This window comes from Actinophytocola oryzae (genome assembly GCF_004364325.1).
Taxonomy (GTDB): domain Bacteria; phylum Actinomycetota; class Actinomycetes; order Mycobacteriales; family Pseudonocardiaceae; genus Actinophytocola; species Actinophytocola oryzae.
Genome location: NZ_SOCP01000022.1, coordinates 1 through 198623 on the forward strand (window position 1 = coordinate 1; position 198623 = coordinate 198623).

Consider the following 198623-nt stretch of genomic DNA (forward strand, 5'->3'; position numbering starts at 1 on the left):
TGGCCAGCAGAAGAAATGGTCACGCGCCAACCCTGGCACAACCGCCAGCCGATATCACGAACCGACACACAAGAGATCTAGCCCTGTAGTACTAGGCGGGAACCTCGGCCAGGTCCCGGCGCCGGACCGACAGGAGACCGGCTACCGCGGCGATGACGAGCCCGCCGAGACCGGCCACCGCGAACCCCCAGGCGGGTGACGCGTGGTCCACGACGAACCCAACCGCGGGAGCCCCGGCCGCCTGGCCCAGCGTGAAGGCCGACGACTGCAACCCCGTCGCCACCCCGCGCACCGCGGGTGGGGCCAGCCGGGCCACCTCCTCAGCGGTGGTGGCCACCGTCGGCGCGCACAACACCGCCGCCGGGACCAGGGCCAGCATCAGCACCCACCACTCGCCCGCCAACCCGATCGGCAACGTCAACGCGCCCAGCCCGGCCATCAGCAGGACCTGCGGCATGGACCTGCGCAGGGCGCCGTAGACCAGACCGCCGACCGCGGACCCGGCCGACCACACCGCCATCACCACGCCCGTCCACGCCAGGGCGTCCAGCTCCTGCATGTGCGCGACGATCGCCACCTCGGTCCCCCCGAGGATGAACACCGCCCCGGCACCCACGATCAGCACGCCGACGAGCCGTGGCGTCAGCCAGGAACGCCGTGGCACCTGTTCGGCCGACTTCTCCTCGGCACTGCGCACCGCCGGGTCCACGACGTACAGCAGCAGTCCCACCAGGACCAACCCGCCCGCCATCACCAGCATCGCCGTCTGCGTCGAGAACTGCGTCGCGACGAGCACCGCGGCGGCCGGCCCGACCATGAAGGACATCTCGGTGGACACCGTGTCCATCGAGTAGCCGGTGCGCCGCAGGTCCGGCGGCACGATCGCGGCGATCGCCTGACGGCCGATCGACATCGCGGGCACCACGAGAAAACCACCGAAGAAAGCGCATGCCAGTAACAATGGGTAGGACAGGAACCGCGCGACGACCCAGAAGGTGGCTTCCCCGATGGTGGTGATGACCAGCATCCTGCGCAGGCCGTACCGGTCGATCACCCTGCCCATGACCGGCGCGCCCGCGGCGATACCGATCGTGGCCAGCGCCCCGACCGTGCCCGCCGCGCCGTACCCCCGGCCCATGGACACGGCCACGTGCAGGGTGAGCACCATCCCGGCGGCGGTGCCGGGCAGGCGCGCGAAGAAGATCAGCACCAGCAGGGTGCGGAGCCCCGGGATTGCCAGGGCCTTGCGGTACAGCTGCATGATGGGATGTGACCTCTCTGGGGCGACCTGCGGCAACCGGTTTACCACCGGTCACCGACAACCGGGGCTCGACCAGCTGGTTCACCCGATGGTTTTCTTGACCAGCTCCAGAGACGGTGATGTGGTGTAGGGACGATGACCAACCACCGGGCCGGACCGGCCGACCAGCTCAGAGCGGTGGGACTTCGTGTCACCGCACCCCGCCTGGCCGCGCTCGACTGGATCTCCAGGCACCCGCACGCCACCGCGGAACAGGTGACCGACGGCGTGCGCGGGCGGCTCGGCTCGGTGTCGACCCAGGCCGTCTACGACGTGCTCAACGCGTGCACGAGGACCGGTCTGCTGCGGCGGATCGAGCCGGCAGGCCACCCGGCCCGGTACGAGACCCGCACGAGCGACAACCACCACCACCTCGTCTGCCGCGTGTGCGGTCGGACCGAGGACGTCGACTGCGTGGTCGGCGCCGCCCCCTGCCTCGAACCTTCCGCCTCGGGCGGGTTCACGGTGGACGAGGCGGAGGTGGTGTTCTGGGGTCTGTGCCCCGACTGCGCACGGGCCAGGGGGTAGCTCAGGCCGTTGGCCGGAAGATGTCCACCACGTTGGCGCGGGAGCGGAGCGCGAGCCCGGTCCGCAGCGCACCCGCGGCCTCGGACACGGCCTCCCGGAACCGGGTGCCGAAGTTGATGAAGCTGACGAACCCGTGGATGAGGTCGTCGTGCTGGCGTTTCACCACCGGCACACCCGCCTCGCGCAGCCGGTCGGCGAACGCGTTGCCCTCGTCACGCAGCGGGTCGAACCCCGCGGTGACGACGTAGGCGGGCGGCAGGCCACGCAGGTCCTCGGCCAGCAGGACCGACAGCCTGGGGTCGCGTCGCTGCTCGAGGTCGGGGCAGTAGTGGTCGAGGAACCACGTCATGTCGTCGTCGGTGAGGAAGAAGCCGTCGGCGAACAGGTCCCGTGACCGGCGGCGCGTGGTCGCGTCGGTCGCCGGGTAGAAGAGCAGTTGGAACACCGGCCGCGACCCGTTCTTGGTCGCCTGCAGGCAGACCGACGCGGCAAGGTTGGCGCCCGCGCTGTCCCCGCCGACCGCGATCGCGGCGGAGTCCACCCCGAGCGCGTCGGCATTGCGTGCCGCGTAGTGGAAAGCGGTGAGCGCGTCCTGCGCCGCGGCGGGGAAGGGGTTCTCGGGCGCGAGCCGGTAGTCGACGGACAGCACCCGTACCTGGGCGTTGCGCGCGAGGTAGCGACAGGTCACGTCGTGGGTGTCGACGCTGCCGATGACCCAGCCGCCGCCGTGGAAATACACGAGCAGCGGCGACCCGGTCGCCAGGTTGACGGGCTCGTACAACCTGGCCGGGATCCTGCCGTGGTCGGCCGGGATGCCGAGGTCACGGGTGCGCACGCCGGTCACGCCGGGCCCCACGAGGGCGCGACGCGCCTCGAGGTCCGCCCGCGCCTCGACGGGCGTGCCCCCGACCAGTGCGGTGTCCGTCAGCGCCATCATGCGCATCAGGAGCTGCGCGTCGAGCGCCAGCTCCTGCCCGTCTCGCTGGACGGGCTTCCCGGCGATCAGCCTGCGCAGCGGCTGCGGGAGTGCGAACACCGAGTGCAGGGCAAGTCCCTGAACTGGCAGCGGAACCCTGTTCATCATAGTCGACATGAACGCCTCCCCGGGCGGCTACGGGTGGAGATTACCCATTGAAACCCCACCCGTCGCCACCTGACGTGCAAAGACACCCGGCTGTCACGAAGAGTTCGGCGTCAGTGACCGATGTGGACGGTCGGCGGCGGATGCCCGTGCCGTGCGTGGCAACAGGAAACACGCCAGTAACGCCACACCGAGCAGCACGACCCCGACCGTCAGCGCGGTACGCGTCGCGGCCACGTAGCCGCCGTCGCCGAGGGTGTTGAAGAACGCCGTGCCGACTGTCGCGGGCCCGGCGGCCGTGCCGAGCTGCACGACCGTGTTCACCACGCCGGACACCGCACCCGTGTCGGCGGCGCCGACCCCGCCGAGCGTGATCATCATCAGTGACGAAGAGCCGAGCCCGAGCCCGGCGCCGAACAGCAGGATCGGCACCACGAGCTGCCACGGCGACACGTCCGTCCCGGCGACGGCGACCATCGCCAGGGCGCCGGCCACCAGCAGCACCACGCCCGCCATCGGCACCAGGCGCCCCAGCTTCGGCACCAGCGGCATGCCGAGCCCGTTGCCTGCCACGATCCCGACCGTCGCGGGCAGCATGGTCAACGCCGTCCTCAGCGGGGAGTACCCCAGCCCGTCCTGCAGGTACAGCGTCAGCACGAAGAAGCCGCCCATGCCGCAGTAGAAGATCAGCATCACCGGGAGCCCGACCGACACGGCCCGGTTGCGGAACATGTCGAGCCGGATCAGCGGCGCCGTCGCCCGCCGCTCCCACGCGACGAACAGCCCGAGCAGCGGCACAGAGGCCGCCATCAGAAGGAACGTCCACGTCGGCCAGCCAAGCTCGCGGCCCTGCACCAGCGGGTAGAGCACCGCGAGCAGCGCCGAGGCCAGCACCAGCACCCCGACCACGTCGGCCCCGCCGCGACCGGCCCCCCGGCGCGGCATGACCAGCAACGCGCCGACCGCGGCCGCCGCGGCGATCGGCACGTTGACGAAGAAGATCGTCCGCCAGTGCCAGCCGAACAGGTCCGCCTGCGTGAGCACGCCGCCGAGCAGCGGCCCGGCGAGGCCGCCGAGCGGGAACGTCATCCCGTAGAACCCCATGGCCCGCCCCTGCGCGGGCCCGGAGAACTCGGCGTGGATGAACGACAGCACCTGCGGCACCATCAGGCCGGCGAACACGCCCTGCGCGACCCGCGCCACCAGCAGCATCGCGATGTTGCCCGAGAGGCCGGCCGCCAGTGACGCGAGGCCGAACCCGGCCGTGCCGAGCACGAACACCGCGCGGTGGCCGAACCGGTCGCCCAGCCGTCCGCCGGTGATCAGCGTGAGCGCGAAGGCCAGCGTGTAGCCGGTCGCGGTCCACTGCAGCGCACTCGACGAGGCGTCCAGCTCACGCTGGATCGTCGGCAGGGCGATGGTCACGATCTGGTTGTCGACCATGTCCATGAACACCGCGGTCAGCAGCACGGCGAGTGCTGCCCAGCGGTTCTCTCTAGTCATGCCTGATACTCTCATGTGAGTGCATGACTTTGTCAAACAGATAGATGATTAAGTCCGGTGGCAGAATGACGCCATGACGACCAAGGGCAGGCGGGCGCCCGCGCCGAACGAGCGGCAGCGCGATCCGGAGCGCACGAAGGCCCGCATCCTGGAGGCCGCGGCGGAGGAGTTCTCCGCGAAGGGCTTCACGGGCGCCCGCGTATCGGAGATCGCCGCACGCGCGGGGGTGAACCAGCAGCTCATCGCCTACTACTTCGACGGGAAGGCCGGCCTCTACCGGGAGCTGGGCAGGCAGTGGCGTGCCTACGAGGCGCAGGCGTTCCCCGACGACCTGGACGGCGCCGAGACGATCAGGCGCTATGTCCGGACGAGCGTCGACCACCAGCAGGGCAGCCGCCTGCTCGCGTGGGAGGGCCTCGGCGACACCGGCTCGGACGCCGACGATGAGGAGGCGAAGGAACGCGACGCCCGCCTGGCCCAGGAGGTCGAGCAGATCCGCGAGCGCCAGCGCAGGGGAGAGCTGGACGACCGCGTCGACCCGGCCGCGTTGCACCTCATCGCCATGAGCGCCGCGAACGCGCTGACCGTGTACCCGCAGCTGGCCAGGGGCCTGTTCCGCGCGGACGCGCACGCCCCCGAGGTGGTCGAGCACTACGCGGAGCAGCTGGCGCTGCTGCTCACGGACAGCCGAGGCGCCGGCACGCAAGACCGGCCCGCATCGTGGTCTGATCGAGCCGCCCGGGACGGCGATGAGGGATGATCGGGGTGTGACGGTCAACGTTGTCGGCATCGGCGGCTCGCTGCGGACCGACTCGCAGTCCGAGCGGGCGCTGCGCATCGCGCTCGACGGCGCCGAGCGTGCGGGTGCGAAGACGACCCTCGTCAGCGGCGCCGACCTCGTGCTCCCGTTCTACGACCCTGCCGAGCCCGACCGCAGCCCCGCCGCGTACCGCCTGGTCGAGGAGCTGCGCAACGCCGACGGCGTGGTCCTGGTCTCGCCCGGTTACCACGGAACCGTGTCCGGCCTGGTCAAGAACGCCCTCGACTACGTGGAGGACCTCCGCGACGACGCCCGCCCGTACCTCGACGGGCGCGCCGTCGGCTGTGTGGCGGCGGCGCGGGGTTGGCAGGCGGCCGTGACGACACTCACGTCGCTCCGGTCGATCGTGCACGCGCTGCGTGGCTGGCCCACCCCGCTCGGCGCGGCCGTCAACTCCGCGCACGTCGTGTTCGGCCCTGACGGTGTGTGCTCCGACGACCAGGTCGCGGCCAGCCTTCGCACGATCGGGCTACAGGTCGTGGAGTTCGCCACAGCACGGGTGTGACCCGGAATCTCCTTGGGTATTCAGGGGTTTTGCCTGATGTAACAAGGAGGTAGAGATGGCCAAGTCCCCAATCACCAGTCCGCTGGGTGACGCGGAGCGCGAGTCGACCGGCGCCGTTCTCCAGGCGACGCTCGTGGACCTCGTCGATCTGTCGCTCATCGCGAAGCAGGCACACTGGAACGTCATCGGCACGAACTTCCGCAGCGCCCACCTCCAGCTCGACGAGCTGGTCAACGCCGCGAGGCAGTACACGGACGATGTCGCCGAGCGTGCCAACGCCATCGGCATCTCGCCGAACGGCAAGGCCAGGACGGTCGTGGAGAGCTCGGGTGTGCCGGCATTCCCCGACAACTGGCAGTCCGTCGAGACCACGGTGGCCGCGATCGTCGAGATCCTCGGCGAGGTCATCAAGCGACTGCGCAAGCGCATCGACGACACCGACAAGACCGACCTGGTCACGCAGGACCTGCTGATCGAGATCACCGCCGAGCTCGAGAAGCAGCACTGGATGTGGCAGGCCCAGACCGCGTGACAGCCGGCACCGCTCGGAAGACCAGGTAGCCGGTCAGGCCCTGTCCATCTCCCTGTGGACAGGGCCTGACGCATATTTCGGCTAGCGCTTCCGGGGGGTGTTTTCTTCTTCCTGTAACGCCGACGGCGACGTACGCGAGTTCGTGAGCGTTGTCCCTTCGGCGGAATGGTTCTCCCATGAGTTCGCGACGGTGGGTTTCGGGTGCTGTGGCGGTAGGGCTGGTACTGGCGGGAACTCCCGCGGTGGCTCTCGCCGCCCCACCCGAGCCCAGTGCCGTTTCCGTGAGTTCGACGCAGTTGGCGCCGGGCGAGGAGTTCACGGTCTCGCTCGAGATCTTCAACCCGGAGGCGTTCACGGTCACCTCCGCCAACGCCCAGCTCCGGACAGTAGAAGCCAACCTGGTCGACCTCGTGGAGCTGGTGTCCTGCACGGGAACCGTCGCCCCCTGCGGGGCACTCACCACGAGCTTCCGAGGACCGGTAGGAGATCTGCCCGGTGGCGAGGGACGCACGGTCGTCTTCACCTTCCGGGTCAAGGACGGCGTACCGGCAGGCGACTTCACGCTGGAACACCAGTTCGTCGGCGGAAACTTCGCGTTCCCCGCGGGGACCGGCCCGGTGGCCACGATTTCTCTGGCGACCGCCGATCTCGAGGTCTCGCTGGATGCCTCGCCGAGGGGAATTCTGACCTCCCGAATCACCTACACCGTGAGAGTCGACAATCTCGGCCCCGGTGACGCGACCGGGGTTCGTATCGGCGGCACGTTCGCCAACGGCCTTTCCTGGGCACACGGAAACGGCTGCACGCGGCCCAGCGGAAGAAATGTCCAATGTGACTTTCCCGCCATTCCCAACGGGGGATCGGCCACGGCCACGTTCTCCGTGGACGCTGGTCTGCTCGCTCTGGGAACCTTCTCCACCTCCGTGTCGAGGGTGGCAGGCTCGCCTTCTGATCCGATCGGCAGTAACGACAGCGCTCGCCGGTCCTGCGCGGCGCTCACCGGGCTGCTCGTGCGGTGCTGATCGGATCGGCCCCCGGTCAGGCCCCGGTAGCGGTGTCGGGCGCCGGGGCCTGACCAACCCTCGTGGGTGCTCTCACAGCCCGCCATGAGGCAGGATCAGGTACGTGAGCAACCACCCGCCCGCCGAGGTTCCCGACGCCCTGTTCGCCAACGCCGACGACGAGTCGCGCTGGCGGTCACGGTTCACGGCGGCCCGCGTGTCCCTGCCGCACTGGGCCCTCGACGCACCCGACCGCAACTTCTACGTCTCCAACGCCAGCGGGGTCTTCGAGATCTACGCCTGGGACAGGGCCACCGACACCCACAGGCAGGTCACCGACCGCCCGAACGGCACCCACACCGGCGCCATCAGCCCCGACGGCGAGCGCCTGTGGTGGTTCAACGACTCGGACGGTGACGAGTTCGGCAGCTGGGTGACGGAGCCGTTCGGCGGCCTGCCCCACGCGGAGGAACCAGCCGAGGCGGTGCCGGGCAGCGTGGCCGGCTACCCGGCCGGGGTGGGCATCGGCCGGACGGTGACGGCACTGGGCGTGTCCAACGACGACGGCACGACCGTGTTCGTGGCAACCCACGGTGACCAGGCAAAAGTCATCTATCAGAACGAGCACGACGGAGGCGTGGCCGCACTGTCGCGGGACGAGACGAAGATCGCCATCGAACACTCCGAGCACGGCGACAACCGCCACCCAGCCCTGCGAATCCTGACGCTGGACGGCGCAACCGTCGCCGAGAAGTGGGACGGCGAGGGCAAGGGACTGGAGGCGATCGGCTTCTGCCCCGTCGAGGGCGACCAGCGCCTCCTGGTCCAGCACGAACGCCGAGGCCGCGACGAGCTGCTGATCTGGGACGTCGAAGCCGACACCGAGACCGAGCTGACCATCGACCTCCCCGGCGAGCTGAGCGCCGACTGGTATCCCGACGGCACGGCCCTGGTAGTGGTCCACACGCACGAGGCCCGCAACACCGTCCACCGCCTGGACCTGGCAAGCGGCGGGCTGACCAGGCTGGACACCCCGCCGGGCACCATCGGCTCGGTCGATGTGCGCCCCGACCACACGGTGGAGTACTCCTGGTCCAACGCGGCTCGGCCAGGAGTGGTGCGAGCGCTGTTCTCGGACGGCACCGAGCGTGTCCTGCTGGAGCCGCCGGGCCACAAGGCGCCACCGTCGATGGAGCTGCAGGACGTCTTCGTCCCGGGCGAGGGCGGACAGGTCCACGCGCTGTACGCACGTCCGGCAGGCGCGGCGGACGGCCCGCTGCCGACGGTCTTCTCGCTACACGGCGGCCCCCACTCACTGGACGAGGACCGCTTCTCGGCGTACCGCGCGGTGTGGCTGGACGCAGGGTTCGCCGTGGTCCACGTCAACTACCGGGGCTCGACCGGCTACGGCTCGGCCTGGCGGGACGCGATCGAGGGCCGACCGGGGCTGACGGAGCTGGCGGACGTGGCCGCGGTGCACACGTGGGCGGTGGAGAAGGGCCTGGCCGACCCGGCGAAGTGCGTGGTGAACGGCGCGTCGTGGGGCGGCTACCTGTCGCTGCTGGCGCTGGGCACACAGCCGTCACTGTGGGCGGCAGGGGTGGCGGGCGTACCCGTGGCGGACTACCTGGCGGCGTACAAGGACGAGATGGAACCGCTACGGGCGTTCGACCGAGCACTCTTCGGCGGATCACCCGAAGAGGTGAAGGACCGCTACGTGGAGTGCTCACCAATCACCTACGTGGACCGAGTACAGGCCCCCGTCCTGGTGGTGGCAGGCGAGAACGACCCACGGTGCCCGATCCGCCAGATCGAGAACTACCTGGCTCGCCTGGCGGACCGCGACAGCCCGTACGAGGTGTACCGCTACGACGCGGGCCACGGCTCGCTGGTGGTAGCCGAGACGATCAAGCAGACGGCGATCGAGGTGCACTTCGTCCGCCGTCACCTGGGTATATAGGTCTGGTGGGGAGCAGCCAACTGCTCCCCACAGAACTGACGGGCGCCTTCCGTGCGTACGGCAGTATGTTGAGGGATCTTCTGCCGTACCCGGCACCCAGGCCTGCCCAGTTGGGCCCGGCGTTCCAGCGGACGGCGATCTCACTCATCTTTTTGTCGGTCATGGCCGAGGGCGCGACGAAGGCGAAGTCGGTCTGCTGTTTGATGTCGGCGAGATACTTGGCGCCGATGAAGATGTTCTGCTTGACGTCCGGCAACGAGGTGACGATTTCCTGCCGTTGCGGTTGGGTCAGCGCTGCGGGGTCGCAACTGAGCGTTTCGGCGGCGCGCCGGATCTGCATGTTGATGGCCGGCCCGGGCGAGGTCTCGTCGGGGGGCTTGCCGAAACCCGGTGCCGTCGAACCATTCTCGGACGTTGTACGGAACGGTGACCATCCACTCGGGTTTACTGCCAGCCGCGCGGTAGACAGTCTCGGTAACGAGGTCCTTAGGCACACCGTACTGTGCCGCGGCGGCGGTGACATCCTTGTTGTCGGCGATGAACTGCTCCTGGTTGATCTTCCTGATGTCATCGGTCCAGCTGCGTCCTCGAGTTCGGGTACGCAAGCGGCCCTGGCAGGTTCCTCGATCGCCTTGGCGTCGGCGAAGAGCCTCTTGATCTCGGCGATGAGCTGGGTCCCCTTGTCGGAGACGTACTGGCCGGGATCCGCTGGGCCGAGTCGGGGCTGTTGGCCATCACCGTCAGGCGTAGTGCCATCCGCTTCCAGTCCCGGAGCATGTCACGGGGGAACACGCTGCCCACCAGGGCGCGAAGCAAGTCCAGCTCGCGCAACCTAGTGTGACTATTCGCGCCACCATAGTGATGGTTAGCCAGAGGCGAGCGCCATCCCCATGCAACGCTGGCCTGTAAGTCGGCAGTCAAATTTCTACTTCCGACTTCTCCGTCCCAAGTATGGTCGGCAGGTTGTCAAACTTGCTGAATCAGCTGATCTGACCCGGGTGTGGCACCTGCCCAGGTGCTGCGATGCGTAGAGTCAGCTCCGCAGGTATTGGAATCGAACATCCGTAAACAAGAAGTTTTGCGTTCACCCAATCGAGTGAATTATGCTTGATTGACGCCTGCGGCTTTCAATCTTTCGAACAAGTACAGGACTATCGGTTAGCATGCTCATGTCGAGTGATCAATGCGACGTGGACGCTGGCCGGCTGCGGTAAGTGACTGGCTGTTCCAGATGGGAGTGTGTAACCAACTACGCTGACAGGGTCAGTGCCATGGTCACAGTCAAGATTTCTACGTAAGCGGCTTATAGGTGACTGACGATCCGGATCGAATAATTGAACATTGCGGCGATGGCGGCTCGTTTGCACCTGCCAGGTCATGCGTGGAGATCAAGTTTGATGCGCTACTCTGCCGGTTTGGTCAAAGACGACCTCACTACAATCGATCTTGGATTCAGGCGCGAGCTCTGACCAAGTTTGGAACAGGCAGTGAATGAAGGGGAAATGACGACTACCAGCTCCCCCGCCAGGGCGGAGGCACCTCCTCCCCATCTGGATAAACGCGAGGTGGCGCTTAAGTTGCTCAAATGGGTTCTCTTTGAGGTCCTGTTCGCAATACTGCCGCTGTTCTTTGCGTGGGCTTCGGCGGCTCTGAAGCACAAAGATACGGGTTGGGGGCAGACTCTTGGGCGCGGAGAGCTGCTCCTCGTAGCGGTCGCCATAATCGCCGTAGCGCTGGGAGATCTTGCGAGTCACGGTTTGAATGATCGACTCAGGGCCTGGAAGCTGGGGCTATTCGGGATCGGGATTCTCTTGGTTTGCGTAGCCTCTTGGCTGTACTCCCAGGTTGCGACGCTGCCTGGCGAGGTCAGCGATGTAGACATTGAGGCAGTTGTTGTGATATCGTTCATAGTTGCTCCGACGGCGATGTTCTTAAGTTTGGTCTGCGCGGTTGTTGCGGAGGTGAAGTAAGGATGAGCCAAGTTCTTATCCTAGTCGCTTCACTTTCTTCACTATTGACGGTAATAATCGGCGTGAGTACTCTCATGATGATTCGTCTCCTTTTTCGTCGGTCTAAACCTCATGAGCGTGTAGAGATATTGCGTGCGCTGCGAGTGCATTTGGAGCAGAGTCACATCGACGAAGATTCGGATCATGCTTCAAATGTTCGAGTAAAACATAGAAACGATTGAGATCTATCGCGAACGTGTCACCAGATTCGGACGATCGTTTCCCGCTTGCCTGGACGATTGCTTGGGAATCGAACGGCCCATCTGTGATAAATCTGTGTATCAGCGACGTGTGTCGTTGACTTCAGCCGTGTATCGGCTCTCTCCGCCAGCCAGGTTTCGGTGTCAGAAACCAACCAAAGTGCGATTTCTCAAAGCTCTGTGCGGGACTGTGATCTATGTCTCGTGCGCGTGGGTATCGATCGTCCTGACGGTCGCCCAGTTCGCGGACAAAAGTGTCAGCAGTCGGCAAGCATGATCTGGCAGAAAGCCGCTCAGTCAGTGATCGAGTGTGCCACGGTCGCTTGAGGCCGGTCGGACCTCGTCGCGGTTGACTAGAACGAGCGCGGCCGCTCCTTGAACGAGTCGGCACCATTGGGTCGGCTAAGTCAAACAGTCAAGCAGGGATCAACTCAGGCCCTGTCCACATCCAAGAGTGGATAGGGCCTCACCTGCGTCGGGGTGACAGGATTTGAACCTGCGACTTCTTCGTCCCGAAGGCAAGCGATACCTGGTTGACGTGCGAAAATGCCAAGTGATCGGTCGATCCTGTGTCCGTGGACGTTCGGTAACGTCTGGGTCGGTTCGCCATGATCGTCAGGCAGTTGGTCAGGCGATGCTGGTCGGTCGTTGCGTGAGGAGGCTCGGGGTGAAGGCCGAGCCGCCCGTCTCCTGTTGACCGGTCGAGTTGACGACGATGCTGCCGGACTGCGCTTCCTTGATCGGCACGGTCCGGTCTGGCCGGGTCCATGTGGATGGGGAGGCGGGTCCTTTGCCTGAAGGGTGCGGAGGCGAGTCGTCCGCTGCGAGGAACTTGAGTTCTTCGGAGGTGACGCTAGGTCTTGGTCGTTGACGGACCGTGACAGGATGCATCCGACCCTGGCATCTAGCGGCTCATAAGGGTAAGGTTATAGTCGCAGGATGGGCGATTGGGCCATCGAGCTGCACGACAGCGTTGAGGTGTGGTTCTTAGAGTTGGTGGAGGAAGACCCCGGGACTGCCGATCTGGTTGAGGAGGCGATCGAGATGCTTGCGGCAACGGGTCCAACCCTGGGCCGCCCTCTCGTTGATCGAATCAAGGGATCGACCTACCACAATATGAAGGAGCTGCGTCCTGCCTCTGCGGGAGGGTCTGAAGTAAGGATCTTGTTCATCTTCGATCCGCGGCGACAGGCGATCATGTTGGCCGCAGGTGACAAGGCCGGTGACTGGAAGGGCTGGTACCAGCGGAACATACCCTTGGCTGATCAACGTTACGAGGAGCATTTAGCAAGCATCGAAGGTACCGAGAAGGAGGGCTGAGCTATGACCCGTTCGTGGAAGGATGTCAAGGCCGATAAGGCTCGTCGTGACGCGGCTAACGGGCGAGACGTCGACGCGGCTCGTGCTGAGGCCCGAACTCGAACTCAGGCGTATGTGCTCGGATTTAGGCTTGCTCAACTCCGTCAGGAACTCCAGCTTTCGCAAACTGAGATCGCGAAGCGCATGGGTATCAGCCAACCTCGGGTCAGCCAGCTTGAGAGCGGCGATGTTGGACAGATGGAAGTCGATACACTAAACCGTTACGTCCTGGCGCTGGGTGGCCGTCTCAAGCTTGTAGCCGACTTCGACGACCATGACGTTAATGTCTCGACGAGTGAAGTGGATCGCGAGGCTGTGCAACAGGTCAATCTCGTGCTGTCGTAGATCGCGACTGACACGACGAAGAAGAGGCTCCGTGTTCGGCAACCTCGTTGCGATTGGTGTCCAGGTTCCTCGGTCATGTTGAGTAGGCTGGATTGTCCGCCGTGCGGCGTGTCATTTAACGCGAGATATTCCGACTGGACTCGTGGTGTCGATCTGTTCAAGCACGTAGTCGATCTCGGCTAACTTTGCGCCGCGACCTGCGCAGTGCTGGGGTCTCGGCAACAGCCGACATCGTCAGGCAGCATCTAGCTGGACGTCGCAATCGTCCACTCTCGTTCGCTGCTCGAAACAGCTGCTTCGGTTACCCATCCATTCCCTGAGAGATCGGCACAAGTTGATCTACCGAGGCGGGCGCGCCCGTTGTCGACGTCGGTCGGCTTGTTGTTCGTCGGTGAGGCCTGCCACCTGTGGGCGGCTCGCGTAGCAGTCTTGGCCAACGTCTGGATCGGCGCCGCCGCGACTTGGGATCGTCTTCCCGGATTCTCCCCAGCGACCCAATAGCGAGACAGGGCCGGTCGCTCCTTATGGAGAAACCGGCTCTGACCTGCTGTTCTGTGGGTCGGGGTGACAGGATTTGAACCTGCGACTTCTTCGTCCCGAACGAAGCGCGCTACCAAGCTGCGCCACACCCCGGTGTTGCAGGCGAAAGTCTAGCTGACGTCCGCATCGGCTCCGAAGCGGGCACTGTCCTTCGCGCCTTCGTGGCCGTTTGCGCTGTTCGGACGGGGTACGAGCGTCAACAGACTGGCCTCCGGCGGGCACGCGAACCGAACCGGCGCGTACGGCGACGTCCCCAACCCGGCCGACACGTGCAGCCACATATGACCCCCCCAGCGCGACGCCCCCCGCGCCCGCGTCCGGTCCAGCTGGCAGTTGGTCACGATCGCGCCATACCCGGGCAGCCGCAGCTGCCCACCATGCGTGTGACCCGCCATCACCAGGTCGTAACCATCCTCGGCGAAGGCGTCCAGCACCCGAGGCTCCGGCGAATGAGTCACGCCCAGCCGCAGCGTCGCCCCTCGGTCGGGTTTGCCCGCTATGTCCGCATAACGATCACGACGCAGGTGAGGATCATCCACCCCGGCCACCGCGATCGTCTGCCCGTCCACCGTGAGCAGCCGGCGCACATGCGTCAGGTCGTGCCACCCACGCTCCACCAGCGCCGCACGCAGGTCCCGCCACGGCAGCGGGATCCCGTGCACCCGCTTGTGGCTCTTGATCAGATACCGCACCGGGTTCTTGGGCCTCGGCGCGTAGTAGTCGTTGCTTCCGAACACGAACACACCCGGCACGTCCAACAACGGCCCCAGTGCCCTGATCACCCCGGGCACCGCGTTCTGGTGCGCCAGGTTGTCACCCGTGTTCACCACCAGGTCAGGCTTCAGCTCGGCCAGAGCGGCCACCCAGCGCTGCTTGGACGTCTGGTTGGGCGTCATGTGCATGTCGGAAATGTGGAGAACCTTCAGCGGGCGGGCACCCTCGGCAAGCACGGGCAGCGTGACCTGCCGCAACGTCCAGTGCCTGCGTTCGATCCCCGCGGCGTACGCCAGGGTGGCGGTACCGACCGCTGTCGTGCCCAGTGCCGCCCGTCCGATGTTCCGCGCCAAGTTGCCCACGTATCCGAGGGTAGTTGGCCCCGCCCGCTGAGTGGAAACCGCCGTGAGTCGGGTCCCTGTGACCAGTAGTGTTCCGCAGCATGGCTGACCTCAAGGCACGGCTGCGGACGGACCTCGCCGCGGCCATCAAGTCCCGGGAGACGACTCGCATGGCCTCGCTGCGGATGGCGCTCGCGGCGATCACCACCGAGGAGGTGTCCGGCGACGCCGCTCGCGAGCTGACCGACCTCGAGGTGGAGCGGGTACTGAACCGCGAGGTCAAGAAGCGCCGGGAGGCCGCTGAGGCCTTCGACGGGGCAGGCCGCACCGACCAGGCGCAGGCCGAGCGTGACGAGGCCGCCGTCCTCATCGGCTACCTGCCCAAGCCGCTCGACGACGCCGAGCTGGACAAGCTCGTCGACCAGGCCGTCGCCGAGGTCACCGAGCAGCTCGGCCAGGCGCCCGGCCAGCGGCAGATGGGCCAGGTCATGAAGGCCGCCAACGCCAGGGTCGCCGGCCGTGCGGACGGTGGGCGGGTTGCCGCAGCCGTCAGGGGCCGGCTCCAGTAAGCAGAAGAGCCGGGCTCGTCGAACGCGAGCCCGGCTCTCGCCGTTCGATCAGCCGCCGGGGCCTCGGCCGCCGCCCCCGCCACCTGGGCCGGGACCGCCGCCGCCTGGGCCACCGCCACCGGTGGGCTGGCCGCCGCCGCTCGGCGGTGGTTGACCGCCCCCGCTCGGCGGTGTCGGCTGCTCGGTCTGGGCGGGCGGCACGTAACCCGTGCTCACGTAGATCGTGATCAGCTCACCCGGCAGCGCCGCGCCGCGCGGGGTCTGGTTGACCACCATCCCCTTCGGGTCGGCCCGGTTGGTCTGCACGGCCTTCACCTGGTAGCCGGCCTGCTGCAGCGCGTTCGTCGCGTCGGTCTGGCTGCGGCCGACCACGTCCGGCACGTTGATCTGCGGACTGCCGTCCAGATATCTCGGGTCCCCGCCGGGCAGCGGCAACACCGGTTCCGGCGCGAGGATCTGGCCCATGGCCTCGTAGAACGTTCGTGCCGGTGCTCTACCGCCGAAGATCGAGCCGTTGCCGCAGAGCTTGGGCGGTACCCCGGAGTTCAGCGAGTCGCAGATCGGCCTTGGTTTCGGTCCGTCGTTGAACACCATCACCGACGCCGCCAGCTGCGGGGTCCCGCCGACGAAGGCCGCCGACTTGTAGTCCTGCGTGGTGCCGGTCTTGGCCGCGATCGGTCGGGTCCAGTGCATCGAGGACGCCGCCGCCGCCGACGTGCCGCCGCTGGTGTCGTCCTTGCTCATGCCCTGCGCCAACGTGTTGGCCAGCGGCTCGGCCACGGCCTGCTCGCACGGCTCCTCGTACTTCGAGATGTCGAGCTTCTTGCCGTTGCGGTCGAGCACCTCGAGCAGCGGCGTCGGCGGGCACCACACGCCACCACTCATCAGCGTCGCGCTGACGTTGGCCATCTCCAGCGGGCTCACCGGCGCCGGGCTCAGCGTGAACGACGCGTTGCCGGGGTTGTTCGGCTTGCTGCGGAAGAACACCGTCTGCGTCTGGTTGACGTTCGCGTCGTTGGAGCTCGGGTCCGGGGTCTGGCCGGACATGTTGGTCGCCATGGTCTCGCGCAGCCCGAGCCGCGAGGCCATGTCCACGACCGGGTCCATGCCGACCCGCTCCTCGAGGATGACGAAGCCGGTGTTCGGCGACGTCGCGAGGCCCTGCTGGAGGGTCATCTGCGGCGGGTAGCCCTCGCTGGCGTTCGACAGGCAGTACCACTTCGTGCCGCGTCCCGCCGTGGGGCAGCTCTTGGCGCCACCGGTGAACTTGTGCGACGTGTACGACGACGGCGTCTGGATCACGTTGTTGATGCCGCCGCCCGCCTCCAGGTAGGCGGCCGACGTGAAGATCTTGTACGTCGACCCGGCGCCGAACTTGTTCATCACCCCGTACGGGTACGCGATCTGGGTCTGCCCCGCGGCGCCGTTGAGGCCGTAGTCGCGGTTGGCGACCAGCGCCACGACCTCGTGTCTCTGTTTGCCCGGCCGCACGATCGCCATGGCGTTGGCGATGCCCTCGGTCGACTTGGGCACCTGGTGCTCGACGGCGGCCTTCGCGATCTGCGTGGCCCGCGCGTCGAACGTGGTCTTGATCGTGTAGCCGCCGGAGTACAGCTGGTCCACGGAGAACATCCCGATCTTCATCAGGTAGTCCTCGACGTACTGGCAGAAGAACCCGTACTCGGGGCCCGCGCCGACGCAGTTGGCGGGCGGGCGGTCGGGGCCGTTGGGCAGGACGCCCAGGGGCTCCTTCTTGGCCTTCTCCGCGTCGGTCGCCGACAGCCGCTTCGTGTCGACCATCGTGTCGATCACCCGGTTGCGCCGCTTGAGGGTCTCCTCGGGGCGCTTCCACGGGTTGTACAGGCTCGGGTTGTTGACCATGCCCGCGAGCAGGGCGGCCTGCGTGACGGTCAGCTTGTCCGGCGTGGTGTTGAAGTAGGCGTGCGCGGCCGCGCCGACACCGAAGATCCGGTCGGAGAACTCGACGACGTTCAGATATCCGGCGAGGATCTCCTCCTTGGGCATCTTCTGCTCGATCTGGATGGCGAGCCGCGCCTCACGCAGCTTGCGCGGGATGGTCTGCTCCTGCGCGCGCTGCCGCCCGATCTCCTTCTCCGGGTCCTCCTCGACGCCGACCTGGTCCCGGTACACCACGTTGATCAGGTAGTTCTTGACGTACTGCTGGGTCAGCGTCGACGCGCCCTGCGTGTCGGAGGACGACGAGTTGCTGATCAGGGCGCGGACCGTGCCCTTCCAGTCCACGCCGTGGTGCTCGTAGAACCGGCGGTCCTCGATGGAGACCACCGCGCCCTTCATGGCCGGCGAGATCTGGTCGGCGGTCACCGGCACCCGGTACTGGCTGTACATGAACGCGATCGGGTTGCCCTGCGAGTCCGTGATCTGCGTGACCAGCGGCGGGTCGGTGGTCACCAGGTCGGCGGAGACGCTGTCGATCGTCTCGCTCGCCTGGTTGGAAGCCACCCCCATGGCGCCGAACACCGGGAACAACATCCCGGCGACGAGTACCCCCGCCAAGAGGCAGAGGCCGAACATCTTCAGCAGACCGTCTCCGACTCGCACGGAGGTCAGCGTACGCGGGACCGAGTGTGGCCGTTGCTTACCCAACAGAGGGATTCCCTTCAAGCAGCCAGGAGAGTGGTTCATCTCCTGACATGTAGACGCGCTGTGGAGGGGTCGCGTTGGCCCGGTCATTACGGTTGACTTCTATTGACTTTATGTAACGGGTGTGCCCCCTGTCGTTCTCCATGGAACCGAGGGGCCTTAGAGTCCGTCAACGTCTCAAACGACTCAGCCGGGTGGACGACGACCGCGTGAGCGGCAGGCCCGTCCGGCGCCCTGGGACCTAAGGGGGGAACCGGGGTCACGAGTTCGCGACGACACGTAGGGGCGGGGGTTATGCAGAAAGAACAACAGCAGGCAGCGGACTGGCGGGTCAACGCGTCGTGCCGCGACGAGGACCCGGACGGGCTGTTCGTGCGCGGCAAGGAGCAGCGCAAGGCCAAGCTCGTGTGCATCGCGTGCCCGGTGCGTACGGAGTGCCTCGCGGAGGCGCTGGACGGCCGCATCGAGTTCGGCGTCTGGGGCGGCATGACGGAGCGTGAGCGTCGCGCTCTGCTGCGTCGCAGGCCGGACGTCGACTCGTGGCACGAGCTGCTCACCGAGGCGAAGCGCCAGCACTCCGACGAGGACGTGGCGGTCGGTTAGACCTTCGGCGGGCCGGCCAGCGCCTCGCCGATCGTGCGCAGACCCGACAGGTCGTGCACGTCCGACGGCATGGCCGGCACGCTGACCGCGGGCACGCTCGGGTGCGCCTTGGTGAACCTGGCGAGCAGTCTGCGTTCGCGTTCGTGCACGGCCACCCGGTCCGCGTGCAACCGCAGCACCGCGGCGGCCAGTGGCGCGTCCCCGCGCGCCTCCAGCCCGTCCGCCGCGGCGGTTGCTTTCGCACTCGCGAGGCCCGCGAGGACCGGGTGCGTCCGGTTGATGACCAGCCCGGACAGCGGCATCGACTCCGCGGCCAACCGCTCGACGAAGTAACTCGCCTCACGCAGCGCGTCCGGCTCCGGCGAGGCCACCACCACGAACGACGTGCCGGACGACCGCAGCAGGTCGTACGTCTTGCGTGCCCGCTGCTTGAACCCGCCGAACATCGAGTCGAAGGCCTGCACGAACGCCGAGGCGTCGGCCAACAGCTGCCCGCCGACGATCGTGGACACGGCCTTCGCGAACAGCATGATCCCGGCGCCGACGACCTTGCGCACGCCCCAGCCGCCGCCGCGTGCCGGACCGGACAGGAGCCGGATCATCCGGCCGTCCAGGGCCGTCGACATGCGTTGCGGCGCGTCGAGGAAGTCCAGCGCCGAGCGGCTCGGCGGGGTGTCCACGATGATCAGGTCCCAGGTGCTCTCGGCGGCGAGCTGGCCGAGCTTCTCCATCGCCATGTACTCCTGCGTGCCGGAGAACGACGTGGAGATCGTCTTGTAGAAGGGGTTGGCGAGCACTTCCTGCGCCCGCTTCGGCCCGGCGTGCGCCAGCACCATGTCGTCGAACGTGCGGCGCATGTCCAGCATCATCGCCGAGAGCTGGCCGTCCGGCTCGAAGCCGTCGACCTCGACCTCCTTGGGCGTGTTGCCCAGCTCCCGCAGGCCGAGCGCCTGCGCGAGCCTGCGTGCGGGGTCGATGGTCAGCACGACGGTCTTGCGGCCACGCTCTGCGGCCCGCACGGCGATCGCCGCCGCGGTGGTGGTCTTGCCGACGCCGCCGGACCCGCAGCACACGATGACGCGGAGGTCGGAGTTGTCGATCAACTCGTCGATGGCGAGCCCTGTCATCGGACCCCCTGCTCGACCATGACCTCGGCCAGCTCGTAGAGCGCCGCGGTGTCGACGCCGTGGGTCAGGTCGGGCAGCTCGACGGCGGGCAGGTCGACGCCCGCGAGCTGCTCGCGGGCCCGCTGCTCGGCGAGCTGGCGGATGGCGTGCTCGACGGTCTCCTCGACCAGCCCGTCCAGGTCGGCGGCGGACAGGTCCAGCCCGGCGGCCTCGAGGCCGCTGCGGACGCGGGAGGAGTCCACACGGCCACCGGCGGCGGGCGTCACGGACCGTGCGGGCAGGCGTGGCGGCCGGACCCTGTTCAGGATCACGGCTCCCGGGCGCAGGTCGGCGGCGTCCAGCTCGGCGAGGGCCTCGACGGTCTCGCGGACCGGCATCTCCTCCAGCAGCGTGACCAGGTGGACGGCGGTGTCGCCGGAGTGCAGCAGCCGGACCACGCCGTCGCTCTGCCCCTTGATCGGGCCCACCTTCGCGAGCTCGGCCATGGCCTTGGTGACGTCGAGGAACTTGACGATCCGGCCGGTCGGCGGCGCGTCGAGCACGACGGCGTCGTACATGTGCCTGCCGCTCTTGTCGGTCCGGCCGACGGTCTCCTTGACCTTGCCGGTGAGCAGGACGTCCCGCAGGCCCGGCGCGAGCGTGGTGGCGAACTCGATGGCGCCCATCCGCCGCAGCGTGCGGCCCGCGAAGCCGAGGTTGTAGAACATCGTGAAGTACTCGAGCAGCGCGGCCTCGGCGTCCACGTGCAGTGCGCGGACCTCGCCCCCGCCGGGTGCCGACGCGATGCGGCGCTCCTCGTACGGCAGCGGCTGGGTGTCGAAGATCTGGGCGATGCCCTGGCGGCCCTCGACCTCGATGAGCAGCACGCGACGCCCGTTCGTGGCCAGGGCGACCGCCAGCGCGGCGGCCACGGTCGTCTTGCCGGTCCCGCCCTTGCCGGTGACCACGTGGAGACGCGCGCGTGCCACCTGATCGGTCCAGCCGACGACGGGTGTGCTCACGATTTCAGGGTATGTGGACTCATCCACCGGGCGCTCACGGAAGGGCCTAACTAGCGAGCATCATCACGGTCACCGTGACCCCGACCACCACGACCGCCGCCCACGCGACGACCGCGGGCAGGACCAGCAGCACGAGCGCGACGAGGATCGCGAGGACGACGAACGAGATCGCCCCGGCCACCGCCACGTCGCCACCGGTCGCGTCCCTGCGTTCGCGCACCCTTGCCATGGTGAGGAGCATCAGCACGATTCCGCCCACGGCGAGCAGTGCGCCGGCTATCAACCGCCATCCCTCCACGCCCCTCAACGTACCGGGATAGAGTCGCGCACCATGACCAAGTGGGAGTACGCCACGGTGCCACTGCTGATCCATGCGACCAAGCAGATCCTCGACCAGTGGGGCGAGGACGGGTGGGAGCTGGTGAGCGTGCTGCCAGGGCCGACCGGTGAGCAGATGGTGGCCTACCTGAAGCGGCCGAAGCCGTGAGCTGGACCGCGCGCCTCGGCGAGCTGGGGATCGCGCTGCCGACCGTGCCGGCACCCGCCGGCGCCTACGTGCCCGCCGTCCGGTCCGGTTCGCTGGTGTTCACCGCGGGCCAGGTGCCGTTCGTCGACGGGAAGGTCGCCGCGACCGGCAAGGTCGGCCGCGAGGTCAGCCCGGAGGAGGCCAAGGGCCACGCCCGCACGTGCGTGCTCAACGCGCTCGCCGCCGTGGACGCGCTCGTCGGGCTGGACGCCGTGACACGGGTGGTCAAGGTCGTCGGGTTCGTGGCGTCCGCCGAGGGCTTCACCGGTCAGCCCGGTGTCGTCAACGGCGCGTCGGAACTGCTCGGCGAGGTCTTCGGAGACGTCGGCCAGCACGCGAGGTCCGCTGTGGGGGTGGCCGAGCTGCCGCTCGGTGTGCCCGTGGAGGTCGAGCTGATCGTGGAGGTGGGGGAGTGACAGAGGTGGACGACCGGACGGCCGCGTGTCACGAGCTCTTGCTGCGCCTGGCGGGCCGGTTGCCGGACCGCCAGCTGTGGCGGCTGCGGGACTGGCTCGCGGGCGGGGCGCTCGACGCGCTCGCACGCGCTCTTCCGCTTACATTGCTCAGAGAACGTGTTGCGATCACGGCGCGTGAGTCACTGCTGCTCAACGCCGCTTTGCTCGACGCGGGCGCCGATGCCGGGCGACTACACGCGGTTCCCTGGGTGGACCAAATCGACGAAGTCGACTACACATTCACCTCGGAGTCGCCCGAACGGGTGAACATGGGTGATTCCGAAGCAGTAGTGCTCGGGGCGGTTCTCCACGGCCGGTCCGAGTTGGTCGACGTGCGTGGGAGTTGGCGACGACACCGTTCCGGGGTGGCACCAGCCACCAGGATCGTGCTCGTCACGGCATCGACGGACTGCGCTCGGTTGACCGGGGAGCTGCAGCGAGTGCTGCGTGCTCTTGGTACGTACGAACCGGGTGTCGAGGTCATGCCGGAGGGCATCGACCTGCCGCCCTATCACCGCGCGGCACTGGCGGCCTCCGAGCCGCTGCTGCCAGGGGTGATCGTGCACCAGGGGTGAGACCAGCTCTCCAGCACAGGCCGTCGATGTCGACGAGAAGCTGGGAAGGAGCCGACCGTGACACAGGTCGCGCGGGGGGTAGGACCGGGGGCCGCGAGCCGTCCAGGCGTCGCGTTGCCGGTCCGAATACATGATCTGCTGCTGTCGTTGGCAGGGCGGCTGGACGACGACGCGCTGGCGGACGCCCGTCAGATGCTGGCGTCCGCCGAGCTGGACCGGTCGCTGGAGTTCCTCGCCGGGTGCCTCGCCGCCGGACGGGTGGTGCTCACCCACGAGCAGCACGCCGAGCTGGCGACGCTGTTCAACGACACCTACCTCGACCAGGCCGTGATCGACCGGATCATGGTCACCGACCGGATGAACATCGGTCGGCACCGGTTCGCGTTCGGGTCCGTCGAGGGCCGCGAGCCCGAGCGGGGCGTCGCCGACGCGGTGCGTTCGGTGCTGGGCGTCCTGCCGGACGTGCGGTCGATGTGGTGCGTGTGGCGGCTGACGCCTGCCGGTCCGTCCTCCGGGCCGGTGCCGCACCTGCTGGTGCTCGTGGGGATCGGGCCGGGCGGTTTCCCGCCCGCCACCGCCTACCGCGTGGAGGACGCGCTGCGGCGCTCCGGGATCCGCGCGTCGGTCGAGGTGCTGATGGACGGCGTCGAGCCCGGCGAATACCACCGGGAGGCGATGCGGAACGCGCGACAGATCCCTTTTGACGGTCCCGGCTTCAACCGCCCTCGGGTGGAGCCGGCGTACGAGGCGGCGAGAATCGCACCGGCACGTGCCGAGGCGACGAGAGTGACCACGGCTCCGGAGCCGCCTCGGCTGGAGCCGGCGAGGGTGTCGTCGGTGCCGCACGAGCAGGTCCACGTCCCCCCGGCGCGTGCGGAGCTGCCGCGTGCCGAGCCGGTACGTGTCGAGCCGCCGAGGGTCGAGCCGCCGCGTGCGGAGTCGCCGCACGCGGAGCCCCAGCCGCGGATCTCGGTGGTGCCGGACCTGCCGCCCGCGGTGGACGCGCCCCGGCTCGACGCCGAGGTGCCGCTGCGCAAGGACCCGCCGTTCAGCGACGTGTCACCTGCCGAGCAGACGCTCGTGTCGCCGATCGTGGCCGGTCCGGTCGGGGACGACCCGCCGGCGGACGTCGTGCGCGAGCCGTTCCCCGTGGAGCTGCCCAGGGTCGAGGCCGTGCGCAGCGACCCGTTCGCACCCGAGCCCGCGCCGCAGCCGGTCCGGGCCGTGGAACCCGCGCCGGACGAGCCGCCTGGCATGCGGGAGGAGCTCCGCATCGAGTCCCGCCCGTCGCCGACGCCGTTGCCCCGGCGCCGTGAGGAACCGAGGCGTGTCGAGTCGCACGACCCGCCGTCGAGGCCGCGTCTCGCGCCTGCCCCCGCGCCGGTGCAGACCGGCGGCGTGGACAAGCACTCGCAGGCGTTCGTCGACGACATCCTCAACACGCAGGAGCGCAACCTCCTGAAGGAGCTGCAGGACGAGCTGGCGCGGCGGGAGCAGCAGGACCCGCCACCCGCGAACAGCTCGGGCTCGTGGCGGGTCGACAGGTCCGGACGGCACGGCAAACCCGCCACTGCGGGCCCGTACGACCACCCGAACCAGCCGAACGGCCCGATGATCATCAACGGGGGCCCGCCGCACGACCAGGGTTACCCGTCGGCCACCTGAGCTTCGACCTGGCCGAGCAGTCGCTGGAGGTGCATCCCGCGCCGCACGTCCAGCGGGTGCTCGGCCTTGTCGTCGGCCACGTGGCGGGTGAAGTCGTCGAGCAGGGTCGCGTAGCGGTCGGCCGAGTCGCCGCTCGCGTCGAAGGGCAGGAACCCCCGAGGCCCGTGCACGGCGAAGTCGGTGACCGCGGGCACCACCGGCGTGTGCATGGACAGCGTGGCGGTGCTGAGCCTGCCGTTCTCGTGGCCGAGCGTGACGTGCCACAGCCCCGGCGGCGTGAACCGCGCGTGCTCGACCGCCTCGACGGTGCCGAGTGCGGCATCGAGCAGGTCGAACACGTGTGGCCCGATGTCGGCGAGCGCGCCGCCGTCGTGCCGCCATCCTGAGCCCTCGTACTGGGTGTCGACGAGCGTGCCGGAGAACCAGCGTGCCTCGCCGCCCACCCAGTCCTCGACCGCGTGCACCTGGTCGAGCCACGCCCTGGTCGCCGTGCCGTACCGGAAGGTCAGCACCATCGCCGTGACCACCCCGGCGCGCTCGACGGCGTCGACGAGCGCGGTCGCTCCTTCCTCGTCGGCCGCGACGGGCTTCTCCAGGACGAGGTGTTTGCCCGCCTCGGCGGCCCTGGCCGCGAGCGGCGCCTGCACCGCGGGCGGCACGGCGAAGGCGACCGCGTCCACCGCCGCGAGCAGCTCGTCGAAGTCGGTCGTCGCGAGCGCACCGGCCGGGCCGGCCAGCTCCGCCGCGGCCTCGCCACGCCTGGCCCAGACCGCGGCGAGGCTGGTCCCGGGGTGCGCGGCGATGCCGGGCGCGTGCACCTTGTGCGCCCACGGCCCGGCCCCGGCGAGGCCCACCCGCAACGTGTCTCCAGTCATGGAACACATCCTGCCGGTCGGGTGCGGAAGTAGGCTCTCGACGTGCGTGAGCTGCCGAAGGAGTTGCGACTGCCCTCCGAGATGGTGCCGCCGTCGCCGCCTGACCCACCCGTGACGCCCAAGGACGCGGCGACCGTGATGCTCGTCAGGGACACCGAGGCCGGGCTGGAGGTCTTCCTCCAGCGCCGCGTGACGGGCATGGCCTTCGCGGGCGGCATGACGGTGTTCCCCGGCGGTGGCGTCGACCGCCGCGACGCGGACACCTCCGTCGCGTGGCACGGCCCGACACCCGCCTGGTGGGCGTCGAGGTTCTCCTGTGACGTCGGCCTCGCGCGGGCGCTGGTGTGCGCGGCCGTGCGGGAGACGTTCGAGGAGTCCGGCGTGCTGCTGGCCGGCCCGGACGAGACCAGTGTCGTGGCGGACGTGCGGCCGTACGCCGAGGCCCGCGCCCAGCTGGTCAACCGGGAGCTGTCACTGGCTGGGTTCCTGGCCGAGGCTGGCCTCGTCCTGCGGGCCGACCTGCTCCGCCCGTGGGCCGACTGGGTCACGCCCGAGCAGGAGGTCCGCCGCTTCGACGCGAAGTTCTTCCTGGCCCAGCTCCCGACCGGCCAGCGTGCCGACGGCGAGACCACGGAGGCCCAGGACGCTCGTTGGCAACGGCCCAGCGAGGCTCTGGACGACTGGAAGGCCGGGAACAGCGGCCTGCTCCCACCGACGTGGACGACGCTCGCCGAGCTGGAGGAGTGCGGCACGGTGGCCGAGGCGATGGCACGGGAGCGCGTGATCACCAAGCTGATGCCGCGCGTGACCCGTGAGGACGGCGTGCTCCGCGTCGTCCTCCCCGGCGACCCCCGTTACGACGAGGCGGCCAACCACCTGGACGCCCGCGGGGAAGACAGGTTGGGCCGATGACCGGACAACACCCCGCCTACGGCGAACTGCGCCAGGTGACCCCGACCGCGGGGGTTGTCCTGGAGGACAACCCGGGCTCGATGACCCTGGAGGGCACCAACACGTGGTTGTTGCGTGCCCCGGGCGCGTCCGGCTGCGTGGTGGTGGACCCCGGCTACGAGGACGTCCCCCACCTGACACGGGTGGCCGAGGCGGCAGGCGAGGTCGAGCTGATCCTCGTCACCCACCACCACCTCGACCACGTGCAGGGCGCGCCGTGGCTCGCCGCGCGGGTCGACGCCCCGATCCGCGCGTTCGACCCGACGCTGTGCGCCGACGCCCCGCCCCTGACCGACGGCGAGGTACTGGCGGCGGCGGGCCTGTCCATGGAGGTGCTGCACACGCCAGGGCACTCGGAGGACTCGATCTGCCTGCGGCTGGACGGCGCGGTGCTGACGGGCGACTCCGTGCTCGGCAGGGGCACGACGGTGATCTCGGACCTGGGCGCCTACCTGACGTCACTGCGCCGCCTGACAGCCCTGCCGGAGGAGACGCTGGCGCTGCCCGGCCACGGCCCTGAGCTTCCGGACGCGGCCGTGACGGCCCAGGAGTACCTGACCCACCGGGAGGCACGCCTGAACCAGGTCAGAGCCGCCCTGGGGGAGCTGGGCCCCGGAGCGACGGCTCGCCAGGTGGTGGAACACGTCTACCGCGATGTGGACGAGTCCTTGTGGGCGCCGGCCGAGTGGTCGGTCCGCGCCCAGCTGGACTACCTCCGCACCACCGGCGAGGCCGAGTAGCTCACCTCGGCGGCAGCATGGGCATCACCACGTAGCGGACCGATGGCTCGACCTCCTCGACCGAGGAGAAGACCGTCGCCCGCATGCCGGGCTGGATCTCCATCCGAACCTCCCGACCGGCGAAGCAGCGGAGCGCGTCGGTCAGGAACCGCGATTGGTAGGCCTGGCCGGTCCTCCCGCCCTCCACGGTGGACTTGACCGACTCCTCCGCCTCACCGGCCTGCTGGTCGGCCGCGCGGAGCCGGATCTCACCGTCGCCGATCTCGACCAGCAGCACCCGCCTGGCGTCCGCGTAGAGCCCCACCCGGCGAACGGCACCGGCCAGTGCGTCCGCGTCGAGCGTCACCACCGTGTCCACGTCGGACAGGTGGATCTTCGACTCGTGCAGGAACGAACCGTCCAGCACGGCCGTGGTGACCAGGGCCCCGGCCCACCCCAGCCCGAAGCGGTCCCGGTCCGCGTGGACGGTCACCGGACCGGACGGCAGCTGCCTGGCCAGCTCACCGAGCAGGCTCGCGGGCACCAGCGCGTCCACCGGACTCCCGGCAGGCGACCACGGCAGCGAGGCCAGCGCCATCTGGTAGCGGTCGGTGGACACCAGGACCAGTCGGTCACCCTCCGACCGGATCCGGACCCCCGTGAACATCGGCAGCGCGTCGTCCCGCGACGCCGCGAGCACCACCGTCGACAGCGCCGAGGCGAACATCGCACCGGCCACGGAACCGGCCACGGCGGGCGCGGTACCGACCCCCGGGTGCACGTCCGCGTCCAGCAGCGGCAGTGCATAGCGGGCACCTGGCGCCCGGATCGCGAGTTTCGAGCCCTCCACCACCAGCCGGACCTGCTCCTGCTCCAGAGCCCGCAACGTGTCGGCCAGGGGCCTGGCAGGCACCAGCACCCGACCCTCCGTGTGCACGACGGCAGAACGGGAGACCTGCGCCGCCCGCTCCCGGTCGTTGGCCGCGACCGCGACGCCGTCCGGCGACGCGGTCAGGAGCAGCCCGGACAGGACCGGGTCGATGAGCCTGCCGGGGACGAGCTTGACCAGCGCGGACGCGGCGCCGGCCAGCTCCGCGGTGGTGACGGTGAGGTCCATGGCGAACAAGGTAGACCGGTGCACCGACAGTCAGGCGGCGGTGACCAGTGAAGGTGCCGGGAGCCGCTGTTCCACGATCGTGTGCCTGCGCAGCCACACCGCGACCGCGATGGCCAGCCCGGCCACGCTGGAGGACAGGAACGACGCCCAGACACCGACGTGCTCCACCAGGTACCCGCTCGTCGACTGTCCACCCGCGAGCCCGAGCGTCACCGACGTGACGATCCAGCCGAACGCCTCCGTGGCCGTCCCGCCCGGCGCGACCACGTCGATCGACATCGAGTGGGTCGTCGACTGCGGGGTGATCCACATGCCCGCGACCAGCGACAGCAGCGCCAGCCCCAGCAGGCTCGACGGGATCGCCATCGGCGCGACGAACAACGCGAACACGCCGAGCAGGAACGGCAGCCGCAGGTTCGTCTGCCGCGGCCACGGGCGCGCCGCGTAGAACACGCCGAACACCACCGACGTCAGCGACCACGCCGCCAGCATCATGCCGCCGAGCGGCGCGTATCCCGCGTTCGTCGCCGCCGCCGGGATCGCGACCTCGACGAACCCGACCGTCACGCCGAAGCCGAGCGCGGCGAGCGCCACCGTGCGCATGCCGGGTGTCCCCAGCGCGCCGAGCAGTGACCCGCCGCCACGAGGTGCGGGTCGGACGGCACGCACGACGGCGCTCAACGCGAACCCGACCGCGCCGACCGTCATGCAGACCGCGCTGGCCACGAGGGCCGTGCCCGCCCACGGCGCGGCCACGAGGATGCCGGCCAGCGCGGGCCCCAGGATGAAGAACACCTCCAGGCTGATCGCCTCGTACGCGATCGCGGCCTGGCGGGCCGGACCGGGTGGCAGGAGATGTGTCCACAGTGCCCGTGACGCGGAGCTGATCATCGGTTGCGTCAGGCCGATCAGCCACCCGAGTCCGACCAGGGCCACCGCGTGCTGCCGTGTCTCGATGGCCACGATCTCGGCCACCACAGTGGCCACGAACAGCCCGGAGGCAACGAGGAGCGGGCGGGTGGGCCCGGTGCGGTCCATGATCCGCCCCTGCCCGACCGCGCCGATGGCGACGCCGACGAGCGTCCCGGCGGACACGAAGCCCGCGACGGCGAACGAGTCGGTCTCCCGCTGTACGTAGAGGAGCAGTGCCAGGCCGACCATGGCGATCGGCATCCTGGCCAGCAACGATGCGAGGACGGGCGTGCGCGCGCCCGGTGTGGTCAGCGCTGCGCGGAAGTCGGCGATGCTGGCGGAGTTGGACACACGTACCAGTGTGGCAGGTTATGGTACGCAAGTACCAATAATTTTGCGGAACATCACGGTCCGGTAACGACAGGTTCAGATCGCACAACGAGCGGGTACCCGCGGGAGTCCTCACGTCCAGAAAGACTTCCTCCCGCTCGCGGGGTAACGAACCGCGCCGGGACGGCGTTTCAACTGAAGAAGCTCCCTCCGGCTGACATGGGTCGGGGCCTAATGGTTGGAGGGCGGGGAAGCGTGTGCCGTCGGGGGATGGCGCACGCGCGAGGAGCCGGAACGCCGCGTCGGGGGCGGCGTCCGGCTCCTTTGCTTTCCACGGATTGTCCACAAGGGCCGACGAGGTTGTCCACAGGTTGCCCCCAGGCACGCGAAAGGGCCCGCGAGCGAACTCGCGGGCCCTTCCTGGGTCCGGTACTACCTGGCGCGGCGCGCGAGCCGCTCCGGGTCCAGGATCAGCACGCTCTTGCCCTCGAGCCGCAGCCAGCCGCGGTGGGCGAAGTCGGCGAGGGCCTTGTTGACCGTCTCCCGCGACGCGCCGACGTACTGGGCGATCTCCTCCTGCGTGAGGTCGTGCATGACCCGCAGCAGGCCTGCCTCCTGGCTGCCGAAGCGCTGAGCGAACTGCAGCAGCGCCTTGGCCACGCGGCCGGGCACGTCGGTGAAGATCAGGTCCGCGAGCATCCCGTTCGTGCGGCGGAGCCTGCGGGCGATCACCCGCAGCAGCTGCTCGGCGATCTCCGGGCGCGTCGCGATCCACTGCCGCAGGGCAGGGCGGTCCATCGTCCGCGCGACGACCTCGGTCACGGTCGTCGCGGTCGACGTGCGCGGCCCAGGGTCGAAGATGGACAGCTCGCCGAACATGTCCGCCGGACCGAAGATCCCGAGCAGGTTCTCCCGGCCGTCCGGTGACTTGCGGCCGAGCTTCACCTTGCCCGACTGAATGATGTACAGACGGTCGCCGGGCTCGCCCTCCGCGAAGATCACGTGCCCACGCGGAAACTCGACGGTTTCGAGCGTCTGAGCGAGCGCTTCAGCGGCGGCTGGTTCGACACCCTGGAAGATGCCGGCCCTGGCAAGGGTCTCGTCCACCTGCGTCCCTCCCGAATCAGAATGAGGCGCGACCAGCGGCAACAACGCCCTGATCACTCCTGGGAGTGTAGAGCTTGTGCGGTGGATCACCTCGCAGGGCGTACCGGCCGGTATGTCGGCCAGTAGGTTTCGTCCGCTATGTCGAGGTGTCAGCGATGCTGCCTCAGCGACTCGGGGATGGGGATCACGACCGTCGGTGCGTTCATCACCTTGCGTGCTCGCGCCCTGCCACGGCGGCGACGCACCCGGAACAGCTCGAGCGCACGGCCGATGCCGTGCCCGTAGAGGGCCCGGACCTCGTCGGGGCTCGGGTTGTCGAGGAAGGCCTCAACCTCGTCCTCGCGAACCGAGCCCGGTCGTAACCGGGTCTCCACGCGCTCCATGAACAGCGCGAAGACCATCACGACGATCGGAACGGCGAACACGAACCAGACAGCCATAGTTGATCCTCGCTCAGGTCAGCTGGGACGAAGGGTCCTCAAGTGGGTAGACGTCCATGGCACCGAAGAGGTTGTACCGAGGCCCGTAGGCTAGCGGGGTGCCGCCCGCTACCCGACAGCAACCCCGAACCGAGTCTGTCAAACCACCAGCCACCGCACTCGTTCGACGCGCCCGCAGGATGACGCGGGTTCTGGCGGAGGCGTTCCCGAACGCCCACTGCGAGCTGGACTTCACGACGCCGCTGGAGCTGGCGGTCGCCACGATCCTCTCCGCGCAGAGCACCGACGCGCGCGTCAACCTCACGACGCCCGCCCTGTTCAGGCGCTACAGGACGGCGGCGGACTACGCGGGTGCCGACCGCACGGAGATGGAGGAGCTGATCCGGCCGACCGGCTTCTACCGGAACAAGACGACCTCGCTGATCGGCCTCGGCACCGCACTCGTGGAGCGGTTCGGCGGCGTGCTCCCCAACAAGCTCGACGACCTCGTCACACTGCCCGGTGTCGGCCGCAAGACCGCGAACGTCATCTTGGGCAACGCGTTCGGCATCCCCGGCATCACCGTGGACACGCACTTCGGCAGGCTCGTGCGGCGCTGGGAGTGGACCGAGGAGGAGGACCCGGTCAAGGTCGAGTTCGCGATCGCCGAGCTGGTCCCCAAGAAGGACTGGACGATGCTGTCCCACTGGGTGATCTTCCACGGCCGCCGGGTGTGCCACGCACGCAAGCCCGCCTGCGGCGCGTGCGTGCTCGCCAAGGACTGCCCGTCGTTCGGCGCCGGGCCGACCGGGTTCGAGGAGGCGGCCAAGCTCGTCAAGGGCCCCGAGGCGCCCGAGCTGCTCGACCTGGCGGAGAAGGTCCGCAACGGCTACAAGCCGGGACGCGTGTAGATGCGGCACGGGGTGCGGTGGGCCATCGCGGCGGTGATCCTGATGATCGCCGGTGTGGTCGCCATCTGGCCGCGCTCCGCGACCGTGCCCGCCCCGGCGGAGGCCACCCAGAGCGCCCCGGACCTCACGCGGGCACGTGCCGAGGCCGACCTGCCCGCCTGCCCCACGAGCGGCCAGGGCCCCGAGGACCTGCGGGGGATCACCGCGCAGTGCCTCGGCGACGGCAGCCCGGTCGACGTCGCGAAGGCCTTGGAGGGAACCGTTCTCGTGAACATGTGGGCCACCTGGTGCGAGCCGTGCAAGACGGAGCTGCCGGTCCTCGACCAGTACGCACGCGAGCCCGGCGCCGTGAGAGTCGTCACCCTCGGCGTGGAGTCGCGGCCCGCCGACGCGCTGGAGCTGCTCACCGCGCTCGAGGTGCGGCTGCCCGCGCTGCTCGACGAGGGCGGCACGGCGATGAAGAAGCTCCACCCGGTCGGTCTCCCGGCGTCCTACCTGGTCAGGGACGGCAAGGTCACGCTGATCGAGAACCCGAGGGTGTTCGAGTCGGTCGACGAGGTCAGGCAGGCGGTCGGTGGCTGACCGGGGACCACTCGTCGATCCCGCGACCGTGCCCGACTGGCTGCGGCCGGTCGTCGAGGCCACCCTCGACCTCGACCCGGACGCCTACCCCCACCAGGTCGCCCCGCCACCCGCGGACGCCCGCGACGCCGCCGTGCTGATCCTGCTCGGCGAGCACGAGACGCGCGGCCCCGACGTGCTGCTGCAGCTGCGGGCCGACCGGGGCGGCGCACACTCCGGCCAGGTCGCGTTCCCCGGTGGCTCCCGCGAGCCGGAGGACGACGGCCCGGTCGCCACCGCGCTGCGCGAGGCCGTCGAGGAGACCGGCCTCGACCCGTCGGGTGTGCGACCGCTGGCGGTCCTGCCGCAGCTGCACATCCCGGTCTCGGGCTTCCACGTCACCCCCGTGCTCGCGCACTGGGTGGCGCCGAGCCGCGTCTGGGCCGTCGACCCCGAGGAGAGCGCGGCGGTGGCGCGGGTGCCGCTCGCTGAACTGGCCGACCCGGCCAACCGTTTCACTTGCAGGCATCCGGCGTCGGGGTTCCTTGGTCCCGCCTTCGCGCTGCCTGGAATGCTCGTGTGGGGCTTCACTGCCGCCCTGCTGACCCTGCTGCTGCAACTCGGCGGCTGGGAGCGGCCCTGGGACGGTTCGGTCATACGAGACCTTGACGCCGCTTGGCGTTCAGTGGGCTGACACGCGTCGGGGAGGACTGAACGAGTGAACTGGGTAGACCTGGTCGTGATCCTGCTCGCGATCCTGGCCGCGATCTCGGGTGCGCGGCAGGGCGTGATCACGGCGCTGCCCGCGTTCATCGGGGTGCTGCTCGGGGCCATCGCAGGCATCAAGATCGCGCCGCTCGTGGTGCGGTACATCGAGTCGACGCCGACCAGGGTCGCGTTCGCCGTGGCGATCTTCGTGCTGCTCGTCGCGCTGGGGGAGACGCTCGGCGTGTGGCTCGGCCGCAGCCTCCGCCAGCGGATCAAGTCCCCCCGGCTGGCCGGGGTGGACAACGCGCTCGGCGCGATCGTGCAGGGCGCCGTCGTGTTCGTGGTCGCCTGGCTGATCGCGTTGCCGCTGGTCACCGTGGGCGGCCTGCCGGACCTCGCGTCCGCCATCCGCAACTCGACCATCCTCGGCGGCGTCGACAGGGTCATGCCGCAGGCCGCGCAGGACCTGCCCGACGAGCTGCGCCGCCTGCTGGACGTCTCCGGCTTCCCCGAGGTCGTCGACCCGTTCGACCACACGCCCAACCGCGAGGTCGCGCCCCCGGACCCGGCACTGCAGAACAGCGCGGTCGTGCAGAACGTGCGCCCGTCCGTCCTGAAGATCCACGCGCGGGCGCCGTCCTGCTCACGGGCACTGGAGGGCAGCGGCTTCGTGGTCGCGCCGGAGCGGGTCATGACCAACGCGCACGTCGTCGCGGGCACGACCTCGGCGGTCATCGAGACCGACGACGGCGAGCTGGAGGCGCGGGTCGTGCTGTACGACCCGGAGACCGACATCGCCGTGCTCGCCGTGCCCGGCCTGACCGCGCCGGTGCTGCGTTTCGCCGGCCAGCCCGCGCAGTCCGGCCAGGACGGGATCGTGCTCGGCTACCCGCTGGACGGCCCGTACCGCGCGGCGGCGGCCAGGGTCCGTGACCAGATCATCCTGAACGGCCCGGACATCTACGACACGAACCAGGTGCGGCGCGAGGTGTTCACGCTGCGGGCGCTGGTGCAGAGCGGCAACTCGGGCGGTCCGCTGGTCGACGCGCAGGGCCGGGTGATCGGCGTGATCTTCGGTGCCGCGACGGACCAGTCCGAGACCGGCTTCGCCCTGACCGCCGCCGAGGTGTCGGACGAGGTGAAGGCGGCCCCGGGACTGTCCCGTGCGGTGGCGACCGGCGCCTGCGCGGCCTAGTTCACGCCGCGCAGTGCGTGCCGGGGCGCGGTGTCCTGCCGTGCACGACGTAGTCCGTGAACACGGCCTTCGTGCAGTCGGTGCGGGTGGTGACGCCGTGGCCCCAACCGTCGTAGGTGAGCAGCACGCTCCGGTCGATCTGCCGGTGTACGTCCTTCGCCCACTCGTAGCTGGTCGCCGGATCGTGGAGCGAGTTCAGAATCAGCACCGGTGGGACGCCGCGGTCGATGTCCGTGACGTGCTGCGGGTTCGGCGTGGCGGCCGGCCAGGCCGAACACATCGACAGCGCGAGCCACGCGTTGTGCGTGCGGATGGTCGGTCCCGCCGCGCTCTGCTTGTGCCACAAGGACAACCACTCGCGCTCCGAGGAGAACCGGACCCGCTGGTCACCGCAGAACGCCGGGATGGGGAACGGGACGGTCGTCGCCGCTCGCGTCGCCGCCACCCCGCCGGACAGCTCCCGGAGGCGGTTCGCCGTGCCCGGCCAGTCCGGCGTGTAGAAGCGGTTGACGATGTCCATGCTCAGGTTCATCGGCGACAGTGACAGCTCGCCTGCGACCGCCTTGTCCCACAGCTCGCCGTACACCTGACCGACGTCCTGTCCGTGCAGTGCGCAGGAGGCGTCGGCCGCGCACCACTTCGCGAACTCGGTGAACGAGTCCTCGGCCGTGGCGACCTGCGTCGTCAGGAACGTCGACACCGGGAGGCCGTGGTCGAACACGCTGTCCAGCACCAGCCCACGCACGCGGCGAGGGAAGTTCTCCGCGTACATCTGCCCGGCGAGCGTGCCGTAGGAGCGGCCGTACAGCGTGAGCTGCCGCTCGCCGAGCGCCGCCCGGATCGTGTCGATGTCGCGTGCCACGCTGACGGTGTCGACGTGGTCGATCAGCGGTCCGGTGTGCTCGCGGCAGCTGGCGCCGAGGTCGCGGGCGTACTCCTGGATGTCGGCCAGGTGCGCGCCCGCCTCCGGGACGGCGTTGGGCATCGCCGCCACCAGGTTCGCGTCGCACATGATCGGATGGCTGCGGTTGGTGCCGCGCGGGTCGAAGCTGACCACGTCGAACCGCTCCGCGACGGCGTCGGGGACCACGTTGCCGCGCAGCAGCCGGTCCACGCCGGAGTCGCCTGGGCCGCCCGGCATGAAGAAGAGCGTGCCCTGCCTGCGGCCGGTCGCCTCGCTGCGGGCGATCGCGACGTCGATCGTGCCTGCCTCCGGCCGTGCGTAGTCGATCGGCACGGTCACGGTCGCGCACTCGACCGTCGTGCCGTCCCGACAGGGTTGCCAGTCGATCGCCGGCGCCGCGGTCGCCGTCGCGGTGGTCGACCCCGTGAGCAATGCCGCCGTGAGCAGCACTGAACCCAGCCTCATACGTCCTCCGTTGCCTGCGGCTTTCCCCGAAGGACGAGTATGTGGCGGCGCTCTACCCCGGCGTCTCAGGGAAGTCCCTGAGATGTCCCCTACTACCCGGCGAGGAACTCCGTCAGGAGGCGGTTCGTCGCGACCGGCGCCTCCTGCTGCGGGAAGTGGCCGATGCCGTCGAGCGTCCGCGTGCGGAGCGTGCCGGTGGCCCACTTCCCGGAGACGGTCAGCGTGCGGGGCAGCACGCACGGGTCGACTGCCCCGGCGATCTGCAGGACCGGCACGGTGATCTTGCGCCGCATGGCCTCGCTGAACCGGCGGCCCTCACCACGCAGCTGCGCGCGGGCGGCCCAGCGGTAGTACTCGAGCGCGCTGTGCGCGACACCGCGGACCATCATCGCGTTGCGGTGCCGTGCCACGGCGTTGGCGAAGTCGGGCGTCTCCGTCCACGCGGGACCGGAGCGCTCGCGCATGTACGTCTCCACCGTCGCGGCGTCGTCGCGGGTGAGCCACCGCTCCGGCGCGATCGGCACCTGCGCGCGGAAGATGTGGCCGAGCGCGCGGGCCTGGTTGTTCGCCCTGCGGCGCAGCGCGGTGCGGAGGATCTCGCGGCGCAGTGCCATCGGGTGTGCCCCGGCCATGGCGGTCACGGACCGGACCAGCCTGGGGTGCATCGCGGCCACGGTCCAGGCGAGTGTGCCGCCCCACGCGTGGCCGATGAGGTGTGCCCGTGGCTCACCGAGCGCCTTGACCAGCCCGCCGATGTCACCCGCGAGTGTCCACGCGTCGTAGCCGCGAGGAGGCTTGTCGGAGTCGCCGTAGCCACGCAGGTCGACGGCGACGGTGCGGTAGCCGGCGTCGGCCAGGGCGCCGAGCTGGTGACGCCAGGTCCACCAGAACTCGGCGAACCCGTGCAGGAGCAGGACGAGTGGTCCCTCGCCCGCCTCGGCCACGTGCAGGCGGATGCCGTTCGCGTGGACGTCACGGTGCACCCACGGCCCGTCGAGGCGCACTGTCGACGGGTCGGGTCGCACGATGGTGGTCAGGGCGTTGCCGTTCAGAGCCGGCGTTCGAGCTGGTCGGGCTCGCCGTCGCCGTTGCGTCGGAGTGCGGCGACCGTGCTCTTGGCCGAGTCGATCGTCCGGTGGGGCGCCTGGATCTTCTTGAACCTGCGCCAGCCGAGCCAGGCGAGCGCGCCGGCACCGAGAAATGCCGCGCCGAAGACGAGCAGGAACCCGAACCAGGGGTGGTTCTCGAAGTCCCACATGTCGTTGAACCCGAGCGAGAGCGCCACGAGTCCAAACGGGATGAACAGGAGGAGCAGCACGAGCGCGACGACGAAGAAGACGCTGCCCGTGAGGCCCTTCTTGACCTCCTTGGCGATCTCCGAGCGTGCGAGCTCGAACTCGCCTCTGACGAGGGTCGACAGATGCGCGGTCGCGTCCTTGACCAGCCCGCCGATGGACTGGTCGGCTGCCGCGTTCGCGTCGTCCGAGAGTGGGATCGACGGAACCCTCGGCAGTCCCGCCCCGTTTCCGTGGCTGTTCTCGCGCGCACTGGTCACCGCGACATCGTGCCATGTGCGGCTCGAAGAGGCTGTTCGGGCGGCCACAACTCGCCGAAACGGCTCTGGCCGGTGGTCACCGCGAAGAGAACGCCGACGACGTAGGTGACCAGCATCGTCAACGCACCGACCCCCACGCCCGCGACGGACACGGGGCTGTTCAACACGGGAGGGGTGCCGCCGACCCTGTCGGTGACACCCCTCCCGCGACCGTCGTCACTCCTCCGAGCTGGAGCCCTTCATGCCCTCGGAGATCAGGTCCATCACCGAGGAGTCGGCCAGCGTGGTCACGTCGCCGATCTCCCGGTTCTCCGCCACGTCGCGGAGCAGGCGGCGCATGATCTTGCCCGACCGCGTCTTGGGCAGCTCCGGCACGACCATGATCTGGCGGGGCTTGGCGATCGGGCCGATCTCCTTCGCGACGTGGTCGCGCAGCGCCTTGATCGCCTTCTCGCCCTTGGCCTCGTCCTCCGCGACGCCGCCGCGCAGGATCACGAACGCCACGATGCCCTGGCCCGTCGTCGGGTCCGTCGCGCCGACGACCGCCGCCTCGGCGACCGTCGGGTGCGACACGAGCGCCGACTCGACCTCCGTCGTCGAGATGCGGTGACCGGACACGTTCATCACGTCGTCGACCCGGCCGAGCAGCCACATGTCGCCGTCGGCGTCGTACTTCGCGCCGTCACCGGCGAAGTAGTAGCCCTGCTCGGCGAAGCGTGACCAGTACGTCTCCTTGTACCGCTCCTCGTCGCCCCAGATGCCGCGCAGCATGGAAGGCCACGGCTGGTCGAGCACCAGGTAACCGCCGCCGCCCTTGGCGACCTCGTCGCCCTTCTCGTCGACGATCTTCGCCGAGATGCCCGGCAGGGCACGCTGGGCCGAACCCGGCTTCGCGGCCGTCACGCCGGGCAGCGGCGAGATCATGATCGCGCCCGTCTCCGTCTGCCACCACGTGTCGACCACCGGGATCTTGCCCGCGCCGATGGTCTCGCGGTACCAGATCCACGCCTCCGGGTTGATCGGCTCACCGACGGAGCCGAGCACCCGCAGCGACGAGAGGTCGAACTTCGCCGGGATGTCCGCGCCCCACTTCATGAACGTCCGGATCAGCGTCGGCGCCGTGTAGTACACGGTCACGCCGTACTTCTGGACGATCTCCCAGTGCCTGCCCTCGTGGGGCGTGTTCGGGGTGCCCTCGTACACGACCTCGGTCACGCCGTTCGCCAACGGTCCGTAAACGATGTAGCTATGGCCGGTCACCCATCCGATGTCGGCCGTGCACCAGTACACGTCACTCTCCGGTTTCACGTCGAAGACGTTCCGGTGCGTGTACGCGGTCTGGGTCAGGTAGCCGCCCGAGGTGTGCAGGATGCCCTTCGGCTTACCCGTCGTCCCGGACGTGTAGAGGATGAACAGCGGGTGCTCGGCGTCGAACGCCTCGGGCGTGTGCTCGTCGGACTGCCCGTCGACGACGTCGTGCCACCACAGGTCGCGGCCGTCCGACCACTCGACCTCCGACTCGGTGCGCCTGACCACCAGCACGTGCTCGACCGACGGCGTCTTCTCGACGGCCTCGTCGACCGCGGCCTTGAGCGGTGCGGGCTTGCCGCGCCGGTACTGGCCGTCAGCGGTGATCACGAGCTTGGCCTGGGCGTCGTCGATGCGGGAGCGCAGCGCCTCCGCGGAGAACCCGCCGAAGACCACGCTGTGGGTCAGCCCGAGCCGCGCGCACGCCAGCATCGAGAAGATGGCCTCCGGCAGCATCGGCATGTAGATGGCGACCCGGTCGCCTGCCGCGAGGCCGAGCGAGAGCAGGGCGTTGGCGGCCTTGGACACCTCGCGCTGCAGCTCGGCGTAGGTGATCGTGCGCCCGTCGCCGGGCTCGCCCTCCCAGTGGATGGCCACGCGGTCGCCGTTGCCGGCCTCGACGTGACGGTCCACACAGTTGTACGCGACATTGAGCTTGCCGCCGATGAACCACTTCGCGAACGGCGGGTTCGTCCAGTCGAGAACCTGGTCCCAGGAGGTCTCCCAGCTCAGCTTCCCGGCCTGTTCGGCCCAGAACGCCTCGCGGTCGGCGTCAGCCTGCTCGTACAGCTCGGCCTTCGCGTTGGCCTGCCGGGCGAACTCGTCGCTCGGCGGGAACGTCCTACTCTCGGTGAGCAGGTTGTCCAGCGTCTGGCCCTGGCCGGACTGCTCAGTCATGATCCGGATCCTCCTCGACCCCAACAGGTGTGTCACCTGCGACCGTAGTCATCAAACACGCCTGGCGACAGCACGTGAAGAGGTCCAGACCAATGAGTAGCCCGTTCACTGATGGATGTCACCCGGTAGGGTCCGCTCCGTGACAGACCCCCTGGCGCCGCTGCTGGACCTTCCCGGCGTCGATGACGTGGTGGCCGCCGCACGCGAGGCGGTCGACGCGGTGCACCGTCACCCGGCGAACCGGCGAGGCTGGCCCGCGACGGCGGCGGAGGCGTCGGTGCGGGCCGCGCGGGCGTCGGCCGCGTTGGACGGGGGCGACGCGGAGATCCCCGACTCCGGCGAGGTCACCGAGCCGCACCTCGCGGGTGCGCTGCGGATCGGCGAGTCGATCGGACCGCTGCTGCCGGTGTGGCAGCGGGCACCCATGCAGGCGCTGGCTCGTCTCCACGTGCTGGCCGCCGCCGACCTCGCGGACGACGAGACCCTCGGCAGGCCACGCGACGTGCGTGCGGTGTCCCGCAGACTCGACATCCTGGCCGGCCTGGTCGCGGGCGGCACGTCCGTACCCGGCCCGGTCCTGACCGCGATCGTGCACGGTGAACTGCTCGCGCTGGCCCCGTTCGACTCGGCGAACGGCGTGGTCGCCAGGGCCGCCGCCAGGATCACGATGATCGCGACGGGCCTGGACCCGAAGGGCCTGATCGTGCCCGAGGTGTTCTACCTGCGCAGGTCGGATCGGTATCGCGAGGCACTCGGCTCGTTCAGGAAGGGCGGCCCGGACGGCATGACCGACTGGCTGCTGTTCAGCTGCGAGGCCATCGAGGCGGGCGCGCGCGAGGCGACGAGCATCGCCGAGGCCGCACTGCCCGCCTGACTCCAGCGGGAGTCCAGCGGCCCTTTAACGGGGCAGGGGAACCTGGAGACAGGCGAGTCCCCCCTTCCTCGCCGAGCGGGAATCCCCGGGTGGGCCGAGAATGCTCTGGCGTCTCGGCCCACCTTTCGTGTGAATGTGGTCGACGCTTCTGGGTGTAACCGTGCTCCGCGTTCCGCCGCTATTGTTTCGCGGTCCGCGTTGAAGCACGGAGGAACAGTGCCCGCATCAGTATCAATTCGGCTCGACCCCGCCGAAGAAGCCGACGAGGACATCAGGCGACTCGCACGCTGGCTCCGCGACGAGGACGAGCTGAAAGGCAGGGTGAGCCTCGGGAACGCGCCTCTCCAGCAGGGCGAGATGGGCGGTGTGGTCGACCTGGTGCTGGTCACACTGGCCACCGGCACGGGACCGGTGTTCGTCCGGTCCCTGTTCGACTGGCTGGCGCGGCGCCGCTCGGACGCGAAGGTCTCCCTCACGGTCGAGTCGGCGGAGGGCAACAAGATCAACCTCGAATGCGGATCTCGCGCGGACGCCGAGAAGCTGCTCAAGGCACTCGACGGCCAGCATGTTCGCCCTGCCTGATCGCGATCACTCCCGCGCGGTACTCATTGGTGCCAGCCGGTTCGAACATCTTTCGGATCTTCCCGCGGTGCGGAACAATCTCGCCGACCTACGTGCGGTGTTGACGCATTCCGAGACCGGGATAATCGCGCCGGAAAACTGCTCGATCCTCGAAGAGCCGCAGTCGCCGCACGCCTTCCTGACCCGCCTCAAACGAGAGATCCGGGGCACCAACGACTTTCTGCTGGTCTACTACTCAGGTCACGGACTGCGGGACGACGCGGGGGACAGGCTCTACCTGACGGTCGGCCAGACCGACCGCGACGAGCTGGACGGCAGCGCCGTGGCCTTCGACTCGGTGAAGCGGGCCCTGGAGAACAGTCCCTCCAGGGCCAGTCTGCTGGTCCTCGACTGCTGCTTCTCGGGCATGGCGGCCGGCATCATGTCCGACGGGGAGATAAGCCAGTGGGAACTCGAGATCCGCGGCTCGGCGGTGTTGGCGTCCTCACCGCGCAACAGGACATCCCTCTCCCCGCCCGGCCACCGGCACACCGCCTTCACCGGCGAGGTGATCCGCCTGCTGGAGCGTGGGTCCCCGATCAGCGGTGAGCCGCTGACGGTGAGCACCCTCTACAAGCGTGTCTCGGTGGAACTCGCCAGGGCGAATCTCCCGGAGCCGAAACTCGCCCTGACCGAGACCAGCGGTGACCTACTGGTCCGACGCCATGCCCCGCGTCCACCTCGGCGGGCACCGCAGGCCGCCCCGATGCCCGCCCCCGTGCCGCCATCTGCACCCTTGCTCGTGCCGCCACCCACCGTCGAAGCCATGCGGCCTAGCCACTCCGCAGCCGACAAGTGGCTCCGGCTGACCGGGCTGCGGGTCCTGTGGATCCTGGCAGGCTCGTTTCTGGCGATGTTCCTCGGAGGACTGGTCGGCACCGTGACCGGAGCCCACGGACCTGACGGCACCGCAGGGGACGACCTGAGCACCCTCTGGATAGGACTCGTCCTGACACTCGTGTCCGGGGTCCCACTGTGGTTCATGCGTGCGCGATGGCTGCTGCTACGGCGTGAGCTGGCGCCACCGTTGATCACCAGGTCAGTGGTGGGGTGTGTCGTCGTGTGGTCCGGTCTCGCCCTCAGTGCACTGGTGCTCGGTGTGTCCGTCTTCGGCGAACCGTCGCCCGGCAGCAGTGCCATGACCATCACCGGCATCGTGGTTCTCATGAGCGAGGTCGCCGGGTTGTGCGGCTACCTGCTGCTCTCCAGGCGGCGGTCGACAAGGCTCACTCGAGCCGCACTGTCACGCTGACCTGTCCCTTCTCGTCACGGTGGGCGACCGCGTGGCCGGTGCGGGCGGTCCCGTCAAGCTCGAGAGACAGTGGCCCGCCCTCGCCGGTGAAGTTGCGCCACCAGTTCTTCTTGTCCGGAATGCTCACGCCGATCATCACGGTGTCACCGTCGCGGCGGTAGCCGACCGGGGTGCTGAAGCTGCGCCCGGAGCGCCGCCCGGTGTAGGTGACGATCGTGATGTGCCTGCTCACCATCGGGCCGAACCGCCGAGACCGGCGCAGCGCACCGATCACCCGGTTGGTCCGGCCGACGAACCGTTCCGTCAACGACCCCTGGTTCCGCATGCCGACCACGCTAGCCCGAGAAGTGGCGCCTCCCGTCCACTTCACCCTGAAGTGAGAAGGATGAGCGCCCAGCCATCTCGCATGCGGGTCGACGCGCTGCGTAACCGCGACCGCATCCACGAAGTCGCCCGCACGCTGTTCGCGGAGCGGGGGACCGAGGTGCCGATGGCCGCGGTCGCCCGCCACGCCGGGGTCGTGACCCTCTACCGTCGCTTCCCCACGAAGGAAGCCCTGGTCACCGAGGTCTTCACCGACCAGTTCGCCACGTGCGTCTCGGTCGTGGACGACGCGCTGGCCGACCGCGACCCCTGGCGCGGCTTCAGCACCGCCTTCCTCGCGCCCAGGAGAGCGGCAGGCTGCGTGCCGACTTCACATCGGCCGACCTCGCGTTGCTGCTCAGGGCCATCGGCGGCGTGACAGCCGACCGCCAGGAGGTGGCCATTGCCTCGGCCAGGCGTCTCGTCGCGTTCCCGATCGACGCCTTCCGCGCGGACCGGGCCGGGCCGCTGCCACCACCGGCGCCGCTCGACCCTCCGCTAGAAGGTGCCCAGTGCCGTCAGTGCCTGCCGGACGTGGCCGTCGGTCGCGGCGAGTGCCGTGGCCGCGCGTTCCGCGTCGACGCCGGCAAGCAGGTGCACCAGCGCCACCTTCAGGTCGCCGTGCGCGTCGTCCAGCGCGACGGTGCACTCCTGCTGGGACACGCCGGTCGCCTCGCGCAGGATGCGCAGCGTGCGACCCCGCAGCTTGGCGTTGGTCGCGCGCATGCTGACCATCAGGTTCGAGTAGGTCCGGCCCAGCTTCACCATCACCGCGGTCGAGAACGCCGTGAGCACCAGCTTCTGCGCCGTGCCCGCCTTCATGCGGGTGGAGCCCGCGACGACCTCCGGGCCGGTGTCGACCTCGATGAGTACGTCGATGTCGAGCAGGCCGGTGGCGTGCGGGTTGGAGAAGACCAGGCCGGTGTGTGCGCCCTTCTCCCTGGCTGCCCGCAGCGCGCCGAGCACGAACGGCGTCCGGCCCGACGCGGTCAGACCGAGCACGAAGTCGCCACGCGAAGCCGACTTCGCGAGCTCCGCGGCGCCTCCTTCGTCGTCGTCCTCCGCGTTCTCGACCGCCCTGTTCAGCGCGGTCGCGCCACCGGCGTGGTGCACGACGAACCACTCGGGCGGCGCGTTGTACGTCGGCAACAGCTCGGCCGCGTCCAGGGTGGCCATGCGGCCGGACGTGCCTGCGCCGACGTAGTGGACGCGGTGCCCGTCACGCAGGGCTTCGACGGCGAAGTCGACCGCCGCGGCGAGCGCGGGCAGCGCGGCGGCCACCGCGTCCGGCACGAGGCGGTCCTCCGCGTTGATCGAGCGCAGGAGGTCGAGCGTGGACAGCTGGTCCAGGTCCGTGGTGCGCGGATTGCGCCGTTCTGTCGGCGAGTCGACGTGCACGGCCTGACGCGGCACAGTCATTTTCGGCCTCCCCCAGCGATCATTTACCGGTCTCCCGCGCCTTGCGGCGACCGTCGTGGCGGGTCTCGAGACGATGCGAGCCCACCGCGTCCCTGGTGTCGTCGAGTGCCTTCATGGTGTCGTTCAGGTGGCGCTGCGCGACACCGATGAACAGGCAGTCGATGACGGTCAGTTGCGCGATCCGGCTTGCCGTGGCGCCGGACCGGAACGTCGTCTCCCGCGCCGCCGTGGTCAGGACGAGGTCGGCGACCTCGCTGATCGGGGCGGTGGGGAAGTTGGTCAGCGCGACCGTGGTGGCCCCGGCGCGCCTTGCCTCCCTCAGGGCCTCGACGGTGTCCGCCGTCGCGCCCGTGTGTGAGATGCCGACGGCGACGTCGCCCCTGCTCAGGACGGCCGCGGAGGTCAGCATGATGTGGGTGTCGCTCCAGGCGAAGCTGACCCGCCCGATGCGGTGCAGCTTCTGCTGGAGGTCGGCCGCGACGAAGGCGCTGGCGCCGACGCCGTAGACGTCGACCCGGCCCGCCGCGGCGACCGCCTCGACGACCTTCAGGAGCGTCTCGGTGTCGACCTGCGCGGCCGTCTCCTCGACCGCACGCGCGTCGGCGAAGGTGACCTTGCCGACGACCGTGGCCATGTCGTCGTCCGGGGAGATCTCGCCGCCGAGGTCACGTTCGGCGTGCGCCTCGGAACGGGCGGTGTCGGCTGCCAGTGCGATGCGGAGCTCGGGATAGCCACCGACGCCGATCGCCTTGCAGAAACGGGTGACGGTGGTCTCGCTGGTGCCCGCGGCCTCGGCGACCTCGGTGATGCTGCGGCGCGCGACCGTGGACGGGCTGTCCAGGACGACCTTCGCGACGCGCTGCTCGGCGCGGGCCAGGCCCGGCAGCAACGACCGGATTCGGACCAGCGGACTTGACTCAGTGTGTTGTGTGGTCATGGCACTCGCGCTCACGTGGGAAACTTACTAACAGGCCTATGGAACGACAAGGTGGCAGGCGTCATCTGTAGACAACGCTACCCAAGTCCAGTCAAAACTTCAGGTGCGGTTGTGTGGGTGCAACATCGGAATCGACGGTGCACCCCACCTTGTTAGCGCCCGAACCGGAACTTCACCCTCATCGTGATCTACGCTGCCAACCTTCTGGGTGGAGCCTGTGGGGTTCTTTCTCACCGTTGAGGAGCGTCCGACCACTTTCCGTGACCACGATCTCGTCGAGGTTGACACCACGACCTGTGTAGCGAGCGTCGGTGACGTACCGCCAACGCAGTGTCATATCCGCTGCGTAGGGTAGTTGGGCCTCGACCCGCCACCAAGTCCGGTGCCCGTTGCCGGAGAGCGAACTGACCGTTTCGTCCGGTGCGCCTCGGCCCCGGACGGACAGCGGTACTTCCGCCCATGTCACCCCATCGGTGGTTGCCTCGAATACCAGCCGATCGGTGCGCTCTGTGTCCACAAAGACGCTGAAGTTCACCCGAACGGGTCGCTTCGGGTGAAGTACAACCGTCGTCAGCGACGCTGAGGAAGCATCACCGAGGCCCGCGTACCAGGAGTCACGCCCCTTGACTGGTCTGACCGCCAGCGCTCTGGCCAGTCCGCTGCACAGCGTCTCCCGCGCGATGTTGATGGACCCCCAGTTACGGCTCGGGTGCACGCGGTTGGTCAGCAGGATCGCGAACGAGCGGGACAGCGGGTCGATGACCACGACCGTGCCCGTGAAGCCGGTGTGCCCCGCGGTGTGCGGCCCGGCGAGCCCGCCCATGTACCACATCTGGTTCAGCTCGAACCCGAGTCCGTGGTCGTGGTCTGGGAACGCGGCGTTGTGGTTGTCCAGCATCTCCGTGACGGTCTCGGGCCGCAGGATGCGCCTGCCCTTGTACGTGCCGCCGTTCAGGATCGTCTGGGCGAGGATGGCCATGTCGTCGGCCGTCGAGAACACGCCGGCGTGCCCCGCGACCCCACCCAGTGACCAGGCGTTCTCGTCGTGGACCGAGCCGCGCACCATCCCGCGCGGGGGTGCGGCCTCGAACTCGGTCGCCGCGATCCGGTCCAGCTTCGACGCGGGCGGGTTGTAGCCGGTGTCGACCATGCCCAGCGGCCGGGTGATGCGCTCGGCCACCACCTGGTCCAGTGGTTTGCCGGTCAGACGCTGGACCATCACACCGAGCGTGATGAGGTTCAGGTCGGAGTACTCGTAGTTCGTCCCCGGCGTGGTGCGCGGGGCGAGGTCCATCACGGCCTTGATCCGCGACGGGATGTCCGGGTAGTCACGCCAGAGCGGGATCCACGACACCAGCCCGGACGTGTGCGTGAGCAGCTGGGCGACCGTGATCTCCGCCTTGCCGTTCACCCCGAACTCCGGCAGGTACGTCGCGACCGGCTTCGTCGTGTCCACCTTGCCCGACTCGACCAGCTGCATCACCGCGATCGAGGTGAACAGCTTCGAGACCGACGCCATGTCGAAGATCGTGTCCGACCGCATCGGGACCTTCTGGTCCTCGGGCAGCTCCGTGCCCGCCGCGTCGGCGTAGCGGACCGCGTACCCGGTCTGGTGCCGGTCGACCACGACGCCGTCGTGCGCGAGCAGGCTCACCGCCCCCGAGTACAGGGGCACGGTCAGCGTCGGGTCGTAGTTCTTCGTGGTCCACTCGTCGATCTTCGCGAGGGCCGCGTCGATGGGCGCCGGGTCCAGCCCGGCGGACTGGGGTGTGCCGTTCCGGAGCACGGCTCGCTCGTAGCCCGTCTGGGGCTGGTCGAACCGCCCTCGGACACCGCCACCGTGTGACTCCGCGACGCTCACGCTGACACCGGCCGTCATGGCCACCACCAACGCCAGCACTCCGACCCGCGCGACTCCGGACATGGCCCCCCTCTTCTCACCGGTAGATCAGGTACTTCTCCCGAAGCCTCGCGAACGCGGCCAGCTCGCCGCGCCACGCGCCCGTCACCTCGGCCACGCCGGCGCCCGCGTCGATCATCGTGCGGAGCCGTGCGGAGCCGGACAGCTTGTCGATGTAGTTGTCCGGCCGCCAGGCGAACACGCTCGGCTGGGTCTGCTTGGCGGTGACGAGCATCGTGACGGCGGTCTTGATGGCCTCGACCCGGTGCGCGTCGGTGATGTGCACCTGCACGCCGCCACAGGTCTCGTTGACCCACTTGTTGAACGTCGGCACGAAGTACGCCTCGCGGAACCGCACGCCGGGCAGCCGGGCCTGGTTGAGCGCCTCGGCCCAGCGCCAGTCGATGCCCGGCGCGCCGATGATCTCGAACGGCCGGGTGGTGCCGCGGCCCTCGGACAGGACGGTGCCCTCGAACAGGCACGTGCCCGGGTAGAGGAGGGCGGTGTCCGCGGTGGGCACGTTCGGGCTCGGCAGGATCCAGGGGAGGCCGGTGTCGGCGAACAGGTCGTCGCGGTGCCAGCCCTTGAGCTTGACCACCTCGAGGCTCTTCAGCCGGGCCCCGGCGTCGGCCGTCAGGAACTCGCCGTCGTACAGCTTGGCCAGCTCACCCATGGTCATGCCGTGCTGCTGCACGATCGGCTTGCGCCCGACACCCGACGAGAACGCCGGGTCGAGCGTCGGCCCGTAGGGCTTGCCGCCGACGGGGTTGGGCCGGTCGAGCACCACGAAGTCGATGCCGGTCAGCACGGCCGCGTGCATGGCGTTGTAGAGCGACCAGATGTAGGTGTAGAACCGGGCGCCCGCGTCGGCGATGTCGAAGACCAGCGTGTCGATGCCCGCCTTGGTGAACTGCTCGGCGATCCTGGTCGCGGTGAGGGTGTAGGTGTCGAACACCGGCACCTGCGTGCGCGGGTCGAGGTAGTCGCCCTCGGACCCGCCTGCCTGGGCGGTGCCGCGGAAGCCGTGCTCCGGGCCGAACACCGCCGTCGGCCGCACGCCTGCGGCGACCATCGAGTCGACGATGTGCGTCTCGTCGCGCAGCACGCCGGTCGGGTTGGTCAGGATGCCGACCTTGCGGCCCCGGAACGCGCGCCAGTGGTCGGCGGCCAGCGTGTCGGCACCCGGGGTCACGCCGCGTTGGCCGCCACCACCGCTGTTGCGGGGGTCCGCTGCCGCTGTCGCCGCACTCGTCACCATGGGTGCGGCCATGGCCGATGCCATCAGGAAGTTACGGCGGTCCATGCCGCGTCGGTCGTTGCTCACCACGTCAGCCCGGAGTCGAAGGGGTAGAGGACTGTCGGCGTACCGCCCACGGGTATGTCCACCGGAAGCTTGCCTTTCGGGGAGATCTCTCCGAGGAGGACCTTGGCCAGGGACTCCATGGACATCGCGCGCCAGCTGTAGGTGGCGAGCCAGGTCGGCGCGTCGACGTAGCCGGCGTCGTAGGGGATCTGCGACGCGACCGCGATGACCGGCTTGCCCGTGGCGAGCAGCGCGCTCACCAGGGTCCGCTGGTTGACGCGGTCCTTGAGGTTGTTCGTCAGGACGATGACCAGGTCGGACGAGCGTGCTGCCGCGACGGCGCCGTCGATCGTCGCGGCGGTCGGGCTTGAGCCGGTGGGCAACGCCGTGGCCGTCGCGCCGCGCCTGTTGAGGCTGTCCGCGAGCCACTGCGGGCTCCTGGCGGTGACGACCGTGTCGCCGATGCCCGTGACCAGCACCTTGCCGGGGTTGCCGTGCAGCGGCAGCAGCTTCGCGTCGTTGCGGATGACCGTGGTCGTGCGGTCGCTGGCCTTCTGCACGGTGGCCAGGTGGTCGGGAGTGCCGACGAGCTTCGGGACCTTCCGCTCGTCGACGAACGGCGAGGTCAGGATCCCGCGCTTGATCTTGAGCTTGAGGATCCGCAGCACGCTCGAGTCGATCCGCTTCACGGTGAGCCTGCCGCTCTGCACGGCCGCCTTGACCGCGTCGAGCGCGACCTGCAGGTTCGGCGGCATCAGCAGCTGGTCGACGCCTGCCTCGAGCGCCATCACCGGGATCTCCGCCTGCGGGAACACGTTCGCGCCGCCCATGCCGAGCGAGTCGGTCACGATCACGCCGTTGAACTTGAGCTCGTTGCGGAGCAGGTCGGTCATGATGTGCTTCGACAGCGTCGCGGGCACGCCGGACGGGTCGAGGCTCGGCACCTGGATGTGCGCGGTCATGATCGAGTCGACGCCGGCCTTGATGGCCGCCCTGAACGGCGGCAGGTCGGTGGAGCGCCACTCGGCCTCGGTGCGGTCGATGTTCGGCAGGCCGGTGTGGCTGTCGGTCGCCGCGTCGCCGTGGCCGGGGAAGTGCTTGGCCGACGAGGAGACAGTCTGGCTCGGCCGACCACCCTCCTGCAGGCCCTCGACCTCGGCCGTGACGAGCTTGCTGACCAGCGCGGGGTCCGAGGAGAACGACCGGGCGCCGATCACCGGGTTGTCGGGGTTCGAGTTGACGTCCGAGTCCGGCGCGAAGTTCTGGTTGATGCCCATCGCACGCAGCTCGTTGCCGTTGATCGTGGCGATGGCCTTGGCATCCCGCGTGCTCCGCCCGGCGCCGATGGCCATGCTGGCGGGGAACTCGGTGGCGGGCGACTCCAGCCGGGTGACGTTGCCACCCTCCTGGTCGATGGCGACGATAAGCGGGATGTGCGTGTTGGACCCGACAGCGGCCCGCTGCAACCCGTTCGAGAGCGCGGCGACCTGCGCGGGGTTGTCGACGTTGTCAGTGCCGCTGTTGTTGAAGTAGATGACCCCGCCGACGCCGTACTTCCGGATGACCTGGGCAGGCGTGTCCACTCCGTAGTTGGTCTGGTTGGTGGGGTGCGCCTCGTCGGCGCTCTTGCCCCACACGGAGACCACGAAGAGCTGGGCGATCTTCTGGTCGAGGGACAACCCACGCAGCTCGGCACGGGCGATGGCCTCGGCCACCGCGTCGGGACTGATCTTGGGCCGGGCTGTTCCGGCGACCGCGGCAGGCGGGAACACACCACTAACCATGGCTGAGGTCGCGACCACCGCGACGGCGGCGGACAGGCAGCGACGGGCAGACGATCTGGACAGCGACACAACGGCCTCCCTGGCCGGCCGACCGGAACAATCCGTAACCTCTTAACCGAGAGCTAGCAGCACTCGTAAGTTACCCACGAGATCCCCCTGTCGACAAGCACGTGTTCGGCCTAACCTAACCCGCCCCCACGACCCCGACCCACCACCAGGACCGGCCCCCACCCGGAAGGACCCGCGAACACCACACGAGGGACCTGGGCGTAACCCAGAGCGCACACACCCCCCGCCGTGGCCACACTTGGTGACAATCGCGCAGGGTCACAAATCTGGGAAGGCGACTATAGGACGGCAGCTGGCACACAACCGCGCTTGGTGCAAAAAAAATTGGGCGATCCCAGTCCACCTGAATCGGTGGACAGCGATCGCCCAATCGTCCGCACGAGCGCTCGGGTTACCAAGCGTGCAACGGTGTCGTACAAACCTGGCCTCGGCGTCCGGCGTCCCGGTACGCAGTCCCTAGACGACATGCCTCCCGCGGCTTGCTGCGCGTGGGTGCCCGATGCTCGTGCACGGAGCTCCGACAGGGTGGACCAGGCTTCTCTTCGTCTGGTCCCTGGCTGTCCGGGGGTCCGCACCTCCTTTGTACCCAGTGGCCAAGGTCACTTCAAGAGCACAGATGGGTGCACCGTTAAAGACTCCGTCAGTGGTTGTTGGCGACGCATTGTGAGCGTAATGTGCTTGGTCGCCGAGCGTATTGTCGGCTCACTTCCGGACTGGCGCGTTTTCTGAAATGTTTCAACGTTTCCTGCGGCGGTGTATGCCGTACCAGGTCGCCCCGGCGGTGGCGATCGCGCCGAGGCCGATGGCCGTCACGGCGACCGCCGTGCCGGACGGTTGGAAGCGCGACCGTAGCGACACCGGTTTGGTGAATTCGAGGATCGGCCAGCCACGCTCCGTCGCCAACGCCCGCAACCCTCGGTCCGGGTTGACCACGGTCGGGTGACCGACGGCCTCCAGCATGGGCAGATCGGTGATGGAGTCGGAGTAGGCGTAGCTCGCGCCGAGGTCGTAGCCGTTGGTGGTGGCCAGCTCCTTCATCGCGGTGGCCTTGTTCTCGCCGTAGCAGTAGAACTCGATCTCGCCGGTGTACTTCCCCCTCACCTCGACCATGCGGGTGCCGATGCTGTGCGTCGCCCCGATCATCTCGGCGATGGGCGCCACGATCTCCGCGCCGGACGCGGACACCACGACGATGTCCATGCCCTCGTCCTTCTGGCGGGTGACGAGGTCGGTCGCCTCTGCGTAGACGAGCGGGTCGACGATGTCGTGCAGCGTCTCCTCGACGATGGCGCGCACCTGCTGGACGTCCCAGCCCGTGCACAGCGCGGTGAGGTGCGCGCGAATGCGTTCCACCTGGTCGGCGTCCGCGCCGGAGGCGGCGAACACGAACTGGGCGTAGGCGCCCTTGAGTACCGCGCGGCGATTGATCAGACCGTTCCGGAGGAACGGCCGGCTGAAGGCCAGGGTGCTGGACTTGGCGATCACCGTCTTGTCCAGGTCGAAGAAGGCGGCGGCGCGTAGGCCGTGGCGGTCGGTCACTCGACCCAGCATAGGAGAGTGATGTATCCGCCTCCCGAGGTTGGCGCTGGTAGGGCGCGTTGGGGCTGACTTGTTGCGCCTCTTCGAGCAAGTTGCAACCAAGAGTGGGACGTTACGGGATACAGTGGTCCCGTCCGGCGTCAAGCCGGACCGGTTCAGTCCGACCCCCCGGGGCTGAACCTCTGACGACCCCCGTCCCTCCCCCCTGGCGGGGGTCGTCCCTTTTCCCGGTGTTTTCGGCGCAGTACCGCCGTTCACCCGAAAAAGCGCGAGCTTACCCCCACGCACCGACAATTCTGCGCGCGCGAATGCCTGTCGACGGCACTTGTCCACAGCCGCACCACTTGTCCACATGTGGATCTTCGTCCGTGGCCCCGACCCCCTCGCCGGCCGATGGTTGGACCAGGACCGGGCATCCCGCCCGGCGACGACCCGAGGGGGCATGTGGTGAACGCGAACCGGCCGCTGGCTTTCGTCACCGACGAGGCGCTGCTGGACGAGCTGCTGAAGCTGGCGGCCGCGGCGGGCTGCGAGCTCGAGCGCGTCCCGGACGTCGCCGCCGCACGACAACGCTGGTCGAAGGCCCCGCTGATCGTCCTCGACCCCGCCGGGGTCAAGGAATGCGCCCAGGAGCCCCTGCCGGCCCGCGACGCGGTAGTCGTCGTGTCTCCCGACCCGGAGCCGTCCGACCTGTGGAAACAGGCGATGGAGGTGGGCGCCGAACGAGTGGTCACCCTGCCAGGAGCTGAGCCGTGGCTGGTGAACGCGCTGGCAGACGCAGCCGAGGGGCCACCGAGCAACACGGGAAAGGTCCTGGCGGTGCTCGGCGCGAGAGGTGGCGCCGGTGCGTCGGTCTTCGCCGTTGCGGTGGGCCTGACGGCGCTGAGGGCGGGCGACGACACCCTGCTGATCGACTGCGATCCACGAGGCGGGGGCCTGGACGTCGTGCTGGGCGCCGAGACGGAGAAGGGCCTGCGCTGGCCCGACATGCAGCTGAGCGCGGGCAGGGTCGCGGCAGCCTCCCTCCACGCGGCCCTACCGGGGAGACGACGGGGCAACACCCAGCTGACCCTGTTGTCCGGCGCGAGAAAGGGCGAGGGCCCGGCTCCCGACGCGGTGGCCGCGGTGATCGAGGCAGGCCGTCGAGCGGGCGAGGTGGTGGTCTGCGACCTCCCGAGACAGCTGGACGCCGCGGCCTGGACAGCCATAGACAGAGCCGACCTGACGGTGATCCTGACCCCGGCGGAGCTCAGGGCGGCGATAACGGCCAAACAGCTGGCGAAGGACCTGACCGACAAGGGAACAAGCCCTCAGCTCGTCGTCCGTGGCCCGTCCCCAGGTGGTCTCCGCGCCGACGAGATAGCGGCGACAGTGGGCGTTCCCCTGCTGGCCACCATGCGTCGCGAACCCCAGGTGGCCCAGTCCCTGGAACGCGGCGACTTCCACCCGAAGGCGAACGGCCCACTGGCCCAGGCAGCGAGAACAACGCTGGCTGCCCTGGCCGCCGTCCCGCCGAAACCCCGCCGGGGTCGAGGCGACCTGAGGGTCGCGTCATGACGCCACCTCTGCCCAGGGCGGATCCACGAACCAGACCCACACCGAACTCGGAGAGGAGAACCCCCGTGAACAGCCCCGACCTCGTCAACCGGGTCCGCGACCGGCTCGCTGGAAGCGGCGCCGCGATCACGCGAGCCGAGGTCGCCCGCGCCGTCCGAGAGGAGAGCGGCATCGCGGGCCACGACGACATCCTCGTCGCCACCGACCGCATGACCCAGGAGTTCGTCGGCGCGGGCCCACTCGAGCCGCTGCTGCGTGCCGACGGCACCACCGACGTCCTCGTCACCGCCCCGGACCAGGTCTGGTGCGACGACGACAGGGGCCTGCGCCGCACCGACGTCACCTTCGCGAACGAGGATGCCGTCCGCCGCCTCGCGCAGCGACTCGCCCTGGCCTGTGGCCGCCGCCTCGACGACGCCCGCCCGTTCGTCGACGCCTGGCTCCCCGGCCGGGTGCGACTCCACGCGGTCCTCCCGCCCATCGCCGCGGGAGGCACCTGCATCTCCCTGCGCGTGCTGCGCCCGGCGCGCCACGACCTGGCCTCACTCCACGCACTGGGCACCTTCGACGACACCGTCCACGACACACTCAGGGCGATCGTCGAGGCCCGGCTGGCGTTCGTCGTCACCGGCGGCACAGGCGCAGGCAAGACGTCACTGCTCAACGCGCTACTGGGCACGGTCTCACCCGGAGAACGCATCGTCTGCGTGGAGGACGCCGCCGAGCTGGCCCCGACCCACCCACAGTTCGTCCGGCTCGTGTCGCGCCCGCCGAACGTGGAGGGCGCAGGCGAGGTCACCCTGGCCGACCTCGTCAAACAGGGCCTGCGCATGCGCCCGGACCGCCTGGTCGTAGGCGAGGTCCGCGGCGCGGAGGTCTGCCACCTCCTGAACGCGCTGAACACCGGCCACGACGGCGGCGCTGGCACGCTCCACGCCAACTCCCCGGCCGAGGTCCCGGCCCGCATGGAGGCCCTGGCCGCCCTGGGTGGCCTGCCGAGAGCAGCCCTGCACAGCCAGCTGTCGGCCGCCTTCCACGTCGTCCTGCACATGCGCCGCGAACGCGACGGCACCCGCCGTCTCACCGACGTCGGCGTCCTCGACCGTGCCGGCGACACCGTCAGGGTCATCCACCACCGAGACCGCCTCAAGTCCCTGCTCGCCGAGCGAGGAGTGGCCGCACCATGGTGAGCCTCCTGCTGACAAGCGCGGCCCTGCTCTGCTGGCCAGGCTCGCCGGCCCCAGCCCGCCTCCGCGTACTAGCCGGTCACGCCCCGCGCAAGCGCTTGCGCACCCCAAACAAAACCACGATGACGTCCTCTGCGGCGCTGATCGCGGCCTGGCTGCTCGCAGGAGTGGGCGGCGCGGTGGCAGCGGCAATGCTGACCGCGACGATCCGCCGTCAACTAAAGGCACGAGCCGAAACTCAAAGGTCGCTGGCCATGACCGACGGCCTGACGGAGGCACTGCGCACCCTCGTGACAGGCCTACGAGCAGGCGCCCACCCGGCGACAGCCGCGGAGTCCGCCGCGGCGGACGCCCACCCAGGCACCGCCGCGACCATGCACGCGGTCGCGATGGCGGCGCGCCTGGACGGCGACCTCACCGCGGTGGTCGACACGGCCCGCTCACCGGACGTGAGGGCAACACTGAGCCGCCTGGCCACGGCCTGGCAACTGGCCCAACGCCATGGCCTGCCCCTGGCCGATGTCCTGGACGCGGTCCGCCGCGACCTGGAACAACGAGCACGCTTCACTCGCCACGTCCTGGCGAGAATGGCGGGCCCGAGATCAAGCGCCCTGGCCCTGTCCCTGCTGCCCGCCCTCGGCCTGGCCCTGGGCACCGCCATGGGCGCGAACCCCCTGGCGATGCTGACCGACACCGTCCCCGGCCAGGCACTGCTGGTGGCGGGCGTGGCACTGATGTGCGCGGGCATCGCCTGGTCGACCCGCATCACAACGAGAGCGGTACCCCGATGACCAACAGCATCGCGCTGCTCCTACTGGCGGCGGCAGTGCTACTGGCCTCCCGAGCCAAGGTGCCAAGCATGCGGCTCGCCTGGCTGAACGACCGCCCCATGCCGGGCACCGGCCTGTGGACCCGCCTGAACACGCGCCGCCCACCCAACGACCGCAGGCCCACAAGAGCACTCCCAGCCATCCTCGGCGTGATGACGGCGGTCGTGACAGGCAGCACAAGTGGCCTACTCATCGGAGCACTGGTCGCGGCAACGGTCTGGTGGTTCCTACGCCGCGCGAGACAACCACCGAAGACCGACCCCATGACCGTGGCCGCGACCTGGGACCTGCTGTCCGCGTGCCTCCGAGCCGGCCTACCGGTGCCAACAGCGATAACGGCGGTGGCCGACGAGCTACCACCCGCAGCGACACAGGCGCTGAAGGCGTCCGCGGACCTGCTGGCACTGGGCGCGGACGCGGAAACGGCATGGGCACCGGCAACCAACTGCCCCGACACGGCAGCACTGGCCAGAGGCGCCCGCCGAGCGGCCCAGTCGGGCACGGCACTGGCGGACCTGGTCAGCGACCTGGCAACGACAGTCCGAGCAAACGCAGCGGACACGGCGGAGGCAACGGCCCAACGCGCGGGCGTACTGATCACCGCACCACTGGGCCTGTGCTTCCTACCCGCGTTCGTCTGCCTGGGCATCGTGCCGGTGATAGCAGGCCTGGCAAGACAACTGTCGCTCTGACCACCAAGAACCACAAGGAGAAAGCCATGTTCCCCCACCCAAAACCGATCTTCCTGAACAACTTCCTGGAGGACGACGCAGGCATGGTCACCCCGGAGTACTCACTGGGCATGGTCACCGCCCTGTCGATCGGCCTGGTCCTGTTCATCTACGCAAGGAGCGAAACCTTCCGCGAGACCCTGACCGGCCTGGTCGACCGAGCCCTGGCCCTGGCCGCCCCGTGAAGCCCACAAGCACGCGACAACCCCCAACCCCGAACGACCAAGGCGCGGTCACCGTGGAAGCGGCACTGGCCCTGGGAACGTTCATGCTGGTCCTGGGCCTGTCGCTAAGCGCCCTCTCAGCAGCGATAGCCCAGGTCCACTGCATAGACGCCGCAAGAGAAGCAGCACGCCTGACAGCCCAGGGCGACCCGGACCGCGGCATAGCGGCAGCAACCGAGATAGCCCCGAAGAACGCGGAGATCAACATCAACATGACCGGCGAACACATAGAAGTAGAGGTCCACGCCACGCCGCCCAACACCCTGCTCCCAGGCCTCCACCTACACGCAAAGGCAGTAGCGATCCGAGAACCCAACGGCCCATCCGGCTAGCCGACTCCCCATCCCAGCAAGCAGGGCTGCCCGCCGCCAGGCCGGCGCCCACCTGGAGGGCGTCCCGCAATGGGCGTCGCACGGCAGCTACCACCTTCGGGCACCCGACTGGCGCTCAGCAGCCGGCTGCTCGGCAACGAGGCGGACCGTCAACGAGGGGGACCGGCAACAAGGCGGACCGGCAACAAGGCGGACCGTCAACGAGGCCCGGCAACGAGCCCGGCCCTCGGCAAGCGGCCTGCTTTCAAGGGACTGCCTTGGACAAACCGGTTGGCCGCAGACACAGGGCTGACCTGGCAAAAAGCCGCCTTGGCAACAGGAACCGGCATCGCGCGAGAGTTGTTTCGCGAAGACTGCCCCCGGCAACCAGCCGATACTCGGAAGGAGGCGCTCGGCAGGTGGCAGCTCGGCAATGATCCGCTTGGAGAGGCGGTCTGTTCGACAACGGTTCCGTTGGCAAGCGCCTTGCATGACGGTGCGGTCGTCTGGGCGGTGGTCCCGCTGGCAACGCTGTCCGCTTTGGCAAAGGCGGTCTGGCAGTGGAGGTCTGGCTTGGGAGGCGGTCTGCTTGGTGAGGGCCGGTCTGTTTGGCCCCGGTCCTGCTGGCAACGGCCCTGCTAGGTGGCGCGGACTGCTGGTCGGTGATTCCTCGTGTTGAGGCGGTCTGCCGAACTGGCGCGGTCCGCTGGGCGGCGGTTCCGCTTGGCGGGGCGGTCTGATTGGCAACGGTTGTCAGCGACGGCCTCGCTTGGTAGCGCAGTCCTTGGCGGTGGTCCCGTGTGGCAGCGCTGTCTGCGTGCCGATGCGGTCTGCTGAGCGGCGGTTTCCGCGTGGTGAGACGGTCTGCGTTGGCGACGCGGTCTGCTGGGTGGTGGTGCCGCTTGACGATGCGACGCGCCTCATGGAGGTCGTCCGCTTGGTGAGGCGCTCTGTTCGGTGACGGTTCTGTTGGCAACGGCCTTGCCGGGTGACGCGGTCTGCTGGGCGGCGGTCTTGCGTGGTGAGGCGGTCTGCCTTGGTGGCGCGGTTTGCTGGGCGGTGGTCCCGCTTGGCAATGCAGTCCGCTTTGGCGACGGGGTCTGCTTGACGGCGGTCCCACCTGGCAACGCTGGCTCGTTAGCGATGCAGTCCGCCTGGCAACGGGGTCGCCCCGTAACAGGGCTGAGGCTCGGCGAGCCGCCGCCGTGGCCAACGGGATCACTCGGCAACGAACCCCCGTTCGCCAACACCCGATGCTCGGTTGCGGAAGGGGGACGCGCCAGGGATGCAGCCTCGAGTCAGGCGGTCGTTGGCTCGATCGCGTTGTGCGTGCGGGATGGGAAGCGGCATCCGCTGCCTGTCGATCCAGCTTGAGACGGCTGCCGCAACTGGGGCATGAGCCCCAGGTGGTCGCCTCGGAACCCCACTACTCAGGAGTAAAGCGTGCTTTCTTATCGGTGCGAGCGAGTGCAAGCAGGCGGTTGGCGTCGACAAGCGGCGGTTTTCCCACGCTGCCTGACGGATAGCCGCCGTCGAGTGGGCGTTCGCCGTGGGAGGCCACGATGAATGGTCGCCGATCGGTCTGGACCAATGGGGGTACGCGACGGCCGAGTGGTCAGCGGGTGCCGCTTGACCGTTCGCCGTTGGTCGGTTGCGATGAGCGGTCGAGCGACCGTGGATCGGCCACGGTCTGGGCGGTGGGCGGTCTCGCGATCGTCCTCGCCTTGCTCGGTGGGGTGCTCTGGCTCGTCGCGGCCGTGGCCGTCCGGCATCGGGCTCAGGGTGCCGCCGATCTCGCCGCGCTCGCGGCTGCCGGCCAGGCTCTCGCTGGTGAACGGCGTGCTTGCGACGCAGCGCGCGAGGTGACCGGCCAGATGGGCGTCGAGCTGGTCTCGTGTCGGCTCGTCGGGTGGGACGCGCTGGTGGAGGTCGCCGCCACCCCGCCCGACCCGATAGGTCGGCTCGGACAAGCGGTGGCCAGGGCACGTGCTGGACCGGTCGAGGACGCGGGTTCAGCGGTCATCCACGAACGGTGAACGGCATCACCAGGGGGTTTGGGACAGACGTGGGACGCCGTTGACCGTGAGAAGGGGGTTTAGCCCCTCGTTAAACCACTGTTCGTTTCACCGTGCGTAGACGACCAGTTGTCGACTGCAAGTTCCGGCGGGTGGGCATCGTGCCGTTAAGTAGCCCATAGAGCGCCTCGGCCGCACAGAGGCGACAGGGTCGCTCGAAGCAAGAAGTACAAGGAGGCAAGAGCTCGACATGTTGGACATGGAATCGTCGGATAGCTGGCGCAGGGCCTTCCGCGTCGAACTCCGTGCGCAGGCCATCGGCCTCGCGTGGCGTGGATGGGCAGTGCTGCCAGGTACCTATCCGGCCGGCTCGCAGTGGGCGGGTCGCGAGGGCGTCGAGAACACCGGCCCCGTGCCGGTGCACGCCGACTGGCAGGAGCGCATCGGCACCGAGCCGGAGAAGGTCGCCACGTGGTGGACCGGCCGGCCCTACAGCCTGCTGCTCGCCACCGGTGTGACGCTCGACGCCATCGAGGTCCCCGGCCACCTGGGCCGAGGCGCCGCTCGCGTGCTGCGTGCGGTCGGCCTGCCGGTGCCGATCATGGCCACGCCGGACGACCGCTGGATGTTCCTCGTCCGCAGCGGGCAGCAGCTCGCCCGTCCACTTGTCGAGGAGGGCGACGTGGTGTTGCACCAGGCAGGCAGCTGGGTGCCGCTCCCACCGACGCCCGTCAAGCACGGTGTCGTGCACTGGCGTGTCCGTCCCGAGGTGTGTGGCTGGCAGATGCCCGCCGCGAGCCTCGTGCAGGACGCGCTGATGGACGCCATCACCGACACGGCGTCGCTCACGCGCGCTGGTCGGCTCGTCGCCGCGGACTGACGGTCCTCGGTCGGGGTCCGAACCCCCGGAAAAGGCTTTGCCGGATACCGCACCCATCCGGCAAACCCGCGGTGGCAGGTTCCGCGATCCGCGGCACCACCGCACCAACCCGTCCCGGATAGGCGCTGCTCCCGCACCTATCAGTGGCCTACCGGGACGGGCAGCATGCCGGGCGCTCGCAGAGGAGAAGGTCTCCCGCGTCGCGACCGAACAGGGACACAGGCGGCCACGCCGCCGTCGGCGCTACCTGGCCCAAGGTAACCGCCTGTTTCGCGGAGGAGTCTGCCTCCCCATATCTCCGCGGAACAGGGGGAAACCAGCCGAAGTCCCGAAACGAGCGCGACACCCGAGAGCGGTAGCAGGCCGCTCCTCGCGCGTCCGGCGAACTCAGAGCGCCGGGGCAGGTCCACAGCCGCCCCGGCGCTCTGTGCATGTCCGAACCCTCCACACCCCTGTGGACGGATCCTGTGGACAGAACTGTCTCAGGAGGCCTGTGCCGCCGCCACTGGCGTGGCCACCGCCGCGAGAACCGTTGTCAGAACAGCGATCGCGCCTTCCTTGTGCAGGGGCTCGTTCCCGTTGCCGCACTTGGGGGACTGCACGCACGACGGGCAGCCCGCCGGGCACTCGCACGCCGCGATCGCGTCCCGTGTGGCGGTCAGCCAGGGGACCAGTGCCGCGTGGGCTCGGTCGGCGAAGCCCGCGCCGCCCGGATGTCCGTCGTGGACGAAGACCGTCGCCTCACCGGTGTCCGGGTGCAGCGCGGTCGACACCCCGCCGATGTCCCAGCGGTCGCACGTCGCGAACAGGGGGAGCAGGCCGATCGCCGCGTGTTCCGCCGCGTGGAGTGCGCCTGGGATGTCGTGCTTCGTCAGCTCCGCCTCGGTCAGCAGCTCGTCCGGGACGGTGTACCAGACCGCCCTCGTGGTCAGCGTCTGCTGTGGTAGGTCGAGCGGGACCTGGTCCAGCACCTGGCCGGAGGGCAGCTTGCGCAGGTAGGCCACCACATGGGACGTCACGGCCACCGCGCCCAGGTTCACCGTCACGCCTGCCTCGTGCGTGGTCTGCTCGTCCACCGACAGGATCGAGATGTCGATCTGCTCGCGTGGTGACGTCGACCACTCCGGGTCCTCGCGGTGGACCATCGCGAGGCCGGTCGACAGGTCCAGGTCGTCGACCACATAGGACGTGCCCTGGTGCAGGTACACCGCTCCCTCGTGGACGGTCGTGAACGCCGCGCCGGGGTCGACCGTGCCCAGCATCCGCCCCGAGTCGGCCTCCACCACCGCCACCTGCTCGCCGCCGGAGCCGCGGATGTCCACCGACGCCTGCGGCCGTTCGCGTGACGTCCAGAACCAGCCCGTCGGGCGGCGGCGCAGGACCCCGTCCACCGTCAGGTCCTCCACCACCCGCCTGGCCGCGGCGCCGCCGAAGTCCGCCAGGCACTTCTCGGTGAGCGGCAGCTCCATGGCGGCGCACGCCAGCTGCGGCGCCAGTACGTACGGGTTGGTCGGGTCGATCACCGTCGCCTCGACCGGCTTGTCCAGCATCGCCGACGGGTTGTGCACGAGGTACGTGTCGAGCGGGTTGTCCTGCGCCACGAACACCACCAGGGCGGCGTCACCCGCCCGGCCCGCGCGACCCGCCTGTTGCCAGAACGACGCCAGTGTGCCCGGGTACCCGGCGACCACCACCGCGTCCAGACCCGCGATGTCGACCCCCAGCTCCAGCGCGTTCGTGCTCGCGACCCCCAGCAGGGTCCCGTCTGCCAGCGACTTCTCCAGCGCCCGCCGCTCCTCCGGCAGGAACCCCGCCCGGTAGGCGGCCACGCGGGCCGGCAGCGACGCGTCCACCTCGGCCAGCGCATGCCTGGCCGACAACGCGGTCAGCTCCGCACCCCGCCGCGAACGGACGAAGGCCAGCGTCCGCGCGCCCTCCACCACCAGGTCCGTCATGATCCTCGCGGTCTCCGCGCCCGCAGAGCGTCGGACCGGGGCCCCGTTCTCCCCGGACAGCTCCGGCAGCAGCGGCGGCTCCCACAACGCGACCGTCCGCGCACCCCTCGGCGACGCGTCCTCGGTCACCGCGGTGCACGGGACGCCCGCCAGCCGGGACGCCGACGTCGCCGGGTCGGACACCGTCGCCGAGGCCAGCACGAACACCGGGTCGGCACCGTACTTCCTGGCCACCCGGCGCAGGCGGCGCAGCAGCAGTGCCACGTGCGAGCCGAACACCCCCCGGTACCCGTGGCACTCGTCGACCACGACGTACGCGAGTCGCCGGAAGAACTGCGCCCACCTCGCGTGCGTCGGCAGGATCCCGCGGTGCAGCATGTCCGGGTTCGTGAACACCCACCTGGCGTGCGCCCGCGCCCAGTCGCGTTCCGGCATCGGCGTGTCGCCGTCGAACGGCGCGGGCCGGACACCCTCGATGTCCAGGGCCCGGACCGCACGCAGCTGGTCGGCGCCCAGCGCCTTGGTCGGCGACAGGTACAGCGCGGTCGCGCGGCGGTCGGCGGACAGCGTGCTCAGCACCGGCAGCTGGTAGGCGAGCGACTTGCCGGACGCCGTGCCGGTGGCGATCACCACGTGCCTGCCCTCGCGTGCGTGGTCCGCCGCCGCGACCTGGTGCGCCCACGGGCGCTCGACGCCGACCGACCCCAACGCCGTGACCAGCTCGCCGGGCACCCACGACGGCCAGTCGACGGGCACGGCGGGACGCGCGGGCAGCGCCCGGACGTGGCGCAGGGGGGTCTCGCCGCTGGGCACGCCGGCGAGCACGCGGTCGAGCAGGAGGCGACTCACGGAAGCGAGGGTCGCACACGGCACCGACAACGGGACCGGGGCGCAGGCCCGACAGAGTTCACCGGTTCGCGTGAGTCCCGGGGCGTCCGGCAGAAGGTTGTCTTCGTCACGGCGCCGGAGCCGGGCGTCACAAGGCCGGGAATCTGTTCTTGATCGATGCTCTGGATCGATCACGTAACCGGGAAATCCGCAGCTTGGCGGGCCGGGCGTCAGAGCGGGTAAGTCCTACCAATAGACTCCGCCGGTCCCATCAACACCCCCTGGTGGCGCACCCGTCCCTACGGACGATTGCGGCGGTCCTCGGCGATCGCGGAATTCGCGCCACGTCAGGCAGACCCAGGAGGACAGATGTCCTGGCAGTTACTAGCGGCGGAAGGCGGTCCAACGCTGACCGGCGGGGATCGCGGCATCGTCGTCGTGGTCGCCGTGATCGCTCTCGCCGCCCTAGCCGTTGGTTACGTGCTGCTCAAGGAGGTACTGGCCGCAGGCCAGGGCACCGACAAGATGCAGGACATCGCCAAGGCGGTGCAGGAGGGCGCCGGCGCGTACCTGAAGCGGCAGCGGAACACGCTGGCGATCTTCGGGATCATCGTGTTCATCGTGCTCTTCTTCCTGCCGGCGGACGGCGTGGGCGAACGCATCGGCCGCTCGCTGTTCTTCGTCGTAGGCGCGGTGTTCTCGTTCGGCATCGGCTACCTCGGCATGTGGCTGGCCACGCAGGCCAACCTGCGTGTCGCCGCGGCGGCGCGTGAGGAGGGCGGTCGCGAGACCGCCATGCGGGTCGCGTTCCGCACCGGCGGTGTCGTCGGCATGTCGACCGTGGGCCTCGGCCTGTTCGGTGCCGCGATCGTGGTGCTGGTCTACGCGGGTGACGCACCGAAGGTGCTCGAGGGCTTCGGCTTCGGCGCCGCGCTGATCGCGATGTTCATGCGTGTCGGTGGCGGCATCTTCACCAAGGCCGCCGACGTGGGCGCCGACCTGGTCGGCAAGGTCGAGCAGGGCATCCCGGAGGACGACCCGCGCAACGCCGCCACGATCGCCGACAACGTCGGCGACAACGTGGGTGACTGCGCGGGCATGGCCGCGGACCTGTTCGAGTCCTACGCCGTGACCCTGGTCGCCGCGCTGATCCTCGGTTCGACCGCGTTCGGCGCGCAGGGCCTGCTCTTCCCGCTGATCGTGCCGGCGCTCGGCGCCATCACGGCCGTGGCAGGCGTCTACCTGACCCGCGCCAAGGTCGGCGAGAGTGGCCTGACCTCGATCAACAAGGCGTTCTACGCGTCGGCGCTGCTGTCCGCGGTCCTGTGCACGGCCGCGGCGTTCATCTTCCTGCCGAGCTCGTTCGCCGAGCTGGACGGCCCAGCGCAGAGTGACATCGGCGGCAACCCGGCGGTCATCGCCACCATCGCGGTGATCATCGGCATCGTGCTGGCGGGCGTCATCCTGTGGCTGACCGGCTACTTCACCGGCACCGAGTACAAGCCGGTCAAGGACGTCGGCAGCAGCTCGCTGACCGGCGCGGCGACCGTGATCCTCTCGGGCATCTCGGTCGGCTTCGAGTCGGCGGTCTACACGGCGGTCGTCATCGGCGCGGCCGTGTACGGCGCGTTCCTGCTGTCGGGCACGTTGTTCGTGGCGTTGTTCGCGGTCGCGCTGGCAGGCACCGGTCTGCTGACCACCGTCGGCGTCATCGTCGCGATGGACACCTTCGGTCCGGTCTCCGACAACGCGCAGGGCATCGCCGAGATGTCGGGCGACGTCGAGGGCGAGGGCGCGGCGATCCTGACCGAGCTCGACGCGGTGGGCAACACCACCAAGGCGATCACCAAGGGCATCGCGATCGCGACGGCGGTGCTCGCGGCGACGGCGTTGTTCGGGTCGTACATCAGCGCCATCCGCGACGCGTTCGCCGACGCGGCCAACGCGAGTGCCGACCAGCTCTCGCAGCTGACGAACGCGATCCTGTTCGCCAACGACGACCCGGACGCGCAGGGCTTCATCGCGCTGGTGTTCAGCCCGAACGTGCTGGTCGGTATCGGCCTCGGCGCGGCGGTCGTGTTCATGTTCTCCGGCCTCGCGGTCAACGCCGTGTCCCGTGCCGCGGGCGCGGTCGTCTACGAGGTCCGCCGCCAGTTCCACGACAACCCCGGCATCATGGAGGGCACCGTCCGGCCGGAGTACGGCCGCGTGGTGGACATGGTCACCCGTGACTCGCTGCGTGAGCTGATCACCCCCGGTCTGCTCGCGGTGCTCGCGCCGATCGCGGTCGGCTTCGGTCTCGGTACGGGCCCGCTGGCCGGCTACCTGGCCGGCGCGATCGCCTGCGGCACGCTCATGGCGGTCTTCCTGGCCAACTCCGGTGGGGCATGGGACAACGCGAAGAAGCTGGTCGAGGACGGCAACCACGGTGGCAAGGGCTCCGACGCCCACGCGGCCACCGTCATCGGCGACACCGTGGGTGACCCGTTCAAGGACACCGCGGGCCCGGCGATCAACCCGCTGATCAAGGTGATGAACCTGGTCTCGCTGCTGATCGCGCCGGCCATCGTGACGCTCTCGATCGGCGAGAACGAGAACGACGCGGTCCGCGTCGTCATCGCCATCGTCGCGGTGCTGATCATCGTGGCCGCCGTGGTCGTGTCCAAGCGGCGCGGCACGGCGATCGCCGAGAACCCGGCGGAAGCTGTGGCCAACGGCGCTGTCTGACCGCAATACGATTGTGGCCCGCCTCCCGGATCATCCGGGGGCGGGCCGTTTTCGTGGGGGGGCGCGGATGGGGAAGTCCTGGTTACGCCACGCGTGGACCGTGGTGCCTGCCGTCGCCGTGGTCGGCGCGCTGTCGCTGCCCTGGGGTGTCGCGCCAGGGCCGCTCCGGGTGGTCGACGGGCCGGTGGTGACCGAGGTCGCCACGGGATCCCAGAGCGGGTTCACGGTGCTCGGCGTGTTCCTGGTCGTCGCGGTCGTGACAGCCGCGGCCGCCGCGGTCGTCCTCGGTCTCGCCAGGATGGACAGCGCGCTCTGGATGAGTGGCCTCGCGGGCGTCGCGGCGGTCGTGATCGCCGTCCTCGGCTTCGACCACCACGGTGTGGCGGCCGGGTCGGTGCTCCTGTGCGTGACCGGCGTGTTCCTGCTGGTCCGCGGGGCCGTCGGGCTGGTCAGGCGGCGTGGGCCGGCGTTCGTCGCCGTGGTCATGCTCGCCGCCCCGCTCCTGGTGGCGGTGGATGCCCTACCTCGCTCAGGGGACGGACAGGAGCGGGTCGCACGCGGCACGTTCGACGAAGCCGTGCGCCTGGTGCCGGTGAACGGGGCGGTCGCGGTCGCGGACCACGGCGAGGTCATGGTCGCCGAGCGCGGCGTGTTCACCACGGTCGTGCGGGTCGACGACCCGGACGTGACCGTCCTCGGGATCGTCGGTGACCGCCTCGTCTACTACCGCGCCGACGTCTTCGAGCTGCGGGTGGTGCCACCCGGCGGCGCGAAGCCCGCCGTGGTGACCGGCGTCGTGGGGGTCGACTCGATGACCACGACCGGGATCGTCCTGCTCCGCACGGCGGGCGTGACCACCCCGACCCTGCACAGGCTCGACGTCACCAGGGCCGAGACGACCCACGCGGACAACCTCGACCTCGCGCCGGTCCCGGCCACCCGCTCCCTGCTGGAGACCGACGACCCGAAGCGGCCGATGCGGTTCCACGAGCACCCGCGCACCGGTCAGATCGCCGCCGTCGACGACACGGAGATCTTCGACCCGACCCTGGTCGGCACCAGGCCGGGCGCGACCAGGTGGCAGCCGCTCGTCGGCGACCGGCTCAACGGCTGCCCGGAGCCCGGCCAGGGCTCGCCCATCGGCAACGTCGGGGCGATGTCGGCGGACGCCACCGACGGGTGGTGGCTGTCCACCCCCGAACGGCACGCGCTCTTCCACGTCCGAGGGGACGGCGACATCCGGAACGTGACGCTGGACCAAGGCGGCACCGACCCGTCGGACATGATGACCGGCGCCGACGGCGTGCTGTACCTGGTGGACCAGCAGGGGCTGTCGACCCTGACCGGTCCGGCGTCGCAGCTCGCCGACTCGCCGTCCGCGCCGTGTGCGCCGCTGCCGGTCGTGGCCGACCCCGTCCGGCTCGACCCGGCAGACGTCAACCTGAACGTGCTCACGGACGGCTCGGGCGGCTCGTGGCAGCGGCCGTCCGACGATCCGAGCGGTGAGGTCCTCACGCACCTCGACGCGCGGGGCGCGGTCATCGCCACCGTCCCGGCCCCGCCCGCCGACGGCAGCGGCAGGCTGTGGCCGGACCTGACCGGTGGTGTGCCGTTCTCGGGCAAGTGCCCGCCGACGCGGGTGGTGGCGGGCCAGAACACGACCCCGGCGGCGCTCGCCGGCTGCTGGGACGGACTGGTGATCGGCCGCGACGGGCAGGGCTGGTGCGTGGTGAACGGGCATCTGTACTCGTTCGGCCGCGGCGGGCTCGTCGAGCGGACCCACGGCGGCCCGTCGAGCGGCGGTGGGCTGGTCGTCGCCCAGCTCGCCAGGGGCGTGCCGGCCGCCGATCTCCAGATGTCGCCCACGTCGCTGGCACTCGATGCGACCGGCATGCCGCTGGTCGTCGTCGAGAACGTCCTCCTCGGCGTCACCGACCAGGGCGTCGTGGTCCTCGGCCAGGACGAGCGGCTGCGTGACGCGACCCTGTTCACCTCGGCGGACGGCGTGCTCGTGCAGACCCGCGACGGCAGGGCGCACCGGCTCGGTCACTGACCGCCGCGATCGCCTCTGGCCGAGATCGAACGGGTGTTCTATCCTTGGCCGGGTGGCGCAGCTCTCGTTCTACTCCGCCGAGGCCAACCGGCCGCAGACCGGTGACCTCGCCGGTCTGTTGTGCTGCCAGGGCCAGCTGGCCGAGTTTGCCAGGACCGCGGCGCGCCTCTCGCTGTCGCTGGCCGACCGCTGGCGCGTCAGGGCCCTTCGCCTCGCGCTGGCCGAGCGCCGCGTCGACGCCACCCACACGGTCACCGAGGAGGGCGTGCACGGGTTGCGCACGGCTTTCCGCGCCGACCTCCTCCCGCTCGCCGAGGAGTGGACCAAGGAGGGCGAGAAGTTCGCCCCGACCGGGCTGACCCTCGATGGCGGAGCGCTGCGGCTCTGGGTGCTCGCCGCGGGCGACTGGCTGGGTACGAGCTATTTCCTGGGCCTCGATCCCGAAGCGCCGGACACGTATGACACGGTAAGAGGGGCACTCGGCAATGCCGGGCTGCCAGCTACCCTGCAGGGGACGGGCCTGCGGATTTCCGGCCGTAGGCGACTCGGAAGGCTCGCCGAACTGGTCGGGAGGCCGCCGTCGGGGGACGCCGAGGAGCACTGGCCGGCGGTATCGGGGATGCGGCGAAGCGCCTGAGCGTGATACCCAGGTAACGGTTCGTACCTTTGTGGCGAGGTGTCTGATGTTCGCTTCGCGGGCTTCGCGACGTGTCTATCGTGCGCTTCGTGAGTCCGACGCGGTGTCCGACGTTCGCTTCGCGAGCTTCGCGAAGTGTGCTGAGAGGCACCTGGGGGTAGGTATCACCGTGTGCAACGTGCACACTAGCGAGCTGAGAACAAGCTCGGAGCGGAGAGCGGGACGGCGTGGCAGGGACTAACGGGACGAGGAAGAGCGGGTCGGCTGGTGCCGAGCCGCGGCGGCTGGTGATCGTCGAATCACCCGCGAAGGCGAAGAAGATCGCCTCCTACCTGGGCCGGAACTTCGTCGTGGAGTCCTCGCGTGGTCACATCCGCGACCTCCCCCGCAAGGCGGCGGAGGTGCCGGCCAAGTACAAGGGCGAGTCCTGGTCGAACCTCGGCGTCAACGTCGACAACGGCTTCGAGCCCATCTACATCGTCACGCCGGACAAGAAGTCGACCGTCACGGAGCTGAAGGAAGCCCTGAAGACCGTCGACGAGCTCTACCTCGCGACAGACGGCGACCGCGAGGGCGAGGCCATCGCGTGGCACCTGCTCGAGGCGCTCAAGCCGAAGGTGCCGGTCCGCCGGATGGTCTTCCACGAGATCACCGAGTCGGCCATCCGCGCCGCGGCCGACAACACCCGCATGCTCGACCAGGACCTGGTCGACGCCCAGGAGACCCGCCGCATCCTCGACCGCCTCTACGGCTACGAGGTCAGCCCGGTCCTGTGGAAGAAGATCACCCGCGGTCTGTCCGCCGGTCGAGTGCAGTCCGTGGCCACCAGGATCGTGGTGGACCGCGAGCGCGAGCGGATGAAGTTCGTCCCGGCCTCGTACTGGGACATCTCCGCCAGGCTCGACGCGGGCGAGGACGCCGAGCCGAGGAACTTCGGCGCCCGGCTCGTCCAGATCGACGGCAGCAAGCTCGCCACCGGCCGCGACTTCGGCCCGGACGGCCGGCTCAAGGCGGCCTCGAGCCCGCCGCTGGTCCTCGCCGAGGCCGACGCGCGTCGCCTCGCCGACGCGCTGACCGGCCAGGCCATGGCGGTCGCCTCCGTCGAGGAGAAGCCCTACACCCGCCGCCCGTACGCGCCGTTCATGACGTCCACGCTGCAGCAGGAGGCCGGCCGCAAGCTGCGCTTCGGCTCGGACCGCACCATGCGGGTTGCGCAGCGGCTGTACGAGAACGGCTACATCACCTACATGCGTACCGACTCCACGACGCTGTCGGAGACGGCGATCGCGGCGGCCCGCGCGCAGGCCCGTGAGCTGTACGGCGACGCCTACGTCTCGCCGCAGCCGAGGCAGTACACGCGCAAGGTCAAGAACGCCCAAGAGGCGCACGAGGCCATCCGCCCGGCAGGCGAGGTGTTCCGCACGCCCGGCCAGGTCGCCGGTGAGCTGGAGACCGACGAGTTCCGCCTGTACGAGCTGATCTGGCAGCGCACGGTCGCCTCCCAGATGGCCGACGCACGCGGCACCACCATGAGCGTCCGGATCGTCGGCACCGCCCAGAGCGGCGAGGAGTGCACGTTCGCCGCGTCCGGGCGCACGATCACCTTCCCCGGCTTCCTGCGTGCCTACGTCGAGACCGTGGACACCGAGGCGGGCGGCGAGGCGGACGACGCCGAGCGCAGGCTGCCGCAGCTGGTCAAGGACCAGCCGCTGACCGCGACCGAGCTGAACCCCGACGGGCACACCACGTCGCCGCCGCCGCGCTACACCGAGCCGAGCCTGGTCAAGGCACTCGAGGACCTGGGGATCGGCAGGCCGTCGACGTACGCGTCGATCATCAACACCATCCAGGACCGCGGGTACGTGTGGAAGAAGGGTGCCGCGCTGGTGCCCTCCTGGATCGCGTTCTCGGTGGTCGGGCTGCTCGAACAGCACTTCGGCAGGCTCGTCGACTACGACTTCACCGCCGCGATGGAGGACGAGCTCGACCGCATCGCCAGTGGCGAGCAGCACCGCACGCAGTGGCTGTCCGGCTTCTACTTCGGTGGCGACATCGGCGCGGAGGGCTCGGTCGGGCGCACCGGCGGCCTGAAGAAGCTGGTCGGCTCGGGTGTGGACACGATCGACGCCAGGGAGATCAACTCGATCCCGCTGTTCGCCGACGAGAGCGGTCGCGCGGTCGTCGTCCGCGTCGGCCGCTACGGCCCCTACCTGGAGCGCGACGGCGACGACGGCGAGCCGCAGCGGGCGAACCTGCCCGAGGACCTGCCGCCGGACGAGCTGACGCTGGAGCTCGCGGAGAAGCTGTTCGCCACGCCCGTCGAGGGGCGGACGCTGGGCACCGACCCGGTGACCGGGCACGAGATCGTCGCCAAGGAGGGCCGCTTCGGGCCCTACGTGACGGAGGTCCTGCCCGAGGCGGAGGACGCGAAGGCCAAGAAGGTGAAGCCGAGGACCGGCTCGCTGTTCAAGGCGATGTCGATCGAGACGGTGACCCTCGACGACGCGCTCAAGCTGCTGTCCCTGCCGCGCGTGGTCGGGGCGGACCCGGCCAGCGGTGAGGAGATCACCGCGCAGAACGGCCGGTACGGCCCGTACCTGAAGAAGGGGACGGACTCGCGTTCACTGGGCGCCGAGGACGACATCTTCACGGTGACGCTGGACGAGGCGCTGAAGCTCTACGCGGAGCCCAAGCGCCGCGGCAGGCAGGCGGCCGCGTCGGCGCCGCCGCTCAAGGAGATGGGCAACGACCCGGTGTCCGGCAAGCCGATGGTCGTCAAGGACGGGCGCTTCGGGCCGTACGTGACCGACGGCGAGTTCAACGCCTCGCTGCGCAAGTCGGACAGTGTCGAGACGCTCACCGACGAGCGGGCTGCCGAGCTGCTGGCTGAGAAGCGGGCCAAGGGACCGGCCCCCAAGAAGAAGGCGCCCGCCCGGAAGGCGGCACCGGCCAAGAAGGCACCGGCCAAGAAGGCACCGGCGAAGTCGAAGTCCTGAGAGGTTGACGGTCGGGTGCCATGAGCGAGACGACCCGTGCGCCCGCCGCCGGGTTCGACCGGCGGGCCGTCGAGGCGTGGTTCCGGCGCCGGGGTCTGCCGCTGTTCGTCCGCGGCGACGAGCGCGGGTCCCGGGTCCTGCAGCGCGCCGTGCCCTCGCTGGTGTTCGTACTGGTCATCGATCCCCTGACCACCCTGGTCACCTGGCTGCTCGACGTGCCGGAGGCGGAACTCGAGCGGCGGATGACCAACACCGCCTACGTGTTCCTGCTGCTCACGGTGATCGCCGTCGCCCTGGTGGTGCCGCTCCTCGCCGGTCTCGGCGCTTCCGCCTGGGCGCGGCGGATGAGCCACCGAGGGCGCTACTGGCTCGCCAGGGTCGTGTTGGTGCTCAACGTGGTCGTGCTGCCGCTCGTCGAGTGGTGGACCGGCCTGCGGCCGACTGTGTGGCTGTCGTTCACCATCGGCGTGGGTGTGACGTTGCTCATGCTGTTCTTCGTGTGGGTCGGCGCCGGGTCGATCCTCGCGTGGGGGCTGCGCAAGGCGTTCGCCGAGCTGGGGTCCGTGTGGCGGATGGCGACCAAGGCCCTGCCGCTGCTCGTGCTGGTGGTGATCTTCGCCTACTTCTCCACCGAGGTCTGGCAGATCGCCGCCGCGCTGCCCCGGTGGCGGTTGTGGCTGGTCGTCGCGCTCTTCGGGGTCCTCGGGGTGTTGTTCATGGCGGCGCGGCTCGACGAGGAGCTGCGGAAGATGATCGACGCCGTGGCCGAGGAGAAGAACGACGACCTGGCCGCCGTGCTCGAGGGCACGCCGCTCGCCTCGTCGGTCGACGGGCCGCCGATCGAGCAGGAGCCACTCGCCGGACGGGAGCGGGCGAACATCACACTGGTGTTGTTCGTCGCTCAGCTGCTGCAGGTCGTGGTGCTGTCCGTGCTGGTCTTCTGCGTGCTGATCGCGCTGGGGGCGCTGGCCATCGAACCGGCCGTCATCGACTCCTGGCTCGGGCCGGGTCAGTCCAGGGTCGCGGGCTCGCTGTTCGGGATCGAGCTGCCGCTGTCCAAGGGCCTCGTACAGGTCTCGCTGTTCCTCGCGGCCTTCTCCGGGCTCTACTTCGCCGCGACCGCGGCCACTGACCAGCACTATCGCGAGACGTTCTTCGAGCCGCTGCTGGCCGACGTCCGCGTCAGCCTCGCGGCGCGCCAGATTTATCGCGCACGGCGGGCGGATGCCTCCTAGTCTGGTAGGTGAGCGCACCGACACAGGGAGTCGAGATGGCGAGCTGGAACCACGACGGCACCCAGGACCCGGTTCCGCCGCCGCTGATGAGCGACCCGTTGTCGGGCCTGGTAACCGGCGGCAAGTACGACGGTGAGATGGTCCGCGTCCGCGTGATCGAGCCCGCCGCGCCAGACGTCGAGGCCGTCCGCGTGGCCATGGAGTCCGTGCTCGACGAGAACTCCGAGCTGCGGATCGACGTGCCGGGCCCGCCGCTGCCCCCGACGGAGACGTCCGGCAAGCCGTTACCTCCGCCCGAGACGACCGGCAAGCCGCTTGCGCAGCCGACCGTCAAGATCCCGGCGCCGACACCACCCACCGGCATCCCGGTGTCCCGGCTGGGCGGGGCGCCGCTGGAGATCCCGGCTCCGCGCCGGTCGCGACCACCACGCAAGAGGTGGTCGCCAGGGCTCGCGGCGGTCGGGTTGTTACTGCTGGTGATGGCCGTGCTCGTCCTGGTGATGCTGGCCAGCCTGATCGACACAATCTCGTCCATCTTCAGCTGAACCCTCAGCACTCTCAGGTTGGCCGCGCTACGTTACCCGCGCGTCCTGGTTACCCTGTAAGGGCGCGGGGATCCGTGGAGAAGGGGTGGCGGGCATCAGCGGGGGTGCTAGCTCAGAGGGGACGGCGGGTGCCGGTGCGCCCGCCGAGTCCGGCGCTTCCATCACACACCGCGCGCGGAGTGTGCTGGCGATCCGCGCCTTCCGCAGACTGTGGGGCGTCACCTACCTCTGCAGCATCGGTGACTGGCTGTCGCTTCTCGCGCTGGCCGGCTTCGTCAGCAAGCTGACCGAGGGCTACCAGGTGCAGAGCTTCGCCTTCGCGGGCGTCGTGCTGACACAGCTGCTGCCCGGTCTGCTGTTCGCCCCGCTCGGCGGGATCCTCGCGGACCGCTTCGACCGCCGCAAGATCATGGTCATCTGCGACGTCCTCCGTTGCGGGCTGTTCGTGTCGATCGCGGTCGTGGGCTCGCCGCTGTGGCTGTTCATCGGCAACTTCCTGATCGGCTGCTGCGCGCTGATGTGGATCCCGTCGAAGGACGCGGCGGTCCCGAACCTGCTGCGCCGCCGGGACCAGGTCGAGACGGCGAACCAGCTCGGGCTGGTGATGACCTACGGCATCGCGGTGATCAGCGGCGCGGGCCTGTACACGGCGATCACCGGCATCACCACCAACCTGAACCTGCAGCCCGACCCGCACGGCCTGGGCATCGCCAAGATCATCCTGGTCATCAACGGCCTGCTGTACCTGACCAGCGCGATCCTCGTCGCGACCCGCATCCCCGAGCTGTCACTCCGCGACACCCCGCTCGCCGAGGCCCGCAAGGCCGACGAGGCGGCGAAGAAGTCGTCCGGCGAGAAGCAAGGCATCATCGCGATGGCCCGCGACGCCGCGCGCTTCGTGCGAAGTACGCGGCTGGTTCGCGGCCTGCTGATCGGCATGGTCGGCGCGTTCGCCGCGGCAGGCGCGCTGGTCGGCTCGGCCCGCACCTACGCGGACAGCCTGCTCGGCGGTGAGTCCGCCTTCGGCCTGCTGTTCGTGGCCCTGTTCATCGGCCTGGCCACGGGCATGGCCGGTGCTCCCAAGCTCGCGCGCAGGCTGCCGCACAACCGCCTGTTCGGCATCGCGATCGTGCTGGCAGGCCTCGCGCTGTCGCTGGTCGCGCTGTCGCCGCACCTGATCGTGTCGGTGATCACGGTCATGATGGTCGGCGGCTGCGCCGGCGCCGCCTTCCTCACCGGTGTGACGATCATCGGCACCCAGGTCGAGGACGCGATCCGCGGCCGCATCAACGCGATCTACCAGTCGCTGATGAAGATCATCCTGGCCGGCGCGATCCCGCTGACACCGCTGCTCATCGGTCTGGTCGCCCCCCACAAGATCGAGGTGTGGGGCCGCGAGATGCAGATCGACGGCTCACGCCCGGTGCTGCTGGCGGCAGGCCTGATCGCCGCGCTTGTCGGTGTGATCGCCTACCGCCAGATGGACGACCGCAGGAGCGAGCCGATCCTGGCCGACCTGCTCAACGCCATCCGCCGCAAGCCACGCCGCCTGGCAGGCCTGCTGGTGGCGGTCGAAGGCGACACGGTCGCGGACACGTCGATCCAGGCCCACCTGCTGGCCGACTGGCTGAAGCGCCCCGGCGCGAAGGAGGTCGTGCTGGCCTCGGACCCGGCCCTGGACGACGAGAGACTGCGGGCAGTGCTGACCGGCGCCCAGCTGTCCGGCGCCAGAGCGCACGCCCTGGTGGCGGCGGCCGTACGCGCGGACATCGTGGAACGGCAGATCAGGCCCGCGCTCGACCGGGGTGCGCTGGTGGTGATGGAGCGTTTCGTCGACAGCCCGCTCGCCCACCTGTCCGTGGCCGCGGACCTGGACCCGGCGGAGCTGGAGGGCCTGGCCGACTGGGCAACCGCCCGGCTGCGCCCCGACGTGACGATCCTCCTGGACCGCGACCCGAGCACGATGGGGGCATCGGAACGAACCCGCCCGCCGGAACACCACTGGCACGTCCAGCGGGTCCTGACCGAGATGGCGGCCGCGGACCCCGACCGCTACGTCGTGGTCGACGCGGACGGCACACCGGAGCAGGTGGCGGTGCGGGTGCGGATAGCGGTGCAGACCGCGCTGGCCGGGCGCAGGCAGGGGAGCCTCCTGCCGAGCGATAGCCTGGCGCCGGTAGAGGTCCGAGCGACGTAGGTTTCCCCGGAGGCACTGGGCGTGAGCAACGTGTGGTCCCAGGTCGTCGGCCAGCCGGACGCGGTGGCGGTGCTCCAGGCGTCCGCCAGGGTCGCGGCGTCGATGGTCGACGGCACGTTCGCGGGCGGCTCGACGTCGGCGGTGGCCCACGCGTGGCTGTTCACAGGTCCGCCCGGCTCCGGTCGCTCGGTGGCGGCAAGAGCGTTCGCGGCGGCGTTGCAGTGTGAGACCGGCGAGGGCTGCGGCGAGTGCCGGGGCTGCCGCACCGCGATGGCGGGCACACACGCGGACGTGCACGTGGTGGTCCCGGAGGGCCTGTCGATCTCGGTCGCGGAGATGCGGTCGCTGGTCCAGATCTCGGCACGCAGGCCAACGGGCGCCCGCTGGCAGGTAGTGATCATCACCGACGCCGACCGCCTGACGGAAGGCGCGGCGAACGCCCTGCTGAAGGCGGTGGAAGAGCCCCCGGCGAGAACGGTCTTCCTGCTGGCGGCCCCGTCGGACCACCCGGAGGACGTCCCGGTGACGATCCGGTCGCGCTGCCGCCACCTGGCGCTGCGCACCCCGGCGCCCGACGCGATAGCCGAGGTCCTCCATGCGAGGGACGGCATAGAGACGTCGATGGCGTCGTGGGCCGCCTCGGTGTGCGGGGGACACGTGGGCCGAGCCCGCCGCCTGGCCACCGACGAGGCGGCCCGCACGCGCAGGGAGGCGGTGTTGAGGATCCCCCTGAACCTCCGCAACCTGTCAGACGTCTTCGACTGCGCGGACGTGCTGGTGAAGGCCGCGGAGGCCGACGCGAACCAGGTGAGCGGCACCCGCGACGAGGCCGAGAAGGAAGCCCTGAAGACGGCCATGGGCCACGGCGGCACCGGCAAGGGCGCGGCAACCGCGACGAGAGGCAGCGCGGCGGCGATCAAGGAGCTGGAACGTCGCCAGAAGAGCCGAGCCACCAGAACCCAACGCGACGCGATCGACCTCGCGCTGGTGGACCTGGCCGGCTTCTACCGGGACGTGCTGGTGATGGCGTCAGGCAGCCCGGCCACCCTGACCCACCCGGACCGCGAACGCGACGCGAGGCAGGCAGCGGGCATGTGGACGCAGATCTCCACACTGCGACGCCTGGAAGCGGTACTGGCGTGCCGCGAGGCGATGGAACTGAACGTGAAACCAAGGATCGCGATAGAAGCGATGCTGACCACGCTGCACTTCGGTTGACGGTCGGTGCTGCCGGTCAACCCCGACCGGCAGCACCCGCTCGTCGTTCCTCCGCCAGTCGGCGGTTCAGTTCCCTAGGACCGACGCCGGTCCTCGTCAGCTTCCCGGGCGTCGGTCACCTCAGCGTCGACCTCGGTATCGGCTGCCCGCGCCTCGACTCGGGTGTCAGCCGCGTCCGCGCCACTCGCCTCGACCTCGGTGTCGTCTACTTCGGTGTCGTCTACTTCGGTGTCGGCTGCGCGGGCGTCGGCCTCGGTGTCGGTGTCGGCGTCGGTGGCGTGGGCCTCGGCTCCACTCGCGTCGACCTGGGTGTTGGCGGCGTGAGCGCCGTCGCTGCCCGCGTCGGCCTCGGCGCCGCCCGCGTCAGCCTCATCCGCGTCGGCTCCGGTATCGGCCGCGTCAGCAGGACCCGTTGCGGGGTCCTCCTCCGCAGCGTCGGGCGTCTCGGACTCGCTGTCCGGTGCCGAAGCATCGGCGGTATCCGCTTCGTCCACGGGTCCCTCATCGGTGCCGTCGCGCGGCTCGCCGGACTCGTCCGGGCCGACAGGGACCAGAACCCGCAGCCGAGGCAACGCCGCCACCAGCACAACACCGATCAGCAGCATCGCGGTGCCAGTCCAGAACAGCGGGATCGTCTTGTAGGCCATGGTCGTGTAGGCAAGCTCCATGGGCGCCCGCCCCTGAGGTTTGGGCGTGGGAGGCGGCGGAGGCTGCTCAGAAGTCCGACACACGACCCCACCCGCCGGCGCGTAAGCCCTGGCCACCTGCTCCCCAAGCGCCACCTGCGCGAGCGCCGACGGCAGGTTCGGCAACCCGAGCGCCTGCGTCGGCAACACCTGCAGGTCCAGCATCCGCGCGGTGGCCCCCAGTTGGAAGCCCTTGAACGGCGCCGTCATAGCCATCCCACGCTGGTCGAGCTGAGCCACACCGAGCCGGATCACCCCGAGATCCAGCCGCTGGAGGGCGGCAGTGGCCTGCTGCCCGTTCGAGAGGAGATCCCCGATGATCGGCAGGTTGGGCGCGCCTGCGGCGAGCGGAATCCCCACCGGGATGTCGAGCTTGGGATGCGCGGCGTCGAGCTGCCCGAGGCTCCTCCCGCCCTGCTCGACGGCCAGAACGGGCGCGGTGTAGGCCACGTTCGAGGTGCTCTCGTCCCCGGTGGAGGTCACCTGGAGAGTCGGCTGGCTGACGACCCTGATCTGGATCTCGAACGGCGTCCCCGCCAGGAGCTTCACGTTCGCGACCTGCATGGTGGAGGTGGACTGCACCGCCTTGTTGGCGGACCCGGGGATGTCGACGAGCCGCACGACGGACCGCGCGGAGAGCGTGTTGGGCAGGCTGACGAGCGACCCGGCGCCGTCGGCCGCGGGCCTGGACCCACCGGAAAGCACCCCGCCGAGAGTGCTGAGCGGCCCGGCAAGCCTCTTCAACCCCTCGACGATCGCCGCGTCGGTGTTGGGGTCCGCGGGGGAGTCGAGCAAGCCGGAGAGGTCGTTGACCGCCGGCAGGGTAGGGATCGTGTTGAGCAGGGAGAGGCTGGCGATCTCCGTGGTCGAGTCGGCGATGGTCCCGACACAGGGCCCGTCGGTGTCACTCCACCGTGCGTGCACCTGCCCGGTCAACCCACTGGCCCGAACCACCGAGTCAAGCGGCGTCGAAGGCAGGGTCAACCCACTGTGGACGGGCTGAGGATTGTCAGGTGAGGCGGTCTGGGAGAGCGCACCGGGTGCCTGGGGACTACCTCCCTGAACGGCCAGCCCACCAGGCGCGGCCTGGGCGACGGACCGCTCGAAGGACAGGTACGCCTCGGAGTTGACCTGCGCGGAAGCGAGCCCGAACCCCAGCTCAGCGGCCGACTGCCTGGGCAGCTTGTCCTCGAGCCCAGGCTGAATGGCCTTGGTGGGCGCGGAGTTGGGCAGGACCCGCAGGATCCCAAGACTGGTCCCAGCGTCCCCGACAGCATGCCCGGACGGCACAACCCCAACAGGAGAGGACATCCCAGGCGACCCGGAATCGGCAGGCGTGGGGATGGGCGTGGTCGGCTGCGCGTTGGCAGGAGCGGCGGAGAAGCCCAGGACGAGCCCGGTAAGCCCCACCGCAGTCGCCGCCAGCAACCGTCCGCGCATGCTTCCTCCTCGCACCACCCACCAACTACGTAACGAGACCGATCCCCACGAGTGACGCCTCCACAAGCCCAGCTACACTATGACCCGTTCGCCGCCTTAGCTCAGTCGGCCAGAGCGGCTCACTCGTAATGAGCAGGTCAAGGGTTCGATTCCCTTAGGCGGCTCCAGGTCAGGAGCCTGTAAGCCCCAGTTCGGTCCTGTAAAGGGCGGAACTGGGGCCTTTTCATGACACGACCCCGAGGCGCGCGAACTCCCGCTGCCACGTCGCGTACCACTCGCGGAACCACGGATGGCCCTCTGCCAGCGGGACTATCCAGCGAACCGTCTCCAGGTAGTACGAGCGTTGCTTCTCCTGGCGCGGGTGCGTGTCCAGGCGTTGCACATTGCTCGCCCGGTCCGCCAACTTCACCAGCAACGCCTCGGTCGGAGCAGAACGCAGCCGCGTCAGGTACGCCTCGCGGTCACCCGACTTCGTGACCCAGTCGACGAGGGTCGCCACCTCCTCGCCGAAGGTGGAACGGACCGTCGCGAGCGTGCACGGAGTGTCCTCCACCACGTCGTGGAGAACCGCGGCCGTCAGAGCCGGCCGCGACGCCACACCGGCGCCGTACGCCAGAAACGCCGTGGCCTCCCGCAGGTGTTCGACATACGGTTCACCCGCGGGTCTGCGCTGGTCACCGTGCCAGTGGGTCGCGAAGGCGACCGCATCGTCCAGGTCGGGTGGCCACGGGTCGCTTGCCGAGAACGTGCGCAGCATGCCTCGAAGACTAAGGAGGAACACGTGGGTGAGCAGGAAATCCGGCGATCTCTGGTGGCACACGCGCCCCTGCGCCGCCGGCCGCACACCATGCTCCGCCGGATGCTCGACCGCACCCCGCCCGACGCCCCGCTCTTCGGGCCCGACGCACCCGTCGCCCGGCTCGAACGTCGGCTCGCCGACCTGCTCGGCAAACCCCGTGCCCTGTTCTTCCCCAGCGGCACCATGGCCCAGCAGGTCGCCCTCCGCATCCACGCCGAGCGCACCGGCCGCCAGACCTTCACCGCGCACCCCGCCAACCACCTCGACCTCTGGGAGCAGCGGGGCTACGCCGCCGTCCACGGACTCCGCTACCACCCTGCGGGCGACGCTCTCCGGCTCCTCACGCTCGACGATCTCCACCAGGTCCACGAGCCGGTCGCCGCGCTGCTGATCGAGCTGCCGCAGCGGGAGATCGGCGGGCTCCTCCCGACCTGGGAGGACCTGAACGCCCAGGTCACCTGGGCTCGCGAGCGGGGCGCCGCCACCCACCTCGACGGCGCCCGGCTGTGGGAGGCCCAGCCCTTCTACGACCGGCCCCACGCCGAGATCGCCGGCCTCTTCGACACCGTCTACGTCTCCCTCTACAAGGGCCTCGAAGGCGTCCGCGGTGCGGTGCTGGCCGGTGACGACGACATCATCGGGCAGGCCGACGTGTGGCGGCAGCGGCTCGGCGGTGCCATCCCCGACGCGTGGCCGCTCGCCGTCGCCGCGATGATCGGGCTCGACGACGTCATGCCGAGGATGGCCGCGTTCCGTGACCACGCCCTCGAGGTCGCCGGGGCCCTCGCCGCCAGCGGGCTCGCCACCGTGGTGCCCGACCCACCTCAGACACCGTTGTTCCACGTCCTGCTGCCGCTCGACGGCGAGGCCGCCACACGGGCCCGCGACGAGCTGTTGGAGGAACAGGGCGTGCAGGTGTTCACCCGGGTGCGTGCCGAGTCGGTGCCCGGATGGTGTGGATTCGAGATAACCATCAGTGAGAACGCGATGGAGTTCACCCCCGAAGAGGTGGTGAGTCTGATCGACGAACTCACCCGGCGCGCCCCTACGGTAGCGGGGTGCCGCTGTTCTCGTTTGAAGGCAAGTCGCCCAACGTCCACCCCGACGCCTGGATCGCGCCCACCGCGACGCTCATCGGGGACGTGACCGTCGAGGCCGACGCGTCCGTCTGGTACGGCGTGGTCATCCGCGCCGACTTCGGCGCCATCGCGATCCGCGCGGGCGCGAACGTGCAGGACAACTCGGTCATCCACGTCGGCATGGGCTCGTGCGAGGTCGGGCCGGGCGCCACGATCGGGCACCTGTGCGTCGTGCACGACTGCACCATCGGCGCGGAGGCGTTGATCGGCAACGGCGCGACCGTGCTCGACGGCGCCGTGGTCGGCAAGCGCGCGATGATCGCGGCCGGCTCCACGGTCACGCCGGGGTCCGACGTGCCTGCCGAGACCGTCGCGTTCGGGTCGCCTGCCAAGAAGCGGGTGCCGCTCACCGGCACCGCCAAGGCCTGGGTCGACCACAACCCGCGGATCTACCAGGATCTCGCGCGGCGGCACCGGGACGGCATCGAACCCGTCTAGGGGAGCGTGTACGGCACGGTCGTGGTGATGCGCTCGAAACCGAGCCGCTCCAGGATCGGGCGGCTGGTGGGCAGCGCGTCGGTGCGCAGGTAGCGGTAGCCACGCTCACGTGCGAGCCGCGCCCGCCTGCTGACCAGCGCGCGGTAGATCCCCCTGCCACGCCACTCCGGCAGCGTGCCGCCACCCCAGAAGCTCGCGAAGTCCGTGCCGACGTGGAAGTCGACGCGTGCCGCGCACACCGGCTCGTCGTCGGCGAGCGCGAGCACCGGGACGACCGCGTCGCCGCGCTGGCGCATGCTCTCGATCATCGGTGTGTGGTCGCCGCCGAACACCGCGTCGTGCACGGCCTTGACCTGCGTCAGACCGTCCTCGTCGGACACGTCGACGAGCCGGATTCCCTCCGGTGACGGGGTTTCCGGCACGTCGCCCACGTCGGCGACCATCAACGCCTCCTCCTCGCCCGGCTGGAGCCCGGCGGCACGCAGACGGTCCGGGAGGTCGGCGGGCTGGTCGTAGGCGTAGTACTTCCACTCGATGGCCCGGCCCGCCTCGGCGAAGTACCGCAGCTGCTCGGCGATGACGTCGTCCGCGTCGGCCTCGGTCAGGTTCGACCACTCGACGCCGGACCAACCGTCCGGATGCGGGCTGACACAACGGATGACGAGACCGACCCGCTCGAACTGGCCGCCGTCCAGGGTGGGCCGGACGACGTTGCGGAGCTGGCGGTCGAACGCCGCGAGCGTGGCTGACTGATCCATGCGCACCAGTGCAGCAGCACGTGTCAAGCGGTTTTCCTTGCCACGGCAAGGAGATGCGAGGTGGCGCCGAGGATCTCCGGCTCACGCTCGGTGCGCTCGAGCAGTTCGAGTACGACGGCCCGCTTGTCCGGGCCGGCGAGCCGCGCGGCGAGGTCGGGGATCCAGTGCGCCATGCCCTCGACCGGCAGCAGGTCGACGAGCGTGAGCCCCGCGTCCGCGATCTCGCCGGCGATCTCGATAGGGCGGTGGAAGTAGCAGGTGGTGAAGCCGTAGGGGATGTTCTGGGTGGCGCGCCTGGTGCCGCTCTCGAGGTCCTCGCGCAGCATCGGGAGAAAGCCGGGGGAGTCGATCACGCCCCGCAGCATGCCCTCGAACAGCGGCGCCCAGCGGCTGATGACCGCGGCGACGACGAGGTCCCGCGTGACACGTCCGGCCTCGGCGAGCGCTCGCACCCGGTCGCCACGGTCGAGCAGGTGGTAGAGCGGCCCGAGGAGCAGGACGGCGTCCCGGCTGCCGTCGGGTTCGTCGAGCGCGCGGGCGTCACCCTCGACGGCGTCGATTCCCTTTCCTCGCGCGGAATTCACGTGCCTCGGCACGGGGTCGACGAGCCTGACGCGGTGGCCCTCGCCCGCGAGCCAGGTCGCGTACGCGCCGGAAGCTCCTCCCACGTCAAGGACTTCGGCCCCCGGCGGCAGGTAGCGTTGCAACAACACCTTGGTGCGTAACACTTCTATCGAGTCGACCAGGCGGCTTTCCTCACCGCCGCGCTCGTAGTACTCGAGGATGTCGGCGTCCATGTCGGGACGGTAGCCGCGTCGTACGGAGAAAGCACTTGAGTTTCACGTAACGGCAGTTTCTAGCGTGCTCGCCATGGCACAGAAACAGAAGTTCCGCGTGACGCTCGAGCTGCCGGCGGGCGAGGCTCCGATGGTCGACCTCGGCAAGATGCTGGGACAGACGGGCGTGAACCTGGTCGAGGTGAAGCGCGGCTACGACGCGGTCACCGCCACCCAGCGCGGTGACGTGGTCCCTGTGGTGGTCACGGTGTTCGAGGACCGCACGTTCACACTGCGCCTGAAGACGCCACCGACCGCGTTCCTGATCCGAAAGGCGTTGGGAGGTAACGGTTCTCCACGGCCTGGGCACGTGTCGGCCGGCACGCTGACGCAGTCCCAGCTGCGTGCGATCGCCCAGCGCAAACTGCCCGACCTGAACACGACGGACCTGGACGCCGCGGCACGGATAATCGCGGGCACGGCTCGCTCGATGGGAATTTCCATCGTGGAGTGAAGTTGTCCACAGCCGATGCGGTTGTCCACAGGCAAGATCGACATCGCCTCTTCTGTCACCCCCTGCCAGTAGACTGGCATGGCGGGAGGCCCCCGGGATCGGGTGGGGGCTGGGCATCGCGCGCGAGTAGATGATCATGGGGCGCCCGGGTGTGGCGGGACGTGACGGTGTGGGGTTGGTGGAACCGGTACCCGGACCGTGTTCGGGTCAGTAACGTTCATGCATGTCTTGCTACGTGTGTGACAAGCACAAGTCCGGTGACGGGCTGGTCGCGTCGGACGGGCTCGTCGTCGTCGGGCACGTGCTGCCCGACGCGCCCAACACCAACGGGCGGGTCTACCTCGGACACCTCGTCGTCGAGCCCCGGCGGCACGTCGGCGGTCTGGCCGGGCTCACGAGCGACGAGGCCGCCGCCCTCGGCCGGTGGGCCGCCCTGGCCGCCAAGGCCCTCGACGCCGAGCACGTCTACTCCCAGATAGTCGGCCACCAGGTCGACCACCTGCACATGCACCTCGTCCCCCGCTACCCCGGCACGCCCCGCGAGTACTGGTGGCCGAGGCTCGACAGTTGGCCCGACGCCCCGATGGGTGGTCAGGACGAAGTCACCCGCCTGGTGGACGACATCCGGGCGCGACTCGATGTGGACCTGCTGGGTCGATAGTGTCGGGGTCGCACCGAATGACTATGGAGGCCACCCCGATGCACCAGCCGGCGATTCCCCACCTTGCCGCCGCCGACCCCGAGCTCGCCCAGCTCGTCGAGAGCGAGGCCCAGCGCCAGTTCGAGAAGGTCCGGCTCATCGCGTCCGAGAACTACGTCTCCACGGCGGTGCTCGAGGCCACCGGCAGCGTGCTGACCAACAAGTACTCCGAGGGCTACGCGGGCAAGCGTTACTACGAGGGCCAGCAGTTCATCGACCAGATCGAGACCCTCGCGATCGAGCGGGCCAAGGCGCTGTTCGGGGTCGACCACGCCAACGTGCAGACCTACTCCGGCTCGCCTGCCAACCTCGCCGTCTACCTGGCGCTCGCGGCACCCGGCGACACCGTCATGGGCATGGCGCTCCCCGCGGGCGGCCACCTCACCCACGGCTGGTCCGTCTCCGCGACCGGCAAGTGGTTCCGGGCCGTCCAGTACGGCGTGCGCAAGGACACCGGGCGCATCGATCTCGACGAGGTCCGCGACCTGGCCATCAAGGAACAGCCGAAGCTGATCTTCTGCGGTGGCACGGCCATCCCGCGCACGATCGACTTCCCCGGTTTCGCGGAGATCGCCAAGGAGGTCGGCGCCGTCCTGGTCGCCGACATCGCGCACATCGCCGGGCTCATCGCCGGTGGCGCGCACCCCTCGCCCGTCGGCCACGCGCAGGTCATCTCCACCACCACGCACAAGACGCTCCGCGGCCCCCGAGGCGCGATGCTCATGTCCGACGCCGAGCACGCCAAGGCACTCGACAAGGCCGTCTTCCCCGGCCTGCAGGGCGGCCCGCACAACCACACCACCGCAGGCATCGCCGTCGCGCTGGCCGAGGCCGCGCGGCCCGAGTTCCGCGACTACGCGGCCGCCGTGGTCGCCAACGCCAAGGCGCTCGCCGACTCGCTCATGGCGCGCGGCTTCGACCTCGTCTCGGGCGGTACGGACAACCACCTGATCCTCGTGGACGTGACCGGCAAGGGCATCGCGGGCAAGCCCGCGGCCAAGGCACTGGACCGGGCCGGGATCGAGCTGAACTACAACACCGTCCCGTTCGACCCGCGCAAGCCGTTCGACCCCTCCGGCCTCCGGCTCGGCGCGGCGGCCATCACCACCCGCGGTCTCGGTGTCGACCAGATGCCGCAGATCGCCGAGTGGATCGACCGCACGGTCACGGCCGCGAACGACGGCGACGACACCGCGATCGCCGCCATCGCCGCCGAGGTCAGGGAGCTGCTCGCGAGCTACCCGATGCCCGGCTGGGCCTAGGCGCGCACGAACCTGGGCGTGCTCGGCCAACCCTCGTTGTGCGCCCGGTCCAGCGCGGTCACCACGTAGCTGTACCGCTGTCCGGCCACGGCCGTCGCGTCGGTGAACGTCTGGACCGGGCCACGCCCCGCCCTGAGCGTGCCCACCAGGTGCCGCCCGTCCGCGAGGTCGCAGCGGCCAAGCAGCGTGTGCCCGTCCAGCCGGTACACCGCGAACGACGTCGCCGCGCCGGACACCCAGCCCAGCCGCACGCCGCCGGGGGTCCGCTCCGCGTCCACGATCGCGGGCAGGCCCGGTCCGCGACCGGTGAGCCTGCCCGCGGTCGGCGGCACGGCGGGCACCCCGTAGTGGTCGGCCTTCACGATCGACATGTGGTCGAGCCTGTTCGCCCGGACCTGCGCGGCCGAGAAGTAGATGTCGCCCTCGACCTCCGGGTAGTCCCGGTTGAACGTCAGCTGCCTGCTCATCTCGTTCGGGTCCTGCCACGCGGCGGGCTGCGCCGGGTTGGCCACCTTGTGGTTGGCGTGCCCGATGTAGAGGTGCACGCCGGTTCCCGCCACGATCGACGACCACCACGGCACGAGCTTCGCGTAGTCGGCGACCTCGAAGCCGATGTTCCAGTACACCTGCGGCGTGATGTAGTCGAGCCACCCCTCGCGCACCCACTTCACGGTGTCCGCGTACAGGTCGTCGTAGGTCTGCACGCCGGCCTGCGTCGGCGAGCCCGCCGGGTCGGTCGAGGCGTTGCGCCACACCGCGAACGGGCTCACGCCGAACTGCACCCACGGCTTCGCGGACCGGATCGCCGAGGACAGCCCGGACACGAGCGCGTCGATGTTCGCCCTGCGCCAGTCCGCGAGCGACAGGCCGCCGCCGTACTGCGCGTAGGTGGCGGCGTCGTCGAAGGTCTGGCCCGCGACCGGGTAGGGGTAGAAGTAGTCGTCGAAGTGGACCGCGTCGATGTCGTACCGGCGGACCGCGTCCATGATCGCGTCGATGGTGAACGTCCGGACCTCGGGGATGCCGGGGTTGTAGTACAGCTTCCCGCCGTAGGAGACGACCCAGTCCGGGTGCACGCGGGCGGGGTGCGTCGGCACCAGCGCGTTGACGTCGGTGCCCATGGAGACCCGGTACGGGTTGAACCAGCCGTGGAACTCGAGGTTGCGCTTGTGCGCCTCGTCGACCGCGAACCTCAGCGGGTCGTAGCCGGGGTCCTGGCCCTGCGTGCCGGACAGCCAGTGCGACCACGGCTCGAGCGGCGACGGCCAGAACGCGTCGGCCGTCGGCCGGACCTGCACGACCACCGCGTTCAGCCCGAGCGCCACGGCCTCGTCGTACCAGCGCAGGAGCTCGGTCTTCTGCTCGTCCGCCGTGAGCCCGGTCCTGGACGGCCAGTCGATGTTGGAGACGCTCGCGATCCACTCGGCCCGCAGCTGCTGCTTCGGCGTCGCCGGGTCGGGCACGCAGGCGCGCGACGCGGGTGCCGCGGTCACCGCGGGGGCGGCGGCGCCGAGCGTGAACGCGCACAGGAGAAGGACGAGGAGACGACGCATTGGAGCAGTCTGTCGTTCTGACTCCCCAGACGCCAATCGTGAGCAGGTAACGAGTTGTGTTACATGGATGGCGATCTTTGACCGTACGGTACGTCCCGCATGTCCGCTTTTCGAGGTTCGTGTTGGTCAGACGCTCGGCTGAGGCTGGTGTCACAATGTAATTCGCTTGCCTCATGACCTAGGCTAAGTGCATGCTTGTATCGACCAACTAATTGGGTGATGCAAGCAATCAGGGAGGCTCGGCCGTGGTCGCAGCGGGGATCGACTCCGAGGCAGCCGAACTGACACAGGCCGACATCGAGGCCGGCCGACGGCTGGCGACAGCGATGTTCGCGCTGGGCAAGCAGCAGGCAACCCTCGGCCACAAGATGAGCCGGGCGGGTGTCGACCGTTCCGCGGTCATGCTGCTCAAGACGCTCATCCACATGGGACCGAGCAGGTCGAGCGCGCTGGCGTCGGCTGTGCACTCCGACCCGTCGACGGTCAGCAGGCAGATCGCCGGCCTCGTGCGGGACGGTCTGGTGGAGCGAAGGGCCGACCCCGAGGACGGCAGGGCGAGCGTGCTCGTGCCGACCGAGGCGGGGCTGACGCTCCTTGAAGAGCAGCGCAGGCGGATCGGGCTCGCGCTCGCTCGAGTAGTACGGCAGTGGGCGCCCGAGGACCTGGACAGGTTCCTCGTGCTGCTCGAACGGTTCGTGGCGGACCACGAATGCAACCTGCCGGCGATCATCAACGAATGCGTGTCACTCGCGCGTTCCGAAGGGGAGAAGTAGATGTCCGAGTCAACCTCGCGCGCGGTGCCCGAGGTGCAGGGGGAGCGGGGCGCCCTGTCGCACCGCCAGATCATGACGATCCTCGCCGGCCTCATGATGGGCATGTTGCTGGCGGCGCTCGACATGACCATCATGGGCTCGGCGACGAAGACGATCGCCGACCAACTGCACGGACAGACCATTCAGGCGTGGGTCACCACCGCGTACCTGATCACGTCGACGATCTCGACGCCGCTGTACGGCAAGCTGTCCGACATCCTCGGCCGCAAGCCTATGTACCTGACGGCGATCTCACTGTTCCTCGCCGGCTCGCTGTTGTCGGTGTTCGCGAACTCGATGTACGAACTCGCCGCGTTCCGCGCGGTGCAGGGTCTCGGTGCCGGCGGTCTGATGTCGCTGGTCTTCGCGATCATCGCCGACATCGTCTCGCCACGTGAACGAGGTCGCTACAGCGGTTACTTCATGGCGGTGTGGGGCACGTCCAGCGTGCTCGGCCCGGTGATCGGCGGGTTCTTCGCCGGTGCGGACACGATCCTCGGCATCGACGGCTGGCGCTGGGTGTTCCTGGTGAACGTGCCCGTCGGCATCGTCGCCCTGTTCGTGGTGGCGAAGGTGCTGAACGTGCCGCACACCAAGGTCGACCACCGCGTCGACTACTGGGGTGCCGCGGCGCTCACCGTCACGCTCGTGCCGTTGCTGATCATCGCCGAGCAGGGCCGGGAGTGGGGCTGGGCCTCGCCCGCGGCGCTCACGATGTACGCCATCGGCGCGTTCGGCCTGATCGCGTTCGTCGCGATCGAGCGGTGGATGAAGGACGAGGCGCTGTTGCCGCTGCGGTTGTTCCGCAGGCCGACCTTCACGCTGACCAACATCATCAACTTCGTGATGGGTCTCGGCATGTTCGGCATGATGATGTCGCTGCCGCTGTACCTGCAGATCGTGAAGGGCGCGACGCCGACCGAGTCCGGCCTGCTGACCCTGCCGATGACCGCGGGCATCCTCACGGCGTCGATGGGAAGCGGCATCCTGATCTCGAAGACCGGTCACTACAAGCGGTTCCCGGTCATCGGCCTCGGGCTGCTCTCGGTGGCGATGTTCCTGTTCTCGACCATCGGCGTCGACACGCCGATGTGGCAGACGATGCTGATCATGGGTCTGGCCGGCCTCGGCCTCGGCCAGTGCATGCAGACGCTGATCCTGGCCATCCAGAACGACGCACCGCCCAGGGACATGGGTGTGGCGACCTCCGCGGCGACCTTCTTCCGGTCGATCGGCGGCACCGTCGGCACCGCGGTCTTCCTGTCGATCCTGTTCAGCGTCGTGGGCGGCAAGATCGCCAACGCGTTCCTGAGCGTGCGGACCGACCCGGCGTTCCTGGCGGCACTGCAGCAGAACCCGCAGTTCGCCCAGGGCGTGCAGAGCGGTTCCGGGCTCGACCTGAACAACACCGAGTTCCTGAACAGCCTCGACCCGACGCTGGCCAGGCCGATCCTCACCGGCTTCGCCGACTCGATCGACACGGTGTTCATGATCGGCGGGTTCGTCACCCTGGTGGCCTTCGTGCTGATCTGGTTCCTCAAGGAGACGCCGCTGTCCGAGCGCTCGGGCATCCAGCGCAGCGACGACCAGGCGGAGGAGGACGCGGCCGCCGCGTCCGCACCGGCGATCGCGCACTGATCTGATCGCGGGGAGGTGAGAGCCCGCACGCCCTTCGGGGTGTGCGGGCTCGCCTCTTTCTCAGTGCTCGCCCAACTCCTTGAGCCGGGCATAGGAGCGGTGGATCTCCTTCTCGGCCTCGTCGCGGCCGACCCAGGAGGCACCCTCGACGCTCTTGCCCGGCTCCAGGTCCTTGTAGACCTCGAAGAAGTGCTGGATCTCCAGCCGGTGGTACTCGGCGAGGTGGTGGATGTCGCGCAGGTGCTCGGTGCGCGGGTCCGCGGCGGGCACGCACAGCACCTTGTCGTCACCACCCTTCTCGTCGGTCATGCGGAACATGCCGATGGCGCGTGACTTGATCAGGCAGCCGGGAAAGGTCGGCTCCTGGACGAGCACGAGCGCGTCCAGGGGGTCGCCGTCCTCGCCGAGGGTGTTCTCCACGAAGCCGTAGTCAGCCGGGTACTGGGTGGCGGTGAAGAGTGTCCGGTCGAGACGGATCCGCCCGGTGACATGGTCCATCTCGTACTTGTTGCGTACGCCCTTGGGGATTTCGATCGTGACGTCGAACTCCACGGTTTCCTCGCTCAAATCGGCTCGTCTCGGTGTGCGGATAGTCTGGCGTACTGCTGGCGACCGATTGGGGAGGGCACGTGCCGCAGCCCGGCGATGGCGACCTCTGGCCGAAGAACGACGACGACAAGGCGCGCGACAAGTCGTCCGCGCCGGTCAAGGACGCCGCGACGCACAAGCTGCCGGTGCCTGACCAGCAGGAGAAGGCGGCAGGCGGGAGCTGGTTCGACCCACCCGCCGAGGAGGAACCGGCTGCGGAAAGTGACAAAACGCACGCCAAACCGGGCCAGCAACGCACGCAGCCGGTGAGCTGGCCGGTGGCCGAGTTGGCGAAACAGGCCAGGAACCCCGACGCGGAGAAGACGGTCTTCGTCCGGCCGGTCGAGCTGAAACCGGGGCCGTCGAACGCGACTCAGGCGGCCAGTGCGTTTGTGAGTCCACCCAAAGCGGACAAATCGTCTTCTTCGTGGCCGTCCGCGCAGGACAAGTCGGTGAAGTCCACCCCATCGGGTGGTCCCGAGTCGGGGTCTGAGTCGGAGAAGGCCATGGCTGAGCGGGTCGAGGAGCGGCCCGCCAAGCCGGAACCACCGTCGGACCGGGGCTGGTTCGACTCCCCAGCCGGCGAGGCCGACTCTCCGGCGGAGGCGAAGCCGTCGACTCCCGAACCACCTACGAAGCCAACGCAGCACGCCGACGCCGCCGACGCGCACCCGGAGCCGCCGAAGACCTCCGAGGACGAGCTGGCCGAGCCCGCCCAGCCCGTCGAACCCGCCCAGCCCGTCGAGTCGGCCCAGCCCAGCGACTCGGCTCGCTCTGACGCCTCTGCCTCGCCCGCCGAGCCCACTCGTTCCGGCGCGTCTGCCTCGTCTTCGGAGGCTGCCCGGTCTGACGCTCGCCAGCCTGGGGAGGCCCAGGCCGGCGAGCGTGGCCCCTTCACCGAACCTGCCCGGTTCAGCGAGGCTGCTCAGTCCGCCGACCCTGACCGTTCTGGCGAGTCTGCCCGCTCCGGTGAGTCTGCCCGTTCCGACGAGTCTGTGGGGTTTGGCGAGTCCGCCCGTTTCGACGAGCCTGTGCGGTCTGGCGAGACTGACCGTTCTGGCGAGTCGTCGCGGTCTGGCGAGGATGGCCGTTCGGCCGAGCCTGCCGAGTCCGGCCGCTCTGGCGAGCGTGGTCGGTCTGGCGAGGCCGCCTGGTCTGGCGAGTGGGGCAGTTCCGCTGAAGCTGCTCGTTCTGGCGAGTCTGCGCGCTTTGGTGAGCGTGGCCGGTCTGATGAGGGCGTCCGGCCCAGTGAGGATGACCGTTCCGTCGAGCCTGACCGTTCTGGCGAGTCTGCTCGCTCTGACGAGCGTGGCCGGTCTGATGAGGGCGTCCGGCCCAGCGAGCAGGACCATTTCGCCGAGCCTGCCCGTTCCGCCGAGTCTGCCCGGTCTGGTCAGGGCGACCGATCTTCCGCGTCTGCCTGGTCCGGCGGGCGGGTCCAGCCTGGTGAGACCACCCAGGCCGCCGAGTCCGCCCAGGCTGTCGAGTCTGCCCAGTCTGGCGAGCGTGGCGGATCTGCGTGGTCCGGCGGGCGTGGTCTCTTCGAACCGAGCGTCGATCCCGCCCCGCGGAAGACCGAACCGGAGCCGGCCAAGGACACAGGTCCCGCCGAGGACCGTCCTGCCCAGAAGAGCCCCGAGCCGCAGGGTGTGCCCGCCGAGAACGGCGGACACCTCCTGGCGAGCTTCGGCCCCAGCGCCCCAAGCCACGAGAGCGACACCGGCGACCGGGCGAAGCCGTCCGCTGGTGTTCCCGATGCCGCTTCGGGCGAGACGGACTCCGCCGAGAGCGTGTCGTCCCCGCCGGATACCGAGCCGACCCACACCGAGCGCGGCAGTGAGCCGAACGAACGGGTCCGGGCCGCCGAGCCGGAGTCTCCGCCCGCGGAGCCGACCGACGGTGGACACCTTCAACCGGGTGGACGGCCCGAGGAGCCGGACAGTGCGTCCGCCGACGCGCCGACTGCCTTCTTCCGTCCCGTCAGCAAACCGTCGGCCGAGCAGAAGCCTGGTGACCGTGGGTGGCCCGGCGCCGAGGCCCAGCGCGCGAAGCCTGCGGACTCCCAGCCCAAGCAGCAGGGCAGCGAATCGGCAGCGACCGCCGTCTTCCGGCCGGTCGGTGACCCGTCGCGCCTGACCGAACCATCTCGTCAGTCCGACTCGTCGCGCCAGGCCGACCAGTCCCGCCAGGCCGATGTGCTTCGCTCGCCCGAGTCGTCCCGGCAGTCCCAACCGCTTCGGCGGTCGGAGCCGCCTCGTGCCGGTACTGACAGCTCTACCGTCAACATCGGCCGCCCGGACGCCGGGCAGGGCACCCGCTCTCCCATCGACAGCCCGACGGTCAACTACCTCCGACCCGTCCAACCGCCGAAACGCCCCCCAACCGACCAGCCGAGCTTCGTCCGCCCCCGTGGCGACAGCCCCCTCCGCGCCGACGGCCTCACCCGCGCCGACAACCCGCCCAGGACTGACGGGCCCCCGAGGACCGATGGCCCGCACCGACCGGACGGCCTGACCCGGCCCGACGGCTTGACCCGGCCTGACGGCCCGCACCGGCCTGACGGGCCAGCTCGAGGCGATGGCCTCAGCCGAGGTGAGGGCCGCGCCGACGGTCCGACCAGCAGGCAGTCCGAGTGGCCCCCGCCCGAGCCACCCCGCGCCGCACCCCAACGCGTCGGCCCGCCTCCTCCCACCGACCCACCCACCGAACCACAACGGCGGAAGAAGCCGCTCCTCATCGCCGCCATCGCGGTCGTGGCCGTCATCGGTGTCGCGGCGGGCGTGATCTTCGGGGTCCCCGGCGTCGCCGAGAAGCTCGGCCTGGCAGGCGAGGACGCCGTCGCCATCCAGCCGCCGCCCGGTCCGATCAGCTACTCCCCGGACCTGCACGGTCCGGCCACCACCGCCCCGACCCCGACCAAACAGGGCGTCGAACAGGCGCTGGCCGGCCCCATCGCGAACTCGGCCCTCGGCACCGTCACCGGCGTCGTCGTCGACCCCGCCACCGGGGACTCGCTCTACGAACGTGACGCGGGCAACGCCATCACCCCCGCCTCCACCGGCAAGCTCCTCACCGCTGCCGCCGCGCTGCTGAGCCTCGACCACACCCAGCAGCTCATCACGAAGGTCGTCGAGGGCGAACAGCCCGGCGACGTGATCATCGTCGGCGGGGGCGATCCGACCATCTCGTCCCTCAAGGACGGCCACGAGTCGGTGTTCCCCGGCGCCGCGCACCTGTCCGACCTCGTCGACCAGGTCAAGGCGAGCGGCACCAAGGTCAACACCGTCTACATCGACCAGAGTCGTTACGCCGCACCGCGCATGGCGCCCAGCTGGCTCCCCGAGGACGTCGCGGGCGGCTACATCGCACCGATCGTCCCGGCCATGCTCGACGGCGACCGCCAGGACGCGACCGCCAACTACTCGCCGCGCACCAACGATCCGGGCCGGACCCTCGTCGACGAGTTCGCCTCGCGGATCGGTGCGGGCGCGGCGTCCTCGATCGAGAAGAAGGCGCCTGCGAACGCCAAGGTGCTCGGTGAGATCCGTTCCGCGCCCGTCTCGCAGCTCGTCGACAACATGCTCGACCACTCCGAGAACACGCTCGGCGACATCCTCGCGCACGAGGTCGCGATCAAGGCGGGCCAGGAGCCCACGTTCGACGGCGCCAGCAAGGCGATGCTCGACATCCTGCGGCAGAACGACTTCGACGTGGACGGTGTCGTGCTCAAGGACGGCAGCGGCATGTCCACCGAGAACAAGGTGTCCGCGAAGCTGCTCGCCCAGATCCTCGCCGTCGCGGCCGGTCCGGACGGAAAGGACGGACGCACCGCGAAGCTCCGCCCACTGCTCGGCGGTCTGCCCGTCGCGGGCGGCAGCGGCACGCTCGCCGACCGGTACAACCAGGGGTCCGCGACCGAGGGCAAGGGCTGGGTGCGTGCCAAGACCGGCACGCTGACCGGCGTCAACTCGCTCGCGGGCATCGTGATGGACAAGGACAACCGGCCGCTCGTGTTCGCCTTCCTCACCAGCGGCACGAACGGGAGCACCGCCAGGCCCGCTCTGGACACCGTCTCGGCCGCGTTACGAGGTTGTGGCTGTCAGTAGCAGGCGGGGTTCGACTTTCGTCAGGTAGCGTCGATGTCATGAGCACGGCGACCAGCCCCGCGCGGCAGACCGAAAATCGCAACCCGGTCGACTGGGGTGTCGCGGTGACCACCGCTCAGCGGCTGGTCAAACCCGGCCCCTCGGTACCGATCGAGGAGGCGGAGCGCGCGGTCGCGCAGCTGCGCGCGGCGACGGGCGTCGCCGAGACGCACGTGCGCGAGCTGACCGGGCTCGGCATGGACCTGCCGCTGTACGAGGGTGACGTCGTGGACCGCCGCCGCTGGGTCGAGGCCGCGGCGGAGGGACTCGCGGCCCTCACCGACGGCGCGCTGCCGGTCGGCTCGAACCGGCCGATGGGCGGCGTCCTCGCGGGCAGTGCCGGCGTGCAGGCCGGCATGGTGCTCGCGTTCCTCGGCGGCCGCGTGCTCGGCCAGTACGACCCGTTCGGCGGCGAGGGCACCGGTGGGCGGCTGCTGCTCGTCGCGCCGAACATCATGGGGGCGCAGCGGGCGCTGGACGTGCCGGACGAGGACTTCCAGATGTGGGTGTGCCTCCACGAGTGCACGCACCGCCTGCAGTTCACGGCCGTGCCCTGGCTGCGCGGCTACTTCTCCGGTGAGGTCGCCAACTTCCTCGCGGGCCTCGACGAGACCGCGACCAGCGCGTTCGCCAGGCTGCCGGAGGTCATGAAGCAGATCCGGCGCGGCCGGGGCGAGGACACCGACGCCGGCCCGATCGGGCTGGTCGAGCTGCTGCAGTCGCCGAGGCAGCGGGCCGTGTTCGACCGGCTGATCGCCCTGTCGACGCTGCTGGAGGGCCATGCCGACCACGTGATGGACGCGGTCGGCCCGTCCGTGGTGCCGAGCGTGGCGACCATCCGGGCGCGGTTCACCGCACGGCGGCGTGGCGGCGGGGTGCTCGACCGGATCCTGCGGGCGCTGCTCGGCGTCGACGCGAAGGTCAAGCAGTACGCGGCGGGCGCGGCCTTCACCAGGCACGTGGTCGACGAGGTCGGGATGTCCGGTTTCAACGTGGTGTGGGAGTCGCCGGAGACGCTGCCGCTGCGCACGGAGATCGCCGACCCGGCGGCGTGGGTACGGCGCATCCACGGCCGGTGACCGACTTCCGCCCGGTCGCACGTACTCGGCAGGCAGTGCGGGACCTGCTCGCCGGAGTGGACTTCCCCGACGTCGCGGTGGCCGTTTCCGGCGGCGCCGATTCCCTTTCGCTCGCGGCGGCGACCGTGCACGTGGCGAGCAGGCGTCGGCTCACCGTCCACGGGCTGATCGTCGACCACCAGCTTCAGCCGGGTTCGGCCGACGTGGCCGCGACGGCCGCCAAGCAGCTGCACGGCCTCGGCGTCGACGACGTGCGCGTGCTGACGGTGACCGTGACCGGCCGGGGCGGTCCCGAGGCGGCTGCTCGCAACGCCCGCTACGCGGCGCTGCGCTCGGCGGGGTTCCCGATCGTCCTCCTCGGCCACACCCTCGACGACCAGGCCGAGACCGTCCTGTTGGGACTCGGCCGCGGCTCGGGTCCCCGCTCGATCGCGGGCATGCGTGGGCTGGACCTCCCGTGGGGCCGTCCCTTCCTGTCGGTGCCCCGTGTTACCACTGTCGCGGCATGCGATGCGCTGGGACTGACCACGTGGGACGACCCCCACAACGTCGATCCGGCCTACACGAGGGTCCGGCTGAGGAGGGAGGTGCTGCCGCTGCTGGAGGACGTGCTGCGAGGCGGGGTGGCGCCCGCGCTGGCACGGACGGCGGCGCAGTTGCGTGAGGACACTGAGGCGTTGGACACACTGTCGGCGCGGCTGCTGACGGCCGCGCTGACCGAAGAGGAGTTGGACGCGGCGGTTCTGTCGGCCGAACCGCCCGCGTTGCGGCGCAGGACAGTGCGCCGCTGGCTCCTCGATGTCGGTGTGCCCGAACTGACCGACGCGCACCTGCGGTCGGTGGACGCACTGATCGGTGAGTGGCGGGGACAGGGCGCCGTGTGGCTGCCCGGCAACTTTGCCGTCGGGCGGGCCCGTGGCAGGCTTCGAGTGACCGCGTGGGAGCCAGGAGAGGGGACCGGGTGTACGGCGACGACATCGCCTCCGTGTTGATCACCGAACAGCAGATCCAGGACAAGATCAAAGATCTCGCGAAGCAGGTGTCCGACGACTACCCGGAGCGGGGCGACCGCGCTGACCTGGTACTGGTCGGTGTGCTGAAGGGCGCGGTCATGTTCATGACCGACCTCGCCCGCGCGCTGACCGTGCCGGTGCAGATGGAGTTCATGGCAGTGAGCTCCTACGGCTCGTCGACGTCCTCGTCGGGCGTCGTGCGGATTCTCAAGGACCTGGACCGCGACATCGCGGGACGCAACGTGCTGATCGTCGAGGACATCATCGACTCGGGCCTGACGCTGTCGTGGCTGCTGAAGAACCTGGCGGCGCGCAACCCCGCGTCGCTCGAGGTCTGCACGCTGCTGCGCAAGTCGGAAGCCGTGAAGGTCGAGGTGCCCGTGAAGTACGTGGGCTTCGAGATCCCGAACGAGTTCGTCGTCGGCTACGGCCTCGACTACGCCGAGCGCTACCGGGACGTGCCCTACATCGGCACGTTGGACCCCAGGGTCTACTCGTCCTGATGGTGTTGTCGCCGGTGGCCCTGGACTTCCTCGGCCGCCGGCGAACCGCCCCGGCCCTCTGTGTCAATGCGCCCCTGGCTGTTATGCCGGTGCGTTAACCTCGCAGATGTCACGTGCCGCACGAGGGGTGTGCGCGGCGGGGAACATGGGGAGCAACACGTGTACGAGGCAATCGGAGGCGCCGTAGCCGCCTTCAGCTACGCCGCGATGGCCGGCCAGGTCTCGATCGAGGCCGACGCGGCCGCGGAAGCACTCGAGAAGATCGGCAAGGTCAAGGACCAGCTCACCGAACTGGCGACGAGTGGCGGCCACGGCGGCAGCGAGGTCGCGTTGGGGGCGAACCCGATCGGCGTGGCCATGGCGCAGAAATCCATGGGCCGATATGACGGTGGGGACTCCTTCATGGCCTCGATCGGGCTGCTCCTCGACCAGACCACGAAGGCCGAGACCGCGTTGAAGCAGTGCATCGCCAACTACGTGGACACCGACGACCTCCACGCCGCCCAGTACAACAGGGCGCACCAGTAGTGGGTTCGCTTCGGAAGCACAGCATGGCGGCCGCTGTCGGCCTCGCCGTGCTGACGGTTCTGTCCGCCTGTGACAGCGCGACGGCCGGGCAGCCGGAACCGAAGGAGACCACCTCGCGGTCCGCGCCGGAGTCGACGGAGGAACCCACCTCGGAGACCGAGGCCCCGGACTACTCGCTCGCCCGCCTGTGCGAGCTCCTCTCGCCGGAGGAGGCCGAGCAGCTGGGCGGCTCGGCGGAGGGCAAGAAGACCAACAGCGTCTCGGACGGCCACGCCGTCTGCCAGTGGTCGGACAAGATCACTCTCGTGGTCGGCTCACAGAACGACATGACCACCGCGAGCGCCGAGACCGGGCCGGGCATCACCCTCACCCGGACCACGATCGACGGCCTGACCGCGGTGCAGCAGGTGAAGACCGAACCGGTGACCGTCTGCCAGGTGATGGTGGAGTTGCCCAGCGGGAAGCTCTTCACCTCGGCCGTGTCGGTGTTGTCGGCCGGTGAGGGCCAGTACGACCCGTGTCAGGTGGCGACCCAGGCGTCGAACCTGATCATTCCCAGGGTGAAGGACCAGTAAGGGGGCACTGCGATGGCGCCGAACAACGAACACCATCACCACCACTACGACACCAACCGGTACGCGGGTGACCAGGCGGCCGACAACCGGCGCGTCATGAACCACATGCCGTCCGAGGACCGGGTGCCCACGCAGGACATCCAGCAGTCGATCAACGCCCAGCAGGCGGCCGACCTCTCGCACGGTGTCCGCATGGGGGACGATCGCGTCATCGGGGACACACCGAACTGGGACGCCTACGACAGCGAGCAGCTCTACAGGTTCGCGACGGAGAACAACAGCCCGTACACCGCGGACGACCTCGGCCGGTCGTTCAACGACGGTGGCAACAGCCTGGCCGAGGCGGCCAACGGCCTCTTCGACGCCGTGACCAGGCTCGACGGCGCCTGGACTGGTGTCGCGGCCGAGTCGGCCACAGGGGCGCTCGCCCCGCTCGCGCAGGCCGCCGGGATCGCCGGGCAGACCGCGCAGCTCATGGGTGTGCGCATGTCGCAGCAGTCCGTCGCCGCCAGTGAGGTGCGCAAGCTGCCGCCGCCGAAGAAGTTCGACCAGCAGCAGTCGCTGCACGCGATGGTCGCCGGCGGCCCGGCCGCCATGCAGGCGGACCTCAAGACGCAGAAGGACGCCGCCGACGCGGTGAAGAAGGAACAGATCTCCTACCTGAACACCTACACCTCCTCGATGAGCATCGTCGACGCGCAGACGCCGTCGTTCGTGCCGCCGGAGGAGACGATCGGCGGGGGAAACGGTAACGGGAACAGCATCACGGGCGAGCGGGTCTTCATCCCGCAGACCGGTGGGCCGGTGCCGAACCCCGGCGGGTCCACCGACACAGGAACACCGCGAAACCCCAACACCGGCTTCACCGGTCCCAACGGCGACCAGCCCGGGTTCGTGAGCGGCGACGGGAACGGGCCGACCGACCAGAGTGGCTTCACCCCGGGGCTCACCACCGGCTCGTCCGCGTTCACGCCGCCCACCAACTCGCCGACGCCGAACACCTTCGGGCCCGGCGGCGGCACCCCGGGTGCCCCCGGCGGTGGCGTGCCGGGCGCGGGTTCCGGTGGCTTCGGTCCCGGGTTCGGTGGCTTCGGCACTCCTGGCGGTACGGGCGGCTTCGGCGCGGGCGGTGGCCCCGGTGCGGGTGCCGGCGGTCCCGGCGCGGGCAGTGGGAACCCGGCGGCCCGACCCGTGGCGGGCGGCATGGGCGGTGCCGGCGGCGCGGGTGGTCGTGGCGGCTCCGGTGCCGGTGGTGCTCCCCGCGGCAAGGGCGAGGGTGAGGAGGACAAGGAGCACACGCGCCCGTCCTACCTGGTCGAGGGCGACCCGGAGAGCACGTTCGGCAGCGACGAGCTGACCGCCCCGCCGGTCATCGGAGGCGACGACTGACGTGCGCGAACGGACGCTCAGCCCCATCGCGCTGGACTTCGTCTGGGAGGCGCTCGACGCCGGTGAGCCGCCCTACCCGCTGGAGGTCCAGTCGCATGGGGCGACCGTGGACGGCAGACGCATGCTGCGGCAGCGGGTCCGCGAGGACCTGATCGCCAACCGGCTGCTCACCCCAGCCGGACGCCTGGAGCCCGAGCTCGAGGAGTGGCTGCTGGCACTGGCCAACGCCGACCTCAGCATCGACTCGGTGTTCCTGCCGGACACGGGTGCCGAGCCGGTGCTGGCGCTGGCCGCCAGCGGGCGGGGCGCCGCCGTGCTCGCCGTCCAGCAGAAGAGCGGCCTGCACCTGCGCCCGATCCCCAGGGACGGCCTGGTGTCGGCCGTCGTCGGCATGCTGCCGCCCGCACGCCGGGGCACCGAGACGTCGATCTCGCTGCCCGCCGCCGAACTCGCCGCGGTCGGCGGTGGCGTGAACCAGCGGGCCAGTGACGTCGAGACCCGCAAGGCACTCGCCAGGCTGACCGCCCTGCCCAACCAGCGCGGTGGCCAGATCGCGGTCAACAGCCGTACCGAGATGCGTGGCCGACGCCGCTCGCCGGTGCTGTCCTGGTTCGACAACGAGACCGGCCGCTACCTCACGCAGTCCCGCGCGGACTGGGCGACCATCGCCCCTGCCGACGCGGCCACGCTGCGTCAGCGGCTCATCGAGATGACCAGGCTCGTCACAGTAGAGCAGCGCTGACGGAGTTCACCCCAAAGAGACAACTTCACGTCATTCCACGCCCCGGTGTGGCAGGTAATGTCCTTTTACCCGCCGCACCGGAAAATGGGAGTGTCGTGACTCCGGGTAAGTCCGAACGCAAGGATAACGAGCGAAAGCTTCGCGAGATAAACGCGAAGAATATCGGGGTACACGCCGGTGGTGGCCCTGTCGAAATACGTATGCTCGACTTCCTCCTGGCCCACAGCCAGTTCGGCCGCGAGGTCGCAGACCTCGACGAGCTGACGTCGGGTTGGGGAATCCTCGGGGAGGACCCGCCGCCACTCGGGCACAACCCCGTCGGTATGGCCGTGGCCAGGAGGTTCGTCGCCATGAGCGGCCGGTTCGTCGCCACCCTCCACGACTACGGCGGCAAGCTCCGCGACGCACAGGGCGCCATGGGCGAGGTCGCGCGGAGCTACGCCGAGACCGACGGGAACGCGGCCGAGATCTTCCGCGATTTCATCGGTTGCCACGGCGGTGTCCCGGCAACCGCGGCCGGTGTCGGCGGATTCGCCGCTTTCCTCGAGTTGTCCGGCCTGCGAACCGCCGGTTATCCAGAGGACTGGGCACACGAGGACTGGACGCCTGCCGACAAACACGACTGGCGCGCCTACAGCAGCACACAGCTCCACCAGTTCGCGACCGAGGGCAACCACCCGGTGCGGGTGTTCGACTCCGTCGGTGAATGGCGGTCCAACATGGACTCGCTGAGAAGCTCGACCGCGAACTTCGCGAAGAACGTCGGCGAGCTGATGTCCGCGTGGCAGGGCCCGGCCGCGACCGCGGCCAACGGCGCGCTGACGCCACTCGTCGGCTGGGGCGAGGACGCGGAGGGGAACGCGGACCGGCTCCGGACGAACCTGCGGAAGGCCGCCGAGGCCGCGGAGCACCTGAAGCGGATGCCCGGCCCGGTGGCGGAGCCGCGCATGTACGACCTGCTCCTCGGAAGCCTCCAGGGCCTGCCGATCGACACCACCGACCTGCGGGCCCAGAAGGACCACGCCGCGGCGGTCAAGGCCGAACAGGTGCGGTACATGGAGCAGTACGAGTCCGCCATGACCACCGTGTACGACGACCTGCCCGACTTCCACCTCGCGCCGGTCGCGGTCGCCGACGACCCAGACCCTGGTGTTCCGGGCCCCGAGAACCGGCCGTATCCCGGCCGCGCGGCAGACACCTCACCGGCGAGCGTTCCCGAGCAACGGGACGCCTCCGGCGGTGACCTGCCCGGTGACGTGGCGGCGGCGCGGGCGGGCGACGGCGGGACCGTCGCGAGTGGAGCGACGAACCCACCCGGCAGCGCGACGTTCACATCCACGCCCAACCCGGCCACCGTCGCCAGTGGACCCCTCCACGGCGGTGGCGGGTACACCGCGGGAGGCGCCTTCGGCCCGCGAGGCACCTTCGGGCCGGGCGGCTCCGGCCCAAGAGCAGGTGAGGCAGGCCGGGTGGGCGAGGGCCGCGGCGGTACGACCCGCGGCACCACCCCGGGAGCCGTCGAGCGCCCGGCGGGCAGGCATGGCGTGAGCGGGCCCTCCGGAAGGGGCGGTCGACCTGGGGACGAGGAGGACGTCGAGCACCAGCGTCCCGCCTACCTCGTGGAGCGGGACCCCGAAGGCACGTTCGGCACCACCGAGCGCACCGCGCCCCCGGTCATCGGCTGAGCCGTGCCCACCATCAGCACCCGTGCCCTCGCACTCGTCGCGGACGACCTCGCCATCGACCTGCCCTACCCGATCGAGGCCCCTCGCCACGCCGTCACCGCCGCCGACCGTGCCCGGCTGCGCCGCGAGGTCCAGGAGGAGCTGAGGGCACAGTCCCTCACCGACCACACCGGACAGGTGATAGAGGACGTCCACGGATGGCTGAACCTTCTGGCCGCCCCGGAGGTCAGCATCGACTCCGCGTTCCTTCCCGACCTCGGGGCGACCCCGACCAGGGTCGTCGTCGCGAGGGCAGGCCGTTCGGCCGTCCTGGCCACCCAGCCGGACGACGACCACGTCGAACTCCGCCCGGTGCCGTTCGACCGGCTCGGCGACGTGGTCGTCGACCTGCTGCCGCCCGCGGCCAGGGGGACGGAGATGTCACTGTCCCTACCGACCGACCACGAGAACGGACCCGCCGAGGACCGCCAGGCGCTCGCCAGGCTCGCCGCCCGGCCGAGGCTGCGGGGCGGCCAGATCGCGGCCAACAGCTTCAGCCGGATCAGGGGTCGCCGCCGGTCGGCGGTGCTGTCCTGGTTCGACGACGGCACGGGGCGTTACCTCGCCCAGCACCGCGACGGGCGGGACGGGCGCCGATGGGTCACAGTGGCGCCCGCCGACACGCCCGTGCTACGGATGAGGATCACCGAGATGGTGGCGGCGGTCACGTCCTGACCTGGGCGGATGTGCCGGGAACCGATTCGTCCTCTCCTCCGTTGGATCCTTGACGGCGCCACTCCAGCACTTCGCGGAGTGGGAGCCCAACCACGAGCGGTACGCTGGACGGACCGGTATGCCTCGTCCGGCCAGGTAACACATGCAGTCAGGGAGGGTCGGGCCGCGCCCGCGGCCGTAAGTTGATGGACCGCAAGCGCCTGCTTCGCAACCCGCTGGTGTGGATCCTGGTGGTGTTGCTTCTCTACTTCCTGATCAGCATGCTGTTCGACGACACCCGCGGGTACACCGAGGTGCCGACGTCGAAAGCGGTGTCGCAGATCACCGCCGGCAATGTCGAGAAGGCCGACCTCGAGGACAAGGAACAGCGCCTCAAGCTGACGCTGCGTGACCCGGTCGAGCAGGACGGACAGCGGGTCACCCAGATCATCACGCAGTTCCCGTCCGCGGCCACCGGCGACATCTACCGGCAGCTCCAGGACCAGATCGACAACAAGACCGAGTTCAACACGACGGTCACCCAGGAGTCCTTCCTCACCCAGATCCTGATCTTCCTGATCCCGCTGGGCCTGCTCCTCATCCTGCTCATGTGGATGATGAACAACGTGCAGGGCGGCGGGAACCGGGTCCTCAACTTCGGCAAGTCGCGTGCCAAGCAGCTGCCGAAGGACATGCCGAAGACGACGTTCTCGGACGTCGCCGGCTGTGACGAGGCGGTCGAGGAGCTCTACGAGATCAAGGACTTCCTGCAGAACCCCGGCCGCTACCAGGCGCTCGGCGCCAAGATCCCGAAGGGCGTGCTGCTGTACGGCCCGCCGGGAACGGGCAAGACGCTGCTGGCCCGCGCGGTCGCGGGCGAGGCCGGGGTGCCGTTCTACTCGATCTCCGGTTCGGACTTCGTCGAGATGTTCGTGGGTGTCGGCGCGAGCCGCGTCCGCGACCTGTTCGAGCAGGCCAAGCAGAACGCGCCGTGCATCATCTTCGTCGACGAGATCGACGCGGTCGGCCGCCAGCGTGGCGCGGGCCTCGGCGGCGGGCACGACGAGCGTGAGCAGACGCTGAACCAGCTGCTGGTCGAGATGGACGGCTTCGACGCGCGTGGGGGGATCATCCTCATCGCCGCGACCAACCGGCCCGACATCCTCGACCCCGCGCTGCTGCGTCCCGGCCGCTTCGACCGGCAGATCCCGGTGTCCGTGCCCGACCTGATGGGTCGCAAGAAGATCCTCGAGGTCCACTCCAAGGGCAAGCCGCTCGACCCCGACGCCGACCTCGACGGGCTCGCCAAGCGCACGGTCGGCATGTCCGGCGCCGACCTGGCCAACGTCATCAACGAGGCCGCCCTGCTCACCGCGCGCACCAACGGCACGATGATCAACGGTGCCGCGCTGGAGGAGTCGGTCGACCGCGTGATCGGCGGCCCGGCCCGCAGGAGCCGGATCATCTCCGAGAAGGAGAGGAAGATCACGGCCTACCACGAGGGCGGGCACGCGCTCGCCGCGTGGGCCATGCCGGACCTGGAGCCGGTCTACAAGCTGACGATCCTGCCGCGCGGCAGGACGGGAGGGCACGCGCTTGTCGTCCCCGAGGACGACAAGCAGCTCATGACCCGCTCGGAGATGATCGCGCGCCTGGTGTTCGCGCTCGGCGGACGCTCCGCGGAGGAGCTGGTGTTCCACGAGCCCACCACGGGTGCCTCGTCGGACATCGAGCAGGCCACCAAGATCGCGAAGGCCATGGTCACCGAGTACGGCATGTCCGCACGGCTCGGCGCGGTCAAGTACGGCCAGGACCAGGGCGACCCGTTCCTCGGCCGCTCGATGGGCCACGCGCCGGACTACTCGCTCGAGGTAGCGCACGAGATCGACGAGGAAGTGCGCAAGCTCATCGAGGCCGCGCACACCGAGGCGTGGGACGTGCTCAACACCTACCGCGACATCCTCGACACCCTCGTGATGGAGCTTCTCGAGAAGGAGACGCTGCAGCGCAGGGACCTGGAGCGGATCTTCGCCGGGGTGGAGAAGCGGCCGAGGATCACGGCGTTCAACGAGTTCGGTGGCCGCACGCCCTCGGACAAGCCGCCGATCAAGACGCCCGGTGAGCTGGCCAAGGAACGTGGCGAGCCGTGGCCGCCGGTCCAGGAGGAGGCACCGACGCCGGTGCGTACCGCCCCTGGCGGTGGCGAGCTGCCCGGCGGACCTCCGCACTCGAACCCCGAGCCCAACGGCGCCGGCCCCAACGGCCTCCCGCAGCCCGGTCCTCGGCCGGGTGGCTACGGCCAGCCGTACCCGCCGAACTACGGGGACCCGCGCGGCAACTCGGGCCCGCCGAACTACGGCGCACCTCCCGGGTGGACCCCGGCGACCACGCCGCAGGGCAACAGCCAGCCGTGGCGTCCGTCGTGGGACGCGCAGCCCGAGCGGCCGGCCGAACAGGACCGTCCACAGGATGGGACGGACCGTCGCGACGGTCCCGAATGGGATAGTGGTCGCTGAGCAGGGGTCAAGATCGGAGCCTGGCCCCCTCGGCGACCGGAGGCAGGCTGTGACGGTAAACGGGTCCCGCCGGGGCCCGCTGTACACCGGCGGGTCCGTGTTCGACCAGGAACGTGCCGAGAGGGCGGTCCGGGAGCTGTTGCTCGCGTGTGGCGAGAACCCGGACCGCGACGGCCTTCAGGACACCCCGCAACGGGTGGCCAGGGCGTACCTCGAGATGTTCGCCGGTCTGTACACCGACCCCGACGAGGTGCTGGACCGCACCTTCGACGAGTGCCACGACGAGCTGGTGCTGGTCACCGACATCCCGATGTACTCGACGTGTGAGCACCACCTCGTGCCGTTCCACGGCACCGCCCACGTCGGCTACATCCCCAACGAGCAGGGCAAGGTGACCGGTCTCTCGAAGATCGCGCGCCTCGTCGACCTCTACGCGAAGCGCCCCCAGGTGCAGGAGCGGCTGACCTCCCAGATCGCCGACGCGCTGGTCCGCAAGCTGTCGCCGCGCGGCGTGATCGTCGTGGTCGAGGCCGAGCACCTCTGCATGGCCATGCGCGGTGTCCGCAAGCCGGGTGCCCGCACGACGACCTCGGCCGTGCGGGGCATTTTCCGCAGCTCCGCGACGTCCCGCTCGGAGGCCCTGGCACTGATCAACGGGCGCACCAAGTGATCCGCGCGCTGCCCCGTCCCGGCCGCTGTGCGGTGGTGGGTGTGTTGAACGTCACGCCCGACTCCTTCTCGGACGGCGGCCGCTACCTCCACCTCGACGACGCCCTCAACCACGGCGTCGACATGTGGACGGAGGGCGCCGACCTCGTCGACGTCGGCGGCGAGTCCACCCGCCCCGGCGCCGACCGAGTGGCCCCCGAGGTCGAGATCGCCAGGATCCTGCCGGTGATCACGGGTCTTTCGGCGGCGGGCGTCGCGGTGTCGGTGGACACCACCCGTGCGCGGGTGGCGGAGGCCGCACTGTCGGCGGGCGCGGTGGTCGTGAACGACGTGTCGGGCGGCCTGGCCGACCCGGACATGGGCAGGGTCGTGGCCGAGGCAGGCGTGCCGTGGATCCTCATGCACTGGCGCGGCTACTCGAAGGACATGGACTCTCTGGCCACCTACGACGACGTGGTCGCGGACGTCAAAGCCGAGCTGTCCGCGCGGGTCGACGCCGCGCTCGCGGCAGGGGTGTCCTCCGACGCGCTCGTCCTGGACCCGGGCCTCGGCTTCGCGAAGAAGGCCCACCACAACTGGGAGCTGCTGCGCAGTCTGGACGCACTGATGGCGCTGGGCTTCCCGGTGCTGGTCGGCGCCTCCCGCAAACGCTTTCTCGGCACGCTCCTCGCGGACAAGGAAGGCGTGCCGCGCTCGCCTGACGGCCGCGAGGAGGCCAGCGCGGCGATCTCGGCACTCGTGGCGTCGGCGGGTGCGTGGGGTGTCCGCGTGCACGACGTCCGGCGCTCGCTGGACGCCGTGAAGGTGGCGGAGGCGCTGAATGGCTGACCGCATCACCCTGACCGGCCTGCGGGTGCGTGCCCACCACGGCGTCTTCGAGCACGAGAAGCGTGACGGGCAGGAGTTCGTCGCGGACGTGACCGTGTGGCTGGACGTGCCGGACACCGACGACCTCGCCGACACCGTCCACTACGGCGAGCTGGCCGAGCGCGTGGCCGCGGTCGTCGGCGGCCCCTCCCGCGACCTCATCGAGACGGTCGCGATCGAGGCCGCCGAGGACCTGATGCGGTGGCAGCCCCGGCTGCACGCGGCGGAGGTCACCATCCACAAGCCGAACGCGCCGATCGGCCTGCCGTTCGCGGACGTCGCCGTGACGATCCGCCGATCGAGGAAGCGCACCGGATGACGCGCGCGGTCCTGTCCATCGGCTCGAACACGGGCGACCGGTTCGCCTACCTGAAGCTCGCCGTCGACGGTCTCCGCGACGTCCTGGTGAAGGTGTCCCCGGTGTACGAGACCGCGCCGTGGGGCGTGACCGACCAGCCGGACTTCCTCAACGCGGTCCTGGTCGTCGAGTCCCCCTCGACAGACGAGTGGGGCTGGCTGTCCCGTGCCCACGACCTGGAACAGGCCGCGGGCCGGGTCCGCGAGCGGCACTGGGGACCACGCACCCTCGACGTGGACGTGGTGACGGTCGACGGGGTGACCAGTGACCACCCCGACCTCCTGCTCCCGCACCCCGGCACGCCGTCGAGGGCGACCGTGCTGATCCCGTGGCTGGCCATCGAGCCGGACGCGGAGCTGCCCGGCCACGGCCCGATCGCGGCGCTCCTCGCCGCCCTGTCGGAGAACGACCGGGCGGACGTGGAGGAACGGCCGGACCTATCCCTGTGAGGCCCGCAGCGCGGCGATGATCCACTCCGCCGCCGGGACCTGTGACGGCCACTGCGGCCAGCCGTTGATCGTCGCCATCAGCTGCCAGTACCGCTCGGCGCGTGCGTCCGTGCCTGCGGCCAGCTCGTCGGCCACCGTGGCGGCCGGCTTCCCGTACGCCCCGGTCAGCTCGCCGGCCAGTGCCTGCCCCGCGGGGGAGGACGGCGACTCGCCGCTCGACAGTGCCGCGGTGGCCCTGGTCGTCCAGCCGAGCCACTGGTCGCGAGCCTCGCCGAACGGCTTGTCCATCGGCTCGCCCTCGGCCCGCCTCGCCGCGTGCTCCTCGCTCATGGCCCGGATGCGGGCCCGAAAGTCCTTGTCGCGCACCAGCTCCGCGAGCTCCAGCCACGCCTCCAACTGCTCGGGGCTCGGATCGTCCGGCAGCACCGGCTTCGCCGAGCGCATGCCCGTCGCGAACTCGGGGTTGATGTCCAGCCCCGCGTTCACCTCGTCCCAGAAGTCGTCGATGACCGCCGCGCGTTCGGCGTCCGTCATCGATGCCAGGTCCTTCATCAGTCGCACTCCGTCCAGTTCGGTTCTGGTCCTGGCGATCGCGCGCAGCACGGCACGCCGCAGCTGCAGTACCCGGATCTGCTCGTCGAGCAGGTCGACGTGCTGTCGCGCCAGGTCGGCCACCGGGCGCGCGCCCGCGAGCGCGGCCTCCGCGTCCGGCAGACCGAGACCCAGCTCCCGCAGGGTGCGCAGCAGCTCGAGGCGTGCCAGCGACGCGCCGTCGTACAGCCGGTAGCCGGCGTCGGTGCGGTGCGCGGGAGGCAGCAGGCCCTCGTCCGAGTAGAACCGGATCGTGCGTGTGGTCAGGCCCGTTCGCCTGGCCAGCTCGCCGATCGTCAGGAACCCCATGTGCGCCATGCTCAACCCTCCAGTTACTGGAGAGTCAAGTACGGTGGTCGCCATGCACTTCACCCGGGTCCGGGATCTGGTCCTCGCCGGGCTCGTCGCCGCCGCACTCGTCTACCTGCTGGTTCGCAACTTCTACGGCGAGATGCCGCCGCTGCCGACGCTCGCGGGCGTCACGCTGCTCGTGCTGGCGGTCGTCGAGGCGTTGTTCGGTGTCAGCCTGCGGGCACGCATCCGCGACCCCCGGCGTGACGTCGCCCCGCTCACCGCGGCACGCGCGGTCGCGCTCGCGAAGGCGTCGTCGCTCCTCGGGGCGATCATGTTCGGCGCGTGGGCCGCGATCCTCGTGTACGTGCTGCCCAAGCGTGCCGTCGTCACGGCCGCGGCGGACGACCTGCCGAGCACGGTCGTCGGTGTGACCTGTTCGGCCCTGCTGATCGCGGCGGCGCTGTACCTCGAATGGTGCTGCCGCACACCGCGTGACCAGGAGAATCAGCCGCCGGAGCGGAACTCCGGCACGAGAGACTGATCGTCGTACCGAATCGTAATGGTCTCGACCTAATAACGGACCGGTACGGTGTCCCTCATGAACGCCCGCCGAGACTCCTCCGACGGGCCCGAGACCGGCTCGTCGAGCGGGCGCGCACTACTCGTCGGCGCGGTCGCCTTCGCCGCTGTCGCGACCGGGCTGCTGGTGCTGACCGACCAGGAGAAGTGGCTGCGGCTCGGCATCGTCGCGGCGCTCTGGGCGGCGCTGACCGGCGCGTTCCTCGCCGCGCGGTACCGGAGGCAGGTCAGCGACCAGCGTGAGGCGGCGGCGGAGCGGCAGCGCATCTACGAGCTGGAGCTGGAGCGCGAGATCGCCGCGCGCCGCGAGCACGAGCTGACCGTCGAGGCGGAGGCGAAGCGCAAGGCGGAGGAGTCCGCTCGCGACGACCTCGCCGCGTTGCGTGCCGAGCTGCAGAACATGCGCCAGACCCTGGAAAGCCTGATGGGTGGCGAGTTCCTGGTCGAGCGGTACGCACTGCACGCCGAGTCCACCCGGATGCGTTCCGTGCCGGAGGAACGCTCGCTGGCCGTGCAGCGTGACATGAAGCATCTCCCCGCCGCGCAGGCGAACGTCGTGGTGCCGCCCGTCGGCCGCGAGGCGGAGACCGAGCTGATCGAGCGGGTGCGCGAGGTCCACCAGAAGCCCCGCAGGGAGCAGCAGCCGCGCCAGGAGCCGAGGGTCGACTCACGTCCACCACCGGCGCCGCGCCGGACCGAGCGCGCACCCCGTCCCGAACGACCGACCCCCGAACCGGTGAAGCCGCCCGCGGCGCAGCAACAGCCGTCTGGCAGGCAGCAGATCCCGAGGGTCGAGCACCCCGCCGAGATGTCCGACCGCTGGTTCGTGCCGGACGGGCTGGCGGCGGACGCGCCGAAGCAGCAGCGCGCACCGGAGCCGCAGCGGCGCCAGGAGCCGGCGCGTGCGGAGCAGACCCGCCGCGTGGAGCAGCCGCGTGCGGCCGACCCGGCACATCGTCGTGGGGTCCCACCGGGGTGGGAGACCGGCGAGCAGGAGTGGGGTCCGTCGTGGGAGCAGGCGCGGCAGCCCGCGCAGGGCCACGACCTGGGCACCCAGGCGGGCGGCAACGCGGAGCGGACGAGCTGGCTCGCGCAGTACAACAAGCCGAAGGACCAACCGGAGCCGACCTACGGGAGCCGCGCGTACGTGCCGCAGGCCGCGCAGCCGCAGACGGAACAGCCGAGTATGCGCAACCTCCCGCCGGTCGAGCAGCGGCAGCCGAGCATGCGCAACCTCCCGCCCGTCGAGCGGCAGCCGAGTATGCCGAATTTTCCGCCGGTTGAGCGGCAGCCGAGTATGCGGAACTTTCCCCCGGTTGAGCGGCAGCCGAGCATGCAGAACCTGCCGCCGGTTGAGCGGCAGCCGAGCATGCAGAACTTTCCGCCGGTTGAGCGGCAGCCGAGTATGCGGAACTTTCCGCCCGTCGAGCGGCAGCCGAGTATGCAGAACCTGCCGCCGGTTGAGCGGCAGCCGAGTATGCGGAACCTGCCGCCCGTCGAGCGGCAGCCGAGTATGCAGAACTTTCCCCCGGTTGAGCGGCAGCCGAGTATGCAGAACTTTCCGCCGGTTGAGCGGCAGCCGAGCATGCAGAACTTTCCGCCCGTCGAGCGGCAGCCGAGCATGCGCAACCTCCCTCCCGTGCCACCGCCGGTACGGCAGCCGGAACCCGTCGAGGAGAGTGGCGGCGGTCGTCGCCGCAGGGCCGAAGGGCAGCCTTCCTGGCAGGAGACGGTCGGTCACCGGGCCGAGGAGAGCGGCGGCGGCTCCCACACGTCAGGCCGCTCGGTGAGCGAGCTGCTCGCCAACCACGGCCTCGACTCGAGCCCCCGCCGCAGGCGCCGCCGCGAGGACTGACGCGGCCGGCGCGGCGCGTGGACGGCCGAGCTGTGCTCCGCGGAAGAGGCACGCCGTAGGGTTGTCGGGTGCACCCTGCTCGGCCGCCGCACCGGCACAACCCGCGACGGCGGACGGTTCTCCTCCCCATGACGGGGCTCATGGTCCTCGCCGCCTGTGGCCTCACGCTCCTCGCGATCTCCACCGCCAAGGTCGGCCTCGTCGCCGAGCTGGTCGGCATCGTCGCCGCGCTCGTGCCCGTCGGCTCCATCGTGGCCGCGCTCCTGTGGATCGACCGCTGGGAACCGGAGCCGGCACGCATGCTCTGGCTCGCCCTCGGCTGGGGCGCGAGCGTCGCCGCGATCACCGCGCTGCTCGTCAACAACACGGCCGCCGCCGTCGGGGACGCGCTGCTCGGCCACGGCAGCGGCGACAAGGTCAGCGCGATCGTGTCCGCCCCGCTGTTCGAGGAGGCGCTCAAGGGCGTCTTCGTCCTCGGGGTCATGTACTTCCTGCGCCACGAGTTCGACGGCGTGATCGACGGCGTCGTCTACGCGGGGTTCGTCGCGGCGGGCTTCGCGTTCACCGAGAACATCTACTACTTCGGCCGCGCGTTCGCCGAGCACGGCTTCGGCGACGCGGGCACCGGCGGCGTGGTCACCGCGTTCATCCTGCGTGGCGTCCTGTCCCCGTTCACGCACCCGCTGTTCACCGCCATGATCGGCATCGGGGCCGGCATCGCCGTGCGGACGTCGAGCAAGTACCTCCGGGTGCTGGCGCCACTGGCGGGCTACCTCCTCGCCGTGCTGCTGCACGCGATGTGGAACGCGGCCGCGACGCTCGGCACGCCGAAGACCTTCCTCAACGTGTACTTCCTGGTCATGGTGCCGATCTTCATCGCGGGCCTGACGCTCGTCAGCTGGCACCGGCGCCGCGAGCAGCGGATCGTCGCGAGGGCGCTGCCCGAGATGGTCGGCCGCGGCTGGGTCGACCCCGCCAACGTGCGCCGCCTGGTGACGCTCGCCGCCCGCCGCCGCTGGCGCGTGCAGGCAGGCCGCAAGCGAGGCCGCGAGGCGGCACGGGCCGTCGGCGACTACCAGGCTGCGGTGACCGAGCTGGCGTTCCTCTGGCACGCCCTGGGCCTGGGACTGGCAGGCGGCGACGCGACCGACCGCGAGACCCAGCTGGTCAGCGTCCTCCACGCGGCGAAGGCGAACCTGCCCGCACGAACCCAGGACCGGCAACGGCACTGACGCCCGGTCCTCCGGACCCACACGCGCGAAGTTACGCTTTCGACAGGGGAGGACGGGAGGCGTCGTGAGCGGAGCCTGCGGAGCGAACCATCGGTGTTCAGGTCGGTGTTCGGCGTGAACCGGCCTGCTCGGCTCGCGGTCGGGGTGGTCTCCGCCGGTCGTGTCGGTGCGGTGCTCGGGGCCGCGCTCGCCAGGGCCGGTCACACGGTCGTCGCCGCCTCGGGTGTGTCCAAGGAGTCGCTGCAACGCGCGGAGGACCTGCTGCCCGGTGTGCCGGTCCTGCCGCCGGACGAGGTGGTCCGCCAGGCCGACCTCGTGCTCCTCGCCCTCCCGGACGACGCACTGCGTGGCATGGTCCGCGGTCTCGCCGCGGCCGACGCGCTGCGCTCCGGCCAGATCGTCGTGCACACCTGCGGGGCACACGGCGTTGACGTCCTCGCCCCCGCCGTCGACCACGGCGCGCTGCCACTCGCCCTCCACCCCGTGATGACCTTCACCGGCCGCGCCGAGGACCTCGAACGGCTCACCACCTGCTCCTTCGGCGTCACCGCGGCCGACGGCGACGAGGCGGCGTGGAGCGTCGGCGAGGCACTCGTCGTGGAGATGGGTGCCGAACCGGTCCGGGTACCCGACGCGGCCCGCCCGCTCTACCACACCGCGTTGGCCTACGGCGCGAACCACCTGGTCACGCTGGTCGCCGAGGCCGCGGAACTGCTCGCCAAGGCAGGCGTCGGCAACCCCGAACGCATGCTTGGCCCGCTGCTGTCCGCCGCACTGGACAACGCGCTGCGCCACGGCGACCGCGCGCTCACCGGGCCGGTCGCACGCGGCGACGTCGGCACGATCCGCGCCCACCTGACCGTGCTCGCCGAGCACGCCCCCGACATGCTGCCCACCTACCGCGCGCTCGCCGAACGCACCGCGCACCGGGCCGAGGCCAGCGGGCTCCTCCGCCCGGACCTCGCCCCGGACGTCTTCGCCGTGCTCGAGCGCGGCCCCGGAGAGGATCGCCGATGACGCCGAGGTTCACCCCCGGCCAGCTGCACGTCCACAGTGGACTGGAAGACATGGTCGCCACCGCGCGCGCCTTGCGTGGCGTCGGTCGCAGGATCGCGCTGGTGCCGACCATGGGCGCACTCCACGACGGCCACCGCCGGCTGATGCGCACCGCACGCAGGCTGCCGGGCACCGTGCTCGCCGCGTCGATCTTCGTGAACCCGCTGCAGTTCGGGCCGGACGAGGACTTCGACCGCTACCCGCGTCCGCTGGAGCAGGACCTCGCGGTGTGCGGTGAGGAACGCGTCGAGCTGGTGTTCACGCCGTCGCGCGAGGACATGTACCCGAGCGGCCCGGAGGTGACCGTCGACCCGGGGCCGCTCGGCGGCGAGCTGGAGGGCGCGTCGCGGCCCGGCCACTTCGCGGGCGTGCTGACCGTGGTGGCCAAGCTGTTCAACATCATCCGCCCGGACTACGCGGTGTTCGGCGAGAAGGACTACCAGCAGCTGACGCTGGTCAGGAAGCTCGTCCGCGACCTCAACCACGACGTGCGGATCATCGGTGTCCCGATCGTGCGGGACGCCGACGGCCTGGCCAGGTCGTCGCGCAACCAGTATCTGGCCGACGACCAGCGGACCGCGGCCGTCACACTGTCGGCGGCACTGGCGGCGGGCGCGCGGGTCAGCGCGGCGGGTGCCGAGATGGTGCTGGAGTCGGCGCGGGCCGTGCTCGACAAGGAGCCCCTCGTCGACGTCGACTACCTGGAGCTGCGGGGCACCGACCTCGGCCCCGCGCCCGCGCGCGGGGAGGCTCGGCTGCTGGTGGCCGCGAGGGTCGGCACCACTCGTCTGATCGACAACGCCCAGGTGTTCCTTGGCGACGGGGAGGACTGACATGTTCCGGACGATGCTGAAGTCCAAGATCCACCGGGCGACGGTCACACAGGCGGATCTGCACTACGTCGGCTCGGTGACGGTCGACCCGGTCCTGATGGAGGCCGCGGACCTGATCGAGGGCGAGCAGGTCGCGATCGTCGACGTCACCAACGGCGCCCGCCTGGAGACCTACGTGATCACCGGCGAGCGGGACAGCGGGGTGATCGGCATCAACGGCGCCGCGGCGCACCTGGTGCACCCCGGCGACACGGTGATCCTGATCTCCTACGGGCTGATGGACCAGGCCGAGGCCGCCGCGTACCGGCCGCGTGTCGTGTTCGTCGACGAGGCCAACAAGATCGTCGACCGTGGCTCGCTGCCCGGGCACGTGCCCGAGGGCCACGGCCTGGTCAGCGGTGCCTCACCACTGGCGGAGACCGTCGACGCGGCCATGCTGGACGCCCTGCTGCAGGCGGAGAGCTGAGTGCTCCTCACGATCGACGTCGGCAACACGAACATCGCGCTGGGGCTGTACGCCGGTCCGGAGCTGGTCCACGACTGGCGGATGCGAACCGACCCGCAGATGACCGCCGACGAGCTGGCGCTCACCATGCGCGGCCTGCTGGGTGCCCACGCCGACGAGGTCACCGGTGTGTCGGCCCTGTCGACGGTCCCGGCGGTGCTGCGTGAGCTGCGGGTGATGCTCGGGCGCTACTACCGGAACGTGCCACGTGTGATCGTCGAACCTGGCGTGCGGACCGGCGTGCCGCTGCTGGTCGACAACCCGAAGGAGGTGGGTGCCGACCGGGTGATCAACACGCTCGCGGCACACCACCTGCACGAGACGGCGTGCGTGGTCGTGGACTTCGGGACGTCGACGAACATCGACGTGATCTCCGCGCGGGGTGAGTTCCTCGGCGGCGTGTTCGCGCCCGGCATCGAGATCTCGGTGGACGCGCTGGCCTCCCGTGCGGCGGCGCTGCGCAAGGTGGAGCTGGTCCGCCCGAAGTCGGTGATCGGCAAGAACACGGTGGAGTGCCTTCAGTCGGGCATCATGTACGGCTTCACCGCCCAGGTGGACGGCCTGGTCCGGCGGATCGTCGGCGAGCTGCACCGGACCGACCACCCTGGCGAGGTGACGGTCATCGCGACCGGCGGCCTCGCCCCGCTCGTGGTGGACGAGTCCGAGACGATCGTCGACCACCGCCCGGACCTCACCCTGCTCGGGCTGCGTCTCGTCTTCGAACGCAACATCCGCTGAACGTGGTTGGATCGTCCGCATGGTGACGATCAGGGCAGCTCGGATGGACGACGACGCGGCGCTGTTCGCCATCGACGTGGCCACCTGGACCTCCACGGTGTCACCGTCGCCGATGCCTGCCGAGCGCGAGACCTTCTACGAGGGCAGGCCCCTCGACGGCTTCCTCGTCGCCGAGCTGGACGGGGTCGTCGTCGGGTACGTGTCGATGACCCAGGACATCCCCGTGCCGTCGCACACGCACGTGCTCCACGTCAACGGGCTCGCCGTGGACCCGGGGGCGCAGGGCAGGGGCGTCGGCAGGCAGCTGGTCGAGGGGGTCGTCGCCACCGCCAGGCGGTCGGGCCGCACCAAGGTCACCCTGCGGGTGCTCGGCCACAACACCACGGCGCGCCACCTCTACGAGCGCTGCGGGTTCGTCACCGAGGGCGTGCTGAAGGGTGAGTTCGTCCTCGACGGCCGGCTGGTCGACGACGTCCTCATGGCGTACCACCTCTGACGGCGCGCACCACCTTCGTCACCAGCGGCACGTCGAACTCCCCGCCGGAGGTCTCGGGTCGAGACGCCAGGTAGTCGTGGATCCGTGCCATCGCCGCCGCGCGCTCGTCCGGTGTGATCACCAGCAGCCAGGAGTGCGTGCCGAGCGTCTCCGCGAGCGACTCGCGGGTCCGCCGGTGCGTGTGCGGGAACGCCGACTCCTCGAACGGCGTGAACAGCGGGTGTGGCGACGGTTGCCGCAGGTCCTCCAGGGCGCTGCCGGTGGCACCGGACACCGTGAGCAGTCCGGCCACCCACTCGACGTCCGGGTCCTCGTCGTTCCACAGCAGGCCGAGCGCGCCGCCGGGGACGAGGACGCGGCCGATCTCGTCGAGCGCGCGCTCGTGGTCGAACCAGTGGAACGCCTGGCCGACGACCACGGCGTCGACGGAGCCGTCGGGCAGCGGGATCTCCTCCGCCCTGCCCGGCAGTGCCCTCACCTGCGGGTACCGTCGCGACAGCTCGGCACGCATGTCGTCGTCGGGCTCCACGGCGGTGACCCCGAGACCGAGGGGGAGCAGTCCGGCGGTCAGCTTTCCCGTGCCTGCCGCCAGGTCCAGCACGTCACGAACGGGGCGGGTCGCGGCGGCGAGGGCCCATCGCACGCCGTCGGCCGGATAGTCCGGCCGGTGCTCCGCGTAGTCACCCGCTCGCGCTCCGAACGAGCCCGCCCGGGTCCGATGTAGCTCCATACGACCAAAGTAGCCCGATATCGCGGGGCCGACCGTCGACCGTACCCTGTTCTACCGTGACCGACGAATCGCAGGAACCGCAGGCAGACGACCTTCCGGAGCAGCTTCGGGTCCGTCGCGAGAAGCGGTCGCGACTGCTCGACGACGGCGTCGACCCTTATCCCGTCGAACTGCCGCGCACACACTCCTTGTCCGAGGTTCGCGAATCGCATTCGGGTCTGGCACCGGATACGGCCACCGGAGATGTGGTGGGCGTCACTGGTCGGATCATCTTTCTGCGCAATACCGGCAAGCTCTGTTTCGCGACGCTTCAGGAAGGCGACGGCACCGAGCTGCAGGCGATGCTGAGCCTGAACAAGGTGGGCGAGTCCGCGCTTTCGGAGTGGAAGAGCGTCGTCGACATCGGTGATCACGTTTTCGTGCGTGGTGAGGTAATCACCTCCCGGCGTGGCGAGCTCTCCGTTCTCGCGGACGAGTGGCGAATGGCGGCCAAGGCGCTACGCCCTCTGCCGGTCGCCCACAAGGACCTGAACGAGGAAACCCGCATTCGGCAGCGGTATGTCGACCTGATCCTGCGCCCGCAGGCCCGCGAAACCGTTCGAACGCGTGCCGGAGTGGTCCGCTCATTGCGTGACAGTTTCCACGAGCGCGGTTTCCTCGAGGTCGAGACGCCGATGTTGCAGACCGTGCACGGCGGTGCGACAGCTCGCCCATTCGTGACACACTCGAACGCGATGAGCATGGACCTCTACCTGCGTATCGCGCCGGAACTGTTCCTGAAGCGCTGCGTCGTCGGCGGTATCGAGAAGGTCTTTGAGATCAACCGCAACTTCCGTAACGAGGGCAGCGATTCGTCGCACTCTCCGGAGTTCGCGATGCTCGAGTTCTACGCGGCCTACGAAACGTACGACTCCATGGCCGTACTGACCCGTCAGCTGGTGCAGGAGTCCGCCCAGGCCGTGTTCGGCACACAGGTCGTCACGCTGGCGGACGGCGAGGAGTACGACCTGTCGGGGGAGTGGACGACCCTGTCCATGTACCCGTCGCTGTCCGAGGCGGTCGGCGAGGAGATCACCCCGCAGACCCCCGCCGACCTGCTGCACAAGCACGCGGCGGCCCGTGGGCTGGAGGTGGACCCCAAGCTCGCGCACGGCAAGCTGGTCGAGGAGCTGTGGGAGCACCTGGTCGGCGACCACCTGCACGCGCCGACCTTCGTGCGGGACTTCCCGGTCGAGACCTCGCCGCTCACCCGCCAGCACAGGAGCATCTCCGGTGTTGCCGAGAAATGGGATCTCTACGTGCGGGGATTCGAGCTCGCGACCGGATACTCCGAGCTCGTCGACCCCGTAGTGGAACGGCAGCGACTGACGGAACAGGCCGCGCTCGGCGCCGGGGGAGACGACGAGGCGATGCGTCTCGACGAGGACTTCTTGCGCGCCCTCGAGTACGGAATGCCGCCGAGCGGCGGTGTCGGAATGGGGATCGACCGGTTGCTCATGGCACTCACCGGCCTGGGCATTCGGGAGACCATCCTGTTTCCGCTGGTGCGCCCGGAATGACCCAGGATCGCGACACGGACTGCTAACGTAATCAAGGATTTGCGTTAAGCTGGTTAGTGGGAGTATTCCTATATCGTGCTACGCACGTTCACCGGTCCCTCGTGTCGCAAACCTGAGGAGGGCGCAGATGGCGCAGAAGGTCACGGTTAGCCTGGTCGATGACCTCGACGGTTCCGAGGCGGAGGAGACCGTCGAGTTCGGTTTGGATGGCGCGTTCTACGAGATCGACCTCTCCGAGGACAATGCGGAGCGGTTGCGCGACGCACTCTCGGATTACGTGGAGCACGCTCGCCGGTCGGGTGGTCGTAAGCGGCCAGTGGGTCGGTTGGCCGGCGCCGGTCGTGCCCCTCGCACGGCATCCGCGGATCGGGAACAGAACCAGGCAATGCGTGAGTGGGCACGCAAGCAGGGCATGAACATCTCCGATCGCGGTCGAATCCCGAAGGAAGTCGCCGAGGCGTACAACGCGCAGGCCTGACGGCTTTCACAATGCGGCAGCGTCGGTTCCCGGATTAACGGGCACCGGCGTTTTCGCGCGTGGTCGCAGCGCGACGGCGAGCCATCCGGCCACGCAGACCGTGGCGACCCCGGCCAGCGCCATCGCGGCCCCGACGGGTACGACCTCGGTCAACCCGCCGAACACGAGTGGCCCGACGCCCTGGAGCGTCATCAGCCCGGTGGAGAGCAGGCCGAACGCCTGGCCGCGGGCGTCGCCGGGTAGCGCGTCCCTGAACGGCCCCTGCAGCCCGAGCCCGAACGCGAAACCGCACCCCATGATCGCCATCAGGACTCCGGCGACCACCGGTGGCACGTCGAGGACGAACCCCAGCATCGGTAGCCCGAGCACCGCGACGAGCGGTGCGACGGCCCGTTCGCGGGCTCGTGGTGTCAGTGCCCGCGTGACCACGAGGTTGCCGAGGAACATGCCGACCGGGATGCAGCCGAGGATGATGCCCGAGGCGCTCTCGGGGAAGTGCCGCAGGCCGGCGTAGGGGATCAGCAGGCTTTCCCCGCCGATCACGAACGCGGGCGGCAGCCAGTTCGCGATCAGCAGGCGCCGGACCGTCGTGTCGACGAGCAGCTCACGTGCGCCGTGGTAGCTCTGCAGCACCAGTGACCGCTCGCTCTGGCGCCCGGGCGCGGGCAGGTCCGGCAGGTTGACGCGTGCCCAGAGCGCCGCGACCGCGTGACACCCGGCGGTGACGAGCAGCGCCGCGTGCGGGCCGACGGCCGCGACGAGGATGCCGCCACCCGCGAGCCCGACGATCTGCACCGCCGAGTTCACGAGCTGGAAAAGCCCCCGGCCGACGACGAACGCGTCCCCGCTGAGGGTCTCGGCGGTGAGGCGTCCCGCGGTCCCGTTGAACACGGGCGCGAGGCACCCGACCCCCGCGACGAGCAGCAGGCTGGCCCACACCGGCAGCCCGAAGGCGAGCAACGCGGCCGCGGCGGCTTCGAGGGTGTACCCGCTGACGAGCAGGAGCCGGGGCCGCAGCATGTCGGGCAGCGCCCCGAGCAGCAGGCCGCCGACGACCTGCGGCAGGAACGAGACCCCGAAGGTCATGGCACCGAGCAGGGCCGACCCGGTGGTGGTGAACACGAGCACGCTGAGTGCGACAGTCCGCAGCGTGTCGGCGCCGACGGCGAGCCCACGGGTGAAGAACACCGTGCGGAAGACCGGCTCGGCGAGGACCTGGCGGAAGGTGGCGCGTTCTGTCACGTGCCCAGCGTTTCCCCGGGCCGGGCCGTTCACCATTGTTTCGTGCGTGAGCGTAAGGTGCGCGGTCATGCTGAGGTTCGTCGCGGGCCGGGACGACCTGCTGAACAGCCGTTTCGCGTTGTCGCCGATAGTCGAGCTGGAGAGCCTGCTGCGCAAGCTCTACTTCAGGCGGGGGCAGCTGCCCGCGGAGTGGTCGGCGAGGGTGCGGCCCGCGTTCGAGCGCCTGCGGGCGGAGACGCCCCTGGACGCGGTGCTGGCCCTGCAGGGCGCGGGTTACGGCCCGGCCTTCGTGGTGCAACCGCCGTCGAGCATGACCCAGACGATCGACGACGACCTCGCCGCGCTGAGAGCGACCCCGCTGGCCCAGGCCCGCCACGAGATCGAGGAGTGCCTGGGTCACCGCCCGGCCACCGACGAGCGTGTCCTCGCCATCCTGCGCGACAGGGCCGTGACGTCGATCCTGGCGGACGCGATGGCGGCGGCGTGGCAGGAGCTGGTGGCCCCCGACTGGCCGGCGCTGAGAGCGGTCCTGGAACGCGACGTGGTGCACCGGGGCGGCCTGCTGAGCAGTGGCGGCTGGAGCGCGGCGTTCGCGGGGCTGCACAAGCGGCTGCGATGGCACGACGGTGTGATCGAGCTGCAGCGTGACTTGGGTGGGGAGTACGACCTGGGTGGCGCGGGGATGTTGCTGGTCCCCTCGGTGTACGTGTGGCCGAAGATCGCCGCGTACACGGAGCCACCGTGGCCGAAGACCCTCGTCTACCCAGCCCGCGGCACCGGGGCGTTGTGGGAGCCGGGTGCCGGAACGCCTCCGGACGCGCTGGCCTCGCTGCTGGGCCGCACGAGGGCCCGGCTGCTGGTGGCCCTGTCCGACCCGGCGAGCACGACCCAGCTGGCGCAGAGCCTGTCGCTGGCCCCCGGCGCGGTGGGCGACCACCTGGCGGTGCTGAGGAATGCGGGCCTGGTGACGAGGGCGCGGTCCGGCCGCTCGGTCCTGTACCGCAGAACCCCGCTTGGCGACGCCCTGGCAGGCGGCGCGGGCGGATAGCTCAGTACTTCGGGCACACCCGGGGGCAGGTCTCGCACACGCCCTGGCCGGCCTTCATGAGGTAGTGGAAGCAGCAGCTCTCCCGCCGCCGTGTCCAGCGGGTGTGCCCGGCGGCGTCGGTGACCGGCCGCAGGGTCGACGCCGAGGTCAGCGGCTCGAACCGGTCGTCGAGCAGCAGTGCCGCGTCGAGTACGCCCGCCACCTCGTCGCCGCCGTACCGGCCCGCCAGCCACATCCAGTTGTCGAGCGCGTCCGTCGCGGCACCCCACAACGTCCTTCGGCCGAACCGGACGGTCTTCCCGAAGGCGGAGACGAACTGCGCCGCGTGCGCGGTGAACCGGCCCCGCAGCACCGCGGCGAGGGCCCGCTCGTCGGTGACGACGGTGGCGTTCGGCGTGCCGGCCGCCGGGTCGTCGGGGAGGCACACGAAACCCTCGTCCAGCACCGCGATGGAGTCCGGATGGGGTCTCGGTCGACTCTTGCGGAACGCGAGGTGCTCCGGACGCAGCGACGGCACCCGTCGTTCATGATGGAACAGGAGCGCGGCGAGGTAGGCGGGCACGGACAGGTACCACGACATAACGTAGCCGGCGGTGGTCCGTTCCGGCGCCTCGCCGTACCGGTCGTGCAGCCAACCAGCGAGTTCCTGGCGCCAGAGGGTGAACGTCTCGGGCGCGGAGAGTAGTTCCGCGCAGTTCACCCAGGCGGTGGAATCGTCGGGCAGGCCGACACGGATCTGAGTCTTGGCCTGGCAGGATCCGGCTCGGGCGACGGAGTCGCTCAGGTCGGCGACGTACGCGGCGGTCACAAGCCGTAGGCTTGGACTGGTCCGCATGGGTGTCCTCCCTGGCCAATTAGGTGAGCCTGGCCTAAGTTTAGCTCACCGGCGTGATCATCGCGAGTCGAGCGGACGCGCGCGGTTGGACTGTTCGCGCTCAGCGGACACCACGCAGGTGGCGGAATCCTTCCTCGATGCCGCACGTTGTTCCCTAACGAAGCTCACGGATAGCCGTAAGTGGTACTGAGAGCGACAGGCTGGACGACTACAGTGGTCTTCACGGTGCTGAACCCCACCGCACGGAGGTGGGTACTAAGGGCCGCCGGCGCAGCAGTCAGGAGTGCAGATGTTTGAGAGGTTCACCGACCGCGCGAGGCGGGTGGTTGTCCTGGCCCAGGAAGAGGCCAGGATGCTCAACCACAACTACATCGGCACCGAGCACATCCTCCTGGGCTTGATCCACGAGGGTGAGGGTGTCGCCGCCAAGGCGCTCGAGTCACTGGGAATTGCCCTCGAGGGCGTGCGGCAGCAGGTCGAGGAGATCATCGGCCAGGGCCAGCACGCGCCGAGCGGGCACATCCCCTTCACCCCACGGGCCAAGAAGGTCCTCGAGCTGTCGCTTCGGGAGGCGCTCCAGCTCGGACACAACTACATCGGTACCGAGCACATCCTCCTCGGCCTCATCCGGGAGGGCGAGGGCGTCGCCGCCCAGGTGCTCGTGAAGCTCGGCGCCGACCTCAACCGTGTACGCCAGCAGGTGCTGCAGCTGCTGTCCGGCTACCAGGGCAAGGAGCCTGCGGAGACCGGCGGCCGCGGCGAGGGCACGCCCTCCTCCTCGCTGGTGCTCGACCAGTTCGGTCGCAACCTCACCGCCTCGGCGCGGGAGGGCAAGCTCGACCCGGTCATCGGGCGGGCCAAGGAGATCGAGCGGGTCATGCAGGTGCTGTCGCGGCGCACCAAGAACAACCCCGTGCTCATCGGCGAGCCCGGCGTCGGCAAGACGGCCGTCGTCGAGGGCCTCGCGCAGATGGTCGTCAAGGGCGAGGTGCCCGAGACGCTGAAGGACAAGCAGCTCTACACGCTCGACCTCGGCTCCCTGGTGGCGGGCTCCCGCTACCGAGGTGACTTCGAGGAGCGCCTGAAGAAGGTGCTGAAGGAGATCCGCACGCGCGGCGACATCATCCTGTTCATCGACGAGATCCACACTCTCGTCGGCGCGGGTGCCGCCGAGGGCGCGATCGACGCCGCCTCGATCCTCAAGCCGATGCTCGCCCGCGGTGAGCTGCAGACCATCGGCGCCACCACGCTCGACGAGTACCGCAAGTACGTCGAGAAGGACCCCGCGCTGGAGCGCCGCTTCCAGCCGATCCAGGTCGGCGAGCCGACGCTCGAGCACACGATCGAGATCCTCAAGGGCCTGCGGGACCGGTACGAGGCGCACCACCGCGTCACGATCACCGACCCGGCGCTCGTGGCCGCCGCCACGCTGGCGGACCGGTACATCAACGACCGGTTCCTCCCGGACAAGGCGATCGACCTGATCGACGAGGCAGGCGCCCGCATGCGCATCCGCCGCATGACCGCGCCGCCGGACCTGCGCGAGTTCGACGAGAAGATCGCCGACGTCCGCCGCGAGAAGGAGAGCGCGATAGACGCGCAGGACTTCGAGCGCGCGGCCAAGCTCCGCGACAAGGAGAAGACGCTGCTCGGCCAGAAGGCGGAGCGCGAGAAGCAGTGGAAGGACGGGGACCTGGACGTCGTCGCCGAGGTCGACGACGAGCAGATCGCCGAGGTCCTGGCCAACTGGACCGGTATTCCCGTGTTCAAGCTCACCGAGGAGGAGACCACGCGTCTGCTCCGCATGGAGGACGAGCTGCACAAGCGGATCATCGGCCAGGAGGACGCGGTCAGGGCCGTGTCCCAGGCCATTCGCCGCACGCGTGCCGGCCTGAAGGACCCGCGCAGGCCGTCCGGTTCGTTCATCTTCGCCGGCCCGTCCGGTGTCGGTAAGACCGAGCTGTCCAAGGCGCTGGCGAACTTCCTGTTCGGCGACGACGACGCGCTCATCCAGATCGACATGGGTGAGTTCCACGACCGCTACACCGCCTCGCGGCTCTTCGGTGCCCCTCCCGGGTACGTGGGCTACGAGGAGGGCGGCCAGCTGACGGAGAAGGTCCGCCGTAAGCCGTTCTCGGTGGTGCTGTTCGACGAGATCGAGAAGGCCCACCAGGAGATCTACAACACGCTCCTGCAGGTTCTGGAAGACGGCCGCCTGACCGACGGTCAGGGTCGCACGGTCGACTTCAAGAACACGGTCATCATCTTCACGTCGAACCTGGGCACGCAGGACATCTCGAAGGCCGTGAACCTGGGCTTCTCCTCCGGTGGCGAGGGCCAGACCTACGACCGGATGAAGCAGCGCGTCGACGACGAGTTGAAGAAGCACTTCCGTCCGGAGTTCCTCAACCGTATCGACGACATCATCGTGTTCCACCAGCTCACCGAAGAGCAGATCGTCAAGATGGTGGACCTGATGATCACCCGCGTCGAGACGCAGCTGAAGAACAAGGACATGGCCATCGAGCTGACGCCGATCGCCAAGAAGCTGCTGGCGACCCGGGGCTTCGACAAGGTCCTCGGCGCCCGTCCGCTGCGCCGCACGATCCAGCGCGAGATCGAGGACCAGCTGTCGGAGAAGATCCTGTTCGGCGAGATCCAGCCGGGCCAGATCATCATCGTCGACGTCGAAGGCTGGGACGGCGAGGAAAGCACCTCGACGGACCAGGCCAAGTTCACCTTCCGCGGTGAGCCGAAGCCGGCCAACGTGCCGGACGCGCCCCCGGTGGACATGGCCGCCTCCTCCGGCGACGACGCCGCAGCCGGCGAGTCTGCCTGACTCTCAGAACCGCGCCCTCCGTCTCCTGGCTCCGGCCGGGGTCGGGGGGCGCGGTTTCGTATGTGGGGACACTGCCACCCTCGGCTCCGGCCAGGTGGACCACGCACCCAGCTGCCGTTCGCGCCGATGCGCACCAGGTCGCCCACAATCCACACGGTTATCCACAGGATGCGGCGAACCCCCAAGGCGTTGTCGGTACCTCGCACTAGACTGGATTCCGGGGGCTGGAGGCGCCCATCGCCCACTCCACCAGGCGTTACCGCTCGATCGACCCCCACGGAAGCAGCCTCGAAACGCCTGCGCCGCCGACCCGAGACAGTGAGTTGTCCACAGCCCGGCAAGTTGTCCACAGGGGGACTGGGGACAACTCGGCCCCGACACACTGGTCAACCACCGGCGCCCGCCGACAACCTCGGGCAAGCTGTAGGCATGGGGCTTGACGACGATCCGTTCGACTGGCGGGCAACCAAGGACGGCCAGGTGCTCGTCTCCAGAGGAGGCCGGGTCGTCACCACCGTGCGTGGCGGAGCCGCGGCCAAGCTCCTCGGCCGCCTCCGGACCGCTGACGACCACGCCACCCAACAGCTCCTCGCCCGCGCGACCGGTCACTACAAACACGGCAACGAGCGTCATGGTTAGGTGGACCGAGGCCCCCGACGAGTACACCCACGACCTCGCCGACCCCAACGACGACGACTTCGACGTCGACCACCCGGCACGGCGCCGCCGAAGCAGGACGGTCACGTTCCTGCTGGTACTCGCCGCCCTCGTGTTCCTCGCCTACGGCGTGGCCCGCGTACTCAGCGTCGACGACCTCGTCGACAACGCCCTGCTCGTCGACGCCATGGCACTCACCCCCTACGTCGTCGCGGGCAGCCTCCTCCTCGCGCTCGTCAGCCTGGTGCTCCGCCGCCTCCTGGCACTCGTCGTTCTCGTACTCGCACTCTCGCTCAGCGCCCTGCTCGGCCCCCGCTACTTCTCCGAGGAACAGCCCGAGGCCACCGGCCCCCACCTGCGGATCATGGCCGCCAACCTCTACCTCGGACACGCCGACGCCCGGACCATCGTCAACCTCGTTCGGCAGCAACAGGTCGACGTGCTCACCATGCCCGAGCTGACACCGGCGGAAGTGTCCGCACTGGACAGTGCGGGCCTCTCGGAGTTGTTGCCCTACCGCGTCTTCGACGCCCGGCCCGGCGGCGATGGCAACGGGATCGCCGCGAACGTGCCGCTGCGCAGGGTGGTCCCCATGTCGGAGACCGTGCTGTCCCAACCATCCGCCCTCGTCGACCTGCCCGGGCGGGACGACGTCCAGCTGACCGCGGTACACATCCAACCGCCACTGTCCTATCAGGACGTCCGGACGTGGCGGTCCGAGCTGGCCCAGCTTCCCCGCGTCGAACCGAACGACCACATCCGAATACTCGCCGGCGACTTCAACGCCACCTTCGACCACGCCGCCTTCCGGAACATCGTCGACCGCGGTTACGCCGACGCCGCCGAGGAGACCGGCAAGGGACTCGACACCACCTGGTCGTCCCTGCCCACCGGACCCCCACTGACGATCGACCACATCGTCGCCGACGGCCAGTGCGCCATCAGCAGCTACGCCGTCTACGACCTGCCGGGCAGCGACCACAACGCGATCATCGCCGAGGTGGTCCTGCCCTGACGCGTCACTTGCGCAGCGGACCCGGGTACAGGTACTCGTCCGCGGGCTGGGTGTCGTCGTGGAACCAGGCCTTGAAGAAACCCGACAGGTCCTTGCCCGCGATCTGCTGGGTGAACTGCTCGAACTCCGGCCACGACGCGTTGCTGTCCTTGTGCTTCGCGGGCCATTCCTTCAGGACCCGGTCGAACGCTTCGTCACCGATCAGCCTGCGCAGCGCGTGCAACGCGAGCGGCCCCTTCTCGTACACGGCCGTGAACTCGTTGCCGGGCCCCATGTCGTAGAGTTTTCCCGACCACAGGCGGTCCGTGCCCCGCGCCACCTCCTTGCGGTACTCGTCGTCGAGGTTCGCGCCGTTCTTCGCCTCGTCCCACAGCCAGGACGCGTAGCTGGCGAAGCACTCGTTCAGGCAGATGTCCTTCCACCCGTCCACCGACACCGAGTCGCCGTACCACTGGTGCGCGTTCTCGTGCACCACCACCGACTCCTCGGCCCACGACGCGTAGATCGGGCGGGTCTGGGTCTCCAGTGAGAAGCCGATGTTCTCGTTGACGTAGATGCCGCCCGCCGCGGACTGGGGGTACGGGCCGAACTTCGACGCGAGGAAGTCCAGGATCTCCGGCAGCCGCGCCTCGATCGACTGCTTGTCCTCCGTGCCCGGCGCGTACGCGCTCACCACCGGCGTCCCGTCGGACAGCGTGGAGCGGTCGAACGTCCACTTGTCGATGCCGACAGTCGTCAGGTAGGTCGCGATCCGGCTCGGCTCGTTCCAGTGGTAGGTGGTCCAGCCGTCGCCGCCTTCGGTCGGGGCCGAGTCGACGCCGTTCGAGATCACGCTCCAGCCGTCCGGCACCCGCGCGTCCAACTTGAACGTCGCCTTGTCCTTCGGGGTGTCGTTCGCCGGGTACCAGCTCGTGGCCGAGTGCGGCTCGCCTGCCGCGAACGCGCCGCCGGAGGACGACAGCTGCCAGCCGTTCTCGCCGAGCGTGCCCTCCTCGGCCGCCTCCGGCACACCCGAGTACTTCACCCGCGTCTCGAACGTCGCGCCGGACGCCACCGGGGTGGGCGGGGTGATCACCAGCTCGTGGTCGCCGGATCGGGTGAACTTCGCGTCGGCTGAGCCGACGGTGACGGACTGGACGTCCAGGCCCTGCAGGTCGAGGTTGAACGTCGACAGGTCCTCGGCCGCCTTCGAGGTCACGAGGGTGTCACCCGTCAGCTCGTGCGAGGCCGGGTCGTAGCTGATCTGCACGTGGTAGGCGGTCACGTCGTACCCGCCGTTGCCGTCCTTCGGGTAGTACGGGTCGCCCGCGCTGTCCGAGGACGCCTCACCGTTCGCCGAAGGCTCGTCGCTGGTCGGACCGCCTTCCTGGCTCCGGGACCGCGACACGGAACACGAGCTGAGGCTGACGGCAACCAGCGTGAGGCAGACAGCGCGCACGGCCGTGCGGTTACGCATGATCAACAGCTCCCAACTCTCGCCTGCCTGGACATCATGGCCGACCAGGTGTGATGAGCGGGTTGGTTACGTGTATCAAATCCATTGTGGTCGAGTTCGGCGGGCAAGGCCCGGGCATCCTGTTGCTGCACGGCCTCATGGGGCGCGCCACGACCTGGTGGCCCACCGCTCGGTGGCTGACGGCCTACGGCCGGGTCGTCGGCATCGACGCGCGTGGCCACGGCCGCAGCCCACACCGAGGTGGGGGCTGGCGCACGGAGGACTTCGTCGAGGACGCGGCGGCGGTGCTGGCCGAGATCGGCCCGTCGGTCGTCATCGGCCACTCGATGGGCGGCCTGCACGCCTGGTGCCTCGCGGCGACCCATCCCGACCTCGTCCGGGCCGTCGTCGTCGAGGACATCGCCCCGGACCAGCGTGGGAAGACCGTCGACCCCTGGAAGCCGCACTTCGAGTCGTGGCCGGTCCCGTTCGAGTCGCTCGCGCACATCAGGGACTACTTCGGCCCGCTCGGCGACTACTTCACCGAGTGCTTCGAGGAGCGGGAGGACGGCTACCACCTGATCGCCGACCTCGAGGACCTGTACGAGATCGCGAACGAGTGGGGGCGCCGCGACTTCTGGCCGTTCGTCGAGCGCATCCGCTGCCCCATGCTCGCCATCGAGGCGGAGCACAGCGCGATGCCGCCCGGTCAGATGGCCGACCTGCCCCGTCGTGCGGGCGGTCCCGTGCACCACCTGGTGGTCGCCGGTGCCGGACACGTCGTGCACCACGACGCCCCGGCCGTCTACCGGGGCGCGGTCGAGGCGTTCCTGTCGGAGGTCCTCGGCCGTTAGCGGCGGCGGTGGCGCAGCGAGCGCGGCAGGTCGACCGGCGACGGCTGCTCCGGCGGCGGCGTCTCGCGGTAGCCGGGGATGTTCGGCTGCGACGGGTTGTTGCGAACCATGAACGAACCGCCGAACTCGTCCTCCTCCTCGACCGGCTCCGGCCTGCGCCGCGCCACCGGCGGCGGACCCGGCGCGGCCTCGGGCGCGACGGCCCCGGTTGCCGCGTCCGACATGGCCGCGTACCGGGCGAAAAGGGCGCGCCCGGCCACCGTCAGCGTCTCCGACCTGCGCAGCTCCTCGATGAGCGTGTCGCGCACCTGCCGCAGCTCTTCGCTACTCATGTCCCCTCCAGATCGCGCAGGACGTCCTTCTCGCCCGTCAGGCTGTCGACGACCGCGATCTCGGTGATTCTCGCCTTCAGCGACCCTACCGGGTACAGGGCCGCGAAGCCCGCGATCACGTCGGCGGGCTCGAGGTTCTGCGCGAGCACGCAGTGCGGGACCCAGGAGCCGGGCAGGTAGTACGCGGCGGGTTGCCTGACCCGCTTGGCCAACACGTCGTGGACCGCGGAGTGCACGGCGAGCAGCTCGGTGTCCACGACCGCCGTCAGCACGAGGGCGCCGTCGAGCGCGGCGAGCGTCGACAGCCACAGCCCGGGGATCGACAGCAGCCGCAGGTCCTCGCGCAGCAGGTCTCGGGTGGCGGCGGGGATCGTCCTGGCCGCCGCGAACGTCACGTGCGGGCGCCCTCGCACGGGGGCCGCGACGCCGGCTTCGGTGAGCCGGCGCCACAACCCGCGCACGGCGTTGTCCGCCTCCGCGTCCAGGAAGAGCTCCAGCGTCTGCGCCATGGACGCAGAGTGCCAGGTGTCAGGCGAGAAGGTCCTGCCAGGTCGGGATGTCGATGACGCGGTCGGGGGCGAACCGCAGCCCCCGCGCGGCGATCAGGACCTGCGCGGCACGTGCGACCTCGCCGGTGTCACCCGCGCGGACCGTGCGGACCAGCAGCGGCCACGTGGTCACGCCCGCGAAGCCGCTCTCGTCGACCGACCGGCCCGCGTAGCACGGCTGGCAGGTGACCCCGTTGGCCTCGGCGAGCCGACGCACCGCGGCGAAGGTCGACGCCCCGAACGTCCCGTCGGCCTGGAGCTCGAAGCCGTGTGCCCGCAGAAGGTGTTGCAGCGCCTGGACTTTCTCGTTGCGCGCGCCGGTCTTCAGCAGTGGCCACGAGCGCGTCGCCTCTGGTGCGGGCACACCCATCGCCGCCGCGACGGCTTCCCTCAGCTCGGGCAACCGTCCATAGAGGAGCTCGCCGGGGCACTCCGTCGCGTTGAAGTCGCGGTGCCCGCGGATCTCGCTCGGCGCGATCCCGTACTGCTGCCCGATGTAGGCGACCAGCTGCACGAGCGAGTCCCAGAGCGCCTGCGGCACGTCGACCGACGTGTACAGGCCCTCGTTCTCGATGCCGATGATCTCGCTGTTGTGGTCGGCGACGTTCGCGCCCTGCACGTGGCGGGTGCCGCCGTCGAGGATCTCGACGCTGCGGTGCCTGCCCTCGGTGACGAAGCCGCCGCGGCTGTTGGTGAGCTGCTGGCCGGTGTCGATCCAGCCGCGCTCGTCCATGTGGAAGTCCTGGATCTCCCTGGAGATCTGGAAGGCGTGCTCGACTGTGTAGTCCGTGGCGTTGGTGCCCGCGGTGTGGTGCACGACGATGTAGGTGGGTTTGCGGTCCAGTACGTCGATGGTGCCGTTGGCGGCGCGGGCACCCCACTCGGTACACGTGTAGATGCGCGGCCTGGCGACGGCCCTGGCCTCGCCGACCGCGACGGGGGTCGCGGCTGCGCCAAGCGCGCTCATTGCGGTCACGGTGAAGCCGCCCCGGAAAAGGTCGCGGCGCGATACGGCCATCTCGATCTCCCTCGACGTGGGGCCTTGCGACCCAGATCGTTGACACGCGTTTCCGACGCTAGTCGGCGCGGTCACCGCCGGGCAAGAGTTCCCCAATTGCCATTGAATTCGGTTACTGATCACCCGGTAACGCGAACAGGCCGTCGGTGGTCTGTTCGACCAGACCGTCGACCAGCAACGAGTCGAGGCATCGCTCACGCTGGCCCGCTTCGGACCACACGACGTCGAGCCGCGACTTGGGGACGGGAGAAGACGTGTCACGCAGGACGTCGAGAAGGAGACCGCGTACCTGGCGGTCGGTCCCGGCGAACTTCTGCACCGGTTTGACGGGACCGGTGTAGGCGGGGCGCCCGTTCTGCTGCCAGGCGCAGTCGTCGAACACCGGGCAGTCGGCACACCGGGGGTTGCGTGCGGTGCACACCGTCGCGCCCAACTCCATCAGCGCCGCCGACATCTGTGCGGCCAGCTCGTCGTCGGCGGGCAGCAGGGCGTCGGCATCCGCGAGGTCCCGCGTGGTGGAGGCGGGGCCGGAGTCCCCGGCGCCGTGCACGGACCTGGCGATGACCCGCCGGACGTTCGTGTCGACCACGGGACAGCGTTTGCGGTAGGCGAACGCGGCGACGGCTCGGGCGGTGTACGCGCCGATCCCGGGCAGCGCGAGCAACGTGTCGACGTCGGACGGCACCACGTCATTGTGCGTGATCGCGATCGCCGCCGCAGCGTCACGCAGACGCAGCGCGCGCCGCGGGTAACCCAGCTTGCCCCACGCCCGCAGCACGTCGGCGGGTGACGCGGCGGCCAGCGCGGACGGCACGGGCCAGCGCGCCATCCACTCGTGCCACGAGGGTTCGACGCGGGCGACCGGCGTCTGCTGCAGCATGATCTCGCTGACCAGCACACCCCAGGCCGATGTGCCCGGCTCCCGCCACGGCAGGGGCCGAGCCCGCTTCGCGAACCACTCGGTCAACACCCGGGCATCAGGACTCATCGCCGCCCGATGTTAGCGGGGTGCGGCTACTCGACCTCGGTCAGCTCGGCTGTCCGCACGTCGTAGACGAAGCCGCGCACGTCGCCCCGGTGCGGCACGAAAGGGCTGCGCCGCACGCGTTCCACCGACTGGCGCACGCTGTCCTCGACCACGCGGAACGCCTCGATCGCCCACGTCGGGCGCAGCTTCGTCTCGCGCTCCAGCTCGTCCTTGAACTCGTCCTCGGTGATCAGCGACAGGCCGCACGACGTGTGCTGCATGACGATGACCTCGCGGGTCTCGAGCTTGCGCTGGCTGATCGCGAGCGAGCGGATCACGTCGTCGGTGACGACACCGCCCGCGTTGCGCATGATGTGCGCCTCCCCGTGCCCGAGGCCGAACACGTCGAACACCTTGATCCTGGCGTCCATGCACGTGACCACGGCCAGGTGCAGCGAAGGGACCGGCGTGGGCACCTCGGGCGCACCGTGGTCCACGCCGGTGGCGTGCCGGTGCAGCAGCTTGTCGATAGCGGTCATGGGCAGCTCCCGTGTCGTTGCAATGCTGCGGTGGACCACTGGCATCCCGCTCGGATCCTATTGGATCAAGATCACGTGCGCGCGGGCAAGTCGTTGTGCGAAACACCACGCTGCGTGGCCGCTACCAGCGGAAATATCGCCCGATCGGGGCTGTCGTAGATCCACGCGGACGCCGTGGGACGGGTCTACCGTCTTCGCATGGTCGAGCCGAACGGTCCCCTGCCGCAGTCGGTCTACTGGCGACGCCGCGCGTTGGCGGCCGTCGTATCGGTGCTCGCGATGGTGCTGCTGGCGTGGCTCATCGGCGGTCTCGTCGAGGCGGACGACCAGCACCCGGTGCGGGGCACGGCGGGCGGGACGGACCTGGGCGACGGGACGACCGGCAAGCAGACGCCGTCCACCTCCGCGTCGGCGCCGTCGTCGAGTCCCGGCCCCGCGAGCCCGAGCGGTTCGACCACGGCGAGTCCTCCCGCCCCGACCTCCGCCGCCGCCCCGCCACCCGGACCGCCCGGTCCGTGCGCGGACACGGCGACGAGGGTGGCGGCGACCCCGGACGTGCCGTCGTACCCGGTGGGGGCCCGGCCGCTGCTGCGGCTGGTGGTCACGAACGTCGGCCCGGTGCCGTGTGTCCGCGACCTGAGCCGCCAGCTGCGCGAGATCCTGGTCCTCGGTGCCGACGGGGCCCGGCTGTGGTCGAGCAACGACTGCTACGCGCCGCCGGAGCAGGACGTCCGCGTGCTGCCGGTGAACCAGCCGGTGGAGTTCACGGTCAACTGGGCGGGGCGGACGTCCGCGCCCGGCTGTCCGCTGAACCGTGAGACCGTGCCGGCCGGGACGTACCAGGTGGTCGGCCACCTCGGGGCGCTCACGAGCCCGCCCGCCGCGCTGACCCTGACCTGAGCCGTTACGGGCCGAACCAGCGTTCCTCCGTCGTGCGGGGCGGCGCCGAGGTCTCGCCGATGACCAGCTCGGTGTCCAGCGTGATGTGGCGGGGCCTGCTGTGCTCCGCGGCGCCGAGCAGCAGCTTGCCCGCCGCGCGGCCCTTCTCCAGGACCGGCTGGCGGATCGTCGTCAGCCCGACCCGTTCCGCCTCCGCGATGCCGTCGAACCCCGTCACGGTCAGGTCGTGGGGTACGCGCAGCCCCCGCTTCTTCGCCTCCTGGAGCGCACCGAGCGCCAGGATGTCCGACGTGCAGATGAGCGCCGTGACCTCGGGGTTGGCGTCCAGCAGCTGTGCGGCCGCCGCGGAGCCGCTCGTGATCGAGTGGTCGAAGCGTTCCACCACCGGCACCCGCGCCCAGTCGACGCCGACCGCCTCGAAGGACTCCGCCAGCGACATCAACCGCGCCCGCTGCACGTGGAAGTGAGCCGTCCGCTGCCGGGACACCGACGCGAAGCCGTCGTTGCGGTCCCTGGCGAGCCGCATGCACAGCACACCGATGTTCCGGTGTCCGATGTTGATCAGCCGTCCGGCCAGCTGCGCGATCGCCGCGCCGTCGTCGATGCCCACGAGGTCGACGCCCTCGACGCTGGGCTGGTCGCACACCACCGTCGGGACGGGCCGGGACAGGACCGCGGCCAGGTGCGGGTCGTCGTCCGGCACGGAGTAGACGACGAAACCGTCGACGCCGGCACTGTGCACCGCCGTGACGTCCTCACGCTCCGGGTTCACCGGCACGAGGTGCAGGCCCTGGCCCGCACCCTCGCACGCGAGGGCGAGACCCTCGAGGAACCCGAGTGCCGCCGGGTCACGGAACGCGTACGACAGGTTCTCGGTGAGCAGCAGTCCTACGGCGCCCGCCTTGCGGGTCCGCAGGGATCGGGCCACCGGGTCGGGGCCCGGATAGCCCAACCGCCGCGCGGTCTCCAGCACCCGCCTGCGCAGCTCGGGCGAGAGCTGGTCGGGTCGGTTGTAGGCGTTGGACACGGTGGTCCGGGACACGCCGAGCTCCGCGGCCAGCGACGCCAGTGTCGCGGGCCGGCGAACATGCATTGACCGCGCCATGTGCTGACCGTAACGGTTCAGAAGCACAAGCAGAAGTGTGCCGTGCCACGTCACGTTCACCACATCTGACCGAGCTTCATACCCGGTCGGGTGAACGCCGTTGGATTTTGAGTCGTATAGTCGACCAGGAGTAGTCGAAAACGGTTTCCATTACCTATAGCGTGTCATGCATAAGTAGGAGGCTCCTCATGAGAACCGCGCTTCCGGTCGCCCTCGCCGCCGTCACCCTGGCTGTCGCAGGCTGCGGCGCCGGGTCCGACGCGGCCGCGGACGGCAAGATCCCGGTCGTCGCGTCCACGAACGTGTGGGGGAGCGTCGTCGCCGCGGTCGGGGGCAGCGAGGTCAGCGTCCAGTCGCTGATCAACAACCCGTCGGCGGACCCGCATTCCTACAGCGACAAACCCGAGGACGCGACGCTGCTCACCAACGCGAAGCTCGTCCTCTACAACGGCGGCGGCTACGACGACTTCTTCGCCAAGCTCGTCACGGCGGCGGGCGCCGACGCCAGGCAGGTCGTCGCGTTCGACGGCCACGAGAACGGCGACAACGAACACGTCTGGTACGAGTTCGCGGCCGTCAGGAAGGTCGCCGACCGCGTCGCGACCGAGCTGGGCGACATCGACCCGGCACACAGGGACACCTACGCGGACAACGCGAAGGCCTTCGACGACAAGCTGGACGCGCTCGCCGCGAAGGCGGCCGCCATCCCCGACGTGAAGGTCGTCGCGACCGAGCCAGTCGCCCACTACCTCCTGGAGGCGGCGGGCATCACCGACGTCACGCCGCCCGCGTTCTCGGAGGCCGTCGAGGAGGAGACCGACCCCCCGGTCGTCGCGGTCGCGGACACCACCGACCTGATCACGAACAAGCGGGTCTCGGCGCTGGTCAACAACGCCCAGACCGAGACGAACGTCACCGACCGGCTCATCGACGCCGCGAAGTCGGCCGGCGTGCCGGTGGTCGACGTGCGTGAGACGCTGCCACAGGGTGTGACCGACTACGTTGAGTGGATGACCAAGGAAGTGGACTCGTTGGCAGGCGCGGTGTCGTGAGCGTGCCCGCGGTATCGCTGCGGGACGCGACGCTCGGTTACGGCGCCCGCGTCCTGTGGTCCGGTCTGAACCTGGACATCGAGCGCGGCGAGTTCGTCGCCGTCCTCGGCCCCAACGGCTCCGGCAAGACGAGCCTGCTCCGCGTGCTGCTGGGGCTGCAGCCGCTGTCGTCCGGCACGGCGGAGATCGTCGGCGAGCCACCCGGCCGAGGTAATCGCCGGATCGGGTACATCCCGCAGCAACGCGCCATCGACGCGCCACTGCGAGGCAGGGACCTCGTCGGCCTGGGACTCGACGGGCACCGCTGGGGGACCGGCGTGTCGCGGATCCGCGAGCGCAGGCAGAAGGTGGACCAGGCGCTGGCCGACGTCGGCGCCGAGGCGTTCGCGAAGGCCCCGGTGTCGCAGCTGTCCGGCGGCGAGCAGCAGCGGCTGCGGGTGGCGCAGGCCCTGGTCAGCGACCCCGACCTGCTGCTGTGCGACGAGCCGCTGCTGTCACTGGACCTCGCCAACCAGCGGGTGGTCAGCAACCTGATCGACAGCAGGCGCCGCAGCGCGAACACCGCCGTCATGTTCGTGACGCACGAGATCAACCCGGTGCTATCGCTGGTCGATCGTGTGCTGTACCTCGTGGACGGTCGCTTCCGGATCGGCAGGCCCGACGAGGTCATGAACTCCGAGACGCTGTCCGAGCTGTACCGCGCGAAGATCGACGTCGTGCGGGTGCGGGGACAGATCCACGTGGTCGGTGCCCAGAGCGCGGTGTGCGAGGACCAGCCTCACCACCTGCACGAGGAGCCGGCCTGAGATGGACAAGCTCTTCGACTTCGACCTGTACGGCAGGCTGCTGGCGCTGCCGTACGTGCAGGCCGCGCTGGTGGCCGCGGCCATCCTCGGCCTGCTGGCAGGGGTGCTCGGCCCGCTGATCGTCAGCCGCAACATGGCGTTCGCCGTGCACGGCACGAGCGAGCTGTCGTTCACCGGCGGTGCCGCGGCACTGCTGCTGGGTGCGGACATCGGCCATGGCGCGCTGGCCGGCGCGATCGTCGCCGCGCTGGTGCTGGGGCTTCTGTCGAGGCGCAGCTCGGACCACGACTCGGTGATCGGCGCGGTGCTGTCGTTCGGGCTCGGCGTCGGCGTGCTGCTGCTGTGGTTCTACCCCGGCCGCGCGGCGAACAAGTTCGGCCTGCTCGTGGGTCAGATCGTGGGCGTGGACTTCGCGTCGATCGCGCTGCTGTCGATCTGCGGCGTGGTGGTCATGCTGGTGCTGCTGGCGATCTACCGGCCGCTGCTGTTCGCGTCGGTCGACCCGGACGTGGCGAGGGCGCGTGGCGTGCCCGTCGGCGTCCTGTCGATGGTGTTCGCGGTGCTGGTGGGCGTCGCGACGGCGCTGGGCGTGCAGACGGTGGGCGCGTTGCTGGTGCTGGCGCTGATGATCACCCCGGCAGCCGCGGCGGCCCGGGTCACGGCGAGCCCGCTTCGCGCCACGGTGCTGGCCGTGGTCTTCGCCGAAACCGCGGCACTGGGTGGTTTCATCCTGTCCCTGGCCCCGGGCGCGCCGGTGAGCGCGTTCGTCACGGGCATCTCGTTCCTGATCTACCTGGTGTGCTGGACGCTGGGCCGGTTCAGAGGCCGCGTCGCCACGGGCCCGGCCGTGGTCCGCGGCCCGGTGGTGACCCGATGAGAGCTGCGGCGGGCCGATGACCGGCGCAAACCTGGCCATCGACCCACCACGGCGTCGCTAGGCGCCGATCGAGTCCAGCTCCGCGACGGCGTCGGCGGGCAGCACGAGGTCCTCGGCGGCCATGTTCTCCCGCAGGTGCGCGACCGACGAGGTGCCGGGGATGAGCGCGATGGCAGGCGAGTGCTGCAGCAGCCACGCGAGCGCGACCTGGTGCGGTGTCGCGTCGAGACCAGCCGCGACCTTGCTCAGGGTCTCGGACTGCAACGGTGTGAACCCACCGAGCGGGAAGTACGGCACGTAGGTGATGCCCTCGGCGGCACACCGCTCGATGAGGGCGTCGTCGCGGCGGTTGACGACGTTGTACTCGTTCTGCACGGTCACGACCGGGGCGATGCCCTGGGCCTCGGTGAGTTGCTTGTCGCTGGCCGTGCTGATGCCGAGGTGCCTGATCAGCCCCTGCTGCTGGAGTTCGGCGAGCGTCTCGAACTGCGGGGTGATCGGCGTCTCGTCGGGCCCGTCCACCGCACCGACCCGCATGTTGACGACGTCGAGGACGTCGACGCCGAGGTGTTCGAGGTTCTCGTGCACCTGCCGCCTGAGGTCCTCGGGCTCGCGCTGGTGGACCCACTCGCCGTTCGGCCCACGTCGAGCGCCGACCTTGGTGACGACGGTGAGCCCGTCGTAGGGGTGCAGGGCCTCCCTGAGCAGCTCGTTCACGACGGTCGGCCCGTAGAAGTCGGCGGTGTCGATGTGGTCGACGCCCAGCTCGACGGCGGTCCGCAACACGGCGATGGCCTCGCCACGGTCGCGCGGCGGACCGAACACGCCGGGGCCGGCGAGCTGCATGGCGCCGTAGCCCATTCGCTTGATGTCCATGGCTCCAGTTTCCGCTCGTTCCGGCGCTGGTGGGATCGTCCCCCTCTTCCTGGGACTGTCAGGGCTACCTTTACGCAGGTGGCCCCCGATCCGACCCGCATGTGGACCGAGTTCGCGGAGCACTGGCAGGTATACCTGTCGATGCCGGTGGTGGCGGCGGTGATCGGCTACCTGACGAAGCGCGCCGCGATAGAGATGATGTTCCGCCCGGTGGACTTCGTCGGCGTGCCACCGTACCTGGGCTGGCAGGGCGTGGTGCCCAGGAACTCGGAACGCATGATCGCGGTGGCGGCGGACCTGCTCACGGCGAAGCTGGTGGATCCGAGGGAGATCGTCCAGCGCCTGGACCCGGCCCGGCTGGCGGCGGAGCTGGAGCTGCCGTTGCTGTTGGCGGCGGACGAGACGACACGTGAGGTGCTGACGCGTCAGGGGCTGTGGCAGAACCTGCCGCCGCTGGGTCAGGAGCTGGTGATCAAGCGTGTGCAGGCGTCCATCCCGGACCTGGTGGCGCGGGTCATGGCGGAGCTGTCGGGGAACATAAAGGACATCCTGGACATCAAGTCGGTGGCGGTGAACGCGCTGCACCGGGACAAACGGTTGCTGCTGAAGCTGATCCGGGATATATCGCGGCCGGAGATGGCGTTCATCGCGCGGTGCGGGGTGTATTTCGGGCTGTTCCTGGGGCTGGTGCAGACGGTGGTGTGGGCGCTGACGAAGGCGCCGCTGGTGATGCCGGTCTTCGGTGCGGCGGTCGGCTGGTTCACCGACTGGCTGGCTATAAAACTGGTCTTCTTCCCGAGGGAGCGCCGGAAAGTGTTGGGCGTCCTGCCGTTGCAGGGCGTCTTCCAACGCCGCAGGGACGAGGTGGCGAAGCAGTACGCGACAGTGATCGCCCGAGAGGTGATGACGGTTCCGAACCTGGTGAACGCCATCCTGACCGGGCCGGGAGCCGAGCGTCTCCAGGCGATGGTGCGGGAGACGGTGGAGCAGGCGGTAGAGGAGCAGGCAGGTCTGGCACGTCCGTTGCTAGGCCCATCTCGGTTCACGGCACTGAAGAAGAAGGCGGCGGAGCAGGCAGTCCGCTACCTGCCGACGACCATGCTGACTGCGGAAACCTACGCCACGGAAGCGCTCGACATTCGCGACACAATAGCCACCAAAATGCGCCGCCTGTCCCGAGTGGAGTACGAGGGTCTCCTTCGTCCGGCCTTCCGGCAGGACGAGTGGAAACTCATCGCCGTAGGGGCAGCGATCGGCGCCCTTATCGGAGAGCTGCAGGTGTTGCTACTACTGCACTAGGTCCCCGGTGGCTGGGGTCAGTGCATCAGATCGGTGAGCCTCGCGTTCGTTGCTTCCACGGTGTGTAACCATCGCACATGCTCGTGACCGCGCAGGAGTGATAAGCCACAAGGGCCACGAGCCGCGTGTATGGCGCGAAGTCGCGTAACACCCGAGCACCATCAAGCGGATGGAACCCGGTCTTCGCGACCTCGGGCGAGTAACCGACATCGTGGAGCACGGCGGCCGCATACAAGTAGTTCGCTGTCAGCGTCAGTGAACAGGGGACCCGCGATGCGGCGCGGTCGGCGACCCCCTGAACGTGCGACCACCTGCGCGGAAGTTGCACCCTCAGGAGGGCCGCCGCTCGTTCACGAGCCCACGTCTCAAGGTCACCCATATAAGTAACTTTATCCTCGGACGCAGCGGTGCTGAGGCTCGTGTATCCATAGCGGGCCGCCAGTGCGCTGCGATATATAGAGAATAGTACTCACGTCATATTAATTGATTCGAGCTTCTGCCAAGCACGCTCGACATGATTGCGAGTAAATAGGCGCTTTTTCCTGGCGGTCCACGCCTGAATTTGCTCCCATGCTTCGGTAGCGTTACGTGCCTTCCCGTGAGACGCTAGCCAATGTGTGCTAGCAAGTAGTTCCATATTGTAGGGGCCTTCGTAGCCTTCAATGATCTTCATGACTGGATCGACGATCTCGGTTTTAACGTTCCGATTGCTTGAGTTCTTGTGTACATAATCGTCTGCTTCGCGAGATCCTGTATCTGTGGGTATTATCGGAATCAACTCCTGTACCCGAGAGGTGCCGTCCCCGTGGCCCTCTAGATAGCTGCCTTCCATCTCCTGAATTAGGTGGCGTGTTTGCTCACTGTATGGGCCATATTGGCCAGCTTCGAACCTAAGGTTCAAGTGAGGCATTACAATGTTCGCAAAGTAGCTAAGCTTCTGTATTTCTAAATGGGATGCACCCAACGCTGGCTCCCATGGTTCCACCGCACGTCGGTACTCCGCATATGCTTCAATCAACTTGATAATCGTAGCTCGTCCCCACGACATGCGAAGCGCTTGTGGAGCAAGCGCTCGCTTCGCGCCGGATGGGGCGAAGAGTTGGATCGCGACATCCGAAACCTGGGCAAGCTTCCTGTAGATAAGCTTGGAAACGTCATCCCAAGCCAGACCGCCGTTTCCTGCGCCAAGCGGAGGGATGGCTATCGACCTGATCTCTCGTTCCCTGATTACTCGTATGAGATCGTCGAGTCCATGGTCGATGTCATCAAGTCTTGATTTTGAGCGCCAATGATTCTTAGTTGGAAAATTGATGATATATCGAGGGCTTGTTATTGTGTGTAGCTCTACTACAAACATCTCGCCGAGCTTGACCTCTCCGGCGGTGCACGCTTTGGCGTACAATTTGAAGTTTTCGGGATAGCGGCGTTTGAACTGGAGGGCGATGCCCTTGCCCATCACTCCGACGCAATTGACAGTGTTAACCAACGCTTCCGCATCCGCGTTGAGCAGGTCGCCACGTGTTTCTGTGATCATCTGGCCAGTCCCCTCCTTAGTAATAGAAGTTTCGGTCTACAATGTAGGATATTCCATCGACGTCGCTCAAAATCTGTTTGACTCTGGCCATGGTTGTAGAATTCTTCGTTACTACATGTGAAATGTAATTCAAGGGAAGTTTATCTAATATAATAAACTCTGCTGCCGGGCGACTCTGTCGGTTCGGGTCCTGAGGCGTATTATTCCACATCTTCTGACGCATAAGCGGAAAGTCGATAAATGTGCCGATTTGATCGAGTTCGCGAGTAAATTCGACGATGTCGACTGCGGCATTCTGATCGCTCACGCACCATGTCATGGACGAGTCAACTGCATCACCGACGGCTAACCCTACGAACACCAAGGGATCGTCACCACCTTGGTAGTCCACATGCCCGGATTTCACGCGAAGTAACATCGGGGACTTTGCTGCGAAGTAAAAGGGTACGTGATCGGACACGACCCTGTTCGCCGGATAACTATCGTCCGGAGCAACTGGGATGTGAGGACGGCGTCCATTCACAGACTTCAATGCGATGCTTACTCTCGGTGTGCTCCTGGCTACGAGTGCTCCCGTTGAAGCGATGTCGACAAGGTTCTCGACATGCGTGACATGCCATACGAGCCAGTCTCGGGGGTTGTCCTGCCTGGGTAGCTCTTGACCTCGTCCTGCGAAGGACGAAGCTTGGATGTAGCGCAACCTCGTGCCTCCACTTCGTCTGTCAAGGCAGCATGACAGATGGGTACGACATTCCGCCGTTAAGTCGCTGTGAGGGCCAGCGTGAGGCATGTAGTCACGCTTGACGCGCTGTGCCCGTCGCGTTGGGGCCGTGGGCTGCATCCATCGCGGCACGGGCGGCTTCCGCTCCGCTCATGCCGCCCGGCCTGCGCGGCGCAGCCCGCGGCCATGCGCCGGTAGCGCCACCGCCGGCGGCGCGAGGGATCACAGAGCCACGGGGCAGCTCCCTCGGCCTTTGGGGAGCGGCGAGAGTCGACGAGAAACGTCGAGTAACGTTCACGCAGGTCAGTGGCATGATCGCGGCCCGGCTCCGAGATGGGCCCGGACCGTCCGTCAGAACTGGTAGTACAGGAACGGGCTGAAGGTGCCCGTGGCTACGAGGATCGCGGCGTAGAGGAGGCCTGCGGTCATGATGGTTGTACGTAGGACGGTGGCTGGTTTGCTTCGGGATGACTCCAGCAGCGGTCCCGTCACCGGGTGGGCCGGTAGGAACACGATGGCCAGCGCGCACAGCAGGATCACCAGGCGTTGGTTGGTGAACGCCTCGCTCACGATGTCCGTCAACCCGGTGAAGTCGGGCAGCAGCATGTTGCCGATCATCGTCAGGGCCTGGGGTAAGTCCGCCGAGCGGAAGAAGACCCAGCCCACCACCACCAGCAACAGGGTCAACGCACGGCGGGCGACAGCACGGCCACGCGACGACGGCGCCCCATCCAGGTGGAAGCCACGCTCGATGATCAGCAGGGCACCGTGGTACAGGCCCCACACCAGGTACGTCCAGTTCGCCCCGTGCCAGAAGCCCGTCAGCACGAAGATGATCAGCAGGTTCCGGTACGTCTTCGCCGCGCCGTGGCGGTTGCCGCCCAGTGGGATGTAGACGTAGTCGCGAAACCACCGGGACAGCGACATGTGCCACCGCCGCCAGAACTCCGTCACCGTCACCGACGAGTACGGGCGCGCGAAGTTCTCCGGCAACCGGAACCCCAGCATCCGGCCCAGGCCGATCGCCATGTCCGAGTAGCCCGAGAAGTCGAAGTACAGCTGCAGCGTGTACGTCAACGCCCCCAACCAGGCGATCGCGAACGTCATGCGGTCGCCGGGCGTCGCGAAGCAGGCCTCCACCAGTGGGTTCAGCGAGTCCGCGATGATGACCTTCTTGCACAGCCCCAGCGCGAAACGAGGGAAACCCGCCGCTATGTCATCCGTGCGGTGGGTCCGTTCCTGCGGCAGCTGGTCCGCGATCTCCCGGTACCGCACGATCGGACCCGCCACCAGCTGCGGGAACATCGAGATATACGTGACGAACGAGACCGGGTTCCGCAGTGCGGGCCGCTCGCCCCGGTAGATGTCCACCACGTACGAGATGTTGTGGAACGTGTAGAAGGAGATGCCGATCGGCAGCAGCAGGTGGGTGATCGGGAAGTCGCCGCCGAACAGCTGTGCCAGGCCGTTCAGCTGCTCGGTGAGGAAGCCCAGGTACTTCCACACCACGAGCGAGCCCACGTCGACGCAGATCACCGTGATCAGCAGGACCCGCTTGCGCCGCGCCGCCAGTGCCCACTCGTCCGGTTCCAGCCACTGGCCGATGACGTAGTTGACCGCGATCGTGACCAGCAGCAACAGCGTGGTCGGACCGGCACCCACGGCGTAGAAGATCAGGGAGGCGACCGCGATGATGCCGTTCCGCCAGTGCCGGGGGGCAGCGAGGATCGCGCCGAGTACCAGGGGCAGGAACACCCACAGGAACAACGGGCTGGCGAACGACAAGCTGACCTCCCCGCGAACGACCCGCCTACGTGCGGCCGGCCACCCGCCTGCGCCTCGACACCTCCGCCAGTACCACGCCCGCGGCCACCGAAGCGTTCAACGACTCCACCCCGGCCGACATCGGGATCGACACCGTCTCGTCGCACGTCTCCCGGATGAGCCTCGACAGGCCCCGGCCCTCCGAACCGACGACCACCACCAGCGGGTCCGTTGCCAGGGACAGGTCATCCAGCGCGACCGAGCCGTCCGCGTCCAGGCCCACGATCATCAGGCCCTCCGCCGCGTACTGACGCAGCGCACGGGTCAGGTTCGTCGCGATGGCCACCGGGATCTTCGCCGCGGTGCCTGCCGACGTCCGCCACGCCACCGCCGTGATGCTGGCCGACCGGCGCTGTGGTAGCAGCACACCGTTGGCGCCGAAGGCCGCGGCCGAACGGATGACCGCGCCCAGGTTGCGGGGGTCCGTCACGCCGTCGAGCGCTACCAGCAGCGGCGGCTCCGTCGAGTCCTTCGCCGCCGCCAGCAGGTCGTCCGGGTGTGCGTAGTCGAACGGGGGCATCTGCAGCGCCAGCCCCTGGTGCAGCGCGCCGCCGGTCAGCCGGTCCAGCTCCGGCTTGCTCACCTCGAGCACCGAGATGCCCCGGTCCGCGGCCAGCCGCACGGCCTCCGTCACGCGCTCGTCGGCGTCCACGCCCAGCTGCACGTACAGCGCCGTCGTCGGGACCGCCGCCCGCAGGCACTCCACCACCGGGTTGCGGCCCGCGACCAGCTCGGCCGTCGGCTTGTCACGCGCGGAGCGGCGTTGCTGCTGTGCCGACTTCTGCGCGGCGCGTTTCTGCGCGGGGTGTCCCGGGCGGATCGAGGCGCGTGGTGTCGGACCCTTGCCTTCCAGGCCCTTCGATTTCTGGCCGCCGGTGCCGACGACCTGCCCCTTCTTCGACCCAGGCTTGCGAATGGCGCCCTTGCGCCTGGAGTTGCCAGCCAACCTGCTCAGCCGTCCTTCAAAGTCCACTGTGGACCGCCGGGGGTGTCCTCGACGGTGATGCCCGCGGCCAGCAGGCGGTCGCGCACCGCGTCGGCGGTCGCGAAGTCACGGGCGGCGCGGGCGGCCTGCCGCTGCTCCAGCAGCTCCGACACGAGCGCGTCCAGCGCGCCGCGTGCCGCGGTGTCCACTGTGGACGCCGGCCAGGTCAGCGGGTCCAGGCCCAACACGGCCAGCTGCGCACGCACGGTGCCCGCCGCGCTCAACGCCGCCGCGTCTTCGTCGCTGTCCAGCGCGGTGAAGCCCTGCCGCACGGTGTTGTGCACCACCGCGACCGCCGCGGGGGTGCCGAGGTCGTCGTCCAGTGCGGCGGTGAACTCGGGGCCGACCGAGCCGATCGGCACCTCGCCGATCCTCGCGCCGACGCGCTGCACGAACGACTCGAGGCGCTGGTACGCGCGCACCGACTCGTCGAGCGCCGCCGTCGAGAACTCGATGACCGAGCGGTAGTGCGGCGCCACCAGGTAGTACCGCAGCTCCTGCGCCCGGTACCGCTCCAGCATCGACGGGATCGACACCACGTTCCCGAGCGACTTCGACATCTTCTCGCCGGCCATCCCGACCAGCCCGTTGTGCATCCACAGGCGCGCGAACGGGTCGCCCGCGGCCCGCGACTGCGCCAGCTCGTTCTCGTGGTGCGGGAACACCAGGTCGTGCCCGCCGCCGTGGATGTCGAACTCCGCGCCGAGGTAGGTCAGCGCCATGGCCGAGCACTCCAGGTGCCAGCCCGGCCTGCCGGGGCCCCACGGGGTCGGCCACGACGGCTCGCCCGGCCGTGCGCCCTTCCACAGCGTGAAGTCCCTCGGGTCGCGCTTGCCCTCTGCCGCCGACTCGCCCTGCTGCACCTCTTCGAGCCTCTGCCCGGACAGCTCGCCGTAGGACGGCCACGAGCGCACGTCGAAGTACACGTCACCGGCCGCCGCGTACGCGTGGCCGCCGTCGACGAGCCGTTGCATCAGCTCGACCATCTGCGTGACGTGCCCGGTCGCGCGGGGCGCGATCGACGCGGGGCGGCAACCGAGCGCGGTGTACGCGTCGTCGAACTCGCGCTCGAACCGCGCCGACCACTGCCACCACGGCCGGCCCGCGTCGTTCGCCTTGCGCAGGATCTTGTCGTCCACGTCCGTGACGTTGCGCACGAGTGTGACGTCGAGGTCCTTGTGCTCGAGCCAGCGCCGCAGCACGTCGTAGTTCAACAGGCTGCGCACGTGCCCGATGTGCGGCGGGCCCTGCGGCGTCGGCCCACACACGTAGATCGACGCCGTTCCGCTGCGTACAGGCTGGAATTCCCGCACACTCCGGCTCGCGGTGTCGAACAGGTGGAGGCTCACGGCGTCGTCACTTTCGTGGGGAGGGGCCCGATCTGGCCTACGAGCCTAGCCGCGCGGTATCAGGCACGCGGTGGCAACCGCCGCGATGCCCTCTCCTCGACCCGTCAGCCCGAGCCCGTCCGTCGTGGTGCCGGACACCGCCACGTCCCCGCCAGCGGCCGTGGACAGCACCTTCTGCGCCTCGGCACGCCGTTTGCTGATCTTGGGGTGGTTGCCGATGACCTGCACGACCGCGTTGCCGAGCCGGTACCCGGCCGCCTCGACCCTGGTGCGTACCTCGGCGAGCAGCTCGACGCCGTGCGCACCGGACCAGCGTGGGTCGCCGGTGCCGAACACCGCGCCGAGATCACCCAGACCGGCGGCCGACAGCAGTGCGTCGCACAGCGCGTGCGCGGCGACGTCACCGTCGGAGTGACCAGCGCAGCCGTCGACGCCCTCCCACCGCAGGCCCGCGATCCAGCACTCGCGGCCTGCCTCGACGGGGTGCACGTCCGTGCCGATGCCGACCCTCACCGCGCGAGCACCGCCCCGGCCACGGTCAGGTCGAACGGGGTGGTGATGCTCATCGCGGCCACGTCGCCCGGCACGGTGTGCACGGGTATGTCGACCTTCTCCAGGACGCCGCCCGCCGCGAGTGCGCGGTGCAACACGTCGTGCGTGAAGCCCTGGGGTGACTGGACGGCCCGGAGGGCGGTGCGGTCGGGGGTGCTGAGGATGACGCCGGCCGCGTCGACGCACTTGACCGTGTCCGCCACCGGCAGCACCGGGACCACGGCCTGGTGGCCTTCGGCCAGCGCGTCGGTGACCGCGTGCACGAGAGCGGGCGGGGTGAGGGCGCGGGAGACGTCGTGCACGAGCACCGACCGGGCATCCGGGACCAGCGTGGTGGCGGCCCGCAGGGCGAGCAGGACCGACTCGGTGCGGTCCGCGCCGCCGGGCACGACCGTCACGGGCTCGAACGAGGCGAGCGCCTCGGCGACCTCCGCCACATGGTCGGCAGGGGCCGCAACGACAACATGCCGCACGCGACCCGCGTCAAGCAGGCCACGCACGGCATGTGCGATCAAAGGCAAGCCATGTAGTCGAACCATGGCCTTGGGTCCGGCTGTGCCCAGACGTTCACCCCGCCCCGCAGCGGGGACGACCGCGACCGTCACAGTGGACTCGATATCTCGTTGTTGGCAGCTGCTCAGGCGGTCAGACCGACGCCGTGGCGAGGACCTCGTCGAGGATGACCTCGGCCTTGCCCTCGTCGGTGCCTTCGGCCAGCGCGAGCTCGCTGACCAGAATCTGGCGTGCCTTGGCCAGCATGCGCTTCTCACCGGCGGACAAACCGCGATCCTTCTCGCGCCGCCAGAGGTCGCGCACCACTTCGGCAACCTTGTTCACATCGCCCGAGGCGAGCTTCTCGAGGTTGGCCTTGTACCTTCTCGACCAGTTGGTCGGCTCCTCGGTGTGAGGAGCACGCAGAACATCGAATACCCTGTTGAGGCCCTCCTGACCGACAACGTCCCGAACGCCCACGATCTCGGCGTTGTCCGCAGGGACGCGTACGGTGAGGTCACCCTGCGCGACCTTGAGAACGAGGTACTTCTTCTCCTCGCCCTTGATCACACGGGTCTCGATGGCTTCGATGAGTGCGGCACCGTGGTGCGGGTAGACGACGGTCTCTCCGACCTTGAAAACCATGTGTCCTCTGCCCCTTTCGCTGCCTCCATCTTAACACGAGCCGCGCTGGTGCCGTAATGGGCCCGAGATCGGTTACCGCAGGTCAGCGGCCAGGTGCGGGTTCAGTCGAGGGGTTGACAAAGCGGCAATGACCGTGCTTGCCGACATTTGCCGGTCAGCCGATCACCGGAGTTTTCCGATGTCCGAACGGGACGGTCGACGCACCCGGTCGACCACTCGCACGTGGTGGGGAGCGCTGCCGCTAGTCTTCGCGTGAGTCAGGGGAGCCCGAGGAAGGACCACGATGGTGAGCCGTGAGACGACCCGACCGCTGCGCAAGCTGGCGCCCGCGGTGGCCATCGGTGTCAGCGCGCTGCTCGGGATCGTGGGCTGCGGAGCCGGTCAGGTCGCCCAGACCGCGGACATGGAACCCGCGGTCAACGGCAACATGAGCCAGGTGGGCAACCTGGTCCTGCGTGACGTCATGGTCGCCTTCCCCGACAACGGCGAGTCCTACGCGGCGGGTGAGGACGCCCCGCTGCTGCTCACGATCGCCAACACCGGCGGGGACGACGACGAGCTGACCGCCGTCTCCAGCCCGGCGGGCAAGGTCGAGATCACGGGCAACGCGAGCATCCCCGCCCACTCCGCGCTCCAGGTCGTCCAGCCGAGTGACAACCCCTCGTCGTCGACCAGCGAGACCACGACGACCACGACCACCACGGGTTCGTCCACCGCGGAGACGACCGGGTCGCAGCCGCCGTCCTCGGGCAGCTCGTCGAGCACGTCCAGCGAGTCGTCGTCGGCCACCACGACAACGACCGAGGAGGCGCCGGACGTGGTCGGCACCATCAGCCTGGTGATCACCGGGCTGACCGGTGACCTGCCGTTCGGCAAGACCGTGCCGGTGACCTTCGAGTTCGCCAAGGCGGGCAAGATCACCGTGAACCTGCCCGTCGCCGCGCCCACGACGGCGCGCGCGGAGGACCGGGACAAGGACATGGTCGAGCAGAACTCCGGGACCACCGAGGACGAGTAGCAGTTCGCCCCGTTGTCGGTGCTGCCGTCTAGGTTTGCGCCGTGGTGAAGAACGCGCGAACCAAACCCGCCTACCGCTGCGCCGAGTGCGGCAACGAGTCGGCCAAGTGGTACGGCCGCTGTCCCGAGTGTCAGGCGTGGGGGACGCTCGAGGAGGTCGGCGTCCCCAAGGCCGCGCTGTCCAAGATCGTGGCGGGTGCACCCAGCTCCCCGGCTCGGCCCATCGGCGAGGTGGACGTCGAGGCGGCCAGGGCGCGGCAGACCGGCGTGTCCGAGCTGGACCGTGTGCTGGGCGGCGGGCTCGTGCCCGGTGCCGTGGTGCTCCTGGCAGGCGAGCCGGGTGTCGGCAAGTCGACCCTGTTGCTGGAGGTCGCGTACCGCTGGGCCGCGCGTGACGGCGCGTCGTCGCCGTCCCTGTACGTGACGGGCGAGGAGTCGGCCGGGCAGGTGCGGCTGCGGGCCGAGCGCACGGGCAACGTGCACGAGGCCATGTACCTGGCCGCCGAGAGCGACCTCGCCACCATCCTCGGACACGTCGACGCCGTGAACCCCGGGATGCTGGTGGTCGACTCGGTGCAGACGCTGTCGACGACCGTGGTGGAGGGCACTGCGGGCGGCGTGACACAGGTGCGGGCGGTCACGGCCGCGCTGGTGGCGCTCGCCAAGGAACGTGGGCTGCCGGTCGTGCTGGTCGGGCACGTGACCAAGGACGGCGGGATCGCCGGGCCGCGCGTGCTGGAGCACCTCGTCGACGTCGTGCTGCACTTCGAGGGAGACCGGCACTCGACGCTGCGTCTCGTGCGGGGAGTCAAGAACCGGTACGGCCCCGCCGACGAGGTGGGTTGCTTCGAGCTGGTCGACGACGGGATCCGCGGGGTGCCGGACCCGTCGGGGCTCTTCCTCAACCGGCGGGACCAGGGCGTGCCCGGGACGGCGGTGACGGTGGCCGTGGAGGGCAAGCGGCCACTGGTGGGGGAGGTGCAGGCGCTGGTGTCGCGGTCGGCGCTCGCGACCCCCCGGCGGGCGGTGTCCGGGTTGGACTCGTCCAGGGTGGCCATGGTCCTTGCGGTGCTGGAGCGCAGGGGCGGGATCCGGCTGTCGGACCAGGACGTCTTCGCGGCGACGGTCGGCGGCATGCGGATCCACGAGCCGTCCGCGGACCTGGCGCTCGCGCTCGCGGTGGCGTCCGCGGCCAGGGGACGCGCCCTGCCCGCGGACATCGTCGTGCTCGGGGAGGTCGGGCTCGCCGGGGAGGTTCGGCGCGTCCACGGGGTCAAGTCCCGGCTCGCGGAGGCAGGCCGGTTGGGGTTCACACGGGCGCTGATCCCGCCCGACTGCGAGGTGCCGGACGGGGTTCGGGCGCGGGTCTGTCCCGACCTGGGTGCCGCCCTGGACGTGCTGGAGGCGGTCGCCACCTGACGCCAGGTCAGCCGGGTGGCCGCACCCCCATCGCCGGCACCACGGCCGTGGCCACCGAGGTGTAGCCGATCACCGTGCCGTCCTGTTCCGCTGTCTCTCGCTCGCCGATGAACTGGCCGGTCGCGGGGTCGACGATGATCTCCTGGCGGGTGCCCTCGCCGGTCACGCCGTAGGCCGTGCCCTCGCGGCCGTCCAGGTTCGCCACCCGGTCGGTGATCCGCAGGTCCGGGACCAGGGCCAGTGCGCGGTAGAAGGCCGCCCGCAGGTCGGCGGGTACCAGGCCCGACCTCAACGCGTCGGCCACGTAGACGAGCACCTCCAGGTCGGGAGTCGGCCCCTGTCCGGCGGTCGCGGCCCTGAGCCTGTCGTACAGCTCGGTCGGCTCGCGTGGCAGCGAGGCCAGGAACTCCTCGTCAGGGGTCTGCCAGGTGCCTCGTCGCGCGCACGGCTCACGGTGCTCCTCCTTGGCGAACCAGTCGCCGCAGGGGGCCCGCCACTTGCCTTCCAACCCGCCCCCCTCGTCGACCGGGTAGCCGGCCGCCCTGGCCTCCGCCTCGGTGCCCGACACCCACTTCCTGGCCCCCGTCACGTCCCTGCGCAGCAGCCAGTCCTGGGTCTGGTCCGCGGGAACCCACGTCTCCAGGAGGTTCTCCGCCAGGTACGAGTACCGGTCGGTGCCGGTCAGCCACCACGCGTGTGTCGCCACGTAGCGGTACTCGCCAGGACCCAGCGGCTGGTCGACCGAGGTGATCCTCTCCGCGGTGATCGTCAGCTGCTGTCCCGCGGCGTTCGGGATGTTGTCGCCGAACCGGACGGTCTGCACGACCAGCACGCTCGCCACCACCACGACCACCGAGGCGACCGCCGCCGCCCACCAGCGCCACCGCCTGCGTGGCCCGGCGGCCTCCGGGTTCGCCGCGCCCGCGGCAACCAGCAGTTCGGTGCGGGAGCGGGTCAGTACACGCCTGTCCGGGTCCTTCACGGCGCCCAGTGCGGCCAGCGCCCGGTCCAGCTCGTCGTCGGACCACATGTCCCGGACGTTGTCGTCGCTGTCAGGCATGACCGCCCTCCTCTCGGTGGGTGGGGGCGTTGGCACGCAGCCACTTCCGCACCCGGTGCAGCCGGGATCGCACGGTCCCGACCGGGATGTTCAGTGCGTCGGCGACCTCGGTGGAGTCGAGGCCGGCCCACGACGTGAGCAACAGCACGTCCCGGTCGCCTTCGGACAGCTCGGCCAGGGCACCGGCCAGGCGCGCGGCCATCACCGCGGCGTCGAGCCGGTCCGCCACCCTGGCCTCGTGGCTCGCCACGGACTCCTGCGTGTGCCCGATCGACCGGGCCGCGGCCTGCAGTCCACGCAGCTCCTGGCGCACGTGCCTGCGCAGCAGGTTCGTGGCGATGCCGTACAGCCACGACCGCACCGCACCCCGGCGCGGGTCGTAGCTGTGCCGCTGGTTCAACGCGACCAGGAACGTCTCACTCACCAGGTCGTGCGCGTTCTCCGCACCGACCCGCCGCGCGAGGTAGCGGTGCAGCGATCTGGCGTACGCGTCGAAGAGCCGGCCGAACTCCACTGCCGGCTCCGGTCCGCCCAGGTAGGGGCGATCCCTGTCGGCAGGCAGCGGCTCGTCGGCAGGCCCGCGTCGCGTCATCGTCCTCACATCAGGTGTTGCCCGAGGACGAGTCAGACGTTCACCGCGACAACAGCTGCGCGCACCTGATCAGGCCGAGGTGTGAGTACGCCTGCGGGTGGTTGCCCAGCGAGCGCTCCGCGATCGGGTCGTACTCCTCCGGCAGCAGCCCGGTCGGCCCCGCGGCGTCGACGATCTGCGCGAACAGGTCCTCCGCCTCCGGACGGCGGCCGGTCAGCAGGTACGCCTCGATCATCCACGCGGCGCAGATGTGGAAGCCGCCCTCGTCGCCGGGCAGGCCGTCGTCGCGGTGGTAGCGGTACACCGTCGACCCGCTGCGCAGCTCGGCCTCCGTCGCCGTCACCGTCGCGTGGAACCGCTCGTCACTCGGGTCGAGCAGGCCGACCATGCCGATCAGCAGGGTCGCCGCGTCGAGGTCGGTCCCGTCGTAGGCGGTCGTGAACGACTGGACCTCGTCGTTCCAGCCCTTGGTCAGGACGTCCTCGGCGATCGTGTCCCGCAGCCCCGGCCACGTCGGCTCGACCTCGCGGCCGTAGGTCTCGGCCAGCTTGACCGCGCGGTCGATCGTCAGCCAGCACATGACCTTCGAGTACACGTGGTGGCGCGGCCGGTGCCGCTCCTCCCAGATGCCGTGGTCCGGCTCGTGCCAGCGCCGCGCCACGGCCTCGGCCATCGCGCACACCATGCGCCAGTCGTCGTCGGTGAGCTTGCCCCTGGCCTCGGACAGTGCCGTGACGAGGTCGACCACCGGTCCGAACACGTCCAGCTGCACCTGCTGGTTGGCGAGGTTGCCGACACGCACCGGCCGCGAGCCCGCGTAACCGGGCAGGGTGTCGATCACGGCCTCGGCGGGCAGCGTCGTGCCCGCGATCGTGTACAGCGGGTGCAGCAGCTCGGGGCCGGGCAGCGTGGCCAGGACACCGTGCAGCCAGCCGAGGAACTTCTCCGCCTCGCTGATCGAGCCGACCGACACCAGCGCCTTCGCGGTCATCGCGCCGTCACGCAGCCAGCAGTAGCGGTAGTCCCAGTTGCGGACGCCGCCGACCTCCTCGGGCAGCGACGTCGTCGCGGCGGCCATGATCGCGCCGGTGTCGTCGTGGCACAGGCCCCGCAGGGTCAGCGCGGACCGCGCGACCAGGTCCTTCTCGACCTGCGGCAGCGAGAGGCCGTCGAGCCACTCGCTCCAGTACCGCGCCGACCGCGCGGCGCGCTCCGACTCGTCGACCTCGTGTCGGGTGAGGTCGTTGGTGCCGCACCGCAGCTCCATCACAACCGGCTGGTCCTGCGACGGCCGCACCACCGCGCGTGCCGTGTCGTGCATGCCGTCGGAGGAGATCTCCCACTGGACGCCCGGGGCCCGCAGCACGACCGGGTCCGAGGTACCGAGCACCCGCAGCCCGTCGGCCGACGGGATCAGCCGGACCTGCACCTGCGCGAACTCCGGCCGCGGCGCGAACTCGACCACGAACGGCGTGTTGCCGGAGATGACCCGCACCAGGTCGGTGCGGTGCGCGTTGGCGTAGTGGTCGAGGTAGTCGGTGACCAGCAGCCCGGACCAGCGGGTCTCGACGGTCATCGTGCCCGGCAGGTAGCGCTGGCCAAGCGGCAGACCGCCCCGCTCCGGCCTGATCGAGAAGTGGCCCGCCGACGGGCCGCCGAGCAGGTCGGCGAACACCGCGGCCGAGTCCGGCTCCGGGTGGCACAGCCAGGTCAGGCGCGCGTCCGGGGTGAGCAGCGCGATCGACCGCTCGCTGGCGAGCATCGTCAGCCGCTCGATCGGCGGGGCCTGCTCGCCGTAGAGCCAGGTGCGGCGCTCCTCCAGCAGGAACGCCAGCACCATGCCGACCTGCACCGGGTCGGCGATGCGGAACCCGGCGAGCGTCTCGCCGTCGCCGACCTTCACACCGAGGTCCGGGCCGGACAGGCGGGCGAACGCCTTCTCGTCGGTGACGTCGTCGCCGAGGAACACCGCGGCGGTCGCGCCGAGCTGGTGGCGCAGCGTGTCGAGCGCGCGGCCCTTGTCCGTCTGCACGACGGCGAGCTCGATGACGGCCTTGCCCTCGGTGATCTGCACGCCGTCCCACGTGCACGGCCCCTCGCGGACCGCGGTGTTGACCTGGTCGGCGACGGCGGCCTCGGCGCGGCGGGTGTGCACGGCGATGCTGGCAGGCTTGATCTCCAGCTGGACGCCGTCGGCGCCGTCGGTGATCCGCTCCAGCTCGGTCTCCAGACGCCGGTGCAGGCCCCTGGCCTGGGCGTCGAGGGCGTGCACGAAGCCGATGTCGAACTCCGACCCGTGGCTGCCGACGAGGTGGACCTCGGCAGGCAACCGGGACAGAGTGGCCAGGTCACGCAGTGCGCGCCCGGAGATCACGGCGGTGGTGGTCTCGTGCAGTGCGGCGAGCGAGCGCAGTGCCCCGACCGACTCGGTCATGGGCCGAGCCTGGTCCGGGTTCTCGACGATCGGCGCGAGCGTGCCGTCGTAGTCGCAGGCAACCAGGAGACGCGGCGTGCGCGCGATCTGGACAATGGCCCTGCGCAGCTCAGCAGGCAGCGCCTCAGCGGTCATGGTCACGGTCGTCTTCGACTCTCTGGCGGGCGGGTTGTGTGCGATTTCAAAGGCTGGCACACGATGGCAGAGCGGAACTGTATCGCCCGTCCGAGGCCGCTACTCGTCCTGTCCGAGAGTGGCCGGTGAACACTCAGCTGAGCAGTTCCGATGACGGCTGGAGCGCGTCCAGGAAGGACCTGGCCCAGCGGTCGACGTCATGGGTGAGCACCTGGCGGCGCAGCGCCCGCATCCGGCGCCTGCCCTCGGCGGGGTCCACCTCCAGCGCGGACTCCATGGCGTTCTTCACCCCGTCCAGGTCGTGCGGGTTGACCAGGAACGCACTCGTCAGCTCGGCCGCCGCGCCCGCGAACTCCGACAGCACGAGCGCCCCGCCCAGGTCGTGCCGGCACGCCACGTACTCCTTGCAGACGAGGTTCATGCCGTCGCGGACCGGTGTGACGAGCATGACGTCCGCCGCCGAGAAGAACGCGGCCAGCTCCTTGCGGTTGATCGACTGGTGCAGGTAGTGCACCACCGGGTGGCCGACCCGGCCGAACTCGCCGTTGATGCGGCTCACTACCTGCTCGATCTCGCCACGCATCCGCTGGTAGTGCTCGACCCGCTCACGGCTCGGCGTGGCGAGCTGCACCATGACGACCTCGGTCGGGTCGATCCGCCCCTCGGACAGCAGCTCCTGGAGCGCGTAGAGGCGGACGTCGATGCCCTTGGTGTAGTCGAGCCGGTCGACGCCCAGGATGATCTTGCGGGGGTTGCCGAGGTCCGATCTGATCTGTCTGGTCCGCTGGATGACATCGCGGCTGCGGGACAGCGTGTCCAGGCCGCTCGCGTCGATCGAGATGGGGAACGCGCCGACCCGCACACTGCGGTCGCCGACCTGGACCACACCCGGCCTCGTCCGCACGCCCACCGCGCCGCGGCTCGGCTCCAGACCGATCAGCCTGCGCACCAGCCACAGGTAGTTCTGCGCGCCACCCGGCCGGTGGAAGCCGATCAGGTCCGCGCCGAGCAGGCCCTGGATGATCTCGCGCCGCCACGGCAGCTGCATGAACAGCTCCGTCGGCGGGAACGGGATGTGCAGGAAGAAGCCGATCCGCAGGTCGGGCCGCTGCTCGCGCAGCATGGCAGGCACCAGTTGCAGCTGGTAGTCCTGCACCCACACGATGGCGCCGTCGGCCGCGATCTGCGCCACGGCGTCCGCGAACCGCTGGTTGACCTTGACGTAGGAGTTCCACCATTCCCGGTCGAACACGGGCGAGGCCACGACGTCGTGGTACAGCGGCCAGAGGGTGCCGTTGGAGAAGCCCTCGTAGTAGAGGCGCACCTCGTCGGAGGTCAGCATCACCGGGTGCAGCCAGATGCCGTCCTCGGCGAACTTGTCGACCTCCACGTCCGCGACGCCCGGCCAGCCGACCCACGCCCCGCTGTTGCGCTGCAGGAAGGGCTGCAGGGCGCTGACCAGCCCACCAGGGCTGTGTTTCCACCGTTCGGTGCCGTCCGGCAGCCGTTCGAGGTCGACCGGCAGCCGGTTCGCCACGACGATGAAATCCGCCCCGCCACTGTTGCTGATCTCGGTGCTCACGCCGAGCGTGCCTCCTCGATAAGAGTCGGCTTCTGAGATTAGTCAACAATTCGCGGTTATGGGTGGTCGAAGGTGCCCGGCAACACACGGATGGCTCAGAAATACGGGTTGTAGATCCACTTCGTGTGCCAGGCGGGCGCCTCGTCCCGGCGGAAGACCACCCGCACCGCCCACAGCGGCCTCGCGGTCTCGATGTCCAGGTGCGTGGCGGGTTCGTGCCTCGGCATCCTGGCGACGACGTCCGAACGCGCGGTGTCGTAGCCCGTGCCGCTCTCGTTGCGGTGCTTGAACTCGAAACGCGCGACCGCGAGCCTGCCCGTCGACGGTGCCAGCAGGTTCACGTAGACCGGGGCCAGTCCGTACCTGTCCCGCCACTCCCCGCTCCAGTACACGGTCAACCCGCCCGCGGACTTCGTGAGGGCGAACGAGGCCGCCAGTGGTTTCAGCACCTTGGTGCGAGTCATGCGTCCCCAGCCGTGCGTGGTTGATCCTGCGGACGAGGCTAGGGACGCTCACCCACCACCGGTACGAAGTTTCACACGCAGTTTCACGCGATCGTGGTACGGACCTCGGTGCCCAACTCCACCGTGCGACTGACCGTGCACAGCCGGTCGTGCGAGAGCCGCACCGTCCTCGGCAGGAGCGTGCGTGCCTCGTCGCCCGCCGGACCCTCCGGGAACTCCACGTCGAAGGTCACCGCCAGATTCGTCATGCGGTTGCCCTCCTCCCTGTCCGACACCTTGTCGCCGCTCACGGTCACCGTGAACCGGGTCGGCTCGGCACGCCGGCTCGTCACGGTGTCCGTGTCGATGGACGTACACGCGCCGATCGCGGCGAGCAGCAGCTCAACCGGGGTGAAGTCGTCACCACCCACCGGCAACGTGCCGCCACGCTCGTTGTGCACCACGTACTTCCCCGTCGACACACGGTCGATCCGCACCGACCGGAAGCTGGAGTCCGTCATGCCGCCACCGTAGCTACACGATTCCCCCACAGCCGACACACCGCCGCCTGGAGTAGCCGTGCCCTAGGATGGTCCCGACTCCCCACGAGTCACGCCGGCATAGCTCAATTGGCAGAGCAGCTGTCTTGTAAACAGCAGGTTTGGGGTTCGAGTCCCCTTGCCGGCTCAACCCTGGGTGCACCCTGCTCGCGGAGGGCGCTCGCCGTTGGGTTTCGCGTTGTACCGGGGGGCCGAGCCCCCCGCGCCCCCCACGGTGCGGTTGGTGCTGACCCGGCGTGGTTTCGTTTGCGTCCGCGCTTCCGCGCTTCCGCGCTTCCGCGCTTCCGCGCTTCCGCGCTTCCGCGCTTCCGCGCTTCCGCTTCGTGTTCGCTCTTCCTTCCTCTTTTCTCCTTTCGTTGTGTTTCGTGACCAAGACGTTCGTGCTTTCTGCTGTTGTGCTCGCTTTCCTTACTGGTGGGATGACTGCTGTGGTCAGTGGTGGCTGTGGTGCCTGCTGTGGACTGCGAGGGCACCAGCGAGACGTCTGCTGCGCTCGCGGGGGCAGCGGCCGCAGTCAACTATGGTGACCAGGGGCAGCATGTGCTTGCACTGCAGCTGGCGTTGCGCGTTGAGGGGTGGCAGGCGCTTGTCGGCCGGAAGTCGACGACGAGCACCGGTGGCACCCTCGGTTACCAGCCCACCTTCACGCTGCAGCCGGGTGAGCACAGCCAGGAAAGGTTTCCGCGCTTCTCGACATGCTCCAGCGAATCTTCCCCTACGCTGACGACAGCCACCTCTTCGACGACCACAACGACTCTTACGCACCCGTGCTCCGGGCTGTGGTGCGTGATTTCCAGGTGCGTGCCGGAATCAGTCCGAGTCGCATTGTCGGGCCGAAGACCGTCGCCGCGATGAACGAGGTCATCTCGGTCTCCGATCGTGGCGGTGCGGGCACGGCGTGTGCTCGCCCCGTCCCGTTCCGTGTTCGCCTAGATTTCTCGGCGGCAGATGTCGAGACCCCGGCGGCGGCTCCGACTCCCTGTCGAACCGCGCCGGAACGGGCGCCCGACACAAGGAGCAGCGCGTGAAGTATCTCCTGATCATGCAGGTCAACCCCAGCGTCCTCGAAGCGCTCACCGACGAGGAGCGGGACGAGATCGGGGCAGGCCACGGTGCCTTCATGGAGGCCATCCAGGAGTCGGGGGAGTTCATCCTCACCCAGGCGCTGGCCGATCCCACCAACAGCAAGGTCGTGCACGGGGGCAGCACCCCCGCGGTGACCGACGGGCCGTTTCTCGAGGCCAAGGAGTTCATGGGCGGGTTCTACCTGATCGACTGCGAGAGCGACGAGCGTGCGGTCGAGCTCGCCCAGCTCATCCCGGACACCAGAATCAAGGGGCTCGCCATCGAGATCCGGCCCGTCATGTTCTCGGCCGGTGCCGATCTGTGAGTCCGCGATGACGGAAGCCCGTGAGGTCGAGGACCTGCTGCGTCGGCTGGCGCCGCGGGTCCTCGGCACACTCGTCCGCAGACACGGGCAGTTCGACGCCTGTGAGGACGCCGTGCAGGAGGCGTTGCTCGCGGCGTCGCTCCAGTGGCCTGCCGACGGTGTGCCCGGCGAGCCCCTCGGCTGGCTCGTCACCGTCGCGGGCCGTCGGCTCACCGACCAGTGGCGCAGCGAGGCGGCCCGCAGGCGGCGCGAGCTGACGGTCTCCACCGAGCCGGAACCCGACGAGGACCTGAACCGCCACGTCGACGACACGCTCGAGCTGCTGTTCATGTGCTGCCACCCCGAGCTGCCCGCGCCGTCCCAGGTCGCGCTCACGCTGCGTGCCGTCGGCGGCCTCACCACCGCGGAGATCGCGAGCGCCTTCCTGGTGCCGGAGCCGACGATGGCCCAGCGCATCAGCCGTGCGAAGCAGAAGATCAAGGGCCACGGCTTCCCGTCGGGGCCCGAGCGCCTGCCCGCCGTCCTGCACGTCCTGTACCTGGTCTTCAACGAGGGCTACAACACGACCTCGGGCCCCGACCTGCAGCGCGTCGAACTGACCGAGGAGGCGATACGCCTCACCAGGGAGGTCCACACCCTCATGCCGGAGGAAGGCGAGGTCGCCGGCCTGCTCGCGTTGATGCTGCTCACCGACGCTCGCCGCGCCACCCGCACGACCGAGACAGGCGCCCTGGTCCCGCTCGAGGAGCAGGACCGCACCCGCTGGGACCGCGCACGTATAGAAGAAGGTGTGGCCCTCGTCAGCCGCACACTGGCCGTGTCCCCGCCCGGCCCCTACCAGCTGCAGGCCGCGATCGCCGCCATCCACGACGAGTCCCCGAGCACCGGGGACACCGACTGGGCGCAGATCCTCGTCCTGTACAAGATCCTCGACCGCATGGCGCCGAACCCGATGGTCACGCTGAACCGCGCCATCGCGACGGCCATGGTCCACGGCGCGCCTGCCGGCCTCGCGCTGCTCGCGTCGCTCGACGAGGACAGGCGGATGGCGGGCCACTACCGCCTCGACGCCGTCCGCGCCCACCTCCTCGACATGGCCGGCGAGCACGAACAGGCACGCGAGCACTACCGCAAAGCGGCGAAACGGACGTTCAGCCTGCCGGAGCGGGAGTACCTGTTACGGAAAACCTCAGGGTAAAACTGGGGTCTACCTCAATGTGAGGCGTCGAAATCCCGCCTACCGTCGATGTCATGGAGATCACGAACCAGAGCGGTAGTGCAGGAGTTTCCCCACGTCGTGGACGTTCGTCCGGACCGTCGCCCGTACCGGGCCGGTCGCGGGGTTCACAAACCTGTGAAAAATATACCGCGAGAGCCGGGCCGTCAGGGGCGCGTGCGGCTCGTCGGCTCGTGACGACCACCGGGCACCACGGCGAAAAACTCAAGGTGACAGTCCGTTTACCACTCGGGCCGTCCGGATCGAACCGCCACCTGGGCGGCTACTCTCGCGACCGGTTACTCAGTAAGGGGGTTTGGTCATGGCAAGCATGCGTTCGAGGTTCATGACCTGGGCAACGCGCTGGTACCTGGCGCGTGCGTCCAAAAAGGGGTTCGACCTGTCGAGAATGGCGCTCCTGCCCGACTCGGCACTGCTGCCACTCAAGCGCGACGCACTCGACCCGGTGCCGGAGCTCGCCGAGATCCGGGTGTCGAAGCCGGTCAGCAAGCTGGAGATCCCGTTCGGGGTGAACGTGTGGCTCGTCACCGGCTACGAGGAGTCGAAGGCCGTTCTCAGCAACGCGAAGGCCTACAGCAACGACTTCGCCAACCTGGTCGGTCAGCACGGCGCGTCCGAGAGCCACAGCCCCGGCGGTCTCGGGTTCGCGGACCCGCCGGAGCACACGAGGTTGCGCAAGCTCCTGACGCCGGAGTTCACCATGCGCCGCCTGTCGCGCCTCACACCGGGCATCAAGGCCATCATCGACCAGCAGCTCGACGCGATGGCCGCCGCGGAGGGGCCGGTCGACCTGGTCGAGTACTTCGCGCTCCCGATCCCGAGCCTGGTGATCTGCGAGCTGCTCGGGGTCCCGTACGACGACCGTGACGACTTCCAGCGCCTGTCCATGGCCCGCTTCGACCTGTTCGGAGGCGCGACCGCGTCGCTCGGCGCCATCTCGGAGTCCCTGGCCTACCTGACCGACGTCGTCAAGAAGCAACGCGCCGAGCCCGGCGACGGACTGCTCGGCATGATCATCAAGGAGCACGGCGACGAGGTCAGCGACCAGGAGCTGGCCGGCCTCGCCGACGGCGTCCTCACCGGCGGCTTCGAGACGACCGCGAGCATGCTCGCCCTCGGCGCCCTGGTGCTGCTCCAGGACCGCGACGCGTTCAAGCTCGTCCACGACGACGACGCCGCGATCCACGGCTTCGTCGAGGAGGTCCTGCGCTACCTGACGGTCGTGCAGGTCGCCTTCCCCCGGTTCGCCCGCGAGGACACCGAGGTCGCCGGGGTCCGGATCAGCAAGGGTGACGTGGTGATCGTCTCCCTTTCCGGCGCCGACCGGGACCCGGCCATCGGCGAGGACCTGGACAGGGTCGACCCGCGTCGCGCCCCGACGTCCCACCTGGCCTTCGGCTACGGCGTGCACCGCTGCATCGGTGCGGAGCTGGCCCGCATGGAGCTGCGCGCGGCGTACCCCGCACTGCTGCGCCGCTTCCCGGAGATGCGCCTGGCCACGGACGACCTCACCTACCGGAAGGTTTCGATCGTCTACGGCTTAGAGGCCTTACCCGTGGTGCTCGGTTAGCTTTCCAGGCGTCGTTCCCGCTTGCCGCGGGCCAGTTCCGTGGCGAGGGCGTCGAGGTGCGGCGTCCAGAACCGGCGGAAGTGTGACAGCCACAGGTCGGCCTCCCGGAGCGGCTCCGGTGCCACGGCGTAGAGCCGTCGCGTGCCCACGGCACGCACTCGCGCGAACCCGTTCTCGCGCAGCACCTTGAGGTGTTGCGAGACCGCGGGCTGGGTAATGCCGAACTCGTCCTGCACCACGGACGACACCTCACCCGCTGCCCGCTCACCGTCGGCGAGCAGCTCGAGGATCCTCCGTCGGACGGGGTCGGCGATGACGTCGAACGCGTGCACGCCGACATCCTATATAAGGGGAGGGTGAAATTGAGAGTGGTCGTGCTGGCCGACACCCACGCGCCACGCCGCTGGAAGTCCTGCCCGCCCAGGGTTGCCGAGCACCTGGCGAAGGCCGACGTGATCCTCCACGCCGGTGACGTGTGCGTGCCGGAGGTGCTGACGGAGCTGGCGGAGTTCGCCCAGGTCCACGTGGTCGCGGGCAACAACGACGGCCCGGACGTGGTCGCCTGGGGCGCGCCGGGGACGGTGGAGCTGGACCTCGCGGGACTGAAGGTCGGCATGATCCACGACAGTGGTCAGAAGGACGGTCGCGGCGCTCGGATGCGGCGGCTCTTCCCCGAAGCGGATCTTGTCGTGTATGGCCACTCTCACATTCCCATGGACCTGACGGAGGCCGGTCTGCACATCTTCAACCCGGGTTCGCCCACCGACCGCCGCAGGCAGCCCCACGGCACGATCGGCGAGCTCGACATCGAGGACGGTCGGCTCCTCGCCAGCCGCATCATCCCGGTTACCTGAGGCTCAAGTTCCGCTTGCCCACTTCTCGTCTTCTCTTCACCTTCTCTTGAGCGCCGTTCGAGCACCGCACGATGTCCTGATCGAGCGGAACTCGAGCATGGAGAGGTTCTTGCATGAGAGGGACAACGGCCTTCGTCGACCTGGCCGGCGTGCGGCCGACCGTCGGCGCACGGGCGAGGGCGGTGGCGGTGGCGCTGACGCGGCGCGGCCTGACCGGACACCGGGTGCTGGTGCTGCTGCCCCCTGGCGCCGACTACGTGGCCACCCTGCTGGGGTGCTTCTGTGCCGGGGTGGTCGCCGTCCCGGCGCCACCTCGGTACGGCCGCCGCCTGACCGAGATCGTCGACGACGCCCGCCCGGCCGCGGCCATCGGCCTGCCGCTGACGGGTGTCCCCACGCTGTCCGACCTGGACGGCGATCCCCGGGACTGGGTCAGGCCCGACATCGGGCCCGACACCGTGGCGTTGCTGCAGTACGCGTCGTCGGGTCCGGTCCGCGGTGTGATGGTGTCGCACGCCAACCTGACCGCGTCCGCGTCGCAGCTGGTCGCGCACCTGGGCATGACCGAGAACACGAGCGTTGTCAGCTACCTGCCGCCGTACGGTGAACTCGGGCTGGTGGGTGGCGTGCTGGCGCCGCTGCTCACGGGGGCCCGCGTCACGCTCCTGCCATCGGACACCACGCCGGGCGAGTGGCTGCGGATGGTCTCCCTGCGCCGGGCGGCCATCAGTTTCGCACCCGACCGCGCCTACGCCTGGCACGCCGCGCCGTCCGATCTGGACCTGTCGCACTGGGACACGGCGGTTGCCGCGGCCGGTCCGGAGACACTGGACCGTTTCGCGAACCTGTTGGCACCACAGGGTTTTCGCCGTGAGTCACTCTTCCCCGCCCACTGGCAGCCCGAGGCGACGGCCCTCGTGACGGGCCGTCGGGGTCTGCACACGGAGGCCTTCGGTCGGCAGACCCACGGGTCGCGTGAGGTCGGCCTGCTGAGCCTGGGACCGGCGATTGCCGGTACCGACCTGGCTGTCGTCGACCCCGTGACCGCGACCCGGTGCCAGGACGGCACTGCGGGAGAGGTGTGGGTGGCCGGCCCAAATGTGGCGGTCGGATACCTGGGCCGGCCGGGAGAGAGTGAACGGACGTTCTGTGCGCGGCTTCACGGCTCGACAGACAACTATCTCCGCACCGGGCAGTACGGCATTCTGCGCGATGGCGCGCTGTGCCTGACCGAGCCGCAGAACGTCCTGCTCACTCGTTAGAACGAGAACACCGTTCCGGTGGCGGTGTAAAGGTTGCAGGAGTTGCCGAATTCGTGTGTCCACGCGACGGCCTCGCCGTCCCAGGTGCCTTCGGCCTTCGCGGTGACGGGGCTGTACTCCATGGTGCAGGTGGTCGTCCCCGAGAGACCGGGCAGGGCGTCGAGGTTTCCTCGCGCCTCACCAAGCTCTTTGCAGGCGTGTTCGGCATCCGGATGCGAACCGCCGAAAGGCGAACAGAACAGCTCGACACTCTTCAGTTCCTTGCCGGTCTGGACCGTGAGTGTCAGCGTGGTGTCGGGGCTTGCACTGGCAACACCGGAAAACAGGAACGGGAGGAAGAGAACCAGGCCCATGCCGCCGATCCGGGAGAGCTTCATGGCCTCCACATTGGACCTTTCGGCGAGCGGAAGGGAGCCCAACTCACGGGTAACGCCCGATCGTGTCACCGCCCGACTACCCTCGGCGGGTATGGAGATCAGAGCCGCCTCCCAGGCCGACTGGCCACGGATCTGGCCGTTCCTCAGAGGGATCGTCGGAGCGGGTGAGACCTACACGTGGCCGAGGGACGTGACGGAGGAAGCCGCGCGGGAGATGTGGATGGCGGCTGCGCTGCCGAACCGAACAGTCGTCGCGGTCGAGGGCGACACGGTCCTGGGTACGGCGAAGATGGGCCCGAACCACCAGGGACCGGCCGCGCACATCGCGACCGCGAGCTTCATGGTCTCCCCTGCCCATGCGGGAAAGGGCGTCGGCAGGGCACTTGGCGAGCACGTCATCGCCACGGCCCGCGCGGACGGCTTCCGGGCCATGCAGTTCAATGCGGTGGTGGCGACCAACACGGTGGCGGTGAAGCTGTGGCAGTCGCTGGGCTTCGAGATCATGGCGACGCTGCCGGAGGGCTTCCTGCACGCGACGAAGGGCTATGTGGGGCTGCACATCATGTTCCGCCGCCTCTAGCCTCGGGGCATGAGGATCGCGGTATCGGCGGACGAGCTGGTCGGCGTTGCGGCTGCGGTGGTCGAGGAACTACGCACCCGTGGCCACGAGCCCGTGCTGCACGGCGCACTGAACCCGGCTGATCGGCCCGACTGGGCGTGGGCGAGTGAACAGGCGGCCAGGGCGGTCGCCGAGGGCGCGGCGGACCAGGCCGTCGTCTGCTGCTGGACGGGCACCGGTGCGTCGATCGCGGCGAACAAGGTGCCGGGGGTCCGAGCGGCCCTGTGCACCGACGCCGAGACGGCCAGGGGCGCTCGCCGCTGGAACGACGCGAACGTGCTCGCCCTGTCCCTGCGCCTGACCAGCACGCCGCTCCTCACCGAGATCCTGGACGGCTGGTTCGCGGCCGAAGCGAGCACCGACCCGGCGGACAGGGCGAACATCACGCACGTCGACGAGATCGCCTGACCGACGGGTCAGCCGCGCATCGCCTCGTGCGGGCGGTACGGCGCCTCCAGCAGCGCGATCTCCTCCTCGGACAGGGTCACCCCGGTCGCGGCCACCGCGTCCTCGATGTGGTCGAGCTTCGTGGCACCCACGATCGGCGCGGTCACGGCCGGCCTGCCCGACAACCACGCGAGCGACACCTGTGCGGGCGGCAGCCCGCGCTCGGCGGCGACCGACACGACCGCGTCGACCACGTCGAAGTCCTGGTCGGAGTACAGCGCGTCGGCGAGCGCGTCGCTGCCGCCGCGGGTCGTGTCGCGGGAGCCGTCCCTGTGGCGGGTGCCCGCCAGCATGCCGCGTGCCAGCGGGCTCCACGGGATCAACCCCATGCCCTGGTCGAGGCAGAGCGGGACCATCTCCCGCTCCTCCTCGCGGTACAGCAGGTTGTAGTGGTTCTGCATCGACACGAACTTCGTCAGCCCCCGCAGCTCCGCGGTGTACTGCGCCTTCGACAGCAGCCACGCGGGCATGGTCGACACGCCGAGGTAGCGCACCTTGCCGGCACGCACGAGGTCGTCGAACGCGGCGAGGGTCTCCTCGACCGGCGTCTCGCCGTCCCAGCGGTGCGTCTGGTAGAGGTCGACGTAGTCCGTGCCGAGCCTGCGCAGCGACCCGTCGATCGCGGACATGATGTGCTTGCGTGACAGCCCCCGGTCGTTCGGGCCGTCACCCATCGGGAAGTACACCTTCGTGGCGAGCACGTAGTCGTCGCGGCGGGGGAACAGGCGGGCCAGCAGCCGTCCGGTGATCTCCTCGGTCATGCCGTTGGAGTACATGTCCGCCGTGTCGAAGAAGTTCACGCCGAACTCGACCGCGCGCCGCACGATCGGCTCGGCCTCCTCCTCGGAGAGGAACCAGGCCCGCCTGTTCCTGTCGCCGTAGCTCATCATGCCGAGGCAGACCCGAGAGACCTTCAGCCCCGACGAACCCAGCCTCGTGTACTCCATGCCCCAGACCCTATGGGGCGCGGGATCAGGACGGCTGCCGCGCCATGAAGTCGGTGTCCAGCTCCGGGAGCCGGCCCAGCGCCTGGGCCATGGCGAGGGTGTTCTGGTACTCCCGCCACAGCGTGACCAGGCCGTCGCGGATCTCCATCACCGCGATGAACAGGGCGGACTCCCGCTTTCCCGTCGTCAGGACGGTGCCGACCAGCTCGTACTCGACGATGATCTTGTTCGGGTCGGTCGTGTCGTGGACGACGACGTTGCGCAGGTCCTCGAAGCGGACCGGCAGCGTCTCGCGGCTCGTCTTCGTCTTCGCCAGGAAGTCGTCCCTGCCCTGGGTGCGTCGCGGCCCGCCTGCCGCGAACGGCATCTCGAACACCACGTCCGGCGCCCACAGCTCCTGACCGTCCCCGCCGAGTGCGAAGTCGCGGAAGTTCTCGAACACGTCACGGGCTGTCTTCACGGTTGCTCCTCTAAGGTGAGTGCTGACTCCGGTTGACAGCATCATGAGTGAGGACTCATCTTGTCAAGTAAGCCTCTGCGGGCGGATGCCCGACGTAACCGGGCGCGGATCCTCGCCGCGGCCGAGGAGGTCTTCGCGGTACGGGGGGCCGTCGCGTCCACCGAGGAGGTCGCCTCGGCCGCCGGTGTCGCCATCGGCACCGTGTTCCGGCACTTCCCGACCAAGCAGGACCTGCTCGGCGCCATCCTGAAGGACCTGCTCGCCGAGCTGGCCGACGCGGCGGCGCACGACGACTTGTTCGCCTTCTTCCGACGGGTGGTCGAGGCGGCGGCCGAGAAGAGGTTCGTCGTCGAGCTGCTCGCCGGGCACGGCGTGGACGTCGAGGTCGCCGGTGCCGTCGGGTCGCTGGGGGACGCCGTCGCCGCGCTGCTGGTCAGGGCGAGGGAAGAAGGGCTGGTCCGGGACGGTGTCCAGCTCGACGAGATCCTCGCCCTGCTCGCCGCGGCCGGGCAGGGCGCGCTGCGGTGGTCGCCGGACCTCCGCGCCAGGACGCTGGAGGTGATCTTCGCCGGGCTACGTCGCTGAGACCAGCTCGTAGCCTTCCACCAGCTCCGGGTAGATGCGCAGGACCTCGACGTTCGGCATGTCCACGAACGGCGCGAGCACCGACTCGTAGTGGGCCGTCTCGTCCGGGGCCACCACCCGCCGCGCGACGCCCGTGACCGTCACCGACCAGCCGCTCTCCGCCACCGGGTCGATGTCGTCGGCCTGGAAGGCGACCACCGCGCCGGCGCAGTCCGCACCGACGTGGGTGCGGATGACGATCATGTCGTTGTCCACCAGGTGGCGGACCGGCACGATCGCGGGCAGGGCGCGGATGGTGTAGACGATCCGACCGAAGGGAGCGCTCCCGAGCAGCCGCAGCGACTCCGGGCGCGTCAGCTCGGCCAGACGCCGAGGCAAGCCACCCAACCCGGTCCACCTCCCTGAGAGACTCACCCAAAGGGGTGAGCATCCGGCAGTCGGCCTCACCGCGCAAGGGCCCAAGAACCTTATGCTCGCAGGGACTTTCGACCCTGATGGGATGCCGCCGTTCGCCAGAGCGCTTACAGTGCGCCTGCCACCGGCGACGCCGTACTGACCACGGTGAGTGTTCCTTGTGGACTGGTTCCGTGTGCGTCGGCGAGATCGCGCAGGTGGCATCCCCCATGCGGAGGATGCTGGAAACACAGCGAGTAACGCATGGTCGGATACGACCGATAGCCCGTTTGCCGATCCGATGGACAGTCCGGGGTTGCCATGCCACCTGAGCCCAACAGCACGAGTTCCTCCGGCGTGCCCGTTGGAGACCTCCGGTCGAGACTCGGCGACAACGAGAAGTCCCGCGACCGCCTCCAGGGTCTGCTGGACGCCGTGGTCGCGGTCGGTGCCGGACTGGAGCTCGAGGGCACGCTCAACCGGATCGTGCGGATCGCGGTCGAGCTGGTCGACGCCAGGTACGGCGCGCTCGGCGTGGTGGGCCCCGACGAGCAGGAGCTGCTGACCGAGTTCGTGTACGTCGGCGTCGACGACCGGCGGCTCGGCGTCCTCATCGAGAACCCGCACCCCCTGCGTGAGACGCAGGAGGTCGTGCCGACGAGCGTGCTCGGCGCGCCGATCCGGGTTCGCGGCGAGCTGTTCGGCAACCTGTACCTGACCGAGAAGCGTGGCGGCGGTCACTTCACCGAGGACGACGACATCGTCCTCAAGGGCCTCGCGGCCGCGGCGGGCGTCGCCGTGGAGAACGCACGGCTCTTCGAGGAGTCACGCCTGCGTGAGCGGTTCATGGAGGCGTCGCGCGAGGTCAACTCGCACCTGCTCGGCGGGGGGTCGAGCCAGGACGCGCTGACGCTGATCGCGCGGCGGGCGATGGAGCTATCGAAGGCGGACTGCGCGCTGATCCTGCTGTCGGACGGCGAGGTGCCGCCCGAGGAGGTGGCGATCCGTGCGGCCGCGGGCGAGGGCGGTGCGGAGCTGATCGGCTTCACGGTGCCCGCTGGCGGGCCGCCGGTGGCAGGCATGTTCGAGATGCGGGGCGCGGAGCTGATCCCCGACCTGTCGTCACTGGTGCCGTCGAGCTGGCGGAGCCCCGGCCCGGAGTTCGGGCCCGCGGTCGCCGTACCGCTGCGGGCGGGCAACGTCGTGAGTGGCGTGCTGCTGGCCGTGCGGGCACGCGGTGGCGCGCGGTTCGCGCGCGAGTACGTGCCGCTGCTCGCGTCGTTCGCGGACCAGGCCGCCTTCGCGCTGGAGCTGGCCGAGAAGCACCGGGCACAGCGGCAGCTGGACGTGCTCGCCGACCGCGACCGCATCGCCGGTGACCTGCACGACCACGTGATCCAGCGGCTGTTCGCGACGGGCATGAGCCTGCAGGGGACCGTCCGGCGGATCGGCGACCCCGGCGTGCGCAGGCGGGTGAGCCGCGCGGTCGAGCAGCTGGACGAGACGGTCCGGGAGATCCGGACCTCGATCTTCGACCTGCACACGACCGGTTCCGACGGCGCGGACAGCCTGCGGCGGCGGATGCTGGACATCGTGGAGGAGCTGTCGACGGGCGCCGAGGTGCCGCAGCCGTCGGTGCGGATCTCCGGCGCGGTGGACACGCTCGTCCCGGACGAGCTGGCCGCCCACGCGACGGCGGTGTTGCGCGAGGCCGTGAGCAACGCGATCCGCCACTCCCACGCCGGCTCCATCGTGGTCACGGTCGAGGCGGGCGCGGACCTGATCATCGACGTCGTCGACGACGGGGTCGGCATGCCGTCCGGAGTGGCGCGCAGCGGGCTGCTCGGGGTGGAGCGCCGGGCGGCCAAGTGCGGCGGGATGGCCGTCGTGGTGCCGGGGCCGGAGGGTGGCACCCGCCTGACGTGGCGAGCGCCACTGGCGAAGGCGTAGCGAGTCCTAGTTCTCCGGTTTGCGGGACTTCAGCTCGGCGGCCAGTACCGCCGCCTGCGTGCGTCGCTGCATGCCCAGCTTCGCCAGGATGTGGGAGACGTAGTTCTTCACGGTCTTCTCCGCCAGGAACAGGCGTGCGGCGATCTGGCGGTTCGTCAGGCCTTCGCCGACCAGGTCGAAGACCGCGCGTTCCTGGTCGGTCAGGCCGGCGAGCGCGCCGCCGTCGTCCTTTCCCTGGCGGATGCGCTTCATCAGAGCCTCCGTCGTCCTCGCGTCGAGCAGGGACTCGCCGAGGCCCACCTTGCGGACCGCGGTGATCAGGTCGTTGCCGAGGACCTGCTTGAGCACGAAGCCCGACGCGCCCGCCATGATCGCGTTCAGCAGCGCCTCGTCGTCGGAGTACGACGTCAGGATCAGGCACCGGAGGTCGGGGAGCAGCGAGCGCAGGTCCCGGCACAGCTCCACACCGTTGCCGTCGGGCATGCGGACGTCCAGTACCGCGACGTGCACCGAGAGTGACGGAATGCGGGCCAGAGCCTCCGCTACCGAGGCAGCCTCACCCACGATCTCCAGGTCCGGCTCGTCCTCGAACAGATCGGCAACGCCGCGGCGGACGATCTCGTGGTCGTCGACCAGGAAGATCCTAGTGGTCACCAGGCGCTATATATCAGGTTTTTCGACCTGATCGCAACATTGCGGTCGACCTTGTCACACCGCAAATCCCGATTACGAAAGCCGGCCGGAAAAACAGCTGCGCGAAAGCCGTGTAGAAACAGGTGAGCGGGGTGGACTTTTTCGAATCCACCGAATCCGAGCCACGCGTCAGTGCTCCGGCGGCTTGACCATCTGACCTGGTCATTACGCCATCCGGGCGACGCACGACCGGGGGAGATCGCGCAACGTACTGCCCACCCCTTACCTTGTGCAGATGCCGTACCTGGCGGGGTAACTGGGGGGTGGTCGCCCGATGGGAGCGGAGCAACCAGCCGTGGCGCGGTTCTGCCTGCTGGGACCCGTTCAGATGATCGTCGGCGAGCGGTCCGTTCCGCTCGGCGGCACGGGTGTTCGCAGTGTGCTCGCGATGTTGCTGCTGGAGCCGAACCAGGTCGTGCCGCTGGACCGGATCGTGGACGTCCTCTGGGCCCACGAACCGCCTGCCAGCGCGCGGACCATGATCCAGGGCTACGTGTCCCGCCTGCGTCAGCGGATCACCGAGGCGGACGCCGGCGGTGTGCACATCCTCACCACGCCACCCGGCTACCGGCTGGTCGTGGACGAGTCGCTGATCGACGTCACCGTCGCGCGGTCGCTGCTCGCCAGGGCCCGGGGCCTGCCGGCGGCCCGGCGTGCCGAGCTGCTCGACGAGGCCAACGCGCTCTGGCGCGGTCCCGCGCTCGCCGACCTCGGCGGCCGGGTGTCCGCGCCGGAGCTGACGGAGCTGCGGCTCGCGATCCTCGAGGCTCGCTTCGACGCGCAGCTGGAGCTGCGGCGGCACCGCGAGATCATCGGCGAGCTGACCCAGCTGATCGAGGCGCAGCCGTTCCGGGAACGGCTCGTGGCGCAGCTCATGCTCGCGCTGTACCGGTCGGACCGGCGGGCCACCGCGCTCGAGGCGTACCAGCTGTTCGCGCACCGCGCCGCCCAGGAGCTGGGCATGGACCCCGGGCCGCAGCTGCGTGACCTGCACGCCAGGGTGCTGCGCGACGACACGGCGTTGCTTGAGCCCAACCCGGATCCCGTGGTCACCCCCAAGGTGGGCGTGCTCGTGCCGGCGCAGCTGCCGAGGGCGCCGTCCGGGTTCGCGGGCCGCGGCGACGAGATCGACTGGCTGACGACGTTGCTGCCACCCGGCGAGACCGCGGCCATCGGCGTGCTCGCCGGCCCAGCGGGCGTCGGCAAGACAGCGCTTGCCGTGTTGTGGGCGCACCGGGTCGCGGGTGCGTTCCCCGACGGGCAGCTGTTCGCGAGCATGCGCGGGTTCGACGAGCAGCACACCCCGGTCCGTGCCGCGGACGTGCTCACGCAGTTCCTGCTGGCACTGGGCGTTGCCGTCGACGACGTGCCGATCGAGCTGGACGACCGGGCCACGCTGTTCCGCTCGATCCTCGCCGACCGGCGCGTGCTGGTCGTGCTCGACGACGCCCGCGACGGCGAGCAGATCCACCCGCTGCTGCCGGCGGGCTCGTCGTCGTTCGTGCTGGTGACGTCCCGGGTCCGGCTCGACGGGCTGGTCGCGCGCACCGGCGCGCGGATGCTCACGCTCGGCACGCTCGGGCCCGACGCCGCCGAGTCGCTCATCGAGCACATGGCCGGCACGCCCGCGCACGCGCACGACCGGGAGCTGCGCCGCAGGCTCGCGCGGCTGTGCGGGTACCTGCCGCTCGCGTTGCGCGTCTCCGCGGCCAGGCTCGCGGGTAATCCACAGTGGACGGTCGAGGACCTGGTCACCGAGCTGACCGACGAGCGGTCGAGGCTCGGCGCGCTCGACCTCGAGGAGTCCGACACGAGCGTGCGTGCCGCGCTCGACGTGACCTACCGCAGCCTCCGCGCGGAGCTCGCGGAAACCGTGCGGTACCTGGGTTTGTTCCCCGGCACGCGGCTCGGCCCGCATCCTGTGGCCGCGTTGTGCGGCAGTGACGTCGACGCGGCGCGGCGGCGGCTGCGCTCGCTCGCGAGCTCGTTCGTGGTCACCGAGACGAGCCGCGACGTGTTCGTCATGCACGACCTGATCCGCCTGCACGCGCAGGAGCTCGCCGAGACCGAACTGTCCGAAGTGGACGTCGAGGCGGCAGGCAGGCGACTGCTGCGGTACTACCTCACGGGTGCGGAGTCCGCACGCGAGCTGCTGCGCCACGGCGAGGTGCGGTCCGGCGGCAATGGGCTGTCCTCGGCACGCGAGGCCGCCGAGTGGATCGACCAGGAGTGGGCGAACCTGCTCGCGGTGGTCGAGTCGGGGTCGGACGCCGACGAGGAGGTCCTGCGCCTCGCGCGGCTCGCGGCCGAGTTCTCCGAGGGGACGCGTGCGCTGGGGCCCGCCGCGCTGAGCAGGCTCGTGCGCCTGGTGGTCTGAGACGGATCGTCCGTCTGGCGGGTGGCGTTTAGCGAACAGTTAGTCAGTTCGGGTGATCAAGTGGCAGGCTCCCGCGCGAGTGCTCGACGTCCCGGAGCCTGATACCGAGCACTCAAACACGGGCGGCGCTACCAACGTGGGGGTGTGCTGCCCAAGCGAACCGGCCGGCACGGATGGGGGATTCGTGCCGGCCGGTGTGCTTTGTCCACGCACTTCGCTCAGATGTGTGCCGCGCGGCTGTTTCCGTTGGCGGAGTTGGAGAACGGGCTCAGCTCAGGACGCTTCGGCACCAGGCCGTCGCCCGTGGACTCACCGCGTAGCTGCCTGCGTACCCACGGCAACAGGTGGGTCTTCGTCCACGCGAGATCGGCCTGGCGGAGGCGCAGCCACGGCGTCGGCGCGACCTCCGGCCACGGCTCCCGCCAGTCCTCGCCAACGGGCACGCCGAGCACTTCGGCAGTACGCAACGCGATCCGCCGGTGACCCTCCGGTGAGAAGTGGAGCCGGTCGTCGCTCCAGGCGCGGGGGTCCACGAGCGTCTTCATGGCCCACAGGTCGACCATCATCGCGCCGTGCTGGTCGGCGATGGCGTGCAGATGTCCGTTGTAGATGGCGACCTTGGCGCGGATGCGCCGCACGACCGGCTGCTTGCGCGGGTCGGGCCCGGTGAACACGAGGACCTCGCACCCGGCGGCCCGCAGGTCGATCACGGCCTGCTCGAACTCCTCGGCGAGGGCGTCCACGTCACTGCCCGGCACGATCAGGTCGTTGCCGCCGGCGCACATCGACACCAGGTCCGGCCCGACCTCGATCGCGGCCGCCACCTGTTCGGCGATGATCTCGCGCAGCATCTTGCCGCGCAGTGCGAGGTTCGCGTACCTGAACCCGGGGTTCCGCTCCGCGAGAACGATGGCCAGGCGGTCGGCCCACCCGACGTAGGTGCCGTCCGCCGCTGTGTCGCTCAAACCTTCGGTAAAGCTGTCCCCAACGGCTACCCAACTGTTCCATTCCCGCACGGCGACCACCCCTCCCTAGTGCGCGCGCCCCCGTTTATATCTCGTAATTCCTCAGGATGCCGTCTAATTCCCGACCTACGCCACCGTCGGTAAGGGCTACCTAAGCGAAACGCGATGAGGCAGGCTTGGACCGTGACCGACCAGTCGACCGAGACGCCTGACCTGCCGCTGCGCGACCTGCTGGGCGGCAGGGGTGGAGCCGTGGACGCGAGCATCCCACCAGCGGTGTTCGTGATCGTTTGGCTGGTCAGCAGCCGCTCGATCGGGTGGGCCGCCGCTGCCGCGATCACAGCCGGTGTCGCTGTGGGGGTATGGCGTCTCTTTCGTGGCCGAAAAGTAACCGCATCAGTCGCGAGTGTTGCCGCAGTGTCACTCGCCGCGTTTATTGCGTTACAGACCGGTCGCGCCGAGGACTTTTTCCTCATCCAACTGCTGTCCAACGTCGCGAGCGCGTTGGCCTGGGCACTGAGCATCCTGATCCGGTGGCCGCTGCTCGGGGTGGTGGTCGGGATCCTGCTCGGCCAGCGGACGCGGTGGCGACGTGACGCTGATCTCGTCCGTGCGTACGGGAACGCGAGCTGGGTGTGGGTGCTCGGTCAGTACACCGTGCGCGTGCTGGTCTTCGGCGCCCTGTGGTGGTCCGGCTGGGTGGTCGCGCTCGGCGTGGCGCGGGTCGTCCTGAGCTGGCCCCTGGTGGCGGCGACGCTGGCGGTGAGCGCGGTCGTCCTGCGGCGCTCCCTGCCGGAAGGCCACCCGGGCCTGCGCCACCCCCGCCAGCCCGCGCACTGAAGGACGCCTTCGTAACGTCGGGCGTACTGAAGGACGCCTTCCTGTCGCTGGGCGTACTGAAGGACGCCTTCAGTGCGTTGGGCGGGGTGCTTCCGGGCCCCACGCGAGGAGGGCCGCGAGCCACGCGGCGCCTGACGCGCCGTCCGGGGCGAACAGGACCTCCGCCTCGTCGGACAGAGCCTCCCTCAGCGCGAGACCCACCGGGCTGGTCGGCCCGATGACACTCCCCGCCAGCACGATCGGGGTCTGCTCGCCGGGCGCGCGGACCATCTGCGCGTGTGCCGACAGCAGGACAGCCGCCTGCTCGATGATCGCCGCTGCCATCGGGTCCGACGCGTGGCCGCTCACCATGGCCGCGTAGCGGGCCAGCCGGACGGCAGGCTCGGCGTTCGCCGAGGTGATCAGGCGGGCCACGGCCTTGCGGCGCCAGGCCGGGTCGGCCGGGGCCACCTCGGGCGAGCCGAACGCGTCGGTCATGACCGCCACGGCGAGGGGGCCCGCCTCCCCGGTGCCCTGGAGCAGGCGCAGCGTCGACCGGACCGCCTCGCGGCCTATCCAGTACGCGGAGCCCTCGTCGCCGAGCAGCCAGCCCCAGCCGCCGTACCAGGACGTCTTGCGGTGGTCGGCTATCCGCGCCGCCACCGAGCCCGTGCCGCCGATGACGACCGTGCCCTCGGGGGAGGAGGTGGCCGAAGCGAAGGCCACCTCCGCGTCCGACACCACGTCGATCCGGCACGTCACGCCGACCGACCGGAGCGCCGACTCGAAGACGGCCACGATCGCCGGGTCGGACATCTTGCTCTCACCCGCCATACCCAGCAGGCACGCCACCACCGAGGCGTCTGCCGGTACCGCCGCCGACACCGCGGCCGCGACCCTGGCCGCCGCCTTCGACGGCGGGTGCGAGTTCGGGTTCGCCCCTTCGGCGGTGCCCCGGCCGGCGACCGCACCCGTCGAGCACACGGACAACGCGCGGGTCGACGTGCCGCCGATGTCCACGCCCACAGCGAGGTCTGTCACAGGCTCAACCCCGGTCCCGGTTCCATCACGACGTTCTCCGCGGTCATCGCGCCGCCGCAGTCGGCGCAGTCCACCACGGCCGAGGTGCTCTCGCCGCAGTCGACGTGGCGCAGCAGCCTCGGCGGCCCCGACTCGTCGGCCAGCCACTGGTCGCCCCACCGGATGATCGCGGCCAGCACCGGGAAGAAGTCCCGGCCCATGTCGGTGAGCGGGTACTCGTACCTGGCCGGCCGGTCCTGGTAGCGGACGCGGTCGAGCAGGCCGGCGCCGGTGAGCCGGTCGAGCCGTTCGGTCAGCGTGTTCCGCGCGATGCCCAGCTCGGCCTGGAACCGGTCGAACCTGCGCACGCCTGCGAACGCCTCGCGCATCACGAGAAGCGTCCACTGATCCCCGAGCAGGTCCATGGTTCTTGCGATGGAACACGGCCAGCGGGCGAACGATGTCCTTCGCACCCCGAAAGTCTAGGGCCAGTGGCAATTACAGAGTGCGAGTGACCTTGCTCAGTCCGCGAGGGTTGTCGGGGTCGCCGCCCCTGGCCAGTGCGAGACCTAGCGCAAGTCGTTGCAGTGGCAGGATTTCCAGGATCGGCGCGACTTCCTCGGCCGTCTCGGGTACTGCGATCCGTAGATCTGCCGGCATGTCCGACGCGGCGGAGCCGACCGCCAGGACCGATGGGCCGCGCTCACCGACCGTCGCCAGCACGTCCCGCATCGCCGCCCCGCCCCTGCCCCGGCTCGTCACCGCGACCACGCCCGTGTCCGCGTCGATGGCCGCGACCGGGCCGTGCAGCAGGTCGGCGCCGCTGTAGGCGCGGGCGCCGAGGTAGCTCGTCTCCGCGAGCTTCAGCGCGGCCTCCGCCGCCGTGGCCGACGAGTAGCCCCGGCCGGTCGTCACCACCCGCTCGACCGCGCGGAACCGGGAGACGGCCTCGTCGACCGGCTCGGCGAGTGCGGTCGCGGCCAACTCGCCGATGCCGTGGACCGTCTCGCCCGAACCCCCTCGGACCGCGTCGACCAGCAGGTACAACGACAGCAGGGTCGCCGAGTACGTCTTGGTGGCCGCCACGGCAAGCTCCTCGCCCGCCTTGATGTCGACCGAGAGCTCCGCGGCGTCCGACAGCGGGGACGCGGGCGTGTTCGTCACGGCCACCGTCAGCGCGCCCTGCTCCCGTGCCGCCTCCGTGGCCGCGACCAGGTCGGGGGAGCCGCCGCTCTGGCTCACCGACAGGTACAGGATGTCGGTGAGGTCGGGTCGCGCGTCGTACAGCGTGGTGGTCGACGGCGACACCAGGCCCGCGGGCAGCTGGAGCAGCACCTCGATCAGATACTTCGCGTACAACGCCGCATGGTCGCTCGAACCACGCGCGGCCAGCAGCGCGAACCGCGGCCTGCGGGCGGCGATGAGCGACGCCACGTCCGCGACGTCGCTCCGCCGCGCCACCAGCGAGTCGAACACCGCCGGCTGCTCGGCGACCTCGGCCGCCATCCGGGCACCTGCTGCCATCGTCAACCCCTTCAACCGGACATTAGGTCTAGACCAATCATGGTATCTCTGTAAGGTGTGCACTCGCCACGGGTGTCACGGAATTCCCAAAAACGGTGCGGCGTGATCGCGTCAGCGGCCCTGGGAAGGCATGCTGTAGCAGGAAGTCGTTGGAGGAGGAGTCATGCTCGAAACGTCGGCCGCCGAGCAGCCAGACGCCGGCAGCCGCGCCATGCGCGAGCCCAAGTACTGGGGCCTCAAACGGCACCTGCTCGACCTGCTCGCCGCCCTGCCGCCCGGTTCGCCCATCCCGACCGAACGTTCACTCGCCGCGGAGTTCGACGTATCGCGCACCACGGTCCGCCAGGCGCTCGCCGACCTCACGGTGGAGGGCCGGCTACTGCGTGTGCAGGGCAAGGGCACCTTCGCCGCGGAACCCAAGGTGGCGCAGCGGTTACAGCTTTCCTCGTACACAGAGGACATGCGGGCGCAGGGAAGGGAGCCGTCCTCCAAGCTCATCGACATCTCCGAGATCCCGGCGGAAAACGAGCTGACCACATTGCTCGGCATCCGCTCCGGCGCGAAGGTCCTTCGCATGCAGCGCCTGCGCCTCGCCGACGGTGAGCCGATGGCGATCGAGACCACGCACCTGCCGCTCGGCCGGTTCCGCGGCCTGCGGAAGTACCTCGCCCCGGGCGGCTCGCTGTACCAGGTGCTGCGTGACCGCTTCGACGTCGAGATGGGGCACGCCGAGGAGACCATCGAGACCGCGCTCGCCGGCCCGCACGAGGCCGAACTGCTCGGCGCGGACGTCGGCATGCCGATGCTGCTGCTGTCCCGTCACTCGTTCGACACCGCCGAACGGCCGGTGGAGTGGGTGCGATCGGTCTACCGTGGCGACCGGTACAAGTTCGTCGCCGAGCTGAACAGGCCAACATGAAGTGACAGATATTCGCTGGGGCACTCCCACGGCCCGCGGGGTGCTCGCCGCGACCATTCTCGGGTCCGGCATGGCGTTCCTCGACGGCACGGTGGTGAACATCGCGCTGCCGAGGATCGGGAGTGAGTTCGACGCCTCGGTCTCGGGGCTCCAGTGGATCCTCGACGGGTACCTGCTCACGCTCGCCGCTCTGATCCTCGTGGCAGGCTCGCTCGGCGACCGCTACGGCAGGCGGCGGGTGTTCCTGCTCGGCGTCGTCTGGTTCGGCCTGTCGTCCATGCTCTGCGGCGTCGCGCTCAACACCGAGATGCTGGTCGGCGCGCGTGTCCTCCAGGGCGTCGGCGGGGCGCTGCTCACGCCGGGTGCCCTCGCGATCATCCAGTCGTCGTTCCACCGCGAGGACCGGGCACGCGCGATCGGCGCGTGGTCGGGTCTCGGCGGTATCGCGGGCGCGCTCGGGCCGCTGGTGGGCGGTCTGCTCGTGCAGGCGTGGTCGTGGCGCCTCGCGTTCCTGGTCAACGTGCCGCTCGGCCTCGCCGTGATCTGGCTGACCCGCAGGTACGTGCCGGAGTCCCTCGACGACTCGATGACCGGCCACCCGGACCTGTGGGGCTCGGTGCTCGGCGCGCTCGGGCTCGCCGGGGTCACGGCCGCACTGGTCGAGGCCCCCGGCCGGGGGGTCGGCGACCCGCTCGTGGTGGGCGGCGCGGTGGTCGGCGTGGTGGCGCTCGCCGCGTTCGTGGTCCTGCAGCGTCGGCAGCGCAACCCGCTCGTGCCGCCCGACATCTTCGCGAACCGGACATTCGTGGTGGCGAACCTGCTGACGTTCGTCGTCTACGCGGCGCTCGGCGGCGTGATGATGCTGTTCGTCATCCAGCTGCAGGTCTCGCTTGGCTACGCGCCGACGCTCGCCGGGCTGGCCAGCATCCCGATCTCGGTGATCATGCTGCTGCTGTCCGCGCGGTCGGGGAAGCTCGCGCAGAAGTTCGGCCCCCGGCCGTTCCTGGTGGCGGGGCCGATCGTGATCGCACTGGCCATGGTGATGTACACGAGGGTGACGCCGGGCGCGTCCTACCTGCTCACCGTGCTGCCCGCGGTGGTCGTGTTCGGGTTCGGGCTCTCGTGTGTGGTCGCGCCGGTGACCGCGACCGTGCTGGCCGCCGCAGAGGACCGGCACGCCGGTGTGGCGTCCGGGGTCAACAACGCGATCGCGCGGACCGGCGGGTTGCTCGCGGTCGCGATCCTGCCTGCCGCGGCCGGGCTGACCGGCGAGTCGTACACCGACCCCGCCGCGATGACGTCCGGGTGGCGGATGGCGATGTGGTTGTGCGCGGGGCTGTGTGTCGTCGGCGGGGCGATCGCCCTGGGCGTGCGCAACGACGTCCTGGCGCTGCCGGCTCCTGTCGAGCCGGAACCGGTTGCGGAGGGGCCGTCGGCGGGCGACTGCTTCAGCTGCGGCGTCACCGGCCCGCCGACGCACCTCCAACCGTCGAGACAGCCGGCTAAACCTGTTGGCGGGTAAGGACTTCCGCGAGCAGCGCCGGGTCGATGTTGCCGCCGGACACGAGTGCGACCGTGCGGCCCCTCGGCAGGTCGGCGTGCAGGTAGGCGGCCGTGGTGACCGCGCCGCTCGGCTCGGCCACCTGCTGTGACCTGACGGCCAGCACGGCGATCGCGTCCCGGATCTGGTCCTCGGTCACGGTGACCACGTCGTCGACGAGCTTGGTGATGTGCGCGAAGGTCAGCTCGGAGGGAGTGGAGCGCAGGCCGTCTGCGATGGTCCTCGCGCGGTCGTCGGTGGACCAGTCGGGCCGCCGCCCCAGGCGGAAGCCTTCGGCCGTGTCACCCGCGAGTTCCGGCTCGACGCCGATGACCTTGGCGTTCGGCGCCTTGGCCCTGATGGCCGTCGCGATGCCGGAGATGAGCCCGCCGCCGCTGACCGGCACGAGCACCACCTCGACGTCCGGCAGGTCGGCCGCGATCTCCAGGCCGATGGTGCCCTGACCGGCGATGACATCCGGGTGGTCGAACGGTGGGACCATCGTGCCGCCCTGGGTGGCCACGATCTCCTCCGCGGCGCTCTCCCGGTCGGCGGGCGGCACGACGACGACCTTCGCGCCGTGACGGGCGGTGGCGTCGATCTTCACCTGGGGCGTGTTGGTCGTCACGACGATCGTGGCCGGGACGCCGTACAGCTTGGCCGTGTAGGCGACCGCCTGCGCGTGGTTGCCGCTCGAGTAGGCGACCACGCCCTTTTCCCTGACGTCATCAGGGATCCGGGCGATCGCGTTGACCGCGCCGCGGAGCTTGAACGCGCCGATTGGTTGCAGCTGCTCGGGTTTGAGCCACAGGGGACGGTCTTCGGGCGCCCAGAGGCTTGGCACCAAAGGAGTTCGTACCGCACGGCCCGCGACGCGGACGGCAGCGGCCTCGATGTCGTCGATCGTGATCAGTCGCACGTCCCCAGTATGCACTGTCCACAATGGACTGTGTGCGTGCTCACGATCGGCCAACCCGGGGAGTGGGTAGCCCGTCGCAGAGGTTGGAAGGGATGGAACTCTGTTTTCTGCGACCAGAAGGATCATGAGCGACAAGAAGGACGACACAGACAACATCCGGCTCAGCCAGGTGGTGGCTGGCGCGCTGGCGGCGGTGACCGCGGCGCTGGTCGGCTCGACCATGGGGGTCGCGGGGACGGTCGTGGGGGCCGGCCTGGCGAGCGTCATCTCCACGGTCGGCGGCACGCTGTACCTGCGGTCCTTCCAGCGGACCAGGGCTGGTGTGCGGACCGTGCGCGCCAGGGTCGTCGGCCGCTCCGGTGACGAGACGGTCCTGGTCTCGACCGACGGTGACCCCCGGCCGGGAGAGGAGGTCGTGGCCGATTCGTCTGATTCGTCAGATGTGTCCGCTGATCGGCCGCCCGGTGGCAGGCGGCGGGTGAGATGGCCGGTGGTGGCGGTCACCACGCTCGCGGCGTTCGCGTTGGCCATGGCGGCCATCACCGGCGTGGAGTGGCTGCGTGGGGAGTCGCTGTCGGGTGACAGTGGTACGACCTTCGGCAGCATCGTCGAGCCGCACCGCGACTCGGGTCGGAGTGACGAGCCCGCGACCCCCTCGTCGACCACGCCGTCGCCGACCACGACGCCGTCTACCTCAACAAACAAGACAAGCAAGACAGAACCGACTAAGACCACGACGCCGCCGCCGAGCGACCTGGGCCCCTCGTCGGCACCGCCTGTGACCACCACGACCGAGCAGACGCCAACGAACGAGTCGATCCCGCCGTCGAACTAGATTCGACACACTCTGGGTAGTTAGTCAGTTGCTCACATGGCAACTGTTGTCCACGAACGGACGATATCCGCGCGGTCTGCGAGTACATAGTTTCAGAAGAGTCATCCGATGGATGGCTACCCCTCATGTGATGCCCGGGGGCAGCTCCACCCATTGCCAGTCCCCGGGTCCCCCTGCAGACAACCGAGGGAGCAAACCTGATGAATCGCACAACCCTTGTGCGGATGAGTGGTTTCGCGCTGCTCGCCGTAGGTACGGCGATTACCTTCGCCGCACCGGCGAACGCGGCCCCGGCCGGCGGATCGTCGGCCAACAGCGCGGTCCAGGAAGCACTGCAGCGTGACCTCGGCCTGTCCCCGCAACAGGCTGAAGTCCGCTTCCAGCAGGAGAAGGCCGCCTTCTCCAAGGAGAGCTCGATCAAGGCCGCGCTCGGCGCGGACTTCGCAGGCAGCCGCTTCGACGGCCAGTCCGGCAAGCTCGTGGTGAACGTCTCCGACGCGAGCCGCGTGTCCGAGGTCACCGCCGCAGGCGCGGTGGCGAAGGTCGTCGAGCACAGCTCGGCGGACGTGAACGCCGTTCAGGCGAAGCTGGCACAGGGCAGCGCCAGCATGCCGAAGTCGGTCACCGCCTGGTACGTCGACAGTGTCACCAACACGGTCGTCGTCGAGGTCTACGGCAGCGACGCCGCGGCGTCGTCGTGGGCGAAGAGCCTCGGCGCGGACCGCGTCGTGCAGGTCAGTGAGCGCCCGCAGACGTACTGGAACGTGATCGGCGGCCAGGCCATCACGACCACCTCGGGCTCCCGCTGCTCGGCGGGCTTCAACGCACGCAGCTCCAGCGGCGCCCGGTACATCATCGACGCCGGTCACTGCGGCAACCTCGGCGGCACGTGGTCCGGTCCGGGCGGCACGCTCGGCACCGTCGCCGGCTCGTCCTTCCCCGGCAACGACTACTCCGCCATCAGGGTCAGCTCGACCTCGGCGACGTCGACGGCGCTCGTCGACCGGTACAGCTCCGGCAGCGACGTGACCGTGTCCGGCTCCTCCGGCGGCAGCGTGGGCGCTGCCGTCTGCCGGTCCGGCTCCACGACCGGGTGGCACTGCGGCACGATCAACGCGCTGAACACGACCGTGACCTACTCGCAGGGCTCGGTCGGCCAGATGATCCGCACCAACGTGTGCGCGGAGCCGGGTGACTCCGGTGGTTCGCTGGTGACCAGCCCGGGTTCGGGCACGCGCGTCACGGCTCTGGGTATGACCTCCGGCGGTTCGGGTAACTGCTCCTCCGGCGGCACGACCTACTTCCAGCCGGTCAACGAGGCGCTGAGCGCGTACGGCCTGACGCTGTACACGGGCTGACGTTTCGACGAACGCCAGCGGACGGGCCGAACCCTGCCGGCCCGTCCGCTGGTTTTTCACTGTCCGGCAACGACATGGTCGACGATCCCGTACTCCCTGGCCTCCTCGGCCGTGAACCACCGGTCCCGGTCGGCGTCCCTGGTGATCGTCTCGGCGGTCTGGCCGGTCTGCGACGCGGTGATCTCCGCGAGCCTGGCCTTCATGCGCGAGTAGGCGTTCGCGCGGATCCTGATGTCGGACTCCGCGCCACCGACGCCCGCGGACGGTTGGTGCATGAGGATCTGCGCGTTGGGCAGCGCGTACCGCTTGCCCGGTGTCCCGGAGGAGAGCAGGAACTGCCCCATCGAGGCGACGAACCCCATCGCCCAGGTGGAGACGTCCGGCCCGATGAGCCGCATGGTGTCGTAGATGGCCATCCCGGCCGTCACCGAGCCGCCGGGCGAGTTGATGTAGAAGGTGATGTCCTTCTCGGGGTCCTCCGCGGCCAAGAGGAGCAGCTGGGCGGTGATCCGGTTGGCGGACTCCTCGGTCACCTCGGTCCCGAGGAACACGACCCGGTCGCGGAGCAGCCGGTCGAAGAGCGCGTCGTCAAGGCTTGCGGTAGTCATGCCACCGACGCTAACCAGCGGTTACCCGGCGACCGCGGGCGTTTCACCGTCGGCGGAGCCTGTTCACCGAGAGCCGATCAGCCGCGCAACACCTTGGCGAGCCGGGCGGCGGCCTCGAAGGGGTCCTGCGCCTGTGTGATCGCGCGGACCACCACCACCCGGGTCGCACCGGCGGCCAGCACCTCGGGGAGCCGGGCCTCGTCGATACCGCCGATCGCGAACCACGGCCGGCTCGGGCCTGCGGCGGCCGTCGCGCGCACGAGGTCGAGACCAGGGGCGGGACGACCCGGCTTGGTGGGCGTCGGCCAGCACGGGCCGGTGCAGAAGTAGTCGACACCCGGCTCGCCTGCCGCGGCTGTGGCCTGCGACACGTCGTGGGTCGACCGGCCGATCACGACGTCGTCGCCGAGGATCCGACGAGCCCACGGCACGGGGAGGTCGTCCTGACCGAGGTGCAGGATGTCGGCGCCCGCGGCCAGGGCCACGTCGGCGCGGTCGTTGACCGACAGGAGGGCGCCGTGGCGGGCACAGGCCTCGGCGAGGACCGACAGGGCTGCCAGCTCGTCGGCGGCCTCCATGCCCTTCTCCCGCAGCTGGATCACGTCGACCCCGCCCGCCAGCGCGGCGTCCGCGAAGGACGCCAGGTCGGGACGGTTTCCCGTGCACAGGTACAGCCGTGCGTTCGCGAGGCGCTGCCTTGTCGCGTCTGCGTCTAGTCCGGGCACCCGTTCACGCTATACGGTGGAGGTGGTCCGCACGGGAGTCCAGGGGACTGGGCTGAGAGGGGATCTGCCGATCCCGACCGTCGAACCTGATCCGGATCATGCCGGCGCAGGGAGCGTGAGTGCCATGAACGTGGTTGTGGTCGGTGGCGGCGTCATCGGGCTGTCCGTCGCCTGGCGGTTGTCGAGCGAGCACGAGGTGACGCTCGTCGACCCGAGACCGGCCGGGGGTGCGTCGTGGGTGGCGGGCGGCATGCTCGCGCCGGTCACGGAGGCATGGCCGGGCGAGGAGGACCTGCTCGAGCTCGGCAGCGCCTCCCTGGCGTCGTGGCCGGGTTTCGCGGCGGACCTCGGACTCGACCTGGACACCCGCGGCACGATCGTGGCCGCGGCGGACGGCGCGGACGCAGGGCAGCTCGACACGCTCGCGGAGTTCCTCGCCGGGCGTGGCCGGGAGGTCGAGCGGCTCAGCGGCCGCGAGCTGCGCAGGGTGGAACCGAGCCTGGGTCCGAATGTCCGAAGTGGACTGATAGTGCCGGGCGACCTGGCCGTGGACAACCGGGAACTGTTGCGGCTCCTCAGTTCCCGCGCGCACGAGGCCGGTGTCGAGTTCATCGGGGAGGCAGCGGCCTCGGTCACGTCCGGCGTGGTGGAACTGGCCTCCTCGACGCTGCGGTGCGACCTGGCGGTGATCGCGGCCGGCGCGTGGAGCGGCGCGCTCCATCCGGCGCTCGCCGGTGCGGTGCGACCGGTGAAGGGCGAGATCCTGCGACTGCGGGCCAGGCAGAACGCACTGCCGCCGCCAACGCACACCGTGCGTGCCATGGTCGAGTCGCGGGCCGTGTACCTGGTGCCGCGTGCGGGCGACGAGCTGGTGGTCGGTGCGACCCAGTACGAGGCGGGCTTCGACGAGGAGGTCACGGCCGGCGGGGTGCGTGACCTGCTCAACCTCGCCGAACGTGTGGTGCCGGGCGTGGTCGAGTACACCCTGACCGAGTGCGCGGCGGGGCTGAGGGCCGGCAGCCGGGACAACCTGCCGCTCATCGGCAGCCTGGGGCCCGGAGTGGTGGTCGCGGCGGGTCACCACCGCAACGGGCTGCTACTGGCGCCGATCACGGCCGAGGCGGTGCGGGCCATGGCGGCAGGCCGGGAGGAGCCACTCGTCAAGGTCGCCGACCCAGCCCGCCTGACCGGAGGGACCGCGTGATGTACGTACAGGTCAACGGAAGCGAACGCGAGGTGCCGGACGGCGCGACGGTGACGGAGTTGCTGGAAGCGCTCGGTGTGCCGGCACGAGGGGTGGCGGTGGCCGTGGACGGTGCCGTCGTCACGCGGGCCGACCACGACCGGACGGTGGTGCTTGAGGGCGCCGAGGTCGAGGTCCTGACCGCCGTGCAGGGAGGCTGAGGTGGACGACCCACTGGTGATCGGGGACCGGCAGTACGCGTCACGGCTGATCATGGGCACGGGCGGCGCGGCGAACCTGGCCGTGCTGGAGAGTGCGCTGAAGGCGTCGGGCACGGAGCTGACGACGGTGTCGATCCGCCGCGTGGACACCCAGGGCGGCACCGGGGTGCTGGAGGTACTGCAGCGGGTGGGGATAGACCCGCTACCCAACACGGCGGGCTGCCGAACCGTGGCCGAAGCGGTGCTCACGGCACGCATGGCCCGCGAGGCGCTCGGGACGTCATGGGTGAAGCTGGAGGTCGTGGCGGACGACCGCACGCTCCTGCCGGATCCGGTCGAGCTGCTGGAGGCCGCGGCGGTGCTGATCAAGGACGGATTCACGGTCCTGCCGTACACGAATGACGATCCGGTGTTGGCGTTGCGCCTGGAGGAGCTGGGCTGCGCGGCGGTGATGCCACTGGGCTCGCCGATAGGGACGGGCCTCGGCATCCGCAACCCGCACAACATCGAGCTGATCGTCGCGCGTGCCGGGGTGCCGGTGATCCTGGACGCGGGCGTCGGCACGGCGTCCGACGCCGCACTGGCCATGGAACTCGGCTGCTCGGGCGTCATGCTGGCCACGGCAGTCACCCGCGCAACAGACCCCGAGGCGATGGCGGCGGCCATGCGCCACGCCGTCACCGCCGGCCGCCTGGCCCACGGCGCGGGCCGCGTCCCCCAACGCTTCTGGGCTCAGGCCTCCAGCCCACCACGCTGAGTCACCGGTCACGGGACACCGACGAGGCTCTTCAACTCCTGATCGCTGCCGCGAGCAGTTCGTCCACTGTGGTCGGGCTCGCTGGTGCCCGCGCGCTGGTGGGCTCGACGATCACGCCCGCTCCTTCTGCTGCTCGCGCAACGCCGCCACCTCGTGCCGCAGCGCGCGCACCTCCGCGAGGATCAGCTGGTCGGACGACGCCTGGTCCGCCGCGTGCTGCTCCTCCGCCTGCGCCAGGTCGTTGACGACCGTCTTCTCCATCCCGCTCACGATCACCGCGATGAACAGGTTCAGCACGGCAAAGCTCGAGACCAGGATGTAGACCACGAAGAAGATCCACGCGAGCGGCGCCACGACCATGACCTCGCGTGCGATGTCCGGCCACGCCTCCCCGGTCATCGTCTGGAACAGGGTGAACAGGGTCGTGCCGAGGTCGCCGAAGTAGTCGGGTGAGATCTCGCCGAACAGCTTGGTCGCCATCACCGCTGCCACGTAGATGACCAGCGACAGCAACGCGCCGATCGACGCCATGCCCGGCACCGCGGCCAGCAGGCCCGACACGACACGTCGCATCGCGGGCACCGCCGAGATCAGGCGCAGCACCCGGAGCACCCGCAACGCCCGCAGCACCGAGAACGGGCCGGTCGCCGGGATCAGCGAGATGCAGACGATGACGAAGTCGAACACGTTCCACGAGTCGCGGAAGAACCGCCAGCGGAACGCGTACAGGCGTAGCACCAGCTCGACCACGAACACCACCAGCACGACCCGGTCGACGACGTGGAGCAACCCGCCGACGTCGCGCATCACACTCCGCGACGTCTCAAGACCGAGCGTGGCCGCGTTCACCACGATCACCCAGATGACGAACTGCTGGAAGCGCCTGTGCTCGACTAGCGCGCTGACTCGGTCCCGGTGGTTCACGGCGAGAAAGCGTAAACGTCCGGTTGGTCCGTGCTAGCCGTCTGGGTCCAAGATGGGCAATGTCTCTTCGGGTGAACTTTCGGGCAGCCGCCAGAACGCCGAGACCGGACCGACTCCGGCGCCGAGCGGGTACGCGTGCCTGACGGCGTTGGTGACGAACGTCTTGCCGAACCGGACGGCCGCCGGCACCGACACTCCCCGCGCCAGCGCCGAGGTGATCGCCGACGCCATCGTGTCGCCGCCGCCGTGTGTGTGCCTGGTGTCGATCCGCTTGGCGGGCAGCTCCAGGAACGTCTCGCCGTCGTACAGGACGTCGACGCACTCGGGGTCGTCGTGGAGGTGGCCGCCCTTGACGAGCGCCCACTGCGGACCCATGGCGTGCAGTGCCCGCGCCGCCTCCCTGGCCTCGGCGTGGTCGTGCACGGTGATGCCCGTGAGCAGCCGGACCTCGTCGAGGTTCGGCGTGACCAGTGTGGCGCGCGGGAACAGCTCGTCGCGCAGGGCGTCCATGGCGTCGTCACCCAGCAGCGGGTCGCCGTGCATTGACGCGGCTACCGGGTCCACCACGAACGGGATCGTGCCGCGTCGCCCGATGTGGACGCGGTCGCAGGCCCCGGCCACCGCCGTGATGATCTCGGCGGTGGCCAGCATGCCGGTCTTCGCGCCCAGCACCCCGATGTCGGCGGCGACGGTCTCGATCTGGGCGGCCACGACTTCCGCCGGGATGACCGAGACGCCGGTGACCCCGAGGGAGTTCTGCACGGTGACGGCCGTGATCGCGGTCATGCCGTGCACCCCGCACGCGAAGAACGTGCGGAGGTCGGCCTGGAGCCCCGCACCACCGCCGGAGTCGGACCCGGCGATGGTCAGGACGCGGGGCGGCGTGGCGTTCACCTGTCGACCACCGGGAGGTACACCTGCCCGCCGTGGTCGTGGAAGCGTTCCGACATCTCCGCCATGCCCTCCTCGATCGCCGCGACCTCCGTGAGGCCGTGCTCCTCAGCGTACTTGCGCACATCCTGGGTGATCCGCATCGAGCAGAACTTCGGCCCGCACATGGAACAGAAGTGCGCGGTCTTCGCCGGTTCGGCGGGCAGCGTCTCGTCGTGGAACGCACGCGCGGTGTCCGGGTCGAGGGACAGGTTGAACTGGTCGGTCCACCGGAACTCGAAGCGGGCCTTCGACAGCGCGTCGTCCCAGTCCTGCGCGCCGGGATGGCCCTTGGCGAGGTCGGCGGAGTGCGCGGCGATCTTGTAGGTGATCACGCCGGTCTTCACGTCGTCCCGGTTGGGCAGGCCGAGGTGCTCCTTCGGCGTCACGTAGCAGAGCATCGCGGTGCCCAGCCAGCCGATCTGGGCCGCGCCGATGGCCGAGGTGATGTGGTCGTAGGCCGGCGCGATGTCCGTCGCGAGTGGACCGAGCGTGTAGAACGGGGCCTCGCCGCACAGTTCCTCCTCCAGGCGGACGTTCTCGGCGATCTTGTGCATCGGCACGTGGCCAGGGCCCTCGATCATCACCTGCACGTCGTGCTCCCGTGCGACGTGCGTCAGCTCCCCGAGGGTGCGCAGCTCCGCGAACTGGGCCGCGTCGTTGGCGTCCGCGATCGAGCCCGGCCGCAGGCCGTCGCCGAGCGAGAACGTCACGTCGTAGGCGCGGAGGATCTCGCACAGCTCGACGAAGTTGGTGTACAGGAAGGACTCCCGGTGGTGCGCGAGGCACCAGGCGGCCATGATCGAGCCGCCGCGCGACACGATGCCGGTGACCCGCCGCGCGGTCAGCGGGACGTACCGCAGCAGCACGCCCGCATGGACGGTCATGTAGTCCACGCCCTGCTCGCACTGCTCGATCACCGTGTCCCGGTACGCCTCCCACGACAGCTTCGCCGGGTCGCCGCCGACCTTCTCCAGCGCCTGGTAGATCGGCACCGTGCCGATGGGCACGGGCGAGTTGCGCAGGATCCACTCGCGGGTCTCGTGGATGCGTTTGCCCGTCGACAGGTCCATGACCGTGTCCGCACCCCAGCGGGTGGCCCACACCAGCTTGTCGACCTCGTCCTCGATGGACGACGACACGGCCGAGTTGCCGATGTTCGCGTTGATCTTCACGAGGAACTTCTTGCCGATGATCGCGGGCTCGACCTCGGGATGGTTGCGGTTGACCGGGATCACGGCCCGCCCGATGGCGACCTCGTCCCGGACGAACTGCGGGTCGACGCCCTCCCGTGCGGCGACGAAGCGCATCTCCCTGGTGATGACCCCGGCCTTCGCGTACGCCAGCTGGGAAACGGCCCCGTTGGCGGGTTCCCGCTCGTCGACCCAGCTCTGCCGGATCCTCTCCAGTCCATTGTGGACATCGATGGTGGCGTCGTCGTCGGTGTACGGACCCGAGGTGTCGTACAGGTCGACGTGTTCGCCGTTGGTCAGGTCCACGCGGCGGAACGGCACCCTGATGCCGTCGACCTCGCGGTAGACCTTGCGGGAACCGGTGATGGGCCCGGTGGTGACGCTGGGACGCACGGAACGGTCGTCAAGTGCGGTCATGACTGGATCTCCCTACGCCGGCATTACCCGGTCAGGTTCAGGCGGTCGGCAGAACCGGGTCCGTGACTGGACACCATCTGCCCTCTCAGCCCGCCAAGGCGCGAGCTCCCGCGTTGATTGAGTTGTGCGCGCACCTCGAACATAACCGGAGGTTCGCCGGGCTGCCAAGGGCAGGATGTCGGCGGCGGTACTACGGTGCACGGGTGGACGCCCGGGAAGGGAGCAGGCGAGCCGATCGCCGAGAAGCGGCAGCACCGTGTCCAGCCTGCGGTGAGCTGCTGGGCCGCGGCTACCCGTCCTGCGCGGCGTGCGCGGAGGCCGTCGACCGCCCGCTGCGGGCCGACTGGGACTCGCTGTCGAGCCGGGACCCGGAGGTCGTCGCCGACGCGGCACCCGGCGAGCACCCGTGGACGTGCGTCGACTGGGCGTTGCGCCAGCTGCGCTGCGAGGGCTGCGGCGGTGAGCTGGCCGCGGGTGCGGCAGGCTGCGTCGGCTGCGCCGCCGCGGACTCCGCCCGCTGGGAGACCCCGGCCCCCAACCCGCACGAGCACGCGCTGCGCACGGCGTCGGCGGTCCTGCGTGCACCGACGTGGCGCCGGGAGGCCGTCGTGTCGACCTGGCGGCTGGTGCTCCCGTTCGTGTTGACGGGCGCGCCGGTGTCGCCCGACGACCTGCGGACGGTCAGGACGTTCGTGCTGGCCGGCCGCTACGACGAGCTGGCCGCCCTGGAGACGTTGCCCCTGGTGGTGCCGCTCCTGCCCTGGCGCCGAACGCACTGAAGGACGCCTTCGTAACGGCCAGCGTTACGAAGGCGTCCTTCAGTGCGTTTCGCCGGGCACGCGAAAGTCGGAGGTGTAGCGCCCGCCTCGCCTGGGTACCTGTGTCGAACGAGCGTTCGACGAGAGGAGTCGCTGATGGTTACCCCCGTGCCCGACAAGGACCCAGAGGACTGGGTGACCGGTGACGAGCCGATGACCGGCCCCCAGCAGTCCTACCTCCACACCCTGGCCCAGGAGGCCGGCGTCGAGGTGCCGGACGACCTGACCAAGGCGCGTGCGTCCGAGCTCATCGACGAGCTGCAGGACCAGACCGGCCGCGGCTGATCAGCCGACGGTCAGCTCGGTGGGGCGGGCGTAGACGTCGACCATCGCGCCGTTGCGCAGCACGGTCACCGCGAGGTCCGTGCCGATGACCTCCGCGAACAGCTTGCGCTGGATGCCCTGGGCGTCGCGGATCTGCTCGCGGGCGACCGTGAGGATCATGTCGCCCCTGCGCAGCCCCGCGCGGTCCGCCGGACCGTCCGCCACGACCTCGATCACGCGGAGACCCGCGCGCTGGCCGGTGCGGTGCGCCACGTCGTCCGGCAGCGGTGCCGGGACGCCGACCACGCCGAGGTACGCGCGCCGCACGCGCCCCTCGACCATCAGTGTGTCGATGATCCGCCGTGTCGTCGGGTTGATCGGCACCGCGAGACCGAGGCCGAAACCAGCGACCGCCGTGTTGATGCCGACCACGTCCGCGTGCGAGTCGGCCAGCGCGCCCCCCGAGTTGCCGGGGTTCAGCGCCGCGTCGGTCTGGATCACGTCCTCGATCACGCGTTGGGCCTGCCCACGCGTGACCGGCAGCGAACGGCCGAGCGCGCTCACCACGCCCGCCGTCACCGACCCGGCCAGGCCGAGTGGCGAGCCGACCGCGACGACCAGCTGGCCGACGACCAGCTCGTCCGCGTTCCCGAGGACCGCGGGCTCCGGCGCCTCGAGCGCCTGGAGCACCGCGAGGTCCGAGAGGGGGTCCACGCCGACCACCTCGAACGGCGACTCCTCACCGTCGGAGTACGTCGCCTCCCCGTGGGCCGCCGACCCGACGAGGTGGGCGTTCGTCAACATGTGCCCGTCGTCGGTGAAGATCACCGCCGAGCCGCTGCCGCGGCGCATCGCCACGCTCGCCACGTGTGGCGTCAAAGTTCTCGCAACCGCGCTCACCGTGCGCGAGTATGCGTCAAGCTCCCCTGCCATCGCACTCACCGCCAATTACACCGTTGCATCCTTGAACTCAAGTGTGCGTCCGGGACGGTTCGTTCCGCGTTCGCCGTGAGCGGACTGTTACGACTGCAGGTCCTCCACCGCGGGGTTCCACGACAGGCCGGGCTTGCCCCAGCCCTTGCTCCTGAGCATCCGCTTCGACTCCCTGCTGTACCGGCCGACCAGGCGGTTCAGGTACATCAGCCCGTCGAGGTGGTCGGTCTCGTGCTGCAGACAGCGTGCGAAGTAGCCGGTGCCCTCGACCTCGATCGGCTTGCCGTCGAGATCCTGGCCCGTGACCTTCGCCCAGTGGGCACGCCCGGTCGGGAACGACTCGCCCGGCGCGGACAGGCAACCCTCGAGGTCGTCGTCCGGGTCGGGCATGGTCTCGGGGCGCTCCGAGGTCTCGATGACCGGGTTCACGATGACCCCCCGGTGCCGCACTCGCTCGTCGTCGGGACAGTCGTAGACGAACACGCGCAGGTCGACGCCGATCTGGTTCGCGGCCAGGCCGACGCCACGGGCGGCGGCCATCGTGTCGAACATGTCATCGACGAGTGTGCGGAGCTCGTCGTCGAACTTGTCGATCTCGCGGACCGGTTGGTGCAGCACGGGGTCGCCAGCAATCCGGATGGGGTGAACTGCCATGCGCCGAACCTTAACCGGGGGCGTTGTGGGAGCACGGAAGGCGGTAGCGTGATGTAATAACACCCGGAAATCACAAGCGTGTGATTCCGGTTCGTACCGAGCTGGTGGCGAGGAGCCAGATGGACGCCGCGGAGTTGCCGGCAGAGCCGCACCCGTCGCTGCCGCCGGCCGGTGAGCTGACGGAACGGGAACGCGAGATCCTCGCCTTCGAGCGCCAGTGGTGGAAGTACGCGGGTGCGAAGGAGCAGGCGATCCGTGAGCTGTTCGACATGTCGCCGACGCGGTACTACCAGGTCGTGAACCGGTTGATCGACAAGAGTGCCGCGCTGGAGGCGGAGCCCATGCTGGTCAAGCGTTTGCGGCGGTTGCGGTCAGGGCGCCAGCGTGCGCGTACGGCCCCGAGGCCGGGTGCCGAGCGGCGATGACCTCTCCGGAAACCGGTTCGTCACGCTCCGGCAAGATCGCCGGCGTCGCCCTGCTGGGCCTCGCCGCCGTCGCGTTGGTCATCGGCCTGGTCACCGCCTTCGGTGACAGCGGCGACGGCAACGCGGCCGGCCAGCCGCCGTCCTCCGCCACCTCCACCATCACCGGCCCCGAGTCGACGACGAGCAGGCCCCGGCCGCCGTCGTCGACCACGTCGTCGAAGCCGGCCACCACGACCACCGGCACGACGTCGTCGAAGCCGGCCTCGACCGGTCAGCCACCGCCCCCACCGCCCGGTGGCGACGGCAACGGCGAGCCCGCGAAGTCCGTGCCGGTGCGCGTGTACAACAACAGCAAGATCAAGGGCCTCGCCGCGACGGCGGCCGACGATCTGCGTGCCGACGGCTGGCAGGTCACCGAGGTGGCCAACTACCCGTACGGCACCATCCCGACGACGACCGTCTACTTCCGCCCCGGCACCGAGGAGGAGGCCGCGGCCCGTGCGATCGCCGCAGCCTTCGGCATGCGCGTCGAGGAACGGTTCACGGGCATCAAGGACGCCCCGGCAGGCGTGATCGTCATCGTGACGAACGACTACAAGAAGCCCGCCGGCGGCGGTGGCGGCAAGAACGAGGGCTGAGCACTACCTGGACGTGGCGTAGGCCTCCAGGGCTGCCAGCTGTGCCGGGTCGAGGCTGGCGCGGACCTGTTCGCGTGCCTTCGCCACGTGGACCGACGTCACCTCGGTGGCTTCCAGCGACTCCCGCATGGCCGTGAGCGCCGCCTCGCGGACCAGGGCGGCGCAGTCGGCCGCCGAGTAGCCCTCGAGTGACGCCGCCAGTGCCGCCAGGTCCACATCGGACGCCAGGGGCGTGTTCTTCGCCGCCGCCTTCAGGATCTCCGTGCGGGCGTCCGCGTCCGGCGGGGGGACGTAGATCATGCGTTCCAGCCGGCCGGGTCGCAGCAGCGCCGGGTCGATCAGCTCGGGGCGGTTCGTCGCACCGAGCACGACCACGTCCCGCATCGGCTCGACGCCGTCCAGTTCGGTCAGCAGCGCGGCCACCACGCGGTCGGCCACACCCGAGTCGGAGGACTGGCCTCGGCGGGGTGCCAGCGCGTCGACCTCGTCCAGGAACACCATCGCGGGCGAGGCCTCCGCCGCCCGACGGAACAGCTCACGCACCGCGCGTTCCGACTCGCCGACCCACTTGTCCATCAGCTCGGCGCCCTTGACGGCGATCACGTTCAGCTGGCCGGTGCCCGCCAGCGCACGCACCAGGAACGTCTTGCCGCAACCGGGCGGCCCGTACAGGAGCACGCCGCGCGGCGGGTCGATGCCCAGCCTGGCGAAGGAGTCCGGGTAGCGCAGCGGCCACAGGACCGTCTCCGTGAGCGACTGTTTCACGTCGACCATGTCGCCGACGTCGTCCAGCTTCAGGCCACCCGTCTGCAGGGAGTCCGAAGTGGACAGAGAGGTCGGGCGGACCGTGGACAGGGCGGCCGTCAGGTCGGCGAGCGCGATCTTCTGCGCCTCCCTGACCGCGGCGCGGACGGCGGCCTCACGCCGCAGTGCCACGAGGTCCGCCGCGACGAAGCCGGGGGTGCGCGATGCCAGCGCCCCGAAGTCCACATCGGACTCGACGGGCACGTCGCGGAGCAGCACCCGGAGCAGCTCCGTGCGGGTCTTCGCGTCCGGCAGCGGCACCGACACCGACCGGTCGAACAGGTCGACGCCCCGGACGCGCGGGTCCACCGCCTCGGGGTGGGCCGTGGTCGCCACCACCGCGAAGCCGGGGTTGCGGACCGCGGCACGCAGCGTGTCGACGACCACCGTCGCCAGGGGCGGCGGGTTCGTCGCGGGCAGGAGCGCGTCGACGTCGGTGATCAGCAGTACCGACGGGGACTCCGCCACGGCGGACGCGATCGCCGCGGACAGGCGCGACGACGCCGCGCCCGGCTCCAGGGCGGCGAGCGTCGGGGCGGCGATCTCCACCACCGACGCGTCGAGCGAGTGGGCCGTCGAGCGCACGACCGTCGCCTTGCCGACACCCTCCGGGCCGGTCAGCAGCACGCCGAGCTGCGCGGACGCACCCAGGGCCGTCAGCAGCTCCGGGCGGCGGAACGCGAGGTCGAACCACTCCGTCAGGCGGCCGACCGCCTCCTGGGCACCGATCAGGTCGGTCACCGGGGGTGGGGGCGCGGACGGAATCGTCACCGGGTCGACGGTCACCGGCTCGGGGGTCGGCGTGGTCACCGACGTGCCGCCGGGACCAGCAAGCGCCGCGGCGGCCGCCGCTTCGCCGGTGCGGGCGCCGTCGCGCCAGCCGACCACTGTGGACGGGTGGACCGCCACCGGGCCCGCGGGCTCGCTACCGGTGATCGTCAGCAGCTCGTTCGTCCACGTCATGCCAATCGCGCGGGACAGCTGGCCACGCACCGCGAACGCGTCCGAGCCGGGCGCGGGGGCCAGGTCCTGGGGGAGCAGCGACACCGAGTCGCCGACCGTGAGGATCTTGCCGATCAACGCCAGGCGGACCGTCTCGGGAGTCAGGGACGCGGAGGCCAGGCGGGAGCCCGAGATCGTCAACGTCCTCGCGGGTGACACCTCGGCGGGTGACACCACGACCTCGGAGTCCTCGGTCACGCCGAGGTTCGACATGGTCAGGTCGTCCAGCAGTGCCACGCCGGGCGGGCCGTCGCCCTCCGCGGCCAGGGCGGCGCTGATCCGCGTGCCGATCAGCCGCACCCCGTCCCACGGCTCGAGCCCCAGTGCGTTCAACACCTCCGGGTGCAGCCGCACCACCCCGCGCCGGGCGTCCAGCGCCGAAGGCGACAACCGGACCGTCAGCGTGATCTCTGGCATGGGACCAGACACTACTGAGCGGAGCTTGCGGAGCGAAACGGCGCTACTGAGCGGAGCTTGCGGAGCGAAACGGCGCTACTGGTCGTCGCGGCTCGTCGAGGGGGGTCTGGACTGGTTGCGGCGCAGGCCGATCCGGCGCCAGTTGCGGTTGCGGCCCAGTGAGCGGCGCATACGCGGTCCGTCGGTGGGCAGCGCCACACGCTCGCGGTCGCCGTTGCGCCGTGGCCACACGGCCCGCGCCGCACCGGCGGCCCTGCGGACGCTGCTCGGCGGACGCAGCCCGAGGCGCCTGCCGACACCGTGGGCCCTGCGGATGGCGCGCCGCTCCTTCGGCGGCACGTCCCACGCCTCGGGGTGCTTCGCGAGCCAGCGGTGCCTGCGCACGGCGTACGGCACGTGCAGCAGGTAGACCACCAGCGCGCACGCCAGCGCGACCAGCGGGTAGGTGACCACCGCGGCGGCCAGCAGTGCGACGAGCACCAGCAGCGGGACCACCGCCCCGGCAGGCACCTTGATCGTCTTCAGCGACAGCGTCGGGATGCGGCTGATCAGCAGCGCCGCGATCGCGACGGTCCAGACCATGACCAGGATGTCGTTGTCCCACCAGCCGTCGTGACCGATCTGGATGGTCAGGATCAGCGGCAGGAGCGCGGCGAGGCCACCGGCGGGTGCGGGCACCCCGACGAAGAACTCCTTGGTGTACGGCGGTCTTTCCGTGTCGTCCAACAGCGTGTTGAACCGCGCCAGCCGCAGGATGATGCACACCGCGAACACCAGCGTGACGACCCAGCCGACCCGGTTGCCCTCGAACTGCCAGATGTACAGCACGAGCGCGGGTGCGACGCCGAACGAGATCGCGTCGGCGAGCGAGTCCAGCTCGGCGCCCATCTTGCTGGTCGCGTCGAGGAGGCGGGCGATGCGGCCGTCGAGGCTGTCGAGGATCGCGGCCACCGCGATCGCCGCGATGGCCGACTGGAACTGCTTGGCCAGCGCGAACTGCACGGCGGACAGGCCCGCGCACATCGCGAGGACCGTGATGGCGTTCGGCAGTACCCGGACGCCGACTGACGCTCGGCCGGCCACTCAGCTCTCCGGCAGTTCCGCGAGCACGGTCTCGCCGCCGATGGTGCGCTGGCCGGGCTCGACGAGCACCCGCGCGCCGACCGGCACGTAGATGTCCACTCGCGACCCGAACCGGATCAGCCCGTAGGTGTCACCGATGTCGACCTTGTCGCCCTCGGCGACCTGGCACACGATGCGGCGCGCGATCAGGCCCGCGATCTGCACCACGACGATCTCGACGCCGTTCTCGGTGGTCAGGACCAGGGAGTTGCGCTCGTTGTCCTCGCTGGCCTTGTCCAGGTCGGCGGAGAGGAACTTGCCCGGCTTGTACACCGCCCTGGTGATCAGGCCGGACACCGGCACACGCTGGACGTGCACGTCGAACACCGAGAGGAACACGCTGATCCGCAGCCGCTCGCCGCCGGACATGCCCAGCTCGGCGGGTGGCTCGGCGAGCACGACGTGCGACACGGCGCCGTCCGCGGCGGCCACGACCAGCCCGGGACGGCTCGGTGCGACGCGCTTGGGCTCGCGGAAGAACCACGCGACCGCGCCGGCGAGCAGGAACCCGACCACGCCGAGCCTGCGGGAGAGGCGGCGCAGCAGCAGCGCCACACCGGCGGCGCCGAGCGCGAACGGGCGGCCGGCCGGGTGCATCGGCGGCACGACGCTCCTGGTCAGCGCGATGAGGTGGGCGAGACGGCCCGAGTCTGGGGTCTTCTGGGGATCGGTCATCAACCGGACAATCCTCGCAACTGGTGCGGTGCCATGACGACACCACGCTACGCCGGTCGCGGACAGTGACTTGGCCGGGAGGTCAAGAACGTGACCGAGAGATCGACGACCGGAGGGGGTCCGGGGGCGGAGCCCGCCTGGCGGGATCTGGGGGTTGCACTTCCAGGAGAAGCGAGCCGGTTCGCGCGGTCCGCGAACACGGCTCGCTCCGAGCGGAGTGCACCCCCCGACGACGTGCGCTGCCGACCCATACCAAGGGTACGGTGAGTGTACGTGTGGGCACTTCCGGTGAGCAATGGCTCACCGTGCGAATCCAGTCACGGACGGTCGCGGCGCGAGCCGTTCGCAAGGCCCTGGACCAACCGGAGGATCGCGAGCAGCACGATCGCGCCCAGGGCTGCGACCCCGAGGCTCGGGAAGTCGAACTCCCAGGTCTTCTCCTGGCCGGTGAAGGCCCGGTAGAGGACGCCGCCGAGCGCGGCGCCGACCACCCCGACCAGGATGCTGACGAGGCAACCCTGCCGCTGCCGGTACCGCCCGCCGACCACGACGTTGGCCACCCAGCCGACGATGGCCCCGAACACGACCCACGCGATGAATCCCACGTCACAAGCCTATCGGGAGGCGTCCAGGACCAGGACCGTGACGAGATCACCCTCCGCGACCACCTCGGTGTCCTCGGGTACCTCGATGAGGCAGTTGGCCGCGGCGAACGAGGCAAGCAGGTGCGAGCCGGGTCCGCCGATCGGAGTCACCACCTCACCCTCGAGCCGTCCGCGCCGGTACTGCCTGCGCGCGGACGGCGAACGCAGCTCCGCGGCGGCGCGCGCCTTCACCCTCGTCCGGTGGATGACCTGGTGCCCCATCGCCGCGAGCAGGGCGGGGCGGAGGAACAGCTCGAACGACAGCGCGACGCTCACCGGGTTGCCCGGCAGCGTGACCACCGGCAACCCCTGGAACAGCCCGCTGCCCTGCGGCCCGCCCGGCTGCACGGCCACCCGCACGAAGTCGACGCCCTGGCCGGTCAGCGCGTCCTTGACCACCTCGTACGCGCCCGCGCTCACGCCACCGGAGGTGACCAGCAGGTCCACCTTGTCCAGGTGTCCCGCGATCCGCTCGTGGAACGCGGTCACGTCGTCCGGCACGAACCGCAGCACGGTCGCCTCGCCGCCGATCTCCCGGACGGCCGCGGCGAGCAGCGCGCTGTTCGACTCGTAGATCTGCCCGTGCCGCAGCGGCTCGCCCGGCTCGACCAGCTCGGAGCCCGTCGACAGGACCAGCACCCGCACCGGCCGGTGGACGGGCAGGTCGGCCCGCCCGACCGCGGCGGCGAGCCCCAGCTGTGCCGACCCCAGCACCGTGCCCGCCCGCAGCACGGTCGCGCCCTGGGCCACGTCCTCGCCGGTGCGCCTGATGTGCGTGCCCGGCGCGGCCGTCGCGTTGATCGTCACCCGCTCCTCGCCGCCGTCGGTGTCCTCGACCTTCACGATCGCGTCCGCGCCAGGCGGCACCGGGGCGCCGGTCATGATCCGGTGCACGGTCCCCGGCAGCAGCGGCACGACGTCGGTCCTGCCCGCGGGGATGTCCTCTGCGACCGGCAGTTCGACCACCGGCGTCGCCACGTCGACCGAGCGGACCGCGTAGCCGTCCATGGCCGAGTTGTCGAACGGCGGCAACGAGACCGGCGACACGAGGTCCTCGCCGAGCACCAGCCCGACACAGTGTTCGAGCGGCAGCAGCGTGACCGGCGTCGCCCGGATCAGCGCACCGACCCGCGCCCGGTAGTCGTCGACGGAGAGAGGCTTCGTAGGCACGGCACGCATACTGCCTCTCACGATACGTACATGCCAGACTGCACCCGACCGACGTTCACGATCACGGAGGACTCCAGCCGTGCAGGTCCGCACTCGGCACACCCCGGCCTTCGGCGTGGCCCGGCTGCTGCTCGCGCCGGGTGAGGCGGTCCAGGCCGACTACACGTCGATGATCGCGACCAGCTACGGCGTGGTCGTCGACGTCCGGCCGCGCGGCGGGTCGAGGTCGAGGTCGGCGCGTGCCGTGTTCACCGCGCCCGCCGAGGGCGGCTGGGTCGACGTCGCACCCGCGTTGCCCGGCGACGTCTACACGATGGAGCTGGACGGCATCAACGGCTGGTGCGTGTCGCGCGGCTGCTGGCTCGCCGCGCCCGCGACCGTGCGGACCGACCCGCAGTGGTCCGGGTTCCGCAACCTCTTCGGCGCCGATTACGGGTTCGCCGAGCACGTATCCGGGGTCGGCGCGCTGGCCATCTCGGCGTGCGGCTCGCTCGACGTCGTGACGCTCGGGCAGGGCGAGCTGATCACGGTCGACCCGTCGTACCTCCTGGCCTACAGCGAGCACATCCAGGCCCGCCTCCGGGCGGTCAGCCAGTCGGTCCACCAGTCGGTGCGGACGGGCGAGGGACTGCTCCTGGACTTCGCCGGACCTGGTCAGTTGCTGATCCAGACCCGCAACGCACGGGCCATGGCCGCCATGCTCCACTCGTCGGGCGCGGGTAGGTGACGGAACACCCGAACCCGGCGTTGGGGCGACGGGTCGGACGTTAGGCTGTGCCTGTCGACGAACGAATGGATGAGTGGTGGCGGAGGACCTCACCGGGCGTCGCCTGGGGCACTACCGGATAGACGGTGTGCTCGGCAAGGGCGGCATGAGCGTGATGTACCGCGCCACGGACATCCGGCTGGGTCGCAAGGTCGCGCTCAAGGTCATCGCCGAGCACCTCACCGAGGACCCCGAGTTCCGGGAGCGCTTCGTCGACGAGGCCCGCAACACCTCGGCCATCGACCACGCGAACGTGGTGCCCCTGTACGACTTCGGTGAGGTCGACGGGCTGCTCTACATCGCCATGCGGCTGGTGGACGGGTCCGACCTCGCGTCCCTGATCAAGGACGGGCCGCTCGCGCCGGAGCGTGCGCTCGCACTGCTGTCGCAGGTCGCCGAGGCACTGGACAACCTGCACGAGCGCGGACTGGTGCACCTCGACGTCAAGCCGGCGAACGTGCTGGTCACGAGCCGCGAGTCGTCGGCGGAGCACGTGTACGTCGCGGACTTCGGCCTGACCCGCCGCGGCGCCACCGGCCACCGCACACGCGGGGGCGACTTCCTCGGCTCGCCGACCTACGCCGCGCCGGAGCACCTGCGTGGCGAGCCGGTCGACGCGCGCACCGACGCGTACTCGCTGGCCTGCGTGCTGTTCGCGTGCCTGTCCGGCAGGCCGCCGTTCCAGGGCGCGGTGCCCGAGGTGATCCAGGGGCACCTGAACCGGGACGTGCCGTCGCTGACCGAGCAGGCCCGCAACCTGCCGCCCGCGATCGACGAGGTGATCCGCAGGGGCATGGCCAAGCAGCCGACCCAGCGGTACGCCACGTGCCGGGAGCTGATCGCCGCGGCCCGCCAGGCGCTGTCGCAGCCGGTGCGCCGCCCGCCCGCCGTGCCGGTCGGGCCGAGGACGACCTCGCAGCTGCCACAGCAGGGCTCGCCCTACCAACGTCAGCAGAGCGCCCCGCCTGGTGGCTACCAGCGGCCGCAGGTCTCCACGTCGGACCCGGTGCGGCTGCGTCCGCCCGCGCCCGCCGCGAGCACGGCCTTCCGCTCGTCGGACTCCTCCTCCGGCAGCCGCTGGCTCGCGCCGGTGATCGTCGGGGTCGTCGCGATCGGCCTGATCGTCGTGGCGATCTTCCTGTTCTCCTCGTCGGGAGGGGAGCAGCCGTCGGACAACGACCCAGGCGGCAGCAGCGGGCAGACCACGACGACGAAGAAGTCCGTGCCGTCCATCAAGGTGGGCGACGACCCGGAGAGCGGCTCGGCAGAGACGTCCCGCTGACCTGCGCTCCTTGCACTCGGGCGGGTAGAGTGCTAAACACGGACCTGGCACTCATGTCTGTGGAGTGCCAAGTCGAGGTCGGGACGGTGAGGCCGGTTCCTCCGGTCGTCCGTCGCGGGCACCGAGCCTGGCCAAGCAATGTAGGACCACAACGGAGGACTTACACCGCAATGGCCAAGTTGATCGCGTTCGACGAGGACGCGCGCCGCGGTCTCGAGCGGGGCCTGAACATCCTCGCCGACGCCGTCAAGGTGACGCTCGGCCCCCGGGGCCGCAACGTCGTGCTCGAGAAGAAGTGGGGCGCGCCCACCATCACCAACGATGGTGTGTCGATCGCCAAGGAGATCGAGCTCGAGGACCCGTGGGAGAAGATCGGGGCCGAGCTCGTCAAGGAAGTTGCCAAGAAGACGGACGACGTCGCTGGTGACGGCACCACCACCGCGACCGTGCTCGCCCAGGCGCTCGTGCGCGAGGGCCTGCGCAACGTCGCGGCAGGCGCCGACCCGCTGTCGCTGAAGCGCGGCATCGAGCAGGCCGTCGAGGCCATCACCGAGCAGCTGCACAAGGCGTCGCGTGAGGTCGAGACCAAGGAGCAGATCGCGGCGACCGCGTCCATCTCCGCCGCTGACACCACGATCGGCGAGCTCATCGCCGAGGCGCTGGACAAGGTCGGCAAGGAAGGCGTCGTCACCGTCGAGGAGAGCAACGCACTCGGCATGGAGCTCGAGCTCACCGAGGGCATGCGCTTCGACAAGGGCTACCTGGCCGGTTACTTCGTGACCGACCCGGAGCGCCAGGAGGCAGTCCTCGAGGACCCGTACATCCTCCTGTACGGCTCGAAGATCTCCGCGGTCAAGGACCTGCTCCCGGTGCTGGAGAAGGTCATGCAGGCCTCGAAGCCGCTGCTGATCATCGCCGAGGACGTCGAGGGCGAGGCCCTGGCGACCCTGGTGGTCAACAAGATCCGCGGCACCTTCAAGTCGGTGGCCGTCAAGGCGCCGGGCTTCGGTGACCGTCGCAAGGCGATCCTGCAGGACATCGCGATTCTCACCGGTGGCACTGTCATCTCCGAGGACGTGGGTCTGAAGCTGGACAACGCCGACATCTCGCTGCTGGGTCGTGCTCGCAAGGTCGTGGTGAC

The 198623-nt window shown here is 69.8% G+C and carries 193 protein-coding genes, 3 tRNA genes and 1 riboswitch; of the genes, 113 read left to right on the forward strand and 83 right to left on the reverse strand.

Features of this window, described 5'->3' with window-relative positions; translation table 11 throughout:
* Positions 1–91 precede the first annotated feature (91 nt).
* Positions 92–1261, reverse strand: coding sequence for an MFS transporter (locus tag CLV71_RS50295; RefSeq protein ID WP_133908061.1), 1170 nt, complete (start codon positions 1259–1261; stop codon positions 92–94).
* Positions 1262–1396: 135 nt separating this feature from the next.
* On the opposite strand from CLV71_RS50295, the gene CLV71_RS39500 reads away from it, so the two are divergent.
* Complete coding sequence (locus CLV71_RS39500) at positions 1397–1828, forward strand: Fur family transcriptional regulator (protein ID WP_133908062.1); 432 nt, start codon at positions 1397–1399, stop codon at positions 1826–1828.
* Between the two features lies 1 nt (position 1829).
* On the opposite strand, the gene CLV71_RS39505 is transcribed toward CLV71_RS39500, so the two are convergent.
* Positions 1830–2921 (reverse strand): alpha/beta hydrolase, encoded by a 1092-nt coding sequence (locus CLV71_RS39505; RefSeq protein WP_424923946.1) that lies wholly within the window; start codon positions 2919–2921, stop codon positions 1830–1832.
* Positions 2922–3005: 84 nt separating this feature from the next.
* Positions 3006–4412 carry an MFS transporter gene (locus CLV71_RS39510; RefSeq protein ID WP_166664454.1) on the reverse strand — a complete coding sequence of 469 codons (1407 nt, stop codon included), beginning with the start codon at positions 4410–4412 and terminating at the stop codon, positions 3006–3008.
* Between the two features lie 73 nt (positions 4413–4485).
* On the opposite strand from CLV71_RS39510, the gene CLV71_RS39515 reads away from it, so the two are divergent.
* The 5 genes from CLV71_RS39515 (at position 4486) to CLV71_RS39535 (ending at position 9230) form a co-directional block, all read left to right on the forward strand.
* Positions 4486–5172 (forward strand): TetR/AcrR family transcriptional regulator, encoded by a 687-nt coding sequence (locus CLV71_RS39515; protein ID WP_133908064.1) that lies wholly within the window; start codon positions 4486–4488, stop codon positions 5170–5172.
* A 7-nt stretch (positions 5173–5179) separates the two neighbouring features.
* Entirely contained in the window at positions 5180–5737 is a 558-nt protein-coding gene (locus tag CLV71_RS39520) for an NADPH-dependent FMN reductase (protein WP_133908065.1), read from the forward strand.
* 55 nt (positions 5738–5792) lie between these two features.
* On the forward strand, positions 5793–6269 hold the full coding sequence (locus tag CLV71_RS39525) for a Dps family protein (protein WP_133908066.1): 477 nt from the start codon (positions 5793–5795) through the stop codon (positions 6267–6269).
* Positions 6270–6550: 281 nt separating this feature from the next.
* A complete protein-coding gene (locus CLV71_RS39530) occupies positions 6551–7291 on the forward strand; it encodes a COG1361 family protein (RefSeq protein ID WP_133908067.1) in 741 nt (246 codons plus the stop codon).
* 103 nt (positions 7292–7394) lie between these two features.
* Positions 7395–9230, forward strand: coding sequence for a S9 family peptidase (locus tag CLV71_RS39535; protein ID WP_133908068.1), 1836 nt, complete (start codon positions 7395–7397; stop codon positions 9228–9230).
* Here CLV71_RS39535 and CLV71_RS39540 read toward each other — a convergent pair.
* Positions 9178–9570 carry a hypothetical protein gene (locus CLV71_RS39540; RefSeq protein WP_133908069.1) on the reverse strand — a complete coding sequence of 131 codons (393 nt, stop codon included), beginning with the start codon at positions 9568–9570 and terminating at the stop codon, positions 9178–9180. The two genes, CLV71_RS39535 and CLV71_RS39540, sit on opposite strands and share 53 nt — an antisense overlap.
* Before the next feature lie 1162 nt (positions 9571–10732).
* On the opposite strand from CLV71_RS39540, the gene CLV71_RS39545 reads away from it, so the two are divergent.
* The 3 genes from CLV71_RS39545 (at position 10733) to CLV71_RS39555 (ending at position 13143) form a co-directional block, all read left to right on the forward strand.
* A complete protein-coding gene (locus CLV71_RS39545) occupies positions 10733–11200 on the forward strand; it encodes a hypothetical protein (protein ID WP_133908070.1) in 468 nt (155 codons plus the stop codon).
* Between the two features lie 1178 nt (positions 11201–12378).
* Complete coding sequence (locus tag CLV71_RS39550) at positions 12379–12759, forward strand: type II toxin-antitoxin system RelE/ParE family toxin (RefSeq protein WP_133908071.1); 381 nt, start codon at positions 12379–12381, stop codon at positions 12757–12759.
* Positions 12760–12762: 3 nt separating this feature from the next.
* Positions 12763–13143 carry an XRE family transcriptional regulator gene (locus CLV71_RS39555; RefSeq protein WP_133908072.1) on the forward strand — a complete coding sequence of 127 codons (381 nt, stop codon included), beginning with the start codon at positions 12763–12765 and terminating at the stop codon, positions 13141–13143.
* Positions 13144–13702: 559 nt separating this feature from the next.
* Here the strand turns inward: CLV71_RS39555 and CLV71_RS39560 are convergent.
* Positions 13703–13776, reverse strand: a tRNA-Pro gene (locus tag CLV71_RS39560).
* Between the two features lie 17 nt (positions 13777–13793).
* The gene (locus tag CLV71_RS39565; protein WP_424923947.1) at positions 13794–14759 is read right to left on the reverse strand and encodes a metallophosphoesterase; all 966 of its coding nucleotides are present in this window, start codon (positions 14757–14759) and stop codon (positions 13794–13796) included.
* Between the two features lie 80 nt (positions 14760–14839).
* On the opposite strand from CLV71_RS39565, the gene CLV71_RS39570 reads away from it, so the two are divergent.
* Entirely contained in the window at positions 14840–15307 is a 468-nt protein-coding gene (locus tag CLV71_RS39570) for a GatB/YqeY domain-containing protein (protein WP_133908073.1), read from the forward strand.
* Between the two features lie 48 nt (positions 15308–15355).
* Here the strand turns inward: CLV71_RS39570 and CLV71_RS39575 are convergent, their stop codons facing one another.
* Positions 15356–17887 carry a penicillin-binding protein gene (locus CLV71_RS39575; RefSeq protein ID WP_243867211.1) on the reverse strand — a complete coding sequence of 844 codons (2532 nt, stop codon included), beginning with the start codon at positions 17885–17887 and terminating at the stop codon, positions 15356–15358.
* Between the two features lie 336 nt (positions 17888–18223).
* Here CLV71_RS39575 and CLV71_RS39580 point away from each other — a divergent pair, with 336 nt between their 5' ends.
* Positions 18224–18532 carry a WhiB family transcriptional regulator gene (locus tag CLV71_RS39580; RefSeq protein ID WP_133908074.1) on the forward strand — a complete coding sequence of 103 codons (309 nt, stop codon included), beginning with the start codon at positions 18224–18226 and terminating at the stop codon, positions 18530–18532.
* Here CLV71_RS39580 and bagB read toward each other — a convergent pair.
* From bagB to CLV71_RS39595, 3 genes are read right to left on the reverse strand one after another with little or no spacing between them, the layout of a single operon-like run.
* A complete protein-coding gene (gene bagB / locus CLV71_RS39585; RefSeq protein ID WP_133908075.1) occupies positions 18529–19659 on the reverse strand; it encodes an ATPase BagB in 1131 nt (376 codons plus the stop codon). The two genes, CLV71_RS39580 and bagB, sit on opposite strands and share 4 nt — an antisense overlap.
* On the reverse strand, positions 19656–20660 hold the full coding sequence (bagA, locus tag CLV71_RS39590; protein ID WP_133908076.1) for an ATPase BagA: 1005 nt from the start codon (positions 20658–20660) through the stop codon (positions 19656–19658). The genes bagB and bagA overlap by 4 nt, the downstream gene beginning before the upstream one ends.
* Before the next feature lie 46 nt (positions 20661–20706).
* Positions 20707–20958 (reverse strand): hypothetical protein, encoded by a 252-nt coding sequence (locus tag CLV71_RS39595; RefSeq protein ID WP_133908077.1) that lies wholly within the window; start codon positions 20956–20958, stop codon positions 20707–20709.
* A 33-nt stretch (positions 20959–20991) separates the two neighbouring features.
* Here CLV71_RS39595 and sp36 point away from each other — a divergent pair, with 33 nt between their 5' ends.
* The 4 genes from sp36 to CLV71_RS39615 are packed head-to-tail and all read left to right on the forward strand — an operon-like array spanning position 20992 to position 23881.
* The gene (gene sp36, locus CLV71_RS39600) at positions 20992–21147 is read left to right on the forward strand and encodes a Sp36 family protein (protein WP_133908078.1); all 156 of its coding nucleotides are present in this window, start codon (positions 20992–20994) and stop codon (positions 21145–21147) included.
* The gene (locus CLV71_RS39605; protein WP_133908079.1) at positions 21144–21602 is read left to right on the forward strand and encodes a RidA family protein; all 459 of its coding nucleotides are present in this window, start codon (positions 21144–21146) and stop codon (positions 21600–21602) included. The genes sp36 and CLV71_RS39605 overlap by 4 nt, the downstream gene beginning before the upstream one ends.
* The gene (locus CLV71_RS39610) at positions 21599–22216 is read left to right on the forward strand and encodes a hypothetical protein (protein WP_424923948.1); all 618 of its coding nucleotides are present in this window, start codon (positions 21599–21601) and stop codon (positions 22214–22216) included. The genes CLV71_RS39605 and CLV71_RS39610 overlap by 4 nt, the downstream gene beginning before the upstream one ends.
* 57 nt (positions 22217–22273) lie before the next feature.
* Complete coding sequence (locus tag CLV71_RS39615; protein ID WP_133908080.1) at positions 22274–23881, forward strand: hypothetical protein; 1608 nt, start codon at positions 22274–22276, stop codon at positions 23879–23881.
* Here the strand turns inward: CLV71_RS39615 and CLV71_RS39620 are convergent.
* Positions 23863–24756 carry a Gfo/Idh/MocA family protein gene (locus tag CLV71_RS39620; protein ID WP_133908081.1) on the reverse strand — a complete coding sequence of 298 codons (894 nt, stop codon included), beginning with the start codon at positions 24754–24756 and terminating at the stop codon, positions 23863–23865. The two genes, CLV71_RS39615 and CLV71_RS39620, sit on opposite strands and share 19 nt — an antisense overlap.
* Before the next feature lie 81 nt (positions 24757–24837).
* On the opposite strand from CLV71_RS39620, the gene CLV71_RS39625 reads away from it, so the two are divergent.
* Together CLV71_RS39625 and CLV71_RS39630 are read left to right on the forward strand one after the other, a co-directional pair.
* Positions 24838–25668: an NUDIX hydrolase gene (locus tag CLV71_RS39625; protein WP_166664459.1), complete on the forward strand. Its 831-nt coding sequence runs from the start codon at positions 24838–24840 to the stop codon at positions 25666–25668.
* Positions 25665–26447 carry an MBL fold metallo-hydrolase gene (locus tag CLV71_RS39630; protein WP_133908083.1) on the forward strand — a complete coding sequence of 261 codons (783 nt, stop codon included), beginning with the start codon at positions 25665–25667 and terminating at the stop codon, positions 26445–26447. Before CLV71_RS39625 ends, CLV71_RS39630 begins: the two co-directional genes overlap by 4 nt.
* A 1-nt stretch (position 26448) precedes the next feature.
* On the opposite strand, the gene dnaN is transcribed toward CLV71_RS39630, so the two are convergent.
* The 4 genes from dnaN to CLV71_RS39650 all read right to left on the reverse strand — a co-directional run bounded on the left by dnaN (position 26449) and on the right by CLV71_RS39650 (position 30332).
* Positions 26449–27543 (reverse strand): DNA polymerase III subunit beta, encoded by a 1095-nt coding sequence (dnaN, locus tag CLV71_RS39635; RefSeq protein ID WP_133908084.1) that lies wholly within the window; start codon positions 27541–27543, stop codon positions 26449–26451.
* Positions 27544–27573: 30 nt separating this feature from the next.
* Positions 27574–28806, reverse strand: coding sequence for an MFS transporter (locus CLV71_RS39640; RefSeq protein ID WP_133908085.1), 1233 nt, complete (start codon positions 28804–28806; stop codon positions 27574–27576).
* Positions 28807–29217: 411 nt separating this feature from the next.
* On the reverse strand, positions 29218–29892 hold the full coding sequence (locus CLV71_RS39645) for a Crp/Fnr family transcriptional regulator (protein ID WP_133908086.1): 675 nt from the start codon (positions 29890–29892) through the stop codon (positions 29218–29220).
* 149 nt (positions 29893–30041) lie between these two features.
* Positions 30042–30332 (reverse strand): hypothetical protein, encoded by a 291-nt coding sequence (locus CLV71_RS39650; protein WP_133908087.1) that lies wholly within the window; start codon positions 30330–30332, stop codon positions 30042–30044.
* Positions 30333–30511: 179 nt separating this feature from the next.
* On the opposite strand from CLV71_RS39650, the gene nth reads away from it, so the two are divergent.
* Genes nth through CLV71_RS39670 form a run of 4 tightly spaced genes read left to right on the forward strand, consistent with a single transcriptional unit; the run spans position 30512 to position 33686 of the window.
* Positions 30512–31222 carry an endonuclease III gene (gene nth, locus CLV71_RS39655; RefSeq protein WP_133908088.1) on the forward strand — a complete coding sequence of 237 codons (711 nt, stop codon included), beginning with the start codon at positions 30512–30514 and terminating at the stop codon, positions 31220–31222.
* Positions 31223–31804, forward strand: coding sequence for a TlpA family protein disulfide reductase (locus tag CLV71_RS39660; protein ID WP_133908089.1), 582 nt, complete (start codon positions 31223–31225; stop codon positions 31802–31804).
* Positions 31797–32477, forward strand: a complete 681-nt coding sequence (locus CLV71_RS39665; protein WP_133908090.1) for an NUDIX hydrolase — start codon at positions 31797–31799, stop codon at positions 32475–32477. Before CLV71_RS39660 ends, CLV71_RS39665 begins: the two co-directional genes overlap by 8 nt.
* A gap of 24 nt (positions 32478–32501) precedes the next feature.
* Positions 32502–33686 carry a MarP family serine protease gene (locus CLV71_RS39670; protein WP_133908091.1) on the forward strand — a complete coding sequence of 395 codons (1185 nt, stop codon included), beginning with the start codon at positions 32502–32504 and terminating at the stop codon, positions 33684–33686.
* 1 nt (position 33687) lies between these two features.
* Here CLV71_RS39670 and CLV71_RS39675 read toward each other — a convergent pair whose 3' ends face one another.
* From CLV71_RS39675 to acs, 5 genes are all read right to left on the reverse strand, one after another.
* Positions 33688–35055, reverse strand: coding sequence for an alpha/beta hydrolase (locus CLV71_RS39675; protein WP_133908092.1), 1368 nt, complete (start codon positions 35053–35055; stop codon positions 33688–33690).
* A 92-nt stretch (positions 35056–35147) separates the two neighbouring features.
* Complete coding sequence (locus CLV71_RS39680; RefSeq protein WP_133908227.1) at positions 35148–36083, reverse strand: alpha/beta fold hydrolase; 936 nt, start codon at positions 36081–36083, stop codon at positions 35148–35150.
* A gap of 20 nt (positions 36084–36103) precedes the next feature.
* A complete protein-coding gene (locus CLV71_RS39685) occupies positions 36104–36610 on the reverse strand; it encodes a phage holin family protein (RefSeq protein WP_133908093.1) in 507 nt (168 codons plus the stop codon).
* On the reverse strand, positions 36607–36732 hold the full coding sequence (locus CLV71_RS50300; protein ID WP_279588792.1) for a hypothetical protein: 126 nt from the start codon (positions 36730–36732) through the stop codon (positions 36607–36609). Before CLV71_RS50300 ends, CLV71_RS39685 begins: the two co-directional genes overlap by 4 nt.
* Before the next feature lie 94 nt (positions 36733–36826).
* Entirely contained in the window at positions 36827–38815 is a 1989-nt protein-coding gene (gene acs, locus CLV71_RS39690; protein WP_133908094.1) for an acetate--CoA ligase, read from the reverse strand.
* Positions 38816–38954: 139 nt separating this feature from the next.
* Between acs and CLV71_RS39695 the strand changes: the two genes are divergently transcribed.
* The 3 genes from CLV71_RS39695 (at position 38955) to CLV71_RS39705 (ending at position 41562) form a co-directional block, all read left to right on the forward strand.
* Positions 38955–39689: a Fic family protein gene (locus CLV71_RS39695; protein ID WP_133908095.1), complete on the forward strand. Its 735-nt coding sequence runs from the start codon at positions 38955–38957 to the stop codon at positions 39687–39689.
* A gap of 216 nt (positions 39690–39905) precedes the next feature.
* A complete protein-coding gene (locus tag CLV71_RS39700; protein ID WP_133908096.1) occupies positions 39906–40271 on the forward strand; it encodes an effector-associated constant component EACC1 in 366 nt (121 codons plus the stop codon).
* Positions 40255–41562 carry a caspase family protein gene (locus CLV71_RS39705; RefSeq protein WP_133908097.1) on the forward strand — a complete coding sequence of 436 codons (1308 nt, stop codon included), beginning with the start codon at positions 40255–40257 and terminating at the stop codon, positions 41560–41562. The genes CLV71_RS39700 and CLV71_RS39705 overlap by 17 nt, the downstream gene beginning before the upstream one ends.
* Here CLV71_RS39705 and CLV71_RS39710 read toward each other — a convergent pair.
* Positions 41537–41887, reverse strand: a complete 351-nt coding sequence (locus CLV71_RS39710; RefSeq protein WP_133908098.1) for a nitroreductase/quinone reductase family protein — start codon at positions 41885–41887, stop codon at positions 41537–41539. The two genes, CLV71_RS39705 and CLV71_RS39710, sit on opposite strands and share 26 nt — an antisense overlap.
* An 81-nt stretch (positions 41888–41968) precedes the next feature.
* Here CLV71_RS39710 and CLV71_RS39715 point away from each other — a divergent pair, with 81 nt between their 5' ends.
* Positions 41969–42304, forward strand: a complete 336-nt coding sequence (locus CLV71_RS39715; protein WP_341771707.1) for a TetR/AcrR family transcriptional regulator — start codon at positions 41969–41971, stop codon at positions 42302–42304.
* Positions 42305–42423: 119 nt separating this feature from the next.
* Here CLV71_RS39715 and CLV71_RS39720 read toward each other — a convergent pair whose 3' ends face one another.
* The 6 genes from CLV71_RS39720 to CLV71_RS39745 form a co-directional block, all read right to left on the reverse strand.
* Positions 42424–43344: an N-acetylmuramic acid 6-phosphate etherase gene (locus CLV71_RS39720; protein WP_133908099.1), complete on the reverse strand. Its 921-nt coding sequence runs from the start codon at positions 43342–43344 to the stop codon at positions 42424–42426.
* Positions 43345–43363: 19 nt separating this feature from the next.
* A complete protein-coding gene (locus CLV71_RS39725; protein WP_133908100.1) occupies positions 43364–44281 on the reverse strand; it encodes a MurR/RpiR family transcriptional regulator in 918 nt (305 codons plus the stop codon).
* 178 nt (positions 44282–44459) lie between these two features.
* Complete coding sequence (locus CLV71_RS39730) at positions 44460–46205, reverse strand: serine hydrolase domain-containing protein (RefSeq protein WP_424923949.1); 1746 nt, start codon at positions 46203–46205, stop codon at positions 44460–44462.
* A 13-nt stretch (positions 46206–46218) separates the two neighbouring features.
* On the reverse strand, positions 46219–47484 hold the full coding sequence (locus CLV71_RS39735) for an exo-beta-N-acetylmuramidase NamZ family protein (RefSeq protein ID WP_133908101.1): 1266 nt from the start codon (positions 47482–47484) through the stop codon (positions 46219–46221).
* A 17-nt stretch (positions 47485–47501) separates the two neighbouring features.
* Positions 47502–49268, reverse strand: a complete 1767-nt coding sequence (locus tag CLV71_RS39740) for a glycoside hydrolase family 3 protein (RefSeq protein ID WP_133908229.1) — start codon at positions 49266–49268, stop codon at positions 47502–47504.
* A gap of 804 nt (positions 49269–50072) precedes the next feature.
* Positions 50073–50888 carry an HAD-IB family hydrolase gene (locus CLV71_RS39745; RefSeq protein WP_133908102.1) on the reverse strand — a complete coding sequence of 272 codons (816 nt, stop codon included), beginning with the start codon at positions 50886–50888 and terminating at the stop codon, positions 50073–50075.
* Positions 50889–51269: 381 nt separating this feature from the next.
* On the opposite strand from CLV71_RS39745, the gene ssd reads away from it, so the two are divergent.
* From ssd to CLV71_RS39785, 8 genes are all read left to right on the forward strand, one after another.
* Complete coding sequence (gene ssd / locus CLV71_RS39750) at positions 51270–52433, forward strand: septum site-determining protein Ssd (RefSeq protein WP_133908103.1); 1164 nt, start codon at positions 51270–51272, stop codon at positions 52431–52433.
* Positions 52434–52498: 65 nt separating this feature from the next.
* Positions 52499–53623 carry a TadA family conjugal transfer-associated ATPase gene (locus CLV71_RS39755; RefSeq protein WP_243867215.1) on the forward strand — a complete coding sequence of 375 codons (1125 nt, stop codon included), beginning with the start codon at positions 52499–52501 and terminating at the stop codon, positions 53621–53623.
* A gap of 119 nt (positions 53624–53742) precedes the next feature.
* A complete protein-coding gene (locus CLV71_RS39760; protein WP_243867217.1) occupies positions 53743–54411 on the forward strand; it encodes a type II secretion system F family protein in 669 nt (222 codons plus the stop codon).
* Positions 54408–55142, forward strand: coding sequence for a type II secretion system F family protein (locus CLV71_RS39765; protein WP_243867219.1), 735 nt, complete (start codon positions 54408–54410; stop codon positions 55140–55142). Before CLV71_RS39760 ends, CLV71_RS39765 begins: the two co-directional genes overlap by 4 nt.
* Before the next feature lie 26 nt (positions 55143–55168).
* Positions 55169–55366, forward strand: coding sequence for a DUF4244 domain-containing protein (locus CLV71_RS39770; RefSeq protein ID WP_133908106.1), 198 nt, complete (start codon positions 55169–55171; stop codon positions 55364–55366).
* Between the two features lie 53 nt (positions 55367–55419).
* The gene (locus CLV71_RS39775; protein WP_243867221.1) at positions 55420–55737 is read left to right on the forward strand and encodes a TadE family type IV pilus minor pilin; all 318 of its coding nucleotides are present in this window, start codon (positions 55420–55422) and stop codon (positions 55735–55737) included.
* 1601 nt (positions 55738–57338) lie between these two features.
* Entirely contained in the window at positions 57339–57752 is a 414-nt protein-coding gene (locus CLV71_RS39780) for an Rv3654c family TadE-like protein (RefSeq protein ID WP_279588793.1), read from the forward strand.
* A gap of 229 nt (positions 57753–57981) precedes the next feature.
* Positions 57982–58611: a bifunctional DNA primase/polymerase gene (locus tag CLV71_RS39785; RefSeq protein WP_133908109.1), complete on the forward strand. Its 630-nt coding sequence runs from the start codon at positions 57982–57984 to the stop codon at positions 58609–58611.
* Between the two features lie 482 nt (positions 58612–59093).
* On the opposite strand, the gene CLV71_RS39790 is transcribed toward CLV71_RS39785, so the two are convergent.
* The gene (locus CLV71_RS39790; RefSeq protein WP_243867225.1) at positions 59094–61415 is read right to left on the reverse strand and encodes a DEAD/DEAH box helicase; all 2322 of its coding nucleotides are present in this window, start codon (positions 61413–61415) and stop codon (positions 59094–59096) included.
* A gap of 348 nt (positions 61416–61763) precedes the next feature.
* Here CLV71_RS39790 and CLV71_RS39795 point away from each other — a divergent pair, with 348 nt between their 5' ends.
* The 8 genes from CLV71_RS39795 (at position 61764) to CLV71_RS39830 (ending at position 75002) form a co-directional block, all read left to right on the forward strand.
* Entirely contained in the window at positions 61764–64121 is a 2358-nt protein-coding gene (locus CLV71_RS39795) for a sodium-translocating pyrophosphatase (protein WP_133908111.1), read from the forward strand.
* A gap of 67 nt (positions 64122–64188) precedes the next feature.
* Positions 64189–66174 carry a hypothetical protein gene (locus CLV71_RS39800; RefSeq protein ID WP_133908112.1) on the forward strand — a complete coding sequence of 662 codons (1986 nt, stop codon included), beginning with the start codon at positions 64189–64191 and terminating at the stop codon, positions 66172–66174.
* Between the two features lie 52 nt (positions 66175–66226).
* Positions 66227–66811 carry a hypothetical protein gene (locus CLV71_RS39805; RefSeq protein ID WP_133908113.1) on the forward strand — a complete coding sequence of 195 codons (585 nt, stop codon included), beginning with the start codon at positions 66227–66229 and terminating at the stop codon, positions 66809–66811.
* A 227-nt stretch (positions 66812–67038) separates the two neighbouring features.
* Positions 67039–69807, forward strand: coding sequence for a type I DNA topoisomerase (topA, locus tag CLV71_RS39810; RefSeq protein WP_133908114.1), 2769 nt, complete (start codon positions 67039–67041; stop codon positions 69805–69807).
* A gap of 20 nt (positions 69808–69827) precedes the next feature.
* Positions 69828–71042 (forward strand): hypothetical protein, encoded by a 1215-nt coding sequence (locus CLV71_RS39815; RefSeq protein WP_133908115.1) that lies wholly within the window; start codon positions 69828–69830, stop codon positions 71040–71042.
* 35 nt (positions 71043–71077) lie between these two features.
* A complete protein-coding gene (locus tag CLV71_RS39820) occupies positions 71078–71587 on the forward strand; it encodes a hypothetical protein (RefSeq protein ID WP_133908116.1) in 510 nt (169 codons plus the stop codon).
* An 85-nt stretch (positions 71588–71672) separates the two neighbouring features.
* Positions 71673–73784, forward strand: coding sequence for a bifunctional MFS transporter/dTMP kinase (locus CLV71_RS39825; RefSeq protein WP_424923950.1), 2112 nt, complete (start codon positions 71673–71675; stop codon positions 73782–73784).
* 21 nt (positions 73785–73805) lie between these two features.
* On the forward strand, positions 73806–75002 hold the full coding sequence (locus tag CLV71_RS39830) for a DNA polymerase III subunit delta' (protein ID WP_243867227.1): 1197 nt from the start codon (positions 73806–73808) through the stop codon (positions 75000–75002).
* Positions 75003–75076: 74 nt separating this feature from the next.
* On the opposite strand, the gene CLV71_RS50525 is transcribed toward CLV71_RS39830, so the two are convergent.
* Positions 75077–76309 carry a hypothetical protein gene (locus CLV71_RS50525; protein WP_341771708.1) on the reverse strand — a complete coding sequence of 411 codons (1233 nt, stop codon included), beginning with the start codon at positions 76307–76309 and terminating at the stop codon, positions 75077–75079.
* Here CLV71_RS50525 and CLV71_RS50530 point away from each other — a divergent pair.
* Together CLV71_RS50530 and CLV71_RS39845 are read left to right on the forward strand one after the other, a co-directional pair.
* On the forward strand, positions 76293–76691 hold the full coding sequence (locus tag CLV71_RS50530; protein ID WP_341771709.1) for a hypothetical protein: 399 nt from the start codon (positions 76293–76295) through the stop codon (positions 76689–76691). The genes CLV71_RS50525 and CLV71_RS50530 overlap by 17 nt on opposite strands.
* Positions 76692–77218: 527 nt before the next feature.
* A tRNA-Thr gene (locus CLV71_RS39845) sits at positions 77219–77295 on the forward strand.
* A 56-nt stretch (positions 77296–77351) separates the two neighbouring features.
* Here CLV71_RS39845 and CLV71_RS39850 read toward each other — a convergent pair.
* The gene (locus CLV71_RS39850) at positions 77352–77885 is read right to left on the reverse strand and encodes an HD domain-containing protein (RefSeq protein WP_133908118.1); all 534 of its coding nucleotides are present in this window, start codon (positions 77883–77885) and stop codon (positions 77352–77354) included.
* A 24-nt stretch (positions 77886–77909) separates the two neighbouring features.
* On the opposite strand from CLV71_RS39850, the gene CLV71_RS39855 reads away from it, so the two are divergent.
* Entirely contained in the window at positions 77910–79073 is a 1164-nt protein-coding gene (locus CLV71_RS39855; protein ID WP_243867228.1) for a threonine aldolase family protein, read from the forward strand.
* On the forward strand, positions 78986–79504 hold the full coding sequence (locus CLV71_RS39860) for a gamma carbonic anhydrase family protein (RefSeq protein ID WP_133908119.1): 519 nt from the start codon (positions 78986–78988) through the stop codon (positions 79502–79504). The genes CLV71_RS39855 and CLV71_RS39860 overlap by 88 nt, the downstream gene beginning before the upstream one ends.
* On the opposite strand, the gene CLV71_RS39865 is transcribed toward CLV71_RS39860, so the two are convergent.
* The gene (locus tag CLV71_RS39865) at positions 79501–80262 is read right to left on the reverse strand and encodes a GNAT family N-acetyltransferase (RefSeq protein ID WP_133908120.1); all 762 of its coding nucleotides are present in this window, start codon (positions 80260–80262) and stop codon (positions 79501–79503) included. The genes CLV71_RS39860 and CLV71_RS39865 overlap by 4 nt on opposite strands.
* 23 nt (positions 80263–80285) lie before the next feature.
* Positions 80286–81059 carry a class I SAM-dependent methyltransferase gene (locus CLV71_RS39870; protein ID WP_133908121.1) on the reverse strand — a complete coding sequence of 258 codons (774 nt, stop codon included), beginning with the start codon at positions 81057–81059 and terminating at the stop codon, positions 80286–80288.
* A gap of 73 nt (positions 81060–81132) precedes the next feature.
* Here CLV71_RS39870 and CLV71_RS39875 point away from each other — a divergent pair, with 73 nt between their 5' ends.
* The 3 genes from CLV71_RS39875 (at position 81133) to CLV71_RS39885 (ending at position 83514) form a co-directional block, all read left to right on the forward strand.
* Positions 81133–81552, forward strand: coding sequence for an uL11 family ribosomal protein (locus CLV71_RS39875; protein ID WP_133908122.1), 420 nt, complete (start codon positions 81133–81135; stop codon positions 81550–81552).
* Positions 81553–81775: 223 nt separating this feature from the next.
* Positions 81776–82213 carry an HIT family protein gene (locus tag CLV71_RS39880; RefSeq protein ID WP_133908123.1) on the forward strand — a complete coding sequence of 146 codons (438 nt, stop codon included), beginning with the start codon at positions 81776–81778 and terminating at the stop codon, positions 82211–82213.
* Positions 82214–82251: 38 nt separating this feature from the next.
* Positions 82252–83514: a serine hydroxymethyltransferase gene (locus CLV71_RS39885; RefSeq protein WP_133908233.1), complete on the forward strand. Its 1263-nt coding sequence runs from the start codon at positions 82252–82254 to the stop codon at positions 83512–83514.
* On the opposite strand, the gene CLV71_RS39890 is transcribed toward CLV71_RS39885, so the two are convergent.
* A complete protein-coding gene (locus CLV71_RS39890; RefSeq protein WP_133908124.1) occupies positions 83511–85067 on the reverse strand; it encodes a glycoside hydrolase family 10-like protein in 1557 nt (518 codons plus the stop codon). The two genes, CLV71_RS39885 and CLV71_RS39890, sit on opposite strands and share 4 nt — an antisense overlap.
* A gap of 245 nt (positions 85068–85312) precedes the next feature.
* Here CLV71_RS39890 and CLV71_RS39895 point away from each other — a divergent pair, with 245 nt between their 5' ends.
* Together CLV71_RS39895 and CLV71_RS39900 are read left to right on the forward strand one after the other, a co-directional pair.
* On the forward strand, positions 85313–85840 hold the full coding sequence (locus CLV71_RS39895; RefSeq protein WP_243867230.1) for a MarR family winged helix-turn-helix transcriptional regulator: 528 nt from the start codon (positions 85313–85315) through the stop codon (positions 85838–85840).
* A complete protein-coding gene (locus CLV71_RS39900) occupies positions 85841–87517 on the forward strand; it encodes an MDR family MFS transporter (RefSeq protein ID WP_133908125.1) in 1677 nt (558 codons plus the stop codon).
* Between the two features lie 60 nt (positions 87518–87577).
* Here CLV71_RS39900 and CLV71_RS39905 read toward each other — a convergent pair whose 3' ends face one another.
* A complete protein-coding gene (locus CLV71_RS39905) occupies positions 87578–88069 on the reverse strand; it encodes an inorganic diphosphatase (protein WP_133908235.1) in 492 nt (163 codons plus the stop codon).
* Between the two features lie 1685 nt (positions 88070–89754).
* Here CLV71_RS39905 and dacB point away from each other — a divergent pair.
* From dacB to folK, 15 genes are all read left to right on the forward strand, one after another.
* Positions 89755–92211 (forward strand): D-alanyl-D-alanine carboxypeptidase/D-alanyl-D-alanine endopeptidase, encoded by a 2457-nt coding sequence (dacB, locus tag CLV71_RS48165; protein WP_166664455.1) that lies wholly within the window; start codon positions 89755–89757, stop codon positions 92209–92211.
* A gap of 38 nt (positions 92212–92249) precedes the next feature.
* Positions 92250–93329, forward strand: coding sequence for a zinc-dependent metalloprotease (locus tag CLV71_RS39915; RefSeq protein ID WP_133908127.1), 1080 nt, complete (start codon positions 92250–92252; stop codon positions 93327–93329).
* On the forward strand, positions 93326–94321 hold the full coding sequence (tilS, locus tag CLV71_RS39920) for a tRNA lysidine(34) synthetase TilS (protein ID WP_133908128.1): 996 nt from the start codon (positions 93326–93328) through the stop codon (positions 94319–94321). The genes CLV71_RS39915 and tilS overlap by 4 nt, the downstream gene beginning before the upstream one ends.
* Entirely contained in the window at positions 94291–94845 is a 555-nt protein-coding gene (gene hpt, locus CLV71_RS39925; RefSeq protein ID WP_133908129.1) for a hypoxanthine phosphoribosyltransferase, read from the forward strand. The genes tilS and hpt overlap by 31 nt, the downstream gene beginning before the upstream one ends.
* Positions 94846–95004: 159 nt before the next feature.
* Entirely contained in the window at positions 95005–95373 is a 369-nt protein-coding gene (locus tag CLV71_RS39930; protein ID WP_133908130.1) for a hypothetical protein, read from the forward strand.
* 23 nt (positions 95374–95396) lie between these two features.
* Positions 95397–95948: a DUF3558 domain-containing protein gene (locus CLV71_RS39935; RefSeq protein WP_133908131.1), complete on the forward strand. Its 552-nt coding sequence runs from the start codon at positions 95397–95399 to the stop codon at positions 95946–95948.
* A gap of 12 nt (positions 95949–95960) precedes the next feature.
* A complete protein-coding gene (locus tag CLV71_RS39940; RefSeq protein WP_133908132.1) occupies positions 95961–97337 on the forward strand; it encodes a hypothetical protein in 1377 nt (458 codons plus the stop codon).
* Position 97338: 1 nt separating this feature from the next.
* The gene (locus CLV71_RS39945) at positions 97339–98079 is read left to right on the forward strand and encodes an ESX secretion-associated protein EspG (protein ID WP_133908133.1); all 741 of its coding nucleotides are present in this window, start codon (positions 97339–97341) and stop codon (positions 98077–98079) included.
* 200 nt (positions 98080–98279) lie between these two features.
* A complete protein-coding gene (locus CLV71_RS39950) occupies positions 98280–99764 on the forward strand; it encodes a PPE domain-containing protein (RefSeq protein ID WP_133908134.1) in 1485 nt (494 codons plus the stop codon).
* Positions 99765–99767: 3 nt separating this feature from the next.
* Positions 99768–100478 (forward strand): ESX secretion-associated protein EspG, encoded by a 711-nt coding sequence (locus CLV71_RS39955; protein ID WP_133908135.1) that lies wholly within the window; start codon positions 99768–99770, stop codon positions 100476–100478.
* Positions 100479–100663: 185 nt separating this feature from the next.
* Positions 100664–102973 carry an ATP-dependent zinc metalloprotease FtsH gene (gene ftsH / locus CLV71_RS39960; protein ID WP_133908136.1) on the forward strand — a complete coding sequence of 770 codons (2310 nt, stop codon included), beginning with the start codon at positions 100664–100666 and terminating at the stop codon, positions 102971–102973.
* Between the two features lie 49 nt (positions 102974–103022).
* The gene (folE, locus tag CLV71_RS39965) at positions 103023–103643 is read left to right on the forward strand and encodes a GTP cyclohydrolase I FolE (protein WP_243867232.1); all 621 of its coding nucleotides are present in this window, start codon (positions 103023–103025) and stop codon (positions 103641–103643) included.
* Entirely contained in the window at positions 103643–104470 is an 828-nt protein-coding gene (gene folP, locus CLV71_RS39970; protein WP_481735062.1) for a dihydropteroate synthase, read from the forward strand. The genes folE and folP overlap by 1 nt, the downstream gene beginning before the upstream one ends.
* Positions 104463–104828, forward strand: coding sequence for a dihydroneopterin aldolase (folB, locus tag CLV71_RS39975; RefSeq protein WP_133908138.1), 366 nt, complete (start codon positions 104463–104465; stop codon positions 104826–104828). Before folP ends, folB begins: the two co-directional genes overlap by 8 nt.
* Positions 104825–105316, forward strand: a complete 492-nt coding sequence (gene folK, locus CLV71_RS39980) for a 2-amino-4-hydroxy-6-hydroxymethyldihydropteridine diphosphokinase (protein WP_133908139.1) — start codon at positions 104825–104827, stop codon at positions 105314–105316. Before folB ends, folK begins: the two co-directional genes overlap by 4 nt.
* Here the strand turns inward: folK and CLV71_RS39985 are convergent.
* Positions 105305–106225 (reverse strand): MerR family transcriptional regulator, encoded by a 921-nt coding sequence (locus CLV71_RS39985; protein ID WP_133908140.1) that lies wholly within the window; start codon positions 106223–106225, stop codon positions 105305–105307. The two genes, folK and CLV71_RS39985, sit on opposite strands and share 12 nt — an antisense overlap.
* A gap of 43 nt (positions 106226–106268) precedes the next feature.
* On the opposite strand from CLV71_RS39985, the gene CLV71_RS39990 reads away from it, so the two are divergent.
* The 8 genes from CLV71_RS39990 (at position 106269) to CLV71_RS40025 (ending at position 113495) form a co-directional block, all read left to right on the forward strand.
* Positions 106269–106742 (forward strand): DUF3180 domain-containing protein, encoded by a 474-nt coding sequence (locus CLV71_RS39990; RefSeq protein WP_133908141.1) that lies wholly within the window; start codon positions 106269–106271, stop codon positions 106740–106742.
* Between the two features lie 57 nt (positions 106743–106799).
* Positions 106800–108635, forward strand: a complete 1836-nt coding sequence (locus CLV71_RS39995) for a DUF6779 domain-containing protein (protein ID WP_133908142.1) — start codon at positions 106800–106802, stop codon at positions 108633–108635.
* Between the two features lie 128 nt (positions 108636–108763).
* Positions 108764–109867 carry a PrsW family intramembrane metalloprotease gene (locus CLV71_RS40000; RefSeq protein WP_133908143.1) on the forward strand — a complete coding sequence of 368 codons (1104 nt, stop codon included), beginning with the start codon at positions 108764–108766 and terminating at the stop codon, positions 109865–109867.
* 114 nt (positions 109868–109981) lie between these two features.
* Positions 109982–110884 carry a Rossmann-like and DUF2520 domain-containing protein gene (locus CLV71_RS40005; RefSeq protein WP_133908237.1) on the forward strand — a complete coding sequence of 301 codons (903 nt, stop codon included), beginning with the start codon at positions 109982–109984 and terminating at the stop codon, positions 110882–110884.
* Positions 110881–111756 (forward strand): pantoate--beta-alanine ligase, encoded by an 876-nt coding sequence (panC, locus tag CLV71_RS40010; RefSeq protein ID WP_133908144.1) that lies wholly within the window; start codon positions 110881–110883, stop codon positions 111754–111756. Before CLV71_RS40005 ends, panC begins: the two co-directional genes overlap by 4 nt.
* Before the next feature lies 1 nt (position 111757).
* Complete coding sequence (gene panD / locus CLV71_RS40015; protein WP_133908145.1) at positions 111758–112222, forward strand: aspartate 1-decarboxylase; 465 nt, start codon at positions 111758–111760, stop codon at positions 112220–112222.
* The gene (locus tag CLV71_RS40020) at positions 112223–112999 is read left to right on the forward strand and encodes a type III pantothenate kinase (RefSeq protein WP_133908146.1); all 777 of its coding nucleotides are present in this window, start codon (positions 112223–112225) and stop codon (positions 112997–112999) included. It abuts the gene before it with no gap.
* Between the two features lie 19 nt (positions 113000–113018).
* Positions 113019–113495: a GNAT family N-acetyltransferase gene (locus CLV71_RS40025; RefSeq protein ID WP_133908147.1), complete on the forward strand. Its 477-nt coding sequence runs from the start codon at positions 113019–113021 to the stop codon at positions 113493–113495.
* Here the strand turns inward: CLV71_RS40025 and CLV71_RS40030 are convergent.
* Positions 113476–114225 (reverse strand): class I SAM-dependent methyltransferase, encoded by a 750-nt coding sequence (locus CLV71_RS40030; protein WP_133908148.1) that lies wholly within the window; start codon positions 114223–114225, stop codon positions 113476–113478. The genes CLV71_RS40025 and CLV71_RS40030 overlap by 20 nt on opposite strands.
* A gap of 56 nt (positions 114226–114281) precedes the next feature.
* Here CLV71_RS40030 and lysS point away from each other — a divergent pair, with 56 nt between their 5' ends.
* Complete coding sequence (gene lysS / locus CLV71_RS40035) at positions 114282–115784, forward strand: lysine--tRNA ligase (RefSeq protein WP_133908149.1); 1503 nt, start codon at positions 114282–114284, stop codon at positions 115782–115784.
* 127 nt (positions 115785–115911) lie between these two features.
* The gene (locus CLV71_RS40040; protein WP_133908150.1) at positions 115912–116262 is read left to right on the forward strand and encodes a histone-like nucleoid-structuring protein Lsr2; all 351 of its coding nucleotides are present in this window, start codon (positions 115912–115914) and stop codon (positions 116260–116262) included.
* Between the two features lie 6 nt (positions 116263–116268).
* Here CLV71_RS40040 and CLV71_RS40045 read toward each other — a convergent pair whose 3' ends face one another.
* Complete coding sequence (locus tag CLV71_RS40045; protein ID WP_208297977.1) at positions 116269–117504, reverse strand: MFS transporter; 1236 nt, start codon at positions 117502–117504, stop codon at positions 116269–116271.
* A gap of 67 nt (positions 117505–117571) precedes the next feature.
* On the opposite strand from CLV71_RS40045, the gene CLV71_RS40050 reads away from it, so the two are divergent.
* The gene (locus CLV71_RS40050; protein ID WP_133908151.1) at positions 117572–118552 is read left to right on the forward strand and encodes an ArsR/SmtB family transcription factor; all 981 of its coding nucleotides are present in this window, start codon (positions 117572–117574) and stop codon (positions 118550–118552) included.
* Position 118553: 1 nt separating this feature from the next.
* Here the strand turns inward: CLV71_RS40050 and CLV71_RS40055 are convergent, their stop codons facing one another.
* On the reverse strand, positions 118554–119360 hold the full coding sequence (locus CLV71_RS40055; RefSeq protein ID WP_243867236.1) for a (2Fe-2S)-binding protein: 807 nt from the start codon (positions 119358–119360) through the stop codon (positions 118554–118556).
* A gap of 316 nt (positions 119361–119676) precedes the next feature.
* Between CLV71_RS40055 and CLV71_RS40060 the strand changes: the two genes are divergently transcribed.
* The 3 genes from CLV71_RS40060 to CLV71_RS40070 all read left to right on the forward strand — a co-directional run bounded on the left by CLV71_RS40060 (position 119677) and on the right by CLV71_RS40070 (position 123898).
* Positions 119677–122226, forward strand: coding sequence for an ATP-dependent Clp protease ATP-binding subunit (locus tag CLV71_RS40060; RefSeq protein ID WP_133908153.1), 2550 nt, complete (start codon positions 119677–119679; stop codon positions 122224–122226).
* 429 nt (positions 122227–122655) lie between these two features.
* Entirely contained in the window at positions 122656–122865 is a 210-nt protein-coding gene (locus CLV71_RS40065) for a hypothetical protein (RefSeq protein ID WP_133908154.1), read from the forward strand.
* Positions 122858–123898 (forward strand): endonuclease/exonuclease/phosphatase family protein, encoded by a 1041-nt coding sequence (locus tag CLV71_RS40070; RefSeq protein WP_133908155.1) that lies wholly within the window; start codon positions 122858–122860, stop codon positions 123896–123898. Before CLV71_RS40065 ends, CLV71_RS40070 begins: the two co-directional genes overlap by 8 nt.
* A gap of 4 nt (positions 123899–123902) precedes the next feature.
* Here the strand turns inward: CLV71_RS40070 and CLV71_RS40075 are convergent, their stop codons facing one another.
* Positions 123903–125354 (reverse strand): M1 family metallopeptidase, encoded by a 1452-nt coding sequence (locus tag CLV71_RS40075; protein ID WP_133908156.1) that lies wholly within the window; start codon positions 125352–125354, stop codon positions 123903–123905.
* A 53-nt stretch (positions 125355–125407) separates the two neighbouring features.
* On the opposite strand from CLV71_RS40075, the gene CLV71_RS40080 reads away from it, so the two are divergent.
* Positions 125408–126187, forward strand: a complete 780-nt coding sequence (locus tag CLV71_RS40080; protein ID WP_133908157.1) for an alpha/beta fold hydrolase — start codon at positions 125408–125410, stop codon at positions 126185–126187.
* Here CLV71_RS40080 and CLV71_RS40085 read toward each other — a convergent pair.
* From CLV71_RS40085 to CLV71_RS40105, 5 genes are all read right to left on the reverse strand, one after another.
* On the reverse strand, positions 126184–126519 hold the full coding sequence (locus CLV71_RS40085; protein WP_133908158.1) for a hypothetical protein: 336 nt from the start codon (positions 126517–126519) through the stop codon (positions 126184–126186). The genes CLV71_RS40080 and CLV71_RS40085 overlap by 4 nt on opposite strands.
* A complete protein-coding gene (locus CLV71_RS40090) occupies positions 126516–127028 on the reverse strand; it encodes a 2'-5' RNA ligase family protein (protein ID WP_133908159.1) in 513 nt (170 codons plus the stop codon). Before CLV71_RS40090 ends, CLV71_RS40085 begins: the two co-directional genes overlap by 4 nt.
* A 19-nt stretch (positions 127029–127047) precedes the next feature.
* The gene (locus CLV71_RS40095; protein ID WP_243867238.1) at positions 127048–128034 is read right to left on the reverse strand and encodes a peptidoglycan recognition protein family protein; all 987 of its coding nucleotides are present in this window, start codon (positions 128032–128034) and stop codon (positions 127048–127050) included.
* 163 nt (positions 128035–128197) lie between these two features.
* Positions 128198–129073: an HhH-GPD family protein gene (locus tag CLV71_RS40100; RefSeq protein ID WP_133908161.1), complete on the reverse strand. Its 876-nt coding sequence runs from the start codon at positions 129071–129073 to the stop codon at positions 128198–128200.
* Between the two features lie 26 nt (positions 129074–129099).
* Positions 129100–129591, reverse strand: coding sequence for a beta-class carbonic anhydrase (locus CLV71_RS40105; protein WP_133908162.1), 492 nt, complete (start codon positions 129589–129591; stop codon positions 129100–129102).
* Positions 129592–129789: 198 nt separating this feature from the next.
* Between CLV71_RS40105 and CLV71_RS40110 the strand changes: the two genes are divergently transcribed.
* Positions 129790–130491 (forward strand): hypothetical protein, encoded by a 702-nt coding sequence (locus CLV71_RS40110; RefSeq protein ID WP_133908163.1) that lies wholly within the window; start codon positions 129790–129792, stop codon positions 130489–130491.
* Positions 130492–130495: 4 nt separating this feature from the next.
* Here CLV71_RS40110 and CLV71_RS40115 read toward each other — a convergent pair whose 3' ends face one another.
* On the reverse strand, positions 130496–131596 hold the full coding sequence (locus CLV71_RS40115) for a LacI family DNA-binding transcriptional regulator (RefSeq protein WP_133908164.1): 1101 nt from the start codon (positions 131594–131596) through the stop codon (positions 130496–130498).
* 188 nt (positions 131597–131784) lie between these two features.
* Between CLV71_RS40115 and CLV71_RS40120 the strand changes: the two genes are divergently transcribed.
* The 3 genes from CLV71_RS40120 to CLV71_RS40130 are packed head-to-tail and all read left to right on the forward strand — an operon-like array spanning position 131785 to position 134331.
* Positions 131785–132648, forward strand: coding sequence for a metal ABC transporter solute-binding protein, Zn/Mn family (locus tag CLV71_RS40120; RefSeq protein WP_133908165.1), 864 nt, complete (start codon positions 131785–131787; stop codon positions 132646–132648).
* Between the two features lie 2 nt (positions 132649–132650).
* Positions 132651–133454, forward strand: a complete 804-nt coding sequence (locus tag CLV71_RS40125; RefSeq protein WP_243867240.1) for a metal ABC transporter ATP-binding protein — start codon at positions 132651–132653, stop codon at positions 133452–133454.
* Position 133455: 1 nt separating this feature from the next.
* Positions 133456–134331, forward strand: coding sequence for a metal ABC transporter permease (locus tag CLV71_RS40130; protein WP_133908167.1), 876 nt, complete (start codon positions 133456–133458; stop codon positions 134329–134331).
* Positions 134332–134388: 57 nt separating this feature from the next.
* Here CLV71_RS40130 and CLV71_RS40135 read toward each other — a convergent pair whose 3' ends face one another.
* A complete protein-coding gene (locus CLV71_RS40135) occupies positions 134389–135207 on the reverse strand; it encodes an oxidoreductase (RefSeq protein ID WP_133908168.1) in 819 nt (272 codons plus the stop codon).
* Between the two features lie 99 nt (positions 135208–135306).
* Here CLV71_RS40135 and CLV71_RS40140 point away from each other — a divergent pair, with 99 nt between their 5' ends.
* Complete coding sequence (locus CLV71_RS40140; protein WP_133908239.1) at positions 135307–136506, forward strand: DUF445 domain-containing protein; 1200 nt, start codon at positions 135307–135309, stop codon at positions 136504–136506.
* Positions 136507–136975: 469 nt separating this feature from the next.
* Here the strand turns inward: CLV71_RS40140 and darG are convergent, their stop codons facing one another.
* From darG to CLV71_RS40180, 8 genes are all read right to left on the reverse strand, one after another.
* Positions 136976–138040, reverse strand: a complete 1065-nt coding sequence (darG, locus tag CLV71_RS40145; protein WP_133908169.1) for a type II toxin-antitoxin system antitoxin DNA ADP-ribosyl glycohydrolase DarG — start codon at positions 138038–138040, stop codon at positions 136976–136978.
* 16 nt (positions 138041–138056) lie between these two features.
* Positions 138057–138881 carry a DUF4433 domain-containing protein gene (locus tag CLV71_RS40150; RefSeq protein WP_341771712.1) on the reverse strand — a complete coding sequence of 275 codons (825 nt, stop codon included), beginning with the start codon at positions 138879–138881 and terminating at the stop codon, positions 138057–138059.
* Between the two features lie 231 nt (positions 138882–139112).
* Positions 139113–140546 carry an MBOAT family O-acyltransferase gene (locus CLV71_RS40155; RefSeq protein WP_133908171.1) on the reverse strand — a complete coding sequence of 478 codons (1434 nt, stop codon included), beginning with the start codon at positions 140544–140546 and terminating at the stop codon, positions 139113–139115.
* A gap of 25 nt (positions 140547–140571) precedes the next feature.
* Positions 140572–141531 carry a 23S rRNA (guanosine(2251)-2'-O)-methyltransferase RlmB gene (gene rlmB, locus CLV71_RS40160; protein WP_133908172.1) on the reverse strand — a complete coding sequence of 320 codons (960 nt, stop codon included), beginning with the start codon at positions 141529–141531 and terminating at the stop codon, positions 140572–140574.
* A 5-nt stretch (positions 141532–141536) separates the two neighbouring features.
* Positions 141537–142919, reverse strand: coding sequence for a cysteine--tRNA ligase (gene cysS, locus CLV71_RS40165; protein ID WP_133908173.1), 1383 nt, complete (start codon positions 142917–142919; stop codon positions 141537–141539).
* Between the two features lie 45 nt (positions 142920–142964).
* Positions 142965–143432, reverse strand: a complete 468-nt coding sequence (gene ispF, locus CLV71_RS40170) for a 2-C-methyl-D-erythritol 2,4-cyclodiphosphate synthase (RefSeq protein WP_133908174.1) — start codon at positions 143430–143432, stop codon at positions 142965–142967.
* Positions 143429–144076: an IspD/TarI family cytidylyltransferase gene (locus CLV71_RS40175; protein WP_133908175.1), complete on the reverse strand. Its 648-nt coding sequence runs from the start codon at positions 144074–144076 to the stop codon at positions 143429–143431. The genes ispF and CLV71_RS40175 overlap by 4 nt, the downstream gene beginning before the upstream one ends.
* A gap of 40 nt (positions 144077–144116) precedes the next feature.
* On the reverse strand, positions 144117–144608 hold the full coding sequence (locus CLV71_RS40180; protein WP_075129788.1) for a CarD family transcriptional regulator: 492 nt from the start codon (positions 144606–144608) through the stop codon (positions 144117–144119).
* A gap of 283 nt (positions 144609–144891) precedes the next feature.
* On the opposite strand from CLV71_RS40180, the gene CLV71_RS40185 reads away from it, so the two are divergent.
* Entirely contained in the window at positions 144892–145626 is a 735-nt protein-coding gene (locus CLV71_RS40185) for a copper chaperone PCu(A)C (protein WP_133908176.1), read from the forward strand.
* Positions 145627–145667: 41 nt separating this feature from the next.
* Positions 145668–147044 carry a DNA repair protein RadA gene (gene radA, locus CLV71_RS40190; RefSeq protein WP_133908177.1) on the forward strand — a complete coding sequence of 459 codons (1377 nt, stop codon included), beginning with the start codon at positions 145668–145670 and terminating at the stop codon, positions 147042–147044.
* Between the two features lie 7 nt (positions 147045–147051).
* Here radA and CLV71_RS40195 read toward each other — a convergent pair whose 3' ends face one another.
* From CLV71_RS40195 to CLV71_RS40220, 6 genes are all read right to left on the reverse strand, one after another.
* Positions 147052–148104: a CU044_5270 family protein gene (locus tag CLV71_RS40195; RefSeq protein ID WP_243867245.1), complete on the reverse strand. Its 1053-nt coding sequence runs from the start codon at positions 148102–148104 to the stop codon at positions 147052–147054.
* Positions 148097–148696 (reverse strand): RNA polymerase sigma factor, encoded by a 600-nt coding sequence (locus CLV71_RS40200; RefSeq protein ID WP_133908178.1) that lies wholly within the window; start codon positions 148694–148696, stop codon positions 148097–148099. Before CLV71_RS40200 ends, CLV71_RS40195 begins: the two co-directional genes overlap by 8 nt.
* Positions 148697–148736: 40 nt before the next feature.
* Positions 148737–151265, reverse strand: a complete 2529-nt coding sequence (gene otsB, locus CLV71_RS40205; protein WP_133908179.1) for a trehalose-phosphatase — start codon at positions 151263–151265, stop codon at positions 148737–148739.
* Positions 151266–151398: 133 nt separating this feature from the next.
* Positions 151399–152847, reverse strand: coding sequence for an alpha,alpha-trehalose-phosphate synthase (UDP-forming) (locus tag CLV71_RS40210; RefSeq protein WP_166664457.1), 1449 nt, complete (start codon positions 152845–152847; stop codon positions 151399–151401).
* A 95-nt stretch (positions 152848–152942) separates the two neighbouring features.
* Complete coding sequence (locus tag CLV71_RS40215) at positions 152943–153311, reverse strand: hypothetical protein (RefSeq protein ID WP_133908180.1); 369 nt, start codon at positions 153309–153311, stop codon at positions 152943–152945.
* Positions 153312–153394: 83 nt separating this feature from the next.
* Positions 153395–153811, reverse strand: coding sequence for an OsmC family protein (locus tag CLV71_RS40220; RefSeq protein ID WP_133908181.1), 417 nt, complete (start codon positions 153809–153811; stop codon positions 153395–153397).
* A 93-nt stretch (positions 153812–153904) separates the two neighbouring features.
* On the opposite strand from CLV71_RS40220, the gene CLV71_RS40225 reads away from it, so the two are divergent.
* From CLV71_RS40225 to CLV71_RS40245, 4 genes are all read left to right on the forward strand, one after another.
* Positions 153905–153977: transfer RNA gene (locus CLV71_RS40225), tRNA-Thr, on the forward strand.
* A gap of 897 nt (positions 153978–154874) precedes the next feature.
* Positions 154875–155240, forward strand: a complete 366-nt coding sequence (locus CLV71_RS40235) for a YciI family protein (protein ID WP_133908183.1) — start codon at positions 154875–154877, stop codon at positions 155238–155240.
* 7 nt (positions 155241–155247) lie between these two features.
* On the forward strand, positions 155248–156438 hold the full coding sequence (locus CLV71_RS40240) for an RNA polymerase sigma factor (protein ID WP_133908184.1): 1191 nt from the start codon (positions 155248–155250) through the stop codon (positions 156436–156438).
* Positions 156439–156778: 340 nt separating this feature from the next.
* The gene (locus tag CLV71_RS40245) at positions 156779–158047 is read left to right on the forward strand and encodes a cytochrome P450 (RefSeq protein WP_208297978.1); all 1269 of its coding nucleotides are present in this window, start codon (positions 156779–156781) and stop codon (positions 158045–158047) included.
* On the opposite strand, the gene CLV71_RS40250 is transcribed toward CLV71_RS40245, so the two are convergent.
* Complete coding sequence (locus CLV71_RS40250) at positions 158044–158379, reverse strand: ArsR/SmtB family transcription factor (RefSeq protein ID WP_133908185.1); 336 nt, start codon at positions 158377–158379, stop codon at positions 158044–158046. The two genes, CLV71_RS40245 and CLV71_RS40250, sit on opposite strands and share 4 nt — an antisense overlap.
* Before the next feature lie 24 nt (positions 158380–158403).
* Between CLV71_RS40250 and CLV71_RS40255 the strand changes: the two genes are divergently transcribed.
* Together CLV71_RS40255 and CLV71_RS40260 are read left to right on the forward strand one after the other, a co-directional pair.
* Entirely contained in the window at positions 158404–158901 is a 498-nt protein-coding gene (locus tag CLV71_RS40255) for a metallophosphoesterase family protein (RefSeq protein ID WP_243867246.1), read from the forward strand.
* Positions 158902–159014: 113 nt separating this feature from the next.
* Positions 159015–160163: an AMP-binding protein gene (locus tag CLV71_RS40260; RefSeq protein WP_133908186.1), complete on the forward strand. Its 1149-nt coding sequence runs from the start codon at positions 159015–159017 to the stop codon at positions 160161–160163.
* Here CLV71_RS40260 and CLV71_RS40265 read toward each other — a convergent pair.
* Entirely contained in the window at positions 160160–160540 is a 381-nt protein-coding gene (locus CLV71_RS40265; protein ID WP_133908187.1) for an SSI family serine proteinase inhibitor, read from the reverse strand. The two genes, CLV71_RS40260 and CLV71_RS40265, sit on opposite strands and share 4 nt — an antisense overlap.
* Before the next feature lie 91 nt (positions 160541–160631).
* On the opposite strand from CLV71_RS40265, the gene CLV71_RS40270 reads away from it, so the two are divergent.
* Together CLV71_RS40270 and CLV71_RS40275 are read left to right on the forward strand one after the other, a co-directional pair.
* Entirely contained in the window at positions 160632–161120 is a 489-nt protein-coding gene (locus CLV71_RS40270) for a GNAT family N-acetyltransferase (RefSeq protein ID WP_133908188.1), read from the forward strand.
* A gap of 9 nt (positions 161121–161129) precedes the next feature.
* Positions 161130–161567 (forward strand): RpiB/LacA/LacB family sugar-phosphate isomerase, encoded by a 438-nt coding sequence (locus CLV71_RS40275; RefSeq protein ID WP_133908189.1) that lies wholly within the window; start codon positions 161130–161132, stop codon positions 161565–161567.
* An 8-nt stretch (positions 161568–161575) separates the two neighbouring features.
* Here the strand turns inward: CLV71_RS40275 and CLV71_RS40280 are convergent, their stop codons facing one another.
* Complete coding sequence (locus tag CLV71_RS40280) at positions 161576–162553, reverse strand: aldo/keto reductase (RefSeq protein WP_133908190.1); 978 nt, start codon at positions 162551–162553, stop codon at positions 161576–161578.
* Positions 162554–162578: 25 nt separating this feature from the next.
* Complete coding sequence (locus CLV71_RS40285) at positions 162579–163013, reverse strand: nuclear transport factor 2 family protein (protein ID WP_208297979.1); 435 nt, start codon at positions 163011–163013, stop codon at positions 162579–162581.
* 60 nt (positions 163014–163073) lie between these two features.
* Here CLV71_RS40285 and CLV71_RS40290 point away from each other — a divergent pair, with 60 nt between their 5' ends.
* The gene (locus tag CLV71_RS40290; RefSeq protein WP_341771711.1) at positions 163074–163598 is read left to right on the forward strand and encodes a TetR/AcrR family transcriptional regulator; all 525 of its coding nucleotides are present in this window, start codon (positions 163074–163076) and stop codon (positions 163596–163598) included.
* On the opposite strand, the gene CLV71_RS48940 is transcribed toward CLV71_RS40290, so the two are convergent.
* Positions 163587–163985 carry a pyridoxamine 5'-phosphate oxidase family protein gene (locus CLV71_RS48940; RefSeq protein ID WP_208297980.1) on the reverse strand — a complete coding sequence of 133 codons (399 nt, stop codon included), beginning with the start codon at positions 163983–163985 and terminating at the stop codon, positions 163587–163589. The two genes, CLV71_RS40290 and CLV71_RS48940, sit on opposite strands and share 12 nt — an antisense overlap.
* A 363-nt stretch (positions 163986–164348) precedes the next feature.
* Between CLV71_RS48940 and CLV71_RS40300 the strand changes: the two genes are divergently transcribed.
* Positions 164349–165941 (forward strand): sensor histidine kinase, encoded by a 1593-nt coding sequence (locus CLV71_RS40300; protein ID WP_243867247.1) that lies wholly within the window; start codon positions 164349–164351, stop codon positions 165939–165941.
* Between the two features lie 6 nt (positions 165942–165947).
* Here the strand turns inward: CLV71_RS40300 and CLV71_RS40305 are convergent, their stop codons facing one another.
* Positions 165948–166595 (reverse strand): response regulator, encoded by a 648-nt coding sequence (locus CLV71_RS40305; RefSeq protein ID WP_133908193.1) that lies wholly within the window; start codon positions 166593–166595, stop codon positions 165948–165950.
* 313 nt (positions 166596–166908) lie between these two features.
* Between CLV71_RS40305 and CLV71_RS40310 the strand changes: the two genes are divergently transcribed.
* Entirely contained in the window at positions 166909–169011 is a 2103-nt protein-coding gene (locus CLV71_RS40310; protein WP_133908194.1) for an AfsR/SARP family transcriptional regulator, read from the forward strand.
* A gap of 218 nt (positions 169012–169229) precedes the next feature.
* Here CLV71_RS40310 and CLV71_RS40315 read toward each other — a convergent pair whose 3' ends face one another.
* Positions 169230–170027, reverse strand: a complete 798-nt coding sequence (locus tag CLV71_RS40315; RefSeq protein ID WP_133908195.1) for an SGNH/GDSL hydrolase family protein — start codon at positions 170025–170027, stop codon at positions 169230–169232.
* A 132-nt stretch (positions 170028–170159) separates the two neighbouring features.
* Between CLV71_RS40315 and CLV71_RS40320 the strand changes: the two genes are divergently transcribed.
* Positions 170160–170816 (forward strand): DUF3159 domain-containing protein, encoded by a 657-nt coding sequence (locus CLV71_RS40320; protein ID WP_243867248.1) that lies wholly within the window; start codon positions 170160–170162, stop codon positions 170814–170816.
* Positions 170817–170885: 69 nt separating this feature from the next.
* Here the strand turns inward: CLV71_RS40320 and CLV71_RS40325 are convergent, their stop codons facing one another.
* Genes CLV71_RS40325 through CLV71_RS40335 form a run of 3 tightly spaced genes read right to left on the reverse strand, consistent with a single transcriptional unit; the run spans position 170886 to position 173321 of the window.
* Positions 170886–171836 (reverse strand): N-acetylglucosamine kinase, encoded by a 951-nt coding sequence (locus CLV71_RS40325; RefSeq protein WP_243867249.1) that lies wholly within the window; start codon positions 171834–171836, stop codon positions 170886–170888.
* Positions 171833–172288 (reverse strand): winged helix-turn-helix transcriptional regulator, encoded by a 456-nt coding sequence (locus tag CLV71_RS40330; RefSeq protein WP_133908197.1) that lies wholly within the window; start codon positions 172286–172288, stop codon positions 171833–171835. The genes CLV71_RS40325 and CLV71_RS40330 overlap by 4 nt, the downstream gene beginning before the upstream one ends.
* 25 nt (positions 172289–172313) lie before the next feature.
* On the reverse strand, positions 172314–173321 hold the full coding sequence (locus CLV71_RS40335) for an SIS domain-containing protein (protein ID WP_133908247.1): 1008 nt from the start codon (positions 173319–173321) through the stop codon (positions 172314–172316).
* Between the two features lie 181 nt (positions 173322–173502).
* Here CLV71_RS40335 and CLV71_RS40340 point away from each other — a divergent pair, with 181 nt between their 5' ends.
* Both CLV71_RS40340 and CLV71_RS40345 read left to right on the forward strand, forming a co-directional pair.
* Positions 173503–174258: a GntR family transcriptional regulator gene (locus tag CLV71_RS40340; RefSeq protein ID WP_133908198.1), complete on the forward strand. Its 756-nt coding sequence runs from the start codon at positions 173503–173505 to the stop codon at positions 174256–174258.
* A gap of 1 nt (position 174259) precedes the next feature.
* Positions 174260–175780 carry an MFS transporter gene (locus CLV71_RS40345; protein WP_279588794.1) on the forward strand — a complete coding sequence of 507 codons (1521 nt, stop codon included), beginning with the start codon at positions 174260–174262 and terminating at the stop codon, positions 175778–175780.
* On the opposite strand, the gene CLV71_RS40350 is transcribed toward CLV71_RS40345, so the two are convergent.
* Positions 175761–176717 (reverse strand): threonine ammonia-lyase, encoded by a 957-nt coding sequence (locus CLV71_RS40350; protein WP_133908199.1) that lies wholly within the window; start codon positions 176715–176717, stop codon positions 175761–175763. The two genes, CLV71_RS40345 and CLV71_RS40350, sit on opposite strands and share 20 nt — an antisense overlap.
* A gap of 124 nt (positions 176718–176841) precedes the next feature.
* Here CLV71_RS40350 and CLV71_RS40355 point away from each other — a divergent pair, with 124 nt between their 5' ends.
* A complete protein-coding gene (locus CLV71_RS40355; RefSeq protein WP_133908200.1) occupies positions 176842–177552 on the forward strand; it encodes a hypothetical protein in 711 nt (236 codons plus the stop codon).
* Between the two features lie 224 nt (positions 177553–177776).
* The gene (locus CLV71_RS40360; protein ID WP_243867250.1) at positions 177777–178910 is read left to right on the forward strand and encodes a S1 family peptidase; all 1134 of its coding nucleotides are present in this window, start codon (positions 177777–177779) and stop codon (positions 178908–178910) included.
* A 56-nt stretch (positions 178911–178966) separates the two neighbouring features.
* On the opposite strand, the gene CLV71_RS40365 is transcribed toward CLV71_RS40360, so the two are convergent.
* Together CLV71_RS40365 and thiE are read right to left on the reverse strand one after the other, a co-directional pair.
* Positions 178967–179518 carry a ClpP family protease gene (locus CLV71_RS40365; protein WP_133908202.1) on the reverse strand — a complete coding sequence of 184 codons (552 nt, stop codon included), beginning with the start codon at positions 179516–179518 and terminating at the stop codon, positions 178967–178969.
* Positions 179519–179595: 77 nt separating this feature from the next.
* Positions 179596–180243, reverse strand: coding sequence for a thiamine phosphate synthase (thiE, locus tag CLV71_RS40370; RefSeq protein ID WP_133908203.1), 648 nt, complete (start codon positions 180241–180243; stop codon positions 179596–179598).
* A gap of 21 nt (positions 180244–180264) precedes the next feature.
* A riboswitch (TPP riboswitch) is annotated at positions 180265–180373 on the forward strand.
* Here thiE and thiO point away from each other — a divergent pair.
* The 3 genes from thiO (at position 180368) to thiG (ending at position 182404) form a co-directional block, all read left to right on the forward strand.
* Positions 180368–181447 (forward strand): glycine oxidase ThiO, encoded by a 1080-nt coding sequence (thiO, locus tag CLV71_RS40375; RefSeq protein ID WP_208297981.1) that lies wholly within the window; start codon positions 180368–180370, stop codon positions 181445–181447. (Overlaps the previous riboswitch by 6 nt.)
* Complete coding sequence (thiS, locus tag CLV71_RS40380; protein ID WP_133908205.1) at positions 181447–181647, forward strand: sulfur carrier protein ThiS; 201 nt, start codon at positions 181447–181449, stop codon at positions 181645–181647. Before thiO ends, thiS begins: the two co-directional genes overlap by 1 nt.
* A 1-nt stretch (position 181648) precedes the next feature.
* Complete coding sequence (gene thiG / locus CLV71_RS40385) at positions 181649–182404, forward strand: thiazole synthase (RefSeq protein ID WP_133908206.1); 756 nt, start codon at positions 181649–181651, stop codon at positions 182402–182404.
* Between the two features lie 111 nt (positions 182405–182515).
* Here the strand turns inward: thiG and CLV71_RS40390 are convergent, their stop codons facing one another.
* From CLV71_RS40390 to thiC, 3 genes are read right to left on the reverse strand one after another with little or no spacing between them, the layout of a single operon-like run.
* Positions 182516–183328, reverse strand: a complete 813-nt coding sequence (locus CLV71_RS40390; RefSeq protein WP_133908207.1) for an ion transporter — start codon at positions 183326–183328, stop codon at positions 182516–182518.
* Between the two features lie 33 nt (positions 183329–183361).
* The gene (thiD, locus tag CLV71_RS40395) at positions 183362–184222 is read right to left on the reverse strand and encodes a bifunctional hydroxymethylpyrimidine kinase/phosphomethylpyrimidine kinase (protein ID WP_133908208.1); all 861 of its coding nucleotides are present in this window, start codon (positions 184220–184222) and stop codon (positions 183362–183364) included.
* Positions 184219–185868: a phosphomethylpyrimidine synthase ThiC gene (gene thiC / locus CLV71_RS40400; RefSeq protein ID WP_133908209.1), complete on the reverse strand. Its 1650-nt coding sequence runs from the start codon at positions 185866–185868 to the stop codon at positions 184219–184221. Before thiC ends, thiD begins: the two co-directional genes overlap by 4 nt.
* A gap of 203 nt (positions 185869–186071) precedes the next feature.
* Between thiC and CLV71_RS40405 the strand changes: the two genes are divergently transcribed.
* Both CLV71_RS40405 and CLV71_RS40410 read left to right on the forward strand, forming a co-directional pair.
* The gene (locus CLV71_RS40405; RefSeq protein ID WP_133908210.1) at positions 186072–186647 is read left to right on the forward strand and encodes a hypothetical protein; all 576 of its coding nucleotides are present in this window, start codon (positions 186072–186074) and stop codon (positions 186645–186647) included.
* A gap of 135 nt (positions 186648–186782) precedes the next feature.
* A complete protein-coding gene (locus CLV71_RS40410; protein WP_133908211.1) occupies positions 186783–186971 on the forward strand; it encodes a DUF3072 domain-containing protein in 189 nt (62 codons plus the stop codon).
* Here the strand turns inward: CLV71_RS40410 and CLV71_RS40415 are convergent, their stop codons facing one another.
* Both CLV71_RS40415 and CLV71_RS40420 read right to left on the reverse strand, forming a co-directional pair.
* Positions 186972–187883, reverse strand: a complete 912-nt coding sequence (locus tag CLV71_RS40415) for a S1C family serine protease (RefSeq protein ID WP_133908212.1) — start codon at positions 187881–187883, stop codon at positions 186972–186974. It abuts the gene before it with no gap.
* An 87-nt stretch (positions 187884–187970) separates the two neighbouring features.
* A complete protein-coding gene (locus tag CLV71_RS40420; RefSeq protein ID WP_133908213.1) occupies positions 187971–188537 on the reverse strand; it encodes a peptide deformylase in 567 nt (188 codons plus the stop codon).
* Positions 188538–188656: 119 nt separating this feature from the next.
* Between CLV71_RS40420 and CLV71_RS40425 the strand changes: the two genes are divergently transcribed.
* A complete protein-coding gene (locus tag CLV71_RS40425) occupies positions 188657–188962 on the forward strand; it encodes a DUF3263 domain-containing protein (RefSeq protein WP_133908214.1) in 306 nt (101 codons plus the stop codon).
* The gene (locus CLV71_RS40430) at positions 188959–189600 is read left to right on the forward strand and encodes a LytR C-terminal domain-containing protein (protein WP_133908215.1); all 642 of its coding nucleotides are present in this window, start codon (positions 188959–188961) and stop codon (positions 189598–189600) included. Before CLV71_RS40425 ends, CLV71_RS40430 begins: the two co-directional genes overlap by 4 nt.
* Before the next feature lie 3 nt (positions 189601–189603).
* Here the strand turns inward: CLV71_RS40430 and CLV71_RS40435 are convergent, their stop codons facing one another.
* The 5 genes from CLV71_RS40435 to moeA all read right to left on the reverse strand — a co-directional run bounded on the left by CLV71_RS40435 (position 189604) and on the right by moeA (position 195443).
* Entirely contained in the window at positions 189604–191823 is a 2220-nt protein-coding gene (locus CLV71_RS40435; protein WP_133908216.1) for an AAA family ATPase, read from the reverse strand.
* A gap of 75 nt (positions 191824–191898) precedes the next feature.
* Positions 191899–192846, reverse strand: coding sequence for a CDP-diacylglycerol--serine O-phosphatidyltransferase (pssA, locus tag CLV71_RS40440; RefSeq protein WP_133908249.1), 948 nt, complete (start codon positions 192844–192846; stop codon positions 191899–191901).
* A 60-nt stretch (positions 192847–192906) separates the two neighbouring features.
* Positions 192907–193620: a phosphatidylserine decarboxylase gene (locus tag CLV71_RS40445; protein ID WP_133908217.1), complete on the reverse strand. Its 714-nt coding sequence runs from the start codon at positions 193618–193620 to the stop codon at positions 192907–192909.
* A gap of 317 nt (positions 193621–193937) precedes the next feature.
* Positions 193938–194225 (reverse strand): GlsB/YeaQ/YmgE family stress response membrane protein, encoded by a 288-nt coding sequence (locus CLV71_RS40450; protein ID WP_133908218.1) that lies wholly within the window; start codon positions 194223–194225, stop codon positions 193938–193940.
* 9 nt (positions 194226–194234) lie between these two features.
* Complete coding sequence (gene moeA / locus CLV71_RS40455) at positions 194235–195443, reverse strand: molybdopterin molybdotransferase MoeA (RefSeq protein WP_133908219.1); 1209 nt, start codon at positions 195441–195443, stop codon at positions 194235–194237.
* Between the two features lie 70 nt (positions 195444–195513).
* On the opposite strand from moeA, the gene CLV71_RS40460 reads away from it, so the two are divergent.
* The 3 genes from CLV71_RS40460 to groEL all read left to right on the forward strand — a co-directional run.
* Entirely contained in the window at positions 195514–196161 is a 648-nt protein-coding gene (locus CLV71_RS40460; RefSeq protein WP_133908220.1) for an AIM24 family protein, read from the forward strand.
* 76 nt (positions 196162–196237) lie between these two features.
* Complete coding sequence (locus tag CLV71_RS40465; RefSeq protein ID WP_133908221.1) at positions 196238–197482, forward strand: serine/threonine-protein kinase; 1245 nt, start codon at positions 196238–196240, stop codon at positions 197480–197482.
* Positions 197483–197652: 170 nt separating this feature from the next.
* Positions 197653–198623 (forward strand): chaperonin GroEL (gene groEL / locus CLV71_RS40470; protein WP_133908222.1); only part of this gene is annotated, 971 nt, incomplete at its 3' end.

Excerpts from the sequence above, each read along its gene's own strand:
- CLV71_RS40355 (WP_133908200.1), top strand. The coding sequence starts at position 176,842 with ATGAGCGACAAGAAGGACGACACAGACAACATCCGGCTCAGCCAGGTG.
- CLV71_RS40365 (WP_133908202.1), bottom strand. The coding sequence starts at position 179,518 with ATGACTACCGCAAGCCTTGACGACGCGCTCTTCGACCGGCTGCTCCGC.
- CLV71_RS39505 (WP_424923946.1), bottom strand. The coding sequence starts at position 2,921 with ATGTCGACTATGATGAACAGGGTTCCGCTGCCAGTTCAGGGACTTGCC.
- pssA (WP_133908249.1), bottom strand. The coding sequence starts at position 192,846 with ATGTGCGCGGGCCTGTCCGCCGTGCAGTTCGCGCTGGCCAAGCAGTTC.
- CLV71_RS40420 (WP_133908213.1), bottom strand. The coding sequence starts at position 188,537 with ATGGCAGTTCACCCCATCCGGATTGCTGGCGACCCCGTGCTGCACCAA.
- CLV71_RS40120 (WP_133908165.1), top strand. The coding sequence starts at position 131,785 with ATGAGAACCGCGCTTCCGGTCGCCCTCGCCGCCGTCACCCTGGCTGTC.
- CLV71_RS40075 (WP_133908156.1), bottom strand. The coding sequence starts at position 125,354 with ATGCGTAACCGCACGGCCGTGCGCGCTGTCTGCCTCACGCTGGTTGCC.
- CLV71_RS40085 (WP_133908158.1), bottom strand. The coding sequence starts at position 126,519 with ATGAGTAGCGAAGAGCTGCGGCAGGTGCGCGACACGCTCATCGAGGAG.
- CLV71_RS39935 (WP_133908131.1), top strand. The coding sequence starts at position 95,397 with ATGGCGGCCGCTGTCGGCCTCGCCGTGCTGACGGTTCTGTCCGCCTGT.
- CLV71_RS39770 (WP_133908106.1), top strand. The coding sequence starts at position 55,169 with ATGTTCCCCCACCCAAAACCGATCTTCCTGAACAACTTCCTGGAGGAC.
- CLV71_RS39795 (WP_133908111.1), top strand. The coding sequence starts at position 61,764 with ATGTCCTGGCAGTTACTAGCGGCGGAAGGCGGTCCAACGCTGACCGGC.
- CLV71_RS39720 (WP_133908099.1), bottom strand. The coding sequence starts at position 43,344 with ATGACTGTGCCGCGTCAGGCCGTGCACGTCGACTCGCCGACAGAACGG.
- CLV71_RS39660 (WP_133908089.1), top strand. The coding sequence starts at position 31,223 with ATGCGGCACGGGGTGCGGTGGGCCATCGCGGCGGTGATCCTGATGATC.
- CLV71_RS40310 (WP_133908194.1), top strand. The coding sequence starts at position 166,909 with ATGGGAGCGGAGCAACCAGCCGTGGCGCGGTTCTGCCTGCTGGGACCC.
- CLV71_RS39890 (WP_133908124.1), bottom strand. The coding sequence starts at position 85,067 with ATGCGTCGTCTCCTCGTCCTTCTCCTGTGCGCGTTCACGCTCGGCGCC.
- ssd (WP_133908103.1), top strand. The coding sequence starts at position 51,270 with ATGGTTGGACCAGGACCGGGCATCCCGCCCGGCGACGACCCGAGGGGG.
- CLV71_RS40060 (WP_133908153.1), top strand. The coding sequence starts at position 119,677 with ATGTTTGAGAGGTTCACCGACCGCGCGAGGCGGGTGGTTGTCCTGGCC.
- CLV71_RS39725 (WP_133908100.1), bottom strand. The coding sequence starts at position 44,281 with ATGACCACACAACACACTGAGTCAAGTCCGCTGGTCCGAATCCGGTCG.
- CLV71_RS39880 (WP_133908123.1), top strand. The coding sequence starts at position 81,776 with ATGTCTTGCTACGTGTGTGACAAGCACAAGTCCGGTGACGGGCTGGTC.
- folK (WP_133908139.1), top strand. The coding sequence starts at position 104,825 with ATGACGCGCGCGGTCCTGTCCATCGGCTCGAACACGGGCGACCGGTTC.
- CLV71_RS40135 (WP_133908168.1), bottom strand. The coding sequence starts at position 135,207 with ATGGACATCAAGCGAATGGGCTACGGCGCCATGCAGCTCGCCGGCCCC.
- CLV71_RS40095 (WP_243867238.1), bottom strand. The coding sequence starts at position 128,034 with ATGAGCGCGCTTGGCGCAGCCGCGACCCCCGTCGCGGTCGGCGAGGCC.
- CLV71_RS40025 (WP_133908147.1), top strand. The coding sequence starts at position 113,019 with ATGGTGACGATCAGGGCAGCTCGGATGGACGACGACGCGGCGCTGTTC.
- CLV71_RS39630 (WP_133908083.1), top strand. The coding sequence starts at position 25,665 with ATGACCGGACAACACCCCGCCTACGGCGAACTGCGCCAGGTGACCCCG.
- CLV71_RS39625 (WP_166664459.1), top strand. The coding sequence starts at position 24,838 with ATGGTGCCGCCGTCGCCGCCTGACCCACCCGTGACGCCCAAGGACGCG.
- CLV71_RS39985 (WP_133908140.1), bottom strand. The coding sequence starts at position 106,225 with ATGGCGCACATGGGGTTCCTGACGATCGGCGAGCTGGCCAGGCGAACG.
- CLV71_RS40360 (WP_243867250.1), top strand. The coding sequence starts at position 177,777 with ATGAGTGGTTTCGCGCTGCTCGCCGTAGGTACGGCGATTACCTTCGCC.
- CLV71_RS40195 (WP_243867245.1), bottom strand. The coding sequence starts at position 148,104 with ATGCCTGACAGCGACGACAACGTCCGGGACATGTGGTCCGACGACGAG.
- CLV71_RS40030 (WP_133908148.1), bottom strand. The coding sequence starts at position 114,225 with ATGGAGCTACATCGGACCCGGGCGGGCTCGTTCGGAGCGCGAGCGGGT.
- nth (WP_133908088.1), top strand. The coding sequence starts at position 30,512 with ATGACGCGGGTTCTGGCGGAGGCGTTCCCGAACGCCCACTGCGAGCTG.
- acs (WP_133908094.1), bottom strand. The coding sequence starts at position 38,815 with ATGACTGAGCAGTCCGGCCAGGGCCAGACGCTGGACAACCTGCTCACC.
- bagB (WP_133908075.1), bottom strand. The coding sequence starts at position 19,659 with ATGACAGGGCTCGCCATCGACGAGTTGATCGACAACTCCGACCTCCGC.
- ftsH (WP_133908136.1), top strand. The coding sequence starts at position 100,664 with ATGGACCGCAAGCGCCTGCTTCGCAACCCGCTGGTGTGGATCCTGGTG.
- CLV71_RS39735 (WP_133908101.1), bottom strand. The coding sequence starts at position 47,484 with ATGGACCGCCGTAACTTCCTGATGGCATCGGCCATGGCCGCACCCATG.
- CLV71_RS40140 (WP_133908239.1), top strand. The coding sequence starts at position 135,307 with ATGTGGACCGAGTTCGCGGAGCACTGGCAGGTATACCTGTCGATGCCG.
- CLV71_RS40410 (WP_133908211.1), top strand. The coding sequence starts at position 186,783 with ATGGTTACCCCCGTGCCCGACAAGGACCCAGAGGACTGGGTGACCGGT.
- CLV71_RS40245 (WP_208297978.1), top strand. The coding sequence starts at position 156,779 with ATGGCAAGCATGCGTTCGAGGTTCATGACCTGGGCAACGCGCTGGTAC.
- CLV71_RS39620 (WP_133908081.1), bottom strand. The coding sequence starts at position 24,756 with ATGACTGGAGACACGTTGCGGGTGGGCCTCGCCGGGGCCGGGCCGTGG.
- CLV71_RS40220 (WP_133908181.1), bottom strand. The coding sequence starts at position 153,811 with ATGACGGACTCCAGCTTCCGGTCGGTGCGGATCGACCGTGTGTCGACG.
- CLV71_RS39715 (WP_341771707.1), top strand. The coding sequence starts at position 41,969 with ATGCGGGTCGACGCGCTGCGTAACCGCGACCGCATCCACGAAGTCGCC.
- CLV71_RS39540 (WP_133908069.1), bottom strand. The coding sequence starts at position 9,570 with ATGCAGATCCGGCGCGCCGCCGAAACGCTCAGTTGCGACCCCGCAGCG.
- CLV71_RS39850 (WP_133908118.1), bottom strand. The coding sequence starts at position 77,885 with ATGCTGCGCACGTTCTCGGCAAGCGACCCGTGGCCACCCGACCTGGAC.
- folB (WP_133908138.1), top strand. The coding sequence starts at position 104,463 with ATGGCTGACCGCATCACCCTGACCGGCCTGCGGGTGCGTGCCCACCAC.
- CLV71_RS39650 (WP_133908087.1), bottom strand. The coding sequence starts at position 30,332 with ATGGCTGTCTGGTTCGTGTTCGCCGTTCCGATCGTCGTGATGGTCTTC.
- CLV71_RS40240 (WP_133908184.1), top strand. The coding sequence starts at position 155,248 with ATGACGGAAGCCCGTGAGGTCGAGGACCTGCTGCGTCGGCTGGCGCCG.
- CLV71_RS39555 (WP_133908072.1), top strand. The coding sequence starts at position 12,763 with ATGACCCGTTCGTGGAAGGATGTCAAGGCCGATAAGGCTCGTCGTGAC.
- CLV71_RS40180 (WP_075129788.1), bottom strand. The coding sequence starts at position 144,608 with ATGGTTTTCAAGGTCGGAGAGACCGTCGTCTACCCGCACCACGGTGCC.
- CLV71_RS40200 (WP_133908178.1), bottom strand. The coding sequence starts at position 148,696 with ATGACGCGACGCGGGCCTGCCGACGAGCCGCTGCCTGCCGACAGGGAT.
- CLV71_RS39815 (WP_133908115.1), top strand. The coding sequence starts at position 69,828 with ATGAGCGAGACGACCCGTGCGCCCGCCGCCGGGTTCGACCGGCGGGCC.
- CLV71_RS40050 (WP_133908151.1), top strand. The coding sequence starts at position 117,572 with ATGCTGAGGTTCGTCGCGGGCCGGGACGACCTGCTGAACAGCCGTTTC.
- CLV71_RS39995 (WP_133908142.1), top strand. The coding sequence starts at position 106,800 with ATGAACGCCCGCCGAGACTCCTCCGACGGGCCCGAGACCGGCTCGTCG.
- CLV71_RS39765 (WP_243867219.1), top strand. The coding sequence starts at position 54,408 with ATGACCAACAGCATCGCGCTGCTCCTACTGGCGGCGGCAGTGCTACTG.
- CLV71_RS40040 (WP_133908150.1), top strand. The coding sequence starts at position 115,912 with ATGGCGCAGAAGGTCACGGTTAGCCTGGTCGATGACCTCGACGGTTCC.
- CLV71_RS39730 (WP_424923949.1), bottom strand. The coding sequence starts at position 46,205 with ATGTCCGGAGTCGCGCGGGTCGGAGTGCTGGCGTTGGTGGTGGCCATG.
- sp36 (WP_133908078.1), top strand. The coding sequence starts at position 20,992 with ATGACCAAGTGGGAGTACGCCACGGTGCCACTGCTGATCCATGCGACC.
- panC (WP_133908144.1), top strand. The coding sequence starts at position 110,881 with ATGACGCCGAGGTTCACCCCCGGCCAGCTGCACGTCCACAGTGGACTG.
- CLV71_RS39525 (WP_133908066.1), top strand. The coding sequence starts at position 5,793 with ATGGCCAAGTCCCCAATCACCAGTCCGCTGGGTGACGCGGAGCGCGAG.
- thiC (WP_133908209.1), bottom strand. The coding sequence starts at position 185,868 with ATGACCGCACTTGACGACCGTTCCGTGCGTCCCAGCGTCACCACCGGG.
- CLV71_RS39545 (WP_133908070.1), top strand. The coding sequence starts at position 10,733 with ATGACGACTACCAGCTCCCCCGCCAGGGCGGAGGCACCTCCTCCCCAT.
- CLV71_RS40080 (WP_133908157.1), top strand. The coding sequence starts at position 125,408 with ATGAGCGGGTTGGTTACGTGTATCAAATCCATTGTGGTCGAGTTCGGC.
- CLV71_RS39800 (WP_133908112.1), top strand. The coding sequence starts at position 64,189 with ATGGGGAAGTCCTGGTTACGCCACGCGTGGACCGTGGTGCCTGCCGTC.
- CLV71_RS40150 (WP_341771712.1), bottom strand. The coding sequence starts at position 138,881 with ATGCAGCCCACGGCCCCAACGCGACGGGCACAGCGCGTCAAGCGTGAC.
- CLV71_RS39760 (WP_243867217.1), top strand. The coding sequence starts at position 53,743 with ATGACGTCCTCTGCGGCGCTGATCGCGGCCTGGCTGCTCGCAGGAGTG.
- CLV71_RS39745 (WP_133908102.1), bottom strand. The coding sequence starts at position 50,888 with ATGCTGGGTCGAGTGACCGACCGCCACGGCCTACGCGCCGCCGCCTTC.
- CLV71_RS39885 (WP_133908233.1), top strand. The coding sequence starts at position 82,252 with ATGCACCAGCCGGCGATTCCCCACCTTGCCGCCGCCGACCCCGAGCTC.
- CLV71_RS39705 (WP_133908097.1), top strand. The coding sequence starts at position 40,255 with ATGTTCGCCCTGCCTGATCGCGATCACTCCCGCGCGGTACTCATTGGT.
- CLV71_RS39915 (WP_133908127.1), top strand. The coding sequence starts at position 92,250 with ATGAGCACGGCGACCAGCCCCGCGCGGCAGACCGAAAATCGCAACCCG.
- CLV71_RS39580 (WP_133908074.1), top strand. The coding sequence starts at position 18,224 with ATGCAGAAAGAACAACAGCAGGCAGCGGACTGGCGGGTCAACGCGTCG.
- CLV71_RS40100 (WP_133908161.1), bottom strand. The coding sequence starts at position 129,073 with ATGAGTCCTGATGCCCGGGTGTTGACCGAGTGGTTCGCGAAGCGGGCT.
- CLV71_RS40340 (WP_133908198.1), top strand. The coding sequence starts at position 173,503 with ATGCTCGAAACGTCGGCCGCCGAGCAGCCAGACGCCGGCAGCCGCGCC.
- CLV71_RS40445 (WP_133908217.1), bottom strand. The coding sequence starts at position 193,620 with ATGACCGATCCCCAGAAGACCCCAGACTCGGGCCGTCTCGCCCACCTC.
- CLV71_RS40000 (WP_133908143.1), top strand. The coding sequence starts at position 108,764 with ATGACGGGGCTCATGGTCCTCGCCGCCTGTGGCCTCACGCTCCTCGCG.
- CLV71_RS40115 (WP_133908164.1), bottom strand. The coding sequence starts at position 131,596 with ATGGCGCGGTCAATGCATGTTCGCCGGCCCGCGACACTGGCGTCGCTG.
- CLV71_RS39940 (WP_133908132.1), top strand. The coding sequence starts at position 95,961 with ATGGCGCCGAACAACGAACACCATCACCACCACTACGACACCAACCGG.
- CLV71_RS39950 (WP_133908134.1), top strand. The coding sequence starts at position 98,280 with ATGCTCGACTTCCTCCTGGCCCACAGCCAGTTCGGCCGCGAGGTCGCA.
- CLV71_RS50295 (WP_133908061.1), bottom strand. The coding sequence starts at position 1,261 with ATGCAGCTGTACCGCAAGGCCCTGGCAATCCCGGGGCTCCGCACCCTG.
- CLV71_RS39990 (WP_133908141.1), top strand. The coding sequence starts at position 106,269 with ATGCACTTCACCCGGGTCCGGGATCTGGTCCTCGCCGGGCTCGTCGCC.
- CLV71_RS39740 (WP_133908229.1), bottom strand. The coding sequence starts at position 49,268 with ATGGTTAGTGGTGTGTTCCCGCCTGCCGCGGTCGCCGGAACAGCCCGG.
- dnaN (WP_133908084.1), bottom strand. The coding sequence starts at position 27,543 with ATGGACCTCACCGTCACCACCGCGGAGCTGGCCGGCGCCGCGTCCGCG.
- CLV71_RS40110 (WP_133908163.1), top strand. The coding sequence starts at position 129,790 with ATGGTCGAGCCGAACGGTCCCCTGCCGCAGTCGGTCTACTGGCGACGC.
- CLV71_RS40260 (WP_133908186.1), top strand. The coding sequence starts at position 159,015 with ATGAGAGGGACAACGGCCTTCGTCGACCTGGCCGGCGTGCGGCCGACC.
- moeA (WP_133908219.1), bottom strand. The coding sequence starts at position 195,443 with ATGCGTGCCGTGCCTACGAAGCCTCTCTCCGTCGACGACTACCGGGCG.
- CLV71_RS40065 (WP_133908154.1), top strand. The coding sequence starts at position 122,656 with ATGGGGCTTGACGACGATCCGTTCGACTGGCGGGCAACCAAGGACGGC.
- CLV71_RS40275 (WP_133908189.1), top strand. The coding sequence starts at position 161,130 with ATGAGGATCGCGGTATCGGCGGACGAGCTGGTCGGCGTTGCGGCTGCG.
- CLV71_RS40070 (WP_133908155.1), top strand. The coding sequence starts at position 122,858 with ATGGTTAGGTGGACCGAGGCCCCCGACGAGTACACCCACGACCTCGCC.
- CLV71_RS40270 (WP_133908188.1), top strand. The coding sequence starts at position 160,632 with ATGGAGATCAGAGCCGCCTCCCAGGCCGACTGGCCACGGATCTGGCCG.
- CLV71_RS40425 (WP_133908214.1), top strand. The coding sequence starts at position 188,657 with ATGGACGCCGCGGAGTTGCCGGCAGAGCCGCACCCGTCGCTGCCGCCG.
- CLV71_RS39900 (WP_133908125.1), top strand. The coding sequence starts at position 85,841 with ATGTCCGAGTCAACCTCGCGCGCGGTGCCCGAGGTGCAGGGGGAGCGG.
- CLV71_RS39510 (WP_166664454.1), bottom strand. The coding sequence starts at position 4,412 with ATGACTAGAGAGAACCGCTGGGCAGCACTCGCCGTGCTGCTGACCGCG.
- CLV71_RS39865 (WP_133908120.1), bottom strand. The coding sequence starts at position 80,262 with ATGGATCAGTCAGCCACGCTCGCGGCGTTCGACCGCCAGCTCCGCAAC.
- CLV71_RS40185 (WP_133908176.1), top strand. The coding sequence starts at position 144,892 with ATGGTGAGCCGTGAGACGACCCGACCGCTGCGCAAGCTGGCGCCCGCG.
- CLV71_RS40090 (WP_133908159.1), bottom strand. The coding sequence starts at position 127,028 with ATGGCGCAGACGCTGGAGCTCTTCCTGGACGCGGAGGCGGACAACGCC.
- CLV71_RS39550 (WP_133908071.1), top strand. The coding sequence starts at position 12,379 with ATGGGCGATTGGGCCATCGAGCTGCACGACAGCGTTGAGGTGTGGTTC.
- CLV71_RS39870 (WP_133908121.1), bottom strand. The coding sequence starts at position 81,059 with ATGGACGCCGACATCCTCGAGTACTACGAGCGCGGCGGTGAGGAAAGC.
- CLV71_RS39570 (WP_133908073.1), top strand. The coding sequence starts at position 14,840 with ATGGCTGACCTCAAGGCACGGCTGCGGACGGACCTCGCCGCGGCCATC.
- CLV71_RS39515 (WP_133908064.1), top strand. The coding sequence starts at position 4,486 with ATGACGACCAAGGGCAGGCGGGCGCCCGCGCCGAACGAGCGGCAGCGC.
- CLV71_RS39500 (WP_133908062.1), top strand. The coding sequence starts at position 1,397 with ATGACCAACCACCGGGCCGGACCGGCCGACCAGCTCAGAGCGGTGGGA.
- thiO (WP_208297981.1), top strand. The coding sequence starts at position 180,368 with ATGAACGTGGTTGTGGTCGGTGGCGGCGTCATCGGGCTGTCCGTCGCC.
- panD (WP_133908145.1), top strand. The coding sequence starts at position 111,758 with ATGTTCCGGACGATGCTGAAGTCCAAGATCCACCGGGCGACGGTCACA.
- CLV71_RS40130 (WP_133908167.1), top strand. The coding sequence starts at position 133,456 with ATGGACAAGCTCTTCGACTTCGACCTGTACGGCAGGCTGCTGGCGCTG.
- CLV71_RS39710 (WP_133908098.1), bottom strand. The coding sequence starts at position 41,887 with ATGCGGAACCAGGGGTCGTTGACGGAACGGTTCGTCGGCCGGACCAAC.
- CLV71_RS39875 (WP_133908122.1), top strand. The coding sequence starts at position 81,133 with ATGGCACAGAAACAGAAGTTCCGCGTGACGCTCGAGCTGCCGGCGGGC.
- CLV71_RS39785 (WP_133908109.1), top strand. The coding sequence starts at position 57,982 with ATGTTGGACATGGAATCGTCGGATAGCTGGCGCAGGGCCTTCCGCGTC.
- CLV71_RS40335 (WP_133908247.1), bottom strand. The coding sequence starts at position 173,321 with ATGGCGGCCGAGGTCGCCGAGCAGCCGGCGGTGTTCGACTCGCTGGTG.
- CLV71_RS40435 (WP_133908216.1), bottom strand. The coding sequence starts at position 191,823 with ATGCCAGAGATCACGCTGACGGTCCGGTTGTCGCCTTCGGCGCTGGAC.
- CLV71_RS40415 (WP_133908212.1), bottom strand. The coding sequence starts at position 187,883 with ATGGCAGGGGAGCTTGACGCATACTCGCGCACGGTGAGCGCGGTTGCG.
- CLV71_RS40430 (WP_133908215.1), top strand. The coding sequence starts at position 188,959 with ATGACCTCTCCGGAAACCGGTTCGTCACGCTCCGGCAAGATCGCCGGC.
- CLV71_RS40265 (WP_133908187.1), bottom strand. The coding sequence starts at position 160,540 with ATGAAGCTCTCCCGGATCGGCGGCATGGGCCTGGTTCTCTTCCTCCCG.
- CLV71_RS40105 (WP_133908162.1), bottom strand. The coding sequence starts at position 129,591 with ATGACCGCTATCGACAAGCTGCTGCACCGGCACGCCACCGGCGTGGAC.
- CLV71_RS40215 (WP_133908180.1), bottom strand. The coding sequence starts at position 153,311 with ATGACTCGCACCAAGGTGCTGAAACCACTGGCGGCCTCGTTCGCCCTC.
- CLV71_RS39675 (WP_133908092.1), bottom strand. The coding sequence starts at position 35,055 with ATGAGGCTGGGTTCAGTGCTGCTCACGGCGGCATTGCTCACGGGGTCG.
- CLV71_RS50530 (WP_341771709.1), top strand. The coding sequence starts at position 76,293 with ATGTCGACGAGCCGCACGACGGACCGCGCGGAGAGCGTGTTGGGCAGG.
- otsB (WP_133908179.1), bottom strand. The coding sequence starts at position 151,265 with ATGACCGCTGAGGCGCTGCCTGCTGAGCTGCGCAGGGCCATTGTCCAG.
- thiS (WP_133908205.1), top strand. The coding sequence starts at position 181,447 with ATGTACGTACAGGTCAACGGAAGCGAACGCGAGGTGCCGGACGGCGCG.
- CLV71_RS39820 (WP_133908116.1), top strand. The coding sequence starts at position 71,078 with ATGGCGAGCTGGAACCACGACGGCACCCAGGACCCGGTTCCGCCGCCG.
- darG (WP_133908169.1), bottom strand. The coding sequence starts at position 138,040 with ATGATCACAGAAACACGTGGCGACCTGCTCAACGCGGATGCGGAAGCG.
- CLV71_RS40280 (WP_133908190.1), bottom strand. The coding sequence starts at position 162,553 with ATGGAGTACACGAGGCTGGGTTCGTCGGGGCTGAAGGTCTCTCGGGTC.